The organism is Polymorphospora sp. A560, from assembly GCF_045781765.1.
In the GTDB taxonomy this organism is placed as follows: domain Bacteria; phylum Actinomycetota; class Actinomycetes; order Mycobacteriales; family Micromonosporaceae; genus Polymorphospora; species Polymorphospora lycopeni.
Genome location: NZ_CP122282.1, coordinates 5,452,021 through 5,679,298 on the forward strand (window position 1 = coordinate 5,452,021; position 227,278 = coordinate 5,679,298).

The window sequence follows — 227,278 nt, forward strand, 5'->3', positions numbered from 1 at the left end:
GGCGGCCTCGCTGAACAGCTTGTGACGGCGGGCGGTGCGGCCGACCATGACCGGGTCCCAGTGCGCCGCCTCGAAGAGCACGTCGGTGGTGTCCGGCATGACCTCGCTGGTCTGCCCGCCCATCACCGCCGCCAGCGAGATCGGGCCGGTGTCGTCGCAGATGACCATGTCCTCGGCGTCGAGGACCCGGGCCACCCCGTCGAGCGTGGTCAGCTTCTCCCCCGCAGTGGCCCGCCGGACCACCAGCGGGCCGGTGAGCCGGGCCAGGTCGAAGGCGTGCATCGGCTGGCCCAGTTCGAGCATCACGTAGTTGGTGATGTCGACCGCCAGCGAGATGGCGCGGATGCCGGCCAGGGTCAGGCGTCGCGTCATCCACTCCGGCGAGGCGGCCGTCGGGTCGACGCCCCGGACCACCCGGCCGGCGAACCGGTCGCAGCCGAGCGGGTCACGGACCTCGACCGGGTATGCCGGCTGCGGGGTCGCCGCCGGGGCCGGCACCAGGCCGGGGTCGCGGAACGGCACCCCGAACGAGTGGGCCAGCTCGCGGGCGATGCCGCGCACCGACATGGCGTAGCCACGGTCCGGGGTGATCTCGACCTCGACGACGATCTCGTCGAGCCCGACGACCGGCCGCGCGTCGTCGCCCGGGCGGGCGGGGCTGTCGGCCGGCAGCACCATGATGCCGGCGTGGTCCTCGCCGAGCCCCAGCTCACGGGCCGAGCAGATCATGCCGTTGGAGTTGCGGCCGTATGTCTTGCGGGCGCCGATCCGGAACCCGCCGGGCAGCTCGCCGCCGGGCAGGATCACCACGACCCGGTCGCCGACGGCGAAGTTGGTCGCCCCGCAGACGATCTCCTGCGGCTCGCCGGTGCCGTTGGCGTCGCCGACGTCGACCCGGCAGAACCGGATCGGCTTCTTGAACCCGGTCAGCTCCTCGATCTCGCGCACCTCGGCGACGACCAGCCCGCCGGTCACCGTCGCGCGCAGGTCCACGATGGACTCGACCTCGATGCCGAGGCCGACCAGGGCCTGCTCCAGGCGCTCCGTGGTCAGGTCGGCGGGCAGGTCGACGTGCTCGCGCAGCCAGGAAATAGGAACTCGCATGTCTTCGTGTCTCCCAGGACTCGGCCGCTAGATCTCGACGCCGAAGGCGCGGGTGAACCGCACGTCGCCCTCGACCATGTCGCGCATGTCGCTGACCCCGTGCCGGAACATCAGCGTGCGCTCGATGCCCATCCCGAACGCGAACCCGGAGTAGACCTCCGGGTCGATGCCGCAGGCCCGCAGGACCCTCGGGTTGACCATGCCGCAGCCGCCCCACTCGACCCAGCGCGGACCGTCGCGGTGCTCGGCGAACCACACGTCGAACTCGGCCGACGGCTCGGTGAACGGGAAGTAGTGCGGCCGCCAGCGGGTCCGCGCGTCCGGTCCGAACATGGCCCGGGCGAAGTGGTCCAGGGTGCCGCGCAGGTGCGCCATCGTGATGCCCTTGTCGACCACCAGGCCCTCGACCTGGTGGAAGACCGGCGTGTGGGTGGCGTCGAGTTCGTCGGTGCGGTAGACCCGGCCCGGCACCACGACGTAGATCGGCGGGGTGCGGGTCAGCATCGTGCGCGCCTGCACCGGCGAGGTGTGCGTACGCAGCACCAGCCCGGAGCCCTCCGTGGACCCGTCGGCCGCGGCGACGTGGAAGGTGTCCATCAGGCCGCGGGCCGGGTGGTCCGGCGGGATGTTCAGCGCGTCGAAGTTGGCCCACTCCAGCTCGACCTCGGGGCCGTCGGCGATCTCGTAGCCCATGCCGACGAACAGGTCGCCGATGCGCTCCATGAGGGTGCTCAACGGGTGCCGCGCGCCGCGGGGGCGCCGGTCGCCGGGCAGGCTGACGTCGACCCGCTCCTCGGCCAGCACCCGCTGCGCCTGCTCCTCGCGCAGCACCACCTGGCGGGCGTCGAAGCCGGCCTGGATCGTGGTCCGGGCCTGGTTGACGCGCTTGCCCGCGTCGGACTTCGCCGCCGGCGGCAGTGCGCCGATCTCGCGGCGGGCCAGCGACACCGGGGCCCGGTCGCCCAGGTGTGCCGGGCGCAGCGCGGCGAGGGCGTCGAGGTCACCGGCATCGGCGAACGCCTTCTCGGCGGCGGCGACGGCTTCGTCGAGGGCACTCTGGTCGAGCAACGCGACCTGTTTGGGGTCGTACGGGTCGTTGCGGTAGGTCATGACGGGCGGGCACTCCTTCACGTCGGGCGCGGCCCGGACGCACGCGGTGAGCGGGCGCGACGTGGTCGACGCGGCGCGTGGCGTCACGTGTTCCGGACGGCGGTGGAGAGTCTACGGACGCGCGGCTGTGCCGCAGCCCGCCGGTCGACGATCAAGGGATGGGTTCAGCCCCACCGCCCGCCGCGACCGGCGGGCTGGCTAAACGAGCGGCGGCGCGCGGCGGCGTCGGACCGGCCGCGTTCGCTCGTGCCGTGCTCGTTCATCTGCGGGGCTCCCTGTTACGAAGTGCTCTGGCCGAAGCGTACAGGCATACCGCCGCCGCGGCAGCCAGGTTCAGGCTCTCGGCGCGGCCGTGCAGCGGCACCCGGACCCGGGCGTCGGCGGCCGCGGCCAGCTCCGGCGGCAGGCCGTGGGCCTCCGACCCGAACAGCCACGCGGTGGGCCGGGTGAGGCCGCCGTCGTCGGCGAGGTCGTCGAGGTCGGTGTCGCCGTACCCGGTGGCGGCCAGCACGGTCAGCCCGGCGCCGCGCAGCGCGGCGACGACCGCGGCCGGGTCGCCGTCGCGCACCACGTCGAGGTGGAAGAGGCTGCCGGCGGTCGCCCGGACGCACTTGCCGTTGTACGGGTCGACGGCATCGCCGGCGAAGACGACCGCGCCCGCGCCGGCGGCGTCGGCCGTACGCAGCACGGTGCCGGCGTTGCCCGGATCGCGGATCCCGGCGAGGACGGCGACCAGCCGGGGTGCCCCGGCCAGCGCGGCGGCCAGCGGCACGTGTCGTTGCGCGCAGACGGCCACGACCCCCTGCGGGGCCACCGTCTCGGTCAGCGCGGCCAGGCCGTCGCCGGTCACCGGCGACACCGGTACGCCCGCGGCGACGGCGGCGGCGACCAGCTCGTCGTGCCGGCGCAACGCGTCGTCGGTGCCGAAGAGTTCGTGTACGCCACCGGCGGCGGTCAGCGCCTCGCGGACCGCCTGCGGGCCCTCGGCCAGGAACCGGCCGGTCGCCTCCCGGTCCCGACGGCGGTGCAGCCGGCGGGCGGCGACGACCCGCGGCGTACGCGCGGTGAAGCGGGGCTCCGCCGCCCAGACATGGTCGAGGCGCCCCTCATGCTGTCCGGACAACACGCGGGACGCCTCGACCATGGTTCAGGGGATCAGGCGGCCTGGGCCGCCGGGCCACCGGTGCCCTCGGCCGCGACCGCGGCCTTGGCGACCTCGACGAGCGCGGTGAACGCCGCCGCGTCGTTGACGGCCAGGTCGGCCAGGATCTTGCGGTCGACCTCGACACCGGCGAGCCGCAGGCCCTGGATGAACCGGTTGTAGGTCAGCCCGTTGGCGCGGGCGCCCGCGTTGATCCGGGTGATCCAGAGCTGCCGGAAGTCGCCCTTGCGGTCGCGACGGTCCCGGTAGGCGTACTGCATCGAGTGCAGCACCTGCTCCTTGGCCTTGCGGTACAGGCGCGAGCGCTGGCCGCGGTAGCCGCTGGCGGTCTCCAGCAGGGTGCGGCGCTTCTTCTGGGCGTTGACTGCCCGCTTGACGCGTGCCATCTCAACTACTCCTTAGGTCAGTCGGGTGGCGCGCGTCAGCGGCCGAGCAGCTTCTTGATTCGCTTGACGTCAGCCTTGGCCACCTCGACCGTGCCGGTCAGCCGGCGCGTACGGGTGGAGGGCTTGCCCTCCAGCAGGTGGCGCTTGCCGGCCTGCTCGGTACGGAGCTTGCCGCGACCGGTCACCCGGACCCGCTTTCCCGTACCGGTGTGGCTCTTCATCTTCGGCATTTGAAACGTCTCTCCCCTGTTACTCGCCGCTGTTGTCGGCGGCGGTGCCGGTGTCCCCGGCGGCTCGGGCCGGACCGGCCGGATTGGCCGGTGCCGCCTCGGTGTCACGGTCACGCGGCGCTCCGCCACGGGCGGCGGTGGCGGCCACGGCGGACGCCTTGACGGCGCGGTGCGGCGCCAGAACCATGATCATGTTTCGACCGTCCTGCTTGGGGGCGGCCTCGACGTATCCCAGCTCCGAGATCTCCGACTCGAGCCGGCGCAGGAGCCGGTAGCCCAGCTCCGGACGGCTCTGCTCGCGACCGCGGAACATGATCGTCACCTTGACCTTGTCGCCCGCCTTGAGGAACCGCACCACGTGACCCTTCTTGGTCTCGTAGTCGTGCGGGTCGATCTTGGGCCGCAGCTTCATTTCCTTGATGACGGTCTGTTGCTGGTTACGCCGGGCTTCGCGCGCCTTGAGTGCACTCTCGTACTTGAACTTTCCGAAGTCCATGAGCTTGCACACCGGCGGGCGCGCCATCGGCGCAACCTCGACCAGGTCCAGGTCGACGTCCGCGGCCAACTGCAGGGCACGCTCCAGCGGGACGATGCCCACCTGCTCACCCTCAGGGCCGACGAGTCGGACCTCACGTGCCCGGATCTGCTCGTTCACCCGTGGCTCGACGCTGATGTGGCCTCCTCAGTCTGTTATCACCTTGGCGCCGACTCCCGGCGGTGTCCCGGACGGGACACCGACCCGGAAAGCAGAAGGCCCCGGCGCATGCCAGGGCCTGCTCGACCGGTCGGCCACGACCCGCGCACGCGGACGTGACACCCGGGTAGGGACGAACCCTCCCGGGTTGACCGGACCCGATCACCTGTCGCGGCGATCCGGGTGGGAGCAGGCGCTCCGCTTCGTGGCTGCCATGCGGGCAGCCTGGTCGACGCTGAAAAGTCTACCAGGCTGCTCACATTTACACGCACGACCCCGGCCGCGCTGCTCACATCTACACACACGGCCCCACCGGCCCGGGTCGCGCCGCTTCGGCACCGACCGACGACGGCGTCAGCCGGGCGTGGGGGCCGACACCCCGGCGTCGGCGTGCAGGGCACGCAGTGCCCGTACGCCTTCGACGGCGTGCTCCTTGTCGACCACCTGCAACGCCAGTACCGGGATCAGCTCGTCGTCGTGCAGTTCCACGCTGGCCCACGCCGAGCCGCGGTCGAACCGGACCGACCGGACGACATCCCACGGCAGGTCCCAGGAACCGAGCACGTTGCGGATCCGGACCCCCTCGGCGTCGGCCTCGACCCGTGGACGGGTGAACATCAGGATGCCGGCGGCGATCAACACGCCCAGACCGATCATCGCGAACTGGTCACCGCGCTGGAACGTACCCATTCCGTCACCGGTCGGTCCGCGCAGCGCGGTCCCGACCACGGTGAACAGGACGACCACCGCCGCCGCCAGGGCCCAGCAGGTCTTGCGGATTCGCCGCGGCCGCAGCCGCACGACAGCGGAGTCACTCACCACCCCAGTGTGCCGCATCGATCAGCCACGATGTCGCACCCGGCCCCGGAACGGCCCCGTCCCCGGCGCCCCGAGAACGACCCGCCGCCTCGGCGAATGATCGGCGAACACCATTTCTCCGATCCCGCGGGCATCGCTGATCGGACTTTCCAATATCACCAGAAAAGGGCACTGACGGCTACGCGATAGTCTTCTCGATTGTCGCCCGGAACCGCCGAATGATTGCCTCATGACGGGACCGACACCACCGCCCGCGAGCTGCCCGATCGGTTGGCAGCCGAGCGCACTGACCCCGGTCTTCCACGGGATGCGGGAATACTCCCCCGCGGAGGGCGCACCGACCCGGGTCCGGGTCTTCTTTCCCAGTCTCGACGGCGCGGTGGCCACGGCTCCGATCCTCGACGGTTGCGGACGTTATCCACTGATCATTTTCGCGCACGGTCACTGCGCCAATGATCCGAACCATTTCCGCAAGTGGATCCAACTGCCGGCCCAACTCGCCCGCAGCGGCTACGTCGTGGCGGTCCCGGAACTGACCCACATATCCATCCTTCCGCAGAACGCGAGCCACCCGTCCGTACCGGTGCTCGGGACGCTGCTGAACTGGATGCGGCAGAGCTGGGAACACAGCGACGTCCTGATGCCGGCGGAGAAGACCGGCGTCGCCGGACATTCGTACGGGGCGCTTCTCACCGCCTGGTTCGCGACGGTCACCCCGACCGTGGCCGCGTACGCCGGGCTGAGCGGCACCTGGCAGGAACTGAACGTCACGCTGCCGATCGCCGCCCTGAACCGGCCGAAGCTGATCGTCGCGGGACATCCGGCCGAGGACTCCTTCACCGAACTCAACGCCGCCCAGTGGTCGGCGCTGCCGATCCCCCGGCACCGGGCGACGTTCGCCAACGGCCGCCACTTCGACTACCTGCCCGCCGGCCAGACGCCGTGCGACCCGGAACGCGGCCCGTGCCCGCCGCTGGCCCTGGCCGCCGCCGACCTGGTGACCATGTTCTTCGCCAAGTACCTCTGGCCCGAGCACTCGCCGCACCTGCCCGGCCGGGTACCGGACAACCTCGTGCCGCCGCCGCTGAACCTGACCCCGGAACAGGAGTTCTACGCCGGCAGCCACCTGATCGGGATGCCGGCGATGACGGGGGCGAACTGCGCGTACACCCTCGACTTCCAGGTGCCGCTACGCCCGGTGCCGCACGTCGTGGGCCTGCCCATGGTGCCGGCCCGGCAACAGGTCATCGCGGCCGGCTTCCGGCCGACGCTGACCGGGCTCGGCACCTGGGTCTCCGCCCAGTCGCCGGCGGGCGGCAGCAGTGCCCCGTCCGGCAGCACCGTACGACTGACGCTGCGCAGCGGCCCGATCCCCTGACCGGCCGGTCGCGCCGGTGTGCGGTCAGGGCCGCCGGACGGCCAGGTGGGTCAGCCAGGCGGTGCCGATCTCGGAGGTGTACCGGCGCTGCACCCGGGTGTCGAAGTCGGCGGCGAGCAGCGCGTCGACCTCCGTCGAGGCGTACCGGGCGAAGAAGCGGGTGACGCCGCCGGGAGCGTTCCAGAAGGACTCGTCCTCCCAGCCCTCCCCACCGCCCTCCTTGAGCGCGACCATCAGCACGCCACCGGGCCGCAGCACCCGGGCGACCTCGGCGAGTACCACCGGGGCCAGCGCCTTAGGCAGGTGCAGCAGCGATGCCGAGCACCAGACTCCCGTGAAGACCCCGGCCCGGAACGGCAGGCCGCACATGTCGCCCTGGGCCAGGGGTTGCCCGCAACGGGCCGCAGCCTGCCGGAGCATGCCGAGTGACAGATCCAGCCCGACCACCCGGCGGCCGCGGTCCGCCCAGTACGCCATGTCCCGACCGGCACCGCAGCCGAGGTCCAGAATCGGGCCGGCCTCGGCGAGTTTCCCGAACTCCTGCGCCGGTACGAGGTAGCCGGCTGGCATCTCGGCATTGATCTCGGCGAACCGCTCCGCGATCTCGTCGTAGGCGACCTGGTGACGGATATTGATCTCGTCCAACATGCCGCCACGATAGGCGGGGCCGGACGGGCGCGGGGGTCAGGAGCCGGCCGGGGCGGGGCGGACGACCCGGCCGGACACGACCACCGCCACCACCGTCAGCAGCGCGCCGGCCAGCACCGCGAGGCTCGCACCCGGGCCGCCGGGCACGATCAGGTCGAGCAGCAGCGCGCCGCCGAGCTGGCCGCCGACGATGGCCAGCCCGGTCCGCAGTACGCCGACGGACCGGACGCTGAGCAGCAGGATCACCACGATGATCACGGCGAGTACGCCGCCGACGTAGAGGTACCAGTCGGTCGGCCACGGCCCGCTCAGGTGCGGCACGATGCCGAGCGCCACCGCAGCGGCGACGACGGCCGGGGTGCTGACCGCGAAGTTGACGGCGGTGCCGGCGGCATTGGTGCTGGCCGCCGAGAGCCGCGCGTTGAGCGCCGACTGCAACGCCACGGCAAGGCCGCCGGCGACCGCGAGCGCGACCCCGGCCAGCGCCAGGTCGCCGTACGGGCGGCCGACCTGGGCCAGCGCCACCGCGCCGATCCCGAGCAGGGCGCCGGCCACCCGTGGCCAGGTCAGCGCCAGACGTCCGCCGGGTGCCAGGCCGCCGCGGTCGACCGCCAGCCCGCCGAAGCTGTTGCCGGTCACCTGGGCGATGGTGAACAGGGCGACGCCGAGCACCGGTACGGCGTAGGTGGCGGCGGTGACGAAGAACGCGCCGCCGAGCCCACCGAGGTAGGCCCACCACGGCAGCCCGGACCGCCGCAGTGCCCGCAGGCCGCTACGCATCGACGGCATGACCAGCAGTCCGACGAGTAGGACGGCCGTACCGACGGCGTTGTTGACCACCGCGCCGAGGGCGGCGTTGCCCATCCGGGCGCCGAGTTCGGCGTTGGTCGCGCTCTGCGCCGCCGAGGCGACCCCGCCGACGGTGGCCAGACCGAGGGCCGCCCAGCCGGGCAGCGCCTTCACGACCGGCCCTCGGGCCCCGGCCCCGCGCCGGCCGCTCGGGCCGGATCCGGCCGGTCTCACAGCCGGCAGGCGTGGATGACGGTGACCAGGATCGCCCGGGCGCCCAGGTCGTACAGCTCGTCCATGATCCGGTGTACGGCGTCGCGCCGCACCATCGCCTGGACGGCGACCCAGCCCTCGCGGTGCAGCGGCGAGATGGTCGGCGACTCGATGCCGGGCGTCAGCGCGGACGCCCGGTCGAGCAGGTCGGCGCGTACGTCGTAGGCGAGCATCACGTAACGGCGGGCGACCAGGACGCCCTGGAGCCGGCGGATGAGCTGGCCCGCCTGGCCGCTCAGCGGCGCGGCCGGGCCGGCGCCGCCGCCGGCCGCGTCGGCGCCGGTGGTCGGGGCGGACGGCGCGTCGGAGCGGCCGATCAGCACCGCCGTGGAGCGCAGGATCGGCTCGCCGACGACGACCAGGCCGGCCTGGCGCAGCGTGGCGCCGGTCTCGACCACGTCGGCGACGACGTCGGCTACACCGAGCCGGATGGCGTTCTCGACCGCGCCGTCGAGCCGGATGACCTCGGCCTCGCGGCCGTGCTCGGCGAGGTGGCGGGCGACGACACCGGGGAACGAGGTGGCGATCCGCCGGCCACTGACGTCGCCGTCGGGGCCGAGGGTGCCCGGCCGGGCGGCGAACCGGAACGAGGCGGCGGCGAAGTTCAGGTCGAGGATCTCGGTGGCCGGGCTGTCGGAGTCGACGAGCAGGTCGCGGCCGGTGATGCCGAGGTCCAGGTCGCCGGAGCCGACGTAGGTGGCGATGTCGCGGGGGCGCAGGTAGAAGAACTCGACGTCGTTGCCCTCGTCCTGGCAGACGAGGTCACGGTCGGAGGTGCGTTGGCGGTAGCCGGCCTCGCGCAGCATGTCGGCGGCCGGACGGGAGAGGGTGCCTTTGTTGGGTACGGCGATCCGCAGCATCTGTGGTGCTCCTTTGGACGTTTCCGGTCGGTCGACGGGCACGTCACAGATGTCGGTAGACGTCCTTGAGTTCCAGTCCGGTGGCGAGCATCAGCACCTGGGCCTGGTAGAGCAGTTGGGAGATCTCCTCCGCGGCGCGTTCCGGGCCCTCGTGCTCGGCCGCCATCCACGCCTCGGCCGCCTCCTCGACGACCTTCTTGCCGATCGCGTGCACGCCGCGCTCCAGCGCGGCCACCGTCCCGGAACCCGGGGTGCCGGCGGCGGCCTTGGCCTGCAGTTCGGCGAACAGCTCCTCGAACGTCTTCACGGTCACGGATTCTCGCAGCCTCCCCGGCGCGGCCCCGCCGCCGGCCCTCCCCCTTCCCCATCCCCTGGCCCGGCACGGCCGCGCCAACCCCCGTCGATCTTGCACTCGTCGCCCGACAAAAGCCCCGAAAGGGGGAGATAACCGCAAGATCGCGGGAGCCAGGACGGGGGTGACCGGCCGCGTCGTCACGTGGGGCAGGTCACAGGGAAGTCGCGATGCTGTGACGGCTGACGATCCCCGCCGCCACGCGCCCTATGCTCACCAGCCATGGCACGCCCATCCACCACCGTCACGCGCCTCGCCGCGACCGGCGCCCTACTGGTCGCCCTCGCCGGCTGCGCCCCCGAGGAACCCACCCCCACCGCCACCGGCACCCCCGCCGGCGGATCGACCTGCACCAAGGAGTCGCTGCCGACCAGGACCGCGGGCAAGCTCACCATCGGCACCGACGACCCGGCGTACGAGCCGTGGTTCAGCGGCAACGACCCGGCCAACGGGCAGGGCTTCGAATCCGCGGTCGCGTACGCGATCGCCGAGAAGCTCGGCTACGCCAAAGAGGACGTGGTCTGGACCCGGGTCCGGTTCGACAACGCGATCGCCCCGGGGCCGAAGGAGTTCGACTTCGACATCAACCAGTTCTCCATCACCGACGCCCGCAAGCAGGCCGTCGACTTCTCCTCCCCCTACTACAAGGTGCGGCAGACGATCATCGCGCTGAAGTCGTCGAAGATCGCCAGCGCCACCTCGCTCGCCGACCTCAAGGACGCCAAGCTCGGCGCCCAGGTCGGCACCACCAGCTACTCGGCGATCACCGAACTGGTCCAGCCCAGCAGCCAGCCGCAGGTCTACAACAGCAACGACGACGCGAAGAAGGCCCTCCAGAACGGCCAGATCGACGGCCTCGTGGTCGACCTGCCGACCGCCTTCTACATCACCGCCGCGGAGATCACCGACGCGAAGATCGTCGGCCAGGTGCCGCAGGTCGGCGTACCGGAGCTGTTCGGCCTGGTCCTGGACAAGGGATCGGCGCTGACCGGCTGCGTCAGCACCGCCGTCGACGACCTGAGCCGGGCCGGCACGCTCGCCGAGCTGGAGAAGAAGTGGCTCGCCCAGGTGGCGGGCGCCCCCGAACTCACGTGACACCGCACACCCCGTCGAAGCACCAGCTCGAGCGGGCCGCCTACCGCAGGCGGCAGACGGTCCGCTCGGTGCTGGTCGCCGCGCTGTCGACCGGGGTGCTCGGCACCCTGCTCGTCGTCGCGGTCACCGGTGCGCCCGGCTGGGAGCGGGTCCGCGCGTCGTTCCTCGACCTCGACATCGCCCGCGACGCGTTCCCGGCCGTCCTCACCGGACTGTGGCTCAACGTACGGCTGCTGGTCTTCTGCGCGCTCGGCGCGCTCGCCCTCGGCCTGCTGATCGCGTTGCTGCGCACCCTGCGCGGCCCCGTGTTCTTCCCGGTCCGGGCGCTGGCGACCGGCTACACCTACACGTTCCGCGGCCTGCCGCTGATCATCGTGCTGTACGTGCTCACCCTCGGCGTGCCCGGGCTGCGGCTGCAGGGCATGCCGAGCGTGCTGGTGCTCGGCGGCGCCGCCCTGGTGCTGACGTACGGCGGCTACCTGGCCGAGGTGTTCCGGGCCGGCATCGAGTCGGTGCACCCGAGCCAGCTCGCGGCGGCCCGCTCGCTCGGGCTGACGTACCGGCAGACGATGCGGCACGTGGTGCTGCCACAGGCGGTGCGCCGGGTGGCGCCGCCACTGCTCAACGACACCGTCGCGCTCCAGAAGGACGTCGGGCTGGTGTCGCTGGCCGGTCCGATCGACGCGGTACGCGCCGCGCAGATCGCGACCGCCGAGACGTTCAACTACACCCCGTACATCGTGGCCGGGATGCTTTTCGTGCTGCTGGCGATCCCGCTGATCGCGGTCACCGACTGGGTGACGCTGCGGGCGGCCCGCCGCCAGGCAGGAGGATGAGATGGCGGTGCTGTCCTGCCGGGGCCTGCGCAAGGTGTTCGCCGGCAACGTCGTACTCGACGGGCTGGACCTCGACGTCGCCGAGCACGAGGTGGTGGCGCTGATCGGGGCGTCCGGCTCGGGCAAGTCGACGCTCCTGCGCTGCGTCAACCTGCTGGAGGAGATCGACGACGGCACGATCCACCTCGACGGCGACCACATCACCGCCCCCGGCACCGACGCCGACCGGGTACGCCAGCGGATCGGGATCGTGTTCCAGGCGTACAACCTGTTCCCCCACCTGACCGTGCTGGACAACATCACCCTCGCCCCGCGCCGGGTGCACCGGCGGGACCGCGCCGACGCCGAGGCGCAGGCCCGCGAACTGCTGGCCCGGGTCGGGCTGGCGGAGAAGGCCGGCGCCTACCCCGACCGGCTCTCCGGCGGCCAGCAGCAGCGGGTGGCGATCGTCCGGGCACTGGTCAACTCGCCGCGGCTGATGCTGCTCGACGAGGTCACCTCGGCCCTGGACCCGGAACTGGTCGGCGAGGTGCTGACCATGATCCGCGACCTGAAGGCGGACGGGATGACGATGGTGCTGGCCACCCACGAGATGAGCTTCGCCCGTCAGGTCGCCGACCGGGTCTGCTTCCTCGACGGCGGCCGGGTGATCGAGCAGGGACCGCCCGAGCGGGTGTTCGGTGACCCGACCGAGCCGCGTACGAGGCAGTTCCTGCGCCGCATCATCGAGGCCGGCCGCCTCTGACTCCCCCGCGATCTTGCACTTGTCGCCGGGCAAACCCGACAAAGGGAGGAGACAACCGCAAGATCGCGGGGATGGAAGGGCGCGGGGGTCAGAGGGCGCGGATGGCCAGGGCGGCGTCGAGCACCGCGACGGCGCTGTCCCAGCCCTTGTCCTCGGCCGAGTCGGGCAGCCCGGCCCGGTCCCGGGCCTGCTCGATCGTGTTGACGGTCAGCACGCCATGGCCGACCGGGGTCGACTCGTCGAGCGCGACCCGGGTCAGCCCCTCGGTCACCGACTGGCACACGTAGTCGAAGTGCGCGGTCTCGCCGCGTACGACCACGCCGAGCGCCACCACCGCGTCGCAGCGGCGGGCCAGCGCCTGCGCCACCACCGGCAGCTCCACCGACCCGGCGACCCGGGCGACCACCACCTCGCGTACGCCGCACGCCTTGCCGGCCGCGACCGCCCGGTCGAGCATGTGGTCGACCAGTTGCCCGTGCCAGCGCGCGGCGACCACGCCGAGCGTCAACCCGCCCGCGTCCACCGTGGACACCCCGGGGGCACCGAATCCCGCCATCGTCAGACTCCGTTCCGTGGAAAGACCGGTGGACCGCTACGCCGTACCGTCGGCGACGGCGTCGAGCCGGCCCGTCTCGTTGTCCAGCTCGTCGAGCAGGTGTCCCATCCGGTCACGCTTGGTGCGCAGGTAGCGCACGTTCTCCGGATGCGAGCGCACCGGCAGCCGTACCCCGCCGACGATCTTGAGGCCGTAACCCTCCAGCCCGGCGCGCTTCGCCGGGTTGTTGGTGATCAGCCGCATCGACCGGACGCCGAGGTCGTAGAGGATCTGGGCGCCGGTGCCGTAGTCGCGGGCGTCGGCCGGCAGGCCCAGTTCCAGGTTGGCGTCGACGGTGTCGCGCCCCAGGTCCTGCAACTGGTAGGCCTGCAACTTGTGCAGCAGCCCGATGCCGCGCCCCTCGTGGCCGCGCACGTACAGCACGACCCCGCGCCCCTCCTGCGCCACCCGGGCCAGCGCCGCGTCGAGCTGCGGGCCGCAGTCGCAGCGCAGCGAACCGAACACGTCCCCGGTCAGGCACTCCGAGTGCACCCGGACCAGCACGTCCTCACCGTCGCCGAGGTCGCCGGCGACCAGGGCGATGTGCTCGTTGGTGTCGTACTCGGCGCGGTAGCCGACCGCCCGGAACACCCCGTGCGCGGTCGGGATGCGGGCGTCCGCGACCCGCTCGACCTGCTTCTCCGTACGCCGCCGGTAGGCGATCAGGTCGGCGATGGTGATCAGCGTCAGTCCGTGCTCTGCGCTGAACCGCGCGAGGTCCGGCAGCCGCTGCATGGTGCCGTCGTCGTTGACCAGCTCGCACAGCACCGCCGCCGGTCGCAGGCCGGCCAGCACGGCCAGGTCGACGGCGGCCTCGGTGTGCCCGGGCCGGCGCAGGACCCCGCCGGCCTTGGCCCGCAGCGGCACCACGTGGCCGGGCCGGGCCAGGTCGGCCGGCGACGTCGCCGCGTCGGCGAGCAGCCGGATGGTGTGCGCCCGGTCGGCGGCCGAGATGCCGGTGCTGACCCCCTCGCGGGCGTCGACGGTGACCGTGTACGCGGTGCCGCGCCGGTCCTGGTTGGTGTGGTACATCGGCGGCAGTTCGAGCCGGTCGGCGTCGGCCTCGGTCAGCGGCGCGCAGATGTAGCCCGAGGTGTGGCGGACCATGAACGCCAGCAGTTCCGGGGTGGCCAGCTCGGCGGCGAAGATCAGGTCGCCCTCGTTCTCGCGGTCCTCGTCGTCCACGACGACGACCGGGCGGCCGGCCGCGATGTCGGCGACGGCCTGCTCGATGGTGCCGAAGGTGCCCATCACGACCGCCCCGAAAGCGGTGCGGCCGACGCGGCGCCGGTCCCGCCCAGCAGCTTCTCCACGTACTTGGCGATCACGTCGACCTCCAGGTTGACCGGGTCACCGACGCCCTTGCGGCCGAAGGTGGTCAGGGTGAGGGTGGTCGGGATCAGACCGACCGAGAACGAGTCGTCGTCCACGTCGACGACGGTCAGCGACACCCCGTCGACGGTGATCGAGCCCTTCTCGACCACGTAGCGGGCGAGGTCGGCGGGGAGCGAGAACCGCACCGTCTCCCACTTCTCGGCGGGTTCGCGGGCGGTGATCGTGGCCACCCCGTCGACGTGCCCCTGCACCAGGTGACCGCCGAGCCGGGTGGCGAGCGTGGCGGCCCGCTCCAGGTTCACCCGGTCGCCCTCGGCCAGCGCGCCGAGCGACGAACGGCGCAGCGTCTCGCCCATCACGTCGGCGGTGAACACGTCGCCGTCGACGTCGACGACGGTCAGGCAGACGCCGTTGACCGAGATCGAGTCGCCGTGCCGGGCGTCCGGGGCGACCACCGGGCCGCGTACGGCGACGAGCACCGAGTCGGTGCCGGTGTCGGTGACCCGGATGATCTCGCCGAGCTCCTCGACGATGCCGGTGAACATGCCCTAGCCCTCCCTCTTGCGGGGAACCGCGGTGAACCGCAGGTCGGGGCCGACCTGGGTGATGTCGACGAAGTCCAGCTCGATGATCTCGGCGATCGTGGTCACGCCGGCCCCGGACAGGGCGGCCGGGCCGGCGCCGAGCAGCTTCGGCGCGACGTACCCGATCACCCGGTCGACGAGGCCGGCGGCCAGGAACGCCCCGGCGAGCGTCGGCCCGCCCTCCAGCAGCACCGACCGGACACCGCGCCGGTCCAGGGCCGCGAGCAGCGCCGGCAGGTCGACCCGCCCGCCGTCGACGGTGCCGACCTCGTCGGCGGTCGCCACCCAGGTCCCGGCGGCGCCGTCGCGGACCCGGGCCTGTTCCGGGGTACGCCCCGAGGAGTCGACCACGACCCGCAGCGGCTGCCGGATGGCGAGGCTGCCGTCACGCAGGTTGCGGGCGGTGAGCCGGGGGTCGTCGGCGAGCACGGTGCCGACACCGACCAGGACGGCGTCGACGGTGCCGCGCAGGGCGTGCACGTCCATCCGGGCCGCCTCGGAGGTGATCCACATGCTGGTGTTGTCGGCGGCGGCGGACCGGCCGTCGAGGGTGGCGGCGTACTTCCAGGTCACGTACGGCCAGCCGCGGCGTACCGAGGTCAGCCAGGCGATGTTGCCGGCCTCCGCCTCGGCGGCGCGGACCCCGGTGACCACCTCGATCCCGGCCTCGCGCAGCGTGTGCGCGCCTCCGGAGGCGACCGGGTTGGGGTCGCTGACCGCGACCACGACCCGGGAGATGCCGGCCTGGATCAGCGCCTGCGCGCACGGGCCGGTGCGGCCGGTGTGGTTGCACGGCTCCAGCGTGACGACGGCGGTGCCGCCCTTGGCCCGCTCACCGGCCTGTGCCAGCGCCACGATCTCGGCGTGCGGACCGCCGGTGTAGGCGTGGAATCCCTCGCCGACGACCTCGCCGGACGGGTCGAGCAACACGCAGCCGACCACCGGGTTGGGGCTGGTGGTGCCGAGCCCCCGGGCGGCCAGCGCGATCGCGCGGCGCATCGCCTCGTCGGTGGAGACGTTCGCCATGGTGCTGCCCCTGCTTTCCTCGCGTGCCGGTCGGCGCGCGGGCAGGGGGATGAGCGGCGGCGAACCCGGGGACGGCGAAGCCGACCCCGGAAAAGCCCGAGGAACGGCACACGAAAGGTGCCGTCGACGGACCCGTCCGTCCCGCGCGCTGTCTCCCATCCGGACTGTCTGGGCGCGGGCCGCCGGGCGACCTGCCCCCAACCGTCGGCCCTGGAATCGTCACCAGGTCAACCGGCCGTTGGTTACGACCGGGTCGCGGGCTGACCGGGGCGGAAACCCCGGATCACCGCCGGTTCGGAATTACACCGAGTCCCGCCAGCGCGTGGTGGGTACTGCCCAGAGTCTTACACGTCCGCGCGCACAAGGCGCGCCAGGGGCGACCTACGTCACACTCGCCGGTCCGCTCGCCGGTCGCCCCTTCACAGGCGTCGGCCCAGGTCAGTGGCTGTTGAGCCGGCGGTCGGCGGCGATGAACGAGCCGGGCTGACTCTTCGCCACCGACTTCATCTCGTTGGCGACCGCGATGATCTCGCGCGGGTCGGTGAACCGCCGGGCCGGGGTCGACAGGGCCACCCCGACCGACAGGGTCACCAGGTGGGCCTTGTGCACGTTGCCGCGCCGGTCCTTGACCTCGACGAAGCCACGTTTGGCGTCGCGCGGGTCGTACAACTCGTCCGCGGCCCGCTCGAAGTCGACGACGGCCCGCTCGGTCAGCGGCCGGACCTGGTCGGGGGCACAGACGATCACGAAGTCGTCGCCGCCGACATGGCCGAGGAAGGCCGGCGGCAGACCCGCGCCGAGAACCGCCCGGTGCAGGCTGCGGGCCAGGGCGCTGATGAACTCGTCGCCGCGGCCGAAGCCGTAGCAGTCGTTGACGCTCTTGAACCGGTCGATGTCGATGTAGCAGACGGCGTAGTCGAAGCCGCCGCGTACCCGGTCGGTGATCTCCCGCTGGATCCGGGTGTTGCCCGGCAGCCCGGTCAGCGGCGACAGCTCGCGGTATTCCCGGTTGCGGCGCAGTGTCGAGACGACCCGGGCCACCAGCTCGGAGGTGTCGAACGGCTTGACCAGGTAGTCGTCGGCGCCGGCGGTGAGCCCGACCACCTTGTCGACCGTGAGCCCCTTGGCGGTCAGCATGATGATCGCCAGGGCGGCCGACAGCGGGTTGGCCCGCAGCCGGCGGGTCAGCTCCAGGCCGTCGATCTGCGGCATCATCAGGTCGACCACGGCCAGGTCGGGGCGGTGCCGCTCGACCATCGCCAGCGCCTCCAGGCCGTCGCGGGCGCGGATCACCTCGAAGCCGTGCAGGCGAAGGTTGAACTCGACGAACCGGGCGATGTCGTCGTCGTCGTCCACGACCAGGATCAGGTCGGGACGGGCATCGGCCGGCTCGACGCTCACCGCCGCCCCCTGCCTTCCGCCGCGACGGGGCGGGACCGGCGGGGCCGGACCGGCCCGCCCACCGCCGCGCTCCCGCGCATCCCGCCCGCCCCGTTCACGCCCGCGCCGCGGCGCGCTCGGCGAGCCGCCGCAGCTTCCGTACGGCCTCGGCCGGATCGTCGGCCCCGTAGACGGCGGTCCCGGCGACGAACGCGTCGGCGCCGGCGTCGGCGGCCTGCTCGATGGTGTCGGCGGCGATCCCGCCGTCGACCTCGATCCGCAGCTCCAGGTGGCCGGCGTCGACGTGCCGCCGGGCGGCGCGGACCTTGTCGAGCAGCTCGGGGATGAACCGCTGCCCGCCGAACCCGGCCTTGATCGTCATGATCAGCAGGGTGTCGAAGCTGGGCAGCAGTTCCAGGTAGGGCTCGATCGGGGTGTCCCGGTCGATCGCCAGACCCGCCTTGGCGCCGGCCGCCCGCAGGTCGCGGGCCAGCGCCACCGGATTGTCCGACGCCTCGGCGTGGAAGGTGACGTTGTACGCGCCGGCGTCGGCGTAGCCGGGTGCCCAGCGCCGCGGATCCTCGATCATCAGGTGTACGTCGAACGGCAGCGACGTGGCCGCGATCAGGCTCTGCACGACCGGCAGGCCGATCGTCAGGTTGGGCACGAAGTGGTTGTCCATCACGTCGACGTGCAGCCAGTCCGCGGCCCCCTCCACCGCCCGGGCCTCGTCGGCCAGGTTGGCGAAGTCGGCGGCGAGGATGCTGGGCGCGACGATCGGAGCTGGGGCGTTCACCGCGCCAGTGTACGAATCATCGACCGGCACCGGACACGCGCCACCGCCGAAGGTCACGTAGGTTCGTTGTTCCAGTGGACACGGCAGCCGGTGGGTGCGGGTGGCACCCCCGGGTGCGGAACGGACGGTGAGTGGTCAATGAGCGTGTTGGGCGTCGACATCGGCGGTTCGGGCATCAAGGGGGCACCGGTCGACCTCGCGACAGGTGAACTCGCCCAGCCCCGGCAGCGGATCGAGACCCCGGCACCGGCCGACGTGACCAGCGTGGTGGAGACCGTCGCCGAGGTGGTGTCCCGCTTCGACGCGACCGACCGGGTCGGGATCACCTTCCCCGGCGTCGTCGTCGACGGTGTCGTACGCACCGCGGCCAACATGGACGCCTCCTGGCTGGACGCCCCGGCCGCCGAACTGTTCGCCGCCCGGATCGGGATGCCGGTCGTGGTGCTCAACGACGCCGACGCGGCGGGCGTGGCCGAGATGACGTACGGGGCCGGACGCGGGCGGCCCGGCGTGACCCTGATGCTCACCTTCGGCACCGGCATCGGCAGCGCCCTGTTCCTCGACGGGAGGCTGGTGCCGAACACCGAGTTCGGTCACCTGGAGCTGCGCGGCGGCGACGCCGAGGACTACGCCTCCGACCGGGCCCGCCAGCTCGACGGGCTGGACTGGCCGACCTGGGCCGGCCGGGTCCAGGAATACCTGGAGATGGTGGAGATGCTGCTCCGCCCCGATCTGATGATCATCGGCGGCGGGGTGAGCAAGAAGGCGGCCGAGTTCCTGCCGCTGATCGACATCCGTACCCCGGTGGTGCCGGCCGAACTGCGCAACACCGCCGGCATCGTCGGCGCGGCCCAGGCCGCCACGCTGCGCTGACCGGCACCCGTACCGCCCGGCCGGGGTGACCCCGGCCGGGCGGACCCGCCGGACCGTCCCGGCCTGCCGTCATACGACGATCAGGCCGACGACCCAGACGAAGGCGATTCCCAGCGCGGCGCCGAGCTCGATGAGCATCGACAGGCCGGCGGCCTTCAACGCGTTCTTCGTCGACGGCCACGCGGCCTGGTTGTCGCCCAGCCGCATCCGCTCGGCCAGCCACACCCCGAGCACGAAGCCGAGGATCAGGCCCACCACCGGCACCACGAAGAACCCGACCAGGCCGAGCAGGCCGCCGAGCAGCAGCGTCCGGTTGGGTACGCCGGAGCGTTTCAGGTTGCGCCCCGGCCAGGCGTACTGGACGACGGCGCCGACGACCGCGATCACGGTGGCGACGGCCAGGATCACCCACTTCACCCAGCCGCCGTCGGCGAAGATCGCCCACAGCAGCACGCCACCCCAGCACAGCGGCAGTCCCGGCAGCACCGGGACGATCACCCCGAGGATGCCGACGACGATCGCCACCCCGGCGATGAACGTGATCAGTGTGTCGGTGTCCGCGAGGTTCATATCGGCACTCCAGCGGCGAAGCGGACGGATCGGCGTCATCGTACGTCGGCCCCGCGAGCGACCCGGTTTCCACCGCGCCGGGCGCCCGCCGGTGTGGATGATCGAATTCGGCCGTACGGCCGAACCACCCACGCGGCCGTTCCCGTAGGCTCCACGCCCGGCGGCCCCCTACCCGACCTCCGGTTCCCCCAGACCCGATCCACGCACGACCGTCGACGGCCGGGCGGCCCGCCGCTTCGACGAGCCCCCGAAAGGCATGGAACGATCAATGCGACGGTGGATGGCGGCCCTGGCCGCGACCGTGACGCTGACCGTGGCGACCGGCTGCGGCAACCCGGCCGGAGTCGACGGCATGCTGACCGACGACTGGCCGGAGTTGCCGGCCGCGGTCGGCTTCACACCGGAGGCGAACGTCTGCCACGAGTACGCCGGCTGGGTACGTCGCAAGGCCACCGACTACCGCCCCGTCGCCTGCACCGAGAAGCATCTGGCCGAGACCATCCAGGTCGGCAGCTTCCCGGCGGCGGTGACCGAGTATCCCGACGGCGGCACCAAGCCGCTACGTGACGCGTACGCCGAATGCGACAAGGCGTCCCGGGGCTGGCTCGGCGGCGACTGGCGGGAGGCCGCGCTGACGCTGAACGTCGTACCGCCCAGCCAGAACGCCTGGCGCGGCGGCGCCCGCTGGTTCCGCTGCGACCTCGGCCGGCGCAACTCCATCGAGGACAAAGGGCCCCGTACCGGCACGGCGTCGCTCAAGGACGCCATGACCAACGGGTCGGAGCCGCGCTACGGCTGCTACGACTTCGACGAGGACGGGAACAAGGCGACCCTCGTCCCGTGCGACCGGCCACACACGGCCGAGTTCGCCGGCACCTTCGAGACGAACCTGAGCTGGGAGAAGTTGACCGCCGACGGCGGCGACGAAGCCACCCACCGCAACTGCCTGAAGGTCATCGCGAAGTTCGCGAAGGTGCCCGACGACGGCAACGTCAAATACCGCTCCGGCAGCATCTCCTACTACCCGAGCCTCGACGAGTGGACGATGGGCAGCCGCACCGTCCGGTGCCTGCTCTGGTTGGCGGACAGCACCAACCGGTCCGTACGCGGTGGCGGCACCAGCGCCCTTCCGATCGGATGAGGGCGGCCATCCCCGGCGGGCGGTGGTTCCGTGGACCGCTCGCGGCGCTGGCCGCCGGTCTGACCCTGACGGTGGCCGGCTGCGGCAACCCGGCCGAGGTCGACGGCCTGCTCACCGACGACTGGGCGGCCTTTCCCGAACCGGTCGCGGTGGTGCCGGTCGCCGGCGAGTGCCACGAGTCCACCTCGGGCATCAGGGTCCGGGTGTCGGACCACCACCCCATCGACTGCGCCAACAGCCAGCGTGTCGAGACGATCCACGTCGGAACGTTCGAGGACGCCGACTCCGTCCCGGCGGAAGGCGGCCAGACAATGCGGGCCAGGTTCAACGAGTGTGACCGAAAGGCCCGCGACTGGGTGGGTGGGGACTGGCGGACGGCGCGGCTCAGGCTGACGGTCCGTACGCCCACCGAGACGGCCTGGGCCGGCGGTGCCCGATGGTTCCGGTGCGACCTGAGCGAGGCCCGAGCGGTGGACGCCGCCCTCGAGGTGCCGCGTAGGGGCTCGCTGAAGAACGCGCTGACGGCGGAACCGCAACTGCTGCACCAGTGTTTCAAGGTCAACCTGTCGACCCACGAGACGGTGATGTCCATTGTGGCGGTGACCTGCGACAAACCGCACGAGGCCGAGTTCACCGGGATCCACACCACTCAACAGGTGACCTACGAGGCGTTCCTCGAGGACTTCGACGGCACCGACGCGGCCTGTCTACGGGTGGTCGCCGCCTACGCGAAGATACCTGTCGACGGCAACCTGGAGTACCGTGTCGGCACGCTCTTCTACGGGCCGGACGAGGCGGCCTGGGAAGCCGGCGACCGCGGCGTGCGCTGCCTGGCCTGGCTCCCGGACCAACTGACCCGGTCGGTACGCGCCGGCGGCACCAGCGCCCTTCCGGCCCGGTGACGACAGCGATGCGCCACCGACTGCTCGCGGCGCTGGCCACCGGCCTGGCGCTGGCGGTGACCGGCTGCGGCTACCCGGCGGACGTCGACGGCATGCTCACCGACGACTGGCCGGCGCTGGCCGAGCCAGCCCTGTTCACGCCGGCGGCCGGGGTCTGTCACCGCTACGCACCCCGGTTCGACATCGGTGTGGCCGACTACAAGCCGGTCGACTGCGGCACCACCCACCAGACCGAGACGCTCCACGTCGACGCGTTCGACGCCGGACAGGTCGAACCGCCGAAGCTCGGCGACCCGGTGTTGAAGTCGGCGTACGACACCTGCGACGGGAAGGCCCGGGAATGGCTCGGCGGCCGGTGGCAGGACGCCCGGCTGAGCCTGCGGGTCGGGATACCCACCCGGCGCGCCTGGGACGCCGGCGCCCGCTGGTTCCGGTGCGACATTCAGCAGTTCGTGGCCCTACACGCCCGGGACGCGGCCGAACGCAAGGAAAGCCTCCGGGGTGAACTCACAGGCGAGTCCGATCTGCGGCTCGGCTGCTTCGACTACGAGGTGGGCGACGAGTACATCGAGAAAATACTGCCGACCCTCTGCGGCATTCCCCATCTCAGCGAATACGTCGGAACCCACACCGCGACGCACCGGACGTACGAGGCGATGGAGGCCGACCACGACGGACTCGACCGGGCCTGCCGGCGGATCGTCGCCGGCTACGCGAAGGTTCCCGACGACGCCCGGCTCGCCGACCGCGCGGGATGGTTCTACTACCAGCCGGACCCGTACGAGTGGGGCCTCGGCGACCGGGCCGTCCGGTGTTTCGTGGACCAGTACGGTCGGGAGATGACCCGGTCGGTACGCGACGGCGGTGACGCCGCCCTGCCGGTACGGTACTGACGGCGCCGGCCCGGACCGGATGGTCCGGGCCGGCGGGCGGTCACTCGGTGCGGCGCAGCACGGCCAGGAACATCGCGTCGGTGCCGTGCCGGTGCGGCCACAACTGCACCGTCGGCCCCTCGCCCAGCCCCGGCATCCCGGCCGGAAGCAGCGGGCGGGCGTCGACGAAGTCGACCGACACCCCGGACCGGCGGGCCGCCTCGGTGACCGTCACGTGCGTCTCGACGGTGTGCGGCGAGCAGGTGACGTAGGCGACGACACCGCCCGGCCGGACCGCGTTCAGGGCGGCGCCCAGCAGTTCGCGTTGCAGCCGGGTCAGCGGCGGCAGGTCGGACGGCTGGCGGCGCCACCGCGACTCCGGGCGCCGGCGCAGCGAGCCGAGGCCGGTGCAGGGGGCGTCGACCAGCACCCGGTCGAAGCCGCCGGCGGGAAGTTGCTCGTCGCGGCCGACGGTGCGCCCGTCGGTGGCCAGCACGGTGACCGGCATACCGCGTACCGCCTGGGCGACCAGCGCGGCCCGGTGTTCGGCGACCTCGACCGCGGTCAGGTGGGCGTCGCGCTGGGCGGCCAGCGCGCCGAGCAGGCCCGCCTTGCCGCCCGGCCCGGCGCACAGGTCGAGCCAGCGCCGGTCGTCGCCGTCGACCGGGGCTTCGGCGAGGGCGAGCGCGACCAGCTGGGAGCCCTCGTCCTGCACGTGCGCCCGGCCGTCGCGCACCGCGTTCAGGTCGCCCGGCGCGCCGCCGGGAAGGTAGACGGCGTACGGGGAGAAGGCGCCCGGTGCCCCGCCGACCTGGTCGGCGATCTTGACGGCGTCGGCGCGGCCGGGGCGTACGCACAGGTGCACCGGCGGGGGTTCGTTGTCCTCGATGAGCAGCCGGGTCGTCTCGCCGAGGTCGCCACCGAGCGCCTCGGAGAACGCCCGCACTATCCACCGTGGATGGTGGTGGGCGATGGCGAGGTGCCCGAGCGGGTCCGCCTCGTACGCCGGGGCGAGCTGCTCGACCCAGCCGTCGGCGTCCTTCACCGTGATCCCGCGCAGTACGGCGTTGGCGAACCCGGTGGCACCGGGCGCGACGGCGCGGACCAGGTCGACCGTCGACGACACCGCGGCGTGTGCCGGCACCCGGGTGTGCAGGATCTGGTAGGCGCCCAGCCGCAGCGCGTCGCGGGCCGGCGGGTCGATCCGGTCGACGTCCCGCTCGGCGGCCGCGGCGATGATCAGGTCGAGGGTGCCCTGCGCCCGCAGGGTGCCGTACGTCAGCTCGGTGGCGAACGCCGCGTCCCGGCCGTGCAGGCCCATGTCGCGCAGGATCGCCGGCAGCACCAGGTTCGCGTACGCGTCGTCGCGGTGGACCGCGGCGATCGCCTCGTACGCCGCCTGCCGTGCGCGGTCCACGATGGACCGGGCGGACCGCGCCGGGCGGCCGTCGCGGCCCGGCCGGGCGTCCCGGCTCCGGAAGTCGCGGCCCTGACCACGTGGGTCGCGGCCCCGGCTGTCGCGGGCGGGGCGGGCCGGGTGTGCCGGGCGGGTGGCCGGGTGGCCGCCCTCGTGCGGATTGGTGTCGGTCACGCGAAACGCTCCCCCGCCGTGACGCGCACGCCACGTGCCCAGTCGGTGGCCGGCATCGCCTTCTTGCCCGCGGCGCGGACCTCGCCGAGCGCGACGGGCGTGGTGGCCGTACCGGCCAGCACCTGGCTCCGCTCGACGAGCAGCTCGCCGGGTGCGAGGTCGGGACCGTTGGCGACCGGGCGCACCGGGCCGAGTTTGACCCGGTCGGACCGGAACGTGGTCCAGGCCCCGGGGGCCGGGGTGCAGGCCCGGATACGCCGGTCGACCGCGAACGCCGGGTCGGTCCAGCGGACCTGGGCGTCCTCGGCGGTCAGCTTCGGAGCCAGGCTGACCCCGTCGGCGGGCTGCGGCTCGGCCCGCGCCGCCCCGGAGGCGATCGCGTCGAGCACCGCGACCAGCAGCCCGGCGCCGGAGACGGCGAGCCGCTCAAGCAGGTCGCCGGAGGTGTCGCCGGGCCGGATCTCGTCGGTGAGCGTGCCGAAGACCGGGCCGGTGTCCAGGCCGGCCTCCAGTTGGAAGACGCTGGCGCCGGCCAGCTCGTCGCCGTGCAGCACCGCGTGCTGCACCGGCGCCGCGCCGCGCCAGGCCGGCAGCAGCGAGAAGTGCAGGTTGATCCAGCCCTTCGCCGGGATGTCCAGCGCCACCTGCGGCACCAGGGCGCCGTACGCGACGACCGGCACCACGTCGGGCGCGAGGTTCCGCAGCCGGTCCAGGAACTCGGGCTCGCGCGGCTTCTCCGGGGTGAGTACCTCGATGCCGCGCTCGTCGGCCCAGGCGCCGACGGGTGAGCGGACCAGCCGGCGGCCCCGGCCGGCCGGGGCGTCGGGCCGGGTCACCACGGCCAGCAGTTCGTGGCCGGCGGCGGCGATCGCGTCGAGGGCGGGTACGGCGACGGCCGGCGTACCGGCGAATACCAGGCGCAAGCGGGTCACCGGCCCAGCCCGAACGGGTTGCCCGCGCCGTGCGGGCTGACCTTGACCACCGGCGGGGCGGCGCGGTCGTACCAGTCCGCCTGCCGGATCGCCTTCATCGCCTCCTTGCGGCCCTGCGCGTCGAGCCGGTCGAGGAAGAGCACCCCGTCGAGGTGGTCGGTCTCGTGCTGCACGCAGCGGGCCATCAGACCGGTGCCGACCACCTGCACCGGGTCGCCGTACGAGTTGAAGCCCTTGGCCACCACGTTCATCCGCCGTTTGGTGTCGAAGTAGAGCCCCGGGATCGACAGGCACCCCTCCGGGCCGTCCTGCTCCTCCTCGTCGGGGAAGTCGAGCACCGGGTTGATCAGGTGACCGACGACGTCGTCGACGTCGAAGGCGAAGACCCGCAGGCCCACACCGAGCTGCGGGGCGGCGAGGCCGGCACCGCTGCTGTCCAGCATGGTGTCGGTGAGGTCGGCGACGAGCTTGCGCAGCTCGGCGTCGAAGTCGACCACCGGCTCGGCCGGCGTGCGCAGCACCGGATCTCCGAACAGGCGGATGGGCTGGACGGTCACGCGGGGTGGCTCCTTCACGTACGGCGGCGGTGCTGACGGTCCAGTCTACGGCCGTGGCCGGGGGCCGACCGGCCCCGGCACGGCGGGGGCCGCGGCCCACACGCCGAGGGGGTGGGTCCTCCCGACGCGGGCCACGGCCCCGTCCACCGGACACCCGCCTGCCGCGGGTCCGGTGCTCAAGTGGGGATCAGACCGTCGCCATCTGGCCGGCCTGCCGTCCCGTGGCTATCTCCTCGACCATCGCCGCGCAGAACGCCGGGATGTCGTCGGGCCGTCGGCTGGTGACCAGCCCCGCATCCACCTGAACCTCCTTGTCCACCCAGATGCCGCCGGCGTTCATGATGTCGGTGCGCAGGCTCGGGAACGACGTCACCGTCCGCCCCCCGACCACGTCGGCCTCGACCAGGCTCCACGGGCCGTGGCAGATCGCGGCGACCGGCTTGTGCTGCTCGAAGAACGACCGGACGAAACGCATCGCGGCCTCGTTCATCCGCAGGCGGTCCGGATTGACCGCGCCACCGGGCAGCACCAGCGCGTCGTAGTCGTCGGCGCTGGCCTCGTCCACGGTCCGGCTGACCTCGTGGCTGCCGGCCTTGTTCAGGTCCTTCTCCATCGCCTGGATCCGGCCCGGCCGGATCGACACCAGCTCGACCTGTGCGCCGGCCTCCTCGGCGGCCTTGCGCGGCTCGGTGTACTCGACCTCCTCGACCCCATCGGCGGCCAGGAACGCCACCCATCGGCCCGTCAGCGGGTTCTGCTGGGCTGTCATGATGCGGCCTCCTTCCGCGGCACGGCTCGCGAATCCGCACCGCTCATCGACCAGCGTTCCCACCCCCACCCCCGGCAAACGCGTCGATGCCGGCGCCTCGGTGGCCGCGAAGGGTGGCCGCGAACGGTGGCCGCGAACGGTGGCCGCGAACGGTGGCCGCGAACGGTGGCCGCGTTGATCAAGGACTCGCTGCGCGGCAATTCGGACCAAAGAGCCACGTTTACTCCTTGATCAGCGGGGTGTGGACCGCCCGGCGGGCGGGCAGACCGGGCAGACCGGGCGAAGCGGCCGGGCGGACCGGGCAGACCGGCGCGGACCGAAACACGGGAGCCGCGGACCGAAGCGGCGGCGCTCCCGGCAGGACCGGCACCCGAACCCCGAAGCACGCGGAGCGCCCGAACGGTCACCCTAGGTTTCGAGTCGTGGACAACCGTCGGTTCCGGACGATCGCGTCCTTCGGGGCGGGGATCGCCGTTCTGGTCTTCGGCATCGGTGGCAGCGAGGAGGGCCGGCCGTCAGGCGCCATCTTCGTGCTCGCCGCCATCGCCGCGTTCATCGTGTGGTCGGTGACCAAGCCGCCGGCCAGCGACAAGAAATGACTCCCGCCGGCCGGGGCTAGCGGGCGGCGACCACGTCGCCGGCCGAATCCGGGTCCAGCGCCACCCGGACCAGCGCCGCCGTCAACCGGGCGAAGTCGCGCCCCGGCACCAGCCCGGCCAGCGCGTCCGGCGCGGACGGCAGGCCCACCCGGTCGGCGCCGGCGGCGACCCGCCGGTCGGCGTACGGCCGGACGTCGTCCCACACCGCCTGCGCCTCACGCAGGTAGATGTCGGCACCGGTGGGTCCGATGCCCGGAAACTCGGTCAGCAGCTTGCGGGTCCGGGACAGGTCGCCGGCCGCCTCGGCGTGCAGCCGCCGCAGGTCGCCGCGCCACCGGTCCAGGCACAACCGCGCCTCTTCGGCGAGCATCGTCGCGGTCCGCTCGTCGTACCGGCGGTAGTGGCCCCGGCCGAGCGCCGCGATCAGGTCCGGGCGGCGGGCGGCGGCCATGTCCTTCGGGGTACGCAGGCCGGCGGCGAACAGTTCCCGGGCGGCGGCGGTCGCCACCCCCGCCCGGATGCGGGTGCTCAGCAACGTGGCGAGCACCAGTAGCTGGTACAGCGGGCCCGGCGCGTCGGCGAGCCGGATGCCGGCCTCCTCGGCGTAGAGGCGGCCGTGCCGGTCCAGCAGTGCCCGGACCCGTACCCGATCCGCGCTCATCCTTCCCCTCCGTCCCCGGGCCGCGTCGGGCCCGGCATGCCGTCGGCGGGGGCCGCAGGCATGCCGGGCGGACGTCGGCCGGTCACTTGGGCTCGCCCGGTCCCCGTTCGCCCTTGGGACCCAGGCCGCGCGTGCCGCGCAGCACTCCGGTGCGCCGCTCGTCCTCGCGCAGGACCCGGTTGGCCAGCTCGTCGGCGCGGCCGTCCGGGGCCACCCCGGTGTTCTCGATCTCGTTACGCAGCCGGGCACGCTTGATGTCGTACCCCTTGCTGCCTGGCCGTTTACCCGACATCACGTCCTCCCTCGTCTGCGACACCGTGGTCTACCCGCGCCTGCGGAGGCCAACCACCGGGTACTCAGAAGAGGTCGTGCGGGTCGACCTGGACGCGGACCGGTCGGGCGGCCTTGCGGGCCGACCGGATCCCGGCCGCCTCGTGCAGGGCGCGGGCCAGCGCGGCCGCCCCGGAGCGGGCCACCCGGACGAGCATCCGTTCCTGGCCGTCGCCGGCGGGGACCGGCCCCAACACGACCGCGCCGTCGGGCAGCCGGGCCGCGGCCAGCAGGTCGGCGACCGCCTCGGGTACGCCGGTGACGCTGGCCATCCGTACGGCCGGCGGGAAGCCGAGTTCCCGGCGCTCGGCGAGTTCCCGGCCGGCGAACCAGCCGGGATCCCAGCGCAGCAGGGCCTGGACCGGGGTGAGCCCGCCGTCGGCGACGACCACGACCCGGCCGCCGGCCGCCGCCGGGCGGGCCAGCGCCGCCGCCGCCATCCAGCGGCGCAGCGCCTCCTCGCCGGCCCGCAGGTCGGCCCGGGTCAGCATGGCCCAGGTGTCGAGCAGCAGCACCGCGCCGTAGCCGCCGTCGGCGACCGGTTCGGCGCCGGGCGTGGCGACCACGAGGGCGGCGCCGCCGGGTACGGCGGCCAGCACCTCGTCGCGACCGGAGGTGCGTACCGGGGCGCCGGGAAAGGCCCGGCCGAGTTCCTCGGCGGTGCGGCGGGCGCCGACGACGGCGGCCCGCAGCCGCCGGCCGCCGCAGGTCGGGCAGGTGTACGCGGCGGTGACGCGGCCGCACCACCGGCAGGCGGGCGGGGCGTTCGCCGAGCGCAGGGCGAGTGGGCCGGCACAGTGCGCACAGCGGGCCGGGGTACGGCAGTCGACGCAGGCGACGGCCGGCAGGTAGCCGCGCCGGGGCACCTGCACCAGCACCGGGGCGTCGGCCTTCAACGCGGCGCGGGCGGCGTCCCAGGCGAGGCTGGGCAGCCGGGCGGTCGCGGCGGCCGGGTCGCGGGCCAGCTGCGGGTCGTCGCCGGTCGGCCGCACCGCCGGGGTACGCGCCCGCAGCGTGGCCCGGCTCGCCACGATCTCGCGGGCCCAGCCGGTTTCGACGAGCTGCTGCGCCTCCCCGGTACGGGCGTACCCGCCGACCAGCACGGCGGCGTCGGCGAGCTGGGCACGGGTCAGCAGCACCTCGCGGGCGTGCGGGTACGGCGCCCGGGGTTCGGCGTGCAGGTCGTCGCCGTCGTCCCAGATGGCGACCAGGCCGAGGCGCTCGACCGGGGCGAACATGGCGGCCCGGGTGCCGACCACGACGGGTACCTGCCCGCGGCTGGCGGCGAGGAAGGCCCGGTAGCGCTTGGCCGGGCCGAGGGCGGCGGACAGCGCGACGTGCCGGCCCGGGCCGAGGACGGCGGAAAGAGCGGTGTCGAGCCGGTCGAGGTCGCGGGCGTCGGCGACGACGGCGACCGCGCCCCGGCCGGCGCCGACGGTGGCGGCGATGGCGTGCGCGTACGCGGCGGCCCAGTCGGTGCCGGGCAGCGCCGACCAGACGGCCCGGGGCCCGCGCTCTTCGGCGAGCGCCCGCAGGAACCCCGACCCCGCCGGGTAGTCCCCCCACCCGCCGTCCCCGTCCCCCACCCCGCGCTCCGCCGAACTCTCCGCGATCTTGCGGTTGTCTCCCCCTTCTGCCCCGTTCCGGGCGGCGACATCCGCAAGATCGCGGGGCGGGGTGGTCTGTTCGGCGCGGGCGTGGCGGGGTGGGACGGCCAGTCGCAGGACGTCGGCTAGGTTGCCCGAGTAGCGGTCGGCGACCGCCCGGGCGAGCCGGGCGACCTCCGGGGTCAGTACCCGTTCGGGTGACACCAGCCGTTCGAGGAAGGCGAGCTTGCCGTCGTGGCCGGACGAGTCGACCCGGTCCAGCAGCCAGCCGTCGACGAGCTGCCCGGCGAACCGCACCCGGACCCGGGTGCCGGGCAGTGCCGTCTCCTCCACGTCGGCGGGGACCAGGTAGTCGAACGGCCGGTCGAGGTGGGCCAGCGGCACGTCGACACAGACGCGGGCGACCGGCAGCCGCTGGGCGGGCTGCCGGTCGCTCCGGCTACGTGTCGTGGTCACCGCGCCATCCTGCCTGGGTCCGGCGGTCGGCTGCCGACCGCCGGGAACCGCGGCGTGGCGCGGCCGGCTCAGGCGCCGACGGCGGACTTCAGGTCGCCGGCCCGCTCGGTGCTCTCCCAGCTCAGGTCCGGCAGCTCGCGGCCGAAGTGGCCGTAGGCGGCGGTCTGCTGGTAGATCGGGCGCAGCAGGTCGAGGTCGCGGATGATCGCGGCGGGCCGCAGGTCGAAGACCTCCTTGATCGCCGCCTCGATCCGGTCGACCGGGACGGTCTCGGTACCGAACGTCTCGACGAAGAGGCTGACCGGGTGGGCCTTGCCGATCGCGTACGCGACCTGCACCTCGCAGCGCTCGGCGAGCCCGGCGGCGACGACGTTCTTGGCGACCCAGCGGGTCGCGTACGCCGCGGAGCGGTCGACCTTCGACGGGTCCTTGCCGGAGAAGGCGCCGCCGCCGTGCCGGGCGTAGCCGCCGTAGGTGTCGACGATGATCTTGCGGCCGGTGAGGCCGGCGTCGCCCATCGGGCCGCCGATCTCGAAGCGGCCGGTCGGGTTGACCAGCAGCCGGTAGCCCTCGGTGTCCAGGCCCAGGCTCTCCAGCTCGGGGGCGATGACATGCTCGCGGACGTCGGGGGTCAGCAGCGACTCGAGCGAGATGTCGGCGGCGTGCTGGCTGGAGACGACGACGGTGTCGAGCCGCACCGGGCGCAGCCCGTCGTATTCGATGGTGACCTGGGTCTTGCCGTCGGGCCGCAGGTAGGGAATGGTGCCGTCCTTGCGGGCCGCGGAGAGCCGGCGGGCCAGCCGGTGGGCCAGCGCGATCGGCAGCGGCATCAGCTCGGGCGTCTCGGAGCAGGCGAAGCCGAACATCATGCCCTGGTCGCCGGCGCCCTGCTGGTCGAGCAGGTCGCTGCCGCCCTCGCCGGCCCGCAACTCGATCGCGGTGTCGACGCCCTGGGCGATGTCGGGCGACTGGGAGCCGATGGAAACGCTGACGCCGCACGACGCGCCGTCGAAGCCCTTCTTCGACGAGTCGTAGCCGATGCCCAGGATCGTCTCGCGGACGATCGTCGGGATGTCGGCGTATGCCTGGGTGGTCACCTCGCCGGCGACGTGGACCTGGCCGGTCGTGATCAGGGTTTCGACCGCGACCCGGCTGCGCGGGTCCTGTGACAGGAGCGCGTCCAGGATGCCGTCGCTGATCTGGTCGGCGATCTTGTCGGGGTGACCTTCCGTGACGGACTCGGAAGTAAACAGGCGTCGTGCCACGGTGCTCCTCACGTCTGGAAACTCTTTCGCAATCGAAAGTCCTCGCGGCAGTGTAGAGACCTACCGCCCCAAAGACCGAGCCTAGGCCCTCGCACCGACGCGAAGGTCACGAGCCGGTGAACCGGCTGACCACCAGCTCCCACACCGCGTCGGCCAGATCATCCTTGGCCTGTTGTGGGAGTTCTGTCGTTGATCCGTCAGCTCCGAGCACGGTGGCCGCGTTCGTCTCCGCCCCGAACACCTTGTCCGGTCCGACCTCGTTGACCACGATCAGATCCGCCCTCTTGCGCACCAGCTTGGCCCGGGCGTTGACCACCGCGTCACCGGTCTCGGCGGCGAAGGCCACCAGGATCTGGCCGGGCGGCTTACGCTCGCCCAGCTCGGCGGCGATGTCCGGGTTGGTGACCAGTTCGATCGTGGGCGCCACCCCGTCCGCCGCCTTCTTGATCTTCTGGTCGGCGTAGGTGGCGGGCCGGAAGTCCGCGGGTGCCGCCGCCATCACCACGACGTCGGCGTCCCCGGCGGCGGCGAGCGTCGCCCGCCGCAGCTCCTCGGTCGTGCCGACCCGCACGACGTCGACCCCGGCCGGATCGGGCAGGGTCACGTTCGCGGCGACCAGCGTCACCCGGGCGCCCCGGGCCGCGGCCGTGACGGCGAACGCGTATCCCTGCTTGCCCGACGAGCGGTTGCCGAGGAAACGCACCGGATCGAGTGGTTCGCGGGTGCCGCCGGCGGTGACGACCACGTGCCGGCCGGTCAGGTCGCGTGCGCCCGGGCCGCCGTGGCGCAGGACCCGCCGGGCGTACGCGAAGATGGCCGCCGGATCCGGCAATCGGCCCTTGCCGGTGTCGGCACCGGTCAGCCGGCCGCTGGCCGGCTCGATCACGAGTACGCCCCGGCGGCGCAGGGTGGCCACGTTGTCAGCGGTGGCCGGGTGCTCCCACATCTCGGTGTGCATCGCCGGGGCGAGCACCACCGGGCACCGCGCGGTCAGCAGGGTGTTGGTGAGGAGGTCGTCGGCCAGCCCGTGGGCCGCCTTCGCCAACAGGTCGGCGGTCGCCGGGGCGACCACCACGAGGTCGGCGGACTGGCCGAGCCGGACGTGCGGCACCTCGTGCACGTCCGACCACACGTCGGCGGCGACCGGATTGCCGGACAGGGCCGCCCAGGTCGGCGCCCCGACGAAGCGCAGCGCCGACGCGGTCGGCACCACCCGGACGTCATGCCCCGACTCGGTGAACAGCCGGAGCAGCTCGCAGGCCTTGTAGGCGGCGATGCCGCCGCCTACACCGAGAACGACCCGTGGGGGCATCGGGACGTCGCCGGGTTACGGCTGGTCGGTCGGCTCTGCGGTGAGCAGCCCCGCGTTGATCTCGCGCATCGCGATGGAGAGCGGCTTCTCCTGCGGCGTGGTCTCCACCAGCGGCCCGACGTACTCCAGCAGGCCCTCGCCGAGCTGGCTGTAGTAGGCGTTGACCTGGCGGGCCCGCTTGGCGGCGAAGATGACCAGGGCGTACTTCGACGTGGTCTTGTCGAGCAGCTCGTCGATCGGGGGGTTGGTGATGCCTTCCGGATTCGCGATGGATCCCACGGAAACAAACCTCTGAGTTCTCAACCACCTGCCGGCGGTTGGTTCTGGGGCCGGTCTGGCCGGTCTGGATTGTGCCCGGGCTACCGATGAAGCGAGTTCAGGTGACCCGGGTCGGGGTTCGTCGCCTCGAACTCGCCCGACTCGAAATCGCTCGCCCCGAATCCACCTGTTCCGAAACGGGTGGGCTCGAAGTGGGCGGCTCCGAAGCCGGTGGCTTCGAAACGGGTGGCTTCGAAACGGGTGGCTTCGAAACGGGTGGCTTCGAAACGGGTGGAACCAAGTTGAGTCGGGGTCAGAAACGACGAACCGAGCAATCCTACCAGCTCATCCGCGGCGCGCTCGACGACGTCATTGACGATCGTCCGGTCGAACTCGGCCTCCGCCGCCAATTCCTCGTCGGCGTGCGCCAGCCTGCGCCGGATCGTCTCCTCGTCCTCGGTGCCACGCCCGACCAGCCGGCGTTTCAGCTCCTCGATGCTCGGCGGCGCCAGGAACACCAACTGCGCCTCGGGCATCGCGGCCCGCACCTGGCGGGCGCCCTGAAGGTCGATCTTCAGCAGCACCGGCACGCCCTCGCGCAGCCGCGCCTCGACCGCAGCGCGGGGCGTGCCGTAGAGGTTGCCGGCGAACTCGGCCCACTCCAGCAGTTGCCCGCTGGCTCTGAGCCGCTCGAACTCGACCCGGTCGACGAAGTAGTAGTGCACCCCGTCGACCTCGTTGTCGCGCATCTTCCGGGTCGTCACCGACACCGACAGCCATACCCAGTGCGAGCGCGCCCGGACGGACTCGATCACGCTGTCCTTGCCGACCCCGGAGGGGCCGGACAGGACGGTGAGCCGAGCTGCCGGGCGCGCGTCGTCATCCATGCTCACTGCTTGTTTCTACACGGTGCCGCGAACTAGTTCGCAGCGAACTCCCCGAGCAGCGCCTTCCGCTGCTGCTCACCGAGACCGCGGAGGCGGCGGCTGTCGGCAATCTTGAGCTTCTCCATGATCTGGGTGGCTCGGATCTTGCCGATGCCAGGCAGCGCCTGGAGGACGGCCGAAACCTTCAACTTTCCGACGACGTCGTCGCCTTCCGCCCGGTCGAGCACGGCGGCGAGGGTGGTCTTGCCCTGCTTGAGCTGCTCCTTCAGCTCAGCACGGGCTTTGCGGATCTCCGCGGCCTTCACCAGCGCGGCAGCACGCTGTTCGGGGCTCAGTGACGGGAGCGGCACCAGTTCTCCTCGGGTCCCTATCGCGGTGGGCGGGACGCACCACCGCATCTGTGAAACGTGGTGTGACCGGGAACCAAAGGGGCATGTGGTTCCCAGCGCCGGGAAAACTAGCGGCGAATGACGTTTTCAGCAACGTCGCCGCGCCATGATCACGCACAGGCGTCGCCCAATCACTCAAAGCCGACACCGAGCGCATCACGGCATTCGACCTGTACCCGGGCCACCGCGTCCCGCAAACCGGACACCGAGGGACCTTGCGCCAGGACGTCGCGGGAGTACGACGGGAGGACCAGGGAAAGCCCTTTCCCGAAGACCGCGCGGAGGTCCTCCGCGGTCGCACCCTGGGCGCCGAGCCCCGGCGCGAGCAGCGGGCCATTGACCCGCGACAGATCATGTCCGGTCTCGCCGATCGTCGCCCCGACCACCAGCCCGAAGCTGCCGAGCGGCTCCGCACCCACGTTGAGCTGGGAAATCTCGTCGATCACCGTCTGCGCGACCGTGCGCCCGTCGGCCGCACGGGCATGCTGGACGGCCCGCCCCTCGGGATTCGAGGTCAACGCCAACACGAACACACCGCCGCCGTTGCGGCGTGCGGCGTCGAACATCGGACCGAGCGCGCCGACCCCGAGAAAAGGGCTCGCGGTGATCGCGTCGACATACATCGGACTGGATGGCTCCAGGTAGGCCGACGCGTACGCGGTCATCGTGGAACCGACGTCTCCACGCTTCGCGTCCAGGAGAACGAGCGCCCCGGCATTCCGCAACTGTCGGATAATTGACTCAAGTACCGCGAGTCCCTGGGATCCGAAACGTTCGAAAAATGCGGATTGTGGCTTGAAGATGGCAACCCGGTCCGCGAGCGCGTCGACAACCGTCTGACCAAAGCTGGCAAGACCGTCGACATCGTCCGGCAGCCCCCAGCGGGCGAGCAGCGCGGCGTGCGGGTCGATGCCCACGCAGACCGGACCACGCTCGCTGGTCGCCCGCCGCAGCCGGGTCCCGAAACTCTCCATGGAAGATCCTCTCGTCGTCACTTCTCGGACCACCTCACTTCGCCTCCACCCCTCGTTCCGCCCGCCCCGTGCGGGACCACTGCACCCGGCCGCGTCGGCCATGCCCGCACCTCACCCCGCCCCGCCTCTCCCCGCGCCCGCGCCGCGCCGCCGCGCCGCGCCGCGCCGATCGAGGGGAAACCGTGCCCGTTTCACACTCTTTGTCGCGCAACTTCTCCTTGATCAGCCCGGCGGGGACGACTTCTCCTTCATCAGCGCGGCGGGTCGCGCGACCCGCCGCGCGCCCCGGTTCCCGGCCGACTCCGTCGGCGCCCGCAACCCGGCCGGGAGCCGGCGCGTACGGAACGGTGGCGGGCGGCGCGGGACGGACCGGGCGGGCGGGGCGGGCGGTGTGCACCGGGCCGGGCTAGGCCGCCTTGGCGGCGGCGGTGATGGCGGTGGTGATGCGGGTCAGGTCTTCGTCGGATGTCGGATAGGGCGGCATCGTGTAGATCAGGTCGCGGAACGGTCGCAGCCACACGCCGTGGTCGACCGCCGCGGCCGTCGCGGCGGCCACGTCCACCGGACGGTCGAGCTGCACGACGCCGATCGCGCCGAGGACCCGTACGTCGGTCACCCCGGCAACGCCGTCCAGCGGCTCCAGGCCGGCCCGGAGTCCCCGTTCCAGGCGCCGTACGTCGGATTGCCAGTCTCGGCCCCGCAGCAGGCCGATGGAGGCGTTTGCGACGGCACAGGCGAGCGGGTTGCCCATGAACGTCGGGCCGTGGGCGAGCACCCCGCCCGCCGAGATCCCGGCGGCCACCTCCGGGGTGCACAGGGTGGCGGCCAGCGTCAGGTAGCCACCGGTCAGCGCCTTGCCCACGCACAGCACGTCGGGGCTCACCCCGGCGTGCTCGGCGGCGAAGAGCGCGCCGGTACGGCCGAACCCGGTGGCGATCTCGTCGAAGACGAGCACGATGTCGTGCGCGCGGGTCACCTCACGCAGCGCCCGCAGGTAGCCGGGGTTGTGGAAGCGCATCCCGCCGGCGCCCTGCACCACCGGTTCGACGATCACGGCGGCCAGTTCGTCGGCGTGCCGGGCGACCGCGTCGGTGAGCGCGGCGACGTAGGCGTCGTCGACCGGGGTGTCGAAGCCGTCCGGCGGGTTGTCGGCGAAGACCTGCCGGGGCAGTACGTCGCGCCAGAGGTGGTGCATGCCGCCCTCGGGGTCGCACACGCTCATCGGGTGGAACGTGTCGCCGTGGTAGCCGCCGCGCCAGGTCGCCAGCCGGTGCCGCCCGGGGCGGCCCCGGCCCAACTGGTATTGCAATGCCATCTTGACCGAGACTTCGACGCTGACCGACCCGGAGTCGCACAGGAAGACGTGTTCGAGACCGGGCGGGGTGATCTCGACCAGGGTCGCCGCGAGCCGTACGGCGGGCTCGTGGGTGAGCCCGCCGAACATGACGTGACTCATCCGGCCGAGTTGGTCGTGGACGGCCGCGTCGAGCACCGGATGGCGGTAGCCGTGGATGGCCGACCACCACGACGACATGCCGTCGACCAGTTCACGGCCGTCGGCCAGCCGCAGCCGTACGCCCTCGGCGCCGGCGACCACGAGGGCGTCGCCGGTCGCGGGCATCGGGGCGTACGGGTGCCAGACGTGGCGGCGGTCGATCGCGACGACCTCGTCGGGTGTCACGCCCCGCTCCCACCCGCGCCGCCCGGTTGCGCTGATCGGGGGGAAGCTGATCGGGGGGAAGCTGATCGGGGGGAAGCTGATCGGGGGGAAGCTGATCGAGGGGAAGTCCTGGATGAAATGTCCCCTTCCAGGGACGACTTGTCCTTGATCGACGCATTAGCCGCCCGGGACGCACGACTGCGGCGGGCTACCGCGCGGACCAGCCCCGGGCCGCCGTAGATGAAGCCGGTGTAGAGCTGCACGAGGCTCGCCCCGGCGTCGAACATCCGGCCCGCGGCGTCCGGGTCGACGATGCCGCCGACCCCGATCACCGGCAGCTTCCCGCCGGTCTCCCGGTGCACGAAGGCGACCACGTCGCGGGCCCGGCCGGTCAGCGGCCGCCCGGACAGCCCGCCCGTCTCGGCGGCGCGGTCGGCATCGGCGGCCGCCAGTCCGTCGCGGCGCAGCGTCGTGTTCGTGGCGATGATCCCGGCGGCGCCCCGGTCGAGGCAGACCTGGATCACCTCGGCGACCGCCGGCTCGGTCAGGTCGGGCGCGATCTTCACCAGCACCGGCTTGTCGCCGGCCAGCGCCCCGAGCAGCGCGTCGAGGTGTTCGCGGTCCTGCAACGCCCGCAGCCCGGGGGTGTTGGGCGAGGAGACGTTGACCGCGAAGTAGTCGCCGTGTTCGCGCAGCGCCTTGTACGAGGTCAGGTAGTCGTCGACCGCCGCGTCCAGCTCGGTGACCTTGGACTTGCCGAGCGAGATGCCCAGCGGTACGCCCAACGGCCGGGGCAGCGCGTCGAGCCGCGCGGCCAGCGCCGCCGCGCCTGCGTTGTTGAAGCCCATCCGGTTGATCACCGCGCCGCTGTCCGGCAGCCGGAACAGCCGCGGCCGGGGGTTGCCCGGCTGGGCGTGCGCGGTGACCGTGCCGACCTCGACGAAGCCGAAGCCGAGCGCCGGCCAGGCGGGCAGCGCCGCCCCATCCTTGTCCATGCCGGCGGCCAGCCCGACCGGGTTCGGGAACCGTACGCCGAAGACGGTGCGCGGCGCGGCCACCGCGTACCGGGCGCGCAGTGCGGCCAGCGCCACCCGGTTGCGGGACAGGCCGGCGAGCCGGTGCAGGGTCCACTCGTGGGCGGTTTCCGCGTCCCCGCCCCCGAGCCGGAACAGCGCCGGCCGGACCAGCCGCTCGAAGATCACTCGCCGGCCCGGAGTGTGGCGTGCAACTGCTGGAGCGGGCGGACCGCCATGTCGCCGCGGATCAGCGCCTCGATGCCCATGACGGCGGCGGCGGCGCCGGGCACCGTGGTGACGCACGGGATGTCGGAGGCGACGGCGGCGCTGCGGATGCCGTACCCGTCGGTGCGGGCACTGGCCCCCGCCCCCTGCGGGGTGTTGATCACCAGGTCGACCTCGCCGGCGGCGATCAGCGACACCGCGTCCGGGCCGGCACCGTCGTCCTCCCAGTGCTTGCGGATCACCTCGCAGTCGATGCCGTAGCGGCGCAGCACCTCGCCGGTGCCGCTGGTCGCCACGATCCGGAAGCCGAGGTCGGCCAGCCGCTTCACCGGGAAGATCATGCCCCGCTTGTCGCGGTTGGCGACCGAGACGAAGATCGTGCCCTGGGTCGGCAGCGAGCCGTACGCGGCCGCCTGCGACTTGGCGAACGCGTGCCCGAACGACACGTCGACGCCCATCACCTCACCGGTCGACTTCATCTCCGGCCCGAGCAGCGAGTCGACACCCCGGCCGGCCGGGGTACGGAACCGCTTGAACGGCAGCACCGCCTCCTTGACCGCGATCGGGGCGCCGGCCGGCGGGCTGCCGCCGTCACCGTCCGGCGGCAGCAGCTTCTCGGCCCGCAACTCGGCGATGGTCGCGCCGAGCATGATCCGGGCCGCGGCCTTGGCCAGCGGGACCGCGGTCGCCTTCGACACGAACGGCACGGTCCGCGACGCGCGCGGGTTCGCCTCCAGTACGTAGAGGGTGTCGTCCTTGAGCGCGTACTGGACGTTGAGCAGGCCGCGTACGCCGACCCCGCGGGCGATCGCCTCGGTGTAGCGGCGCACGGCGGCCAGGTGCGGGCCGGCGAGCGTGATCGGCGGCAGGGCGCACGCCGAGTCGCCGGAGTGGATGCCGGCCTCCTCGATGTGCTCCATCACCCCGCCGAGGAACACCTCGCCGGTGGCGTCGCAGAGCGCGTCGACGTCGATCTCGATGGCGTCGTCGAGGAACCGGTCGACGAGCACCGGGTGGTCGGGCGAGATGTCGGTGGCCCGGCCGATGTAGTCCCGCAGCGTCGCGTCGTCGTACACGATCTCCATGCCGCGCCCGCCGAGCACGTACGACGGGCGGACCAGGACCGGGTAGCCGATCTCGTCGGCGATCGCCTTGGCCTCGTCGTACGAGGTGGCGGTGCCGTGCGCGGGGGCGCGCAGCCCGGCCCGGGCCAGTACGTCGCCGAACGCGCCCCGGTCCTCGGCCAGGTGGATCGACTCCGGGCTGGTGCCGACGATCGGCACCCCGGCGTCCTTGAGCCGCTGGGCGAGGCCGAGCGGGGTCTGGCCGCCGAGCTGCACGATCACCCCGACGACGCCGGGGCCGCCGGCCGCCTTGCCGGAGGCGTCCTCGGCGTGCCACGCCTCGAACACGTCCTCGAAGGTCAGCGGCTCGAAGTAGAGCCGGTCGGCGGTGTCGTAGTCGGTCGACACGGTCTCCGGGTTGCAGTTGACCATGACGGTCTCGAACCCGCCGGCACCGTCGGACCCGCCGGCCGGCGCCGACCGCAGCGCCATGACCGCGTGTACGCAGGAGTAGTCGAACTCGATGCCCTGGCCGATCCGGTTCGGCCCGGAGCCGAGGATCAGCACCTTGGGCCGGGCCGACGGGGCGACCTCGGTCTCCGCGTCGTCGCCCCATCCCTCGTACGTCGAGTAGTGGTAGGGCGTGGTCGCCTCGAACTCGGCGGCGCAGGTGTCGACGGTCTTGTAGACCGGGCGTACGCCGAGGCGGTGCCGCAGCGCGCGGACGGCGTCCTCGCCGCCGACCTCGGGGCGCAGCGCGGCGACCTGACGGTCGGACAGGCCGGCCCGCTTGGCCCGGCGCAGCAGGACCCCGTCGAGTTCGGCGGCCTCGACGATCTCGGCCCGCAGCTCGATGAGCGCGGCGATCTGGTCGAGGAACCACGGGTCGATCCCGCCGGACGCGGCGGCGACCTGCTCGATCGTGCCGCCGAGCCGCAGCGCGCGCTCGACGGTGTAGAGCCGCCCGTCGTGCGGGGTGCCCAGCGCGGCGAGGGTGGATTCGAGGGTGGCGCCGTCCGGGTCGGGCTGGGTCCAGAAGCCGGCCGCCTTGGTCTCCATCGACCGCATCGCCTTGTTGAGCGCCTCGCCGAAGTTGCGGCCCAGGCTCATCGCCTCGCCGACCGACTTCATCGTGGTGGTCAGCTCGGGATCGGCGCCGGGGAACTTCTCGAACGCGAACCGCGGGATCTTCACCACCACGTAGTCGAGGGCCGGCTCGAACGCGGCCGGGGTCTTCAGGGTGATGTCGTTCGGGATCTCGTCGAGGGTGTAGCCGATCGCCAGCTTCGCCGCGATCTTGGCGATCGGGAAGCCGGTCGCCTTCGACGCCAGCGCCGACGAGCGGGACACCCGCGGGTTCATCTCGATGACGACCAGCCGGCCGTCGACCGGGTTGATCGCGAACTGGATGTTGCAGCCGCCGGTGTCGACACCGACCTCGCGCAGCACCGCGATGCCGACGTCGCGCAGCCGCTGGTATTCCCGGTCGGTCAGCGTCATCGCCGGGGCGACGGTGACGCTGTCGCCGGTGTGCACACCCATCGGGTCGACGTTCTCGATGGAGCAGACGACCACCACGTTGTCGTGCCGGTCGCGCATCAGCTCCAGCTCGTACTCCTTCCAGCCGAGCACGCTCTCCTCGATGAGGACCTCGTGCACCGGGCTGGCGGCCAGGCCGGCGCCGGCGATCCGCTCCAGGTCCTCGTCGGTGTGCGCCATGCCGGAGCCGAGGCCGCCCATGGTGAAGCTGGGCCGGATGACCACCGGCAGGCCGAGGTCGGCGACGGTGGCGCGTACCTCGTCCATCGAGTGGCAGACCCGGCTGCGCGGGGTCTCGCCGCCGGCCTTGGCGACGATCTCCTTGAACAGCTGCCGGTCCTCGCCGCGCCGGATCGCCTCGATGTCGGCGCCGATCAGCTCGACGCCGTACTTCTCCAGGACGCCGGCCTCGTGCAGCGCGACGGCGGTGTTCAGCGCGGTCTGGCCGCCCAGGGTCGGCAGCAGCGCGTCCGGGCGCTCCTTGGCGATGACCAGCTCGACGAACTCCGGGGTGATCGGCTCGACGTACGTCGCGTCGGCGAACTCCGGGTCGGTCATGATCGTCGCCGGGTTGGAGTTGACCAGGCTGACCCGCAGCCCCTCGGCGCGCAGCACCCGGCACGCCTGGGTGCCGGAGTAGTCGAATTCGCAGGCCTGCCCGATGACGATCGGGCCGGAGCCGATCACCATGACGTGGCGCAGGTCGGTCCGTTTCGGCATCAGGCGGCCTTCCCGTCTCCGATGAGTTCCGCGAAGCGGTCGAACAGGTGGTCCGCGTCGTGCGGGCCGGCCGCCGCCTCCGGGTGGTATTGGACGGTGAACGCGGGCACGTCCCTGGCCCGCAGCCCTTCGACCACGTTGTCGTTGAGGCACACGTGACTGACCTCGACCCCGCCGAAATCCGTGTCGACGATGCCGCCGAGATCGGCGGGATCGGAGGCGCGGCCAAGCTGTCGCGAGTGGCGGGGCCACTCGACGGCGAAGCCGTGGTTGTGGCTGGTCACCTCCACCTTGCCGGTGACCCGGTCCATCACCGGCTGGTTGATGCCGCGGTGGCCGTACCCGAGCTTGTAGGTGCCGAAGCCGAGCGCCCGGCCGAGGATCTGGCTGCCGAAGCAGATGCCGAACAGCGGCACCTTCCGGCCCATCACCTCGCGGGCCAGGCCGACCGCGTGGTCGGCGGTCGCCGGGTCGCCGGGGCCGGGCGAGAAGAACACCGCGTCGGCGCCGGTGGCCAGCAGCTCGTCGATCGTCGAGGTGGCCGGCAGGACGTGGGTGGTGACGCCGCGCTCGGCGAGCCGGCGCGGCACGTTGCGCTTGATGCCGAGGTCGAGGGCGGCGACGGTGAACCGGTGCTCGCCCTGCGCGGCCACCGTGTACGCCCGCGGCGTGGTGACCTGTTCGGACAGGTCGGCGCCGACCATCGACGGGGCCTGGCGGACCCGCTCCAGCACCGCCGCCGGATCGTCGTCCACACTGGACACGCCGACCCGCATGGCGCCGCGCTCGCGCAGGTGCCGGGTCAGCGCCCGGGTGTCGACCCCGCTGATCCCGACGATGCCCTCGGCGGCCAGCCGGTCACCGAGTTCGCCGCGCGACCGCCAGTTGGAGCCGACCCGGGCCGGGTCGCGCACCACGTAGCCGGCCACCCAGATCCGGTCCGACTCGTCGTCCTCGTCGTTGACGCCGGTGTTGCCGATGTGCGGGGCGGTCTGCACCACCACCTGCCGGTGGTAGGACGGGTCGGTCAGCGTCTCCTGGTAGCCGGTCATGCCGGTGGTGAAGACCGCCTCGCCGAACGTCTCCCCCACCGCGCCGTACGCCTCGCCGCGGAAGGTCCGGCCGTCCTCGAGCACGAGGATCGCCGGCTTGTGCCTGGTCATTCGGATCTGCCTCTCGTCGTCACGCACGCTCACCGGACCGCCTTGCCGTCCAGCACCGTCGGCACGCCGCGCAGGAACGTCGCGACGATCCGCCCGGGCAGCACCAGGCCGGCGTACGGGTTGTTGCGGCTGCGGCTGGCCGAGTCCATCGGGTCGACCGTCCGCCGCGCCTTCGGGTCGACCAGGGTGAAGGTCGCCGGGGCGCCGGGCGCCGGGGCGTGCCCGTGCTCGGTCAGCCCGGCGATCCGGGCCGGCGTGCGCGACATCCGGTCGGCGATCAGGTCCCAGCGCTCACCGAGCACGTCGAGCACCACCGACAGCGCGGTCTCCAGCCCGACCATGCCGGGCCGGGCGTAGCCCCACTCGCACTCCTTGTCCTCCACCGCGTGCGGCGCGTGGTCGGTGGCGACGATGTCGATGATCCCGTCGGCGAGCGCGGCGCGCAGCGCCGCCACGTCGTCCGCCGTACGCAGCGGGGGGTTGACCTTGAAAACCGGGTCGTACGTCGCCGCCCGCTCGTCGGTCAGCAGCAGGTGGTGCGGGGTGACCTCGGCGGTGACCCGGACCCCGCGCTCCTTGGCGTGCCGCAGCACCTCGACGCTGCCGGCGGTGGAGACGTGGCAGATGTGCAGGCGGCTGCCGACGTGCTCGGCCAGCAGCACGTCCCGGGCGATGATCGCCTCCTCGGCCACCGCCGGCCAGCCGGTCAGGCCCAGCCTGGTCGAGACCTCGCCCTCGTGCATCTGCGCGCCCTGGGTCAGCCGGGGCTCCTCGGCGTGCTGGGCGATGACACCGTCGAACGCCTTCACGTACTCCAGCGCCCGACGCATCAGGCGCGGGTCGGCGACGCAGTGCCCGTCGTCGGAGAAGATCCGCACGTTCGCGGCGCTGGTCGCCATCGCCCCGAGTTCGGCCAGCCGCTCGCCGGCCAGCCCGACGGTGACCGCGCCGATCGGCTGCACGTCGACCAGCCCGGCCTCCCGGCCCAGCCGCCACACCTGCTCGACCACCCCGGCGGTGTCGGCGACCGGCGAGGTGTTCGCCATCGCGCAGACCGCGGTGTAGCCGCCGAGCGCCGCCGCCCGCGAACCGGTCTCGACCGTCTCGGCGTCCTCGCGGCCCGGCTCACGCAGGTGGGTGTGCAGGTCGACCAGGCCCGGCAGGGCCACCAGGCCGTCCGCCTCGAGCACCTCGGCACCGGTCGCGGCCAGCCCCCGGCCGGCCTCGACCACCAGGCCGTCGCGCACCAGCAGGTCGGTCGGCTCGGCACCGACCACCCGGACCCCCCGGATCAGGTACGACGACATCACTTGCCCCCAAGCAGTAGGTAGAGGACCGCCATCCGTACGGACACGCCGTTGGCGACCTGTTCGACGATCGTGGAACGCGGCGAGTCGGCCACCTCGGGCGCGATCTCCATGCCCCGGTTCATCGGTCCGGGGTGCATGACGATCGCGTGCCCGGGCAGCCGGCGCATCCGCGGCCCGTCCAGCCCGTAGCGGCGGGCGTACTCGCGGGCCGACGGGAAGTAGGAGTCGGCCATCCGCTCGCGCTGCACCCGCAGCATCATCACCACGTCGGCGGTGGGCAGCACGGCGTCGAGGTCGTACGAGACCTCCACGCCCGGGGCGAGCGCGGTGCCGATGTGCACCGGGATCAGGGTCGGCGGCCCGACCAGGGTGACCTTGGCGCCCAGCGTCGACAGCAGCAGCACGTTGGAGCGGGCCACCCGGCTGTGCAGTACGTCGCCGACGACGGCGACGTGCAGGCCGGCGAGCCGGCCCAGCCGGGCCCGCATCGTGTACGCGTCGAGCAGCGCCTGGGTCGGGTGCTCGTGGGTGCCGTCGCCGGCGTTGACCACCGAGCCGTCGATCCAGTTGGCCAGCCGGTGCGGCGCGCCGGAGGCGGGGTGCCGGATCACGACCGCGTCGGCGCCCATCGCCTGGAGGGTGAGCGCGGTGTCCTTCAGGCTCTCGCCCTTCGACACGCTCGATCCCTTGGCCGAGAAGTTGATCACATCGGCGGAGAGGCGCTTGGCCGCCGCCTCGAACGAGATCCGGGTCCGGGTGGAGTCCTCGTAGAAGAGGTTGACGACGGTGCGGCCGCGCAGCGTCGGCAGTTTCTTGACCTCGCGGCCGGCCAGGGCGGCCATCTCGGCGGCGGTGTCCAGGATCAGGGTCGCGGTGGTGGCATCCGCGTCGGCACCGGACAACAGATGTTTGATCATGCTTGAGAAGACCCCCCGTAGAGCCTTACCTCGTCCTCCCCGTCGCACTCGGCGAGGGTGACCTTGACGCTCTCGCTGAGCGCGGTCGGGATGTTCTTGCCGACGTAATCGGCGCGGATCGGCAGCTCGCGGTGCCCCCGGTCGACCAGGACCGCCAGCTGCACGCTGCGCGGCCGGCCGATGTCGGCCAGCGCGTCGAGCGCGGCCCGGACGGTGCGGCCGGAGAAGAGCACGTCGTCGACGAGAATGACCCGGCGACCGTCGATGCCGCCCGGCGGCACCTCGGTCGGGCCGATGGCCCGGGTCGCCTTGAGACGAAGATCATCGCGGTAGAGGGTGATGTCCAACACACCGACGGGTACGTCGAGCCCCTCGAAGGTGCGGATCCGGGCGGCCAGCCGGCGGGCCAGCGGCACACCCCGGGTCGGGATGCCGAGCAGTACGGTGCCGGCGGCCCCCTGGGTCTTCTCCAGGATCTGGTGGGCGATCCGGTCGACCACGCGGTGCAGGTCGGCGCTGTTCAGGATGACCTTCACGGACGGTGGCGACGCCACCGGTGGCTGGGCAGCCTGCGGGTAGGCCACGTCGGACCTCCTTCCCCGCCTCACGGGACGGGTCGTTAAAGGATGTCGGAACCTGCTCCGGCCGGGACGGATCCCGATCAGCGCAGGGCTGACGCTACGTTACCAGCGACCAGGCCGCCCACCTGGGCGGGGGCACCCTGAGGGGCGGCTCCGCCGCCGGATTCGGGTACGTCGCGGCGAAGGCTTTCGGTAATCGCCACTTGACCACTAGTCGCAATCCCCGTACCGTCACGCTCCGTAGCGATCGCTGGGGAAAACCCCGGGCCAGCACTGGGAGTGTCCGTATGCCCTCTGAATACGCCAAGTCGTTGGGAGCCCGCCTGCGCTCCATCCGTCAGCAGCAGGGCCTGTCCCTGCAGGGGGTGGAGGAGAAGTCGAACGGGCGCTGGAAGGCCGTCGTCGTCGGTTCGTACGAGCGCGGCGACCGGGCCGTCACCGTCTCGCGTCTCGCCGAACTCGCCGACTTCTACCGGGTACCCGTGTCGGAACTGCTGCCGGACGGCAGCGGGGTCCGGCACGAGCCCACCAACAAGATCGTTCTCGACCTCGAGCGGCTCTACGACGAGGCATCCGAGGAACTCGCCTACGTCGCCCGCTACGCCCGCGCGATCCAGCAGCAGCGGGGCGACTACAACGGCCGGGTGCTGTCGATCCGCGCCGACGACCTGCGTTCGCTCGCGATCGTCTACGACTCGTCGCCGTCGGGTCTGATCGAGCGGCTCAACGAGCACGGCGTGCTCGTCGCCGACCCGCGGGCGTTCTTCGCCTCCTGAACCACCCGTCGAGGGGTTCCCGGCCGCCGCCGGGGACCCCTCGACGCATTCGGGCAACCGGAACGGCGACGGCTCCCGGTCGGGAGCCGTCGCCGTTCGGATCTGCTTCGCGCGCCGCCGCCCGGGCGCGGCCGGGTCAGCGGGTCGCGTATTCGGCGATCCGGCCGAGGACGCCGTTGAGGAACCTCGGCGAGTCGTCGGTCGACATCTGCTTGGCCAACTCGACCGCCTCGGTGATCGCCACCGCGTCGTCGATCTCGTCGACGTAGAGCATCTCCTGGACCGCGATCCGGGCCAGGTTGCGGTCGACGGTCGGCATCCGGTCGATAGTCCAGCCCTCGGCGTAGCTCGCGATCAACTCGTCGATCCGGTCGAGGTTGGCGGCCACCCCCTCGACCAGGCTGGTGGTGTAGCCGATGTGCTCCGGCAGCGGCCGGTCCAGCCGGGCCAGGTAGGTCGTCAGCACCTGCGCCGGTGGCAGGTCACGCAGATCGGCCTCGTAGAGCACGTCCAGGGCCCGCTTGCGCGCCTTGCGGCGCGCGGGCATCTGGGTCTTGGGGCCCTCGGCCATCAGGCCCGGCCGAGGTAACGACCGTCGCGGGTGTCGACCTTGATCTTCTCGCCGGTGGTGATGAACAGCGGCACCTGCACCGTCGCACCGGTCTCGACCGTCGCCGGCTTGTTGCCGCCGGTCGACCGGTCGCCCTGCAGGCCCGGCTCGGTGTACGTCACCTCCAGCACCACGCTGGTCGGCAGCTCGATGTAGAGCGGCACCCCCTCGTGGGTGGCGACCACGGCCTCCGCCTCGGGCAGCAGGTAGTTGGACGCCTCGCCGACCGTGCCGCCGGCCACCGGGATCTGGTCGTAGGTCTCCAGGTCCATGAAGACGTAGTCGTCGCCGTCGGCGTAGAGGTATTGCATGGTGCGCTTGTCGACCGTGGCGGTCTCGACCTTGGTGCCCGCGTTGAAGGTCTTGTCGACGACCTTGCCGGAGAGCACGTTCTTCAGCGTGGTGCGCACGAACGCTCCACCCTTGCCGGGCTTGACGTGCTGGAACTCAACGACGGACCACAACTCGCCATCGAGGTTGAGGACCAGGCCGTTCTTGAGGTCGTTCGTGGAAGCCATTGCCTGCCTTGATTCTGTGTCGACGGTTCGGTGCTGACGGTTCGGTGCTGACGGTTTCGGTACTGACGGTTTCGGTACTGACGATTTTGGTACTGACTATCGGTACAGACTATTCAGTGCTGAGGGGGTGCTTCGACTTGCGGAAGGACCTGACAAGTCTACTGGTCGCGCGGTCGTACCGGGCACCGGCTACGCGGCACCGGCGCGATCCGGCCGGCCGGTCACCCCGAGGTGGCGGCCAGCCGGGCGACGTGGGCCAGCGCCAGCCGGTATCCGTCGACCCCGAGCCCGCAGATCACCCCGGTCGCCACCGCCGAGACCACCGAGTGGTGCCGGAACTGCTCCCGGGCGTGGATGTTGGAGATGTGCACCTCGATCAGGGGCCCGCGCAGCATCGCGCAGGCGTCCCGGACCGCGTACGAGTAGTGCGACCAGGCGCCCGGGTTGAGCACCACGGCGGCCCGCTCGTCGGCGGCGGCGTGCAGCCAGCCCAGCATCTCGTGCTCGGCGTCGGTCTGCCGCACCTCGACGTCGAGGCCCACCTCGCGGCCGGTCTCCCGGCACAGCGTGACCAGGTCGGCGTAGCTGGTCACGCCGTACACGTCGACCTGGCGGGTGCCGAGCCGGCCGAGGTTGGGGCCGTTGAGGACGTACGCCTTCACCGCGCCACCGCCGCGTAGGCCGCCCGCAGCAGGTCGTCGTCCGGACCGTCCAGGATGGACGGCCGGGCCGGCCCGTCGAGTACGACGAAACGCAGCCGCGACCCGCGCGCCTTCTTGTCGACCCGCATCGCGGCCAGCAGCCCCGGCCAGGCGTCGGCCGGATAGCCGGTCGGCAGGCCGAGCGCGGTCAGCGTGGCCCGGTGCCGGTCGGCGGTCGCCGCGTCCAGCCGGCCGGCGAGGCGGCCCAGCTCGGCGGCGTAGACCAGGCCGACCGCGACGGCGTGGCCGTGCCGCCACCGGTAGCCCTCGACCTTCTCGATCGCGTGGGCGAGGGTGTGCCCGTAGTTGAGGATCTCCCGACGGCCAACCTCGCGCAGGTCGCCGGCGACCACGTCGGCCTTGACCCGGACCGCCCGCTCGACCAGTTCCCGCACCACCGGCCCGTCCGGGTCGGCGGCCCGGGCCGGGTCGGCCTCGACCAGGTCGAGGATCGCCGGGTCGGCGATGAATCCGCACTTGACCACCTCGGCCAGCCCGGCGACCAGGTCGACGGCGGGCAGGGTGGACAGCAGCGAGAGGTCGCACAGCACCCCGGCCGGCGGGTGGAACGCGCCGACCAGGTTCTTGCCGGCACCGGTGTTGATCCCGGTCTTGCCGCCGACGGCGGCGTCGACCATGCCGAGCAGGCTGGTGGAGACCGGTATCCAGCGCACCCCGCGCAGCCAGCAGGCGGCGACGAAGCCGGCCAGGTCGGTGACGGCGCCGCCGCCGATCCCGACGACCGCGTCGGTGCGGGTGAAGCCGGCCGCGCCCAGCGCCTCCCAGCACCGGTCAGCGACCCCGATGTCCTTACCCGCCTCGGCGTCGGGCACCTCGATCGGCAGGGGGCGCCGGCCGGCGGCGGCCAGCCGCCGCCCGACCGCGTCCGCGTGCGCCTTCAGCGGCGGGGCGTACAGGATCGCGACCTGGTCGGCGCCGGCCAGCAGCGGCGGCAACTCGTCGAGCAGGTCCCGCCCGACGAGTACGTCGTACGGCCGCTCGCCCCCGACGGTGATCCGCGTCATCTCGTCCATCGCCCCCGACCCTAGCCGCCCCCACGATCCCGACGACCGGGGGCCGGCACCCCGCGTGTCGCGGATGCCGGCCACCGGGGTCGACGCTCAGATCAGCTTGAGCTCGCGGGCCAGGACGGACGCCTTGTTGCCGCCGACGGCGAGCTTGCCCTGGTCCAGCTTGAACACCTCCGCGATCAGCGCGTCCCGCAGCGTCTTGTACCTGGTGAAGTCCGCCTTCTGGAACAGCCGGGGCGAGTCCAGGTCGGCGGGTACGTGGTACGGGCGCGTGATCGGGCGCGCCGACGCCGTGAACTTCTTGGCGCCATCCGGGGTCGGTGCGATGCCGTCCCGCGCGTCCCACTGGCCGATCCGCTTCGCCATCGACAGGGCGGTCGGCGTACCGCCGGCGGTCAGGCCGGGGTGCCCCACGCCGAACTCGAAGCTGTACACGACCGCCTCGGCCTCCTCACCGGGAAGCGTGCCGGTGGCGACGTCGGCGCTGAAGTCGATCACGGTGGCGTCGTCGAACTTCATCCCGTACTTCCACCGCCGCGAGACGACGGTGAGGACGTGCCGCACCTTCCACTCCTGCTTCAGCAGGGCGGTGAGTCCACGGGCGGCCAGTACGTCGTGCAGGACCCGGGCGAACGCGTTGTCGATGTTCTCCCCGTCGCACAGCAGCCGGCCGAGGGCCGCCATGCCCTCCTCCGTCTTCATGGCCGACTCGATCAGGTTGATCTGCGCGGCGAGCCGGATGCGTTCGCCGCCCTTGTCGACCGTACGGCCCTTGACCGAGACCAGGTAGGTGCCGACCGGGTCGCTGCCGACCATCCGGCGGCGCAGCACGATGTTGTTGGCCAGCAGCGGGTACGCGGTGTCCCCGCCGACCAGGTCGAAGTAGTGGTCGGTGTAGGTCTTGACGCTCTTCTCCACCGAGACGAGTTGGTAGGGCCGCTTCGGGACCTCGACGTCCTTCTTCGGCGCCGTCCGGGACTCCTCGATCAGCTCCGCGGCGGTCTTGACCCGGTCCGCCAGCCCGTCGAGGCCCTCGACGATCGCGGTGATCGTCTCCTGGTCGTCGACCTGGTACTCCGACTCGGCCTCCAGCGTGGTCGCCATCTCCCTGCCGTCGGCCAGGATGCCGGCGAAGGCGTCGTAGACCGGCCGGCGCCGGCCCTTGGAGAGCCGCTCGGCCATGTTCCACTCGCTGTTGCGTACGGACTCGGACGCCTTGAGGTCGTCCGTGGTCCGCTCACGCAGAATGATCTTGCCGGAACCACCCTTCTCGAGCACGCCGCCGCTGGCGTGGTTGGGGTCGTTGCCCTGGCCCTTCGTGTCGGCGAGCCAGTGTGCGGTGATCCCGAGTTCCGGGTAGTCCCGCTTGAGCGATTCCAGCGTCTTCGGTCCGACCTCCACGCCGAGCGCGCGGGCGAGATCCGTGACCGGGTACGTGAACTCGACGGTGTGGACGTTCTCGTCCACGGTCGGCTCCAGCAGCGCGACCATGAACACGTACTGGTTGGTCGCGCTCTCCAGGTAGACCGGCACCAGGTCGTGCGGCGCACACATGTGCTTCGGGTTGCACCACACCTCGAACCGCACCGTGAGGGTCTTGGCGTTGACGACGGCGTCGAGCACCTCGACGCGGGCCCAGTCGTCGAACTTTCGGCCTTCGCCGTTGACCCGGACGTCGCGCAGCCCGAACCTCTTGTGGTCATCGGCCAGGCGGGCCTTCAACACCTTCGGCGTCTTCATCTTCGTCTGCTCGGCGAGCAGGACGCGGTCGGTCAGGCCCTTGAACATCTTGTCGTCGTCGGTGACGATCCGCTTGTCCAGGGCGGGCTGCTTCGGCTGCATCGCTCTTCTCCTCACGCATCGGGGGTGCGTCAGGCAGACGGGCGGCGGCCGGCCAAGATACGTCGGGTCGGACAGGCGACAGTCAGCGGCGAAGGTGGGCGCGGATCTCGGTGACGACGTCCTCCGGCGTCCGGTCGTCGGTCGGCACGGTCAGGGTGGCGACCTCGGTGTAGAGCGGCAGCCGCTGCTCGAGCAGGTGCCGCAGCGTGGCCCGGGGGTTGACGGCGAGCAGCGGCCGGCCGGCACCGAACCCGACCCGCTTCACCGCCTCGGACAGCCCCACCGACAGGAAGACCACGGTGTGGCCGGCCAGCGCCGCCCGGGTCTTCTCGGCCAGGATCGCCCCGCCGCCGAGCGCCAGTACGCCGTCGAACGACTCCAGCGCCGCGATCACCGCGGCGTGTTCGAGTGCCCGGAAGTGCTCCTCGCCGTCGTCGAAGAAGATCTCCGGGATCGGCTTGCCGGCGGTCGCCTCGACGTCGGCGTCGGTGTCGCGGAACCCGACCCCGAGCGCGTCGGCGAGCGCCTCGCCGACGGTGGACTTGCCGGCGCCCATCGCACCGACGAGCACGCAGACCGGCGCCACTAGCGGATCACCAGGTGGTCCAGGTAGCCGGCGAGGTTGCGGCGGATCTCGGTGACCGAGTCGCCGCCGAACTTCTCCGTCGCCGCCTCGGCGAGCACGAGGGCGACCATCGCCTCGGCGACGACCGCCGCCGCCGGCACCGCGCACACGTCGGAGCGCTGGTTGATGGCGGTCGCCGGCTCGCCCGTGCTCACGTCGATGGTCGACAGTGCCCGGTTGAGCGAGGAGATCGGCTTCATCGCGGCCCGGACCCGCAACGGCTCGCCGGTGGTGATCCCACCTTCGAGACCGCCGGCACGGTCGGTGACCCGCCGGACCCCGTTCGCCGTCGGGATGATCTCGTCGTGGGCGACCGAGCCGCGCGAGCGGGCCTGGGTCCACGCGTCACCGATCTCGACACCCTTGATCGCCTGGATCGACATCAGCGCGGTGGCCAGGCGGGCGTCGAGCTTGCGGTCCCACTGGACGTGGCTGCCCAGTCCCGGGGGCAGCCCGTACGCCAGCACCTCGACGATCCCGCCGAGCGTGTCGGCGTCCTTCTTGGCGGCGTCGACCTCGGTGACCATCCGGGCGCTCGCCTCCGGGTCGAGGCAGCGCAGCGGGTCGGCGTCGACGCGTTCGGCGTCCTCGGGACGGGGTACCAGGCCGGTCTTGGCGGCCACCGATCCCAACTCGACCACGTGCGAGACGATCTCGATGCCGAGCGCCTGGCGGACCAGTGCCTTGGCGACCGTGCCGACGGCGACCCGGGCCGCGGTCTCCCGAGCGCTCGCCCGCTCGAGGATCGGCCGGGCGTCGGTGTGCCCGTACTTCTGCATGCCGGCCAGGTCGGCGTGGCCGGGCCGGGGCCGGGTCAGCGGGGCGTTGCGGGCCTGTCTCGCCAACTCGTCGGGGTCGACCGGGTCGGCGGCCATCACGGTCTGCCACTTGGGCCACTCGGAGTTGCCGACCCTGATCGCGACCGGGCTGCCGAGGGTCACCCCGTGCCGTACGCCGCCGATGATCTCGATCTCGTCGCGCTCGAACGACATCCGCGCGCCGCGGCCGTAGCCGAGCCGGCGGCGGGCCAGTTCGCGCCCGATGTCGGCGGTCGTCACCTCGATCCCGGCGGGTACCCCTTCGAGGACCGCCACGAGGGCGGGACCGTGCGATTCACCTGCAGTCAGCCAACGCAACACGGTGCCCAGTTTGTCACGCAACCACCGGGGCCCCGCGGGCCGGCCACGCCGTCCCGCCCTGCGGAACCGGCGCCCGGTCCCGGGCCGGTGGGCCGGGGACCGGTTTGGCCCGCCGGCACCGGTGGGATGCGGGCCGGGTCAGCGGGCGGCCCGCAGGGCCGCCCGCATCGCGTCGACCGGAGCGGTGACCCCGGTGAACTGCTCGAACTGGCCCACCGCCTGGGCCAGCAGGAGGTCGAGGCCGGACAGCACGGGGCAGCCGGCCGCGGCCGCCGACTCGGCCAGCGGGGTCGGCCACGGGTCGTAGATCGCGTCGAACAGGACGGTCGCCGGTCGCCACGACGCGTGGGACGCCAGCGGGTCGGCGACGCCCTTCGGCACGGTGGAGATGACCACGTCGGATTCGAGGTGGGCGGCCGCGTCGGGCCAGGCGCCGATGGCCAGTCCGATGCCGAGCGCCTCGGCGACCGGCCGCAGTTCGTCGACCGCCGCCGCTCGGCGGGCGACGACGGTGACCGTCGGGGCGCCGAGTTCGGCCGCGGCGGCCAGCGCCGCCCGGGCCGTGCCGCCGGCGCCGAGCACCGTCACCGCCGGCGCGGGCGCCACCCGGGCGCCGCGCAGCACCTCGACCATGCCGGGCACGTCGGTGTTGTCGGCGTACCAGCCGTCGGGCCGGCGGACGAGGGTGTTGGCGGCGCCGACCGCGACGGCGACCTTGGAGGCGGCGCCGGCCACGGCGAGCGCCGCCTCCTTCAACGGCATGGTCACCGAGAACCCGGCCCACTCCGGGCCGCAGGCGGCCAGCCGGTCGGGCAGTTCGGCCTCGGCGCACTCGATCGCGGTGTAGGACCAGTCGGTCAGCCCGGCCGCCGCGTAGCCGGCGTTGTGGATCACCGGCGAGAGGGAGTGGGCGATGGGCTTGCCCAGCACCGCCGCGCGACGTAAGGAGACCGTCACAGTACGCCGTTCTCCCGGGCCTTCTGGATGTTGCGCTCGTGCTCGGCGTTCGTCTCGGCGAACTCCGAGTTGCCCTGCTTGTCGACCGCCACGAAGAACAGCCACTTGCCGGCCGGCGGGTTGAGCGCGCCCTCCAGGGCGAGCTTGCCCGGGTTGTTGATCGGGGTGGGCGGCAGGCCGGCCTTGGTGTGCACGTTGTACGGGTTCTTCGGGTCCTGGAGCTCGGCCGTCGTCATGTCCTTCGACGCCTTCGTCGGCTTGCCGGTCAGCTCCCAGTAGTAGTTGACGCTGACGTCGAACTGGAGGCAGCTGCACGGGAAGGTGCCGCTGTAGACCCGGTTGTAGGCGACCCGGGCGACCTTGCCGAGGTCCTGGGCGTTGCCGGCCTCGGCCTGGGCCAGCGATGCCACGATCAGCGCCTCGTAGGGGCTGATGCCGCCCCGCTCGGCCTGGACCTTGTCGGCGAAGTCCATCTCGCCGGTGACGCTGAGGAACCGGTTGACCATCATCTGGAGGATCTCCGGCGCGGTCACGTCGGGATCGAGGTCGTAGGTGTCGGGGAACAGGAAGCCCTCCGACGACATGGTGACCTCTTTGCCGTCGTTGCGGGTGAACCACCAGTCGGGCACCTTGAGCTTGAGCGGGTCCTTGGCCGCCTCCTCGAACTCCTCCGCCGGGATGTCGGTGGCCTCCGCCAGCAGCTTGTAGATCTGTTTGGCGGTCCGCCCCTCGGGGATGGTGACCTTGTTGGAGATCTTGTTGGTCAGGTCGAGCAGGAGGCTGAGCGCGGAGGCCGCGTTCATCTCCTTGCGCACCTTGTAGTGCCCCGGCTGGATGTTCTGGCTGCGCGAGTTGGCCTCGGCCGCCTCGACGAACGCCTTCGAACTCTTCACCACACCCGCGGTGACCAGGGTGTTGCCGATCTCGGCGATCGTCTGGCCGGACATGACCTCGACGACGATCTCGCCGCTGCCGCCGCCGGGGTAGTCCGGGGTGGAGAAGTAGCCGGAGATGCGGTCGAAGCCGTACCAGGCACCGCCCGCGAGTCCGCCGAGAAGCACGACGACGACCAGGAAGGCCGCGGCGGTCTTGCCCCGACCGCTCTTGCGGCGCCGCGTTCCGCGCCGGCGACGCCCCCTGCCCTCTTCGCGTTCGTCAAACGCGGAATCCAACTCGTCGATCATCACATCCGCCTCCGCTGCGCATCTAGCCAGCTCTGCAGGATCTCCACCGCGGCCGCCTGGTCGACGACCGCCCGTTGCCGCCTCCCCCGGACGCCACGCTCGGACAGCCTACGGGTTGCGACGACCGTAGACATCCTCTCGTCCACCAGGCGTACCGGCACCGGCGCGATGACTTCGGCCAGTCTGTCGGCGTAGGCACGGACGGAGACTGCCGCCGGTCCGTTTCCACCCGAGAGTGTCACCGGCAGCCCGACCACCACTTCGGGCGTTTCGTGTAGCGCTACCAGTCGCGCAAGTTCCGAAATATCGGTTGGAATGCCATCAATTGTGGTGACATCACGGGGCAAAGTGACCAGTGGGGTGGCCAGGATGCCGTCGGGGTCGCAGATGGCGACACCGACCCGCACCTGCCCGACATCGACGCCGAGGCGTACCCCGCGCTGGAAGCCGCTCATCAAGACCCTTTCACGCGATCAAGGGCTCGCCGTCCGCTCCGGAGGTCCCGGATCGGGCAGGCGAGCCCTTGATCGACACTGCTCAAGACAAACCCGTACGGCCGCCGGGGCCGCACGTCGGAAACCGGATCAGCCTACCTCCGCCACCGCCCGCTCGACCGCGACGAGCAGGTTGGCCGCCTCGGCCGCCGGCACACCGCCACCCTGCGCCAGGTCGGCGTTGCCGCCGCCCCGGCCGGACAGCGCGCCCTTGACCAGGTCGACCGCTGCCGCGCCCCGCCCCTTGGCGGCGGCGTTGACCGCCACCACCAGCGACGCCTTGCCCCCGGACCGGGCCGCGACCGCGACCACCGCCGGCCGGGCCGGATCGACCCTGCCACGGATCTCCTGCGCCAGGGTCCGTACGTCGTTGCCGGCCGCACCCTCGGGTGCCTCGGTGCCGACGTAGGCGATGCCCCGGACGTCCTTGGCCTGCCCCGCCAGCGCCGCCGCCCCACCGAGCACCAGCTGGGCGCGCAGCTTCTCCAGCTCCCGCTCGGCGTCGCGCAACTGCGTCACCGTCTGCTGCACCCGGTCGGCGACCTGGTCGCCCGGCACCCGGAAGAGTTCGGCGAGCCGGGCCACCAGCAGGTGTTCCCGGGCGAGGAAGCTGAACGCGTCGATACCGACGAGCGCCTCGACCCGGCGTACACCGGAACCGATCGACGACTCGGACAGGATCTTGACCAGGCCGAGCTGCCCGGACCGGGACACGTGCGTGCCACCGCACAGCTCGCGGGCGTAGTCGCCGACCTCGACGACCCGCACCTCGTCGCCGTACTTCTCGCCGAAGAGCGCCATCGCGCCGAGCCGGCGCGCCTCCTCCTGCGAGGTGATGAACGCGTTGACCTCCAGGTCGCGCAGCAGCACCTCGTTGACCTGCTGCTCGACATCGTGCAGCACGCTCGCCGACACCGCGCCCGGGGTGTTGAAGTCGAACCGCAGCCGGCCCGGCGCGTTCAGCGAACCCGCCTGGGTCGCCGACTCGCCGAGGAAGTTGCGCATCGTCTGGTGCACCAGGTGGGTCGCGGTGTGCGACCGAGAGATCGCCCGGCGCCGGGTGATGTCGATCTCGGCGTAGCCGGCCTCACCGGCACGTACCTCACCGCGGACCACCCGTACCTTGTGCACGATCAGGCCGGGCACCGGCGACTGGACGTCGAGCACCTCGACCTGGCCGCCGCCGACCGTGATCAGGCCGAGGTCGGGCTGCTGGCCACCGCCCTCGGCGTAGAACGGGGTGGTGTCGAGCACCAGCTCGACCGTCTCGCCCTCGCCGGCCACGTCGCGCCGGCCGCCGCCACCGAGCAGCGCGCGCACCCGCGACTCGCGGGTGACCTCGGTGTAGCCGGTGAACTCCACCGGCCCGCCGTCCTCGAGGACGGTGCGGTAGGCGGACAGGTCGACGTGCCCCGTCTTGCGCGCCTGCGCGTCGGCCTTCGCCCGGGCCCGCTGGTCGGCCATCAGCCGCCGGAAGCCGTCCGCGTCGACCCGCAGGCCCTGCTCCGCCGCGATCTCCAGGGTCAGGTCGATCGGGAACCCGTACGTGTCGTGGAGCTGGAACGCCTTCTCGCCCGACAACGTGTCGCCACCGGCCGCCTTCGTCGCCGCGACCGCCGTGTCCAGGATCGTCGTCCCCGACCGCAGCGTGGCCAGGAAGGCGTCCTCCTCCGCGTACGCGTACTGGGAGATCCGGTCGAACTCCTCGGCGACCTCCGGATAGGACGGCGCCATGCAGTCCCGCGCCACCGGCAGCAGCTCGGGCAGCGCCCGCTCCTGCCAGCCGAGCAGCCGCATCGCCCGGATCGCCCGCCGCATGATCCGCCGCAGCACGTAGCCGCGGCCCTCGTTCGACGGGGTCACCCCGTCGGAGATGAGCATCAGCGACGTCCGGACGTGGTCGGCGATCACCCGCAGCCGTACGTCGTCCGGATGCGACTCGCTGGCCACCGTGCCGGACCTCGCCCCGTAGACGGTGCCGGTCAGCTCCGCCGCCCGCGACAGGATCGGCCGGACCTCGTCGATCTCGTACAGGTTGTCGACCCCCTGCAGGATCGACGCCATCCGCTCCAGGCCCATGCCGGTGTCGATGTTCTTCGCCGGCAGGTCGCCCAGGATCGGGTAGTTCTCCTTGTCGGTGCCCGGCCCCCGCTCGAACTGCATGAACACCAGGTTCCAGAACTCCAGGAACCGGTCCTCGTCGACCTCCGGACCGCCGTCGGGCCCGTACGCGGGGCCCCGGTCGTAGTACAGCTCCGAACACGGGCCGCACGGGCCGGGAATGCCCATCGACCAGAAGTTGTCCTTCTTGCCGCGCCGCACGATCCGCTCGGTCGGCACGCCGGTCCGGCGCCAGATCTCGTACGCCTCGTCGTCGTCGAGGTAGACCGTCGCCCAGATCCGCTCCGGGTCCAGCCCGAACCCGCCCTGCTCCACCGGCTTCGTGGACAGCTCCCAGGCGAGCGGGATCGCGCCGTCCTTGAAATAGTCACCGAACGAGAAGTTCCCGTTCATCTGGAAGAACGTCCCGTGCCGGCTGGTCTTGCCGACCTCGTCGATGTCCGGCGTACGGATGCACTTCTGCACGCTCGCGGCCCGCGTGTACGGCGCCGACCGCTGCCCGAGGAAGAACGGTACGAACTGCACCATCCCGGCGTTGATGAACAACAGGTTCGGATCATCGATCGCCGGCAACGGAGCCGACGGCACCACGGCATGCCCGTTCGCCTCGAAATGCGCGAGGAACCGCCGCTTGATCTCCGCCGTCTTCATCGCTTGCCTTCCTCCGGGAATATGTGCCGGTCGCCGATCCGCTCGTCGTCGCGCAGGTCGGCGAACTCGTCCTCGTAGAGCACGCCGTCGGCGAACGCCTGGTGGATCTCCAGCTCACGCTCGGCCATGCCCTCGCGTACGTCGTCCACGAAGCTACGCAGCGACGCGACGAGACCGCCAGCGGATTCCGACAGCGACTCGGCGATGCCGCCGGGGGTGTAGGAGTGTGCCTTGCGGGTCAGCTTGTGGACCACCACCGCCCCCACGGCGAGCCCGACGCCCAACCACAGCAACCGTTTCATTGCCTCTTCCTTCCTCGTGCCGAGCCGTGGGGTGCGGCGGGATCAGCGGTTGCCGCGCTTGGCGGCCCGCCGCTGCTGCTTCAGGGTGGCGCGGACCTCGCGATCCTCGTCGGCCTGCCGCCGGGCGGAGGCCGCCTTGCGTACCCCGTATCCGAACGCGGCGACCTTGACCAGCGGGTTGGCCGCCGCGGCCGAGACCACGGTGGCCAGGTTGGCGACGTTCGCGGTGACGTTCTGGGCGTGCCCGGTCATCGTGTCGATCTTGGCGAGCTGGATGTTCACCCCGTCCAGCGAGGTGTGCACCTGCGTCAGCGCGACGTTGACGTTCTCCACCGTGCTGTTGACGTTGCCCAGCAGCGGCGCGGTGCGCTCGTTGAGATCGTTGATCGTCCGGGTGGCCGCGTCGACCGTGTGCCGCAGCCGAAGGATCGGCACCGCGAGCACCAGTACGAGCATCAGAAACGCCCCGGCCGCGATCAAAGCCGCGATCTGTCCACCGTCCACGCGTGTCCTCCTCAACCGAAGCGTGATCGTCGGCGCGCCGTGCCGTCCACTGTCGGGGGTGTCGCTACCGGACGGAGGGTCCGGTGCGCCGACGCCCTCTCTGCGCCAACGTGCAGACCCTACCGTCCGTGACGGCTCCCGGCCTCACGACGGGGAGGGTGTCAGGTCCAGAAGTGGATCGTCGGTGAAGATCGGGTCCGGGTCCTCGCCGGTGAGCGACGGATCGGTGCTCGGCTGCGGTCCGGTGCGCTCGTCGGCGATCGCGTTACGTACCTTGACCGTCACCACCGAACCGGTGCAGCCCTCGGCCGCCGGCTCCTCCGACTCCTGCGGATTCGGGTCGGTGCCCGGCTCACCGGTCGGCAGCAGGTCGGGCTCCACCGCCGGCTGCTCCACCGCACAGGGTGGCTCGCGTACCCACAGGTCCAGTGTCAGCTCGTCGCGCCGCCAGCAGGTGTAGCGCCCCTCGACCGGCTGGTCCGGGCAGAACTGCGGCGTCCACGGCCGCCAGCCGTCGTCGGTGAGCGCCTTCTCGTAGACCGTCGCGGTCTCCTCGGAGCCGCGCTCGGACTGCACGGTCCGCTCCCGGAACCGGCACTCGATGAAGCACCACCGGCTGCCGTCGACCCCGTCCTGCACCGACGTCGACGCCCACGCCGGAACGGCGAGCGCGTCGAGGGAACTGAAGACCGGGTCGCGGGTCGCCGCCCGGATACCGAAGTAGAGCGGCAGCGCGCCGAGCACCAACAGGCTGACCATGATCAGGGCGGCCAGCCGCAGCCGCCGCTGCTCGCGCATCTGGCGGCGGATCTCCGACCGGGCGCCCCGGAACATGCCGGCTCCCGGCCGCCGGGCCCCGGGCCGGTCCCCGTCCTCGTCGTCGTCGAATCCGCCGTCCCGGTCGGCCGGCGGGGCGTACCCCCGCAGCGCCGGGTCGTCGGGCCGGGCGACGGCGGAGCCGGGCGGGGCCGCCCGGCCGGCGGCCGGGTCACCGGCCGGCGGCCGGACCGGGGCGGACGCCGTACGCAGCGGCGGCACCGTGGAGATCAGCGACGTCAAGGCACCGGGGTCGACCGGCGCGGGCCCGTCCGGCCGTCCGCCGGGACCCGCCCGGTCGGGACCGGGCCGGTCGGGGCCAGGCCGGTCCGGGCCGGGCCTGTTCGGACCGGGGTGGTCGGGACCTGGGCGGTCGGGACCGGGCCTGTTCGGACCGGGCGGGGGTGGCACGGCCGCGGCACGGACCACCGCCGCGGCGCGGGGTGGACCCTCGGCCGGCGGCACCGGGCCGGCACCGGGCGGGGCCGGTTCGGACCGGCGCGCCCGGTCGTCGGCGGCCGGTTCCCGGGGTACGGCCGGTGCGGCTCGCCGTGCGCCGGCCGGTCCGGCCGGGCGTGCGGTGGGACCGGCGCGGCGGACGCGGTCCGGTCGGCCGGTGGCGGGCCGACCGTCGACCGGCCGGCCGGCGGTACGGCCGCGCTACCCGCGGGTGGTACGGAGGCGCTACCGGCGGGTGGTACCGACGCGCTACCGGCCGGGGGCCGGACCGGTGCGGCCCCGGCGGGCGGCACGACCGAGGCTGAGCCGGCCGCTCCCGGCGCGCTGCCGATCCGCGGCGGAATCGCGGCACCGCCGGGCGGCGGGGGCACCGAGGCCGTTCCCGTCCCGCGCCGGTCGGTCGCCCCGTCGGGTGCGGGCGCGTGGCCGGGTACGCGTGCCGACGGGGGGCGGGCACCGGTACCCGGCTCGGCGGGACGTACCGGGACGCGTCCCGCCGGCGGGCCGTCGCCGCCACGGATGTCGCCGGTCCGGTCGCCGCGCCGCCCCGTACCGTCCGCCAGGACGTCGCCGGTGCGGTCGCCGTGCCGGCCCGCCGCGATGTCACCGGTCCGGTCGCCGTGCCGGCCTCCGGCGATATCGCCGGTGCGGTCACCGTGCCGGCCCGGATAGGCCGCACGGGGGTCGCCGGTCCGGTCGCCGGGCCGGGCGTCGCCGGGGGCGGCCCGGGCCGGGTTTCGGGTAGTACCGGGCCGCCGGCCGGACCGGCGACGCCCGGCGGTGGCCCGCCGGGCCCGCCGCGGGCGGGCGTCTGCGGCCAGCCAGCGGTGGGGGCGTCGCCCCCGCCGTCCGGCTCGGGGGCCCGGCGGCGTCCGCCGCCGGTCGGCTCGTCCGCCGGCGGGCGCTCGGCCCGCCGGAACCCGTCGAACGGTTCGCGACCCGCCTCGAAGTCGGGTATCTCGCGGCCCCGTGGCCCGGGCCCGGCCGGTGGCCGGGCGGCACCCGGGGTCTGCTGTGGAGCGGGTGGCGGCACCGGTGGGGCGTTGCCGCTCCTGGGTACGACCGGTCCGGTCCCGTCGGGGTCGGTGCCGGCGGCCCGCAGCGGCACGAAGCCACCGGACCGCGTTCCGGGCCGCTCGGCGGCGGGCGGCGGCACCGGACCGGTCGGCGGCACTGCCCGGCCGGCGGGTGGCGGTACCGGAGCAGCGGGCGGCACTGTCCGGCCGGCGGGCGGTTGCGTACCCGGCTCGGCGGCGGGTCGACCGGGCGGCGGTCCCGGCGGCGGGCCGGGCCGGGCGGCGGCCGGCGGCCAGGCGCCGGTGCCCGGCGGCGGGCCGGCCGGACCGGCCTGCCGGGGATCGGTCGGCGCCGTCTGCCGGGGATCGGCCTGGCGAGGAGCGCCCGGAGCCGCCTGCCGGGGGTCGGTCGGGACGGCCTGCCGGGGATCAGCCGGGTCGGGACGCCGGGGGTCGGTCGGCATGGCCTGCCGAGGCTCAGCCGGCCCGGCACGCCGGGCGTCGGGGTGCGCCGGTCCCTCGCCGGGCCGGGCCGGTGGCGTCGACGCGGGTGGCATCGATCCCGGCGGTATCGACCACGTCCGGGTCGCATCCGGGTCCGGGGCGGCGCGGCGGACCGGCGGCGGACCGGCGGCGGACCGGGGATCGAGGGCCGGCTCGCCACGCTCGGACCGGGATTCGGGGGCCGCCTCGCCCCGCCGGGCGGCGGGTGGCAGGTCGCCGGGGAAGGGCTCGGGCGCGCCACCCCGCGGGCCGGTCGGCTCGGCGCCGCCGGGGCCGATGTCGGCGCGCTGCTCGCGTGCCGTCCGCAGGTCGGCGATCCAGCCGAGTTCCTCGCCGGACACCTGCTCCGGTTCGGCCGGCTCGGGCCGGTTACGACCCCACCGCCGGCCCTTGGGCCGGGCGTCCCGGCCCTCCTCGGAGCCGTCTTCGGGCCGCTCGGAACCGCGCGATCTCACTGGTGAGCCTCCCCGGCAGGGGTCCTGCCGTCGTCGTCGGATGTGCTGCCGGGCCGGGCCTGCCCGCCCGCCGGATCGTTCCTGGCCGCCACACCATTGGCGGGAACCGCCACCTCGTCGGCGGCAGCCGGCGCGGCACCGGCGGGCGGCTCCCCGGCGGGTGACGGTCCGTCGATGGGCGTGGCCCGCGGCGGGCCGTCACCGGCGGACCCGCCGGCCACGGCCGGCGAGCCGTCGGTGCCGGGGTCACGCCGCGCCTCGGCGGCGCGCCCGGCGGTCGCCGGCGCGGGACCACGGGCGGGCGGGGGCAGGCCGCGCACGATCCGGCGCAGCACCGGCAGCCGGGCCGCGACGGGCCGCTCCGCGCCGTGCTCGGTCGGCCGGTAGTAGTCGACGCCGGCCAGCTCGTCCGGGGCGTACTGCTGGGTCACGACACCGCGCTGGTCGTCGTGCGGATAGCGGTAGCCGATGCCGTGCCCCAGCCCCTTCGAGCCGGCGTAGTGGGCGTCGCGCAGGGCCCGCGGCACCGCCCCGCCCCGGCCGGCCCGTACGTCGCCGATCGCGGCGGCGATCGCCGAGGTGGCCGAGTTGGACTTCGGCGCGGTCGCCATGTGGATCACCGCCTGGGCGAGGTTGAGCTGCGCCTCGGGCAGGCCGACGTATTCCACCGCGTGCGCGGCGGCGGTCGCCACGCTGAGCGCGGTCGGGTCGGCCATCCCGACGTCCTCGCTGGCGAAGATCACGATGCGCCGGGCGATGAACCGGGCGTCCTCGCCGGCGACCAGCATCCGGGCCAGCCAGTGCAGGGCCGCGTCGACGTCGGAGCCCCGCATGCTCTTGATGAAGGCGCTGGTCACGTCGTAGTGCGCGTCGCCGTCGCGGTCGTAGCGCACGGCGGCCACGTCGACCGCGCGTTCCGCGGTGGCCAGGTCGATCTCGGCCGCCCCGGTCGCGGCCGCCGAGCCGGCCGCCGCCTCGAGCGCGGTCAGTGCCTTGCGTACGTCGCCGCCGGCGAGACGTACGAGGTGGTCCTCGGCCTCGGGCGCCAGGGTGACGGCACCGGCCAGGCCGCGCCCGTCGGTGACGGCGCGGCGCAACAGGTCGCGAACCGCGGCGTCGTCGAGCGGCTGGAGGGTGAGCAGCACGCACCGCGACAGCAGCGGCGAGATGACCGAGAAGTACGGGTTCTCGGTGGTCGCCGCCAGCAGCGTCACCGTACGGTCCTCGACGGCGGCGAGGAGCGAGTCCTGCTGCGTCTTGCTGAAGCGGTGCACCTCGTCGATGAACAGCACGGTCGGCGGGCCGCCGGCGCGCCGCTGGCGGCGGGCCGTGTCGATCACCGCCCGGACGTCCTTGACCCCGGCCGACAGCGCCGACATGGCCACGAACCGGCGGTCGGTCGCCGCCGCGACCAGGTGCGCGATCGTGGTCTTGCCGCAGCCGGGCGGCCCCCACAGGATCACCGACATCGGGGCGGCGCCGCCGACGAGTTGCCGAAGCGGCGACCCCGGCGCGAGCAGGTGCTGCTGGCCGACGAGTTCGTCGATCGTGGCCGGTCGCATCCGGACCGGCAGCGGCGAGTCGGCGCCCGGGGTGGTGAACCCGTCGCCGGCACCGGGCTGCGCACCGCGCTGGCCACCGGGGTCGGCGAGCGGGAAAAGACCGTCGGGCTCCATCACGAAGACAGTACCGGCCCGGCGACAGGCGCCGAAAAGACGCCGAAGCCGGGCCGGTGACCTGCGAACGGCCGTCAGCGGCGACCTCGGCGGCTCCACCGCCGGCCGCCGGCGCCGGCCCCGCCGAGATGCAGGGCGACCAGGAGCAGTCCGATGAGTACGAGGGTGTTCCAGTTGAACAGGTCGGGCGCACCGAAGTCGGTGCTCAGCAGGTCGAGGAGCAGTGCGAAACCGAAGACCACAGCCGCGGCGATGGCGAACATGACATTTCCTCCGAGAGGGGGTTTCCCAGTGGGTCGGCGCCGGAAGTACCCAGCGGCGACCGCCGCCAATCTCCGCCGCCGCATCGACCACCGTGATCAGGCACGACGTCGGTCCGGGCGGACCGGACCCGGTCGGTACGGTGGGTCGGTGACCAGGACCGGGGAACCGCTGGCCGGGCGGGCCGAGGTGCTGGCCGCGGCCGGCGACCACACCTACGTACGGCTGACGACCGCCGGGGACCCGGCCGGCGGCGGCATCACCGGTTTCCGGCTCGGTACGGACACCGTCGTATGGTTCGGCGCCGGTCCGGGCGGACCGGTCGGGTACGCCCTCGGCGACGGGATCCGGGCCGCCAGGTTCTTCGCCTCGACCGGGCCGGACGGTCCGGTGCCGCGCCCCCGGCACCTGCACCTGCCGGACGTGTCGGCGCCGGTGCTGGCGCCGCACCTGGCCTTCACCCGGATCGGCCGGTGGCTCTTCCTCGACACGGCGGCGCCACCGTCGGCGTGTCCCGGCGAGGACGCGGTGGTGCCGCTCACCGCCGCCGACCACGACGCGATCGACGAGCTGCTCGACGACGTCCTACCGGACAGCACCACCCGGCCCGGCGACGCGCGGGTCGCCGGCTGGTACGGCATCCGTGCCGGTGGCCGGCTACTGGCCTGCGGCGCCGACCGCAGCCGCGGCGACGTCGGCTTCCTGGCCTCCCTCGCGGTCGCCCGCGACGCCCAGGGCCGGGGCCTGGGCGGTGCGCTCACCACGGCACTGACCCGCCGGCTGGTCGACCGGTACGGACGGGCGAGCCTCGGCGTGTACGTGGAGAACGTCGGCGCGATCCGGCTCTACCGGCGGCTCGGCTACACCGGCGCCCTCCCCCGCACCTCCATCTCCCTCTGATCCCGGTGATCAGGGAGTACGTCGCGCGTGTCGCCGGCGGGTCGGGGCGCGAACTCCCTGATCACGCGGATCACCGGGGGGCCGGGAGGGCTGGCCGGGGGTCAGGTAGGTGCTCACCGGCCGGAGCCGGGTCCTCAGCAGGGCGACCGCCCGCGCCGGGTCGAGACGTACCTCGGCCGGGCTCGGCCGCCCGGACGAGGCGATGGTGCCGGTCCGCAGCCGCGCCGGGTCGATCCCGTGGCGGCGGGCGACCAGGACACCGAGTTCGACGCGGCTGAGCGCCTCCGGGCCGCACACGTTCAGCGGGCCGGCGACCGGGTGGTCGACGAGTTCGAGCACCGCCGACGCCAGATCCTCGACACCGAGCGGGCAGCGGATCTGATCGGCGAACAGCCGCGGCCCGCCGTCGGTGGCGGCGGCCAGGCACAGGCGTACCTGCTCACTGTTCTCGTCGCCGACGATCAGCGAGGTACGCACCAGCACCGCGCCGGGGTCGACCAGCCGTACGGCGGTCTCGGCCGCCGCCTTCGCCGCCCCGTACGCGAAGACCGGGCTGGGCGGTTCGTCGTCGGCGTACGGCGTGGACCGTCCACTGTGGATGGCGTCGCTGGACACGTGCACGAGGCGGGCGCCGACCGACGCGGCGGCCAGCGCCACGTGGGCCGCCCCGTCGGCGGTGACCGCCCAGTCGTCGTACCGGTAGGCGGTGTTGACCACGGCGGTCGGGCGTACCCGACCGGCGAGGGCGAGCACGGCGGACCGGTCCCGTACGTCGAGCGGCGTCCAGGTGACGTCCGGCACCGCACCGGCGGTGCGGTGGTGGGTGCCGACGACCCGGCGGCCGGCGGCGACCGCCTGCCGGCACACCTCGCCGCCGAGCAGCCCGGTGGCGCCGACGACGAGCAGCGTCACAGTGCTCCCCGCCACGGTCCTGCCGCGCCATGATCCGCGTGATCAGGGAGTTTGACGCACGCCGCGCCGGCGACACGCGCGACGCGGTCCCTGATCACGCGGATCTTCGGCGTCAGGAGGGTTCCACCGGGGCGGCCACGCCGGTGGTGCCGGCCGCCGGGGCGGCGGGCTTGGGCTTGGCGTCCACGCCGGCCTCCAGCCGCTGCTGGGCGGTGATCGGGGTCGGGGCGCTGGTCAGCGGGTCGAAGCCGCCCCGGGTCTTCGGGAAGGCGATCACCTCGCGGATCGAGTCGGCACCGGCGAGCAGCATGCAGATCCGGTCCCAGCCGAACGCGATGCCGGCGTGCGGCGGCGGGCCGTACTTGAACGCCTCCAGCAGGAAGCCGAACTTGTCGGCGGCCTCGTCCGGGCTGATGCCGAGCAGGTCGAAGACCCGGCGCTGCACGTCGCCCCGGTGGATACGGACCGAGCCGCCACCGATCTCGTTGCCGTTGCAGACGATGTCGTACGCGTATGCCAACGCCCGGTCCGGCGCCTCCTCGAACCGGTCCAGCCAGTCGGAGTTCGGCGAGGTGAACGGGTGGTGCACCGCCGTCCAGCCGCCGTCGTCGGTCTTCTCGAACATCGGCGCGTCGACGACCCAGCAGAAGGCCCAGGCGCTCTCGTCGACCAGGCCGGCCCGCTTGGCGATCTCGATCCGGGCGGCGCCGAGCAGCTCCTGCGCGTCCCGCCGGTCGGCGCCCGCGGCGAAGAAGACCGCGTCGCCCGGCTTGGCGCCGACGGCGTCGGCGAGACCGCCGAGGTGCGCCGCCGACAGGTTCTTCGCGACCGGGCCGCGCGGCTCGCCGGTCTCGGCGTCGAGGACCACGTACGCCAGGCCACGGGCACCCCGTGCCTTGGCCCAGTCCTGCCAGCCGTCGAGTTCCTTGCGGGTCTGGCCCGCCCCGCCCGGCATGACCACCGCGCCGACGTAGCCACCGGCGTCGATCGCACCGGCGAACACCCGGAACTCGGTGCCGCGCAGGTAGTCGGTCAGCTCGGTCAGCTCCACGCCGTAGCGCAGGTCGGGCTTGTCGGAGCCGTACCGGTCCATGGCGTCGTGCCAGGTGATCCGCGGGATCGGCGTGCTGATCTCGTGGCCGGCCAGGTCCTTCCAGAGCGCGCCGACGATCGCCTCGCCGAGTTCGATCACGTCGTCCTGGACGACGAACGACATCTCGATGTCGAGCTGGGTGAACTCCGGCTGCCGGTCGGCGCGGAAGTCCTCGTCGCGGTAGCAGCGGGCGATCTGGTAGTAGCGCTCCATGCCACCGACCATCAGGAGCTGCTTGAAGAGCTGCGGCGACTGCGGCAGGGCGTACCAGGTGCCGGGCTGGAGACGGACCGGGACCAGGAAGTCGCGGGCGCCCTCCGGCGTCGACCGGGTCAGGGTCGGGGTCTCGATCTCCAGGAAGTCGCGGTCGTGCAGCACGGTGCGGGCGATGTGGTTCGCCCGCGACCGCAGCTTCAGGTTGCGCGACGGGCCGCTGCGGCGCAGGTCGAGGTAGCGGTACTTGAGCCGTACGTCGTCACCGGCGTCGACGTGGTCGTCGACCGGCAGCGGCAGCGGGGCGGCCTCCGACAGGATGACCAGCTCGGAAGCGGTCACCTCGATCTCGCCGGTCGCCAGTTCCGGGTTCTCGTTGCCCTCGGGCCGGCGGTCGACCTGGCCGGTGATCCGTACGCAGTACTCGTTGCGCAGGGCGTGGGCGGTCTCGATCTCCTCGCGGAAGACGACCTGCACCACGCCGGACGAGTCGCGCAGGTCGACGAAGATCACGCCGCCGTGGTCGCGCCGGCGGGCCACCCACCCGGCGAGCGTCACCGTCGTGCCGGCGTGCGTGGCGCGCAGGGTGCCGGCGTCATGGGTACGGATCACGGCAGGCGTCTCCTTCGACTGTTGCGGGCTGCACCGGCATTCTCTCAGCCGTCCCGCCGTCCGCACGCCACCACCCCGCCGTCGCCGTGCCGTCGCCCCCGACCGTCACGGCGGCAGGCCGGTCGCCCCACCGTACGGTGGGGTGGTGCGTGCGGTGCCCTGGTGGGCGATTGCCTCGTCGGCGGCGGCCCCGGTCCTGCTGATCGGCGGCTGGACCGTCGCCGCCGGCCGGCAACAGGGCTACGACCAGACCACCGGCACGATCAGCGCACTGGCCGCCCTCGGCGCCACCGACCGCTGGATCATGGCGGTCGCGCTGGCCGGGCTCGGGATCTGCCACCTCGTCACCGCGTGCGGCCTGCGGCCGGTGCCGGCCGCCGGTCGGGGCGTGCTCGCGCTGGGCGGGATCGCGACCGTACTCGTGGCCACCTTCCCACAGCCCGCGGCCGGCACCTCGACCGCGCACGGGGTGGCGGCCGCGGTCGCGTTCGGCGCCCTCGGCCTGTGGCCGGCGCTCGGCTTCCGCCGGGATACGCCCCGGCCCCCGACGCTGCGCCCGGCGGTCGCGGTGACCGCCGCCGTGGTGCTGCTGGCCCTGGTCGGCTGGTTCGTCGCCAGTCTCGGCGGCAGCGGGTACGCCGGCCTCGCCGAGCGGGTGGCGGCCGGTGCCCAGACGCTGTGGCCGCTCGCCGTCGTGCTCGACAGCCGCCGTTCCCGACCCGTGGTACGGACCACGAAGTCGCGCGGTTCCGCTTAGCCGGGCGCCGTCCCGGGTACGCAACCGGTCAGGACACGTCGAACCAACTGCACGGCAGGTGTCATGAGCGAGCGAAGGGAGCAGGTGTCATGAGCGAGCCCAGCGAGCGAATCAACCCGCTCAGTTCGAATCATGACACCGGCGAGCGAAGGGAGCAGGTGTCATGATCCGCAAGGCGGTACGCCGTTGGGCGGTCGTCGCGGTCGCTGTTCCGGTGGCGGCGGCCGGGGTCCGGAAGGTGAGCCAGACGCTGGAGGCCCGGCGTGGCTCGTCGAAGGCGACCCGGCTGATGCACAACGCGGCCGACCAGGCTCAACGCCTGTTCGGGCGCAAGCCGAAGCGGAGCCGTCTGCGATTCGGCCGCTGACCCGTTCCACCCCGCGTGGGGGCGGCACCGTGAGGTGCCGCCCCACGCGTACGCCGCGATCTTGCACTTGTCGCCGGACGAAAGCCGCGGATGGGGGAGACAACCGCAGGATCGCGGAGAGGGGTGGGGCATGATCGGCGCGTCCAGCCGTCGAAGGGATGTGGGGCACCGTGCCGATCACGAACGAACAGGTGACAGGGCATGACTTTCTGCACGGGATGTACGCGGACCCGTACTTTCCGGATCATGTCGTCGACAAGGGCAGGGCGATCCTGCTGCGGTTGTGCGGGCGGATCGAGGCGGAGCGGCCTTCCGACCTGGCCGCCCTGTACGCCCTGACGGAGGCGGCGACGGAGGAGTTCAACCTGCTGGAGGCCGACTTCGAGGCGGCGGGGAGCGAGATCGAGACCGTCGCGCGCGAGGAGATCGCGGGCGACTTCCGGTTCGTGGCGTCGGCCTACGGGTTCACCGACGCGGACGCTGAGAAGCTGGTGGCCGCCCGGGACTGGTGAGCGGTGGCGGCCACAGCGAATTCGCTGTGGCTACACCGAATTCGCTGTGGACCGCGACAGCAGTACCCCGCCGGGGCGGCGTGACACCGGGGCGGCGTGACAGCAGTACCCCGCCCCAGGGCAGGCGGCGTCCGTCCCGGCCGTGATCGTCTGCGGCTGGCGCACTCGACATGCCGGGACCGGGCCGGGCGGTCCCTCCAAGGATGTAGCCGACGATCGTCGCACAGAGGGATTCTCCGGGCTCCCCTGGACAGCACGCTGGAAACATGCGTACCAAGGTGCTGACCGCCGCCGGTCTGCTGCTGCTCGCCGCCGTACCCGTGGTCTTGCTGTTGTCCGGCCGTACCGACCTGCGGACCTCGGCCGACGAGGAGGCCGGTCCGACCCCGCTGGCCGCCGTGGTCGTCCCCGTACTCGCCGCGCTGCTGCTGACCCGGCTCGTCCCGCCCAGGCTGCCCGGGCTGCCGCCGATCGACCCCGACCAGCGGGCGGTGTACCGCCGCCAGGCCGTCGGGCTGACCCTGATCGCGCTGGTGTTCCCGGTGGTCGCGGTGGTCGTCTTCGCGCTGCCCGACGGCGGACTGTTCTACGGCCCGGTCAAGGTCCTCCTGCTGATCGGCGTGAGCTGGCTGGTGCTGCGCCGGTGGCCGGCCCCGTCCCCGGCCGCCGCGCACCGGGCGCTGCTCCCCCGCCGCTGGTACCTGTTCGGCGCGGTGCCGGCCGTGCTGGCCTGGGGATACCTGCTCTACTACAGTCCACTCTCCGGCGACCGGGACATGTCCGGCTACGAGGCGTACGACCCGGCGGTGCTGGCCGGTGCCGCGGTGTTCACGTTCCTGACCGCGAGCGTGACGGAGGAGATCTTCTACCGGGTGTTCCTGCAGACCCGGCTGGAGGTGCTGCTCGGCCGGTGGCCGGCGATCGTGGCGACCGCGCTGCTGTTCGCCGCGATGCACGTGCACCGGTTCGGTGACGGCCCGTTCGGGGAGAATCTCGCGGTGATCCTGGCCTGGAACGGCGGCTTCGGGCTGCTGACCGGCTACCTGTGGGCCCGATACAGCAACGTGTGGGTGCTGATCGTGGTCCATGGTGCGGTGAACAGCATGGGCCTGCTGCCGCTGCTGTTCGGCTGACCCGTCACGGCGGCCGTCCGGCCGACCTTTCAGCCGGGCCGGCCCTTCAGCCGGGCCGGGCCGGCAGCAGGTGGGTGACCTCCGGCTCGCCGTCGGCCAGGGCCCGCGCCCGCTCCTCGGCCGCCTGGTCGGCGCCGGTCATCCGGCCGCCGTGCTGGCGCAGGTGCTCGTCCCACGACGACACCCGGTAGACCTCGACGAACCGGTCCGGCCGCTCCCCGGACCGGTAGAGGCCCCAGTGGGTCGCGCCGGTGCGCTGGCGGGAACGGCGGACGAACTGCATCGCCGCGACGAACTCGGCCTCCCGTTCGGGCCGTACGGGGTAGGTCACGGTGACCAGGACCGGGCCGAGCCGCCGGTCGGGGTCGGGGGTGAGGTGCGGCTCCGGCCAGTAGACGGCCGGCGCCCGGTCGAGGTGGCCGACCTCGCGCAGCGGCCACCAGCGGACCGTCGCGGCGCCGACGAGCATCAGCGCGCCGGCCGCCACGTGGGCGACGACGAGGTCGGTGGCCTGGGCCAGGGCGCCCCAGGCGAGCGCGCCGAGGGCCTGCCCGCCGGCGAAGACGATCTGCCACATCGACATGCCGCGGGCGCGTACCCAGCCGGGCAGGAACAGTTGCATCGACGCGTTGACGCTGGACAGCACGGTCAGCCAGGCCATTCCGGCCGGCACCAGGGCGACGGTCACCGGCAGCGGCCGGGGTACGGCGCCGACGACCAGCAGCGCCGCCCCGAAGACCAGGCCGGCGGCGAGCAGCAGTTGACTGGCGGACAGCCAGGCGCGCAGCCGGGGCAGCACGAACGCCCCGGCGACGGCCCCGACGCCGAGTGCGGCGAGCAGGAGCCCGTACCCGCTGGAACCGAGCCCGAGACGGACGCTGGCGATCAGTGGCAGCAGCGCCCACAGCGCGGTGCCGGGCACGATGAACAGGGTGGCGCGCAGCAGGATGCGGCGGACGACCGGAGAGTGCCGTACGTATCGGCCGCCGGCGCGTAGCGCGGCCAGGAAGCGTTCCGGGTGGTCGCCGCCGGCCTGGCGCGGTGCCCGCCAGCGCAGCAGCACCAGCGTGAAGACCAGGAACGAGGCCGCGTTGACCGCGAAGACGACCGCGACGCCGGCCCGGGCGACCAGTACGCCGGCGATCGCCGGGCCGACCGCGCGGGCCAGGTTGATGCTGATCGAGCCGAGCGCCGACGCGGACTGCAACTGCGGGCGGGGCACGAGTTCGGGGATGACAGCCTGCCAGGCGGGCAGGGTCAGCGCCTGGCCGACGCCGAGGGCGAAGGTCAGGCCGAGCAGGAGAGCGGGCGGCATCCGGCCGGCGGCGGTCAGGGCGGTGAGGGCGACGCCGACCACGAACAGGAACGCCTGTACGGCGATCAGCAGGCGCCGCCGGTCGAAGGTGTCGGCGAGCGCCCCGGCCGGCAGGGCGAGCAGCAGGACCGGCAGCATGCTCGCGGTCTGGACGAGGGCGACGAGCGTGGTGGCACCGGGTTCGTCGACGAGCAGCCACTGGGCACCGACGGTCTGCATCCAGGCGCCGATGTTGCTGCCGAGCACGGCGAGCCACAGGCTGCGGAAGGCGGTGACGCGCAGCGGCGCCCAGGCCGAGGGGGGCGCCGCCGGGCGGACCGGTTCGGTGGCACTCATCGGGCGCACCGTACCGCGCGGTGCCGCCACCGGCGGCCGGAAGTGATCGACGGAACTGCCCGTGAGCAGCCCGGAAGTGGGTACCGCGGTCAGGACCCGCGCGGTTTCGGTCAGGCGCGGCGGCGGGCGCCGGGGCCGGGCCGGGGCAGCACCTCGCGCGGGTCGGCGACCTCGTGCCCGGCGGCGCAGCGCAGGACGGCGCGCACCGGCGCGCCGCAGTCGCGGTGCGCGGTCTCCAGCGGCGGCCCCTCCGGGTCGGCGAGGTAGCGGTCACCCCATTCGAGTACGGCGACCAGCACCGGCCACAGGTCGAGCCCCTTGTCGGTGAGGCGGTATTCGTGGCGCAGCCGGGCGCCCGGCTCCCGGTAGGGTTCCCGGCGCAGCACGCCCTGCCCGACCAGGCCGGCGAGCCGGTTGGTGAGCACCTGGCGCGGGATGCCGGTGCGTTCGCGCATGTCGTCGAAGCGGCGTACGCCGTTGAAGACCTCGCGGAGCACGACGACGGTCCACCGCTCGCCGAGGATCGCCATGGCGCGGCCGATGGTGCAGTTGTCGATCTCCCAGTCGAGTGCGGCGGGTCTCACCCCGCCAGGCTAGGTCTCATTGACAGACTCAGCAAGCTGCTGCGAGGCTGCGTCCATGACGCAGACCCAGACCGGGCCGGCGGCGGCCCGCACCCGTACCTTCTCGTGGACCGACCCGGCGGCGACCGCCGCGACACTGGGCCGGCGCGCCGGCCTGGAGACCATCCAGGCGATGATCCGGGGCGAGGTGCCCGCTCCGCCGATCATGCACACCATCGGCGCCGACGGCATGACGGCCGACGAGGGGCGGGCCCGGGTGACCCTCACCCCGCAGGAGTTCCACTACAACCCGCTCGGCTCGGTGCACGGCGGCGTCATCTCCACCCTGCTCGACACCGCCGCCGGCTGCGCCGTCCACACCACCCTGCCCGCCGGGTACGGCTACACCTCGCTCGACCTCAACGTGAAGTTCGTCCGGCCGGCGACGGTCGCCTCCGGCCTGCTCACCTGCGAGGGCGTCGTGGTGCAGCGCGGCCGGCGGGTGGCGCTGGCCGAGGCCCGGCTCACCGACGCCGCCGGCCGCCTGGTCGCCCAGGCCACCTCGAGCTGCCTGGTCTTCGAACTCCCACCCGCCTGACCCGCCCCCGCGCCGCCGGGGGCGCGCCCCCGCCCCGGCCCCGACCCCGGCCCCGGCCCCGCCTGGCGCCGTCCGGCGCAAGATCCGCGTGATCAGGGAGTTCGCACCCCGACACACCGGCGACACGCTCGATTCAGCCCCTGATCACGCGGATCTTGGTGACTGGTCAGGCGGATCTTGCGGCGGTGCGGGCCTCCCGGGCGGCGCGCTTCTCCTCGAACCGGGTCGCCGCCACGTCCAGCTCGGACAGGTGCTCGGCCAGCTGCTCGCGGGCCAGCTCTCCATCGACGTCCAGGCCGGTCACGTTCCAGATGTCCCACTGCCGCAGCACCGGGTTGACCACGTCGTCGCGGTGCTGCCGCAGGTCGTAGATGCCGGCCAGGGCGATCTGCACCGACTTGCGGGCGAACCCGTCGATCCCGTTGCCCGGCATCTGGAAGTCGCCGACGACGTCGGCGACCGCCCGCATCGCCTGGCTGGGCGCGAACTCGAACGCCGCGGCCAGCAGGTTGCGGTAGAAGACCATGTGCAGGTTCTCGTCGGCCGCGATCCGGGCCAGCAACTGCTCGCAGAGCGGGTCGCCGGTGGCCCGGCCGGTGTTGCGGTGCGAGATCCGGGTCGCCAGCTCCTGGAACGAGACGTACGCCAGCGAGTGCAGCACCTCGTCGTCGTGCTGGTTGGAGTAGCCGGCCGACATGTGCACCATCCGGGCCCGCTCCAGCGCCACCGGGTCGACCGCCCGGGTCACCGTCAGGTAGTCGCGGATCGCCGTACCGTGCCGCCCCTCCTCCGCCGTCCACCGGTGCACCCAGGTCCCCCACGCCCCGTCCTGGCCGAACAGCGTGGCGATCTGCCGGTGGTACGACGGCAGGTTGTCCTCGGTCAGCAGGTTGACGATCAGCGCGGTGCGGGCCGCCTCCGGGATGGTGGAGTCCGCGGGCGACCACGCCTCGCCGCCCAGCACGCCGTCGAAGGTGCGCCCGTCGCTCCACGGCACGTACTCGTGCGGGAACCACTCCTTGGCCAGCCCGAGGTGCCGGTCGAGGTTCGTGGCGACGACCGGCTCCAGTTCGATGAGCAGGGCTTCCTGGCTGAGCGGCGTACGGGTGGACGGCACGATGGGTTCTCCCTACCTACGGTGGCGTAACTTACGGTACCGTAGGTCGAGTTCGGCTGTCACGGCAACCGGCGGCTCAACTGATGAGCGGCCGCAGGTCGGCGGGGGGTGGCGACCAGTCGTCGGCGGTCGCGTCGACCTGCTCCCCGGACCGGATGTCCTTGACCGTGTCGCCGGCACCGTCCGCACCCGGGAACCACACGTACGGGATGCCGCGCCGCTCCGCGAACCGGATCTGCTTGCCGAACCTGGCCGCCGTCGGCGCCACCTCGGTCGGGATGCCGCGCCGCCGCAGCCCGGCCGCGATCCGGTCGCAGTCGCGCCGCCGCTCCTCGTCGGGCAGCGCCACCAGCACGCAGGTCGGCACGTCGCGCGACACGGTCAGCTCGCCGGCGCCGAAGAGCAGCCCGAGCAGCCGGGACACCCCGATCGAGATCCCGACCCCGGGGAAGCGGGTGTCGCCGGCGCTGGCGAGGTTGTCGTACCGGCCGCCGGAGCAGATCGACCCGAACCTCTCGTACCCGATCATCTGGGTCTCGTAGACCGTGCCGGTGTAGTAATCGAGGCCACGGGCGATCCGCAGGTCGGCCACGCACAGGCCGGGCGCGTGCGCGGCGGCGGTCTCCACCACCGCGACCAGCTCGGCCAGGCCCTCGTCCAGCAGCGGGTGGGTCACCCCGAGCGCGCGTACGGCGTCGGCGAACGACGCGTCCGGCGCGCAGATCTCGGCCAGCGACAGGCACGCCTTGGCCTGCGCCTCGCTCGCCCCGGCCGTCTCGGCCAGCAGCGCCGCCACCTTCGCCGGACCGATCTTGTCGAGCTTGTCGACGGCGCGCAGCGCCGCCTCCGGGTCGGTCAGCCCGATCCCGCGGTAGAAGCCCTCGCAGACCTTGCGGTTGTTGACCTGGATCCGGACCGGCGGGATCGGCAGGCCGCCGAGCGCGTCGCCGATCACCAGCGGGATCTCGGCCTCGTAGTGGGCCGGCAGGGTGTCCCGGTCGACGATGTCGATGTCGGCCTGGAGGAACTCGCGGTAGCGGCCCTCCTGCGGCCGTTCGCCGCGCCACACCTTCTGGATCTGGTAGCGCCGGAACGGGAACTGCAGCTTGCCGGCATTCTCAAGCACGAACCGGGCGAACGGCACGGTCAGGTCGAAGTGCAGGCCGAGCGCGTCGTCGTCGGTCGTGCCGGCCGGATCCTCCTGCAGCCGGCGCAGGACGTAGACCTCCTTGGACGTCTCGCCCTTGCGCAGCAACTGGTCCAACGGTTCGACCGCCCGGGTCTCCAGCGGCGCGAAGCCGTACAACTCGAAGGTGTCGCGGATGCGGTCCACGACGTACTGCTCGATCATCCGCTGCGGCGGCAGCCATTCGGGAAAGCCGGAGATCGGCCTGGGCTTGCTCATGATTCTCCTCGGACGGCGCCGCGCCGGGCGCGGCGCCGGAAAGTTCTTAGAGACCCCGCGCCGGTCCGGCGGCCTGGCCGCCCGTCATGACCTGACGCAGGTACGGGTTGGTCGCGCGCTCGCGCCCCATCGTGGTGGCGGGGCCGTGGCCGGGCAGTACGACGGTGTCGTCGGCGAGCGGGAGCACCTTGTCGCGCAGGCTCCGCATCATCGTGGGGAGACTGCCGCCCGGCAGGTCGGTGCGACCGATCGAGCCGGCGAAGAGCACGTCACCGGTGAGGCAGAGCTGTTCGGCCTCGAAGGACGAGCCGGCGCCGGGCAACCGGAACATCACCGACCCGCCGGTATGGCCCGGCGCGTGGTCGACCGTGATCTCCAGGCCGGCCAGGGTCAGCGTGGCGCCGTCGGTCAGCTCGGCGACGTCCTCGGGCTCGGTGTAGGGCAGCCGGCCGCCGAAGAGCTGGGCCGGGTCGATCGACAGCGCCTTGCCCGGGTCGGCGAGCAGCTCACGGTCTGCCGGGTGCACGTAGGCGGTGATGCCGCGGGCACCGCAGACCGGGGTCACCGAGAAGGTGTGGTCGAGGTGGCCGTGGGTCAGCAGCACGGCGGCCGGGTGCAGCCGGTGCTCGGCGAGCAGCGCGTCGAGCTGGTCGACCACCCCGATCCCGGGGTCGACGACCACGCACTGCTCCCCCGGCGCGGTGGCCACCACGTAGCAGTTGGTGCCGAAGGCGTCCGCGGGAAAGCCGGCGACGAGCACGTGCGGCCCCTCCTCCTACAACGGTTGTCGACGGGTCGAGCCTAGCCGCAGCCGCCACCGGGTTCCGCGCCGAACCCGCCCCGGCGGCGGTCGTGGCGGGCGGCGAAGGTGAGGCCCGATAACATTCGGCTACCTCGCACACCAAATTCTTAGTGACTACCCGTACACTCTGGCGGGCGTGTGGCGTGGCGCACTTGACGCCCGACGATGCGGCGACGACGCCGCCACCGGGTCGAGGCGACGCCGTCGCCACCGGATCGAGGTAAGAGGAAGGGGAGCGCGGGTGGCTTCCAGCAAGGACCGGCAGCGCAAGTTGGCGCGTGCCAAGCTCGATCGGCAGATGGCCCGCAGGGCCGCCGGCCTGCGTCGGCGCCGCCGGATCCAGGCCGGTGTCGGTGCGGCGGCCGCGCTGCTGCTGATCGTTGTCGGTTCGTTCTGGGCGCTCGGCGGCTTCGACCGCGATCCCGAGGAGGAGCAGGCCGGCCCGCCGGAGGTCTGCACCTGGACCCCGCAGAACGCGGCGAACAACCCCAGCCTCAAGGAGGTCGGGACCCCGTCGACGACCGACGTGCCGACCACCGGCACCCGGCCGATGACGATCACCACCAACCAGGGCGCGCCGATCACGGTCGACCTCGACCTGACCAACGCGCCGTGCGCCGGTGCGAGCTTCGCCCACCTGTCCGGCCAGGGCTTCTTCGACAACACCACCTGCCACGAGATCACCGAGGAGGGCGCGCTGCTCTGCGGTGACCACAGCGGCACCGGAGCGGGCGGCCCGTCGTACACGTTCTTCAACGAGAACGTGCCCCCGGCGGTGTCGGCGAGCCCGGCCCCGGACGCTCCCCCGCTGTACCCCGCCGGCACGGTGGCGATGATGGGCACCCCGCCGGGCGCCAACGGCAGCCAGTTCCTGATCTTCTTCCGGGACTACACCACGGCCGAACCCATGTATCCCATCGTGGGCCGCGTCACCGCCGGCCAGGATGTCGTCGACACGATCGGCAAAATGGAGACCGTGGACAACGGTATGGGCGCCAAGGTCAAACCGGCGACCGACGTCCTGATCCAGAGCCTGACCGTCGGCGAGGTGACGACCGCCCCGCCGGCGCCCGACCTGACCGACGCGCCGCCCACGGCCTCGCCGAGCGCCACCGGCCAGTCCTGACCAGCCCCGCGCACGCCCCGCGCGCAGAAACAAGTTCCAGGAGGAGCGACCGTGACGTCGACCAAGGAGCGGCAACGGGCCGCCGCGCGCGCCCGGCTCGAGAAGGAGATGGCCCAGCGCGCCGCCGCCGCCCGCAAGCGTCGCCAGATCCAGGCCTCGGTCGGTGCCGGCGTGGCCCTTCTGGTGGTGATCACCGGAACGGTGCTGCTGGTCACCAACCTCGGCGGCGACGACCCGGAGACCACCACGGCCCCGCCGTCGGCCGACACCGCCGCCTGCGACTGGATCGAGGTGCCGGCGGAGATGCGCAGCCCGCAGACCAAGGACGTCGGCCTGCCGCCGACCGAGGTGCCGGCCAAGGGCGCCGAGACGCTGACGTTCGACACCAACCTCGGGCCGATCAGCGCCAAGCTCGACCTGACCAAGGTGCCGTGCACGGCGGCCAGCTTCAAGCACCTGGCGACCACCGGGTTCTACGACAACTCCAAGTGCCACCGGCTGGTGACCGAAGGGCTGAAGGTGCTCCAGTGCGGTGACCCGAGCGCGACCGGTGAGGGCTACCGGGAGACCGACGGCACCGGCGGCCCGACCTACCGGTTCGCCGAGGAGAACCTGCCGGTCGACAAGCGCCCCGCCTACCCGGAGGGCGTCATCGCGATGGCGAAGACCAGCGAGCCGAGCAGCACCGGCAGCCAGTTCTTCATCGTCTACGGCGACAGCGAACTGTCCCCGGACTACACCGTCCTGGGCACCGTCACGGCGGGCATGGACATCGTGAAGAAGGTCGGCGCCGACGGGCACGACAACGCGTTCGCCGAGTCGGCCGGTGGCGGCCACCCCAAGACCGAGGTCCTGATCAAGTCGCTGACGCTCACCGCCGGCTGACGACCCGTACCACCGACGAAAGATCGGCGCGATCCCCGCGGGGATCGCGCCGATCTTTCGTTTCCGCTCTTCTCGTTTCCGCCGGGTCGGCGCCCGCCGGATCGTTCCGGTCAGGTCGGCGCCGGCCGCCAGACGGCCTCAGGCGCCCGACGTGACCCGGTAGGCGTCGAAGACCCCGTCGACCTTGCGTACGGCCGCCAGCAGGTGTCCCAGGTGCTTCGGATCGGCCATCTCGAAGCTGAACCGGCTGACCGCCACCCGGTCGCGGGTCGTGGTGACCGTCGCGGACAGGATGTTGACCCGCTCCTCGGACAGCACTCGGGTGACGTCGGCGAGCAGCTTGTGCCGGTCGAGCGCCTCGACCTGGATCGCGACCAGGAACGTCGACGCCGAGGTCAGCTTCCAGCTCACCTCGACGATCCGCTCCTCCTGGACCTTCAGGTCCTCGGCGTTGGCGCAGTCGTCGCGGTGCACGCTGACCCCGCCGGACCGGGTCACGAACCCGAAGACCGCGTCCGGCGGTACGGGCGTGCAGCACCGGGCCAGCTTGATCCAGACGTCGCTGACCCCGCGTACGACCACACCCGGGTCGTGGCCGGTGACCCGACTGCGCGGCGGGCGGGTGGCGATCGCGGTCTCGGCCAGGTCCTCGGCCGCGCCCTCCTCGCCGCCGTAGCCGGCCATCAACCGCTGGACGACCGACTGCGCCGACACCTGGCTGTCGCCGACCGCCGCGTACAGCGACGCCACGTCGGGCAGGTGCAGGTCGCGGGCGATCGTCATCAGGTTGTCGGAGCTGAGCATCCGCTGCAACGGCATGCCCTGCTTGCGCATCGCCTTGACGATCGCGTCCTTGCCGGCCTCGATCGCCTCCTCGCGGCGCTCCTTGTTGAAGAACTGCCGGATCTTCGTACGCGCCCGCGGGCTCTTGACGAACCCGAGCCAGTCCTGGGTCGGGCCGGCGGTGTCGGACTTCGAGGTGAAGATCTCGATCACGTCGCCGTTGGACAGCGTCGACTCCAGCGGCACGAGCTTGCCGTTGACCCGCGCCCCGATGCACTTGTGCCCGACCTCGGTGTGCACCGCGTACGCGAAGTCGACCGGCGTCGACGCGGTCGGCAGCGGAATCACGTCGCCCTTCGGCGTGAAGACGTAGACCTCCTGGCTGGACAGGTCGAACCGCAGCGCGTCGAGGAACTCGCTCGGGTCACTCGCCTCCCGCTGCCAGTCCAGCAGCTGCCGCAGCCAGGTCATCTCGTCGATGTGCGCCGGCGGGCCGACGATCGTCGCGCCCTTCTTCTCCTTGTACTTCCAGTGCGCGGCGATGCCGAACTCGGCGGTGCGGTGCATCGCGTACGTCCGGATCTGCATCTCGACCGGCTTGCCGGTCGGGCCGATCACGGTGGTGTGCAGCGACTGGTACATGTTGAACTTCGGCATCGCGATGTAGTCCTTGAACCGGCCCGGCACAGGCTGCCAGTTCGCGTGGATCACACCGAGGGCCGCGTAGCAGTCGCGGACCGTGTCGACCAGGATGCGGACCCCGACCAGGTCGTAGATGTCGTTGAAGTCCCGACCCCGGACGATCATCTTCTGGTAGATCGAGTAGAGGTGCTTGGGCCGCCCGGTCGTCTCCGCCTTGATCTTGGCGGCCTTCAGGTCGACCTGTACCTTCTGCGTCACCTGGCGCAGCAGCGCCTCCCGCTGCGGCTGGTGCTCGCCGATCAGCCGGTTGATCTCCTCGAACCGCTTCGGGAACAGCGTGCCGAACGCCAGGTCCTCGAGCTCCCACTTGATCGTGTTCATACCCAGCCGGTGGGCCAGCGGGGCGAGGATCTCCAGCGTCTCCTTCGCCTTCTGCTCCTGCTTCGGCCGGGGCAGGAAGGTCAGCGTGCGCATGTTGTGCAGCCGGTCGGCGAGCTTGATGACCAGCACCCGGGGGTCCTTGGCCATCGCGACCACCATCTTGCGGATGGTCTCGGCCTTCGCCGCGTCGCCGAGCTTGACCTTGTCGAGCTTGGTCACCCCGTCGACCAGCAGCGCCACCTCGCCGCCGAAGTCGGCCCGCATCTGGTCGAGGCCGTAGTCGGTGTCCTCGATCGTGTCGTGCAGCAGCGCCGCGACGAGCGTGGTCGTGTCCATGCCCAGGTTGGCCAGGATCGTCGCCACCGCGAGCGGGTGCGTGATGTACGGGTCACCGGACTTGCGGTACTGCCCGGAGTGCCAGCGGGCGGCCATGTCGAAGGCGCGCTGGAGCAGCCGGGCGTCGGCCTTGGGATGCGACGCCCGGTGGGTGGCGATGAGCGGCTCCAGCACCTCGCTCACCTGGGGTGTCTGCCACGGCGCGTTGAACCGGGCCAGCCGGGCCCGGACCCGCCGGCCGGTGGGCGCGCCGACCAGGCCGAAGCTCGACGACTGCGACTCCGGGTCGTCGGTCGCCGGACCGGGCGACGTGCCCGGGGTCGGGAAGGCCACCACGACCCCGCCGGCCGGGTCGCCGGCCGACCGGTCCGCGCCGCCGTTGCGGCCCGCGCCGTTGGCGGCCGGGGTGTTGCCCGCCGGCCCGGTGCCGTTGGCCACCTGGCCGGTGCCGTTGGCCGCCCGGCCGGTGGGGTTCGCCGTCGAGGCCGGGGACGGAACGGCACCGGAACGCGTGCCGGCGGGCACGGCGGTGCCGGACAGCGCACCGGCGGCCGGGCCACGGCCCGCCGACACGTCGGCCGCCGGCCCGTGGCCGTTCGTCAGGGCCTCGCCGTCGGCCCGGCCCGTGGTCCGGTCGGACGCCGCGCCACGCGGCGCCCGCCCAGATGACAGTTCGAATTCGTCGGCCGGGGCGGCCACCTGGCCCACCTCGCCCGATCCGTTTGCGGCGGCGTTGTCCTCGCCAGTCGGGTGCACCGTGTCCTCCACCGAAGGGGCGACGTCGTGGGACACCGGCCTCCTCACACCTCGCCGGAAAATGAGCCAGCCGGGTATCCGGCCGACCAGCCCGAATCAGCCGACCGTAACCGGCCGGTGCCTTCCTCCGCTAGCCGGGTGGAACGGTTCCCGCCCGGTCCTGGCCAACTTCCCGCCCGGTCCTGACTGACCGCCCACCTGCTCCTGGCCAGACAGATCACTCCCCACCTGGTCAGAAGGCCCATCCTACCCGTCCGGGAGACCCGACGCCGTTCGCTCGGCCAGCGGGTCGGGCGCCCGGGGACACTTCCGCCGTACGGGCACCCGATGGGATCAGACCGTCAGCAGGGCATGGACCGCCCGGGGAGACAACCGCTCCCGGCCGCCGAGAAACGACAACTCCAACAGCACGGTGAACCCGGCGATCGTGCCACCGGCCCGCTCCACCAGATCGAGGGTCGCCCGCGCCGTACCGCCGGTCGCCAGCACGTCGTCGACGACCAGAACCCGCTGCCCGGCGGCGAACGCGTCCTGGTGCACCTCCAGCGTCGCCTCCCCGTACTCCAGGGCGTACGACTCGGCGTACGCGGCCCGGGGCAGCTTGCCCGCCTTGCGCACCGGTACGACACCGGTGCCCGCCGCGTACGCGATCGCCGCCGCCACCACGAAGCCGCGGGCCTCGATGCCGACCACGACGTCGAAGGAGTCCCGGCCGTGGTAGGCGACGATGCCGTCGACGACCTCGCGGAAGGCGGCACCGTCGGCGAAAAGCGGCATCAGGTCCTTGAAGAGGACGTCCGGCTTGGGAAAGTCGGGTACGTCCAGGACCCGGCTCGCCACCAGGCGCGCCATCTCCGGGCCACTGTCGCCCCGCAGCTCGGTGCCGGCCCGCGCCACCGCGTCAGCGGCCGCGCCGCCGAGCCTGACAGTTCCCTCACTCCGCTCGGTCACGGCGTCACCTCGCTTCGCTCGGCACCACCGTGAACACCACTGAGCCCAATGGTTCCCTCGCTCCGCTCGGTCACAGCGCCCCCTCTGGCATCGAGAACGGCGTCCGGCACGCCGTACGAGACAGCATGCCGGACGCCGGTTTCAGTTCTGGTGCGTGGGTCAGCGGCGCTTGCCACCGGGGCGGTTGCCGCCACCGGGACGGCCGCCGGCGCGTCCTCCCCCACCGGAGGACCGCTTGCCCGCCGGCCGGGCGCCCGCCTTCGGCGCCGCCCCGGCCAGGGCGGCCACCTCGGTCTCCTCGGCCGGCGCGACCGCCGCCGAGGTCTTCGCGCTCTTGGCCGCGCGGCCGGCACCCTTCGGGCTCACGTCGCCGCGGGCGACGGCGGCCCGACGGGAGAGAACCCGCTCGGTGTGCGCCCGGATCTTCGGCTCGTAGTCCTTGAAGGTCACCAGGACCGGCGGGGCGAAGAAGAGCGACGAGTAGACGGCGACCGCCATACCGACGAAGAGCACCAGACCGAGGTCCTTCAGCGTGCCGGCGCCGAGCAGGCCGGCCCCGATGAAGAGCAGACCACCGACGGGCAGCAGGGCCACCACGCTGGTGTTGATCGACCGCATCAGGGTCTGGTTGACCGCCAGGTTGGTCGACTCGGCGTACGTCCTGCTGCTGCCGCCGGTGATGCCGCGCGTGTTCTCGTGGACCTTGTCGAACACCACGACGACGTCGTACAGCGCGAAACCGATGATGGTCAGGAAGCCGATGATCGTCGACGGGGTGACCTCGAAGCCGACCAGCGAGTAGACACCCGCGGTCAGGATCAGGTCGAGCAGCAGCGAGCTGACGGCGGCGATCGCCATCCGCCACTCGAACCGCAGGATCAGGTAGACCGTGACGACCGCGATGAAGACCAGCAGACCGAGCAGTGCCCGCTCGCTCACCTGGGCGCCCCAGGCGCCGCTGACCCGGCTGGAGCTGATCTCACCGGCCGGCAGGCTGAACTCCTCGGCCAGGATGTCCTGGACCTCCTGGGAGTTCGCCGGCGTCAGCTCACCGGTGCGGATCAGGTAGGAGCCGGTGGTCGCGTTGCCGACCTGCTGGACCGAGACGACCTCGCGCGCCTCATCGTTTCCGTCGAGGCTGCCCAGGGCGTCCTCGACCGCGGTCTCGGCCCGCTCCATGGTGCCGATGCTGGCCGGGATCTGGAACTCGTTGCCGCCCCGGAAGTCGATGCCGAGGCTGAAGCCGCGGAACGCGAAGCTCAGGACCGCCACGAGGACGAGTGCGCCGGCGACCGAGAACCACACCTTGCGGCGGTTGACGATGTTGAGGCCGGCCTCGCCCCGGTAGAGGCGGCTTGCCAGACCATTGCGGCCGCTCATGCCGCTACCTCGTTTCGTTCTGCACCGGCCTTCGGCACGGCGGCACTGACCTGGATGGTTCGCTCGCTGGGCCCGTACACGTCAGGCCTCCTTGGTGCGCGGGGCGCCGGGCTTGACCGGCTGCTCCGCCTCGTCGTCCTGGTCCAGGATCCGACCGAGACCGCTGACCCGTGGCGACAGGAACGCCTTGGTCCGGGCGAACATCGTCATGATCGGGTGCCGGAAGAGGAAGACCACGACCAGGTCGAGGATGGTGGCCAGGCCCAACGCGAAGGCGAAGCCCTTCACCACACCGACCGAGACGATGTAGAGCACCACCGCGGCGAGGATCGTGATCACGTTGGCCGAGATGATCGTCCGGCGGGCCCGGACCCAGGCGCGCGGCACCGCGCTGCGCGGGCTGCGGCCCTCCCGGATCTCGTCCTTCAATCGTTCGAAGTAGATGACGAACGAGTCGGCGGCGACACCCAACGAGACGATGAACCCGGCGATACCGGCGAGGGTCAGGGTGAAGCCGATCTGCCGGCCGAGCACGATCAGCGCGCCGAAGACCAGCAGCGCCGACAGGATGAGGCTCAGGAAGATCACGGTGCCGAGCAGCCGGTAGTAGAAGAACGCGTAGATCGCGACCAGGGCCATGCCGATGCCCATGGCGAGCAGACCGGCGCGCAGGTATTCGCTGCCCAGCGTCGCGGAGACGGCCTGCGCCTCCTGCTGCTCGAAGGTCATCGGCAGGGCGCCGAAGCGCAGGTTGCTGGCCAGTTCGTTGGCGTCGCGGCTGGTGAACTGGCCGGTGATCTGCGAGTCGCCGGTCAGCACGCCCTGGATCTCCGGCGAGGAGATGACGTCGTTGTCGAGCACGACCGCGACCCGGCACTTGCCGTCCTGGCCGAGCGCGGCCTGCTCGCAGGCCTGGCCCTCGTTGTTGAACGCCTCGCGGGTCAGGTTGGTCCACTTGCTCTGGCCGCCGCCGGTGAAGTTCAGGCTGACCACCCACTGGCTGGTGGTCTGGTCGAGAACGGCGTTGGCGTCGTTGACGTCGGTGCCGAGCACCTTGGCCACGTCGAGCAGGTACTTGACCTGCCCCTCGCAGGCCACCGCCTGCTCCCCCTCGGCCCGGATGGAGCCGGGCAGCCGGTCGGCCAGCTGCAGACAGCCGATGGTCGGCACGTTGAACTGGAAGGCCGGCGGCAGCACCCCGACCTCGCGGCCGGTCAGCTGGGCGAACGGCGCGAGGGCGGCGTCGAGGACCTCGTCCTGGCCGAGCTGGGCCGGCGCCTGGAGCTGCTCCGCGGCGGCCCAGGAGTTCGCGCCGAGCTTGGCCCGCACCGCGGCGAGCAGTTCCTCGTTGGTCTCGGCCTCCTCGACCGAGGGCCCGGAGGCGGCCGGGGTGGGCTCGGGGGTCGCCTCCGCCGACGGGGTGGCCGACGCGCTCGGCGCGGGGGCCATGCCGCCCTGGCCGGCGGCGCTGGCCGACGCGGACGGCGACGCCGATACCGACGGGTCGGCGGAGCCGGACGGGGCCGGTTCGGCCGAGCCGCTCGGGGTCGGGGTGCCGCTCGGCGCCGGCGCCGAGGTGCCGCCACCGCCGTCGGTGACCTTGAGGACCTTGCGGAACCGCAGCTCGGCCGCTGCCCCGACCTCGGACAGATCGCGGTTCTGGCCGGGCAGGGAGACGACGATGTTGCGGTTACCCTCGGTGACCACCTCGGCCTCGGAGACACCGAGGCTGTTGACCCGGCTCTCGATGATGTTGCGGGCCTCTTCGAGGTTCTCCGCCGGCGGGTCCTGGCCGTCCGGGGTGATCGCCTCGAGCGTCACGCGGGTGCCGCCGATGAGGTCGAGCCCCAGCCGGGGCTCCAGCCGCTCCTTCAGACCTCCGCTCGCGCCAGCGAAGAACACCAGGAGATAGAGAATGGCGAAGATGAGGCCGAGCACGGCGAGTTGCCGCCCGGGCCGCATCTGTCCCTGAGGTGGTGCCACGGCTGTCGTGTCTCCCTGCGCGGTCGGCCGCTGAGTGTGGTGGGCGGCGGGTGGTGGCGCGCCGGCACACCCTGGCCGGCGACGGGTATCTTGCGCGCCGGCCAGCAGGCCGACCGGCGCGATTATCCAGTATCTTCGATGTTCTCGCGACCCCGTCAGCGGGGTCGCGGGTCACTCCTTGCGGAGATCCGGTCCGGTGCTGGCCGTGTTCTCGGCCTCGGGCTCCGGCGTCTCCTCGATCTCCTCCGGCCGGTCGGCGCTGTTCACCACGCGGGCGATCGCCGGACGGGCGAAGCGGAGCTGCACGCCGGGCGACGGCTCGAGGGTGACGGTGTCGTCGTCGACGGCCGCCACGGTGCCGTGCAGGCCGCCGATGGTCACGACCTGATCGCCGGGGCCGAGCGCGGACTGCATCTGCTCAGCCTCTTTGCGCCGCTTCTGCTGCGGACGGATCATCATGAAATACATGACGCCGAAAAGCAGGGCGATCATCAGGATCGGCATGAAACTGCCGGCGCCACCGCCGGACTCTGCTGCCAAATGCACGCTACGACCTTCCCATTGGCCTCGACCACCAGCGTGGGGGCGCCGGAGCGGAGGAATGACTTCACATCCTGTGCGGACCGCGGCGAGTCTAGTCGCTGTGCCTGTAAACACCGAACTTGGTGCAGATCACGAACACATCACGCCTGCTGGCCGGAGCTGAAAAGGTCGGGCCCGGACTGGGGCGGCGCCCCGAAGGAACCCGGCGGCGGCGTACGCCCGAGATGCCTCCAGGCCGCCTCGGTGGCCACCCGGCCGCGTGGCGTACGCGCCAGCAGGCCGGCCCGGACGAGGAACGGTTCGCACACCTCTTCGACCGTGTCGGGCTGCTCCCCGACCGCGACGGCCAGCGTCGACAGGCCGACCGGACCACCCCGGAAGAGGTCGACGAGCGCGGTCAGCACGCCCCGGTCGAGCCGGTCCAGGCCCAGGTCGTCGACGTCGTAGACCTGGAGGGCGGCGCGGGCGGTCTCCAGGGTGACCACACCGTCGGCGCGTACCTCGGCGAAGTCACGGACCCGGCGCAGCAGCCGGTTGGCGATCCGCGGCGTGCCCCGGGACCGGCCCGCCACCTCGGCCGCGGCGTCGTCGGTGATCGGCACCCCGAGGATCCGGGCCGACCGCTGCAACAGCGCCTCCAGGTCGGCCGGCGAGTAGAAGTCGAGGTGGGCGACGAACCCGAACCGGTCGCGCATCGGGCCGGTCAGCAGGCCGGACCGGGTGGTGGCGCCGACCAGCGTGAACGGCTCCACGTCCAGCGGGATCGCGGTCGCGCCCGGACCCTTGCCGACCACCACGTCGACCCGGAAGTCCTCCATGGCGCTGTAGAGCAGTTCCTCGGCCGGCTTGGCGATCCGGTGGATCTCGTCGATGAACAGGACGTCGCCCTCGGTGAGGCTGGTCAGGATCGCCGCCAGGTCACCGGAGCGCTCGATCGCCGGGCCGCTGGTGATCCGGATGCCGGAACCCAGCTCGGCCGCGACGATGTTGGCCAGCGTCGTCTTGCCCAGCCCGGGCGGCCCGGACAGCAGGATGTGGTCGGGCGGCGAGCCCCGGCGCATGGCGCTCTTGAGCAGCAGTTCGAGCTGGTCGCGGACCCGGTGCTGGGCGATGAAGTCGGCCAGCCGCTTCGGGCGGACGCTGACCTCGGCGTCACGCTCGGCGTCGGTCGCCCACGCCGACACCAGCCCCTCGGCGTCGCTCATCGGGTCACCTGGTCCGGCCCAGCAGGCGGATGGCCTGCTTGAGCAGGACAGGCACCGGCGGGGTCGGGCCGTCGACGGTCTCGGCGACCGCCGTGACCGCCTGGTCGGCCTGGGAAGCGGTCCAGCCGAGACCGACCAGCGCCTGGCGGACCTGGTCGTGCCAGGCCCCAGCGGTCACCCCGGCCGCGCCGTCCGCGCCGACCGGGACCGGGCCGATCCGGTCGCGCAACTCCAGGACCAGCCGTTCGGCGCCCTTCTTGCCGATGCCCGGCACCTTGGTCAGGGTGGCGGTGTCGCCGCCGCCGATGGCCCGCCGCACGGTGTCGGGGCTGTGCACGGCCAGCACCGCCTGGGCCAGCCGGGGGCCCACGCCGCTGGCGGTCTGGAGCAGTTCGAAGAGCTGCTTCTCCTCGTCGTCGGCGAAGCCGTACAGCGTCAGCGAGTCCTCGCGTACGACCAGGCTGGTGGCCAGCCGGGCCGGCTGCCCGACCCGCAGGTTGGCCAGGGTGCCGGGGGCGCACTGCACGGCGAGCCCGACCCCGCCCACCTCGACCACCGCCCCGTCGGGCGACACGGCGGCGACGACGCCCTGGACACTCGCGATCATCGGGTTCCTCCCCTGCGGGCGGCCTGGGCCGCGGCGGCGGCGAGCCGGGACCGCGTCCCGCCGCGCCAGACGTGACAGATGGCCAGCGCCAGCGCGTCGGCGGCGTCGGCCGGTCGGGGCGGCGCGTCCAGCCGCAGCAGCCGGGTGACCATGGTGGTGACCTGGGCCTTGTCGGCCTGGCCGGAGCCGGTGACGGCGGCCTTGACCTCGCTCGGCGTGTAGGTCTGCACGGGCAGGCCGGCCCGTGCCCCGGCCAGGACGGCGACGGCGCTGGCCTGGGCGGTGCCCATCACGGTGCGGGTGTTGTGCTGGCTGAAGACCCGCTCCACGGCGACGCTCTGCGGCCGGTGCTCGGCGACCAGGTCGGTCAGTGCCCGGTCGAGGTGCAGCAGGCGCAGCGACAGGTCGTCGCCGGGATCGGTGTGGACCACGTAGTAGCCGACCAGGGTGCACGGCCGGCCGGGCACCCCCTCGACCACGCCGACTCCGCACCGGGTCAGCCCCGGGTCGACGCCGAGCACCCGCACCGGTTTCCTCCCCGCTCTACCGTCGCGCCCGCACTCACCCGTGCGCCCGCATCGACCTATGCGCCCGCACCCACCCGCACGCCCGCTTGTCCCCCGCCGGCCCCGGCTCGGGACCCACCTCCGGCAGTACGTGTGTTCGACACCCTACTGCGTGCGTACGACACCACCGTGCGGCGACACACCCGCCACAGGCCACCGGTCGCCGGTTGGCCGTCGTGCCCGGCCGGGCGCCGCCCTACCGTACCGATCATGAACAGGAACGGGGAGGCGACGCCGTCATGCACGTGATCGAGGGGGCCGGCCGGTGGGTGCCGCCGGCGGACGGAACGTCCAGCCGGTACGAGGAGCACCTGCGGGTTCCGGACATGTCGCTGGGTACGTACCGGATCCCGGCGGGCGGGACGGACGGGCAGAACCCGCACACCGAGGACGAGGTGTACGTGGTGACCGCGGGCCGCGCCCGGCTGGTCACGCCGGACGGGGCGGCACCGGTGGGTCCGGGGTCGGTGGTGTTCGTGCCGGCCGGCGAGGAGCACCGGTTCGTCGACGTGACCGAGGACCTGACGGTGCTGGTCTTCTTCGGTCCCGCCGAAGGGCTTCGCGGGCAGGCGGCCACATAGGTTCGGCGCCGAGTATGTGCCCGCCGCCCATGTGCCGCCGGGCGTGATGCTCGTAACTTCATGCGCCATGACGGCAGAACCCGTGGCGGTCCCCCACACCGTGCAGCTCGACCTGTCGGGGCGTACCGCCCTGGTGACCGGGGGCGGCAGCGGCATCGGCCGGGCGTGCGCCGTACGGCTGGCCGCCGCCGGGGCGGCGGTGGTCGTGGTGGACCGCAACGTCGAGGCGGCCAAGGAGGTCGCGGCGCTGACCGGCGGCCGCGCCGAGGGGATCGACCTCGCCGAGCCCGGTGCCGTCGACCGGCTCGACCCCGCCATCGACATCGTGGTCAACAACGCCGGCCTGCAGCACGTCGCCCCGGTCGAGGAGTTTCCGGCCGAACGGTTCGCCTACATCCAGAAGGTGATGGTCGAGGCGCCGTTCCTGCTGGTCCGCCGGGCCCTGCCGCACATGTACGCCACCGGCTGGGGCCGCGTGATCAACATCTCTTCGGTGCACGGGCTGCGGGCCTCGGCGTACAAGTCGGCGTACGTGACGGCCAAGCACGCGCTGGAGGGGCTGTCCAAGGTCGTCGCGCTGGAGGCCGCCGCGCACGGGGTGACCGCCAACTGCATCAACCCCGGGTACGTCCGTACCCCGCTGGTCGAGGGCCAGATCGCCGCCCAGGCCCGCAGCCACGGCATCCCGGAGACCGAGGTCGTCGAGCGGATCATGCTGGCCCGGGCGGCGATCAAGCGGCTGGTCGAACCGGAGGAGGTCGCCGAGCTGATGGCCTACCTGTGCACCCCGGCCGCCTCGTTCATCACCGGCAGTTCCCTGGCGCTCGACGGGGGCTGGACGGCGAACTGAGTCGGCCGGTCCACCACAATGGGGATCATGACCTCGCCGATCGAGTTCCTGGAACTGCTGGCCCGCGAGGCCGCGGCGGTCGAGTTCGAGGGACCGGTCGTGGCCGCCCGCGAGGCCGGGCTGCCCGCCGACCGGCTCGCCGACCTGGAGGCCGCCAAGCTCGTCGCGCTGCGGGTACGCGGCCTGCTGGAGCGCCGCCGCCGGCGCGAGGTGGAGCTGTCCGGCCTCTACGACACCGCCTCCGACCTGGCCGGGTTGCGCGACGTCGACGCGGTGTTACACGCCATCGTGCGCCGGGCCCGGCACCTGCTCGGCGCCGACGTGGCCTACATGACGCTCAACGACCCCGACCGCGGCGACACCTACATGCGGGTCACCGACGGTTCGGTGTCGGCGCGCTTCCAGCGGCTGCGGCTGCCGATGGGCGCCGGCCTCGGCGGCCTGGTGGCGCAGTCCGGCACCCCGTACGTGACCGCCGACTACGGGCAGGACGCCCGGTTCCGGCACACCGGCGAGATCGACGCCGGGGTCGGCGAGGAGGGCCTGGTCGCCATCCTCGGCGTACCGCTGCGGCTCGGCTCCGGGGTGATCGGGGTGCTCTACGCCGCCAACCGCACCGCGCGGCCGTTCGCCCGCGAGGAGGTGGCGCTGCTGGTGTCGCTGGCCGCGCACGCCGCCGTCGCGATCGACACCGCCCGGCTGCTCGCCGAGACCCGGGCCGCGCTGGAGGAGCTGTCGACGGCCAACTCCACCATCCGCGCGCACAGCGCGTCGGTGGAGCGGGCCGCCGCCGCGCACGACCGGATGACGTCGCTGGTGCTGCGCGGCGGCGGGGTCGAGGACGTGGCCGCGGCCGTCACCGACGTACTCGGCGGGGCGCTGCTCGCCCTGGACGCCGACGGCCGGCAGATCGCCCGGGTCGGCCGGATCGACGAGCCGGACCGGCCGTCGATCGTGGAGGCGGTCGCCGCGTCGCGCACCGAGGGACGCAGCGTCCGCCGGGGTCCACTGTGGTACGCGGCCGTCGTCGCCGGCACCGAGAACCTCGGCGCCCTGGTGCTGCGTCCCGACAGCGAACTCGTCGACGCCGACCAGCGGATCCTGGAGCGGGCGGCGCTGGTGACCGCGCTGCTGCTGCTCTTCCGGCGCACCGTCGCCGAGGCGGAGAGCCGGGTCCGCGGCGAACTGCTCGACGACCTGATCGCCCGGCCGGTGCACGACGCCGAGGCGCTGCGCGGCCGGGCCCGCCGCCTCGGTGTGGACCTCGACGACCCGCACGTGCTGGTCGCCGTCGGCGACGACGCGATCGCCGGCACCGGGTCGGCCCGGCAGCGGGTGGTGTCGTGGGCGACGACGTACGCGTCGACCCGCGGCGGGCTGGCCGCGGCCCGCGACGGGCGGGTGGTGCTGATGCTGCCCGGTAGCGACGCCGGCGGCTGCGCCCGGGCGGTGGCCCGCGACCTGTCCCGGATCACCGGGCGGCCGGTGACGGCCGGGGCGAGCGGCCCGTCGACCGGGCCGGCGTCGCTGGCGGTGGCGTTCCGCGAGGCCGACCGGTGCCTGACCGCCCTGGCCGCGCTCGGCCGGGCCGGGCAGGGGGCGAGCACCAGTGAGCTGGGCTTCGTCGGGCTGCTGCTCGGCGCCGTCGGCGACGACGCCGACCGGGACGTGACCCGGTTCCTGACCGACACCGTCGGCCCGGTCGTCGACTACGACGCCCGCCGGGGTACGGCGCTGGTCAAGACGCTGGAGGCGTACTTCGGGGTGGGTGGCAGCCTGGCCCGCGCGGCCGAGCAGTTACACGTGCACGTCAACACGGTGACGCAGCGGCTGGACCGGGTGGGGCAGCTCCTCGGGCCGGACTGGCAGCGGCCCGAGCGGGCGCTGGAGGTGCAGTTGGCGCTGCGCCTGCACCGGCTGCGTACCCCGACGAACTGACCGTCGGCGGCCGGTGCCGGGGCGGCCCGCGCGGCACCGCGCCCGGCGGGCCGCGCGGATCGTCAGGCGCCGGCGGGCGGCCCCGGCCGGCCGGCGGCCGGACCGGCGATGCCGGCCAGGAGGGTGTCGACGACCCGTACGGCGAGGTCGGTGTCGTCGAGGTTCGGCAGCGGCCGGACGACCCGGTGCAGCAGGACCGGTCCGGTCAGCATCGCCACGGTCAGCTCGACGTCGAGATCGGGGCGCAGCTCGCCGGTGGCGACGCCGCGGCGCAGCACCCGGCGCAGCACCTCGCGGCGCGGCTCCATGATCTCCTGGTAGAGCCGGTCCTGCTCCGGGGTGCGGTGGAACTGCGGCGCCAGGCAGGTCATGATCCGCGCCGCCCGCTCGTCGGTGTGCTGGCCGACGACCTCCAGCAGCGACACCACGTCGTCGCGGACCGAGTCGCCGACCGGCTCGGCCGGCGCCCCCTTGAGCGTGCGCAGCGCGTCGACCAGCAGCGCGTCCTTGCCCGGCCAGCGGCGGTAGATGGTGGCCTTGCCGACGCCGGCCCGGGCGGCGACCGCCTCGACCGACAGCGTCTCGACGCTGCCACCCTCGGCGAGCAGGTCGAGGACCGCCTCGACGATGGCCTCGTCGGCGCGGCTGCTGCGCGGCCGGCCCGGTGGCCGGGCGGTCCCGGGCCGGTCGGGTTGCCGGGCGGTTCCGGAACGGTCGGGGTGCCGGGCGGCGGCGCGGTCGTCGGGCATCGGAGCGGGCATCGAGTGCCGAGCCTAGGACACGTCGACGAGTTCCTGGTCACCGGCCGGCCCCGGCTCGACCCGGCGGCCCGGGATCCAGCGCAGTGCGGCGACGACGCCGAGCACGGCGGCCACGGCCGAGACGACGGCCGCCACGTGCATCGCCGAGACGAAGGCGGCGTCGGCCGCGGCGGTCACCGCGCCGCCGGCCGCGCCGAGTCGGTCGGCGACGCCGTACGCGCCGGAGATCGACCCGGTGACCGCGTCCCGTACGCCGGCCGGCAGGTCGGCGGCGGCCGGGGCGATCTCGGCCCGGTAGATCCCGGCCAGGACGGAGCCGACGACGGCGACGCCGAGGGCGCCGGCCACCTGCCGCACGGTGTTGCTGACCGCCGAGCCGACCCCGGCCTTCTCCCGGGGCAGCGCCGACATGATCGATTCAGTGGCCGGCGGCATGATGTTGGCCATCCCGGCGCCCTGGAGGAGGAAGAGCACGCTGAACAGCCAGATCGGGGTCCGTTCGTCGAGGAGGACGAACCCGGCCATGGCGAGCGCGACCAGGCCGAGCCCGGTGGCGCAGACGGCGCGGGCGCCGTACCGGGCGACCATCGCGGCGCTGCGCGGGGCGAAGACCAGTTGGGCGACGGCGAACGGCAGGAAGAGCAGTCCGGTCATCAGCGGGCTGTAGCCGCGTACGAGCTGGAGGTAGAAGGCGCTGAAGAACATCACGCCCATGCTGGCGAACCAGACCAGCCCCACCACGGCCGTCGGCGCGGCGAAGCGCGCCACCCGGAACAGGCGTACGTCCAGCGCCGGGAACGGCGTACGCCGCTCGTGCAGGACGAACGCGGTCAGCAGCAGCACGCCGCCGACGAGGGAGATCCACACGACCGGCCGGCCGAAGCCGTGCTCGCCGCCGTCGATGATGCCGTACGTCAGCGTGACCAGGCCGGCGACCGACAGGAGCACGCCGGGTACGTCGATCCGCCCCGGCCGGGGATCGCGCGACTCGGGCACCAGCAGCGCCACGGCGATCAGGCCGGCGGCGGTGACCGGCACGTTGATCAGGAACACCGAGCCCCACCAGAAGTGCTCCAGCAGCAGCCCGCCGAGGATCGGGCCGATGGCGACGGCGATGCCGACCGCGCCGGCCCACAGGCCGATCGCGCGCGGCCGTTCGCGGGGGTCGAAGACGTTCGAGATGATCGAGAGGGTGACCGGCATGATGGCGGCGCCGCCCACGCCCATCAGCGCCCGGGCGGCGATCAACTGGCCGGGGTCCCGGGCGTACGCCGACAGCAGCGAGCCCAGCCCGAACACGGCCAGCCCGAGGAGCAGGAACCGCTTGCGGCCGTAGCGGTCGCCGAGGACACCGAAGGTGAACAGCAGCCCGGCGAAGACCAGGGTGTACGAGTTGATCGACCATTCGAGTTCGCCCTGGGTGGCGCCGAGGCCGCGGACCGGGTCGGCGAGGGTGCGCAGGGCGACGTTGAGGATCGTGTTGTCGAGTACGACGACCAGCAGGCTGACCACGAGCACGCCGAGGATCGCCCACCGCCTGGGATGTCCGCTGTTCTCGTCCGGTCGCATGTGCCCCCCAAAAACGATACGGAACAGTCTCGTAACGCGATCAGCGTAGGTCTGGGCCCAGCGATACGGAACGGTACCGTTTCGATTGTGTCCGCGCTCACCCGCGCCGGCACCACACGGCGCGCCAGACGGCGCCAGCGGCGCCGGCACACGAGATTGATCTGGGCGGGAGGGACCCTACGGCTGGCGGATAAGGGCTCTGGCGCTCAGATCAACGACGAGCCCACTGGCAACTCCGACAATTCGGCCCGCCGGCGGACGGCGGGTGGCCGGCACCCGGGCGCGGAGACCGTCAGGTCAGGGCGGACAGGGCGAGGTCGACGTCGTCCACGGTGGAGTAGAGGTGGAACGAGGCGCGGACCCGGCCGCCACGGACCGCCGCGCGCACCCCGGCCGCCGCCAGCCGCTCCTGCGCGCCCGGTACGTCGACGGTCACGATCGCGCTGTCCCCCGGCGGGCGGCCGAGGCCGACCAGGAACCGGTTGGCCAGGTCCACGTCGTACGCGTGCACCGCCGCCACCCCGATCTCCGCCAGCAACTCCAGTGCGGGCGCGGCGCCGACCCAGTTCAGCCAGGCCGGTGAGATGTCGAACCGGCGGGCGTCGGACGCCAGCCGCAGCGGCGGGCCGTAATAGGACTCGTGGACCGCCGCCCCGGCGTACCAGCCGGCGGCCGACGGGGTCATCCGCTCGCGCAACCCGGGAGCGAAGTAGCCGAACGCGACGCCCCGTGGCGCCATCAGCCACTTGTAGGCGCTGACCACCACGGCGTCGGCGGCGGCGCCCGAGAACGGCAGCCAGCCACAGCCCTGGGTCGCGTCGACGACGACCAGCGCGCCGTGCGCCCGGGCCGCGGCCACGATCTCGTCGTACGCGGCGACGGCCCCGGTCGCGGACTGCACCAGGCTGAACGCGACCACGTCGGTCGACGCGTCGACGGAACCGGCGAGTTCGGCGGCCGGTACGGTGCGGACCCGCACTCCCCGCCCGGCCTGCGCCAGGTAGGGGAACAGGTTGGAGGTGAACTCCTCGACGGGCACCAGCACCCGGGCGCCGTCCGGCAGCGCCGCCGCGAGCGGGGCCAGCACCTGCGACGCGGCGGCCCCGACGGTCACGTCCGCGGCGGGCACCCCGACGAGTCCGGCGAAGGCGGCCCTGGACCGGCCGACCGACTCGTCCCAGCCTTCCCACGACGTGCGGCCCACCCGCCAGTCGGCGAGCGCCGCCTGCATCGCGTCCCAGGCCGGCCGCGGCGGCAGTCCGTAGCTGGCCGTGTTGAGCCAGCCCGGCTCGGGCTGCCACAGTTCGCGGGCCGTCGCCAGGTCCATGGTCCGGTCCCGTCAGCCGACCGCGGCCATGACCTCGTCGGAGACGTCGAAGTTGGCGTAGACGTTCTGCACGTCGTCGCAGTCCTCGAGGGCGTCGATCAGCTTGAAGACCTTGCGGGCACCGTCCTCGTCGAGGGGCACGTTGACGCTCGGCACCAGCGACGACTCGGCCGACTCGTACTCGATACCGGCGTCCTGCAACGCGGTCCGGACCGCGACCAGGTCACCCGGCTCGGAGATCACCTCGTATGCCTCGCCGAGGTTGTTGACCTCTTCGGCACCGGCGTCGAGGACGGCCATCAGCACGTCGTCCTCGGACCGCCCCTCGCTCGGCACGATCACCACGCCCTTGCGGTTGAACAGGTAGGACACCGAGCCGGCGTCGGCGAACGAGCCGCCGTTGCGGGTCAGCGCGGTGCGGACCTCGGTGGCGGCCCGGTTGCGGTTGTCGGTCAGGCACTCGATCAGCAGGGCGACGCCGTTCGGGCCGTAGCCCTCGTACATGATGGTCTGCCAGTCGGCGCCGCCGGCCTCCAGGCCGGAGCCGCGCTTGACGGCGCGCTCGATGTTGTCGTTGGGTACCGAGTTCTTCTTGGCCTTCTGGATGGCGTCGAACAGGGTGGGGTTACCGGCCGGGTCGCCGCCGCCGGTCCGCGCCGCGACCTCGACGTTCTTGATGAGCTTGGCGAACATCTTGCCGCGCTTGGCGTCGATGACCGCCTTCTTGTGCTTGGTCGTCGCCCACTTTGAGTGACCGGACATACGTGACCTCCGTCGATACCCCAACCCACCGCGCCAGCCACCGTCGCGCGCCATCCCCGGGCGAACCGCCGCGGGCGAACCCCCTGGGGTCGGGGTCGCCAACCGCTGCGAGCGGCCTGCCGCTACCGAATCGCGCCAATCCTACCGGCGCCGCACCCGGCGGGCGTGTCACGGGGCGGCGGGCGGTCAGGCGCCGGCCCGGACCAGATCGACGAAGAAGCGGTGTACGCGCAGGTCACCGGTCAGCTCGGGGTGGAACGAGGTGGCGAGCAGGGAACCCTGCCGGACCGCCACGATCCGCCCCCGCGGGCTGCCGTCGGCGACCCGGCCCAGCACCTCGACCCCGGCGCCGACCGACTCGACCCACGGAGCGCGGATGAACACCGCGTGGAACGGGCCGCCGTCGATGCCGGCGATCTCGACCGGCCCCTCGAAGGAGTCGACCTGCCGGCCGAACGCGTTGCGCCGTACGGTCATCTCGATGCCGTCGAAGCCGCGCTGGTCGGGCCGGCCGTCGAGCACCGTGGTCGCCAGCATGATCATGCCGGCGCAGGAGCCGTAGACGGGCATGCCGTCCGCGACCCGCTTGCGGACCGGGTCGAGCAGGCCGAACTCGATCGCCAGCTTGCTCATCGTGGTCGACTCGCCGCCGGGAACCACCAGCGCGTCGACCGCGTCGAGTTCGTGCGGGCGGCGAACCGGGCCGGCGGTGGCGCCGGCCTCGGTCAGCGCCCGGACGTGCTCGCGTACGTCGCCCTGCAGCGCCAGTACGCCGATCCTCGGGCCGCCGGTCACCAGCCGCGCTCCGCGAGCCGGTGCGGCACCGGGATGTCGTCGACGTTGATGCCGACCATCGCCTCGCCGAGCCCGCGCGACACCTTGGCGAGCACGTCGGGGTCGTCGTGGAACGTGGTGGCCTTGACGATGGCGGCGGCCCGCTGCGCCGGGTTGCCGGACTTGAAGATGCCGGAGCCGACGAAGACGCCCTCGGCGCCGAGCTGCATCATCATCGCCGCGTCGGCGGGGGTCGCGATGCCGCCCGCGGTGAACAGCACCACCGGCAGCTTGCCGGCCTCGGCGACCTCCTTGACCAGGTCGTACGGTGCCTGCAGCTCCTTGGCGGCGACGTACAGCTCGTCGGGCGACAGCGAGGTCAGCCGGCGGATCTCGCCACCGATCCTGCGCATGTGGGTGGTGGCGTTGGAGACGTCGCCGGTGCCGGCCTCCCCCTTGGAGCGGATCATCGCCGCGCCCTCGGTGATCCGGCGCAGCGCCTCGCCCAGGTTGGTGGCACCGCAGACGAACGGCACGGTGAACGCCCACTTGTCGATGTGGTTGGCGTAGTCGGCCGGGGTGAGCACCTCGGACTCGTCGACGTAGTCGACGCCGAGCGCCTGCAACACCTGCGCCTCGACGAAGTGGCCGATGCGGGCCTTGGCCATCACCGGGATCGAGACGGCGTTGATGATGCCGTCGATCATGTCCGGGTCGCTCATCCGGGACACGCCGCCCTGGGCGCGGATGTCGGCCGGTACGCGCTCCAGCGCCATGACCGCGACCGCGCCGGCATCCTCGGCGATCTTCGCCTGTTCGGGGGTGACCACATCCATGATCACGCCACCCTTGAGCATCTCGGCCATGCCGCGCTTGACGCGGGCGGTGCCGGTGACTGCGGGGGCGGTGCTGGTGGGGACAGCGGACTCGGACACGGCGTTCGACTCCTCGCACGGCGGTGGCGGATTGTTACCCAAAAGTGAACTGGCTGCGATGCTACGCCGCGCGCGGGTGCCGGCCGACAGCCAATCGACCCACCGGTGGCCTGCCCTGTGGCCCGCCTCACCGTTCCAGCCCGAACACGAAGATCAGGCCGGACCGGGGGTTCAGGGCACCGGAAGGTCGGTGTGGGCGTTGATGGTCGGATCGTCGATGTCGAAGTACGCCGGCTGCGGGTGCCGCCGCGCCATCCGCAGCAACCGGACGATCGGCCGGCGGCGCGCCGCCAGCGCGTCGCGTACGAGGTCGGTGTGCACCTGGCGGGCCACCGCGAGCCGCCGGCTCGCGACGATCACGGCCTGGGCCTGCGGATCGTCGTCCGGCAGCGTCGTGGCCCGCAACTGGCGGGTCAGGTCGTTCTCGGCCACCTCACGGTCCTCGTCGGAGGCGTCCAGCGCGATCCTCGCCGCCGCGTACACCTCGAACGGGTAGCGCTCGTCGTCGAGCACCGCCGCCGCCGCGGCCCGGCGCAGCAGATGCGCCTCCAGGGCCCGGGTCGCCGCCACCACCCGCAGGTGCAGTCGCTCGACGCGGGCCGCCGTCCAGGTCAGGTAAGCCGAGACCAGCACCAGGGCGACGACGCCACCGATCACCCACCGCATCCCGGCATCGTACGACCGACCGGGTACCCGGCGACGGCCCGTCCGCCGGCAGAGTCAGCCGGCCCACTCCTCGTGCATCACCCGGCCGTCCGTCGCCTCGATCGCGGTCGCGTAGACCTCCAGCACCCGCCGCGCGACGACCGGCCAGTCGAAGGTCGCCGCGACCTGCTGCGCGCACGCCGCCAGCGCGGCCCGGCGGTCCGGGTCGTCGAGCAGTTCGGCCATCGCGTCGGCGAGCGCGTCCGCGTCACCGGTCGGGAACAGCCGCCCGGCCCGACCGCCGTCGAGCACCCGCCGGAACGCGTCCAGATCGCTGGCCACCACCGCCGCGCCGGCCGCCATCGCCTCGGTCAGGATCATGCCGAACGACTCGCCGCCGATGTTCGGCGCCACGTACAGGTCGACGCTGCGCAGCATCCGGGCCTTGTCCGGCTCGGAGACCAGCCCCAGGAAAACCACCTGGTCACGCAGGTCGGCCGGGATCTCGCCGAGCAGTTCGTCGGCGTCACCCGGGCCGGCGACCAGCAGCCGCAGGCCGGGCCGGCGGCGGGCCAGCGACACGAACGCGTCCCGCAGCACCGGGAAGCCCTTGCGGGGCTCGGTGAACCGGCCCAGGAACCCCAGGGTGCCGCCGGACCCGACGGCGCACGGGCCGGGCCAGCCGGGCAGCGGCTCCACCCCGGCGAACTTCGCCACCGCCACCCCGTTCGGGATCTCGACCGCGCCGCCGCCGAGATGCTCGACCTGGACCTTGCGGGCCAGCTCGCTGACCGCGATCCGGGCGGTGATCCGCTCCAGCACCAGTTGCAGCATCCCCTGCGCCGCGGCCAGCGCCCGGGACCGGGTCATCGCGGTGTGGAACGTCGCCACCACCGGCCCGCGCGCCGACAACACCGCCAGCAGCGACACACTCAGCACGAACGGCTCGTGCACGTGCAGGATGTCGAACTCGCCCCGGGCCAGCCAACGCCGTACCCGGGCGGTGGAAACCGGGCCGAACGTGATCCGGGCCACCGAACCGTTGTACGGGAACGGCACCGACCGGCCGGCCGGCACCACGTACGGCGGCAACGGCGAATCGTCGTCGGCCGGGGCGAGCACGCTCACCTCGTGCCCCAGCCCGATCAGCGCCTCGGCGAGGTCCATGACGTGGTTCTGCACGCCGCCCGGCACGTCGAACGAGTACGGGCAGACGATGCCGATGCGCAGCCTGCCGCCCCCGGATCCCGCCAGCCGCACGCTCCCACTCCCCTTACGGTGTCGTCGTCGCCGCGGGGCCGCTGCCACCCCTGCGACTGGCTGCGGATGACGCGTCCGTCGCCGTGGGCGCGGGTCGCGCCGGCTGGTCCAGCCACATCCTCTGGAGCATGTGCCAGTCCCGCGGATGGCGGGCGATGCCGGCCGCCAGGCGGTCGGCGACCTGCTGGGTCAGCGCCCGCACCCGCTGGTCGAGCGGTGCGCCGTCCGGGTCCGGGATCTCCAGCGGGCCGTCCAGCGCCGCCCGCGCGATCCCGTCCTCGAACCACATCGAGGCCACGTAGAGCGGCGCCCCGGTACGCAGCGCCAGCAGCGCCGGCCCGGCCGGCATCCGGGTGCGGCCGTCGAAGAAGTCGACCTCGACGCCACGCGCCGACATGTCCCGGTCGGCCAGCAGCGGCACCACGTGCCCCTGCCCGATCTTCTCCTCGAGAACGCCGAACGGCGGCTTCTGCCCGCCGGTGAGCGGGATGATCCCCATCCCGATCCCCTGCCGGAAGGCGACGAACCGCTCGAAGACCCCCTCCGGCTTCAGGCGCTCCATCACCGTCGTCATCGGCCAGCCCTTCGCCGCGACCCAGGCCCCGGCCAGATCCCAGTTGCCGGCGTGCGGCAGCGCCACCACGGCGCCCCGACCGGCCGCCACGTCGGCGGCGAGCAGTTCCTCGCCGTCGAGCCGGAACCCGGCCAGCACCGCCTCGCGCGACAGCGAGGGCAGACGGAACATCTCCACCCAGTAGCGGGCGTAGGACCGCAGCCCGTCGCGGACCAGCTCGTCCAGTTCCGCCTCCGGCATCGCCGGGCCGACCACCCGGCGCAGGTTGGCCCTCAACCGGACCGTACCCCGCCCGCCCCTCCGGTGGGCGCGGTCCGCGCCGGCCCGGGACAGGCCGGCCGCGACCGGCGCCGGCAGCATCCGCACCAGACGCCAGGCGGCGGCGTAGCCGAACTCGACGAGGTTCACCCGCTCACGTCCGCGCCCTCGTCGGCCAGCCTCGCCTGCCGGTACACGTGGACGATCCGCTGGCCGGCGGTGAACAGCGACAGCGCGGCGAGGAACCACAGCGCCGCGGTCAGCCCCCACGGCACGACCAGCCCGCTGAGCAGGCCGCCGACACCGACGATGATCAGGCGTTCGGTGCGCTCGGCGATCCCGACGTTGGCGGTCAGGCCCAGCCCCTCGGCGCGGGCCTTGACGTACGACACCAGGCCGCCGCCGACCAGGCAGATCAGCGCCGCCACCACGCCCCAGTGGTCGCCCTGCGTCGCCAGCCAGTAGGCGACCGCGCCGAAGACCGCGCCGTCGGCGACGCGGTCCATGCTCGAGTCGAGGAACGCGCCGAACCGGGTCGACCCGCCACGCATCCGGGCCATCGTCCCGTCGAGGAGGTCGGTCAACGCGAAGACGGTCACGATCAGGGCACCGGCCACCAGGTGGCCGCGGGCCCCGAACCCGAGCGCGCCGACCAGCACGCCGGCTGTGCCGGTCACCGTCACCGCGTTCGGGGTCACCCCCCAGCGCAGCAGGGTGCGGGCGATCGGCTCGATGACACGGGTCATGCCCGCACGCGCGGTCACTTGGAAGATCTTCGCCATGGCGGTCCCACAGTAACGGTCCGCGGTTGCGCCGTGGTGCGGCCGGGGGCGTCCACTTCGCGCGTCGGGGTTGATTACACCCCGTCGCGGGTGTGGGATCAGAATGCGTCCTGCATCCACCACGTCCCTGGGAGGTGCGCCGATGGCGCAGAAGAACCACGACAAGGCAGGCACCGGCGGTGCGCCGATGGTGGACGAACCCGGCAAAATACGCAACGTGGTGCTGGTAGGCCATTCCGGAGCGGGGAAGACCACCCTGGTCGAGGCGCTGCTCGAGGCGACCGGCACGGTCGGCCGGGCCGGCAGCGTCGCCGACGGCACCACGGTCTGCGACCACGACCCCGCCGCCGTACGCCAGCAGCGCTCCGTCACCCTCGCCTGCGCCCCGCTCACCCACGACGGCGTCAAGGTGAACCTGCTCGACACGCCGGGCTACGCCGACTTCGTCGGCGAGCTGCGCGCCGGCCTGCGGGCCGCCGACGCCGCGCTGTTCGTGGTGTCCGCCGTCGACGGCATGGACGCCGCCACCGCCACCCTGTGGGAGGAGTGCGCCGCCGTCGGCATGCCCCGCGCCGTCGCCGTCACCCGCCTCGACCACGCCCGCGCCGACTTCGACGAGACCGTCGCCCTGTGCCAGCGGGTGTTCGGCGACAACGTGCTGCCGCTCCACCTGCCGATGCTCGGCGACGACGGCGTCTCCACCGTCGGGTTGATGGGCCTGATCAGCCAGCGGGTCTTCGACTACACGCAGGGCCATCCGGCGCAGGTCCGCGACCCCGACCCCGAGCACCTGCCGGCCATCGCCGAGGCCCGCGCCGAACTCATCGAGGGGATCATCGCCGAGAGCGAGGACGAAACCCTCATGGACCGCTACCTGGGCGGCGAGACGATCGAGTCCGGCATCCTCGTCGAAGACCTGGAGAAGGCGGTCGCCCGCGGCCACTTCTACCCGGTCGTACCGGTCTGCGCCCCGACCGGGGTCGGCCTCGACGTACTGCTCGAACTTCTCACCGCGGCGTTCCCGACCCCGCTCGAACACGACCTGCCGGTGGTCACCGGGATCGACGGCTCACCCCGGCCGCCGCTGACCTGCGACCCGGACGGACCGCTGGTCGCCGAGGTGGTCCGTACCGCGATCGACCGGCACGTCGGCCGGGTGTCGCTGGTCCGGGTCTTCTCCGGCACCCTGCGGCCCGAACAGACCGTGCACGTCTCCGGGCACGGCCTCGCCAGCCGCGGCCACCCCGACCACGACGCCGACGAGCGCGTCGCGCACGTCTACTCGCCGCTCGGCGCCACCCTGCGCGAGGTGCCGTACTGCGTCGCCGGCGACATCTGCGCGCTCACCAAGTCGGGCAGCGCCGAGACCGGCGACACCGTCTCCGCCCGCGAGGAACCGCTGCTGATCGCCCCCTGGGAGATGCCCGAGCCGCAGCTCCCGATCGCGGTCGTGGCCCGGTCCCGCTCCGACGAGGACGCGCTGGCCCGCAACCTGGCCCGGCTCGTCACCGGCGACCCGACGATGCGGCTGGAACGCAACCCCGAAACCCACCAGCTCGTGCTGTGGTGCATGGGCGAGGCGCACGCCGAGGTGGTCCTCGACCGGCTGCGCGCCGGCGGCGTCGAACTGGACACCGAACCGGTCCGGGTCGCGCTGCGCGAGACGTTCGCCGCCGCCTCGAAGGGCCACGGCCGGCACGTCAAGCAGTCCGGCGGCCACGGCCAGTACGCCGTCTGCGACATCGAGGTCGAGCCGCTGCCGACCGGTGCCGGCTTCGAGTTCCACGAACGCGTCGTCGGCGGCGCCGTACCGCACAACTACATCCCGTCGGTGGAGAAGGGCGTACGTGCCCAGCTCGACCGCGGCCTGCTCAGCGGCCACCCGGTCGTCGACGTACGGGTGACCCTGACCGACGGGAAGGCGCACAGCGTCGACTCGTCGGACGCGGCGTTCCAGGCGGCGGGCGCGCTGGCCCTGCGGGAGGCCGCCGAGAAGGGTCAGATCAACCTGCTGGAGCCGGTCGACGAGGTGACGGTCCGGGTGCCGGACGGCTACGTCGGCTCGGTCATGAGCGACATGTCGGGGCGGCGCGGCCGGGTGCTGGGCACCGAGCCGGACAGTGCCGGCGGCGCCACCCTGGTACGCGCCGAGGTCCCGGCGACCGAACTGGTCCGGTACGCCGTCGAGCTGCGCTCGATGACGTCGGGCGCGGGCACGTTCCGGCGCGCGTTCGCCCGCTACGAGCCCGTCCCGTCCCACCTGACCGACGGGCTACGCACCGCCCACCCCGGTCCCACCGCCTGACCCCCTCGCGTCCGCCGCGCCGGTCACCCCGTCACGGCCGTCGCGGCCCGTCACGGCCGCCGCGGCCCGTCGCGCTCGCCGCGGCCGTCGTGCCGATCAGGGAGCAGTGATCGTCTGCAGTTCAGGCACTCCGTGCCCGGCGTGTCGAGTGCCTGAACCGCAGACGATCGAGGTCGAGCCGCGCCGACCGTCGGCTGCCCCGTCGGCATCGTGCAGGGCCGGCGAGGCTGGGTATCGGTGCAGGGCCGGCGAGGCTGGGTATCGCTGTTGCGGTCCACAGCGAATCCGGCGTATCCACAGCGAACTCGCTGTGGACCGCAACAACAACTTCCCCGAGTCGTCTCCCGGTGCGGCGGTGCGAGGACACCGGTGATCGTCTGCTGTCCAGCCCTCGCGCCGGGCCTCGCTCCCGACGACCACGTGCCCGACCGGCTGAGGCACAGCGGATTTGCCGGGCGACGGCGCAAGAGCACGAGTGGGCAGGGGACGGCCGCGAGATCAAGGGCTGGCGCAGAGGGCAGGGCGGGGCAGGGGGCCGGAACCGAGGGCAGGAACCGAGCGCCGAGGGCCGGAACCGGGGGCAGGGGCCCGAGGCAGTAGCCGGGGCAGGGGCAGGGCCGGGGCAGGAACCGGGGGCAGGGGCAGGAACCGGGGCAGGGGGCCGGGCCTCAGGCGGTGGTGGCGGGCCAGGCGGCGGCGAGCAGGTCGCGGGTGTCGGTCAACAACTGTGGCAGGACCTTGGTGCGGGCGACCACCGGCATGAAGTTGGCGTCACCGCCCCACCTCGGCACCACGTGCTGGTGCAGGTGCGCGGCGATGCCGGCGCCGGCCACCCCGCCCTGGTTCATCCCGAGGTTGAACCCGTGCGCGCTGCTCACCTGCCGGATCACCCGCATCGCCGTCTGGGTGTAGACGGCCAGCTCACCGGTCTCGGCGGGGTCGAGATCGGTGTAGTCCGCGACGTGCCGGTAGGGACAGACCAGCAGGTGGCCCGGGTTGTACGGGTACAGGTTGAGCACCACGAAGACGGTATCGCCACGGGCGACGACGAGGCTGTCGTCGCCGGTCTGCGCCGGTGCCCGGCAGAACGGGCAGCCGGACGGCTTCTCGTAGCCGCCCTCCGGCCGGTCCTGGCCGGAGATGTACGTCATCCGGTGCGGGGTCCAGAGCCGGTCCAGCCCGTCCGGCGTGCCGGTGGTCGCCGGCTCGACGGGCGGGCCGGCCGGAAGGTCGGGCGGGCCGATCTCGTCGCCGGCCACGCTCACGGCGCGGCCGGTGCGGCCGGGTCCACCGCGGCCGCCGGGACGGCGGGGGCGCTCGGACCGGTGTTCGTACGGGACCGGACCACCTCGACGACGTGGGCGACCGCCTCGGCGAGCGGTACGCCGTTGCGCTGCGACCCGTCCCGGTAGCGGAACGACACGGTGCCCCCGGCCACGTCGTCGTCGCCGGCGATGGCCATGAACGGGATCTTCTGCTGCTGCGCGGTACGGATCTTCTTCTGCATCCGGTCGGTGGAGCTGTCGACCTCGGCGCGGATGCCCTCGGCGCGCAGCGCGGCGACGAATCCGGCCAGGTATTCGGCGTGGTCGTCGCGGATCGGGATGCCGACCACCTGCACCGGGGCGAGCCAGGCCGGGAACGCGCCGGCGTAGTGCTCGGTGAGCACACCGAAGAACCGCTCGATCGACCCGAACAGCGCCCGGTGGATCATGATCGGCCGCTGCCGACTGCCGTCACCGGCCTGGTATTCCAGGTCGAAGCGCTGCGGCAACTGGAAGTCGACCTGGATCGTCGACATCTGCCAGGTGCGACCGATGGCGTCCTTGGCCTGCACCGAGATCTTCGGCCCGTAGAAGGCGGCACCGCCCGGGTCGGGCACCAGGTCGAGGCCGGACTCCTCGGCCGCCGACCGCAACGCCTCGGTCGCCTCGGCCCAGTCCTCGTCGGAGCCGACCGACTTCTCGGGGTTGCGGGTCGACAGTTCGAGGTAGAAGTCGTCGAGGCCGTAGTCGCGCAGCAGGTCGAGGACGAACCGCAGCAGCGACTTCAGCTCGCCGCCCATCTGCTCCCGGGTGCAGTAGATGTGCGCGTCGTCCTGGGTCATGCCGCGGACCCGGGTCAGGCCGTGCACGACGCCGGACTTCTCGAAGCGGTAGACGGTGCCGAACTCGAACAGCCGCAGCGGCAGCTCGCGGTAGGACCGGCCGCGGGCCCGGTAGATCAGGTTGTGGAACGGGCAGTTCATCGGCTTGAGGTAGTAGTCGGCGCCCTCGACCTGCATGGGCGGGTACATGCCGTCGGCGTACCACTGCAGGTGGCCGGAGGTCTCGAAGAGGTGGCCCTTGGTCACGTGCGGGGTGTTGACGAACTCGTAGCCGGCCTGCTCGTGCCGCTGCCGCGAGTAGTTCTCCAGCTCGCGCCGGATGATGCCGCCCTTGGGGTGGAAGACGGCCAGTCCGGAGCCGATCTCCTCGGGGAAGCTGAACAGGTCCAGGTCGGCGCCGAGCTTGCGGTGGTCGCGGCGGGCCGCCTCCTCCAGCAGCTTCAGGTACGCCTTCAGCGCGTCCCGGGTCGGCCAGGCGGTGCCGTAGACCCGCTGGAGCTGCGGGTTCTTCTCCGAGCCGCGCCAGTAGGCGGCGGCCGAACGCATCAGCCGGAACGCGCCGATCAGCCGGGTGTTCGGCAGGTGCGGGCCCCGGCACAGGTCGGACCAGCAGACCTTGCCACTGTCGGCGTCGAGGTTGTCGTAGATGGTCAGCTCGCCGGCGCCGACCTCCATCACCTCACCCGCGTCGTATCCGGCGTCGCCGGCCTGGCCCTTGACGTCGACCAGTTCCAGCTTGAACGGCTCGTCGGCGAGTTCGGCGCGGGCCTCGTCGAGGCTGTCGAAGCGCCGCCGCCGGAACCGCTGCCCCGACTTGACGATCTCCTGCATCCGCTTCTCGAGCTTGGCGAGGTCGTCGGGCTGGAACGGCTTGGCGACGCTGAAGTCGTAGTAGAAGCCGTTGTCGATCGGCGGGCCGATGCCGAGCTTCGCCTCGGGGAAGATGTCCTGCACCGCCTGGGCCAGCACGTGCGCGGTCGAGTGCCGCAGCACGTTCAGGCCGTCGGGCTCGTCGATCGCGACCGGGGTGACGGTGGCGTCGGCGGGCGGGGTCCAGTCGAGGTCGCGGAGCTGGCCGTCGGCGTCGCGGACCACGACGACCGCCTTCGGGCCGGCTGTCGGCAGGCCGGCCGCGGCCACCGCGTCGGCCGCCGTCGTACCGGCCGGGACGACGACGGGGTCGGCCACGGCAGGGGTACGGGATGCGGACACGGACGGCTCCTTCGGTCGTACGCGGGGCGCCGCGTCGGTGGGGCTGCGGCACGTTCGGCGTGTGCGGGTCGGCTGACCCGGTGGCCCGGGCCGACTAGATGTTATCGGTCCCGGTGTCTTCGCCCGCCGGGGACGCGGTGCCGGCGTTACATTGGCGCCGTGACACCCGCGGACGTGCTCACCGCGCTCGGGCGCAGGTACCAGACGTTCTTCGCCACGCGACCGGCGGTGCCGTTCGCCGTGGCTCCGGCCGGCGGGCCGGCGCACACCTTCGGCGCCGGCGACCCGCTCTTCACCATCGTCGTCACCGACGACCGGGGCGCGAGGGCGCTCGCCGGTCTCGACCAGTTCGGCGTCGCCGTCGCCTACCTCCAGGGCTGGCTCGACGTCGAGGGCGACCTCGCGGCGGCGCTGCGGATGCGCGCCTTCTTCAGCGACTTCCACCCGCTGGCGTATCTGTCCCGGTTCACCCCGGGGGCGCTGCTGCGCGGCCGGCGCGAGGACGACCGGCGGGCCATCTCCGCCCACTACGACGAGGACAGCGAGTTCTTCCTGACCTTCCTCGACCGCCGGCACCGCTGCTACACCGAGGGGGTCTTCGCCGCCGACGACGAGCCGCTCGAGGACGCGATGACCCGCAAGATGGACCTCGCCCTGGACGTGATCGGGGTCAAGCCCGGCGACCGGGTGCTGGAGGTCGGCGGCGGCTGGGGGGCGTTCGCCGAGCATGCCGCCCGGCACGGCGTCGACGTGACCACCACCACCCTGTCGCGGGAGTCGGAGCGCTTCCTGACCGGGTTCTTCGAGCGGGAGCGGCTGCCGGTACGGGTCGTCCGCCAGCACATCTACGCCTTCCGCGACGAGCGGCCGTACGACGCGATCGTCAACATGGGGGTCACCGAGCACCTGCCGGACTACCGGACCACGCTGCGCAAGTACGCCGAACTGCTGCGTCCCGGCGGCCGGGTCTACCTCGACGCGCTGGCGATGCGCCGCAAACACGTCGCGTCGACGTTCATGAAGCGCTACATCTATCCGGGCAACTCGGCGCCGCTGCTGCTGCACCAGTACCTGCGGCACGTGGCACGTTCGCCGTTCGAGCTGCTGCGGGTCGAGGACGACCGGCACAACTACTACCTGACCTGCCGGGAGTGGGGCCGGCGGCTCGACGCCGCCCGCGACGAGATCGTGGCCCGCTGGGGCGAGCCGCTCTACCGCCGGTTCCGGCTGTTCCTGTGGGGTTCGGCGGCCGGCTTCGACACCGGCATGGTGCAGGCGTACCGGTGGGTGCTGCGGCTGCCCGGCTAGCCGACCCAGTCCGGCAGCGGTTCGCGGGCGGCGAGCCAGGCGTCGGGCACCCCGCCGGGCGTACCGACCCCGGTGTGCGCGGCGACGATCCCGCCGGCGATCGCGGCCGTGGTGTCGACGTCGCCGCCGGCCTCGACGCAGGCGCGCACGGCCGCCGGATAGTCGTCGAGGTGGCGGGCCGCCACCCACACCGTGAACGGCACCGTGTCGCCGGCGGTCACCCGCGACCCGTTGCCCAGCTCGTACGCGGCCTCGGCGACCGGCCGGCCGACCAGCGTGCCGGCCCGGTCGAGGCCCTGCCGGACCGGGCTGGCCCGGTCGACGGCGGCGGCGACGGCGGCGACGAGGTCCGTGGCGGACGGCCGCCGGCCGTCCAGCCGGGCCCGCGCGGCCAGCGCCGCGGCGACCGCCACCGCGACCGCGCCGGCGATGCCGTCGGGGTGGGCGTGGGTCACCTCGGCCGACGCGGCCGCCTGGGCCGCCGTCTCGGTCACCGAGTCGGCGAAGTACGCCCCGAGCGGCGCGACCCGCATCGCGGCGCCGTTGCCGAGCGAGCCCTGCCCGTCGAAGGCGGTGGCGGCGGCGACCGGCCACGGCGTGCCGCCGCGGATCAGCCGCAGGACGGTGAACGCGCCGGGTCCGTACCCGCGGTTGGGCTCGCAGCGGTCGGCGAACGCGGCGGCCAGCGCGTCCCGGTCGACCCGGCCGGCGCGGACCAGCTCGGCGAAGACCGAGCAGGCCATCTCGGTGTCGTCGGTCCACTCCCAGACCGGATCGGGCAGCCGGCCGGCGGCGAGGTCGGCCGGCCGCCGGCCGGGTACGTAGAACTGCGCGCCCAGGGCGTCGCCGACCGACAGCCCGGCCAGGCTGTCGCGGGCCAGCGCGGTGCGGGCCTGCGCGTAGAGGGTGAATGGCATGGCCCGCGCATCATGCCGCCCGGCGACCGCCGGCGCAACGCCCTGTTTCACCGCGGCGGTAGCGTCGGCGCAACGCGCGGACCGCGCCGACTTGCCACGGGCAGCACCGTCGGCGCAACGCGCGGGACGCGCCGACTTGCCACGGGCAGTACCGTCATCTCGTGGCCACGGTCCTGCTGGTTGAAGACGACCACGTCATTCGCGGCGCGATGCTGCGCTCCCTGGCCGACCGGGGGCACGCGGTGCACGCGGTCGGCACGGCGCTCGACGCCCTGCGCCGGGTCGCCGCCGAGACCCCGGACCTGGTCGTCCTCGATCTCGGCCTGCCCGACCTGGACGGCTCCGACGCGCTGCGGATGCTGCGCGGCATCACCGACGTGCCGATCATCATCGCCACCGCCCGTGACGACGAGCAGGCGATCGTCCGGTTGCTGCGGGCCGGCGCCGACGACTACATGATCAAGCCGTTCACCGGGGCGCACCTCGACGCCCGGATCACCACCGTGCTGCGCCGGGCCGGCCGGGCCAGCCGCACGGTGCAGCCGGCCGTGCACGAGGTCGGCGGGTTGCGGGTCGACGTCGGCGAGCGCAGCGCGTCCCTCGACGGGGTGCCGCTCGCGCTCACCCGCAAGGAGTTCGACCTGCTGGCCTATCTCGCCGCCCGCCCGGGACGGGTAGTCTCCCGCCGGGAACTGTTGGAGGAGGTATGGCGGCAGCCGTCGGTCGGCGAGGACCAGACAATCGACGTTCACCTGTACTGGCTCCGTCGCAAACTGGGCGAGTCCGCGGCGAAGCCGCGTTACCTGCGCACCGTGCGGGGGGTCGGCTTCCGGCTGGTTCCACCGGACTGAGGCTGGCGCTGGCCTACCTCACGGCGGCCACCACCGGCATCGTCGCGCTGGTGTTCCTCATCCCGCTCGGGCTCACCCTGCAGGCGGAGACCCGCGACGAGGCGCTCGCCGAGGCGGCCCGGCGCAGCGCGGTGGTCGCCGGGGCGCTCGCGGTCACCACCGACCCCGACACGGTCCGGCAGGCGATCGCCTCGACCGGTGGTGACCCGGCCGACCAGCCGGTCGTGCACGGCCTCGACACCGGTGGCACCCCGCGGGCCGGCGCGCCGGACGTGGCGCGGGCCGGCGAGGGCGGGCCGGTCGTCGTCGACGTACCCGGCGGGGTGGTGCGGCTGGAGCGGGCCACCGCCGGCGACCAGATCATGGTCGTCGAGGTCTTCGTCGCGGAGTCGGCGCTCTCGGCGGGCTCGACCGGCACCTGGCTGACGCTGGCGGCGCTGGCCGTCGGGCTGGTGGTCGCCTCGGTCGTGGTCGTCGACCGGATCGCCGCCCGGGCCGTCGGGTCGGCGCGCGGCCTGGTCCAGGCCGCGCTCGCCGTCGGCGGCGGCGACCTCGGCGTACGCGTCGAGCCGAGCGGGCCGCGCGAGCTGGCCGAGGCCGGCTACGCCTTCAACCGGATGGCCGACCGGCTGGTCGCCTCCCGCACCGACGAACGCGAACTCGTCGCCGACCTGTCGCACCGGCTGCGTACGCCGCTGACCGTGCTGCGCCTGGACGCCGACGCGCTGGACTCCGACGACACCAGCGTCGGCTCGTTCAGCGACGCCGAACTCGACCGGCGGCGCACCATCCGCCGGATCCGGCAGGCGATCGTCACCCTGGAGGGCGAGATCGACGTACTGATCAACACGGCCCGCAAGACGGTGCAGCAGGAGACCGAGCCGGACCTGTGCGACATCAGCGAGGTGGTCCGCGACCGGATGGTCTTCTGGGCGGCCCTGGCCGGCGACCAGAACCGCCCGCACCGGGTCACCGGCGCGCAGTTGCGGATCCCGGTCGCGGTGCCCCGGGCCGAGTTCGCCGCGGCGCTCGACGCGGTCCTCGGCAACGTCTTCCGCTACACCCCGCAGGGCACGGCGTTCGAGGTCGCGGTGTCGCGCCGGGACGGCTACGTCGCGGTACGCGTCGACGACGCCGGCCCCGGCATCGCCGACCCGGACAAGGCGTTGCGGCGCGGCACCAGCGGGCGCGGCTCCACCGGGCTCGGCCTCGACATCGCCCGCCGGGTGGCGCAACAGGCCGGCGGTTCGGTGAGCCTGGACCGGGCCCGGCTGGGCGGGGCCAGTGTCGTGATGCTGCTGGCCGACGCCGAGGCGAAGCCCCGGCAGGTCAACCGGTTCGGGCTGGTCGGCCGGCTGGCCCGGGAACGCGACCAGTCGGGGCGCCGGTGGCCGCGCCAGCGTCGCGGCGACGGTTGACCGGCCGGGACCGACGGCACGGCAGGCGGAACCGACGCCGGAAACCTGTCGGCCGACGCAAGTCTTCCTTAGGTCTGTTTTAACGGTGTTCCATCGTGGCCACTCCCGGTGCCAGCATCGGAGTCGATCCACTCCAGATGTTCCCCGGACCACCCCACCCGCATCCGGGTCCGATGGAACGTCGCGCGCGGCGGGCCGGTCCCCCCAACTCCGGACCCGCCGCGCGCACACCAACTCTGGGTTGACGAGGCGGATGTCATGCCGGCAGAGCGACCGGTTCCCGGGAACCACCCCACACATCGACCGGGCGGGATACCCTCGACCTGTCCGACGTCGGCGCCACCCGTTCGAGGTGAGTCCATGCCCGACACGCGCAGCCTCTCGCCGGCCCGGCTGGCCCGCTGGATCACGATCGTCACCGCCTCGATCATCGCGACGCTGGCCTGTTGGCAGGACCCCGGATATGCCCGCGACGAGCTACGGCTGACGATCGCCCATGACGGCCGGGGCACCGTACGGCTCGATGTCGCCCGGGCCGGCGGCGGCTTGCCCGACGGCGAGGTCGCCGCGACCGTACGGGCCCGCGGGTTCGCCGGCGGCACCGTCGACCCGCGGCCGATGCGGGCCACCTCGGCGGGCTCGCTGGTGCTCGACAGCACCCTGCCGCCGGGGCGGTGGACCGTCGACATCGACGTCACGGTGGACGGTGCCCCGTCCCCGGACGGCTCGTGCGCCGCCACGCTGACCGTCGGCCCGGACGAGCCGGCGGAGTCGGTCGTCTGCGCGCCGCTGGTCACCACGCCGGCCGGGGTGCCCGATGGGCGCGGCCTGGCGGACAGCCGACCGCTGGCGATCACCGCCGGGGCGGTCGGCCTGCTGTTCGCCGCGGTGATGGGTGGCGCGCTGCTGCGCCGCCGGGCCGCCGGCCACTGAGCCGCGGCCGGCCCGTCGGGGCCGGCGGCACCGGGCAGGCGCCACCGGTGTCAGTTCGCGGCGGCGTACGCGTCGATCTCGGCGATCAGCCGGGCCTGGGCGGGTGCCGGCAGGAACGACGCCGTGACGGCGGCACGGGCCAGGTCCGCGACGCCGTCGGGGCCGTAGCCGAGCAGCCGCGCCGCGACCGCGTACTCGTCGTTGAGGGTGGTGCCGAACATCGGCGGGTCGTCGGAGTTGATGGTCACCGGCACCCCGGCGTCGACCAGCGCCCGCAGCGGGTGCTCGTCGAGCGAGGCGACGGCCCGGGTCCGCAGGTTGGAGGTCGGGCAGACCTCCAGCGGGATCCGGTGCTCGGCCAGGTGGGCGAGCAGGGCGGGGTCGCCGGCGGCCGAGATGCCGTGCCCGATCCGTTCCGCGCCCAGCTCGCGCAGGGCGTCCCAGATCGTCTCCGGTCCGGTGGTCTCGCCGGCGTGCGGCACCGACCGCAGCCCGGCCGCCCGCGCCCGGTCGAAGTACGGCTTGAACTGCGGCCGTGGTACACCGATCTCGGGACCGCCCAGCCCGAAGCTGATCAGCCCGTCCGGCCGCTCCTGGAGGGCGATCCGCAGGGTCTCCTCCGCCGCCGGCAGGCCCGCCTCGCCGGGGATGTCGAAGCACCAGCGCAGCACGATGTCGAGTTCGGCCTCGGCGTGCCTGCGGGCGTCCTCGATCGCCTCGCAGAACGCCGGGGCGGGGATGCCACGGCTCACGTGCGAGTACGGCGTGATCGTCAGCTCGGCGTAGCGGACCTGCTGGCGGGCCAGTTCCCGGGCCACCTCGTAGGTCAGGATGCGGACGTCCTCCGGGTCGCGGATGAGATCGACGACGTTCAGGTAGATCTCGATGAAGTGGGCGAAGTCGCGGAAGACGAAGTATTCGGCGAGCGCCGCCGGATCGGCCGGCACCGGGGTGCGGCCCTCGTGCCGGGCGGCCAGCTCGGCCACGATCCGCGGTGACGCCGAACCGACGTGGTGCACGTGCAGTTCGGCCTTCGGCAGTCCGGCGATGAAGGTGGCCAGGTCGGTCACGGTGCTCCTCGTTTCAGGGGGACGCCGGCGGTCAGCCGCCGACGCCGGTACGGGCGACGACGAAGATCCGGTGGAACGGGAAGTAGACGAGGCTATCGCGGGCCGGGTAGGCGGCTTCGAGGCGTACGGCCAGTTGCCGCCGGAAGGCGGCGAACGCCTCGTCGTCGAGCGCGGCCCGGACCGGCCGCAGCGCCGTACCGTCCATCCAGCGCAGGACCGGATGGTCGACGCCCGGCTCGGCCGGCAGCAGGTGCACGTACGTGGTCTCCCAGGCGTCGACGGCACACCCGGCCGCGGTCAGCAGCGTGGCGTAGCCGGCCGCGTCGCGTACCGGCGACTCGCGCAGCAGGCCGGCCAGCGGCGCCCACGCCGGCTCGGCGGCCAGCTCGCGCAGCGCCCGGTGGGACGGCGCGCCGAAGTTGCCGGGCACCTGCACGGCGATGACGGCACCGGCCGGCAGCTCGCCGGCCCAGCGGGTCAGCAGTTCCTCGTGGCCGGGCACCCACTGCAGGGCGGCGTTGGAGACCAGTACGTCGACGTCGGGGGCCGGTCGCCAGTCCCGTACGTCGCCGAGCCCGAAGTCGACGCCCGGAACCTCGCGGCGGGCCCGCTCCACCATCTCCGGCGCCGAGTCGATGCCCTCGACCCGGGCGTTCGGCCACCGGGCGGCCAGCGTCGCGGTCAGGTTGCCGGGTCCGCAGCCGAGGTCGACGACCGCCCTCGGCCGGTCGGCGTCGATCCGGGCGACCAGGTCGAGGAACGGCCTGGCCCGCTCGTCGCCGTAGCGGAGGTACGTCGTCGGATCCCAGGTGGTCATTCCCGAACCGTACGCGGGCCCCGCGACCGGGCCGGGTACCGCCACCCGTCGCGCCGGCCGGCCGGCCCGCCGGTCATCTAGGCTGGGGCGGCCGGTCACCGTGGCCGGAAGATGGAGGCGTGACGTGAAGGGCTGGCTACCCCTGGCGCTCGGTCTGTTCGGGGTCGCCGTCGGCATCCTGTGGACACTCGAGGGCCTGGGCGAGATCAGCGGCAGCGTGATGTCCGGCAGCGCGGTGTGGGCGGTCGTCGGCCCGGTCGTCGCCGTGGCCGGTCTCGCCGCGATCGTCCTCGGTCTGCGCGCCCGCGGCAACCGCCCCTCCTGATCGAGGCCGGGTCGGCGCCTCTCCCACGGTTCCGGCCGCGCATCCGCGGGGCACGTCCGCGAACCGGCCCGTACCGCTTCCGGACATAGACGTTCCGGATCACGCGGCCGTGGTGGCCGGAGCCGGCGGCGACGGATCACAAGCGATCATGCACTAACACCCGGATCAATCCGATAAGACTGATTTACGGGGCATCGCCGACAAGAACGGGGTGTCCGCCGGCACGGTTGGCGCGTGCCCATCGCGGGGCGGTACGCCGGACGACGAGAAGCCCCGCACGCCGGAACGGCGATGCGGGGCTCGACGCTGATCCCATCAGGGATCGAGTTCGTGGCCGGCGACCGCCGGCCACGGCTGATCAGATGGGACGGACCTGCTCAGCCTGCGGGCCCTTCTGGCCCTGGGCGATCTCGAACTCCACCCGCTGGTTCTCCTCCAGCGTGCGGTAGCCGCTGGTCTGGATCGCCGAGAAGTGGACGAACACGTCAGCACCCCCGCCGTCGACGGTGATGAAGCCGAAGCCCTTGTCTGCGTTGAACCACTTCACGGTTCCCTGCGCCATGTGTATCTCCTTCTGAAACTGCGGCCGAGCACGCCGTGCGGCCGGTTGGCCGTTTTCGAGCAGCGGCGCTTGAGTCGGCCCCCACGAAGGAGGACTTCTCACCCCCGCCGTCTTCCAACAGCGGGGAACAGCAAACCACGTACGCAAAAACTTCGCACAGCCTACCTGACGATTTTCTCCGAGATGAGCCCTGCGGTGGCCCGATTTTCCGTCTCGTCGCGGCGTGTCGCGACACGCCACGACGGGCGCCTCCGGTCGCGCAGGCAGACCGGCCGACGCCCGTCGACAACCACCCCGTCAGCCCGGCCAGTGGCCGGTCAGCCTCCGTACGCCGGTCGCCCCGCCGCGGTCGACGGCGGCCCTCACGACCGCGAAGATGGCTCCCTGGATGGCCGCGGCGATCAGGATCTCGCCCCAGCCACGGTCCTCGTCGGTCGCGCTCGGTGCGTCGTCCTCGCTGTCGATGAGCTTCCACACCTGCCGGAACGCGGCACCGGCGAGCATGCCGGCCGCCGCGCCGAGCACGAGCCCCACCGGCCGGTAGGCCAGCTTGTTCACGCCCTTGCTCACCGGCGCCTCCCCTGGACCACGATGAGCACGACGACCGCCGCCAGGGCGCCTACGGCGACCGCCGCCCAGGGCACCGGGTGGCGCCGGGCCGACTCGCCCGCGTCGTGCACCGAGCCGCGGACCACCTCGGCGGTGTGCGCGGCCTGTTCACGTACCTTCTGCTTGGTCTGGTTCGCGGAGTCCCTGAGCCGGGCCTTCACGTCGGCCCGGGCCGCCAGGGCCTGGACCGTCTCGCCCAGTTCGGCCCGCGTCTGCTGGATCTCGGCCCGCAGCGCCTGCACGTCGCCGGAGCCGTTGCCTGCTGTCATGCGTCCACCCTCGTCATGCCTGCTTCACACCATTTCCATGTGATTTGACCGCCATGGTGACCGTGTCGACATCGGCACGGACACTGTCGACCGCCCGCTCCGGCACGGGTGGCACCGCCTGCTGGACCTGCTTCTTGCCTACCATCGCCAGGACCCCGGCGGCCGCGAACAGGACCACCGCGACGATGAGCGCCGCCAGCCAGCCGGGCATCACCAGCGCCAGCAGCAGCCCGAACGCGACGAACAGGGCACCCAGGCCGTACAGCGCCAGGGCTCCACCACCGCCGAACAGGCCCGCGCCGACACCGGCGTGCCTGCCCTTCTCGGTGAGTTCGGCGCGGGCCAGCGCCAGCTCGTCGCGGACGAGCCGGGACACCTGCTCGCTCGCGTGCTGGACCAGCTCCGCGGTGGACTGCTCTGAGACCGGTCGCGCGGAGGCGCCGTTCAGGACATCGGCCATGATGCCTCCCGAATGCGGGTTTCGAACCACGTCTTGTCCCGTGGTATGCCCCTCACCCGAGGTGGCCAATCCTTATTCCGGCGGATCAGTCAAACAGCACGACGCTGCGCAGTACGCCACCCTGTTCCATCCGGCCGAACGCCGCCTCCACGTCGTCGATGCCGATCGTCTCGGAGACGAACCGGTCCAGTGGCAGCCGCCCCTGCAGGAACAGGTCGATCAGGGTCGGAAAGTCGCGTTCCGGCAGGCAGTCGCCGTACCAGGAGGACTTGACCGCGCCGCCGCGCCCGAAGACCTCCAGCATCGGCAGTTCCAGCGTCATGTCCGGGGTCGGCACCCCGACGAGTACGACGGTGCCGGCGTGGTCGCGGGCGTAGAACGCCTGGGTGAAGACCTCGGGGCGGCCGACGGCGTCGATCGTGACGTCGGCGCCGTTGCCGCCGGTGAGCGCCCGGATCGCCTCGACCGGGTCCTGTTCACGGGAGTTGACGGTGTGGGTGGCGCCGAACTGGCGGGCCAGCTCCAGCTTGCCGTCGTTGATGTCGACCGCGACGACCGTGGTCGCCCCGGCGAGCACCGCGCCCGCGATCGCCGCGTCGCCGACCCCGCCGCAGCCGAACACCGCGACCGAGTCGCCCCGGCCGACCCCGCCGGTGTTGACCGCGGCGCCGATGCCGGCCATCACCCCGCAGCCGAGCAGGCCGGCGACCGCCGGTGGCGCCGCCGGGTCGACCTTCGTGCACTGGCCGGCCGCGACCAGTGTCTTCTCGGCGAACGCGCCGATGCCCAGGGCCGGCGACAGGGTGGTGCCGTCGGTCAGCGTCATGGGCTGCCGGGCGTTGTGGGTGGCGAAGCAGTACCAGGGCCGGCCGCGCCGGCACGACCGGCACTCGCCGCAGACCGCCCGCCAGTTCAGTACGACGTAGTCGCCGGGGGCGATCCGGGTCACGCCGTCGCCGACGGCCTCGACGATCCCGGCCGCCTCGTGCCCGAGCAGGTACGGGTAGTCGTCGCCGATCCCGCCCTCGCGGTAGTGCAGGTCGGTGTGGCACACCCCGCACGCCTGCACCTTCACCAGTGCCTCACCCGGCCCCGGGTCGGGCACGACGACGGTCTCGACGGTCACGGGCGCACCCTTGGCGCGGGCTACTACCCCGCGTACCTCACTCGGCATCGTGGAACCCCTCCGGTCGGCGTTGACGCAGGCTGCCTCCGGTTTACCAGAGTTCCCACCCGCGCGGACAGCCCCGGACCGCAGGGTCCGGGTCAGCGGGTCGCGTCGACCGGCTCCTCCGGCCCGACGAAGGCGTTGCCGCGCGCGTCGCCGTCGTCGCTGCCGCCGAACACCCGGGCGTCGTCGGGCGCCTCCGCGTCGACCGGCCGCCGCGCCGGCCGGCGCGGCCCGACCCACTGCCAGGGCAGGTCGCCCCCGGCGTCGCCGACCTCGGTACGCATCCGCGGCAGGGCGGTCGGCTGCCGGTCGCGCAGCCAGTTGACCAGCTGCTCGCGGACCAGGCAGCGCAGGTCCCACAGGCTCGGCGCGTCGGCGGCGCTGACCAGGGCGCGCAGCTTGACCACGCCGCCGACGGCGTCGGTCACCTGCAACACGCAGACCCGGCCGTCCCACAGTTCGGTGCCCTCGCAGACGGTGCGCAGTTCCTCGCGCATCGCCTGCACCGGCACCGACCAGTCGACCTCGAACTCGGCGGTGCCGAGCACCGCGGCGCGGGTGCGGGTCCAGTTCTGGAACGGCTTGGTGGTGAAGTACGACGTCGGCAGGATCAGCCGCCGGTCGTCCCAGATCTGCACCACCACGTAGCTCAGGGTCAGCTCCTCGATCCGGCCCCACTCCCCCTCGACCACGACCACGTCGTCGAGGCGTACGGCGTCGCTGAACGCCAGTTGCAGGCCGGCGAACACGTTGCCGAGCAGGCTCTGGGCGGCCAGCGCCGCCACGACGCCGATGACGCCGGCCGACGCCAGCACGCTCGCCCCGACACCGCGCACGCTCGGGAACGTCATCAGGCCGGCACCGACGGCCAGCACCACGATGACCGCGATGGTGACCCGGCGCAGCATGACGATCTGCGTCTTGATCCGGCGGGCCTGGCGGTTGTCGGGCACGTCGACGCGGAACCGGGCCAGCGCGGTGTCCTCGCTGACCAGCAGCAGCGACGCGACGAGCCAGGCGACGGTGCCGATGATGGCCAGGGTGAGCAGGTGCAGGACCGTCTGCCGCCAGGGTTCGCCGGTGGCGTACCCGGTCGAGAACCGCACCCCGAGCGCGACCGCGAGGGTGGTCGCGGCCACCAGGAACGGCCGGTGCGCGTGGTCGGACAACTCGGTCAGCAGCGTGGACCGCCGGCCGAGCCGGCGGACGGCCAGATGGGTCACCTGTACGACGGCGAACGCGACGGTCGCGGCACCGAGCGTGGCCACGACCGTCCAGAACATGGGATGCACTGCGAAGATCCCCCGGAATGTCTCGTCGGGTCCGTGCGATGGGGCGGGGTCCGGGCCTGTGCCCGGATACCGCGCAAAGCGACAAGAATGCCCGATGTGGGCGTACGTCACCAACGTTCGGGACCCGCTCCGGGTGTGAAGCGGGTCCCGATCTCGATCGGCCGGTGGGTCAGACCTTGCGGTACCTCGCCTGCACGAAGCAGAAGACACCGAACGCCGCGATGCCGAGCGCCATCAGGGCGAGCAGCACGGTGCCGAACGGCTGCTCCCGCAGCGCGTGCAGGGCGCCGTCCAGGCCGCGCGACCTGTCCGGGTCGTACGTCACCGCGGCGGTGACGATCAGCACACCGGCGACCGCGTAGACGGCACCCTTGGCCGAGTAGCCGGCGACGCCGAGCCGCTGGGTGAGCTTGCGGACCCGGGCACTCATCCGCCCGGTGTTCAGGTGCTTCTCGAAGCGCTTGATGACGCCGTAGACGACCAGGCCGACCCCGACGCCGGCCAGGACCAGCCCGGCGAGACCGACCAGCCACTGACCGCCGGTCGACTCCATCAGCTTGCCGGTCAGCACCTCCTGGCTGTCGGCGCTGGAGGAGTTGGCGTTGCTGAACACCTTGTAGGCCGTCCAGGCGAAGTAGGCGTAGACGACGGTGCGGACCGCGGAGGCGACCCGCTCGACCGTACGCTCGTTGCCGCGGTCCTCGCGGTGCCCGACCGCCGCCTCCAGGGCCTGCCACAGCGCCATCGCGGCCAGCCCGACACAGACGGCGATCACCAGGAACTTGCCCAGCGGCTGCTGGGCCAGCGTACGCAGCGCGCCGGACTGGTCACCGTCGTCGGCCGGACGGCCGAACGCGATCTGGAGAGCCAGCCAGGCGAAGAGAAGATGGACGATCCCGTAGCCGATGAAACCGGCCCGGGCGAGGGCCTCCAGCGCCTTGCTGTTCCTGGCTCTGGAGGCGGTGGCTTCGGCATCGCGGGTCAACGTCATGGGCCTGACATTGACCCGTCCGCATGGTTTCCAAACGTGCCGGGCGGGGCCACCGGAGCGGCCCGCCCGGGAGCGGGGTCAGCGGGAGATCTTGACCGCGATCTCGCTGTCGGTGACCCGGTCCAGGGTGACCTGGAAGCCGGCGACATCGGCCGCCTGCTGCTCGGTGGTCAGCGAGAGCTGCTGACCGGCGACCTCGATGGTCACCAGGTTGCCGTCGACACCGACCAGCTTGGCCTCGACGCCGAAAATGCTGGCGTTGGCCTCCACGCCACGCTGGAACGTGACCGTGCACTGGTCGATACCGCACTGGGTGGAGGCGCCCTCGGAGCTGGAGCTGCAACCGGCGATCACGGCGCCGGCGAGGGCGAGACCGGCGGCGACGGCGGCGATACGGCGGGGACGGAGCGGGGGCATCCTCGAGATCATGACTCAAGCGTACGGGGGCGGCGCTCGCGAACCGCGCGACCGCCGGCCGGCCGGCACCGGGCGGAGATAGGGTCGACGGATGGCGTACCTGATCGAGGACAATCCGGCCCGGCGACGGTTCGAGATCCTGGTCGACGACAACCTCGCCGGCACCGCCCACTACCGGCTGGCACCGGGCCTGGTCGTCTTCACCCACACCGAGATCGACCCCGCCCACCAGGGCAAGGGGGTCGGGAGCGCACTCGCCCGCGGCGCGCTGGACCAGGTACGCCAACGCGGCGAGCGGGTCCAGGCCCCATGCCCGTTCATCGCGTCGTTCATCAGCTCCCACCCCGAATACGCCGACCTCGTCGCCCCGGAGTCCGCCCCGTACTGACCGGGCGCGCCGATCATCGGCGGGCCGGGCGACGTAGGGTCGTACCCGTGGCGAAGCCTGACCGTCCCGGCCGGAGCCGGACCAAACTCGTCGTCGCCGGCGTCGCGGCCGTCGCGCTGCTCGCCGCCCTCGGCGCCGTCGCGGTCTGGCGGGGATGGTTCGCCGACCCGTCTATCGACGACGCGCCCCGCGCCGACCACGGTCCGGTGTCGACGGTCGCCAGCGACCTCGAAGCCCCGTGGGGGCTCGCGTTCCGGCCCGACGGCTCGGCCCTGGTGACCGAACGCGACAGTCGCCGCATCGTCTCCGTCACCCCCGACGGCACGGTGACCGAGGTGGCCCGCGTCGACGAGGCCGTACCGCGCGGCGAAGGCGGCCTGCTCGGCATCGCCCTCGCCGCCGACGGCTGGATCTACGTCTACTACACGGCGCGCGACGACAACCGGATCGCCCGGCTGCGGCCCGGCGGGCAGCCCGAGGCGATCTTCACCGGCATCCCGAAGGCCAACACCCACAACGGCGGCCGGATCGCGTTCGGTCCGGACGGCATGCTCTACGCCACCACCGGCGACGCCGGCGACCGCGGCGCGGCACAGGACCGGGACAGCCTCGCCGGCAAGATCCTGCGGCTGACCCCCGACGGGCAGCCCGCGCCCGGCAACCCGTTCGGCGACTCCCCCGTCTACAGCTACGGCCACCGCAACCCGCAGGGGCTGGGCTGGGACTCCGCCGGCACGCTCTTCGCCGCCGAGTTCGGCCAGAACACGTACGACGAACTCAACCGGATCGAGCCGGGCGGCAACTACGGCTGGCCGGAGGCCGAGGGTGTCTCCGGCGACAGCCGCTTCGTCGACCCGGTCGCCACCTGGGCCACCAACGACGCCTCACCGAGCGGCATCGCCGTGGTCGGTGACGAGGTCTGGGTCGCCTGCCTGCGCGGCCAGCGGCTCTACCGGCTGCGCACCGACGGTTCCGGCGCGCAGACCCTGTTGCAGGGCGAGTACGGCCGGCTGCGCCACGTCGCGGCCGCGCCGGACGGCTCGATGTGGGTGCTGACGTCCAACCGCGACGGTCGCGGCCGCCCCAGCGACACCGACGACCGAATCCTCCGCCTGACCCCGTAACCCGCCCCGCCCACCCGGCTCCGCGCCACCGCCCGGCCTCGTTGATCAAGGGGATGTTCACGCCAAAGTGGACAGGATTCCCGCAACTTCTCCTCGATCGGCGGGCTGCACCACCACCGTCGCGCCGATCGAGGGGATGTGGCACGCAAAACGGACGCGTTCGCCCACGATTGCTCCTTGATCAGCGCGGAGGCGACCGGCGCCACGTGCCCCGCCCGCCAACCTCCCGGCCACGCGCCCCGGCCTGCCACGCGCCCCCGGCCTGCCACGCGCCCCCGGCCTGCCACGCGCCTCCCCCGCTCGCCACGCGCCTCCCCGGTCGCCGATCGAGGGGATGTTCACCCCAAACCACGACACGAATCGCGCAACAGTTCTTGATCAACGCGAACGGGGGCGGCGCGCACAGGGACGGCGTGGACGGTAGAGGGGTCAGATGGCGTGTTCCGGGGCGGGGAGTTCGGAGAAGGGGAAGCGTTGACCGAACTCGGGCCATGGCACGGTGATGCGCACGGTGTCGGGCCGATCACCGGGGTCGGCGCGCAGCCCGGCCAGCCCGGCGAGGTCGTCGAGCGCCTGCCGGGTCTCCTGCGGCGTCACCCCGGCCAGTCCGGCGACCGCGCCGAAGGTGGTGCCGACCGTACGCCGCCGGGGCCAGCGCCGGCGGGTGCGGACCGCGAGCCGGCGTACGGCGATCGCGACCTGGACGGCCCGGTCGTCGCGCTGGGCGAGCCGCTCGAGGTCGGATTCGGGCGGCGACAGCGGCAGCACGTCGAGCGGGTCGCGGTCGAGGTGGGGGCGTACCCAGGGGTCACCGGTGGCGCCGTCGAGGTCGAACAGCCCGAGTCCGGCGAGGCAGGTCAGTAGTTCGGTGACGGTGTGCGGTACGGGAAGGTCCCGGCGCCGGCACATGTCGGCGAAGACGTCGATCCGCGTTTCGCGCAGTGCGAGCACCTGCGCATACCGGGCACGGATCTGGCGTTCGGCGGGCTCGGCGCGGCGTCCGGGACGCCGCGCCGCCCGCCCGATCCAGTCCTCGATGTCGCCGGGGTCGCACCACACCGGATCGTCCCAGGGCACCACGGCGTCCCAGGTCGAGCGCGGGAACCGGCCCGGATCGGGGACGACGGTGAGGTAGGCGTGGGCGCAGGGAAGCCACCGGATCCACGAGGGGTTCATCGTGGCCCGCTGCCAGCGGGGGGTCACCGGAGGACCATACTGCGACCGACCGTGCCTGTGGGGGCACCGATGGTGAGCCGAAAACGGCTGCTCAGGAGGTGCCGGCGAGCAGTTCGGCGGCCGCCCGCGCGCCGGCCCGGGTGGCGCCGTACGTCGCGAGATGCGCCTGCCCGGCGACGGTGACCGGTACGCCCATCTCGACCACGATCGCGTCGGGGCGGGCCGCGAGGGCGCGGTCGACGGCGGCGGCCATCCAGGGGTGCCGGTGCAGGTCGCGTACGACGAGCACGAGCGAGCGGCCGGCGGCGTCGGCGAGCAGCGCGGCGGGCGGCTCGGCGCCGGCCGGCAGGTCGGTCTCGTCCAGGCGGGCGGTGGTGGTGCCGGGCAGCAGGTCGGCCAGGGGTGCGCCGACGCCCCACGGGGTCTCGGCGCCGATGGCGATGTTGCGCGGCGGGGCGAACTCGACCACGTGGGCGGGGCCGGCCAGCGGCAGCGGGACGGTGCCGTTGGGCACGGTGACCCGTACGGCCCGGCGGGCGGCGGCCAGGCCGATCGGCGAACCGTCGGGGCCGTGGGCGGCCCAGGGGGCGAGCCCGGCGCGGCTCTGGACGGTCCAGGCGGCGAGTTCGTCGACCCGCTTGGCGGCCTCGACGAGCCGTTCCTCGGGCAGGGTGCCGTCGACGACGGCGGCGACGATGGCCCGCCGCAGCCGGTCGGCACTGTCCTCGTCGGACAGTTCGCCGCCGATGCAGATGGCGTCGGCGCCGGCGGCGAGGGCGCGTACGGTGCCGGCCTCGAAGCCGTACCGGTCGGTGATGGCCTTCATCTCGATGGCGTCGGTGACGATCACGCCGTGGAAGCCGAGTTCGCCGCGGAGCAGGTCGCTCAGGACGAGGCGGCTGAGGGTGGCCGGGTGCAGCGGGTCGACGGCCGGGACGAGCAGGTGGCCGGTCATGATGGCCTGTACGCCGGCGGCGATGGCGGCCCGGAACGGCGGCAGTTCGCAGGCGTCGAGCCGCTCCCGGGTGGAGCCGATCCGGGGCACGTCGACGTGCGAGTCGACGCTGGTGTCGCCGTGGCCGGGGAAGTGCTTGGCGCAGGCGGCGACCCCGCCGGACTGCAGGCCGGTGATCCAGGCGGCGGTGTGCCGGGCGACGAGTTCCGGTTCGGAGCCGAACGACCGTACGCCGATCACCGGGTTGCCGGGGTTGGAGTTGACGTCGGCGTCCGGGGCGTAGTTGAGGGTGATGCCGGCGGCGGCGAGTTCGGCGCCGATGTCGCGGGCGACGGCCTCGGTCAGGGCCGGGTCGTCGATCGTGCCGAGCGCCAGGTTGCCCGGGCGCGAGCTGCCCCGGCGGGACTCGAACCGGGTGACGTCGCCGGCCTCCTCGTCGATGGCGACGACGACGTCGGGGCGTTCGGCGCGCAGCGCGGCGGTGAGCCGGGCGACCTGCTCGGGGTCCTCGACGTTGCGGGCGAAGAGCGCCACGCCACCGAGTCCCTCGGCCAGCCAGCGGCGGATCCACGCCGGCGGGGTGGTGCCTTCGAAGCCGGGTTGCAGCACCCGGGCCGCGAGGCGCGGCAGTTCTCCGCTCCGGTCGGTCATCAGGCCCCCGTAGTTCCACAGTAGACGGTCCGCCGGCCCCCACGGCTGCGCGGTAGCTGCCATGTTCACACCCGCTCGGTCTAATAGTCAATAAACCTTTCTATTAATTGGGCCGCCGGCCGACCAGTTTCGGCGCCCCACGCTGGGAGCGCTTCCGTGATCTGCGTCACGACGACGGGGTGGGCGCCGGCCCGGCCGTTGTGCGAAGGTGCGGGGATGACGCGCATCCTCTCCGCCGAGGAGACCCCGTGGTCGGAGATCCCCGGCGTCCAGTTGATCGGCGCGATCCTCGGCATCCTGCTGCTCGTGGCGGCCATCCGCGCCCTCTTCGGCAAGGGCCGCTGACCCCGGGCCGCCGGACCGTCCCGACCCGGCCACTCTGACCCGGCCGCCCGGCGCCCGCACCAGCCCGCCCCGGCACCCGCACCAGCCCGCCCCGGCCGCCCGGACCCGGCCGGCCCGGCGCTTCGGCATGAGGTGAACGCGCCGGGGTACCTCCCGACCGAGGCAATCCCCCGGATCGAGGAGGCTCGTCATGCGAATCGGCTACTTCCTGTCCAGCGAGGAGTACACCCCCGCGGAACTGCTCGACCAGGCCCGGGGCGCCGAACGGGCCGGCTTCGAGGCGCTGTGGATCTCCGACCACTTCCATCCCTGGGTCGACGCGCAGGGGCAGAGCCCGTTCGTCTGGTCGATGATCGGCGCGCTGAGCCAGGTCTGCCGGCTACCGGTGACCACGGCGGTCACCTGCCCGACCGTACGCATCCATCCGGCGGTGATCGCCCAGGCCGCGGCCACCAGCGCGGTGCTCCTGGAAGGCCGCTTCGTGCTCGGCGTCGGCACCGGCGAGGCGCTCAACGAGCACATCTTCGGCGACCCGTGGCCGAGCGCCGGCACCCGGCTGGAGATGCTGGAGGAGGCGGTCGACATCATGCGCCGGATGTGGAAGGGCGGCTTCACCCACCACGACGGCAACCACTACACGGTGGACAACGCCCGGATCTACACGCTGCCCGACCAGCCACCCCCGGTCTACGTCTCCGCCTTCGGCCCGAAGGCCATCGACCTCGCCGCCCGCATCGGCGACGGGTACGTCAGCACGATGCCGGACGCCGACCTGGTCCGCCGGTTCCGCGACAACGGGGGCGGCGACAAGCCGTGCCAGGGCGGCTTCAAGGCGGCGTACGCGCGGACCGCCGACGAGGGCGCCCAACTGGCGTACGAGCGGTGGCCGAACGCCGGCGTGCCCGGCGAGCTGTCCCAGGTGCTGCCGTCGCCCCGGCACTTCGAGCAGGCCGCCGAACTCGTCACGCCGGACATGGTCCGCGAGGCGTTCGTCTGCGGCGACGACGCGCGCGAACACCTGGAGATGATCAACCGGTACGCCAAGGCCGGCTTCGACGAGGTCTACGTCGCCAACACCGGGCCGCACTACCAGGGCCTGTTCGACCTGTACGCCGAGCGGGTGTTCCCCGCGCTGCGCTGACCGGCGGCGACCGTGCCGGGGTACGGGTGCGGGCGTTGTTTCGCCCGCCCCGGCCCCGGGTACCCACGCTCTCCGATGAAGCTGCCACTGCACTCGACCCGGCTGCGCCGCGTCGCCCGACAGCACTTCGGCTGGCGATCGCTGCGTCCCGGTCAACTGTCCGCCATGCGGGCCCTCATGAAACGGCGCGACGCCCTCGTCGTGCTCCCCACCGGGGCCGGCAAGTCGGCGGTCTACCAGGTCCCGGCCACCCTGATGGCCGGTCCGACGGTGGTGGTCTCGCCGCTGCTCGCCCTGCAACAGGACCAGATCATCGCGCTGAACGAGCGCGGCGACCCACGGCTGCGGGCGGTACGGGTCAGCTCGGCCGAGACGTCCGGCCAACAGGCCGCCGCGCTGGAGGACCTGCGCGCCGGCCGGGCCCGGTTCCTTTTCATCACGCCCGAACAGCTCAGCCAGCCGGATCGGCTGGCGCAGGTCAAGGCGCTGCGGCCGGCACTGGTCGCGGTCGACGAGGCGCACTGCATCTCGGCGTGGGGGCACGACTTCCGCCCCGACTACCTGGCGCTCGGGCACCTGATCCGCGGGCTCGGCCGACCGCCGGTCGTCGCACTGACCGCGACCGCCTCCCCGCCCGTACGCGACGACATCGTCGACCGGCTCGGCCTGTCCGACCCGCGGACCGTGGTGTCCGGGCTGGACCGGCCCAACCTGTTCCTGGAGGTCGGGCACTGCCCCACCGAGGACTACCGGTGGCGGCGGCTGCTCGCGCTGCTCGACGCCGAGGAGCGGCCCGGTGTGGTCTACATCGCCACCCGGCGGGCGGCCGAGGAACTGGCCGCCCGACTGACGTCGGCCGGTCACCCGGCCGAGCACTACCACGGCGGGATGGCCGCGGGGCCACGTGAGCGGCTGCACGAGGACTTCCTCGCCGACCGGGTGCCGATCATGGTGGCGACGTCGGCGTTCGGCATGGGCATCGACAAGCCCAACATCCGCTGGGTGGCGCACGTGGCCCTGCCCGACTCGCCGGACAGCTACCTGCAGGAGATCGGTCGGGCCGGTCGGGACGGCCGGCCCGCGCGGGCGTTGCTGCTGTGGCGGGCCGAGGACGTCGGCATCCAGCGGTACTTCACCGGCGGCAGCCCGGACGAGGGTGACCTGCGCGACCTGGCGGCGCTGCTGCGCGACGGGCCGGCGACCCGGGCCGAGCTGCGCGAGCGCAGCGGGCTGAGCGCCCGCAAGCTGGGCCAGTTGCTGGCCCTGCTGGAACAGGTCGGGGCGGCCGAGAACCGGGCCGGCAACCGGTTCGCCCGCCCCCGGTACGCCGCCGAACCGGCGCGGGCGGCCCGGGCCGCGCTCGCCGAGGCGGAGCGGCAGCAGACGGTGCAGCGCTCGCGTACGGACATGATGCGCGCCTTCGCCGAGCACCGCGGCTGCCGGGGGCAGACGCTGCTGGTGTACTTCGGCGAGCACATGAAGAAGGTCTGCGGGCACTGCGACAACTGCCACGCCGGCACCAGCACCGCCGACGACGGCGCGAGCGGGCCGTTCCCGGTGCACAGCACGGTGCGGCACGCCGAGTGGGGCAGCGGCATGGTGCTCGGCTACGAGGACGACCGGATGACGGTGCTGTTCGACGACGTCGGCTACAAGACGCTGTCGGTGCCGGTCGTCAGCGAGCAGGGCCTGCTGGCCCGCGAGGCGGGCTGATCCCGACACCTGCCGGCCCGCCAGGCGGGCTGATCCCGACACCTGCCGGCCCGCCAGGCGGGCTGATCCCGACACCTGCCGGCCCGCCAGGCGGGCTGATCCCGACATACGGGTTGAACTAATCTCACGCAAGGTCCGTCCGCCGTCCGGAAGGGCGGTCCGGTGACCAGACGAATTGGGAGAGCATCGTGACCGAGCGAAGCGAGGGAACCATCAGGCCCAGTGCAAGGCACGGCGGCGCCGAGCGGAGCGAGGTGACGCCGTGACCGAGCAGCCGGTGTTCAGCACCTTCGGCTTCAGCGACGAGGAGTGGGGGCTGCTGGTCGGCCTGCCGCACGCGGTGCTGACCGCGGCGACGGCGGCGGAGACCGACAGCACCCGCCGGACCATGGCCGAGAACGCGGCCGGGCTGGAGGCGATCTCGACCGGACGGGAGGCGCCGAGCCCGCTGGTGTCGGCCATCGCGGTCGAACTCGTGTCCCGGGTCGGCGACCCGGAGACCGGTGAGGAACTGCCGATCATCGCCCCGCCGGACCCGCGGGCGATGCTCGCCGACGTACTCGGGCGGGCCAAGGAGGCGGCGGCGCTGCTCGCCGCGAAGGCCGACGAGGGCGACGCCGGGGCGTACAAGCACTGGTTGCTGACCATCGCCGACGAGGTGGTGTCGGCGGCCCGCAGCGGCGGGGTGTTCGGCATCGGCGGCGAGGTCGTCACCGAGTCGGAGCGCCGGTTCCGCGACGAACTGTCGCACGTGCTCACCGATTGACCAGCAGCTCCAGCACGGCCCGCTCGGCGTCGTCGCGACTGTCCGGGTCGGCCACCTCGGCGACCACCCCGTCGTGGTAGAGGTCGACGATCCGGGGGTCCACGTAGGACGCCCGGGCCACGGTGGGGGTGTTGCCGAGCAGGCCGCCCACCTCGCGCATGACGGCCGTCACGGTCCGCCGCCGGGCGGTCGCCGAGGTCGCCGGGGCGGCGCCGGCCAGCCCGGTCGCGGCCCGGACGGTGGCGTGCCAGGTACGGAAGTCCTTGGCGGTCATCGCGCCGCCGCTGGCCTGCCGCAGGTAGCCGTTGATCTCGTCGCTGCGCACGTCGTACCAGTGCCGGCCGGCCCGGTAGCCGAACAGCCGGTCACCGGCGGCCCGACCGCGTCGCAGGTGGCGCAGCACGGCGCAGACGTCCCGGTCGGCCACCTCGCGGACCTGGGCGACGCCGCCCTTGGCCGGGAACTCCAGGACCATCCGGCCGGCCCGGGGCCGGGCGTGTTCGGCGCGCAGGGTCGCCACCCCGAACGTGGGATCGGCACCGGCGGCGTACTGGTCCCCGCCGACCCGGAACATGCCCATGTCGAGCAGCCGGGTGACGGCGGCCAGCACCCGTTCGCGGCGCAGGCCACGGCCGGCCAGGTCGACGGCGACCCGCTCGCGCAGCACCGGCAGCCGGGCGGCGACCTCGAGCACGCGGTCGAACTTGGCCTCGTCCCGCCGCACCCGCCACAGCGGGTGATAGAGGTACTGCTTGCGGCCGGCGGCGTCGACGCCGGTGGCCTGGATGTGGCCGCACGGGTCGGGTGAGATCCAGACCTGCCGCCAGGCCGGCGGGATGGCCAGAGCGCGGAGCCGGTCGAGTTCGTCCGGCGCGGTGATCGGCCGGCCGTCGGGGTCGAGGAAGCTGACGCCACGGCCGCGTCGGCGCCGGCCGTACCCGGGGCGGCTCAGGTCAGTGCGCCGTAACCGCATCCCGCACCTGGCCGATCCGGTCCACCTCGGACACCGCCGCCACCACCTCGTCGGGGCCGACGGCCAGCAGCGCCGGGTGCGGCCGGTCCGCCGGCGCGGGCTCGCCGGCCAGGTCGGACCGCCACAGCACCCGGTGCCAGGGCCGGTCCGGCGGCGGCGCCCACCGCCGCGGCGGGACCGGGCCGAACAGCACCACCGACGGGGTCCGGTACGCGGTGGCGAGGTGCGCGACGCCGGTGTCGCCGCTGATCAGCATCCGGCCGTACGCGACGAGGGTGGCCAGTTCGGCCAGGTCGGTGTGGCCGGCGAGTACGGCGTTCATCGGCAGCCCGGCGCCGCCGGCGACCTCCTCGGCGAGGTCGTGCTCGTCGGCCGACCCGGTGACCACGATGTGGTGGCCGAGCCCGTCCAGGGTCCGGGCCAGGGCGGCCCAGCGGTCGGCGGGCCAGCGCCGGGCGGGGTCCTTGCCGCCGGGGTGCACGATCGTCAGGCCGACCGGCAGCCAGGCCGGCGGGGGCCGGCGCAGCCCCAGGTCGCCGGGGTCGGTGTCGATGCCGTACCAGCGCAGCAGGCGGCACCAGCGCTGCACCTCGTGCTCGTCGTCGTTCCAGCGTGGACCGTCGAGGTGCCCGGCGGCGGGGCAGGCGAAGGCGAGCAGCCGCCCCGGGTTCGCGGCCAGCAGCAGCTCGTGCGACCGCGGGCCGTGCCCGTGCAGGTTGACCGCCACCTCCGGGGTCACCCCGTCCAGCGCCGCCCACTCCCCCGGCTCCGGGCCGGCGCCGGGTTCCGGGCCGCCGCCACCGCCGGGTTCCGGGCCGGCGCCGCCGGCGGGCTCCGGTTGCTCCGCCGGTCCCAGCCCTTCCAGGGGAACCAGCCGGTCCACCACGCCGACCAGGTCGACCAGCGGCACCAGCCAGCGCGGCGCGGCCAGCACCAGGTCCTGGTCCGGGTAGGCGGCCTTCAGGCCGCGCAGCGCCGGCACCACCGTCGCGAGATCTCCGACCCCGAGGGCCCGCAGCACCAGGATCATGGGTAGGACGTCTCCCGGTCGGCGCACAGCACCATCTCGCGTACCGCGCTGCCGGGCGGCTGGCGCAGGGCGAAGACGACGGCGGCGGCCACCGCGGCCGGGTCGTTGAGCACCGCGTCGGCGCCCGGCCGGTACTGCTCCTCGCGGCCGGCGAAGAACGCGGTCCGCATCCCGCCCGGCACCAGCAGGGTGACCCCGACCGAGCCGGCGAGTTCGGCGGCCAGCGCGCGGGTGAACCCGACGACACCGAACTTGGCGGCGCAGTAGGCGGTGGCGTCGGCGACGGCCTTCAGGCCGAGTGTGGAGGCGACGGTGACCACGTGGCCGCGACGCTCGATCAGGGACGGCAGCGCGGCCCGGACGACGGCGGCGGTGCCGAGCAGGTCGACGGCCACCACCCGGTCCCAGTCGGCCGGCGGCACGTCGACCAGCGCGCCCGGCCGGTCCACCCCGGCCGCGGTGACCACCCCGTCGAACCCGCCGGCCGTCTCGGCCAGCCGCCGGGTGGCCTCCTCCGCGGCCCGGGTGTCGGCGAGGTCGCAGGCCAGCCACGGCACGCCCGGGGCCGGCTCCATCAGGTCCAGCACGCAGGGGCGGCCGCCGGCGTCGGCGATCGCGGCGACGACCGCCGCGCCGAGACCGCTCGACCCGCCGGTGACCAGTACGGAAGGGCCGCCGCCCGGTGCGGTCGCGGTCATCCGGCCGCCTCCCCGGCGCCGGCACGGGCCGCGGCGATCATCCGCGTGGTGGAACGGCCGTCGAGGTACGGCACGACGACGGTCTGCCCGCCCCAGCGCCGGACCAGGGCCGCCTCGGGCAGGTCGGGCTCGTCCCCGCCACCGCCGGCGTAGTCGCCGCCCTTGACCCACACGTCCGGACGCAGCCAGGACAGCACCGCGTGCGGGGTGGCCTCGTCGAAGATGACGACCGCGTCGACGCAGCCGAGCGCGGCCAGCAACCGGCTGCGGTCGCCCTGCGGCACGACCGGCCGGTCCGGCCCCTTCAGCCCGGCGACGCTGGCGTCGGAGTTGAGGCAGACCACGAGGCAGTCGCCGAGCCGGCGGGCCGCCTGGAGGGTGGCGACGTGGCCGGCGTGCAGCAGGTCGAAGCAGCCGCCGGTGGCCACCACCGTGCCGCCCCGGGCCCGTACGTCGGCGACCAGCGCCCCGGCCGCCACCGAGTCGCCGTCGGCGCCGTGGTGCCGTACCCCGGCGCCGTCGCCGCCGGGACCGTCCGGTGCGGCGGTGGCCGGCCGGTCACCGCACACGCCGGTCCCGGTCGGGCGCCGGTACGCGGCCTTCACCGCCGCGCCGCTGCCCGGTCCCGGCACCAGCACGGCACCGACGCCGCCCGCCGCGACGTACTCGCTCGCCTCGCGGACCGCCTCCTGCACGGCCTCGGAGACCAGCGCCCCCTGGGCCAGCGCACCGGTGGCGGTGGCGGCGAATAGGTCGCCGGCACCGCAGGTGTCGCCGTCGGCGTTGGCCGGCGCCGGCACCACCAGCGGTGTCGGGCCGGAGTGGCACAGCAGCGCGCCGTCGCCGCCCATCGTCACCGCGACCGCGCCGGCCCGCCAGCGCCGGCGCAGTTCCTGGGCACCCCGGGAGGCGGTCGCCAGCCGGGAGCCGTCCGGGTCGTCGCCGGTGAGCTGCCGTACCTCGGTCTCGTTCGGCGTGAGCAGGCGGACGCCGGGCGCGGCGCGCGGGCCGCGCGGGTGCGGGTCCCAGACGACCGGGGCGGCGGTACGCGCCAGCGCGGCCCGCACCGCCGGTGCGGCGGCGACCCCGCGCCCGTAGTCGCTGACCAGGATCGCGGCGGCGCCGGCGAGCGCGGCCCGGGCGGCGGGCGGCGGCTCGCCGGGCCGGCCGGCGGCACCGCCACGGTCGAGCCGCAGCAGCACCTGGCCGCGGGCCCGCAGCCGGATCTTCTCGGCGGTGGCGCCGGGCAGTGGCAGGACGTGCACCTCGATCCCGGCGTCGGCGAGCAGTTCGCGCAGCCGCGCCCCGCCGTCGTCGTCGGCGAACGCGGTGACCAGGGCGACGTCGAAGCCCTGCCGGGCGGCGAACAGCGCGGCCAGCCCGGCGCCACCGGGCCGGTCCAGCGTGGTCGCCTCCTCCAGCACCGGCACCGGCACGTCGGGGCAGAGCCGGGTGACCATCCCGTCCACGTCGCGGTCGAGCAGGGTGTCGCCGACGACGACCAGGCGGTGCGTCATGTGCTCACCTCGCTTGCCTCGGTTGGGGCACCGAGGCTGCGGATTCCCCCATTCCGGCCGGTCATGTGCTCCACCGTCGGCACGGTGCCGGAAAGGCCGCGCACGGCCGGCAGGTCACGGTCGACGTACTCGCACAGCACATGGGCCGACAGCAGGTGCAGTTCCTGCACGACCTGCGGTTCCGGCGACGGCACCGCGAGGACCTCGGTGCACAGTTCGGCGAGCGGGTTCGGGGCCGGGCCGGTCAGCGCCCAGCAGCGCAGCCCCTGTTCGTGGCCGGCCCGCGCGGCGGCGAGCAGGTTGGCGCTGCGGCCGCTGGTCGACAGCAGCAGCAGTACGTCGTCGGCCCGGCCGTGGGCGCGTACCTGGCGGGCGAAGACCTCCTCGTAGCCGTAGTCGTTGCCGATCGCGGTCAGCGACGACGTCTCGGCGCACAGCGCGATCGCCGACAGCGGGGTGCGGTCGTCGCGTAGCTTGCCGACGAGTTCGGCGGCCAGGTGCTGGGCCTCGGCCGCGCTGCCGCCGTTGCCGGCGACCAGCAGCCGGCCGCCGGTGCCCAGGGTCCAGGCCAGTTCGCCGCCCCACCGGCCGAGCAGGTCGGCGGCCTGCCGGAACGGCCGCAGCGCGGCGGCGAGCGCGGCGAGGTGGGCGTCGAGCACCGAGGGGGCCGCCATCAGGCGACCGCCCCGCTGGTGCGGCGCACGCCGACGACCGCCGAGTAGACGGTGCCGAGCTGGGCGGCGGCGCGCCGCCAGGTGTACGACTGCCGGGCGCGGTCGACGGCGGCGGAGGCGTACGCGAACCGGCGTACCCGGTCTTCGAGCAGGGCGTGGATCGCGGCACCGAGGGCGCGCGGGTCGCGGGGCGGCACCAGGTCGCCGGTCAGGCCGTGGACGACGGTGTCGGTGAGCCCGCCGACGGCGGTGGCGACCACCGGTACGCCGCACGCCATCGCCTCCAGCGGGGTGAGGCCGAACGGCTCGTACCAGGGTGCGGCGACCAGCACGTCCGCCGAGCGGTACCAGTGCGGCATCTGGTCCGGGGGCACCGCGCCGACCAGGCGTACCCGGTCGGCGACGCCGAGCGCGACGGCGAACGCCCGCAGCCGGCGGGCGTGCGGGTCGTCGTCGAGCCGGGCGCCCGGCGGCCCGCCGACGACGACGCACTCGGCGTCGGGGATCAGCCGCAGCGCGGCGATCACGTCCTGGAAGCCCTTGCGTTCGACCAGCCGGCCGACGGTGAGGATGCGCGGCCGGCCCGGCTCGCGCGGGGCGACCGGCCCGGTCGGCGCGAAGACCTCGTCGTCGACGCCGGAGGGCACCACCACGATCCGGTTGCGGGGCACCCCCATCCGGACCAGTTCGCGCACCTCGTCGGCGCACTGCGCGACGACCCGGTCGACGGCCCGGCCGAGGGTGCGTTCGTAGCCGATCCGGCGCGGCGGGCTGGTGTCCATCGTGCCCTGGTGGCGGCGTTTGACGGTGCCGAGCGCGTGGTACGTCTGCACGACCGGCACCCCGGTCCGCCGGGCGGCGGTGACCGCGGCGAGCCCGCTCATCCAGAAGTGCGCGTGGACGACGTCGGGCAGCGGCTCGGCGCCGCCCCACCGCTCGCCCAGCCAGCGGCCGAAGTCGCCCATGTGCGGCAGCAGGGCGTCCTTGGGCAGCGGCTCGGCCGGGCCGGCGGGTACGTGCACGACGTACCCGCCGCCGGGCAGCGGCACGGCCGCCGGCAGGTCTGGCGAGTCCCGCCGGGTGTAGACGCGTACCTCGTGGCCGTCGCGGGCCAGTGCCGTCGACAGTTGCGCCACGTGCGTGTTCTGCCCGCCGGCGTCCTCGCCGCCGGGCACCGCGAGCGGGCTGGCGTGCTCGGAGATCATCGCGATACGCATACTTCCTCCTCCAGCAACCGGTCCCAGTCCGCCAGGAACCGGTCCAGGCCGTAGCGGGTGCGGGCGACCTCGCGGGCGCGCGCCCCGAGCCGGCCGGCCGCCTCCGGTTCGTCGATCAGCCACCGGGCGGCGTCGACGAGGGTGTCGACCCGGGTCGACAGCACGCCGGCCTGGGCCGGGACCGCCTCGACCGCCTCGGTGCTGGCCAGGGCGAGCACCGGCATGCCCATCGCCATCGCCTCGACCAGGCTGAGCCCGAGCGACGTCCACCGGCACAGGTGCAGGTAGGCCCGGCGCTTCGCCACCTGGGCGTGCATCCGGTCCTGCGGTACGTCGTCGTGGACGGTGAGCCGGTCGACGGGCAGCCCGAGCCTGCCCGGCAGCCCGGCCACCCCGAGCCCGTAGACGTCGAGCGGGGCGACCGCCGCGAAGCGGGGCATCAGGTCGGTGCCGGTGACCCGCCAGCGGCGTACCGGCTCGTTGGTGACCACGGCGAGCCGGTCGAGTTCGCCGGTCCAGCGCGGGACCGGTTCGACCACCCCGTGCTCGATGACGGCGGTCCGGGTCGCCCCGGTGTCCCAGAACAGCTCGTTGAAGTGGGTGACGTGGGCGACGAGCAGGTCGTCGCGGTCGGCGAACGGGTGCCGGCTCTGCGGCACCTCGCCCTTGGGGGTGTTGTGCTCGACGTAGACCGCCGGCAGGTCGCGGCCGATCCGGCGGCCGAGCCAGGTGTGGACGAGGTCGACCTCCTCGGGGCGTTGCAGGAGGACGACGTCGATGTCCTCGCGGGCCAGCCGCTCGGCGGTGACCTCCCGTACGGTGTCCGGCCAGTCGTAGGTGCGGGCCCGGCCGAGCCCGTACGTGTCCCGGGCGGCGTTGACCGGCACGAGGTAGCGGTGTCCGCCGTGCACGAGTGCGGTGGTCCAGGAGCCGTGCACGTGCCAGAGGAGGATGTTCACCCGGCACCCGCCACGGGGGCGCCGGCCGGTACGCCGATCAGCCGGACCGCGTCGACGACGCTGTCCGGCTCCACCTTCGACAGGCAGGGGTGGCCGGTGACCGGGCAGGTCGTGGCGCGGGTGTGCCGGCAGGGGGCGGCGGCGTCGCCGAGCCGGACCCACGGCACCCGGTACGGCCCCCACTGTCCGAAGGAGACGGTCGGGGCGAACAGGCTGACCACCGGGGTGCCGACGGCGGCGGCGATGTGCGCCGGCCCGGTGTTGCCGACGACGAGGGCACCGGCGCCGGCGATGATCCGGACCAGGTCGGGCAGTGCGGTCCGGCCGCCGAGGTCGATCCCGGCGGTGCCGGCGACCCGGGCGCACAGTTCGCGCTCGCCCGGACCACCGGTGACCACGACCCGGTGACCGGCACCGGCGAGCGCCCGGACGATCTGTTCGCAGCGGGCCGGCGGGCAGGCCCGGGCCGGCACCGACGAGCCGGGGTGCACGACGACGTACGGCCGGGCGGCGGGGCCGGGGCCGATCCGCAGCCGCAGCACGGGTTCGTCGCCGTCGGGCAGCGCGAAGCCGGCGGCGGCCGCCAGCGACAGGGCCCGTTCCGGTTCGGGGATGCCGAGCGGCACCCGGTGCCGTACGTCGAGCAGCGAACCGGGGTAGTCGTCGCTGATCGCCGCGATCCGCCGTACGCCGGCCATCCGCAGCACCAGGGCCAGCGGCAGCGCCGACTGGTGGAAGGAGGTGAACAGCACCGCCTCCTGGACGCCGGTCGCGGCGAGCCGGTCCGTCAGCCGGCCGACCTGCTCGCGGTCGACGGCGGCCGGGTCGGGGTCGATCCACGGCAGCGACCACTCGACGATCTCGTCGACGCCGGGCAGCAGTTCCGCGGCGGCCCGGCCGCGCGGGCCGCACAACATCACCACCCGGTCGGCGCCGGCCGCCACCGCCCGGATCGCCGGACCGGTGACCAGCACGTCGCCGGCCGAGTCGGGGCGGGCGACCAGCACCCGGCGCGGGCGGGTCCGCCCGCCGGCCCGCGCCCCGCCGACCAGGCGCTGGCGGCGCAGGATCAGGTCGGCCGCGCCGCGCAGGTCCCCGGCGACGGCCGGGGCGGCGGCGATCTCCTCCGGCCGGGTCACCGGGGTCGGCACCAGTACGCCCGCCGCTCCGGCGGCCCCGGCCGCGGTCATGTCGCGGCCGATGTCGCCGACGACGACGCACCGGCCCGGTACGGTCCCGAGTGCCCGGGCGGCGTCGATCACCAGCCCGGGCGCCGGTTTGCGGCACCGGCAGCCGGCCGGCACTTCAGCGTCGGCGGCGGGTTCGTCGTGCGGGCAGACCTGCCAGGTGTCGAACGGGCCGAGCAACTCCTCGATCCGGGCGTTGACCCGGGCGAGGTCGGCCGCGGTGAAGTGGCCGCGGGCCAGCCCGGACTGGTTGGTGACCACACCGAGCCGCAGCCCGGCGGCGCGCAGCCGGTCGAGCGCCTCCCGGGCGCCGTCGAACGGGCGTACCCGGTCCGGGTCGCCGTTGTACGGCACGTCGTGCACGAGCGTGCCGTCGCGGTCGAACAGCACCGCGTCGAACAGGACGGCGCCCGTACGCGGGTGTCCGGCGCGTCGCGCGCCGGATCCACCTCCGGGATCGACCTGCTGAGCTGGCACTTCGGCCGGGTTCCCGGGGCCGGGGCGAGTAAACCTGGCGTCGCGCGGGTCGGCCGCGCCACCGCGCCGGGGTGGCGGACTGCGGCACCGGCGTGGGGTGACTACCCTCTGCGGAGGAAATGTCAGCCTATAGAGGATGCCTTTCATGATCGAGCCCGTGCAGTTACCCACGCCGTGGTGTGACGCGCGCGTCACCGTGGTCGTGCCGACCTACAACGAGGCGGGCAACCTGCCCGTCCTGGTCGAGCGGCTGCTCGCACTGCCGTTGCCGGGGTTGCACATCCTGGTGGCCGACGACAACTCCCCGGACGGCACCGGCGAGGTGGCCGACAAGCTGGCCAGCGACCATCCGGAGCGGATCACGGTGGTGCACCGGCCGGGCAAGGAGGGGCTGGGCCGGGCGTACGTCGACGGGATCGGTCGGGCGCTCGAGGCCGGTGCCGACTACGTGGCGCAGATGGACGCCGACCTGTCGCACCCGCCGGAGGCGCTGCCCGGGATGCTGGGCACCCTGCTGTCCACCAGGGCCGGCGTGGTGATCGGTTCGCGCTACGTGCCGGGCGGCCAACTCGACGAGGCGTGGCCGCTCTACCGCCGCGCGCTGAGCGGCTGGGCCAACTTCTACGTGCACTCGCTGCTGCGGGTCCGCATCCGGGACCTGACCGCCGGGTTCAAGATCTGGCGCGCCGACGTGCTGCGCGACATCGACCTCGGCCGGGTGCAGTCCAACGGCTACAGCTTCCAGGTGGAGATGCACTACCTGGCCACCCGGCTCGGGCACACCGTGCTGGAGGTGCCGATCCGGTTCGCCGACCGCCTCGACGGCATCTCGAAGATGACGACCGCGACCAAGGTGGAGAGCGCGCTGATGCCGTTCCGCCTGCGCCGCAAGCACCGCGGCGTCGGCCGCGCCTGACCCGCCCCGGTCCGCCCGCCGGCCGGCATCCGCGCCGCCCGTCGCCGGTACGCCGGTGGCGCCGCGGGCCCGACCGGGTCGCGTCCCGTTCAGGCCAGCACCACCAGTGCCTCGCGGATGTCGTCGGGTAGCGCGCCGTCGCCCAGGCGGTCGGCGACCGCCTCGACGAAGTCGCTCTCGGAGAGCCGGGCCCGCTGCCCGGCGAGCCGGATCACCTCGATCCCGCCGTCCGGGGTGACGACCACCCCCTGGCCGGCCTCGGCCACCGCGAGCCGGGCGAACCGTACCCGCCACTGGAGCCGCTCCTCGCGTTCGGTGGGCGACTGCGGCACCCCGGCGTCGTCGGCGTGCGTGGCGAGTTCACTGGCCAGGTAGAACACCTGACGGCCGACCGGATAGTCGCCGGCAGCCGTCTGGAGCGTGCCGCGCTCGCCGCGCTCGCGCAGCCGGCGGCGGTTGTCGGCCGAGGCGGCCCGCCATTCGGCGAGCAGCGTCGCCGGCGGCAGGCCGGCCCGCCGGGCGATCCCGCGGGCGTTGCGGTCGTCCAGGTCGGCCCCGCCGAGGTCGTCCTCGAACTCCTCGACCCTGCCGTTGAGCCCGGCGTGCGTGTAGTCCTCGGTGGTGGTCAGATGGGCGAGCAGGTCGCGCCGGTCCCAGCCCGGGCACCGGGTGGGGGCCGACCAGCCGGCGTCGGACAGCCCGCGGTAGAAGGCGTCCACCCGGGCCGCCTCGGTGTCGAGGACGTCGAACGGGTCGATGCCGGCCATCTCCGTCAGGTCGGCCGGGTCGGTCGCAGGGGTCATGGCGCCACCTCCATGACCCGGGTATGCCCCGGCCGGGCCGGTCTCATTCCCCGGCCGCACCGGCGGCGTGGCGCCGCCGGTGCGGCGGCGCCACGCGCGGGCCGGTCAGCAGCCGCAGGTGTAGTAGAGGATGTCCCAGTGGCTGCCTTCCTTGGTGTAGAGGTTGCCGGAGGCCGCCCGGTACTGGTGTCCCCAGCCGGAGATGTAGCCGACGTAGGTGTAGGACCGGGTGATGTAGTTCTCCACGCAGGTGCTCAACCGGATGTCCACCTTGTAGCCGTTCCAGTGGCTGTAGGTGCCGCTGGCGTGTCCGGTCTCGGTGCCGGCGGTGATGGTGACCGCGCAGCCGCTGGCCCGCTTGAAGGTGATGATCCCGGTGATCGTCGCCTGGCGGATGCCGTCGAACGACGTACACGTGGGGACGTTGCGGTTGCTGCATCCGCCGCTGGACGTCCAGCTGATGCCGGCGGCGCTCAGCTGCGACGTCGCGCTGGAGTGGGTGATGGCATGGGCGGGGGTGGAGAAGCCGAGGGCGGTGACGGTGGCGGCGAACACCGCGACCAGCAGGGTGAGCACGCGTCGGGTCGCGCGGCGGGTGGGTGTCATGGGAACTCCGGTTCTCGGGTGGGGGTTTTCTACATGACATGGGTCAACCCTGCAACTTTCCTACCAGAGATCGACGATCTTGCATAGATGGGATCGCCGGTCATCGCCGCGCGATCCGCACATTCCGACTTTCAGCGGTAGATCGCCCGGTGGGCGGCCGAGACCGCCGCCGCGTACAGGCCGCCGCCGACCGCCCGGTCCCGGGCCAGCGCCGCCCGCGCCGCGTTCGCGCCCGGGCCGCCGTGCACCCCGCCGCCCGGATGCGCCGACGCGCTCGCCAGGAAGAGCCGGTCGACCGGGGTGTCCGCCCGCCCCAGCCCGGGCACCGGCCGCAGCACGAGCTGCTGGTACGCCGCCGACGTACCGCCGCCCAGCGCCCCGCCGACCAGGCTCGGGTCGGCCCGCTCCAGATCCCCGGGGCCGGCCACGTGCCGGCCGACGACGAGCCGGCCGAACCCCGGCGCGTACCGTTCGAGCACCGCCTCCATCCGGGCCACGTGCGCGACCACCTCCGCGCCGTCCCACGCCCGCCGGAACGGCAGGTGGGTGTACGCCCACAGCGCCTGGGTACCCGCCGGTGACCGGGTCGGGTCCGCCGTGGACATCTGCCCGACCAGCAGGAACGGTTCCGCCGGCAGCACACCGCGGGCCAGGTCGGCGGCGAACCCGGTCAGCCCGTCGAGGTCGCCGCCGAGGTGGACGGTGCCGGCGCCGGCCGCCGCCGGATCGGTCCACGGCACCGGCCCGGACAGCGCCCAGTCGACCTTCACCGTCGAGCCGTCCCACCGGAAGTGGGCCAGGTCGTCCACCAGCCGCGGCGGCAGCCACCGCCGCCCCACCAGGTCCAGGAACAGGGCCGGCGCCGGCACGTCGGCCACCACCGCCCGCCGGGCCCGGCACAGCGTGCCGCCCCGGGTCCGTACGCCGACCGCCCGCCCCCGCGCCACCAGCACCCGGTCGACCGGCATGCCGTACGCGATCCGGCCGCCCCGGGCCCGCAGCCGGGTCACCAGCGCGTCGGTGAGCCGCTGCGCCCCGCCGACCGGCACCGGCCAGCCGACCTGCTGGCCCAGCATGGTCAGCAGCCAGCCGTACACGCCGCTGCCGACGTCGAGCGGGGACAGGTCGGTGTGCAGGGCGCAGCCGGCCATCAGCAGCGGGCCGCCCTCGCCCCGGAACAGTTCCGCGCCCAGCGTCCGCGCCGGCAGCGCCAGCCGGCGGGCCAGCCGCAGCGCGCCGGCCGTACGCAGCCGGGCCAGCAGGGCCAGCCCGCCCCGCACCGGCGGGATCGGACTGAACAGCGCCGACAGCAGCGGCCCGGACAGCGCCCGCCACTCGTCGTACGCGGCGAGCCAGCGGTCGCCGTCGCCCGGCGCGAACCGCTCCAGCGACGCCGCGGTACGCGCCGGGTCCCGGTTCAGCACCGCGCCCCGGCCGTCCGGCAGCAGGTGGGCCAGCACGTCCGGGGCGTGCGTCCAGCGCAGCCCGGACGCCTCCAGGTCGAGCCGGCGGATCACCGGCGAGGCGTACGCGAGCGGGTAGAACGAGCTGAACAGGTCGTTGAGGTAGCCGGGTGCGGTGATCTCGGCCGACCGCACGGCGCCACCGGCCGCACCGGTCGCCTCCAGCACCAGCACGTCCCAGCCGGCGTCGGCCAGCAGGTTCGCGGCGACCAGCCCGTTGGGGCCCGCCCCGATCACCAGAGCGTCGGCGCCCTGCGCATCCACGCTTCCCATGCCCGATGATTCTGCCGGCTCTGCCGGCCCGCCCGATGAATCTGCCGGTTTGCCGGCGCCTTCCGCGGGGACTACGGGCGGATGTACGAGGTGGAACAGCTCATCGGCGCGCAGTGGAAGCCGGCCGGCGACAACGGCCGGTTCGAGGTGGTGGACCCGGCCGACGGCAGCCCGGTCAGCTCCGCGCCGACCGCCGTCGGCGCCGACCTGGACGCCGCGGTGAAGGCGGCGCGGGGCGCCGCGCCCGGCTGGGCGGCGAGCACCCCCGCCGTACGCGCCGCCGCGCTGCACCTGGCGGCCGACGCGATCGAGAACGCGGCCGACCGGATCGCCGACGCGCAGACCGCCGAGATGGGCAAGCCCCTCGCCGGTGCCCGGGCCGGCATCCAGGCGGGCGTCGCCACCCTGCGGCAGTACGCCGAACTCGGGCCGTTGCACGGCGGCCGGACGCTGGCCGGGGCGGCGGAGGCGATCGACCTGGTGACGTACCAGCCGAGGGGTGTCGTCGCGGTGATCACGCCGTGGAACGACCCGGTAGCGGTCTCCTGCGGGCTGCTCGGCGCGGCCCTGGTCACCGGCAACACGGTGGTCCACAAGCCGAGCGAGCGCACCCCGGCGACCGGCTGGCTCCTCGTCAAGCTGCTGGCCGAGCACCTGCCGCCCGGCGTGCTCTCGCTGGTCACCGGCGACGGCGCGGTCGGTGCCGCGCTGGCCGGCCGGCAGGTCGACCTCGTCGCGCACGTCGGCTCGACCGCCGCCGGGCGGTCGATCGCCGCCAGTTGCGCCGGCACCGGCGCCAAGGCGCTGCTGGAGAACGGTGGCAGCGACCCGCTGATCGTCGACGCCGACGTGGACCCGCGCTGGGCCGCCGACCAGGCCGCGATCGGCGCGTTCGCCAACTCGGGGCAGCTCTGCGTCGCCGTCGAGCGCATCTACGTGCACCGTACGGTCGCCGACCGCTTCCTGGCCGCGCTGGTGGGCCGTTGCCGCGAGATGCGGGTCGGCCCGGGCCGCGACCCGCGCTCCGAACTCGGGCCGCTGGTCGACCGCCGGCACCGCGAGCACGTGCACGCCCAGGTGACCGCCGCGGTCGCCGACGGCGCCGACGTGCTGTGCGGTGGGACCGTGCCCGACGGGCCGGGCGCCTTCTACCCGCTGACGGTCCTCGCCGGCTGCGCCGACGACATGGCGGTGATGCGGGAGGAGACGTTCGGCCCGATCGCACCGGTGCTGGTCGTCGACTCGTACGACGAGGCGCTGTCGCGGGCCGGGCGGTCGCCGTACGGGCTGGCCGCCACCGTGCTGACCGGCTCGATGGCGAACGCGCAGCGGGCCTGGCGGGAACTGCCGGTCGGCACCGTCAAGGTCAACGCCGTCTTCGGCGGGGCACCGGGCGGCGCCGCGCACCCGCGCCGCGCCAGCGGGGAGGGATTCGGCTACGGCCCGGAACTGCTCGACGAGATGACGGTCGCCAAGGCCGTGCACATCGAACCACCCGGCGGCCCGGCGGTGCGCTGGTGACGTACCCGACGGAGCCGGCGGCCGGGCGGACGCCCGGCCGCCGGGCCGGTCAGGATCTTTTCTTCTTCTCGCGGGCCTGCCGGGTGCTGCGGTCGTTGGCCTTCTGCAACGCCTTGACCAGTTCCGGCTTCGTCATGCTGGACCGGCCCCGGACGTCGGCCCGGGCGGCCAGGTCCATGAGGTGTTCCTTGGACGCGTTGGCGTCCACCCCGCCGGCGGTCGGCGTCCGCCGTTGCGGGCCACCACCGGCCGCCTGCTCGTCGCTCGGACCCTTGCCCGACTTGGGCTCCCAGTGGTCGCCGACCTTCTCGAACGAGTGCTTCAGCGCGGCGAACGCGACCCGGTGCGACCGCTCACCCTCGCCGTACGTCTCGACGGCCGAGTCGTGCGTCTTCGACCAGGTGCGCTGGGCCTTGTCCGGCGAACGCTGGAGCGTGCTCGGCAGCTCGTCACGCGCGGGCATGTCGGACCTCCTCGCCTAGGAAATGCTCGACTGGCTGCGTTCCCCGCCCCCGGGCGACCAAACCATGACGGGTTTGTCCAGGTCCGCCCGGGGGTACGGCCACCGCAACCAGCGGCGGGGGGTCGCCGCTGCCGAAGCAGCAGGGAGTTGGGCGATGGCCACGACGACGCACCCGCCGGCCCGACCGCGCGACCGGCAGCGCAAACTGCCCCGCCAGCTGCGCCAGTTGCACTGGTCGACGTGGAAGGGTGTGCTGGTCCGCAGCGCCAAGGAGTTCGGCAAGGACAACTGCACCGACTGGGCGGCCAGCCTGACGTACTACTCGGTCCTGGCGATCTTCCCGTCGCTGGTCGTGGTGGTGGCCCTGGTCGGCCTCGTCGCCCGGGGCGGCGACGCGGTCGACACCATCCTCGGCGTCGCCGAGGACCTCGGCGCCGGCTCGGTGGTGGCCAGCGGCGGCGTACGCGACGCCATCGACAGCGTCGTCAACCAGCAGAGTTCCGCCGGGGTGCTGCTGAGCTTCGGTCTGCTCGGTGCCCTCTGGTCGGCGTCGGGGTACGTCGGCGGCTTCACCCGGGCGGCGAACGCGATCTACGGCGTGAAAGAGGGCCGGCCCTTCTACAAGCTGCGCCCGCTGCAGCTCGGCGTCACCTTCGTCACCCTGGTGCTGCTGGCCGCGAGCGTCGTCATGCTCATCGTCAGCGGGCCGGTCGTCGACGCCGTCGGTGACGCGCTCAACCTCGGCGCCGCCGCCCGGACCGCGTGGGCGATCGTCAAGTGGCCGGCCCTGGTGCTGATCGCGATGCTGCTCCTGGCGTTGCTCGGCTGGGTGGCGCCCAACGTACGGCAGCCCCGGTTCCGCTGGCTCACCCCCGGCGGCCTGGTGACGCTGCTGGCGGCGGCGGTGGTCTCGTTCGGCTTCGGGCTCTACGTCGCCAACTTCGCGTCGTACGACGCCACGTACGGCAGCCTCGGCGCGGTCATCGCCTTCCTGATCTGGATCTACCTGATCAACATGGCGGTGCTGTTCGGGGTCGAGGTCAACGCGGAGATCCAGCGGGGCCGGGCGATCCAGGGCGGGGTCGAGGACGCCGAGAAGGACCCGGTGCTGCCCGAACGCGCCCCGGCCGACGACCGGTCGGAGACGTCCCCTTCACGCGGCTCCTGATCGGCGGAAATCGTTTAGCGCGGACGGGGCCGGGTAGCGACTAGGTCATGGAACGTGGCAACAGCAAACACGGACCACGACTGGACGACCAGATGAACCGGGAGGTCGCCGGCACCGTCGCCGGGAAGGCCGGCGCCCGCGCCGAACCGTGGCGCGAGGCCGAGCCGTCCGGTGAGGACCAGCCGGAGGTCAGCCGGGTTCCCGGCGGCGAGAACCAGACCGGCGTCCCGCAGGGCATGACGCCCGCCGAGGTCGAGCAGCGCAGCCGGCTGGGCCGCTACATCAGCCTGTCGGCGCTGCCCGGCGACCGGGAGACGCTGCGGCACAGCGCGCGGGACAACGAGGCGCCCGACGACGTGCTCGCCGAGCTGGACCGGCTGCCGTCGGACACCGAGTTCCGCACGGTGTCCGAGGTCTGGGCCGCGTTGGGTCACGCGAACGAGTCGACGCGCTGGTAGCCGCGGTCCCGCACCCGACGGTCGTTCCTTCCGGCCCCGGCCGGTCCACGTCCACGCCCGTCCAGTCCAGTCCCGTCCCGTCCCGTCTAGGACTGTCGAGGACTGTCGATCAAGGAGGAAGTCACATGGGTTCGGTCACCAAGTCCGTTGACGTCGCGGTACCGGTTCGTACCGCGTACGACCAGTGGACCCAGTTCGAGGAGTTCCCCCACTTCATGGAAGGGGTGAAGGAGGTCCGCCAACTCAGCGACACCAAGACGCACTGGAAGACCGAGATCGCCGGCGTGAAACGCGAGTTCGACGCGGAGATCACCGAACAGTTGCCGGACGAGCGCGTGGCCTGGAAGTCGACCGGCGGCATGAAGCAGGCGGGGGTCATCACCTTCCACCGGCTCGACGCCACCCACACCAGGGTCACCGCGCAGATGGACCTCGAGCCGCACGGCATGGCCGAACAGGCCGCCGACAAGCTCGGCATGATCGACATGCGGGTCAAGGGTGACCTGGACCGCTTCAAGAAGTTCATCGAGGGCCGCGGCGGCGTGGAGACCGGCGCCTGGCGCGGCGAGGTGCACCGGTCCGAGCCGTAGCGGGGCGGGATCAGCGGCGGCCGCCGGCGGGTTCGACCCGCCGGCGGCCGCCGCGTCGCCGTTACGTTCTTCCCCCAGGGCGCGACCAGAGCTTCGGTGCCCGGCGCCGGGTGCGACCAGGGTTTCGGCGCCCGGCCCCCGGGTACGACCGGTGAATGACCGACGAGACCTGGCGTGACGAGCAGCGACTGCCGCTGAAGGACCTCACCGAGGCGATGGCGACCTGGGACACCGACGGCCAACTCGACGACGTCACCGGCAACGACGCGGGTGCCGAGGCGGCCTTCGGCCACGGCGCGGAGGCCGAGGAGCTGGAGAGCACCCCGGCCGGCCGCGAGAAGCTGACCGACAACCAACGCGCCGACCGCCCGTCCACCACCGGCCGCTCCGGCCCGCACTGACCCGTCCGCTGCGCGTCGATCAAGGAGAAAACATGCCCGGGCCGCGGCTTTTGTCGCGCGACTAGTCCTTGATCAGCGCTGCCAGGTGGGGACGGCGGCGAGGGCGGCGGCTGGCTGCGGAGTAGAGGGCAAGCAGGGCCGCCGAGAGCACGACCAGGGCCGGGCCGAGCAGTTCCACGTCGACCCGGCCCAGCAGCACGCCCACGCCGGCCGGAATCGCCGCCCCGCCCAACCCCGCCGCACCGATCTGCAACCCGATCGTGCGGTCGGCGTGCCCGGCCCCGACCCGCTCGGCGGTGGTCAGGGTGAGCAGCGGGAACACCGGCGCGGCGCCGAACCCGATGATCGCCAGCCCGGCGACGGCGACCCAGCCGGAGGCGGGCAGGGCCACCAGCACCGCGCCGGCCACCATCGCGACCAGGCTGCCGGTGAGCACGGTCGACGTACCGAGGCGCTCGGCGACCACTCCCTGCACCACCCGGCCGACGAAGAGGCTGGCCCAGTAGCCGGACACGCAGACACCGGCCACCGTCGCGCTCAGGCCGCGCCCCTCGGTCAGCAGCAGGTACGCCCACAGCCCCGCCGTCACCTCGACGGCGACGTACACCGCGAACGCCAGCACGCCGAACCACACCGCCGGCAGGGCCAGCGTCTCCCGTACGGGCACCCGCGCGGGCCGGGTGGAGGGCTCCTCGCCCGGGCCGGTGGCCGGCTGCCGGCGGCTCCAGGCCCGCACCGTCAGCACGAAGGCCACTGCCAGTACGGCCTGCGCCGCCGCCACGACGCCGTACCCCCATCGCCAGGAGGATCCGGTGGCCAGCACGGTCGTCATGATCAGCGGGCCGAGGGCGACGCCGAGGCCGAAGAACGCGTGCATCCAGTTCATGTGCCGTGGACCGAACGCCCCCGCGGCGTAGGCGTTGAGGCCGGAATCGATCGCACCGCCGCCGAACCCGAGCAGCAGTGCGCAGCCGATCAGCAGGGCGTACGCCGGGGACGCCGCGTAGCCGACGAGGGCGAGGCAGGTCAGGCCGGTGCTGCCGGCCAGCAGCCAGCCGACGCCGAGCCGGCTGATGGTGAAGCCGGCGGCGACGCTCGAGGTCAGGTAGCCGGCGGTACTGGCGGTGAGCAGCAGGCCGACGGCCTCGGTGGGTACGGCGAAGCCCGCGCTGATCGACGGCCAGCCGACGCCGAGCAGGCCGTCGGGCAGGCCGAGGCTGACGAACGCGAAGTATGCGAGCAGGAGCAGGGACAGCCGGGGTGTGGTTGGGGCGGACACAGCCCCCGATCTTGCCGCAGGGAAAACGCTCTCGCACACCGCCCCGCCGAGCCGTCCCCACCCCTCGTTCCCCCTATGACGCCGGGGTCGCGCGCTGACGTACGCCGATACGGATAGGGGTTGGCCGGCCCGTACGCATGCCCGACAGTGATGGCATGACAGAGCTACTGCCCTTCCTGGGCCTGGGTCTCCTCATCCTGGTGGTCGCCCTCGTGGGGCGCTACATGTCGGTCTCCCGGGCCGGCCGCGGCTCGCCCGCCCCCGCCCGCCGGTCCCGCCGAGGCGGTGACGACGGTGGTGTCGGCGACAGCGGCGACAGCGACAGCGGTGGCGGCGGCTGGAGTTGGGGCGGCGACGGTGGTGGTGGTGGCGGCGGTGGGGACGGCGGTGGCGGCGGCGGAAGCTGACAACACGGACCAACTTTCGGCAACTATCAAATCACCGACAGTTGCTGGCAGACCGGACAGACAACCCCGACTTCGACCGAACGGCCGAGGGCAATCCGGTTTCTCCGGGGCAAACTTTTCGGATGCGTCAAGCCCCCGGATTCCTCTCCCCGCGTCAGCGCCGCTGGGCCTGGTTCGGTTTCGTGCTGACCGCGCTTCAGGCCCCCGTCGCCGCCCGCCTGGTCAGCGACGACTCGTGGCTGTTCAGCGTCGTCGTCGCGCTGATGGTCGCCACGGTCATCCTGGCCGACGACGCCATGCGGCGTCGGCCGGCCGACGCCGGTCCCAGCAGCTTCGAATAGCGGGAGTCACCCCGCCGGTCGCGCCTCGTGCCCGGCGAGCCCCTTCGTCCGGCGCCGCTCCTTCATCTCCGCCTCGAAGAGATGGCGCCGTCCACCCGCCAGGTCGTCGCGGGCCCACGCCTCCAGGTCACGAAACGTCGCATGGTAGCCGTCGTCGTAGTCCTCGACGATCTGGAAGGTCCATCGTCCGGCGATCACGTTGCGGCCGATCAGCTCCCGTTCGATCCGGTCGGCGACCCCGTGGTGCCCGGCCCGCCGGAAGAGCTCGACGGCCTCGTCGAGCTGCAGGTCGGCGTGCCCGGTGAGCTGGTGCATCGAATAGAGGTGCCCGCGGGCCCGCTCGGTCGTCTCGAGCGCCTCGCTGATCTTGCCCAACGCGGCCACGGTCACGTCGTCCAGGTCGGCCGGGCGCCGGTGCGCCTGGTCGGGGCCGTCGTCAGCCACGATGTCTCCTTCCGGGTACGGGTGTCGGCTGTCCCCACACCACTACCCGGGCGGGGGTTGCGGTACGCGGATACGACCCACAGATTCAGCCGCCCGCCGGCCGGTCCCCACCGACCGACCGAGGTCGACGGACTGGCCGGTTGACTAGCCTCGGTCTCCATGACAGCCCTGTTCAACGGCGCTTCCGCACGCCGCGCGAATCGCTCCGCACGCTCCGTGCTGGCCGATTTGCAGGTAAGTGTCGGTGTCGCCGGCCTCGCCGCCGCCGCCGCGCACCCGAGGCTGCTCGCCAGCGTCGACCAGCACGCGGCGGCCGTACGGGACAGCCTTCTCGGTGACCGCCGGCCGCTGACCCCGGTCGCGCTCGCCGGCTACGCCGAAGGGGTACGCGACGCCGCACTCCAGCACGGCTGGCGCCTGCCGCAGGGCCCGGTCGACTGGTCCGCCGGCCCGGACTGGGTACTGACGAGGCTGCTCGCGGTGTGCGCCCTGGCCCGCGCCGCCGACCGCCCCGCCGACACACCACCGGCCGGCTGAGCCACCCGACCGCCCCACCACGCCCCTCACCCGCAGAGACCGCACCGCATCCGGACGACGCCACGCCGTGCCGACACCGCACTCGGACCGCGCCGCACCGGGCCGGGCCGCCGCGTCGCACCGACGATCAAGGGGCCGCGCCGATCAAGGGGATGTATTCGACAATTCGCCCCGCACAGGCCACGATTACTCCTTGATCAGCCCCAGCCCCAGCTCGGCTGGGTGCAGCCCGGACCGGCCGCACCAGGCGGCCCGGCCGAACCGCACGGTCCGGCCGAACCGCAGGGTCCGGCCGGGCCGCCTTCGTGGCGCGGTTACCGGTCGCTACGGTCCGGCGGCATGATCCGCTGAGTGTCGTCGATGGCCGCCGGCCGTTCGGTGCCCGGCGGGGTGGCGCTACCGGACCGGTACACCGCCTGGGTCCGGGTCGCGTCACCGGACATCGGCTGCTCACCCGTCATCGGCTGACCACCGGCCATCGGCTGCTCACCGGCCATCGGCTGACCACCCGCCATCGGCTGACCACCGGGCCGGCTGCCCGCCATCGGCTGGGCCGGCCCGCCGGACATCGCGGGCGAGCCCGCCCCCTGCGGGATGACCTGGGTACGGTCGGCGTCCGCCGGGGCCGGCGTCCGGTCGGCCATCTGGCGGCGCATGTCCTCCTGACCGGCGGCGTACGCGGCGGCCTTGTCCCGGATCACCTGCGACTCGGCGGCGGCCCGGTCGAGCCAGCCCTCCCAGCGCTGCTGCATCGGCTTCACCAGTCCGCCGCCGACGCCGACGATGAGGATGCCGGCGACGGTGGCGAGCACCGCCACCAGGACCGGGGTGGTGACCGTGGTCGCGATGCCGATCTGGTTCAGCGCGGCGATCACGCCGAGCGCGACGATGAACGCCGAGGCCAGGTTGGCCAGCAGGCGGCCGTACGACAGTCCGCCGAGGGCGCCGGCGATCAGGTCGCGGACGGCGCTGGCGATGGCGGCGGCGACCACCACGATGACGATCGCGACGAAGGCACGGGGCAGCCAGGCGACCACGCCGGCGATCAGGTCGCTGATCGGGTTGGGTCCCCAGACCCCGAACGCCAGTTGCAGGGTCAGCAGCAGTACGGCGTAGTAGGCGAGCCGGGCGAGGATGTCGCTGGCGTCGTACCTGGTGCGCTCCAGCGCCCGGCCGATGCCGCCGCGCTCCACCGCGCGGTCGAAGCCGACGCGTTCGAGCACCCGGTCGACGATCTTGAGAACGAAGCGCGCGATGATCCAACCGATCACCAGGATCGCGACGAAGGCGATGGCCTTCGGGATGAATAGCAGCACCGATCGCCACATGTCAGTCAGCGCGGCCCCGATGTCGACCTGCCGCGCGGCCATCGTCTCGGACATCTGGTCCCCTCCTGTCGCATGGCCTTCCGGCGTTCCCATACCCTGCCGATCATCGCGCCAATCACGATCAGTTACTGGCATTTCCGACAAAACGGATTCGGGTGTCAACGGCCGAACAGTCGGCGCAGACAGGTCCGGACCCACGATCGGGTGAATCCGCCTCGACCCGCTCTCTGAGCTGCGGCGTCTCCACCGATCGGGCCGGACTCGATTCCGCCGGATAGGCTGCTCCCATGCCAGCCACGGCAGGGCGCACACCCGCGGTTCCCGTATCCGTGCCCGCCGCCCGTACGGCCGGCGGGCCGCACGCGGACGCCCGGCCGGCCCGCCCCTGGTCGCAGACCGGGCTCGGCGACCCGTCCGGTTGGGATCCCGCGCTACGCGCCATCGTCGACCTGGTGCTCGGGTCGCCGGTCGCGATGGCACTGATGTACGGCGACGACCTGACCCTGGTCTACAACGACGCCTACGCGGCGGTGCTCGGGGTCAAGCATCCCGAGGCGTTCGGCCGGCCGGCCCCCGAGGTGCACGCCGACGTCTGGGCGATGCCGGGCGTCGGTGACGTCTTCGAGCGGGTGCGTCGCACCGGTGAACCGTTCCTGGAGACCGAGGCGGCGCTGCCGGTGATCCGGGCCGCGGCCGGCACCCTGGAGCACGCGGTCTTCACCCGCGGCCTGTCGGCGGTCCGCGACAGCCACGGCCGGATCGTCGGTGTGCTCACCGTCGCCGCCGAGACGACCCAGGTGACCCGGCGGTTGCAGGACCTCGGCGAACTCGCGTCGGCGCTGTCGGCGACCCTCACCCTCGACGACGTCGCCCGGGTGGTGCTGCGTTACGCCGTGTCGTCGCTCGACGTCGACCAGGCGTCCTTCGGCGTCGACGACGGCGGCGGGTGGCGGACCACCCGCCGGGTACGCGGCGAGGTCATCGACGAGGCCGACGAGCGGCTCCCCCCGCTGTGGCGGCGGCTGTCCGGCGACTCGGCGGCGCCGCTGATCGTCGCCGCCTCCGACGGCACCGCGACGTTCCGCAGCGACGGCCAGCCGCTGCGGCGCACCGCCCTGGACCGGCACGACCAGAAGGTACGCGCGCTGGCCGCACTGCCGCTGCGCAGCGCGTCGCTGCGGGGTGCGCTCACCTTCGGGCTGGAGGCCGCCCATCCGTGGCCGCCGGCCGAGCGGGCCCTGCTCGCCGCGACCGCCGAACTGGTCGCCCAGGCGGCCGAACGGGCCCGGCGGTTCGAGACCCAGCACGGCACCGCGCAACTCCTCCAGCGCAGCATGCTGCCCGAGCACCTGCCCGACATCCCCCGGTTCCGGATCGCCGCCCGCTACGAGGCCGGTGTCGACGGCAACGCCGCCGGTGGCGACTTCTACGACGCGTTCCCGCTGGCCGGCGGGAAGCTGGCGATCGTCCTCGGTGACGTCGCCGGGCACGACGTGCGGGCCGCCGCGCTGATGGGCCAGGTACGCGCCGCGTTGCGGGCGCTCGCGCTGACCGACCCGGACCCGGCGTCGGTCCTGCTCGGCCTGGACCGGCTGGTCGCCAACCTGGCCGCCGAGATGCGCAGCGACGAGATCTTCGTGACCGTCACCTACGGGGTCGCCGACCCCGAGGTGGGCCGGCTGACGCTGGCCAGCGCGGGGCATCCCGCTCCCCTGCTGCGCCGGTCGGGCAGCGGGCGGGAGCCGGCGCCGGCCGCCGGATACCTCGACGTACCGCCGGGGCCGCCGCTCGGCCTGGGCGGGCGACGGACCGCCGTCGCCGTCGACTTCGCCCCCGGTGACACGGTGCTGCTGTTCAGCGACGGTGTCGTCGAGCGCCGCGACCGCGGTCTCGCCGAGGGGTTCGACACCCTCGCCGCCGCCGTGTCGGCGGCCGGTGGCTCCGACCCGCGCAGCCTGTGCGCGGTCGCCGCCGGTGCGGTGCCCGGCCCGACCGAGGACGACGTCGCGGTTCTGGCCGTCGAGCACGCCAGCAAGCCGAGCCGGTCGGCCGGTATCCGGGTGCCGGCCGAGCCGACCGCGCCGGGCCGGGTACGGCACTGGATGACCGCCCAGCTCACCGAGTGGGCGGTGCCGGAGCCGGTCGTCGCGGCGGCGGTGCTGTGCACCAGCGAGCTGACCACCAACGCGCTCCTGCACGCCGGCACCTCGGCCCGGGTGGAGATCGACCTGAGCCCGGAACGGCTGCTGGTGTCGGTCGCCGACCGGGGCACGCGGGGCACGGTGACCAGGACACAGACCGATCGGCTGAGCAGCCGGGGCCGCGGGTTGTCGCTGATCGAGCAACTGAGCGATGCCTGGGGCACCGATCCGACCGTACGGGGGTCCACCGTATGGTTCGAGATCCTCATCCCCGGCGGTCCGGCAGGAGTCACCCCCGCCGCCGACGGGTAGGGGGACCGGATGGACGCGAACGGCCCGGCCGGAGTGCTCTTCGACCTCGACGGCACCCTGGTCGACACCACCTACCTGCACACGGTCGCATGGTGGGAGGCGCTGGGCCGGGCCGGATTCGACGCGCCGATGGCGCGGGTGCACCGCGGCGTCGGGATGGGTTCGGACCGGCTGCTCGACCACGTCCTGGGGCCGGAGCGCGACCGGGGTGCCGACGACCGGATCCGGGCCGGTCACCGGGAGATCTTCGCCCGGCACCGGAACCGGCTGTGTCCGCTGCCGGGCGCCGCCGACCTGCTGCGGGCCTGCGCCGACCGCGGGCTGCGGGTGGTCCTGGCCTCGTCGGTGTCCGGCGACGACCTGACCGCGCTGCGGTCCGCTCTCGCCGCCGACGACGCCGTGGCGGCGGCGACCTGCGCCGACGACGCGCCGGAGAGCCGGCCCAGCCCGGACATCCTGGTCGCCGCCCTGCACAAGGCGGGCCTGGCGGCCCGCCGCGTGGTGTTCGTCGGTGACTCGGTCTGGGACGTGGCCGCGGCCCGGCATCTCGACATCCCCTGCGTGGCGCTGACCTGCGGCGGCACCTGCCGGGCGGAGCTGGCCGGGGCCGGTGCGGTCGCGGTCTACGACGATCCGGCCGCCCTGCTCACGGCTCTCGACGAGTCTCCGATCGCGGCTCTCACCTGACGACCGCCGCCCGCGCCGCCGCCGGCCCGGGTCAGCGGTCCATGAGCAGGCGGACCGTCGTCGAGTCGTCGGTCGTGTGCACGTGGACCAGGTCGCACAGCAGGTTGACCAGGAGCAGGCCGCGGCCGCGCTCGGTGGTGTGCGGGGGCGGGATGCGGCCGGCGAGCCGGTCGGTCAGCACGCTCGACCCGGTGATCTCGCACAGCAGCCCGTCCGGCTCGGTCCACACCCGCAGGACGGCCGGTCCCGGCGCGTTCGCGACGGCGTTGGTGGCCAGTTCGTTGACCGCGATCCGCAGGTCGGTCACCCGGCCGGGACGCAGCCCGGCCTCGGTGGCCAGCGCGACGACGAGACCGCGTACGCCGGACAGGCCGGCCGCCTCGAAGACCAGCACGGTCGCCGGCGTGCCGGGCTCGGGCAACGGGCGGTTGAACGCGTCGACGATCCGTTCCGGGTGGGCGTAGCCGAGGCTGGCCCGGCGGTCGCCGCCGCGGGTGAGCACCGGGTGGGTGCTGGCGGCGTCGGCCAGCACGTCGAGGTCGAGCCGCGCGGCGTCGTACGGGCACAGGATCCGCACCGGCTGGTCGGCGAACGCGAGGTTGACCAGGGCCTCGTGCTGCACGCACCGCGGATAGTCGGCCGCGGCCCGGCCGGGCCAGATCGGCTCGCCGACGACGCGGACCGGGCGGCCCGGGTGCGAGGCGGTGAAGGCGTGCAGCACGCCGGGGATGATCCGGGCCGGGTTGCGGCCGGCCTCGACCATGTCCACCAGGCGTACGCCCTCGACGCCGTCGAACCGGCGCAGCAGGTGCAGCCCGGGCGCGGGTACGGCGATCAGCACGGGCTCGCCGGCCGCGAGTCCGGCCTCGACGAAGGGCACGGTGTGTTCGAGGTAGTCGTCGTCACCGGTGTAGAACAGCGCCTCGTGCCACTGCGACCCGCGCGGGGGCGCGACGACCGGGCGATCCGTCATCGGCAGCCGCGGGCCCGTGCGCCGACGGCGCGGCTAATGACCGTGACGCCCCCGTCGGGACCGGTACCAACGGCGCTCCCGTCGGGGCCGGCGCCCACGGCGTCCTCACCGCGGGGATCGGTCGCGACCGGAAATGCCGCGACCGGAAATGCCATCACTGGTTACCCAACCGTCCCTCCCGGCTCATCGGGAGCCTACGCCCTCCGGACCGGCCGGGTCACGCGACGCGGGCGGGCAATCAGGCAGACACGAGGGCTTCACACGAGCGCAACATCCCCGTACGGTGTTGCTTGTCATGGGAGCGCTTCCATGGAGGACGCTCGATACCGTACCCGAGGGGGTCACCGCATGCCCACCCGATCAGCGCTCGCCGCCGGCGCGACCGCCGCCCTGGCGGTGGTCGCGGCCACCGCGGCCGGCATCGGTCTGCTGTCGCCGCAGCCGGCCGAGGCCGCGCAGTCCGTGTTCTACGTCGACCCGCAGACCAACGCCGCCCAGTGGGTCGCGGCCAATCCCGGCGACTCGCGCGCCGGCGTCATCCGTGACCGGATCGCCAACGTGCCGCAGGGTCGCTGGTTCACCCAGTACAACCCCTCCACCGTGCGGGGTCAGGTCGACGCGTTCGTCGGCGCGGCCGCCGCCGTGGGCAAGATCCCGATCATGGTCGTCTACAACATCCCGAACCGCGACTGCTCCAACCACAGCGCCGGTGGCGCTCCCAACCACGCCTCCTACCGCCAGTGGATCGACCAGGTCGCGGCCGGCCTCGGCAACCGGCCCGCCACGATCATCCTGGAACCCGACGTGCTCGCCCTGATGGGCACCTGCATGAACGCCAGCCAGCAGGCCGAGGTGCGGGCCTCGATGGCGTACGCCGGCAAGCGGCTCAAGGCCGGCTCGGCGCAGGCGAAGGTCTACTTCGACGCCGGCCACTCGGCCTGGCACTCCCCCTCGGCGATGGCCGGCATGCTCGTCGGCGCCGACGTGGCCAACAGCGCCGACGGCATCTCCAGCAACGTGTCCAACTACCGGGCGACGAGCGAGGTCGTCAACTACGTCAAGGCGGTGATCGCGGCGACCGGCGCCAACCACCTGACGGCCGTGATCGACACCAGTCGCAACGGCAACGGCCCGCTGGGCTCGGAGTGGTGCGACCCGGCCGGCCGGGCGATCGGCACGCCGAGCACCAACCAGACCGGCGACGCGAAGATCGACGCCTTCCTGTGGATCAAGCTGCCCGGCGAGGCCGACGGCTGCATCGCCGCCGCCGGACAGTTCGTGCCGCAGCGGGCGTACGACCTGGCCGTCGCCGCCGGCCCGCCGCCGACCACGCCGCCGCCCAGCCCGAACCCGACGACGCCGCCGCCCACGACCCCGCCGCCGACCACTCCCCCGCCGACCACCCCGCCGCCGGCCGGTGGCTGCGCGGTGACCTACACCGCCAACGCCTGGACCGGTGGTTTCACCGCCGAGATCCGGGTGACCAACCGGGGCCCGGCGGTCAGCGGGTGGACGCTGACCTTCACCGCCGGGGCCGGCGTACAGCTCAGCAACGGCTGGAACGGGACGTGGAGCCAGTCCGGCAACCAGGTGACGGCGCGCAACGCCGCCTGGAACGGAGCCCTGGCGACCGGGGGCACGACCAGCATCGGCTTCCAGGGCACCCAGAACGGCGCCGGCACGCCGGCACTGACGGGTTTCGCCCTCAACGGGACGCCCTGCGCCTGACCGCCGAACGGCACGCCGCGCGACAGGGATCGCGCGGCGTGCCGCACGTCCCCGCGTCGCGTACCGTGCCCGGTGCGAGGTGGTTGATTCGTCCGCTTCTCAACACCGACCGCCCTAGATCGACGAAGAGGTACGGGTCGGGTGCGGGCTGGTAGGCGGCATCCGTGATACATATGTTCCAGTCCATTGCAGTCGGCGATCAGCACACACCTGATCGTGCAATTTAGGCCCGCGAAGCCTCTCCGCCGCTCGTCCCGCGAAGACGGGCGGCGTCGATAGCGCAGTGGCGACGCTCTCAACGCATCGCGTTTGGAGCAACGCATCCACAGTGCTTTCCGAGAGGTGGTTCGATGCCGTTCAAAGAACCTGTCCAACGCACCCTGCGCGCCCAGTGGCTCGGCCATCAGATGCGCGAGCTGCGCCGCCAGCGGGGGATGACCCTGAAGTCCACCGCCGACTACCTCGGCCGCGACCACTCCGCGCTCGCCCGCTACGAACGCGCCGAATGGCCGTTCAAGCACCACGACGTCGCGGCCCTGCTCGACATATACGGCGTCTTCGACGGCCGCACCCGGGCCCGCCTGCTCCGCCTGTGCCGGGACACCTGGCGCACCAACCAGTGGGACGTCGACTTCACCGACGTGCTCCCCGAGCGCGCCTACGTCAACCACACCTGGCTGACCGGGCACGCCGCCGTGATCTGCGCCTACCACACCCATCTCGTGCCCGACCTGCTCCAGACCCCGGCCTACGCCGAGCGCACGCTGCGGCTGCGGGAGCCGGCCACCCCGGCCGCCGACCGGGCCGCCCGGCTCGACGACCGCATCGCCAGCCAGCGCGCCTTCGAGGCCGGCGGCAACAACCTCTCGGTGGTGCTCGACGACGCCGTGCTCCACCGCGATCTCGGCGACCCCGAGCTGATGCGGGCCCAGCTCGACCATCTCGTCGCCCTCGCCGCCCGGCAACGGATCGAGATCCGGGTCCTGCCCGCGGGTGCCCACGCCACGCCCCGGTTCGACGGCTCGTTCCAGGTCTTCCGGATGCCCGAGCCCTATCCCGAGGTCGCCTACGTGGAGAACCTCGCCGGGCAGATCTACGTCGAGGCGCCGCAGAGCAAGCGGTTCGTCCTCGCCTTCGACCACCTGCGTGACGCCGCCCTCACCGCGGCGGAATCCACACAGCTCATCACCGCGGCCGTGCTCCACCAGCGGGCCTGAGACGCGGCTGCCGGGGCCGGTGCGACAGGCGCGGCCCCGGCAGCCGCGCGGGCGGCCACATGTCCCCGACGGCCGTTCGGCCGGGCACCGACGACCGGTCGGCGCGGTGAGACTGTCGCCACGTTTGGCGCCGCCGCCCGCGCCGGCCACGCGGGCGGAGCCGATCGCGGCGGGGATTCGGCGGTTCGGGCGTGATTCGCCGGGCGCCATCCGGGTAACCCCGTGGCCGGGTCACACCGCCCGCGGCGCCGAGAACGTAGTCCGCACGGGCGGCTCCCCTGAGGTCGACGACGCCCTCACCCCGCAGGACGGCCGGCGGCCGCCCGCACCTGCCGACAGGTGGGCACGGGCGGCACTAAACCGGGATTCCGCCACGTCGACGTCCTCATACCGTCAATGTCACCGGAGCGACGCTGAGGAGCAGCCGCAATGACCACCGACACCATCAACGCCGCCGAAACCGCCCGCCCCGACACCCTCGACACCGAGCGCGGCCTGCTGTTCGCCGTACTCGTGATGGTCCTGCTGGGGGTTGCCGGGATGTTCCTGATCTCCGCCTGACCCGCCGGGCCTCAGGGCCGGTCCTGGCCGCCGGAGTGCGGCACCCGGGCGGCGGGGATGACGCCGAGCTTGCCAGCCTGGTAGTCCTCGAACGCCTGCACCAGCTCGGCCCGGGTGTTCATCACGAACGGGCCATAGTGGGCCACCGGCTCACGGATCGGCTTGCCGCCCATGATGTAGAGGTCCAGCACCGGGGTGTGCGAGTCCTGCGCCCGGTCGGCGGTGAAGGTCAGCACGTCGCCGGGCCCGTACACCGCCAACTGACCGGTGTGCACCGGCCGCCGGTCGGTGCCGACCGTACCCTTGCCGCCCAGCACGTAGACCAGCGCGTTGAAGTCCGGCCGCCACGGCAGGTCGACCCGCGCCCCCGGCTGCACCGTCACGTGCGTGATGGTGATGTCGGTGTGGGTCGTACCGGGTCCCCGGTGGCCGTCGACCTCGCCGGCGATGACCCGCAGCAGCGCGCCACCGTCCGGTGTGGTCAGCAGCGCCGACTCACGGCCCCGGATGTCCTGGTAGCGGGGCGGGTTCATCTTGGCCACCCGGGGCAGGTTGACCCACAACTGCAGGCCGTGGAAGAGCCCGCCGCTGACGACCAGGTGCTCTGGCGGGGCCTCGATGTGCAGCAGTCCCGAGCCGGCGGTCATCCACTGCGTGTCGCCGTCGGTGATGGTGCCACCACCGCCGTTGGAGTCCTGGTGGTCGAAGATCCCGTCGATGATGTACGTGACGGTCTCGAAGCCGCGGTGCGGGTGCCACGGGGTGCCCTTCGGCTCGCCCGGCGCGTAGTCCACCTCGCCCATCTGGTCGAGGTGGATGAAGGGGTCGAGTTCCGGCATGGGTACGCCCGCGAACGCCCGGCGGACCGGGAAGCCCTCGCCCTCGAAACCGCTCGGTGCGGTGACGATCCGGCGGACCGGCCGGAAGGCGGTGGCGGCGTCGTCGAGGCGGGGCAGGCGGGGCAGGACGAGGACGTCGTCCACGGTGATCGCTGGCATGGCTTCCTTCTTTCGGGTGGTGGAGCCGGTGGCGCGGGTGGCGCCCCGGGCTCCGGGTTCGCGGTCCGCTCGGGCGGGTCGCGGTCAGTCGCTGGTGCGGGCCGCGGTCAGCCGGTCGCCGAGCCGGGTGAAGACGCGGGTGAGGCAGGCCATCTCGGCCTCGTCGAGGTCGTCCATCAGGTGCCGGCGCACCGACGCGAGGTGGTGCGGTGCCGCCTCGCGCAGGGCGAGCAGTCCGGTGGCGGTGAGCACCGCCTGGCTGCCGCGCCGGTCCTCGGGACAGCTCTCCCGCACGACCAGGCCGCGCCGCTCCATGGTGGAGACGTGGTACGTCAGCCGGCTCGGCGAGAAGACCAGCCGGCTGGCCAGTTCGCCCATCCGTAACCGCTGCCGGGGCGCCTCGGAGAGCAGCACCAGCACGTGGTAGTCGGGCAGGCTCAGTTCGCTGTCGGCCCGCAGGTCCTCCTCGAGCTGGGTGATCAGGCGCTGGCTCGATTCGATGAAGGCCCGCCAGCAGGCCATCTGCGTGTTGTCCAGACTCTCGACCACGCTCCGAGGATAGCACTCCTTCAAATCTGAACAACCCAACCGACGAAGAGCTTCGTCACATCGTCAGCGGGGAATTCCAAACCTGAACAGAATGTTCGTCGGGCGTTGCGTCTTTGGAGCCCCTCCGCCACGACACCGCGCCGACGGAAGCTGGTCGGGACAAAATGCTGTGGGCGGACAGATTGGCGCCCACAACCCAACCGAGAGGCGAGGTATGCGTTACCGCACCCTGGGCACGACCGGCACGGTCGTGTCCACCTACTGCCTGGGCACCATGACCTTCGGCGCGGAGACCGACGACGACGAGGCGTTCGCGCAGCTCGACCTGTTCGTCGAGCGGGGCGGCACGTTCATCGACACCGCCGACGTCTACTCCGCCGGGATGTCCGAGCAGATCGTCGGGCGGTGGTTCGCCGAGCGCCCCGGAATCCGCGACCGGGTCGTACTGGCCACCAAGGGCCGCTTCCCGATGGGGCCCGGCGCCAACGACGCCGGCCTGTCCCGCACCCACCTCACCCGGGCGCTGGAGGCCAGCCTGCGCCGGCTGGAGGTCGAGACCATCGACCTCTACCAGGCACACGCCTGGGACCCGCTGACCCCGATCGAGGAGACCCTGCGGTTCTTCGACGACGCGGTCCGCGCCGGCAAGATCCGTTACGTCGGCGTCAGCAACTTCACCGGCTGGCAGCTCCAGAAGGCCGCCCTGATCGGTCGCCACCTCAACCTCTCACCGGTGGTGACGTTGCAGCCGCAGTACAACCTGCTCGCCCGCGACGTCGAGTTCGAACTCGTACCGGTCTGCGAACAGGAGGGCATCGGCATCCTGCCCTGGTCACCGCTCGGCGGCGGCTGGCTGACCGGCAAGTACAGCCGGGACAGCCGGCCGGCCGGCGCCACCCGGCTGGGCGAGAACCCGCGACGCGGCATGGAGGCGTACGACCCGCGCAACCGCGACGAACGCACCTGGCGGGTGGTCGACACCGTACGCGACATCGCCGCCGAACGTGGCGTCTCGATGGCCGCCGTCGCGCTGGCCTGGCTGGTCGACCGGCCGGCGGTGACCTCGGTCATCCTCGGCGCGCGTACCCTCGCCCAACTGGAGGACAACCTGACCGCCACCGGGCTGGCCCTGGACGCGAAGGAACGCGAACGGCTCGACGAGGCGAGCGCCCCGGTGGTGGCCGACTACCCGTACGGCGCACCCGGGCGGGAGCAGCGCGACCGGCGGGTGCCGGGCTGATGGACGACCTCGACCTGCTGGACTGGCGCGAGCAGGTGGCCCGGCTGTACCTCGGCGGGCTCGACCTCGCCGGCTTCCGGGCCGCCCGGGACGCGTTGTTCGCCGGCCACCCGCAGTCCCCGATCCCCCTCGACCGGCGGGCCGACTTCACCGGGCTGGACTACTTCCCGCCCAACCCGGACGCGGTCGTCGACGTGCCGCTGCGCCCCGCCTCCGGCACCGAGACCATCGACACCGGCGGCCCGGACGGTGTCGTGCGATACCGGCGGGTCGGCATCGCGGAGACCCCGTGGGGCCCGCTGACCCTGTGGTGGATCGAGGCGTACGGCGGCGGTCTGTTCGTGCCGCTGCGCGACGGCACGAGCGGACGGGAGACGTACGGCGGGGGCCGCTACCTGACCGACACCGTCAAGGGCACGTACGGCCGCGGCCTGGTCGTCCTGCCCGGCAGCCGGGTACGCCTCGACGTCAACTACGCCTACAACCCGAGCTGCGCGTACGACGACCGGTGGGCCTGCCCGCTGGCGCCGCCGGAGAACCGCCTGGCGGCCCCGATCCCGGCCGGCGAGAAGACGTACCGGCCGGTAACCGCATGATCGACGCGGCCGGCCGGGCGCTCCCCGGCCGGCCGCGCCATCCGGGCTCAGCGCACCCGCGCCGGCTGTTGTTGCTGGTTCGCCGGCTGCTGCCCCTGGTTCGCCGGCTGGTTCTCGGCCTGCCAGTTCATCCGGGCCAGCACCTGCCGGCCCTGCTCGGCCTGGTCGGCGTCGACCACGACGGTGTAGCGGCCGGCCCGCAGCGAACTCGCCGAGGTGAAATCGCGGCGGCCGCCGGTCATCGCATGGGCGATGGCACCGAAGATGGCACCCCAGACCGCACCGATGATGACGGCGGTGACGATCACCGCCAACCACGCGGTCGTGGCGAAGATGCCGAACAACAGGCCGATGAACAGACCGAACCAGGCACCCGTGGCCGCACCGGCCAGCGCCGCACGACCGGTGGTCATCCGGCCCAGCACCGTCTCGACCAGCGTCAGGTCGGTGCCGACGATCGCCGTGCCCTGGACCGGGAACTTGTTGTCGGACAGGAAGTCGACGGCCCGCTGCGCCGACGCGTAGTCGGGGTAGGCCGCGAGCATGACCGTGGGACGACCGAGGTCGGTCCCGCCGTGAGCGCCCGGCATGGCCGGTTGCTCGCCGGCCGGACCGGCGGGCAGGTTGTCGCCGCCCGGCCACATGGTGGTGGGCATCGTAGCTCTGCTCATCTCTCGCCTCCTTCGTCAACTGATCGGGTTCCCGCCACCTTTTCGAGGTAACGCGGCCGCCCGGGCGAGATGGTCCGGCACGTCGCCGGCGTGGAACGGGTGTTCGGCGGGTTCGATCCGGGCCAGGAAGTCCGCGTAGACGGCCGCCATCCGCAGTTCCGCGACCGGCCGCAGCAGGTCCAGGGCGCGCTCCGGGTCGCAGCCGGGCACGCTCGCCCGCCAGCGGGCCGCCCAGGAACGGGTCAGCGCGGCGGCGACCGCCGGATCGGTCCGTTCGGTGAGTCGCAGGACGTCGAAGGCGGGGTGACCGACCAAGGCATCCCCCCAGTCGATGACGACCCGCGCGGCCCCACCGGCCCCACCCGCACCGCCGGTCCCGGTGCCGCGGACGTTGCCCGGGTGCAGGTCACCGTGCACGAGCGTGTCCGGGACGCCGCAGTCGGCCACCCGGGCCAGCCGCTCGTCCAGGCCGTCGAGCAGGCCCGCCACCGGTGCCAGGTCGGCGCCGTGCGCGGTCAGCACCCGGCGCACGTACGCCGCCAGGGCCGCGCCCCGCCGGTCGGGTACGCCGGCCGCGACCAGCGCTGCCACGTCGGCGGCCGCCCGGGTCTGGATCTCGTGCTGGTCGGCGCCGATCGCCTCGCGTTCGGCCGGGCCGGCGCCGTACCGGTCCTCGCCGGGCACATGGTCGAGCAGGATCCGGCCGGTGCCGTCGGCGCCGAGCAGCACCGGGGCGAGCCGTGGCACCGCCCGGCCCAGCCAGCGCAGCACCGCCGCCTCGTGCGCGAGGAAGCCCGGCACCTGCTTGACCCAGACCGGATCGCCGGCCGGGTCCGCACCGGCGATGTCTGGACCGGCCGGGTCGAGGCGCCAGATCGCCGAGAGGTTCCACGCCCGCCGCTGCACCGGCCGGTACACCCCCCGGCCGAGTTGCTCCAGCCGGTCCATGGCCCAGCGCAGCGTACGGTCGGGACCGCCCGGGTCGGCCCAGGGCGCCCGCCGGGGGTCCGGGGACAGATCGGTGGCGGCCGGGACCGGCAGCAGCCCGTCCGGGGCGGTGTCGATCTGGGCCAGGTAGGTCACCGTGCCGCCGGGTGGCGCCGGCCGATCGGCGGTGAGCAGCCGCAGGATGGTCACCTCGACGCGATGCCGGGCGCGGGCGGCGGCCACCACGTCGGCGATGTCCTGCCACCACGGGTCGGGTGCGTCGAACGGGGCGAGGGCACCGAGCGGCGCGCCGGTCGGATCGACCAGGATCAGGTTCACGGTACGGGGCACGGGCCGCGACGCTAACCGCCGCGGCGGTGGCCGGCCATCGGTTTTGCCGGCCGCCACCGGGTGAGCCGGGTCACCCGGCCGGGCAACGGGGCCGGGCGGAACCCGGCTCCGGAGCGCATCGGGCGCCTACATCGAAGAATTTCGTCGCACGAAATGCCAGATCTGCTCATTTACATCCCTTTTATCCATCGTCCGTTCGGCTAGATTTCTGGGATACCTTCAGGCTAGGGTTAGACCACTGAACGGCCGAACATGCACCTGAACGACTGACATATCCCGCGGACGGGGTGCAGGGAGGATCACCATGACCGCGACGATCGAGCAGACCGGGACCGCTACCAGGTCCGTGGAAATGCCCGAGGTCAAGCCCGCCGACAGCGCGGCCGAACTGCTGGACGCGATGGCGGCGTTGCCCGCCGACCATCCGTCCCGGCCGGCGCTACGGGACCGGGCGATCGAGGCCTGGCTGCCGCTGGCCCAGCATCTCGCCCACCGCTACAGCGGCCGGGGCGAGCCGACCGACGACCTGATGCAGACCGCGGCGGTCGGCCTCATCAAGGCGGTCGACAAGTTCGACCCGAGCCGTGGCGTCGACTTCGCCGGTTACGCCATCCCGACCATCATCGGCGAGCTCAAGCGACACTTCCGGGACCGCACCTGGGACATCCGGGTGCCCCGCCGCCTGCAGGAACTGCGGCTGAGCATCTCCGAGGCGAACAGCACCCTGCTGCAGAGCCTGGGCCGCTCGCCGACGGTCGCCGACATCGCCGCCCACCTCAAGCTCACCGAGGAAGAGGTGCTGGAGGGCCTGGAGGGCGCCCGCGCCTACAACGCGGTGTCGCTGTCGACCCCGACCGGCGACGGCGAGCGGGCCACCGAACTCGGCGACATGCTCGGCGGCGAGGACGGCGAGTTCGAGCTGGCCGAACTGCGGGTCGCGCTCGGGCCGGCACTGTCCACGCTCGACGAGCGTGAGCAGAAGATCCTGACCCTGCGCTTCTACGGCAACCTCACGCAGTCGCAGATCGCCGAGCAGATCGGGGTCTCCCAGATGCACGTCTCGCGGCTGCTCGCCCGCGCCCTGGTGAAGCTGCGCGGCCAGCTCAGCGACACCTACTGACCTTGTTGGTCGGCAAGCGGCGGCCGGATCCTGTGGTGGGGGTCCGGCCGCCGCGCCGTGTCCGTTCCACCCCCCGGGCATCAGCCCGGCCAGGGAAGCCGGGCCGCCAACTGGAAGACGAGTTCGCCGTCCGGGGTGCGGCGGACGCCGTGCTCGAGCCACCCGCCGCCCAGGCCGACCCGCTCGGACAGACCGGCCAGACCGACCCGGGCTCCCGGCACCACCGGCCCGCCGACGGGCACCAACCGGTTGCACATCCGTACGCGCAGTTCGCCGTCCGGAGTACGGTCCAGCCGTATCCGCACCTCGCTGCCGGGCGCGTGCTTGCGGGCGTTGGTCAGCCCCTCCTGCAGCACCCGGTACGCGGTCCGGCTCGCCGCCGCCGGCAGGGCCACGTCCGGCAGCAGGTTCTCGACCTCGACCACGGTGCCGGCGGCCCGGACGTCGGCGACGAGCCGGTCGAGATCGGCGAGGCCCGGCTGCGGACGCAGCCCGTCGGCGGTGTCGGGCGCGGCCCGCAGCACCCCGAGGATCTCGCGGAGGTCCTCCAGCGCCTCGTGCGCGCCGACCCGGATCGTCCGGGCCGCCCGGGCGATCTCCTCCGGTGACAGGTCCGACCGCACCTCCAGCGCACCGGCGTGCAGGCTGACCAGGGAGATCCGGTGGGCGAGAACGTCGTGCATCTCGCGGGCGATGCGCTCGCGCTCGAGCACGCGTACCCGGTCGAGGTGCAGCCGGGCCTCGGCCTCGGCCCGCTCCCGCAACACGGCGTCCTTCTCCCGCTGGGCCCGTACGACCGTGCCGACCGCCACCGCGATCGACAACAGCGCGACGTGGAGGGCGTTGGCACCGAGAATCCCCAGGTCCGGATCCGGCCGGTGGAGCGAGTACGGGACGAAGGCGACCACGTGCAGCCCGGCGACGGCGAGGCTGACCGGCCACCGCCGGTTCGCGGTGACGGTGTAGACCGCGATCAGGACCGCGGCGCCGACGAACTCGGTGATCGGCATGATCGCCGCGAGCAGGAGCGCGACCCCGACCGGCCAGCGGCGCCGCCACCACAGGGCGAGACAGCCGACCCCGGAGAGGACCAGCGCGAAGAAGAGCGTGGCGCCGGTCACGGTGCCCAGGATCTCGGCCGTACCCGCCGCCTCCATGGCGACCAGCGCGGCCACCCCGATCGCGGCGAGGTCGACGACCGCCTCGCGCAACGTGCGGCGGCGCCGGCGGCGCCCGCCGGGAGTCCGCGGCCCCTCCCCCGGCACGCCGGTCACGACCGTGCCGTCGCCCGTTTCCTCCACAGGCACGACGGTATGCCGGCCGCGCTGCCCGGAACAGTCGCCGAAAGTAGATCGGCCCGGCTCCGCACGCGGCGGGGCCGGGCCGATGCCGACGGGAACGGTCGCCGGTGGCTAGCGGCCCGGCGGTGGCTGCGGGCGCCGCCACATCGGCCAGAACGGCGTGCCGTCGGGCACCCGGAACGGCTCGCCGACCGCGTAGCCGTGCCGCAGGTAGAGGTCGCGGCTGCGGGCGCTGCTCGCCTCCAGGTAGGCGGGCATGCCCTTGGCGTCGAGCCGGGCGTGGTGGTGGCGCAGCAGCGCCGACCCGCTGCCGGTGCCCTGCCGGGCCGGCGCGACGGCGAGGAACGCCAGGTGGTGGTGTGCCTCGTGCGGGTGGTTGGCGTCGAACAGGTCGTCGAGGTGCAGGAACCGGTCGGTCCACTCCCCGCAGACCCGCTCCACCCGGACCTCGTAGTCGACCGGGGGTGGTGGCGGCTCGCCGTCGCGCGGGAACCACACCGCGACCGCCGACCGGTCGCCGGTGACGTACACCAGGCCGAAGGTCAGGGCGTACTCGACCATGATCTCGAAGTTGCCGGCGAGCACCGCCCGGCGGGCGGCACGGTCGGGCACCAGCCAGTCGGAGACCGGTAGCGGCGCGAACGCCTCGGCGATCAGGGCGGCGATCGCGGGCGCCTCGTCGGCCGCGGGCCGTTCGGGGGCGGGGGCGCTCACCGCGTCGTCCCGCTGCTCGCCGGATCGTCGGTGCTCGCGGGTCCGTCGGTGCTCGCGGGTCCGTCGGCCGGGGTGGTCCGGTCGCCCGGCGGTGCCCCGCCGGCGCCGGCCCGCTGGAGCGGCAGCAGCGCGGTGGCGCGTTCGGCGCCGAGCCCGATGGTGGCGTACACGTCCGGCCGCCGGTTGCGCAGCGCCAGGCCCCAGGCGGTGCCGACCACGGCCGCGACCAGGTAGGCCAACGGGAAGATCCAGCGCAGCGGCGAGTCGGGGCCGACGCCGAGCAGGTCGGCGAAGTTGGCCAGCGCGGTGAGCGCGATGACGGCCAGCGCGACGGCGGCCAGGCCGGGCGCGAAGACGCGCCGCCACAGCGGCTCGCCGGACGGCTGCCGGACGAAGAACACCACCACCGACACCGAGGTCGCGGTGATCAGCAGCAGCAGGCCGAACCCGCCGACCGTGCCGCCCCAGAAGAAGAGCTGGACCAGCGGGTCCCATCCGGCGACGGCGTACATGAGGATGACGGCCAGCCCGAGCGCGGTCTGGGCCACCGAGCCGCCGCGCGGGGCGCCGGTACGCGGGGACGTCTGCCCGAAGACGGCCGGCAGGACCCGTTCGCGGCCGAGCGCGAAGGCGTACCGGGCGGTGGTGTTGTGGAACGAGATCATGGCGGCGAGCAGCGAGGTGAGGAACAGCGCATGTCCGATATGGACGATCGGTTCGCCGAGCCGGGCACCGGCCAGGTTGAAGATGACCTCGGTGCCCTCGGCCCGGGAGACCTCGACGATGCGGCCGGGGCCGGTCGCGACGGTCATCGCCCACGCCGACAGCGCGTAGAGGCCGCCGATGATCGCCACCGACAGGTACGTGGCGACCGGCACGGTCCGTCCGGGGTCCTTGCTCTCCTCGCTGAAGACGACCGCGGACTCGAAGCCGCTGAAGCCGGTGGTGGCCAGCACCAGGATCGCGCCGACGCCGGGGACGAGGAGGTTGCCGGGCGCGAGGGTGTCGAAGGTGAGCTGCCCGCCGGCCGGCCGGAGCAGGTTCGCGGCATCGAAGACGAGGATGATCGCGATCTCGGAGAGCAGCAGTACGGCGAGCACCATCCCGTTGACGTCGACCCGCAGCACGCCGAGCGCGCCGACGACGGCCCACGCGACGAGGGCGACGACCCACCACTCGGTCCGCAGTCCGAACCACTGGTCGATGACGGGTGCGGCGGCGGCGCCGATGGCGCCGTACAGGCCGACCTGCAGCGCGTTGTAGGCGATCAGGGCGACCCAGGCGGCGCCCACGCCGAAGGGCCGGCCGAGCCCACGGGCGATGTAGGCGTAGAAGGCGCCGGCGTTGGCGACCCGGCGGGCCATCGCGACGTAGCCGACCGAGAACAGGCCGAGGAGTACGGCGACGACGAGGAAGGCGAGCGGGATGCCGGTGACGCCGGTGACGGCGTACCCGGTGGTGACCAGGCCGGCGACCACGGTCAGCGGGGCGGCGGCGGACAGGACGAAGAAGATCACGGAGGGGATGCCCAGCCGGTTGCGGGCGAGGGCGGACGAGACGTTGCTCGGGCGGCTCCGGGTTGTGCTCAGGGTCATTGGACTGCTCCGTTTACGGGGGAGGACGGCGGATGTCCATCGCGGCGGATCTATTGGCGGTGGCTGAGCACCGCCGCTCCGACGGCCGCCTCGGTGTGCGCGACGAGTTCGCGCAGCGGCGGGGTCAGGTCGGTGAGCAACCGGTCGACGAGGCGCTGCGCCTCGGACCGGCCGTGCCAGAGCACCTCACGGGTGAGGTTGGTGGCGCCGACCAGGCCGAGCAGCGCCAGGTCCGCCTGGTCGGCGGCCTCGCCGCGGTCGACCAGGGCCCGCAGCCGGGTCGCCGGCCACGCCGCGGCGTTGATGTCGACCGGCAGGTAGGCGGTCGTGGTACGCAGCAGCCGCCGGAACTCGTGGCGGCGTACGACGCCGGAGCGGGCGAGCCGCTCACCGACCGAGCCGGCCGCGCCGTGCCGCAGGAAGTCGATCCAGAGCCGGATCTGCCGGTGCTGTGCCTCGCCGGCCAACTGGTCGAGCACCGTGTGGGCGAGGGCGTCGGGCGGCGGGCGCCGGTCGACGATGGTCAACTCGCCGGCCTCCACTGTGATCCGTCCGAAGAGGAGCAATTCGCCGAGGAGCGCGGCGGCCAGCCCGATCCCCGTGGCACCGGGGTTCAGGCGGGGTTTTCCGGTGGCGTCGTCGTGGGCGATGAGGAAGAACTCATCGGCGAGTAGCACAGTTCTCCTCTCGATACGGTATGTCACGACCGGACGCCGCCAAGAAGGATGCATCCCATGTGGACAGATGTGCAAGCCCGGTAACCAGCTGGTTACATTCAGACCGGACTGACCTGGGGGTGCCCATAGCGTGGGAAGTGGCCGTATCGGCATCCGGGACAATGAACGGATGCTGAGCGCCCGGATGCCCGATCTGCCGGTCCGCGCGGTGCTGCCGGCCGTGACCGGGGCACTGGAGCGGGCCGGCAGCGCCGTGCTGGTCGCCCCGCCCGGCACCGGCAAGACGACCCTCGTGCCGCTGGCCCTGGCCGGTGCCGGCCGGGTCGTGGTCGCCGAACCGCGCCGGGTCGCCGCCCGCGCCGCCGCCCGCCGGATGGCCGACCTGCTCGGCGAACAGGTCGGCGACACCGTCGGCTACACCGTGCGCGGCGAGCGGCGGGTCGGCCCGCGCACCCGGGTCGAGGTGGTCACCACCGGCGTCCTGGTACGCCGGCTGCAACGCGACCCCGAACTGCCCGGCACCGACGTCGTGCTGCTCGACGAGTGCCACGAGCGGCATCTGGACACCGACCTGGCGCTCGCGTTCACCGTCGACGTACGCGCCACGCTGCGGCCCGACCTGCGGCTGCTGGCGACCAGCGCGACCGCCGACGCCCGGCGGCTGTCCGCCGTGCTCGGCCCGGACCGGCCGGCCCCCGTGGTGGTGGCGGAGTCGGCACTCTTCCCGGTCGACGTGGTCTGGGCACCGCCCGGCCCGGTCGACCCGCCGCACGGGCTGCGGGTCGACCCGCGCCTGCTCGACCACGTGGCCGCCACCGTCCGGGTGGCGCTGCGCGACGACACCGGGGACGTGCTCGTCTTCCTGCCCGGCACCGGCGAGATCGCGGCGGTCGCCGGCCGGCTCGGCGACCTGCGTGGCGACGTCGACGTGATCGCCCTGCACGGCCGGCAGTCCGGCCGCGAGCAGGACGCGGCGCTGCGGGCCGCCGCCCGCCGCCGGGTGATCCTGGCGACCGCCGTGGCCGAGAGCAGCCTGACCGTTCCCGGGGTCCGGGTCGTCGTCGACGCCGGGCTGGCCCGGGTGCCGCGTACCGACCACGCGCGGGGGCTCGGGGCGCTGGTGACCGTACCGGCGTCGCGGGCGGCGGCGACCCAGCGTGCCGGTCGGGCCGGTCGGGAGGCGCCCGGCCGGGTCTACCGCTGCTGGCCGGCCGCCACGCACGAGCGGCTGCCCGCGCACGCCGAGCCGGAGGTCGCGGTCGCCGACCTCACCGGGTTCGCGCTGCAACTCGCCTGCTGGGGCGCCCCGGACGGGACCGGGCTGGCCCTGCCCGACCCACCGCCGGAGGGCGCGCTGCGGGTCGCCACGGCCACCCTGGCCGCGCTCGGGGCGGTCGACGCCGACGGCCGGGTCACGCCGCGCGGGCGCTCGATCGCCGCCGCCGGTACGCATCCACGGCTGGCCCGGGCACTGCTCGACGGGGCCGGCACGATCGGCGCGCGGCGGGCCGCCGAGGTCGTCGCGCTGCTGTCCGACGAGGGTCCGGCCGGCTCCGGCGACGACCTGGTGACCGCCTGGCGGCGGCTGCGTACCGGCGCCGACCAGGCGGCGACGGCCCGGTGGCGCACCGAGGTACGCCGGTTGACCGCCGCGCTCGGGTCCGGCACACCGGACCCCGACAGCCCGGCCCCCGCATCCGCCGACGGTGGCCCGGCACGACCGAGCGGCGGCCCCGGCCCCGTACCCGACGATCTTGCCGCCGGGCTGCTGGTCGGGCTCGCGTACCCGGAACGGCTGGCCCGGCTGCGGCCGGGCGCCACCACGACGTACCTGATGGCCGGCGGCACCGCCGCGGACCTGCCGCCGGGGTCGGGCCTGGCCGGGACGCCGTGGCTGGCGGTCGCGGTGGCCGACCGCTCCCCGGGCGGGGCGGCGCCCGGATCCGGCTGGCCGCCGCCATCGACGAGGCGACCGCCCGGGAGGCCGGCGCGGCCCAACTGAGCCGGGAGCGGGAGGTCGGCTGGGTGGACGGCGACGTGGTGGCCCGCGACGTGGAGCGGCTCGGCGCGATCGTGCTCGCCGACCGGCCGATCGCCCGGCCGGACCCGGCGGCGGTCGGCGCGGCGCTGCGCGGCGGGCTGGAGCGTGCGGGGCTGACGCTGCTGACCTGGACACCGGCCGCGCGGGCGCTGCGCGAACGGCTGGCGTTCTGCCGGCTGGCGCTGGGCGAGCCCTGGCCGGCGGTCGACGACGCGGCGCTGCTCGACCGGGTCGACGCCTGGCTGGGCCCGGAGCTGGCCGGCGCGGTCCGGCGGGCCGACCTGGCCCGGATCGACGTGGTCGCGGCGCTGCGCCGGCTGGTGCCCTGGCCGCAGGCGGCCCGGCTGGACGAGGTCGCGCCGGAGCGGCTGGCGGTGCCGAGCGGGTCACGGGTCCGGGTCGACTACACCGATCCGGCCGCACCGGTGCTCGCCGTCAAGCTCCAGGAGACGTTCGGCTGGGCCGACGCGCCCCGGCTGGCCGACGGCCGGGTTCCGGTGCTGCTGCACCTGTTGTCGCCGGCCGGCCGCCCGGTCGCGGTGACCCGTGACCTGGCGTCGTTCTGGCGCACCGGCTACCGGCAGGTGCGGGCCGAGTTGCGCGGCCGCTATCCGCGCCACCCGTGGCCGGAGGATCCGACCACGGCCGAGCCGACCGGGCGGACCCGCCCGCGCCGGGGCTGACCGGCGGTCCGTCCCCGGGGTCGAGGGGTCATTCGACGATGTCGGCGACGACCACGGTGATGTTGTCCGGGCCGCCGGCGCGCAGCGCCAGGTCGACGAGGCGGCGGGCGCACTCCTCCGGGTCGGGATAGCCGTTCAGGGTCTCCGCGAGGGTGCCCTCGCGGACGACGTTGGACAGTCCGTCGCTGCACAGCAGCCACCGGTCGCCGGCCCGGGGGGCGCTGACGGTGTAGGCGGGGACGACCGGATCACCCTGGAGGGCCTGGGTGACCACGGCCCGGCGCGGGTGGTTCATCGCCTCCTCCGGGGTGATCACGCCCTCGTCGACGAGCATCTGGACGAACGTGTCGTCCCTGGTCACCTGCTCCAGGACCCCGCCGCGCAGCAGGTAGGCGCGCGAGTCACCGACGTGCGCGAGGGCCAGGCCGGTGCCGGTCGCCGACATCAGCAGCGCGGTGAGGGTGGTGCCCATCCCCTCGCGCCCCGGGTCCTCGACCACCGCGGCCCGGATCCGTTCGCCGGCCAGCTCGACCGCCCCGCGCAACGCGTCGACGAGCCCGTCGTCGGGGGTGGGCACGTCCAGCGGCGTGACGGCGGCGATGGCGATCGCGCTGGCGAGGTCACCGGCCGCCATTCCGCCCATCCCGTCGGCGACGGTGACGAGGAACGGGCCGGCGTGGACGGAGTCCTGGTTTGCGCTCCGGATCAGTCCACGGTCGCTCACCGCCGCAGAACGCAGCTTCAGGGTCATGGCAGGCAGCCTGCCAGGAGGAGGGCCACCATGTCTCTAGTGAATCACCGTGCGTCTTGTCGATCGAGGACATCTCACATGTGAAATCGGACAAAACATCCCGCTCTCCCCTCGACGGACGCACATCCAGTAACGTCGATTGACAGGTCGGAAATGCGCTGGCAACATCGGACCGAGGCTGGGAGCGCTCCCAGCTATCGCCGCCCGCAGCGCCGGCCGGGCCCGTCGGTGGCCGTCGCGGGCACCACCCGCCACCGGAAGGACCGCCGTGCCCCGCACCCGAAACCGTCCCCGAAGCCGCCCCCGGCGCACCGCCACGACCCTCGCCGGCACCGCCACCGCCGCCGCGCTCGTCCTCACCGTGGCCGCCGCCCCGGCCGGCGCCAGCCCCACTGCCCCGCACCCCGCCGGCCCGCCGCCCGGCACCGCCCAGGAGGAGCCGCCGGAGCAGATCGAGAACGGCGACTTCAGCAACGGCACCGCCGGCTGGTTCACGTACGGGACCACGTCGAGCGGGATCGTCGACGGGCGGCTGTGCGCCGACGCCCCCGGCGGACTGGTCAACCCGTGGGACGGCGGGATCGGGCAGAACGACGTACCGCTGATCGCCGGGGAGACGTACGCGCTGTCCTTCGAGGCGTCGGCCGACCCCGGCGCGACGGTACGGACGACCGTGCAGCTCGGCGGCGAACCGTACACGTCGTTCCTGGTCCGTGACGTGGCGCTGACCGCGCAGCCGCAGCGGTTCGAATACACCTTCACCGTCACCGAGGACACCGAACGCGGCCAGGTCGCCTTCCAGATCGGCGCCAACCCGCACGACTACACGGTGTGCCTCGACGACGTGTCGCTGCGCGGCGGCGAGGAGGAGCCGCCGTACGAGCCGGACACCGGCCCCCGCGTGCGGGTGAACCAGGTCGGCTACCTGCCCGGCGGCCCGAAGCACGCGACCCTGGTCACCGCCGCCACCGAGGCCCTGCCGTGGACGCTGGCCGACGCCGCCGGAACCGTGGTCGCGCAGGGCACCACCACCCCGCGCGGCGTCGACCAGGCGTCGGCGCAGAACGTGCACACCATCACGTTCACCGGCCACACCGCGCCCGGCACCGGCTACCGGCTGACCGCCGACGGCGAGACCAGCCACCCGTTCGACATCACCGGCGACCTCTACGACCAGCTGCGCTCCGACGCGCTGCAGTTCTTCTACGTCCAGCGCAGCGGCATCGAGATCGACGGCGACCTGGTCGGCGCCGAGTACGCCCGGCCGGCCGGGCACCTCGGTGTCGCCCCGAACCGCGGCGACATCGACGTGCCGTGCCAGCCCGGCGTCTGCGACTACCGGCTCGACGTACGCGGCGGCTGGTACGACGCCGGCGACCACGGCAAGTACGTCGTCAACGGCGGCCTGGCCACCTACCAGCTGCTGAGCGCCTTCGAGCGGACCAAGACGGCGGCCGGCGCCGGCGGTGGTGCCGCGCTCGGCGACGGCACGCTGCGGGTGCCCGAGCGCGGCAACGGCGTGCCGGACATCCTCGACGAGGCCCGCTGGGAGCTGGAGTTCCTGCTGCGCATGCAGGTACCGGCCGGCAAGCCGCTGGCCGGGATGGCCCATCACAAGATCCACGACCGGAACTGGACCGGGATGCCGCTGGCCCCCGAAGACGACCCCGAACTGCGCGAGCTGCACCCGCCGTCGACCGCGGCGACGCTCAACCTCGCCGCCACCGCCGCCCACGCCGGCCGGCTCTACGCCCCGTACGACGCGGCGTTCGCGGCCCGCGCGCTGACCGCGGCGAAGACGGCGTACGCGGCCGCCAAGGCCAACCCGACCCGCTACGCCGACCCGAACGACGGCAACGGCGGCGGCGCCTACAGCGACGGCGACGTCAGCGACGAGTTCTACTGGGCGGCGGCACAGCTCTACCTGACCACCGGTGAGGCCGGCTACCTCGCCGACCTGACCGCGTCGCCGCACCACACCGGCGACGTGTTCGACGCCAACGGCTTCAGCTGGCCCTCGACGGCCGCGCTCGGCCGGCTCGACCTGGCCACCGTCCCCAGTGGACTTCCCAGCGCCGAGCGGGACCGGATCCGGGCCTCCGTGGTCGCCGCCGCCGACGCCCACCGCACCACCCAGGCCGGCCAGGCGTACGGGCTGCCGCTGCCCGGCGCGGCCGGCAGCTACTTCTGGGGCGGCAACGGCAACATCCTCAACAACGGGGTCGTGCTGGCCACCGCGTACGACCTCACCGGCGACGTCGGATACCGCGACGCGGCCGTCCAGACGATCGACTACATCCTGGGCCGCAACGCGCTCAACCAGTCGTACGTCACCGGCTGGGGCGAGCAGGCGTCCCGCAACCAGCACAGCCGGATCTTCGGCAACCAGCTCGACCCGGCCTCACCGAACCCGCCGGACGGATCGATCGCCGGCGGCGCCAACGCCAGCCTCGACGACCCGTTCGCGGCACAGCTGCTGGCCGGCTGCGCGCCGATGTTCTGCTACGTCGACGACATCGCCTCGTACGCCACCAACGAGGTCGCCATCAACTGGAACTCGGCGCTGGCCTGGATGGCGTCGTTCCTGGCCGACCAGGGCGCGGCGGAGCAGCCGGCGCCGAGCACGTGCCGGGTCAGCTACGTCAACTACGGCATCTGGCACGGCGGGGGCGGCTTCACCGCGCAGGTCACCATCACCAACACCGGTACGACGCCGGTCGACGGCTGGACCCTCGGCTTCGCCTTCAGCGGCGCGCAGAAGGTCCGGGAGGCGTGGATGGCCGGGGTGACCCAGCAGGGTGCCACGGTCACCGCCCGCAACGAGACCTACAACCGCCGCATCCCGCCCGGCGGCACGGTGACCTTCGGCTTCAACGCCACCACCACCCCCGCCCTCGCCAACCCGTCCCCCACCCTGTTCACCCTCAACGGCACCCCCTGCACCACCTGACCCCGTAACCCCGCCCGCCACACCACCCACCCGCCCCCGCGCCGCCCCGCCCCCGCGCCCCCGCGCCGCCCCGCCCACACGCGCCCCCGCCCCCGCACGCACCCAGCACCTGCACGCGCCCGGCACCCGCCCCGCACGCGCTCGCGCCGGCGCCGCGTTGATCAAGGACTGGTTGCCAGGATCGTGTCCTGGTTGGTCCCAAAGATCCCCTTGATCAACGCGGCGGGGCGGGGGCGGGGCGGCGCCGGGAGCGGGGGGCAGGGCGGCACGGGGGCCGGGGAGCGGGGCGGTGCGGGGGCGAGGTGCTCCTATGGTGCGTGATCCGGCCGCCACCCCCGCGCCCTTCGTGACGTGGCGGTGTGTGGTGATCGTTAGCTGTTCCGCTGCGTTCATGCGGCGTGTCGAACCGCTGGGCAACTGATGATCACAGGTGCCCTGGCGGCCCGCAGGCGGGTCAGCCGTAAGCCGGCGGGACCGGGTCGGGAGTGCCGTACGGCACGTCGGAACGGCACCGGCGGACCCGGGCCGCCGCCAGTTCGCCGCCCACCGCGAGTCCGAAGCGGTCGACTGCCTCCAGCCCGTACGCGCCGCACGTCGGGGTGAACCGGCAGCGGGTCGGCAGCCGGTGCGACAGCCACCGCCGGTAGCCGCGGATGGCGGCGAGGCCGGCCCGGTCGACCATCCCGGATCGGAAAGCCGGTGACGTCCGCACGGTGGTGGATGGGCCCGGCCGCGCCGCCGCGGACGTACCCGGGCGCGCCGCCGCCAACGGGCCCGGCCGCACCGCCGCGGACGTACCCGCTCGGGCCGGGAGGGGCGGGCGGCGGGTCCGGGTCGACCGGACCCGGCCGGCGACACCGGCGGTGGCCGAGCCGAGCAGGAGCAGGCCGGAGAAGAGGCCGAAATTGCAGGACGGGAAGTCGCAGCTACAGACGTCGCAGCCGTCGAGCCAGTCGCGCTTCCTGCGCCGCCGCCGGTTGTCGCGGCGTCGTACATGCATCATCGCGTCATGATGCGCCAGCGGCACAAGGGGGCGGCGGGCAGCTACCCCAGCATCTGGTCGGTGTAGCACCAGCGCCACGACTGGCCGGCCTCGAACGAGCGGATCACCGGGTGGCCGGACTCGTGGAAGTGCGCGGTCGCGTGCCGGTACGGCGACGAGTCGCAGCAGCCGACGTGCCCGCAGGTCAGGCAGAGCCGCAGGTGCACCCAGTCGGTGTTGCCGTCGCGCAGGCAGTCCTGGCAGCCCTGCGTGGTCTGCGGCCGCGGTGCGCCGGCCTCGGCCAGGTGGGCGCAGGTCATCACGGGGTCCTCTCGCGCAGCAGGGATTCTTCGAGGTCGAGGTCGCGCAGGGTACGGACCAGGACCTCCTCGGGAATCCGCCCCTCGTCGCGGGCGGCCCGGAAGACGTCCCGTTCGGCGGCGATCATCTCCTGCCGCAGTCGCCGGTACGCCGCCGACGGGGTCTCCCGGTCGCCGCCGCCGATACGTTCCCAGGCGGTGTTGGTGCGCTCGTCGACCAGCCCGCGCAGCCGGTCGACGACGCCCGCCGGGGCGCCGTCGGCGCAGGCGTCGAGGCGTTCCCGGGCGGCCTGGCCGGCATGGTTCTGCACCTCGGCCTCGACCAGCGCGTCCTTCGTCGGATCGTCGGGTTCGAGGCGGAGCCAGCGGGCGACGACCGGCAGGCTCGCCCCCTGGAGTACGACGGTCACCACGATGACGGTGAACGCGATCCAGATGAACAGCCCGCGCGGGTACGGCGCACCGCCGGCCAGGCTCATCGGCAGGGCGAGGGCGGCGGCCAGGGTGACCACGCCGCGCATGCCGGCCCACCCGATCAGGGTCGGCACCTTCGCGGGCGGCCGGGGGTCGCGGCGGCGGATCCGGGGCACCAGCCGGGCCACGTAGGTGGCCGGGTAGACCCAGACGAACCGGATGGCCAGCACGGCGGCCAGCACCGCCCCGGTGACCACGGTGGCGGTCACCGGTGCCGTGTCGATGTCCCGGACGATCTCCCGCAGCTGGAGCCCGACGAGCAGGAAGACCAGGCCCTCGAGCAGGAAGTTGACCAGCCGCCAGAAGGCGTGCATCTGGAGCCGGGAGGCGGCCGAGAGCAGGACCGGCAGTTTGTGGCCGAGGGCCAGCCCGGCGACGACGACGGCGACGATGCCGGAGGCGTGCAACAGTTCGGCGATCAGCGCCACGCCCAGCGGGGTGAGCAGGGACAGCGCGTTGTCCAGCAGCGGGTCCTTGATCGCCCGGTGGACGCGGCCGATGAGAACGGCGGCGACCGCCCCGATCAGTACCCCGCCACCGGCGCCGCGGGCGACCTCGACGGCGATCTCGCCGACGGTGACGGCGGTGCCGGCCATCGCGGCGATCGAGACCCGCAGCAGCACCAGCGCGGAGGCGTCGTTGATCAGGCTTTCGCCCTCCAGGATCGTGACGATCCGCCGGGGCAGCCCGATCCGGCGGGCGACCGCGGTCGCGGCGACGGCGTCGGGCGGCGCGACGACCGCGCCGAGCGCCACGCAGGCCGCGAACGGTACGTCGGGCAGCAGGGCGTGCAGCACGAACCCGACGGTGAACGCGGTGACGACGACCAGGCCGATGGCGAGCAGCAGGATCGGGCGCAGGTTGTAGCGGAACGCCGGCACCGAGGTCTCCAGCGCGGCGACGTAGAGCAGCGGCGGCAGGATGCCGACGAGGACGAGTTCGGGGTCGAGCCGTACGTCGGGAAAGCCGGGCACGAAGGACAGGGCCAGCCCGAGGACGACGAGCAGGATCGGTGCGAGCACGCCGAGCCGGCGGGCCAGTGCCGCGCCCAGCACCGCGGTGCCGAGCAGCACGACGGCGTCGACGAGCACGTGCATGGGTGGAGCGTATTGCCCGAAACGCCCCGGTGGAGGCGAGTCGGCCGGGCCACCTCACTCGCTGTGTGCGCCCGCGCCGGCTCCGGCCGACTTCCCCTCGCCGACCCACACCGTCTTGACGTTGCAGAACTCGCGGATGCCGTGCGCGGACAGTTCGCGGCCGTACCCGGAGTTCTTGACGCCGCCGAACGGCAACTGCGGGTACGAGGTGGTCATGCCGTTGACGAAGACGCTGCCGGCGTCGAGGTCCTCGGCGAACCGCTCCTGCTCCCCGGCGTCGGTGGTCCACGCGTTGGCGCCCAGCCCGTAGCTGGTGCCGTTGGCCAGTTCGACGGCCTCGTCGTACGACGTCACCCGGAACAGGCCGGCGACCGGACCGAAGACCTCCTCGGCCCACATCCGCATCGGCGGGCGCAGGTCGGCGACGACGGTCGGCGGATACCACCAGCCGCCGCCCTCGCCACGCTGGCCGCCGCACAGCACCCGGGCGCCCTTGGCGACCGCGTCGGCGACCTGCTCCTCCACGGTGTCGCGGCCCCGGTCGGTGGCCAGCGGCCCGACGTCGGTGTCGTCGGCCATCGGGTCGCCGACCTTCAGCGCCGACATCCGGGCGACGAACTCGTCGCAGAACGCGTCGTAGACGTCGGCGTGCACGATGAACCGCTTGGCGGCGATGCACGACTGGCCGTTGTTCTGGCAGCGGGCGGTGGTCGCCACCTGCGCCGCCAGCGCGATGTCGGCCGACGGCATGACCACGAACGGGTCGCTGCCGCCGAGTTCGAGCACGGTCTTCTTGATCTGCCGGCCGGCGGCGGCGGCGATGGCCCGGCCGGCCGGCTCGCTGCCGGTCAGCGTCGCGGCGCGGACCCTCGGGTCGCCCAGGATCGGCTCGACGGCGTCCGAGCCGACCAGCAGGGCCTGGAACGCGCCGGCCGGGAAGCCGGCCCGGCGGAAGAGTTCGTCGAGGAACAGCGCGGTCTGCGGCACGTTCGAGGCGTGTTTGAGCAGGCCGACGTTGCCGGCCATCAGCGCCGGGGCGGCGAACCGCATGACCTGCCAGAGCGGGAAGTTCCACGGCATGACGGCCAGTACCGGGCCGATCGGGCGGTAGCGGGCGTACGCCTTCACCGCCCCGACCTGGGCGGCGTCGGCCGGCTCGTCGGCGAGGTACGCCTCGGCGTGCGCGGCGTAGAAGCGGGCCGCGTCGGCGCACTTGGTGACCTCCGCCTTCGCCGCCGCGAGGGTCTTGCCCATCTCGGTCGTCATCAGCCGGGCGACCTGGTCACGCTCGGCGTCCAGCAGGTCGGCGGCGGCGGTCAGCCACCGCGCCCGCTGCCCGAAGGACGTACGACGCAGGGTGTCGAACGCGGCGGCGGCCCGGCCGATGGCGGCGTCGACCTGCTCGGACGTCATCGGGTCGAAGGTCTTCAGCACCTGTCCGGTGGCCGGATTGGTCGTGGCGATCGACACGTCGTGCTCCTCACTCGAACAGCGAGTAGTTGCCCCCGGGGTCCTCGCGGCGGCGGGCGCGGCGGCGGCGCTGCACGACGACCAGGTCGATCGCCGCGACCACGGCCAGCAAAGCCAGCACCACGGCCAGCCACGGCACGTCCGAACGGGCGGCCAGAAGGGCCAGGACGGCGCTCATCGCCAGACCGAAACCGGCCAACACCAACCGCAGGTTCAGGGCGGTGTACGGCCGGTCGTGGGTGCCCCGACGCCCCCGGGGCTGGGCTTTCGTGGCCATACGGTTGGTCTACCCGAGCCCTGTCCCGGCTAACCTCGCTGGTCACCGGGTGGGCGGTACCAGCCAGAATGAGCACCGCTACTCATCCACCGGACCGCCGCCCATCGGAAAGCTGACCAGATGATCGATCGCATCCCGCCCCACAGCCACGCGCAGTCGCGGGTCGGCATCACCGCGGTCGGCGCCAGCCTCCCCGAACGGGTGCTCGCCACCACCGACCTCGAAGAACAGGTCGCCACGGCCAGCGGATTCGCGCTGCCCAACCGGATCTTCACCACGATGACCGGCATCGAAGAGCGCCGGATCGCCGCCGACGACGAGTACGCCTCCGCCCTCGCGGTACGCGCCGGCCGCCAGGCGCTCACGGCCGCCGACCTGGAGCCGGCCGACATCGACCTGCTGATCTTCGCGTCGGCGACCCGCGACGTCGTCGAGCCGGCGACCGCCCACATCGTGCAGGCCGAACTCGGCACCCGGGCGCACGCCGTCGACCTGACCAACGCCTGCAACAGCTTCGTCAACGGCATCGACGCCGCGCGCGCCTTCGTCCTCGCCGGCCGGGCCACCCGGGCGCTGGTCGTCACCGGCGAGACCCCGACCAGGTCGATGCGCTGGCAACTCGCCGACCTGGCCCAGGCCCGTGCCGCGTTCGCCGGCTTCACGTTCGGTGACGCCGGGGCCGCCGTCGTCGTCGAACCGGTCGCCTCCGGCGGCATCCTCGACGTCGACACGGAGACGCACTCCGAGCACTGGACGGTCGGCGGGATCGACGGCGGCGGCTCCCGGTTCCCGCGCGGCGACGAACACACCTACTTCCGCGGCGACGGGCACGCCCTGCGCGGCGTCTTCGAGAAGATCGGTACGGCGATCCTGGACCGGGTCCGGCACCGGACCGGCCTGGACTGGGCCGACTACACCAAGGTGCTGGTGCACCAGGTGACCGGCCCCTACCTGGACCGGTTCGTCGAGGTGACCGGGGTGCCGAAGGAGAAGCTCGAGGTCACCGTCACCGGCCTGGGCAACATGGCCAGCGCCACGCTGGGCGTGCAGTTGGCCCGGGTCGACCCGCACCTGCGCCCCGGCGACCGGGTGCTGTTCATCGGCCTCGGCGGCGGCGTCAGCGTGATGACGATGGTCTGGGAGAAGTCGTGACCGAGCGCAGCGAGGGAACCGGCAGGGTCAGCCCGGACAGCGGTGGCGCCGAGCGGAGCGAGGCGACGCCGCTGTGGGTCGTGGTGCCGGCGTACAACGAGGTGACCCGGATCGGGGGCACCCTCGACGCGCTGGCCGCCCAGACCGACCTCGACTTCACGCTGCTCGTCGTCGACAACGGCTCCACCGACGGCACCGCCGACGTCGTACACCGGTTCGCGGCGACCGCGCCGGTGCCCGTGCTGCTGATCAGGGAGCCGGACAAGGGCGTCGGCTGCGCGGTCGACACCGGCTTCCGGCACGCGATCACGCACGGCGCGCTGCTGCTGGCGCGTACCGACGCGGACTGCCTGCCGGCCCCCGGCTGGGTGGCCGCCGCCCGGGCCGCGCTTACCGCCGGCGCCGGCATGGTCTGCGGCCGGATCAGCGCCCGCCGCGACGAGCACGGGCCGCTCGGCCGGGCCGGGTTCCGGATGGTGGTCGCGATCGCGGCGGCGTTCGGCCGGCTGCGGCCGGCCCACCGCGAGGCCGGCTACCTGGCGCCCTACCGGATGCACGCCGGCAACAACATGGCGATCACCGCCGCCCTCTACCTGGCCTGCGGCGGCATGCCCCGCCGCCCGTCGCCGACCGACCGCACGTTCCTCAACCGGGTACGCCGCACCACGCCCGCCATCGCCCGCAGCCGCAGGATGGTGGTGGCGAACTCGACCCGCCGGCTGCGGGCGTACGGCCTGCGCCGTTCCGCCCGCTGGTATCTCGACCGGGGTAGCGGCGACCTGACCCCGGACCCGCGCTGATGCTCGACGAACTCGCCGCCGCGCTGCGCCGCCACCCGGACCGTCCGGCGGTCCTGGCCGCCCGCCGGTCCGGCACCACCCGGGTACGCGCCACCCGGGGCGACCTGGCCGGGCTGGCCGACCGGTACGCCGCCGCCCTGCACCACCGTGGGCTCGCCGAGGGCGACACGCTCGGGGTGGCGGTCCGCCCCGGCCCCCGCGCCCTGTCGGTGATGCTGGCCGCGTTCCGGCTCGGGCTGCGGGTCGCCGTACTCGACCCGTCGGCCGGCGCCGACGTACTCACCGCCCGGCTCCGGCTGGCCGCCCCGGCGCTGGTGGTGGCCGACGCGGCCGCGCAGGCGGTCGCCGGCTGGGCCCGGCCGCTGGCCCGCCGCGCCCAACTCGACCTGCCCCGGCTCGACACGATCGCCCCGGTGGCCACGGTCGGGCGGCGGCTGCCGTTCTCGGCCCCGGCGCTCGGCGGGCGGGGCGGCCCGACGCCGGACCGGTCCGCCTCCGACGGCGACGCCGTCGTCATCTTCACGTCGGGGACGACCAGCGCACCCCGGGCGGTGGTGCACACCCGGGCCAGCCTCGCCGCCGGCATGCGCCAGGTCGTCGACCTGGTCCGGCCGCGCGCCGACGAACCGGTCCTCGGCGGCATGTTCTTCGTGCTGGTGCCGTCGCTGGCCAGCGGCGCACCGGTCGCCCTGCCGGCCCGCTCGCCGAAGGTGCTGGCCCGGCAGATCGTCCAGGTGAAACCGCAGGCCAGCTATCTCACCCCGCCGCAACTGCGGGCCCTGCTCGCGCAGGCGCCCCGGCTGTCCGGACGCTTCTACTCCGGGTCGGCGCCGGTCAGCGCCGCCCTGCTCGACCGGGTGAAACGGGCCGGGGCGAGCGAGGCGTGGGGCGTGTACGCCCTCACCGAACTCTTCCCGGCCGCCGCCGTCGAGCAGGCCGAGAAGGCGGCCTTCACCGGCGACGGCGATCTGGTCGGCGCCCCGCTGCCCGGTGTGCGGACCCGGGTCGACGACGGTGGGCAACTGCTGCTGTCCGGGCCGGGGCAGGCCGACCGCTACCTCGGGGCGGAGCCGCACAGATGGGTGGAGACCGGTGACGTGGGCCGGGTCGAGGACGGCGCCGGCGATGCGGGCGGTCCCGCCGGGGCCGGCGGCCGGATCGTGCTCGCCGGGCGTTGCAAGGACATGATCCTGCGGGCCGCGGAGAACATCTATCCCGGCCTGTACGAGCCGGCGCTGCACGTCCCCGGCGTCAACCTCGCCGTCCTGGTCGGCGTGCCGGCCGGCGACGGCGACGAGCGGCTGGTGGCCGTCGTCGAACCCGAACCCGGCGCCGACCCCGGCCGGCTGCGCCGGGCGCTCGCCCCGGTGCTCGACGGGATGGGCGCCGCCCGGCCGGACCGGGTGGTGTTCGCGGCCGTACCGACCGCCGGCCGGTCCCGCAAACCCGACCGGGCCGCCGCGTCCGCACTCGCCGTCGCCCGCCTCGCCGACGCCCCGGAGCAGCGGTGAGCCGGCGGCTGTGGGTGGTGGTGCCGGCGTACGACGAGGCCGGCGCGATCGGCGGCACGCTGACCGCGCTCGCCGCCCAGACCGACCCCGACTTCGCGCTCGTCGTCGTCGACAACAACTCCACGGACGGCACCGGTGACGTGGTTCGCCGGTTCGCGGCCGGCGCCCCGTTCCCGGTCGACGTGGTGACCGAACCCCGGCCCGGCGCCGGCACCGCCGCCGACACCGGATGCCGGCACGCCATCGCGGCCGGGGCGACGCTGCTTCTGCGTACCGACGCCGACTGCCGGCCGGCCCCGGACTGGGTGGCGACCGCGAAGGCGCTGCTCGACGGTGGGGCCGAGATGGTCTGCGGGCGCAGCGTGCCGCGCCGCGACGAGCGGCCCAGCTTCGCCGAGCGGCGGCTCTTCCCGGCCGCCGTACGCGCCGCCGGCGTCTACGGCCGGTTCCGGCGTACGCACCGGGCGGCCGGCTTCCGTACCCCGTACGTGCTCTGCCACGGGCACAACCTGGCGCTGACCGCGGACCTGTACGTGCGCTGCGGCGGCATCCCCCGGATCACGCTGCGGGACGGCGCCGACGACCTGGACCTGCTCAACCGGGCCCGCCGGCACACCGGCAGCTGTCGGCATCGACTACGCCCTGTTCATCATCAACCGCCCGACCGGATCGTGCGGGCGGAGCACATGGTGGTGGAGAACAGCCTGCGCCGGCTGCGGGCGTGGGGGCCGCGCCGCACCCTGCTCTGGTACTGGGACCGCCGCTGGCAGCCGACCGAACCGGAGGGTGACCATGTCCGCTGACCAGGCTGTTCCCTCGCGGGTCGGCGGTTCTGTGGGTACGCCGGCCGCGCGCGCCGTGGCCGGTTCCGGCCGGGACGTCGGGTCCGGCTCGGTCGACGGCGCCGGTGCGCCTCGGGCCGCCCGCCGGGCCGGCCGGGCGCGGCGCCGGGACCGGCTCGTCTACCTGCGCAGCCATCCGGTCCTGTTCACGCTGCTCGCGGCGACCAGACGCGCCCCGGTCCGGCGGATCGGGCGGACCGTGCTGGTGCACGGGACCAGGGCCTACCTGGACGCGCTGACCCGGGTCCCCTTGGACCGGGCCGCCGAGGGAACCACCGGCGGCACCGCCCGCCGGCTGACCGAGGGCGGGCTCCTCTTCGACCAGGAAGGCACCGTCCACAAGGGAGCACGACGGAGTCTCGCCGACGACCTCGGCAGCGCCGGCGTCGTACGGCTCCGCCCGGTCTGGACGGCGGTGCTCGAACGCCGGCTCGCGCCGCTGGCCACCGGCGGCACCGTCGACCTGGTCGACATCACCGCCGAACTCGCCGGGGCGACCACCGCCGCCCTGCTCGACCTGGACACCGACCCGCTGGTGCTGGCCGACGCCGCCCGGCACGCCGCCGCCACCGGGGCCGGCCAGCACATGCCCGGCCCGAGCCGGCCCGGCAGCGCCCGCGCCGCCCGGCTAGCCGCCGAGGCCCTCACCGACCTGGTACGCGACCACGCCGCCACCCGCGCGCGGTGTCCCGCCGGTGCCGTGCCGCCGGTCGCGGGCGATGGTCCCGCGCGCACGGCTGACACCGGGACCGCTGCCGGTGGCGAGGGTGCCGCCGGCCTGGCCGCCATGCTCGCCGTCGCCGCGATCAACACCACGGTCGCGGCGATCCCACGGGCGGCCGCCTGGTGCGCCGACGACGACCTGTGGCACTGGGCCGACGACACGGCGACCCGCCCGACGCTGGTCACCGAACTGCTCCGTGTCACCGCCCCGACCCCGCTGCTCCCCCGGGTCGCCGCCGCTCCCGGCACCGTCGACGGCTGCCCCGTACGTGCCGGTGACCGGCTCGCCCTGATCGCCCGGCACGCCGTCGACGCCCACCGCACCGACCCGTCCCACGACAACCCGGCCCCGCCACAGGTGGCGCAACTCGTCTTCGGCGCCGGCCCGCACGCCTGCCCCGGTGCCGCACTCGCCCGCGCCCAGCTCGCCGACACCCTCGCCGCCCTGGCCCCGTACCGGCCGAAGGTCGTCCGGGCCCGCGCCGACCGCCGGGCCGCGCTGCCCGGCTGGGCCGTGCTGACCGTACGGGCGACCCGGTGAACGGGCTGCGGATCGCGGTCACCGGTGCCAGCGGGTTCTGCGGTGCGGCGGTCGCCCGGGCGGCCGCCGAGGCGGGCGCGACCGTGGTCTGCCTCGGCCGACGCCCCGGCCCGGTCGGCCGGCACGTCCACTGGGACGCCGCCCGCGACCACCCGGACCTGGCCGGCACCGACGCCGTCATCCACCTGGCGGCGGCCGTCGGCGACACCGGCGGTGGACCGGCGGTCGAGGCCGCGTACCGGGCGGTAAACGTCGACGGCACCGCCCGGCTGCTGGCGGCGGCCGGCGACCGGCCGGTGGTGTGGGTAAGCAGTGCCAGCGTCTACGACCCCCGGCTACGCGTCGACGCGATCACCGAGGACCACCCGGTCGCCGCCCAGCGCACCCCGTACGGCCGTACCAAGGCCGAGGGGGAACGCCTGGCGCTCGACGCGGGTGCCGTGGTGCTCCGCCCCCGGGCGGTGTACGGCCCCGGCGACCCGCACCTGCTCCCCCGGCTGGTCCGGGCGGTCCGTCGGGGCCGGGTCATGCTGCCCGGACCCGACGTCAGGCTGAGCCTGACCGCGGTGGAGAACCTGGCCGACGCCTGCCTGGCCGCGCTGTCGTGGCCGTCCGGGGCGTACAACATCGCGGACGCGACGCCGTACTCGCGGGATGTGGTGGTCCGCGACGGCCTGGCCGCGCTCGGCCATCCGGTACGGGTCGCGCACCTGCCGGTGCCGCTGACGATGGCGGTGGCCGCCGTCGTAGAGACGATCGCCCGCCTGCCCGGCACCGGCCCGCCCACCCTGACCCGGTACGCCGTCGACCAGCTCGCCCACGGCGTCGTACTGGACACGGAACGGGCCCTCGCTCAGGGCTGGACACCCCCCCGGTCGTTCGCCGACTTTATCGGAGGCCGGCAGCAAATATAAGCGTCCGGGGCGACCGAGGTCCGGTTGCTGTTCGCCTTCGACCCGCACCGGGAGGCGATCTTCCTTGTCGGGGCGACAAGTCCGGACAATGGAACAGGTGGTACCAGGTTGCGGTACCGATCGCCGACGACCGCTACGAGGAGCACCTGCGAGGTTTGAAAGAGGAGCAGCCATGACCACGGCATCCAACTGGCGCGACGTCAAAGCGAAGGCCCGGGCTGCTGATCCCACTTGGGACACGGAGGAACGCACACTTCGCCGTGCCCAGATGCGCGAGGAGATGCTCGCCTCGGTCAGCGGCTCCCAACTCGCCGAGCTGCGTAAGAAGCTCGGGCTGCCCCAAGCCGAACTCGCCGAATCCACCGGTCTGAGCCAGGCTCGGATCAGTCAGATCGAGAACGGCAAAGCCACTAGCCTCGACACGCTCCGGGCCTACATCACCGGCCTCGGCGGGCACCTGGACATCGTCGCCCGGATCGGCAACATCCACCTCAACATCGCCTGACGGACGGAACGACCGCGTACGGTCCGCCGCCCCTGGACCGCGTACCTCGGGTTACTCGGGCCGGCCGCAATGGCAGCGGACGCCCTCGTCAAGTTCGGCATCGAAGCGATGACGCAGCTCGTGGCCCAGCGCAACCAGCTCCCGAATCTGCTCAGCGGTCAGCCGCCGACCTTCCCACATCAGCTCGGCGAGACCGTCGGAGTACGTGGGTGCGGGGACATCCTCGGTCATGTCAGGGGAAGAGTGCCCGTGCTGCAGTAGACGTCAATGAACCGCCAGCGCCTATCGATGCAGATCATGGGCACTGTCGCACTTTCGGTGCCCCACGCAGGAAGGAGCAGCCCCTATTCGCGCTCGCTTTCGTGTCGGGATCTGCCATAGACCGGGGTGTACTCGGGTGCAGCCTCGGGAACGTTCGGGTAGCGAATGCTGCCCTCAGTCTCCCACCAACGGCTTGTGTACTCGCTTGGATTCTTGTATTCGAATATTGCCGCCAGGCCGAGCAGGGAAATCGGATTGTCTGCCCAGAAGTCCCACCCACCCCGCTGAGCACAAAAGGTATCATTTTCCCTGTCGTGCCAGATTGAGAATCCTTTATGTTCCAGGACTGCGATTGCCGTCGTATAGACATTCACATGTTCGCTCAGTGTTGGCATCCCGACTCCTATCCGCCTCGCACGAGGGTCATCGCATCATATGGGATCACCCCTATGAACAGAACCTCCTCCGCGCGCCGCGCATCGCGAACTACGCGTGAGTTGCCGCTTCTTGTGGCGGCTTGCATGACATTATTATGATCAACAAATTTGGCTCCGCCTGCAATTGCCTTGTCGATATCGACTTCGACCAGCCCCTGACCTGAGGCGAACCGTTCGGTCGCATTCTGGGTCACCGATGCGGAGATGTGTTTGGTCGGGCGATTCAAGATATGGTCGACTATGGACCCAGTGGTACCACGAGGCTGCAGGCCCTCGCCGTTGTCGAATCGTTCACGATCCTCATAGCTCAACTGTCGGTAGACCTTGCGCCCACAGTCAGGCTTCTTGTTGTTGTTGTGGACGAGTACCGGCGCGTCGCCGGCTATCACATAGTACGTGTGGGTGTCGGCGACGGTGAGGTCACGCATCTCTTCGGCGCCAAGGTGGTTGGCTACCGCCGCGACCGTGGGGTTGGTGTTACCACTGCCGATGGTGGCGAGTCGAGTCTCGGCCTTCAGCTCAGCCGCGTCCACCCACTCACCGCCATCGCCATCCCAGAACGGGTGGTTCTGGGTGGTCTTGAGGACGCTGCTCTCACCGTCCTCGGTCTCGACGGTGAGGTCGGTGAGTTCGTGGTCGGTGTTGCGGTGAAGCTGAGTGACGGGCTTGGCGAGGGTGATGCCGGTTTCAGGATCGGTGGCTAGGACCTCATCGCCGATGTTGACGTCCTCGATAGGACGGGTCGTGCCATCGGCCATCAACACCTTGGTCGACGGGTCGAAGCTGTGTTGCGGAACCGCGCAACGGCCACCACTGCCGCTGTCGTTTGACCTGGTGGCGGCCGGTGGGCCGCCACCCCGCTTCCGCTGGTGGTGCCGCCCCGGACCGGGGTCGGGTTGGCGCCGGCCTTGCGGTTCGCACCGCCCAGGCCGGGAATCATGCCGGCGAGCATCGCCTTGGGGTCGAAGCGGCCGGTGGTCAGGACCTGGTCGAAGGCGTCCGAGATGCCGTTCTCGACGGCCTCGGTGGCCAGCCGGCCGAGGACGCTGTTGCCGATCCTGGAACCGACGGCGGCGGCGACCTTGCCGGCGATCATGCCGCCGGCACCGCCGGCCAGGCCGGACAGCGCGCCGGTGGCCATGGAGCCGAGGGCGTCACCGATGGAGTGGATGTCGCCCTGGGCGGCGTCCTTGGCCAGGTTGATCACCGCGCCGGCGCCGACCATGCAGGCGACGGCACCCACGCCGGCGGTCACCGCCGTGCAGGCGAGGCCGGCCAGGATCGCCCCACCGATGGCGGCGACCTCGATGATCATGTCCTTGTTTTCTTTGACCCACTTTGTTGCGGCGTTCACCCCGTCGGAGACGGCGGCGACGGTTTTCTTGACCACCCGGGTCGCTTTCGCCACGACCTTCTGGTGGGCCTGCTTGACGGCGTTGTAGGCCTTGGTCGCCTGTTTCTTCACCGCCTGGTACTTCTGGGCCACGTATTTGCGGCCGGTGTCGACGGCTTTCTTAACCGTCTTCGCCACCTTGGTCGCGGCCTTCTTGACGTTGTTGACCACGGTCGCGGCGACCCGGGCGACCGCCTGGACCTTCTGCGAGACGTAGGTGGTGACCGCCCGGTAGGCCGAGGAGACGTACGTCGTCACCCGGCTGACGGTGGCCTTCACGGCCTTCTTGAAGGCCTTGATCGGGTTGCCCCAGTGGCCGGTCGGGTCCGTGGTCGTCAGCGGGTTGCCGTCGCCGTACTGGTAGCGGTTCGCCGCGATGGACGCCGGCACCGGGCTGACGTTGGCCGAGTCGCGGGTGTCGAACTGGCCGGTGTCGGTGTTGTACCACCGCGCCCACATGTTGACGCGGTCGGTCGTGGTGTCGGTCCACTCCGACTGGTAGCCGAGCGAGCCGACCTGCCCGGCCGACGACACGACGGTGCCGAGCGGGTCGTAGGTCGTCGACCCGGACAGGGTGGTGCCGGTCGCGGTGAACTGGGCGATGACGTCGGTGTGCAGGTCCGTCCACACCAGGCGTTGGGTGCCGCCGGCCTGCGTGCCGATCAGGTCGCCGGCCGGGTCGCGGACGTACGTGGCACCGCCGTCGGCCGCCAGGTCGTTGCCGAGTCCGGCGTACGCGAACCCGGAGCGCAGCACCCGGCCGAAGGCGTCGTAGTCGTACGACTGGGTCGTGCCACCGGCCTGCTGAGCCCGTACCTGGCCGAACGCGTCGGTGCTCGTGGTACGCGTGCCCGACCCGCCGGACACCGTCGCGAGCGTTCCGCGCGGGGTGTACGAGTAGCTGTCCCCGGCCGCGGTGAGCAGCCGGTTCCGCTGGTCGTACGTGAACAGCCGCGAGCCGTTCTGCACCCGGTTGCCGGCCTTGTCGTACGCGTACACCGTGGTGGTGGTGCCGTCGTTCCACGACGTCAGCCGGTCGGCGAGGTCGTAGGTGTACGTGTTCGTCGCCGCTCCGGTGAACCCGGTCGTCGTCTTCGAGACGATGTTGTCGTTGGCGTCCCACCCGTACTCGACCTTGGCGATCGAGGTGCCGGACGGGGTCTTCAACTCGTCCGTGACCGGGCGGTGCCGGGCGTCGAAGGTGAAGTTGCGGGAGTTGCCCGACGAGCCGTACGTGATCTTCGAGACCTGGGACAGCGCGTTGTACGTGTTCGTCAGCGCGACCCCGGCGGTCGGGTTGTTGACCGTCGACAGCCGGCCCGCGCCGTCGTAGGTGAACGAGGTCGTTCCGGCGGCGTCGGCCCGGGAGGCGAGCCGGCTGTCGGCGGTGTAGGTGTAGGTGGCGTTGCCCACCGGACCGGTGATGGTCAGTGGCAGGCCGCGGTCGTCGTAGGTGATGTTGTTCGTGCCGGCGGGTGCGGAGAACGACGTCATCCGGCCGGCGACGTCGTAGCCGAACTCGCGGTCCTCGGTCGTCGCCTCGGCCCCGGCCCCGACCTGGGCGGTCAGCAGCCCGAGGTCGTCGTAGGTGTTGGTGACCGTGACCCCGCCCGGCGAGGTCTGGGTGACCGGCCGGCCGGCGGCGTCGTACGCGGTGACGAAGGTGCGGTCCGCCGTCGACGGGTGCGCGGTCGTCGCCGGCTCGACCTGCCACTCCGGCAGGTTCCACGAGTTGTACGTGGTGAAGAAGGCGTTGCCGCGGCCGTCGGTGAACCGGGTCCGGTTGCCGGCCAGGTCGTAGCCGAACGTCGTCTGGATGTCGTCCGACCCGGAGATCGGTTGGATCTCCCGGACCAGCATGCCGGTGGCGTCGTACTCGAAGGAGATGGTGGTGCCCTTGGCGTCGGTCGCGGCGACGACGTTGCCGTTCTTGTCGAACTCGCTGCTCTGCGTCGACAGGACCGTGCCGGCCGCGTTGTGCGCCCTCGTCTCCAACGGCCGGCCGGCGAGGTCGTGGGTGACGCTGGTGTACGTGCCGTCCGGCAGCGTCGTGCGGGTCTGCCGGCCGGCGCCGTCGTAGGTGTAGGTGGTGGTCTGGTTGGCGCCGTCGGTGGTGGTGAGCCGCTCACCGATCGCGTTGTAGGTGGTGGAGCTGGTGACGCCGGTCGGCGACGTCACCTGCGACAGCCAGCCGTTGGTGCCGTACGCGTAGGTGGTGGTGTGGTTGGTGCCGGTCTGCCGGACCACCTGGGTCGTGGTGAGCTGGCGGCCGAGGTAGTCGTACGTCGACGAGGTGACCGCACCGGTCGGGTCGGTCTGCGACAGCAGGTCGCCGACGTGGTCGTAGGTGTAGGTCGTCTCGCCGTCGTTGGGGGCGGTCACCTTCGCGACCCGGCCCATCTGGTCGTAGACGTAGCTGGTGGTCTTACCCAGCGGGTCGGTGGCCGAGGTGAGCTGCCCCATCACGTCGTAGCTGCGGGTGGCCTGCGCGACGACGGGCGTCGACGAACCGGGGGCGGTGTAACTCGGCAGCGTCTCCGACACCACCCGCCCGGCGGCGTCGTAGCCGGTGACCCCCCAGTTGCCGTTCGGGTCCTTGGTGTCGGTGATCTCGCCGAAGGTGTTGTAGCCGACCCAGGAGATGGCGTTGGCGAGCGTGGCGGGCTGCCCGTGGACCTCGGCCAGGACCGGCGGGGCGGTGGTCTTCACCGCGCGGCCGGCCTCGTCGTACGAGTGGTAGGTGGTGTTGCCGTTCGGGTCGGTGACCGCGACCGGGTTGCCGTCCTGGTCCAGGCCGTACGTGGTGCGGATGGTGCCGGCGCCGGCGGCGGGCGCGGTGCCGTTGTAGAGCGCGGTCACCTCGGTGCCGTTGAACGCCTTGCCGTACGTCTGCACGTCGCTGATCAGACCGGGCCACCGGTCTCCCAGCACGCCGTTGTGCTTGGACCTGCCGACGGCGAACGCACCTGTTGACGGCCACGACGACGGTTTCGGGGTGGATCCCTCCAGGGTGCCGTTGACGTAGAGGCGCAGTTCGCCGGCGGTCGCGTCGTAGACACCGGTGAGGTGCGTCCAGGTGTTGGTTTGCGGCGCCGTCGTGGACAGGGCGCGCACCGCCGCCGGTGTGTTCGTGTCGGTCGTGGAGGCGGACAGCGCCCAGCGATCGGCAGCTCGGTAGTACTGCAGGAAGAACCCGCTGGTGCGGTTCCCCTCCTGACTGACCGCGGTGGCGGTGGCGGTGGCGGAGGCCAACTTCACCCACCCGGCCACGGTGTAGCTGGCGGTCGTGTCGACGGATGGTCCGGCGGCGAAGAGTGCGTTGCCGCCGTTGAGCGAGACGGCACCACCGCGTTCACTCGACCAGGCCACCGCGGCGTCGCCGCTCAGGGTGTTGCCGCCGGCGGAGTCGCCGGCCTTGCCGCCGGTGGTCTCGTCGAGCCGCCAGCGTCCGGTCGGCGCCGCGCTCGTCGAGGTGTACGTGGCCTGCGAGACGAGGCGTCCCATCGGGTCGTACGCGGCGTCGGTGATGCCGAGCGTCGTTCCGGCCCGGGACATGCGGGTGGAGACGACGTTGTCGTTGCGGTCGTAGGTGCGGGTGGTGGTGCGGTTCAGCCCGGTCGGGTCGACGGTCGAGGAGACCTCCCGGCCGGCGGCGTCGATGGTGAAGTCGACGGTGGTGGCGCCGTTGTTGGTGACCCGCCTGACCACGTTGCCGGCCGCGTCGTAGGTGTTCTGCTCGACCACGAAGGTGCTGGTGCCGTCGGTTCTGGTGGTCCGTGCCGGCAGGCCGTTGTCGGTGTACGTGTATTCGGTGGTCCAGCCCATCGCGTCGGTTTCCGAGGCGAGCCGGCCGGCCGGGTCGTAGGCGTTGGTGGCGACCGTCAGGTCCTGGGCCGGGTCGGGGTCGTTCGGGTCACCGGTGAAGCCGACGATCTTCGTGGTCAGCAGGTTGCCCGCGGCGTCGTAGGTGTTGCGGGTGACGCCGTCGTCGGGTTCGATCTCCTCGACGATCCGGCCGTGCGGGTCGTACTCGAAGGTGGTGGTGGCGCCGGCCGCGCTGGTGTACGTCGTCTCCTGCCCGTGCGTGTTGTACGTGTACGTCTCGGTGCGCGCCGCGTCGCCGCCGGTGGTGTCGGCGGTGGTCCGTTCGACGACGTTGCCGTCGACGTCGTACCCGAGGGTGGTCCGCGCGGTGTGCACGGCGCCGGTGACCCGGTTGGTGACGGCGGGTTCGGTCTCGGTGACCATCCGGCCGAGCGCGTCGTAGGTGTACGTGGTGGTCAGGCCGGCCGGGAACGTGTCGGTGATCTCGGTTTCGGTGAGCGTCCGGCCGAGACCGTCGTACGTGTAGCGGATGACCTTGCCGGCCGGTTCGGTCACCTCGGCGACGTCACCGCTGGCGTAGTAGACGACGGACTGGGCGGTGCCGGCCGGGGTGGTCGCCGTCCTGGGCAGGCCGGCGGGCGCGAACCCGCCGTCGTGGGCGGCGACGGTGGTGCCGTCGGTGTACGCCGTGGTGGTGACCCGGGCGAGCGAGTCGGTGACCGTGGTCCGGTTGCCCTTGGCGTCGTAGCCGAACGTGGTCAGGTAGGTGTTGTCGGTCGCCGACGCAGACCTTCCGTCGCGGACGGTGAGCAGCAGGTCGTTGCGGGCGTCCGGGGTCAGCGTCGTCGACGTCGCGTCGGGATAGTAGGTGAAGTAGACCGACGAGCACCGGTTGGCGGCCTGGTCCTGGCAGGTGATCGACTGCCGGGTGTTGCCCCGTACGTCCTGCAGGGTCTGCGTCCACACGCCGCGCGGGTCGTAGACGAGGTTGCCGAAGCCGCCGACGTCGTAGCCGTAGCGGGTCACGTTGCCGAGCGCGTCGGACTGGGCGATGATCCGGTTTCCGTTGACGACGTCGTAGCTGTAGGACGTCTTCTCCCCGGTGGGGCCGGTGACCTCGACGGTCGACACCGGCATCGGGATCGCCGTGGCGACGCCGGAGACCATGGTGAGCGCGACCGGGGCGGTCTGCTTCGACGCCTCGAAGTGCGCCCCGACCTGGGCTGCGGAGAGCTGGCTGTGGTAGAAGGCGACCTCGGCGATCGAACCCGGCCAGTAGCCGGCGGACGACGTGCCGTGGTTCGGCCAGGATCCCTGCCACTTTCCGGCGCCGACGTAGGCGTAGGTCGCGCCGAAGTCGACCATCGGTCGGTTCATCGTGCCGACGAGAACACCGTCGAGGTACACCGACTGGGTGCTGCCTCCGGCACTGAGTACGACGTGGTGCCATTTGCCGTCGTTGACGCTACCGGCGGAGGTCACCGGTGGATCGGACGTCGCGTGGTTGAAGGTGCCCCGCAGCTTGCCGTCGGTGCCGACGTACAGGGCGGGAACCCAGCCGCCGGTGCCGGGGATGTTGTCCATCGGCATGCCCTGGTAGCCGAACAGGACGCCGCCGACGTTGTTGCCCGACGGCATCTTGAACCACATCTCGACCGAGTTCGGGCCGGTCGTCGGTACGGCGGTCTCCGGCAGGGTCACGTACGACGAGGTGCCGTTGAACGAGGCGGCCTTGCTGTCGGCGAACGGCCCGTCGACGCCCAGCGTGACGTTGTTGTAGGTGGCGGTGCCGCCCCGGACCTCGTTGACCGCGTCGCTGACGCCGACCTCGCCGAACCGCCAGTACTGGGTCGGCTTCGAGCCCAGGACGGCGGCCCGGTAGACGTCGCTGCTGCCGCTGACGGTCGGCGTACCCATGGTCCAGGTGCCGCCGTTCTCGTCGGTCACGGACGCGACCTTGCCGGTGGCCTTGTCGTACGCGACCTGCGCGGTGATCCCGCCGGACGGGCGGACGATCCCGTTCAGCACGTGGTGGGCGGTGGTGCCGGCCTGCTGGATGGCGGCCACGTTGGCGGGGGTCAGCGTCTGGTTGAAGAACGCGACGTCGGAGATGGTGCCGTTGAATCGGGCGACCCCGGCCGCCTGGTTCGAGCGGGCGTGGTTCGGCCAGGTGCCGCCGACGAATCCGGCGCCGACGTAGACGCTGTTGGCGCCGCCGTCGGCCGACTCGGCGATCGGTCCGGCAAGGGTGCCGACCGCCACCCCGTCGAGGTACAGCGTCTGCGTGGTGCCGGCGCCGGCGAGCACCACCTGGTGCCACTGGCCGTCGTTGACCGCGCCGGGTGACACGATGGGGGTGGCGGCCCCCTGCCAGAACTGGCCGCGCAGCTTGCCGTCGCTGCCGATGTACAGTGCCGGTACGTAGTTGCCCGCGGTCGTGCTGTTGGTGATCGGGTCCCGGCTGTAGCTGAACAGGACCCCGTCGGTGCCGGTGGTCTTGAACCTCATCGCGACCGACTGGTACTCGCCGTCGCTGATCAGGTTGCCGGGCAACTGGACCGAGGAGGTCGTGCCGTCGAAGGCAGCGGCGGTCGCGGTCGAGCCCGGCAGTCCGTTGGCCTGCCCCAGGGTCACGTTGGTGTATCCGGCGTTGTCGGCGCCGGCATTGCTCAGCACCCGGCTGGCGGCCACCGTCGCCCCGGTCGCCTCCTCGAAGCGCCAGTACGAACTCGGCCCGCTGTTGAGGACGGTGTTGGCGTACTGCGACGTGGTGTCGGAGGTGTAGGTGGTGCACTCGGTCGAACCGGTCGGCGGGCAGACGGACGCCAGCCGGTCCTCGGTGCCGTAGGTGTACTGCCAGGTGGTGACCTTCGTGGGGTCGCCCGGCACCACCGGGTCGGTCGTGACGGTCGAGACGTGCGGGTGCGCCGATCCGGCCGGCGCCGTCCAGGTGAGGTTCAGCGACCGTCCGGACGCCGAGGTCAGCTTCGTCGCCCGCCCGGAGCCGTCGTAGGTGAGGGACAGTGCCCGGCCGTTGGCGTCGGCGATGGACGTGACGGCGAAGGCCCCGGCGCCGCTCGGCTGCCCGAACGTGTAGACGGTGGCGTCCTTGTCGGTGAGTGTGTAGCCGGTCAGGGTGCCGCCGCTGTCGCGGACCTCCTTCAACGTCGCGAACCGGCCCGGCTGCGGGGTGAAGCTGCCGTCCGCGTTGCGGCCGAACGGCACCTCCTGCCCGGTCGGGTATCTGACCAGGACCGACTGCACACTGTTGGCGGCGTCCTTCACCTCGGTCACCCGTACGTCGACCACGCTGGACCAACCGGCGCCGAAGGCGTTCGCCCGGCGGGTGTCGAGGCTGTTGTAGCTACGGGTGATCGACAGCGACGGGCCGACGGTCGCGATGCTCGCGTCCGTCGCCGACGTGGTGTAGTTGCCGATGCTCGGGTCGAATCCCTTGCCGGCGTTCTGCGCCAGGGCGGAGGTCACCAGCGGTTGCGGGACCCGGGTGCTGAACGCCAGCGCCGGGTAGATGGTGCTGTTACTCGCCTTGTCGTTGACCTGGACGGTGTAGAGGTATTTCTTGTTCCAGGCCAGGCTTCCGGCCGGGATCCGCCACGCCTGGCTGCCGACCCAGCCGGAGTTGGCGACCTGGGCGCCGGTGCTGCCGTCGAAGACCACGAAGTGGTAACGGAACCCCTTGTTCGGCCACTTGTCGGGGTCGTGCACGCGGGCGACCAGTTCGGGGGTGAGAGTCTGCAACACCGCGTTGTTGCCCGGGTAGCGGACGTCGACCTGGGGCGCGTGGTTGTAGGTGTAGTCCAGCTCCAGGTAGGGCATGTAGGCGCCGCTGGAGTAGTTCGCGGAGGTGAACCGCTTCCAGGCGTTGGAGTTGGTCTCGGAGGCGGTCAGGGCCAGGCCGTGGTTCGCCCCGCCGGTGCCCCAGTCGTTGAAGGTGGCCGGGTTGAGCACCGCCCGGACCCACTTGCCGACGCTGCGGTTGCCGCTGGTGTTGGTGCACGACGGCCCGTGGTCGTTGACCGTCACCTGGCCGATCGGGTCGGTCATCGCCGGTGTGGAGGCCAGCCCGGCGTTGGTCAGGCCGGCGACGGTCCACGGCCCGGTGACCCGGTGCACGTAGAACGGCAGGAACTGGGTGCAACTGTAGGCCCACGTCTGGTACAGCCAGATCCGCACACCGGTGATCCGCAGGCCGTTGAAGCCGTCATCGCGGTAGTCGTCGAAGTGGATGAACGACCGGGCCTTGACCGTCCCACCGTTGTAGGTGCCGACCGGCAGGTTGTCCCCGTTCTGGTTCGTCGTGTTGGGGTCGTTGTCGATGTAGACGTCGCCGGTGGTGTCGGTGTGCGCGGTCGGGTCGACCCGGACCGGGTAGACGCGGTCGGGATGGTTCAGCCAGGCGGCGTCGGCGACCACCCGCAGCGCGGGTTCACCGTCTACCGTGGTCAATTCGTAGTGGACCGGCCCCTGCGCGGGTGCGCCGGACTGCGGGTCGACCCGGGAGTCCTCCATCCACCCGGTGGGGATCCAGGCAACCACCGCGCCTTCGGCGTTGCGCAACTCGACCGATCCCTGGGAGTCGAGCTGGGCGGTGAGCCCCTCCAGCCGAAGCGGGAACACCCACGACGAGCCGGCGGCGGACGACCTCAGGACGAGCGTCTCCTTGATCCCGGACGGGATGGCGCTCAGTTCCACGTCGGTGTACGGCAACACGTCGCGGTACAGCGCGGTGCCGCCGGCTACCTCTGGTTCACCGATCGTCGCGCCCTGCAGGCTCCACGCCAGTACTTCACCGGACGGGAGGGTCAGCGAGGCCAGCTCGGCCCCCTGGTCCGCACCGTCCGACGCGCCGCCGCGTGCGGATGCTCGGCCTGGTTCTCCCGCCATGGCGATGCCGACGCTGTTGGCCTTGACGTGAAGACGACCGTCGGCCCGTTCGACCAGCGTCGAGTCGATGGGCTGCCAGGTGCCGTCGGCGGCCCGGTAGTTGACCGGGTCGGTGTAGGTCCGGCGGGTGATCGAGCCGTCGGCGTTGCGGAAGACGTCGGATCGGGCAGTCGACTGTGCCGCCTGCCGCCTGCTGGTCTTCGGGTCGAAGCGGCTCTCGGTGCTGGGCGTGGTTTCCGGAGCGCTGTCCACCTCGTGCGGCGTGTACGGCGCCAGCGTTCCGGGCGCCGGGGCGGGCACCCGGCCGGCGCCTCCGGCGGCCCGGGTGGCATCCGCCGACACGTAGTGGTCGGGCGGGGTCGGGTCGCCCTGCCTCTGCACCGGCATCCCGAGGAACGCCCGTGCGCCGTCGGCCCAGGAGGGACGTTGCGCGAACCAGGACAGCCACGACGTCGGGAACGATCCCCCGGCGGGGACCGCACCGGGTGGCACCGCCACCGTCAGACCGAAGACCACAGCGACGATCAGCGCGCCCCGCCGCAGCGCACGCCCACCCCAACGCGCCACGAAGACTCCCCTTTTGTCGAAGACCCGCGGGGAGTCTTCGGGAAGATCGAGAGCGGCACAAGTCCCGTTTTCTCAAAATACGGGACGCCAGTTATGCGCTCCGGGGTCACCTCATGCCATTTCCGTGACCAGTCGCCGAATCACACTTCGGAGATCATCTGGTGCACCGGCTTCCACAACGGACACGTTGTCGAGGGATGCACCGCCCCCGATCCCCACGAATCGCACATTCGGGAATCTCGGGGCAATAGACTGCAAAGCAGCAACGGGCGCGTCACCGACCGTGATCACCGTGTCGCATCGACTCTGCGCCAAACTCGCCAGAAAAGTTCCCGCGTTCTCCGCCGTCTGTGGACCGTCCACCTCGAGGAACTGGACCTTGACAAGAGTCTCCACGGATGCGTCCTGCATCCCCGACCAGATCGGCGCCGCCTCCGGGCTCTGCACCCCGGACGCACCGGTCAGCAGGCAGGCGGTGACGTCGCGGTACTCCCGCGCCCGTGGCTCCGATTCGGGTTCCGGCCACAACACCCAGGTCAGCAGGGCACCCACGGCCACGACCAGCGCGACCGACAACGCGACCACCACCCGGCGTGGCGGCCGGCGCCAAGGCCCGGCCGGCGACGTACGACTCTTCGTCTTCGCGGCGATCCGCGCACCGCGACCCACTCCACCACCCAGCACGGCCAGCACCCTACCGGCCGGCGGACCGATCCAGCCGCCGTCGACCGCCCCGGTCGGCGCACCCGGGCGCGCGGCGGTGGGCCGTCGGGGACCCGGCGGAGAATTTTCCGGCGAGGATGTCGAGGACGGCTGGCCGGCACCGTTCACCAGGTGACAGCGCGCCGGCCGCGGCGCTCACGACCAAGGAGCGAACCATGAAGTACCTGCTGATGATCTACGGCAACCAGGAGAAGTGGGACTCGATCCCGGCCGAGTCGTGGCCGGAGGAGATCGCCAAGCAGGACGCGTTCAACCGGAAGTACCAGCAGACCGGTGAGCTGATCGGCGCGTATGGGCTGGCCGACGCCGCGGCGGCGAAGCTGGTCCGGCGGGCCGACGGCGCGCCCGCGGTCACCGACGGCCCCTACCTGGAGACCAAGGAGTACATGGCGAGCTTCTACCTGCTGGACTGCGAGAGCGAGCAGCGGGCGTACGAGATCGCGGCGGACATGCCGTGGGCCCACCTCGAGCCGGTCGAGGTGTGGCCGGTCCTGCACGAGGCACCCGCCGACCTGTGACCGCCGATCGGGGGGTCGAGGGCCTGCTGCGCGACCTGGCGCCGCAGGTCCTCGGCGCGCTGGTCCGCCGCTACGGGCAGTTCGACCGGTGCGAGGACGCGACCCAGGAGGCCCTGATCCGCGCCGCGCTGCGGTGGCCGGCCGAGGGCGTACCGGAGAATCCGCGCGGTTGGCTGGTCACGGTCGCCGCGCACCGGCTGCTCGACGAGGTACGCGCCGACCGGTCCCGGCGGGGCCGCGAGGACGCGGTCGTGGCGGCGACGCCGCAGTCGGAGTTGCTGGGCCGGCCGGCGGACGCGGATCGGGACGCCGACCGGGACGACTCGCTGAAGCTGCTGTTCCTGTGCTGCCATCCGGCGCTGTCGCCGCCCAGTCAGATCGCGCTGACGCTGCGCGCGGTCGGCGGCCTGACGACCGCGCAGATCGCGGCCGCGTTCCTGGTGCCGGAGCCGACGATGGCCCAGCGGATCAGCCGGGCGAAGCAGACCATCCGGGCCAACGGCGGCACGTTCGCGATGCCGTCCGGGCCGGACCGCGCGGCGCGGCTGGCCGCCGTCCTGCACGTGCTGTACCTGCTGTTCAACGAGGGCTACACGGCGACGGGCGGGCCGGACCTGACCACGCCCCGGCTGTCCGACGAGGCGATCCGGCTCACGAGCTGGCTACGGCGGTTGCTGCCGTACGACGCCGAGGTGGCCGGGCTGCTGGCGCTGATGCTGCTCACCGAGGCCCGCCGTCCGGCCCGTACGGCACCGGACGGCGCCCTGGTGCCGCTGGCCGAGCAGGACCGCGCCGCCTGGGACCGCGAGCTGATCGACCGTGGGGTGGCGCTGGTGAGCGAGGCGCTGGCGCGCGGCCCGGTCGGGCCGTACCAGGTGCAGGCGGCCGTCGCCGCGCTCCACGACGAGGCCGAGACCCTCGACGCGACCGACTGGCCGCAGATCCTCGCCCTGTACGACCTGCTGGAGCGGCTCGCGCCGGGGCCGATGGTCACCCTCAACCGGGCGGTGGCCGTCGCCATGGTGCACGGAGCCGCCGCCGGTCTGGCCCTGCTCGCGGAGCTGGCCACGGACACCCGGCTGGCCCGGCACCACCGCCTCCTCGCGACCCGCGCCCACCTGCGGGAGCTGGCCGGTGACCGGACCGCCGCGGCCGCCGACTACCGGGCGGCCGCCCGGCTCGCCACCAGCCTGCCCGAACGTCGTCATCTGACCACCCGGGCCGCCCGGCTCGAACCATGAGAGAACTCTCATGAAGCCTTCATCCGGCGGTCATCCCGATCCACCAGCCTGTTGCCGGTGAGTGCGCAGAAGGTGGCCACCGGGGTGGGGCTGGCCGCACTGGCCGCCCTGTTCGTCGGCGTCGGGCTGCCGGCCCTGCTGCCTCCCGCGGCTGTTCCGGAGATCCGCATCGTGGTACCGGTAACGGAGAACGCCGAGATGGGGACGGCGGACGAGGCGGAGCCGGACCCCACCGGGCAGGTGCCGCCGGCCACCGGAGGGGACGACGATGACGACGACGGGGGCGGATCCCGGCCCGGCGGTGGATCGGGCGACGACGGTGAGGATGACGACGACTCCGACGATGACGACGACGACGGAGACGACGACTGAGCTGGCCGGGCCGCCCGCCGGACGATCCTGGCGGCCCACCGTCGGCCTGCGTACGCGGCTGCTGGGCTGGGCCCTGGTCCTGCTCACGGTGGCCAGCCTCAGCTCCGTGGTGGTGATCCGGCAGGTGCTGCTCAACCAGCTCGAGAACCGGACCGGTGCCTACCTGGGCCAGGAGGTGAGCGAGTTCCGTCGGCTCGCCGCCGGCCTCAACCCGGCGACCGGACAGCCGTTCGGGGCCGACCTGCGCGCCATCGCCGACACCTACCTGCTGCGCAACGAGCCGCAGGAGGGCGAGGTCATGCTGATCTTCGTGGAGGGGACGTTCTACCGGTCCTCGGCCGACGCCCCGTACGACCTCACCCGCGACACGGCGTTGACGGCCCGCTGGGTCGCGCTCACCACCAGCGCCTACGGCGAGGTCGAAGGCGGGCCGGCGGCCCGGGCCCGGTGGCTGGCCGTACCGGTCCAGATCGACGACGACGTACGCGGGCACTTCGTCGTCGCGCAGTTCAGCGGTGGGCCACGGGCCGAGATCGACCGGGCGGTACGGACGATGGCCCTGGCCTGTGCCCTGGTGATCGTGGTGGTGGCGGCCGGCGGCTACCTGGCGATGGGGCGGGCGCTGCGCCCGTTGCGGTCGATGACCGAGACCGCCCGCGACATCGAGGAGACCGACCTGTCCCAGCGGATCGCCGTCACCGGCTCCGACGAGGTGGCGGATCTCGGCCGGACGTTCAACGGCATGCTCGGCCGCCTTCAGGGGGCGTTCGCCGCGCAGCGGGCGTTCATCAGCGACGCCGGGCACGAGTTGCGTACCCCGATCACCATCGTCCGTGGGCATCTGGAGCTCATGGGCGACGATCCGGTCGAGCGGCGGGAGACGGTCGCGCTGGTGACCGACGAACTGGACCGGATGAACCGGATGGTCGACGACCTGCTGATGCTGGCCCGTGCCGAGCAGCCGGACTTCCTGCGCCCCGAGGAGGTGCCCATCGCCCTGATGATGGCCGAGGTCTACACCAAGGCGGCCGCGCTCGGCGAGCGGGACTGGCGGCTCGGCCCGGTCGCCGAGGTGACCCTGCGGGCGGACCGGCAGCGGCTCACCCAGGCGCTCATGCAGTTGGCGCAGAACGCGGTGCAGTTCACCGGCCCCGGTGACCGTGTCGAACTGTCCGCCCGGGCCGAGCACGGCCGGCTCCTGCTGGCGGTCCGGGACACCGGCATCGGCATCGCACCGGAGGACCGGGAGCGGATCTTCCAACGGTTCGCCCGGGCCGAGCCGGGCCGGCAACGCGCGGAGGGCGCCGGTCTGGGCCTGGCGATCGTGTCGGCGATCGCGGCGGCGCACGGCGGTACGGTCGCCGTCGACAGCATTCCGGGCGCCGGCTCCACGTTCACCCTCGTCCTGCCCGGGGTCGGGGCATGAACCGGATACTCGTCGCCGAGGACGAGCCCCGGATCGCCTCGTTCCTGGAGAAGGGGTTGCGCGCCGCCGGCTACGTCACCACCGTGGTCACGAACGGCACGGACGCCGCCGCGTACGTACGCGACGGCGCGTTCGACCTGATGATCCTCGACCTCGGTCTGCCCGGGCAGGACGGTCTGGCCGCGTTGGCCCAGCTCCGCACTCGCGGGGAACGGATCCCGGTGATCGTGCTGACCGCCCGGCACGCGGTCTCCGACCGGGTCACCGGGCTGGACCTGGGCGCGGACGACTACATGACCAAGCCGTTCAGCTTCGAGGAGTTGCTGGCCCGGGTCCGGGCCCGGTTGCGTGACCAGGGCCGGCCGGCCGCCACCGAACTGGTCGCCGGGCGGGTACGGATCGACCTGATCCGTCGTACGGTGACCGTCGGGGACCGGGCCGTGGAACTGACCGCCCGGGAGTTCCTGCTCGCCGAGACCCTGATGCGCCACCCCGGTCAGGTGCTCAGCCGGGAGCAACTCCTCGACCGGGTCTGGGGGCTCGGCCACGACCCGGGGTCCAATGTGGTCGACGTCTACGTCGGCTATCTCCGGCGCAAACTCGGCGGCGATGTGATCCACACCGTCCGGGGAATGGGGTACCGGCTCGTCCTCTGAGCCGTCCCGCCCGGATGAGACGACTCTCATGGCGGCCTCACCGGTCGCTCAGCCGTGATCGGGACCCTGAGGGTCATGATCAGACCCGACCTGCTGACCGGCCCCGACGCGGGCGAGTTCCTCCGGGCCGCCCTGGCCGGGGCCGGCGCCGAACTCCTGTCCTGGCGCACGCGTCAGGTCGAGCACCAGCCCGGCCGGGGTGCCACCGCCGCGTACCAGGTCCGGGTGCGGTGGCCGGACGGGCGTACGACCGAGGAGCGGTTCGCGGCCTGCACCCGTACCCCGCCCGAGGGCACCCTGCTGCTCGACGACGGTGACACCCGGCTGGCGGTGTGGCGGTTCCCCCACGACCCGTACCTTCCGGGCCTGAGCGCCGCGTACGACCCGGAGGCCGTCGCGGGGGCGCTGGCCGACCTGGGTCTGGGCGGCGGCCCGGTGCGGCTGACGGTGCGCGCCTACCGGCCACGGCGACGGGCCGTCCTGGAGGCGGTCAACGACCGGGGCCGGGTCTTCGTCAAGGTGGTCCGGCCGGCCCGGGTCGCCGCCCTGCACGAGCGGCACCGCCTGCTCGCCGCCGCCGGGGTGCCGGCGCCGCAGAGTCTCGGTTTCACCCCCGACGGGCTGCTGGTCCTCGCCGCGCTGCCGGGGCGGACTTTGCGGGAGGTGCTGCGTGGCCGCAACGCTCCGCTGCCGGACGGGGAGCAGGTGCTGGACCTGCTCGACCGGTTGCCGGCCGAGCTGACCCGGCAGCCGCGCCGGACGTCGTGGGGCGAGCGGGCGCGGCACTACGCCACCGTCGTCGGCTCGGCGCTGCCGGCGGAGACGGAGCGTTGTACGGCACTGGCGGAGGCGATCGGGAACGAGGGGGGCACCGGGCCGACGGTGCCGGTCCACGGCGACTTCTACGAGAGCCAGCTGCACGTCCTGCACGGCCGGATCAGTGGACTGCTGGATGTGGACACGGCGGGGCCGGGCGACCGCCTCGACGACCTCGCCTGCCTGCTGGGGCACCTGTCGGTGCTGGCCCAGATCGACCAGGCGCGGTCCGGTGCGATCAACCGCCTGGGCGCCCGCTACCTGACCAGCTTCGCCCGCCGGGTGGACCCCGCCGACCTGCGCTACCGGGTCGCCGCGGTGGTGCTCTCGCTGGCCACCGGGCCGTACCGGGTGCAGGAGCCGGGCTGGCCGGCGACCACCCGGCGCCGGTTGGACCTCGCGGAACGCTGGCTGGCCAGTGCCCGTGCGGTCGGGACCGGTGCCGGTCCGGGGCGGATGAGGGATCTCTCACCGGCGGGTCAGAAACCCCTCATCCGGGTCCCGAACCCTGGTACGTGAGCAGCGCTGTTCAAGAACGAACGATCCTCTCTACAGAAGGAGTTGCCCGATGCGGATCAAGAGATCCTGGAAGATCGTCGCGGGGGCCGGTGCCGCGGCCGCCGTACTCGGCCTGGGTGCCACCGCCGCCATCGCCAGCGACGGCATCGACCTGAAGGACCGCACCACCCCGACGGAGAACGGGCGGATCGGCGACCCGGGAAGCGTGCCGGTGGCCGACGACTCACCGGAGTCGGCGGACAGCCCGGCCGAGTCCCCCTTCGACTCCGCCGACTCCCCGAACGACAGCCCGGACGACCCGGGCTGGACCGAACCGGCGTCGGCGGACTCCCCGTTCACCCCCACCTCGCCGGCCGACTCCCCCGCGTCGGCGGCGTCGGCGGCGTCCGTCGCGTCGGCGGCGTCCGTCGCCTCGGCCGCGTCCGCCGCGTCACCGGTCTCGGCCGCTTCGGCGGACTCGCCGGCGTCGGCCGACTCGGGAGATTCGGGAGACTCGGCCGACTCGCCGTGATTCCGGTACCGCTGACGAGCCGGCGGCTGGTCACCGCCTGACGGCGTGCCCGGGGACCGGTCGGGCCCCGGGCACGCCCCACCACCGTCAAGTCATGATCGTCTGCGGTTGAGGCATTCCGGGTACGGCGTGTCAGGTGCCTGGGCCGCAGACGATCGAGACGCGGCCGGGCGGGATACCGCTGTCGAGGTTCACAGCGAATTCGGCGTAGGAACAGCGAATTCGCTGTGGGCCGCAACAGCACACCTGCCCCGGTCCGGCTGCCCCGGGCTGCCGGACCGGCCGCACACCGGTGTCACCGCGGGTGGTGGCCCTGGCGGGCACCACGGATGAAGCCGGCCTTGCCGGCTCGGTAGCGCGGCCGGTCCCGGTCGTTCTCGGCGGCGAGCCGCCGCTTGAGGGCGGCGTACGCGTCGCGCGCTTCACCGTCGGCGCGCAGGTGGTCGCGGAAGGCGAGCCATTCACGCCATCCGTCGGAGCGCCGCTCGACCACGTGGAGGTGGTGCGTGCGGCGGGCGATGTCGGGGTGGCACAGCGACCGTTTACGGTTCTCGGCGTCGCCGGGTTCGGGGGCGTGGACCCAACCGATACCGGCCAGCGCGGGCAGGACGGGCGCGAGGTCGGCGTGGTCGTCGGTGACGGCCAGCATGTCGATGATCGGCTTGGCGGCGAGGCCGGGTACGACCGTACTGCCGATGTGGGCGATCGGGTCGGTCAGCAGGTCGCCGAGTACGGCTTCGAGCCGTAGCCGCTGCTCCTCGAAGGACGCGGCCCAGGTGGGGTCGTGGTCGACGATCGTGATCCGGTCCAGTCGCTCGGGCATGGCGACATCCTGCCGCAGTCGTTCCGCGGGGCGGCACGACGCGGGCCGGTGCCACGACGGCCGCGCCAGCATCGAGTCGTATCCGCGAGTCGGGTTCGGTGCCCGAGAGGAGACGACGATGGTGCAGACGACTGCCTGGGTGCCCGGTACGACCGGCCCCGTGATCGGCGTACCGGCCTGGGCCGGTGCCCGTTGGGGCGGCAACGGCGGGGTGGACAACGGGCGTGGCCCGTACGGTCACACCGCGCCGCCGCCCGGTGTGACGTCCGGGGCGGCGCTCGGTGCGGCGTACTGCGGGGTTCTGCCCGTCCTCGCGGCCCAGGGCCGGGGCTACGGCTACCTGACGAAGATCACGAAGGCCGGCACGCTGGTCGACGCGACCGGCGCGAACTCGGGGACGGTGACCGTGAACGCGGCGACCGGCACGGTGGGCGTGACCGTCACCCGGGCCGGCGCGGTCCTGCAATATCTGGACATCGTCGGACAGTTGTCCATCCGGGCCCGCGACGTCACGGTCCGGTACTGCCGGATCGACGGCCGCCCAATCACCGGCACCGGCAAATACCTGGTGTCCACACAGGACGCGAATCCGGGGCTGGTCATGTCGTACTGCGAACTGCTCTGCGGCCAGGCGATGTCGGCGGCGTTCCCGCCGTACGGCGGTTACACCGCCCGCTACAACGCGGTGCACGAGGTCAGCAACGACGCGTTCAAGGTGGGCCGCGACGCCCTGGTCGAATACAACTGGGTGTACGGGCTGCGCAAGGCGCCCGGCGCGCACGCGGATCCGGTGCAGTGGACGTCGGGCGACAACATCGGGGTGCTGTTCAACCGGCTGGACTGCTTCACCGGCGCCGCCGACGCGCCGTCGCCGGAGGTGATCGACTTCGCCAACGGCACGTTGCAGGTGGGGACGATGAGCGGCAACGGGTCGTGGTTCCTGATGACCGACAACTACTGCAACGGCGCCAACTACGTCATCCGGGTCGGCAACCAGAGCCCGCAGAACGGCTACACCACGCAGCACGCCTTCTGGTTGCGGAACCGCTTCGGCCGGCAGTTCATCGCCGGGCCGGTCTACGACTCGATCCAGGCCAGTGCCGACCAGGTCTTCGACGACACGAACGTGTGGCATCAGAGCGGGCGGACCTACCGGCGTACCGGGAACCCGCCGGTCTGGTACTACAGCCATGTCGTCACGGCCGGCCAGCCGGTCAGCGACTGGACGCCGGTCAGCATGGGCCGCTACCCGTGACGGCGGTCCGGCCCGGGGACGGCGGCCCGCGGCCGGCCGTCAGCGCATGTGCAGCCAGCCGCCGTCGACCGGGAACGACTGGCCGCTGATGAAGTGGGCGCCGTCGCCGGCGAGGAACACCATCAGCGGTACGAGGTCCATGGCCGGGTTGCCGAGCTTGCCGCCGATCGGGATCTGGGCCGACATCATCGCGTCGTGCCGGGCGAGTTCCTCGGCGTTGAGGCGGCCGCGGTAGTCGTCGTACATGCCGGTCCACATGGCCGGCGCGACCGCGTTGACGGTGATGTTGTACGGCGCCCACTCCTGGGCGACGGCCCGGGTCCAGACGTGTACGGCGGCCTTGCTGGCCGAGTAGGCCGCCTGCTCGGGTACGCCGACGATGCCGGACCGGGAGCCGAAGTTGATGATGGCTCCGCCGGCGTCCTTCAGGTGGGCGAAGGCGGCGGCGTTGGTGTTGCGGGTGCCCTTGGCGTTGATGTCGAAGACGGCGTCCCAGTCGGTGTCGGGGATCTCGGCCGACGGCCCGCCGCGCTCGACGCCGGCCACGTTGACCAGCACGTCGAGGCCGCCGAGCAGGCTGACGACCTCGTCGAAGACGGTCGTGACCTCGGCCCGGTCGGACACGTCGCAGTGGCGCCGGACGATGTGGTCGGGAGTGGTCCCGGCGGTGCCGAACTGCCGGTCGAGGGCCGCGACCCGGGCGCCCTCGGCGACGTATCCGGCCACCACGGCGGCGCCGATGCCCTGGGCGCCGCCGGTCACGATGATGCGTCTGCCGTCCAACTGCCCCGCCATGGCCGCTGCCCCCACAGGTCTGCCCGGACTACCTCCGCCCGTAATGTCGTACCACGCCCGTGACCGTCGGTGACTTCAGATTCACCAGGTGCAGTGTCAGGGGTGGCGCTGGTGGGGAAGCTGGCCGATCGCCGGCTGCCGGTAGAGCGCCTGGGCGCGCCGGGCGAGATCGGTGGTCGCCGACGAGTTGGCCCAGGTGCCGAGGATGATCGCCGCGCCGGGGATCATCTTGGCGAAGAGCTTCTTCGCGGCCTTGACCCCGGCCATCTGGGCGAGCTTCATGCCGAGCTTGAGCGCCACCTGCCCGACCGGGGTCTTGGTTCCGCTCCGGAAGAGCGCGCCGGCCTTCTCCCGGCCGGCGGCCACCCCGAGCGCCATCCGGGCGGTCTCGGCGACCTTGTGGACCTTCTGCAGGACGAGCAGGTCGGTGGCCCGGTCGGGATGGGCCGGGTCGACGCCGTACGCGGCGGCGATGTGCAGCACCATCCGGGCCTGGGTCCAGGCCAGCACCCCGACGTCGACGACGGCACCGGGCAGACCGGTGGCGCCGGAGACGGCACCGGAGAGCCGGGCCAGGTTGATGAACTTCTTCGCCGCCTTCTGCGCGACCACGTCGGGGTGCAGGCCGGGCTGCTGGAGGTGCACCCGCTCGACCCAGCGGCGGGCCTCCGGACCGAGCCGGCGGACAGCTTCGAGGGCCAGGTGCTCGGGGGCGTACTGCGGGTCGGCCCGCATCTTCTCCCACAGGCTGGCCGGCGGGGCGGCGGTCCCGTCGTCGGCGGCGGGGTCGTCGGGGGCGCCGGCGGGCGGGGCCGCGACCGGGACCGTGGCGTATCCGGCGGCCCGTGGCGCCGGAGCGGGTCCGCCGGCCGCCGGGTAGGCGGGGGCGTGGCGGGCGGCGGCCCCCACAACGGCATGGCCGGCCCGGCATCCGGGGTCGGTGCCGGCGCCGCCGACCCCGCAACCTCGGCGGCCGGCACCGGCTGGGCGGCGGGCGCCGGGGCGGCCGGCACCGGTGCTGCCCCGCTGGCCGGTCCCCGGTGGCCGGCGGTGCCGGCTCCGCCGGGGCGGGTGCCGGCGGCTCGGGCCAGAGCGGCTGGTCGGGCGGCAGGGAGCCGGCGGGGCGGGGATCGGTCACGGGAGCACTCCGGGGGACGGACGGGCCTGACGCGGCACCGCCGTCAGCGGCGCCGCGTCAATCGTGACAGAAGCGAGCGAAGCCGATGCTGGTTGGCCGGGTTGGCGAGCTGGCGTCGCCCCTGGGCGACCGCCCGCTGCCCCTGCGGACCGCTGATGAACGATCTGATGCGTCGGGTCAGTGACATGTCGGCCTCCTGCCGGTCGGGTAGGAGGCTTCTACCCGTACCGCCGGCCGGCCACACGTCGGCCCGGTCCACCGGACGCCGGTCACCCGGTGACCGGCGTCCGGTGGACCGTCCTTCTAGGACCGGTCGATGATGGCGTCGACGACGGCGGTGGCGTTGCCCTCGTGCTTGGCGTAGTGCTCCGGGAACGCCGACACCTGCACGGTCTGGGCGGCGACGGTGAGCCGCATCTGCTCCCAGCCCGGCACCCGGGCGAGTGCCTTGTAGAACTGGGTCGCCGAGTAGGTCGGGTCCATCAGCTTGGCGACCGGACCCCAGCCGGTGCTGGTGCGCTGCTGGAAGAGGCCGACGGAGTCGTGGTCCCAGCCGGTGCCCTGGTGGGTGTAGTTCTTCGACTCGGGCAGCACCTCGCTGGCGCGGTTGAGCAGGTTGCTCTCCTGCATCGCGGTCGCGACGGCGATGATGTGGGCGCGGCGCGGCATGTCCAGGTCGTGGCCGGCCCGGACGATGGCGAGGGCGTTGTCCATCTGGACCTGGGACAGGCCGGCGACGGGGGCGACCCGTTCCGGGATGGCGGGTGCCTCGGCCTCGACCGTCTCGGCCGGCGTGTCCTGCCCGTCGGAGGTGTCGGAGGTGCCGGCGGCCCGGCCGGACGCGCGGTCGTCGCCCGACTCCGCCCGTCGGGTGGTGTCGGCGGCGTCGGCGCCCGGCTGGCGTTCGAGCGAGCGCGAGGCGGGCTGGCCGGCCCGGGAGCGGACCTCGTCGGCGCGGGTCTGGGCGGCGGCGACGTCGGAGGGGAGCCGGCGCTCGACGGTCGCGGCGCGGGTCTCGGCGAAGGCGACGAGGCCGAGGCAGCAGATGACGCCGATGGCCAGGGCGAGCCGGGTCGGGCTCTGCCGGCCGGCCAGTTCACGGACCCGGGGGTTGTCGAGGACGGCTTCGACCCGGGGGTGGTTGCGCAGGGCGCGCACGCGCGGGTCGGTCCGTACGGCGGTGAGCATGGCTCCGGTGTGGACACGGAAGCGCTCGACGGTCCGGTCGGACCGGGCGACCAGCTCGTGGAGGGTGTCGCTGGACCGGTCGAGCAGTTCCCCGAGGGCCTGCCGGGTGCGCCGGGTCGGGGTGGGTGCGCCGGTAACCGGATCGACCGAGGGGACCTCGGCCGAATGGTCAGTGGTGCCTGCGGCGCCGGACTCGGTTTCAAGTGTGTGGTCGTCACGCATCCGACGAGGCTAGGCACAACGATCAGCAACTACGCAGAGTGATCTTGTGGCGTTCATCACAATTTTGGTCGATGAATCGGTCAGCCGCCAACACGCGCGAACGCCAGGTCAAAAAGCCTGCAAGACCGGCATCCCGGGAAAGCTGCACTTTGCACAGCCAGGCAGGCATTTACCTTCGAACCATCCAGCACGGAGAGCGACGAGCACCCCCCTCCCCCATTCGGTCGACCACCGGTGGCACGACCCGCGCCGCCCGGGTCCACCGCGCGGGGCGGTCCGGCCCGATCACGCCGGAACCGTTGCTACGCAACGCGTTCGGCAGGTGAGCAATGTGTAGTCGGATTCGCCCCCGTCCGACCCGCCGCCGTCCCGACGGGGTCCGCCGGAACCCGGATGAGGGAGGGGACGCGGCACGGTCCGATGGAATGCACGAGGATGGGGTCAGCGTTTCCACCGGCGGGGTTGCCGCCCCGCGACACGCCCTCAAGAGGAGGTTCTGACCGGTGCTCGATCCACACGAGTTGTACGAGCTCACCGAAGACCTGCCCGAACTGGGCGAACCGGTTCTGGTGCAGGCGCTCACCGGGTTCGTCGACGCCGGCAACGCGACCCGGATCGCCCGAGAGCACCTGCTCGGCACCCTCCAGGGTCGGGTGCTGGCCACCTTCGACATCGACCAACTGCTCGACTACCGCTCCCGGCGACCCACGATGATCTTCGTCGAGGACCACTGGGAGAGCTACGACGAACCGCGCCTGCGGCTGCACCTGCTCGACGACGACGCCGGCACCCCCTTCCTGCTGCTGACCGGCCCGGAGCCGGACCTGCAGTGGGAACGGTTCAGCGCCGCCGTCATCGCGCTGGTCGAGCGGCTCGGCGTACGGCTCACCGTCGGGCTGACCGCGATCCCGATGGCGGTGCCGCACACCCGGCCCACCGGGGTGACCGCGCACGCCAGCCGCCGGGAACTGATCGCCGGCCACGAGCCGTGGCTGCAACGCGTCCAGGTGCCGGGCAGTGCCGGCCACCTGGTCGAGTTCCGGCTGGCCGAGCAGGGCCGCGACGCGATGGGCTTCGCCGTGCACGTACCGCACTACGTGGCCCAGGCCGAATACCCGGCGGCGGCCGAGGTGCTGCTGACGTCGGTGTCGCGGGCCACCGGCCTGCTGCTGCCGACCGAGGGGCTGCGTACGGCGGCCGAGGTGGTCCGGGGCGACATCGACCGGCAGATCACCCAGACCGACGAGGCCGGGGCGCTCGTGCACGCCCTGGAGGAGCAGTACGACGCCTTCACCCGGGGCCGGCAGGGCACCAACCTGCTCGCCGACCAGACCGGCCCGCTGCCCACCGCCGACGAGTTGGGCGCCGAGCTGGAGCGTTTCCTGGCCGAGCAGACCCGCCCGGGCGACTCGCCGAACGGCTGACCGGCACCGCCCGGTGCCGGTCGATCGGGCAGGCTGGGGACATGCGTCTGGCGACCTGGAACGTCAACTCCGTCAAGGCCCGGCTCCCCCGCCTGCTCGACTGGCTGGCCACCACCCGCCCCGACGTGCTCTGTCTCCAGGAGACCAAGTGCGCGGCGACCGCGTTCCCCACCGCCGAGGTCGGCGAGCTGGGCTACACGGTGGCCGCGCACGGCGACGGCCGCTGGAACGGGGTGGCGGTGCTGTCCCGGGTCGGGCTCGACGACGTCACCCGCGGGTTCCGCGACGAACCCGGCTTCCCCGACCCGGAGGCCCGTGCGGTCGCCGCGACCTGCGCCGGGGTCCGGGTCTGGTCGGTGTACGTCCCCAACGGCCGCACCCCCGACTCCCCGCACTTCCTCTACAAGCTGACCTGGCTGGCCGCCCTGCGCGACGCGCTCGCCGACGATCTGGCCCGCGGCCCGCTGGCGGTCTGCGGTGACTTCAACGTCGCGCCCACCGACGCCGACGTCTGGGATCCCGCACTGTTCGTCGGCTCGACCCACGTCACCCCGCCGGAACGGGAGGCGCTGGCCGAACTGCGCCGGCTCGGCCTGACCGACGTGGTGCCGACCCCGATGAAGGGCCCGCACCCGTACACGTACTGGGACTACCGGGCCGGGATGTTCCACCAGAACAAGGGCATGCGCATCGACCTGGTCTACGCCTCCGGCGACCTGGCCGCACTGGTCGGCGGCGCGTACGTCGACCGGGAGGCCCGCAAGGGCAAGGGCCCGTCCGACCACGCCCCGATCGTGGTCGACCTGACCGAGGGTGGCACGCCGCCCACGGCACCCGCCGCCGGGCCGTGAGGCCACCCGTAGGGTGGAGCCATGGCTGTCGTGAAGATCAACGCGATCGAGGTGCCCGAGGGTGCCGGCCCCGAACTCGAGCGCCGCTTCGCCGCCCGGGCCGGTGCGGTCGAGAACTCCCCCGGCTTCCTCGGCTTCGAACTGCTGCGCCCGGTCGCCGGCGAGTCCCGCTACTTCGTCTACACGAGGTGGGAGTCCGAGGAGGCATACCAGGCGTGGGCCGGCGGGTCGGCGCGGGAGGCGCACGCCGGCGAGCGCGCCAAGCCGGTCGCCACCGGCGCCAACCTGCTCGAGTTCGAGGTCGTCCAGCAGGTCCCGGCGGCCTCCTGACCCGGGCCCGCCGCACCGGCCGGGCACACCCGGCCGGCCCCGGCGCCGGGCCGGGCGCGCGGCCGGGTCACGGGTCGCGGGTGTCGACCAGCGACGCGAAGACGACCACGTTGTCGACGTAGCCGATGCCGCCGCCCCGGAACTCGCCGCCGCAGGTGATCAGCCGCAGGCCGGGGCGGGCGTAGTCGCCGTACACCCGCTCGGCGGGCAGCTTCTTCTTGTCGAAGCTCTCCACCGAGTTGACCTCGAAGATGCCGACGCTCCGGTCCCGCCGGGTCACCTCGATCTTCGCGCCGGGGCGGATCCGGGGCAACTCGTGGAAAATCGACGGGCCGTCCCGGGTGTCGGCGTGCCCGACGATGATCGCCGGCCCGAACTCGCCCGGGGTCGGGCCGCGGTCGTACCAGCCGGCCTGCCGGTGCCGGTGCAGCGGCGGTACGGCGATCGAGCCGTCGTCGGCGAGGCCGAGGCCGTGCACGTCGGCGCGGATCTTCAGGGACGGGATCGCCAGCCGGATCGGCCGGCTGGGTTCCATCACCGGAAACTCGCGCGGCGGCGGCTTGTCCGGCCCGGCGAACAGGTTGTGCAGCAGTCCGGTCTCGGACAGGCCGGCGGCGGTGACGACCAGCCCGACGATCACGACCACCGCGGCCAGACGCGGCCGGCGCAGCTTGAACACGGTGGTCAGGCCCGTTGCCGGCGGGAGGTAAAGATACCGAGCGCCACCCCGGCCGCGACGGTGGCCAGTCCGGCGCCGAGCAGCAGGCTGCCGGGGTTGTCGCCGGCCGTGCCGCCGAAGCCGGTGGCCGGGCCCTCGCTCGGCCGGCCCGGCTGGACCACGTTGAGCACGGCGGTGGCGACCCGCCCGTCCGGACAGGTCAACTTCACCCGGTACGGCCGCGCCGACCGGTCCTCGGGCACCGTCGCGGCGGCGGTCAGCAGGTCGAGCTGCGGCTCGACGGTGACCTTGTCGGCGAACGCGTCCGACTCGACGGTCGCCGGCTCGGTGTTCTCCCGGCAGCTCGCCCGGATGCCGACGAGGTAGCCGGCCTCGACCGTGCTCGGGTTGAGCTCGACGTAGACGTCGGCCGCCCACGCCGGGGCCGGGGGTGTGAGCAGGAGCACCGGTGGCAGTAGCAGCGCGGCGGCGGCCACGCCGGACAGGACGGCGCGCCGGCCCCGGCCGGGACGCGACAGGGGGCTGGGCATGCCGGTGCCCACGCTCCGCTCGGTCATCTGGGGACCCCTCCGTCGGGCAGCGCCGGGCGGGGGTGTCCGGTGTCTGCCGTACCGGGTGATTTTCGCATCCCCCGGCCGCCGGACGCACCCTTCGGATGCGTACGCTCATCTGTCTGTGACCTTCCTCGACGTGAGCCCACCGGCAACCGCACCGGACCGGCCACCGGCCGACGCCGGGCCGGCCCGGCAGCACCGCGTGGGCGGCGGCGGGACGTCGGTCCGGTCGTTCCACACCCGGCAGGGCCGGATGACGACCCGGCTCGACGACGCGCTCGACCACGGGTGGCCGCTCCACGGGCTGGTCGTCGGCGCCGGGCGGCTCGACCGGGAGGCGCTGTTCGGCCGCCGCGCCCCGCTGGTGCTGGAGATCGGTTCCGGGATGGGCGACGCGACGGCGGCGATGGCGGCGGCCGACCCGCGGCGCGACTACCTGGCCGTCGAGGTGCACGTGCCGGGCATCGCCAACCTGCTCGCGCTGGTGCGCGAGCGCGGGCTGACCAACGTACGGGTCGCCCGCGGCGACGCCCTCGACCTGGCCCGCGACATGCTGGAGCCGGACTCGCTGGACGCGGTGCACGTCTACTTCCCCGACCCGTGGCCGAAGCTGAAGCACCACAAGCGGCGGCTGATCCAGCCGGCGCCGGTCGCGCTGCTGCGCAGCCGGCTGCGGCCGGGCGGGGTGCTGCACTGCGCGACCGACTGGGCGCCGTACGCCGACGCGATGCTGGCGACGCTGGACGCCGACCCGGGGCTGGTCAACACCGCCGAGGGGTTCGCGCCGCGGCCCGCGCACCGGCCGCTGACCAAGTTCGAGCACCGGGGCGTACGCGCCGGCCGGCAGATCTTCGACCTGGTGTTCCGCCGCGTCGCGGAGCCTGCCGTGACCGGCCCGGACCGCCCGGCTGGCGAGGGGTTGCGCATTTCGGGCACCATGGACCGGCCATGACGCTGACCACCCGGATCCCCGCCGCCCCCGACCCCGACACGCTCTTCGACGCTTTCGCCGGCTGGGCCGACAGCCGCGGCTTCGCCCTCTATCCGCACCAGGAAGAGGCGCTGATCGAGATCGTGTCCGGGGCCAACGTCGTCCTCAACACCCCGACCGGCTCGGGCAAGAGCCTGGTGGCGGCCGGGGCACACTTCGCCGCGCTGGCCGACGACCGGGTGTCGTTCTACACGGCGCCGATCAAGGCCCTGGTGTCGGAGAAGTTCTTCGACCTGTGCGAGGTCTTCGGCGCCGAGAACGTCGGGATGCTGACCGGCGACGCCAGCGTCAACGAGGACGCCCCGATCATCTGCTGCACCGCCGAGATCCTGGCCAACATCGCGCTGCGCGACGGCGAACGCGCGGACGTCGGCCTGGTCGTCATGGACGAGTTCCACTTCTACGCCGAGCCGGACCGGGGCTGGGCCTGGCAGGTGCCGCTGATCGAACTGCCGCAGGCGCAGTTCGTGCTCATGTCGGCGACGCTGGGCGACGTCACCCGGTTCGAGGACGACCTGACCCGGCGCACCGGGCGGGCGACCGCCGTCGTGAAGTCGGCCGAGCGGCCGGTCCCGCTGATGTTCTCGTACGCGATGACGCCGCTGCACGAGACCCTGGAAGAGTTGCTGAGCACCAAGCAGTCCCCGGTCTACGTGGTGCACTTCACCCAGGCGGCGGCGCTGGAGCGGGCGCAGGCGCTGATGAGCGTCAACGTCGCCACGCGGGCCGAGAAGGACATGATCGCCGAGGCGATCGGCAACTTCCGGTTCACCGCCGGCTTCGGGCGTACGCTGTCCCGGCTGGTCCGGCACGGCATCGGCGTGCACCACGCCGGCATGCTGCCGAAATACCGGCGGCTGGTGGAGACCCTGGCCCAGGCCGGCCTGCTCAAGGTCATCTGTGGCACCGACACCCTCGGCGTCGGCATCAACGTGCCGATCCGCACCGTGCTGTTCACCGGACTGTCCAAGTACGACGGTGTCCGGACCCGGCTGCTCAAGGCCCGCGAGTTCCACCAGATCGCCGGCCGCGCCGGCCGGGCCGGCTTCGACACCATCGGCACCGTGGTGGTGCAGGCGCCCGAACACGTCATCGAGAACGAGAAGGCGCTGGCCAAGGCCGGCGACGACCCGAAGAAGCGGCGCAAGGTGGTGCGCCGCAAGCCGCCGGAGGGGGCGATCGGCTGGGCGCAGCCCACCTTCGAACGCCTGGTGGCCGCCGAACCCGAGCCGCTGACGTCGAGCTTCCAGGTCAGCCACTCGATGCTGCTCAACGTCATCGCCCGGCCCGGCGACGCGTTCGTCGCGATGCGGCACCTGCTGACCGAGAACCACGAGGACCGGCCCGCCCAGCGCCGGCACATCCGGCGGGCGATCGCCATCTACCGGGCACTGCTCGCCGGTGGCGTCGTCGAACGTCTCGACACCCCCGACGAGGAGGGCCGCTCCGTACGGCTCACCGTCGACCTCCAGTTCGACTTCGCGCTCAACCAGCCGCTGTCGCCGTTCGCGCTGGCCGCGATCGAACTGCTCGACGCCGAGTCGCCGTCGTACGCCCTCGACGTGCTGTCGGTCATCGAGTCCATCCTCGACAACCCCCGGCAGGTGCTGTCGGCGCAGCAGTTCAAGGCACGCGGCGAGGCCGTGGCGGCGATGAAGTCCGAGGGGATCGAGTACGAGGCCCGGATGGAGCTGCTGGAGGAGGTCACCCACCCCAAGCCGCTCGCCGAACTGCTCGACGCGGCGTACGAGATGTACCGGCGCGGCCACCCGTGGGTCGCCGACTACGAGGTCTCCCCCAAGTCCGTCGTCCGCGACATGTACGAGCGGGCGATGACCTTCGTCGAGTACGTCGGCTTCTACAGCCTGTCCCGCTCCGAGGGACTGGTGCTGCGTTACCTCGCCGACGCGTACAAGACGCTGCGGCAGACGGTGCCCGAGGACGCCAAGACCGAGGAACTGGTCGACCTCATCGAGTGGCTCGGCGAACTGGTCCGCCAGGTCGACTCCAGCCTCATCGACGAGTGGGAGCGGCTGCGCAACCCCGCCGAAGAGGTGGAGAAGGTCCTCGACGAGCGGCCGCCGGCCGTCACCCGCAACCTGCGTGCCTTCCGGGTCCTGGTCCGCAACGCCCTGTTCCGCCGGGTCGAACTGGCGGCGCTGCGCCGGTGGGACGACCTCGGCGAACTGGACGCGGCCGACGGCTGGAACGCCGACGCCTGGGCGGACGCCGTCGAGCCGTACTTCGACGAGCACGAGTCGCTGGGCACCGGCCCGGACGCGCGCGGCCCCGCGCTGCTGCTGATCGAGCAGGGGCGCGAGCGGTGGACCGTACGGCAGATCTTCGACGACCCCGAGGGTGACCACGACTGGGGCATCAGCGCCGAGGTCGACCTGGCGGCGTCGGACGAGGCCGGCGCCGCCGTCATCCGGATCACCGAGGTCGGCCCCCTCCAGACGGTCTGACCCCTCCCGCTCCCGGGCTCCGCGCCCCGCGCCCCGCGCCCGCCTTGTCGCCGATCAAGGACTTGTTGTCGGCGACAAGGGACATACCACCCACGACATCTCCTTGATCGCCGCGTCGCGGCGGCCCGGCCACTGCGGTCCGGGTCAGCGCTCCTCGCCGCCGAGGACGTAGTGGCGCAGCTTCACCGGCGTTCCGTCGGGGGTGGTCCAGTCGGCGTCTTCGGTGTGGGAGTGCCGCCAGCCGTCGGCTTCGTAGAAGGCGACGGCGGCGGAGCGGCGGTCGTCCGTGACGTTCAGCGTCAGCTGGTGGCGGTGCTCCGCGGCCCACGAGCGCGCCCGGTGCAGCAGCGCGGTGGCGACGCTGCGGCGGCGGGCGGCCGGGGTGACGTAGAGCCGGGACAACTCCACGCCGGGACTCGGCATCTGGTTCCCGGTGGCGTCAGGGGCGCGTTGGACGGCGACGTGGCCGGCGATGGTGCCGCGCGGGCATTCGGCGATCCATGCCCGCAGCAATCGTGCCGGGGTGAGCCATCGGTGTGGATCCGTGGGCCAGTTCAACGGGTAGGCGTCGGCGTCATGGACGGCACGGAGCGCTTCGACGCAGGCGTCGAGGTCGGTGGCCTCCCGACGCCGGATCACGACTTCGTACATCAGGCCATCTTCGCGCGGCGAGCCGACCACGTTGCCATGGGCGGTGGCGGTCTCCTCCCGCCCGGGTCGCGGTGATCGTCTGCGGCTCAGCCCCTCCGGGCCGGGCGTGTCGGGTGCCCGAACCGCAGACGATCGAGGCCGACACCGTACCCGTCCGAACCGGGTCACCGGGCCGTGAAGAGGGGGCCGATCGGGGGCGAGAAACCCTGGGCGAAGCGGCGCCAGTCGATTAGAATGTATGTACTAATCCGCCCGCTGACCTGGGAGGACATCAGTGAGCCCGACCGCCACCGACACCCCTACGCCCTACGCGACACTGCTCGGTTTCACCCGCTACGTCGATCGCACCGGCCCCGCCAAGGCGACCTTCGTCGGTGGGCTGCGCCGGCAGCGGGCCAGCCGGTCCGGGTTCAACCCGCACGGTCAACTCGTCAAGGCGCTGAAGACCGACATCGCGTTCCACACCGGGGGCACCCACCTGTCCGCGGTCGTCGATCTCGTCAAGCCGCGCTGGCGCCCGCTCTACGAGGCGCTGGTGCCCGGCGCGCTGGCCTGGTTGCGGTCGCTGGACGAGCCGGACACCGTCCAACTCGCCCAGACCCACGACGCCCTCGGCATGCTCGGCGGCCTCCCCGTGAAGATCAACCCCCATCTCGGGCTGCGCTACGCCGACGGCCGCGCCGAGGCGGTCCGGCTGCACCTCGACGAGCAGCCGCCCAGCAACGAGGCGGTCATCGCCACCCTGCACCTGATGGCCCGGCACATGGGCCAGGTCCTCCCGCACGCCGAGCCGGTCCTCGTCGACGTGCGGCGGGGGGTCGCACACCGCCGCGACACGAGCGTCAAGACCGATCAGGTCGAGCGCTGGCTCGCCGGTGAGGCCGCCGCCTTCGCGGCCATCTGGACCACCGCCGCCTGAGCGCCGTCCCCACGATCTTGCGGTTGTCGCCCGCCGCCTGGGCGGCACCGCAGGATCGCGGGGACGCGGTACGGAATGCGCCGGGTCAGGCGGCGCGGTAGCCCAGTTGGTCGGAGATGCGGGCGGTCGCCGCCAGCAGCGCCTCGGTCGCGTCGACCGTGTCGGGCCGGAAGCGGTCCTCCGGGCCGGAGACGCCGACGACCGCGGCCACCCGGCAGTCGTGCCCGAACACCGGCGCCGCGATCGAGGCGGCGCCGGTCCGGCACTCGCCGTACGAGGTCGAATAGCCCAGCGAACGGATGCTCGCGATCTCGGCCCGCAACCGCACCGGGTCGGTGATGGTGCGGTCGGTGACCCTGGCCAGCCGGCGCCGGCACAGATAGGCGCTGATCTGCACGTCGTCGAGGAAGGCCAGGAACGCCTTCGACGGGCCACCGGCGTGCAGCGGATACGGCACGCCGACGTCGAGTTCGAGCCGCACCTCCTGGTCGGGGACCGCCTGGTCGACGTGGAGGCGGGTGTCGCCACGCCGCAGCGACAGCGTGGCGGTCTCGCCGGTGAGGTCCGACAGCCCGCGCAGTTCCGGCCCGGCAGCCGTACGCAGATCGGTGCGGGCCAGGTAGGCACGGCCGAGCGCCACCGCGGCGTGCCCGAGGGCGTAGCGGTGGGTGGTGGGGTCGAGGACGATGAGGTCCCGGCTGCGCAACGCGGTCAGGATGCGGTGCACGGCGGCCTTGGTCAGCCCGAGCGCCGTGGCGATCTCGGTGACGCCCAGGTCGGCCTGGCCGCTGCGGCCGAAAAGCAGGAGCACGTCCATCGCCCGCTCGACGGCGGCGATGGAACGCGACTGGCCGACGGCTCCACGGTCCGGCGCGGAGCCCCACTCGGCCGCGCTGCCAATGGTTGCGCCGGTCGGCACGTTGCGCGCTCCTCACTGGACGGACGACCCCGCGCCCGGCGCGGACCCGAGGACCCTCGGTGCGAAGGTGTCACACGCGATCAACCGCCGCCTCGGCCCCACGTCGACCCTATTCGAACAATTGTTCGACCGCCAGTTCCGTCCCGTCGGACGGACGTGGCACGCTGGTCCCGTGACCGAGCGCAGCGAGGGAACCGACAGGCTCAGCCCCAAGTCACGTGACCGCCGAGCGGAGCGAGGTGTCACGTGACCGAGCGCAGCGAGGGAACCAGCAGGCTCAGCCCCAAGTCACGTGACCGCCGAGCGGAGCGAGGTGTCACGTGACCGAGCGAAGCGAGGGAACCGACAGGCTCAGCCCCAGGTCACGTGACCGCCGAGCGGAGCGAGGTGTCACGTGACCGAGCGAAGCGAGGGAGACGGGCCGCTGTCGGGGCGGGCGCTGAACCGGGCGCTCCTGGCCCGGCAGGGGCTGATCGACCCGTTCGACGGCCCGCTCACCGAAACCGTCGAGTCCGTCGGCGCGATCCAGGCCCAGCAGTGGACGTCGCCGCCGGTCGCGCTGTGGTCGCGGCGGCGGGACTTCACGGCCGACGAACTGTGGGCCGCGCTCGACCGGGGCGACCTGGTCACCGGCATTCTGCTGCGCCGCACCCTGCACCTGGTCAGCGCCCGCGAGCACCCCGCGTACGCGGTCGTCGCCACCGGGTCCGGTGTCGACGGGTGGCAGGGGCTCAAGGTGGCCCGTACGGCCGGCGCGGACCGGCTGCTCGCCAATCTGCTGGCGTACGCCGGGCAGTCCCGCACCGGCGACGAGCTGCACGACTTCGTCGAGGCGTGGGTCGAGGCGCATCCGGGCGGGTTGAGCAATGCCGAGGTGGCGGCGCAGCGGGCGTACCGGTGGCGGGTCCTGCGGGCCTCGCCGGCGCTGGTGCGGGTGCCGGCCGACGGGCGGTGGGCGGCCCGGACGCCGGCCGCCTACCGGGCCGCCGCGGAATCCGGCGACCTGGACCCGGACGTGGCCCACGACATGGCGGTGCGGCGGCATCTTCGGGCGTTCGGGCCGGCCGGTGCCGACGACGTCGCGTACTGGCTCGGGGTCCGGGTGCCGGTGGTGCGGGCGGCCGTCGACCGGATCGGCGCCGAGCTGGTCCGGTTCGCCGACGAGGACGGGCGGGTGTTGTACGACCTGCCCGACGCGCCCCGGCCCGGCCCGGACGGCGAGGTTCCGGTGCGGTTCCTGCCGGCGTTCGACAGCGCGTTGCTGGCGTACGCGGCGGGCCGCCGTACCCGGATCCTGCCCGACGCGTACCGGGACCGGGTCTACGTACGCGCCAACCTGCGCTGGCTGCCGACGGTGCTGGTCGACGGCTTCGTGGCGGGGGTCTGGGCGACCCGGGTCAGCCGTCGGGTGGCGACCGTCACGGTCACCCCGTTCGGCCGGCTGCCGCGCGGCACCCGGGCCGCGGTGACCAAGGTGGCCGAGCGCCTGATCCGCTTCGTCGAGCCGGCGGCGACCGACCATCAGGTGGTTGTCGAGGGATAACCGGAAGCCGTCCCGCCCCGGGCATGCCTATTCTTGGCGACGACATGCAGACTCCGCCGCCCGCCCGCTCCACGCCCGATCCGACGAGCAGTCCGACCGACCGACAGCTCCACCCGGCCGATCACACGAATCTGCCGGCCGACAGCACGAATCCGCCGGCCGACCGCCAGGATGCCCCGAGCAGCCATCCTGGCGGGTTGTCCGACCTGCTGGCCCGCCTGCCCGAGCTGATGCCGCGCGATCAGCACCGCCTCCAGCGGCGGGTCGACGGCACCCGGAAGATCCGCGACCGGGAGCGGCGGGCCGCCGCGCTGGCCGAGATCGCCGGCGAGGTCGACCGGGCGGAGTCGCGGCTGGCCGCCCGGCGGGCGGCGGTGCCGGCGGTCAGCTACCCGCCGCAGTTGCCGGTCAGCGACCGCCGGGACGAGATCGCCGCCGCGATCCGCGACCACCAGGTGGTGATCGTCGCGGGCGAGACCGGCTCCGGCAAGACCACCCAGCTTCCCAAGATCTGTCTGGAGCTGGGGCGGGGGGTGCGCGGGCTGATCGGGCACACCCAGCCGCGCCGGCTCGCGGCGCGTACGGTCGCCGACCGGATCGCCGAGGAGCTGGGCACGCAACTGGGTGAGACGGTCGGGTTCAAGGTGCGGTTCAGCGACCGGGTCGGCGACTCGACCATGGTCAAGCTGATGACCGACGGCATCCTGCTCACCGAGTTGCAGCACGACCGGCTGCTCCGCCAGTACGACACGTTGATCATCGACGAGGCGCACGAGCGCAGCCTCAACATCGACTTCATCCTCGGCTACCTGCGGCAACTTCTCCCCCGCCGACCCGACCTCAAGGTCGTCATCACCTCGGCGACCATCGACCCGCAGCGGTTCTCCCGGCACTTCGGCGACGCCCCGGTGATCGAGGTCAGCGGGCGGACGTACCCGGTCGAGGTCCGCTACCGGCCGCTGGTCCTCGAGACCGAGGCGGAGGAGGATGACACCGACACCGACGTCGTACGCGACCAGATCCAGGCGATCTGCGACGCGGTCGGGGAACTGTCCGCCGAGGGGCCGGGCGACATCCTGGTCTTCCTCAGCGGCGAGCGGGAGATCCGCGACACCGCCGACGCGCTGAACCGCCTCGACCTGCGTAACACCGAGGTGCTGCCGCTGTACGCCCGGCTGTCGACCGCCGAGCAGCACCGGGTCTTCCAGCCGCACGGCGGCCGGCGGGTGGTGCTGGCCACCAACGTCGCCGAGACGTCGCTGACGGTGCCCGGCATCAAGTACGTCGTCGACCCCGGCACCGCCCGGATCTCCCGCTACAGCCACCGGCTGAAGGTGCAGCGGCTGCCGATCGAGCCGGTCTCGCAGGCATCGGCCAACCAGCGCAAGGGCCGCTGCGGTCGTACGTCGGACGGCATCTGCATCCGGCTCTACGACGAGCAGGACTTCCTGTCCCGGCCCGAGTTCACCGATCCGGAGATCCTGCGTACCAACCTCGCGTCGGTCATCCTCCAGATGACCTCGATCGGTCTGGGCGACCTGGCCGCGTTCCCGTTCATCGACCCGCCGGACCGCCGCAACGTCGCCGACGGGGTGGCGCTGCTGCACGAACTCGGCGCGATCGACCCGGCGCAGGACGACCCGCGCCGCCGGCTGACCGCGCTCGGCCGGCGTCTCGCCCAACTGCCGGTCGACCCGCGGCTGGCCCGGATGGTGCTCGAGGCCGACCGCAACGGCTGCGTCGCCGAGGTCATGGTGATCGCCGCCGCGCTGTCCATCCAGGACCCCCGGGAACGGCCGGCGGACAAGCAGGCCCAGGCCGACCAGATGCACGCGCGGTTCGTCGACAAGGAGTCCGACTTCGCGACGTACCTCAACCTGTGGCGCTACCTGCGCGAGCAGCAGCAGGAGCGGTCGTCCAACTCGTTCCGGCGGATGTGCAAGGCCGAACACCTCAACTACCTGCGGGTCCGCGAGTGGCAGGACATCCACTCGCAGCTGCGCCAGGTGGCCCGCACGCTCGACGTGACCGTCAACGAGCAGCCGGCCGACGCGCAGCGCGTCCACCAGTCGCTGCTCGCCGGCCTGCTGTCGCACCTCGGCGTACGGGACGAGAAGAGCAAGCCCGGGGACGTCGACAAGCGGGGCGGGCGCAACGACTACCTCGGCGCCCGGGGCGCCAAGTTCGCCCTGTTCCCCGGATCGGCACTGTTCCGCAAACCGCCACGCTGGGTGATGGTCGCCGAACTCGTCGAGACATCCCGGCTCTGGGGCCGCATCGCCGCCCGCATCGAACCGGAATGGGCCGAGGCGCTCGCCGGCCACCTGGTCAAGCGCAGCTACAGCGAACCGCACTGGGAGAAGAAGCAGGCGTCGGTCGTCGCCTACGAGAAGGTCACCCTGTACGGCGTACCGCTGGTCACCTCACGCAAAATCCAGTTCGGCCGGATCGACCCGGCACTGTCCCGGGAACTGTTCATCCGGCACGCCCTGGTCGAGGGCGACTGGCAGACCAGCCACGCGTTCTTCGCCGCCAACCGGGCGCTCCTCGGCGAGATCGAGGAACTCGAACACCGGGCCCGCCGCCGCGACATCCTCGTCGACGACCAGACCCTCTTCGACTTCTACGACCAGCGGATACCCGCCGACGTCGTCTCCGGCCGGCACTTCGACACGTGGTGGAAGCGGACCCGCCGGGAACAGCCGGAACTGCTCACCTTCGACCGGGAGATGCTGGTCAACGCCGGCCGCGGCGGCGTCGACCCGGCCGACTACCCGGACGTGTGGCGCTCCGACGGCTTCCAGTTGCCACTGAAATACGAGTTCGAGCCCGGCAAGCCGACCGACGGCGTCACCGTCGACATCCCGCTGCCGGTACTCAACCAGGTCCGGGCCGACGACTTCGACTGGCAGGTACCCGGCCTGCGCGAGGAACTCGTCGTCGCGCTGATCCGCTCGCTGCCGAAGGCCACCCGGCGCAACTTCGTACCGGTGCCCGACTACGCGCGGGCGGTCCTGGCCCGGATCACCCCCGGCCAGGAGCCGCTGCTCGACGCGGTCACCCGTGAGCTGCGCCGGATGACCGGGGTCACCGTCGCACCGCAGGAGTGGGACCGGTCCCGCATCCCCGACCACCTGCGGGTCACCTACCGGGTGCTCGGCGACGACGACCAACCGGTCGCCGAGGGCAAGAGCCTGCCGGCGCTGCAACAGCAACTCAAGACAGAGGTACGCCAGACCGTCGCCGCCGCGGCCGGCGACATCGAACGGTCCGGGCTGACCGACTGGGCCGACCTCGGCACGATCCCATCCACTGTGGAGCAGGTACGCGCCGGCTACCTGGTCACCGCCTACCCGGCCCTGGTCGGCGAGGGCGACACCGTCGCCCTGCGGGTCTTCGAGACCGAACTGGAGCAGCGGACCGCGATGCGCGCCGGCACCCGCAGGCTGCTGCGGCTCACCGTCGCCTCCCCGGTCAAGTTCCTCCAGGGCCGGCTGTCCAACGAGGCCAAGCTCGCCCTGAGCCGCAACCCGCACCGCAGCGTCGTCGACCTGATCGACGACGCCGCCGGTGCCGCCGTCGACCACCTCGTCGACGCCGCCGGCGGCCCCGCCTGGGACGCCGCCGGGTTCGCGGCGCTCCGTGACCGGGTACGCGCCGACCTCGTCGACACCGTCGTCGAGGTGATCGGCCGTACCCAGAAGGTGCTGAGCACCGCCTACGCCGTCGAGCAGCGGTTGGGGCGTACGTCCAGCCTCACCCTGGTCGCCGCGCTGGCCGACATCCGGGCGCAGTTGTCGGCGCTGGTCTACCGGGGCTTCATCACCGACACCGGCTACGCGCGGCTGGCCGACCTGCCCCGCTACCTGACGGCGATCGAGCGACGGCTGGACCGGCTGTCCCAGAACCCGCAACGCGACCGGGAGCAGCAGGCCCGCATCGACCAGGTGCGCAAGGAGTACGACGAGATGCTGGCCGCCCTGCCGCCGAGCCGCCGGGCCGACGCCGACGTACGCGACATCCGCTGGATGATCGAGGAACTGCGGGTGAACGTGTTCGCGCAGGCGCTCGGCACCCCTTACCCGGTGTCGGAGCAGCGCATCTACCGCGCGATGGACCAGGCCGAGGGCCGCTGACCGGCACGCGAAGTCTGCGCGGTCAGCGACGTGGCCGACGTGGGTTCTCCGTCTGTTCGTCGCCTTCCGGCAGATCGGCGGAGAACGTTTCCACTTCGCCTCGGGCAATGTCGACGAGTTTCCGGCCGAGGGAATCGACATCCTCTCTGGCACAGCCGGTCCGGATGAAGAATTCCGCCCGGGACAAGCCAACCGTGGCCTCGGTGAGGCAGGCGGCCAATCGCATCGCCTCATCATTGTCGAGCACAATTTCGATCCGGTTCGCATTGCGCTCAGCACGCACGTCGATCACCTAGGCTTTCCGCTGATTGAAATCGTCTGAGGATTCCCTGAAAGCTGTCATCGCCATCCGCTTCCACGGTCTCAGCGGAAACATCGCCGGCGCCACCTCCCGATTGCGGGTCGTCCGGCGGGACAGGACTGTCGGCCGGCTCGTCGAGGCCACGTGACATGCGATGGATACGCTCGCCCATACGTTCCCCCATGTGAACCCAGGCCGGATTCGCAACACCGGGCCCGAGGTGTCGCAACCCGTTCGACCGTCATGCGGCGGCTCCGAGGTATCCGGCGGGCCAGGTGCAGCGCGGGAAGCGCTGCAGGGCGGCATCGACGCGCTCGTTCCAGTCGGGGTCGGTGTGACGCGCCCCGATGGCGGCGACCAACGCGGGCGGGTCGTCGTTGCCGAACACCGTCGTCCGGCGCCGGGCCCCGTCGCGCTGGTCGGCGGCGAACCAGCCCCGCACGACCGCCAGTTGGTCGGCGCTGGCCGCGTACGGGATCCGGGCCTGGTAGGTGGTGTTCCACCCGGCCGTACGAGGGTGGACCGGCGCCGCCGGGTCGGCGCGTACGGCCTCGGTGAGTTCGTCGAGGACGAGCGCCCACCGGTACGGCGCGGCCAACCACCCGGGTTCCTCGTCGGCGCAGCGGACGGTGCGGCCGGGCAGTCCCGGCAGGGTGGCCAGCACGTGCGCGGCGAGGTCGTCCGGGGTGCAGCCGAGGACGGGGGCGCGGGCGGCCACGGCGCGGTCGACGGCGTG

The 227,278-nt window shown here is 73.1% G+C and carries 210 protein-coding genes and 4 pseudogenes (2 of these 214 running past the window's edge); 75 read left to right on the forward strand and 139 right to left on the reverse strand.

The features are described 5' to 3' along the window. The 7 genes from pheT to QCD66_RS24325 form a co-directional block, all read right to left on the reverse strand. Positions 1–1,104: the 5' portion of a phenylalanine--tRNA ligase subunit beta gene (gene pheT / locus QCD66_RS24295; RefSeq protein ID WP_375735178.1), read on the reverse strand. It extends 1,419 nt beyond the left edge of the window; 1,104 of the gene's 2,523 nt are visible here — the first part of the coding sequence; its start codon is at positions 1,102–1,104; its stop codon lies beyond the left edge, outside the window. A gap of 27 nt (positions 1,105–1,131) precedes the next feature. Beyond that, positions 1,132–2,214, reverse strand: a complete 1,083-nt coding sequence (pheS, locus tag QCD66_RS24300) for a phenylalanine--tRNA ligase subunit alpha (protein ID WP_357540105.1) — start codon at positions 2,212–2,214, stop codon at positions 1,132–1,134. A 259-nt stretch (positions 2,215–2,473) separates the two neighbouring features. Next, positions 2,474–3,340 carry a TrmH family RNA methyltransferase gene (locus QCD66_RS24305; RefSeq protein WP_375735179.1) on the reverse strand — a complete coding sequence of 289 codons (867 nt, stop codon included), beginning with the start codon at positions 3,338–3,340 and terminating at the stop codon, positions 2,474–2,476. A 29-nt stretch (positions 3,341–3,369) separates the two neighbouring features. Next, positions 3,370–3,762 carry a 50S ribosomal protein L20 gene (gene rplT / locus QCD66_RS24310; protein WP_212817162.1) on the reverse strand — a complete coding sequence of 131 codons (393 nt, stop codon included), beginning with the start codon at positions 3,760–3,762 and terminating at the stop codon, positions 3,370–3,372. Between the two features lie 35 nt (positions 3,763–3,797). Beyond that, positions 3,798–3,992, reverse strand: coding sequence for a 50S ribosomal protein L35 (rpmI, locus tag QCD66_RS24315; protein ID WP_212817161.1), 195 nt, complete (start codon positions 3,990–3,992; stop codon positions 3,798–3,800). A gap of 19 nt (positions 3,993–4,011) precedes the next feature. Next, the gene (gene infC / locus QCD66_RS24320; protein WP_364207554.1) at positions 4,012–4,647 is read right to left on the reverse strand and encodes a translation initiation factor IF-3; all 636 of its coding nucleotides are present in this window, start codon (positions 4,645–4,647) and stop codon (positions 4,012–4,014) included. A 393-nt stretch (positions 4,648–5,040) separates the two neighbouring features. After that, positions 5,041–5,523, reverse strand: a complete 483-nt coding sequence (locus QCD66_RS24325) for a PH domain-containing protein (RefSeq protein WP_375735180.1) — start codon at positions 5,521–5,523, stop codon at positions 5,041–5,043. 211 nt (positions 5,524–5,734) lie between these two features. Between QCD66_RS24325 and QCD66_RS24330 the strand changes: the two genes are divergently transcribed. Beyond that, a complete protein-coding gene (locus QCD66_RS24330; protein WP_364207550.1) occupies positions 5,735–6,883 on the forward strand; it encodes a PASTA domain-containing protein in 1,149 nt (382 codons plus the stop codon). Between the two features lie 24 nt (positions 6,884–6,907). Here the strand turns inward: QCD66_RS24330 and QCD66_RS24335 are convergent, their stop codons facing one another. Genes QCD66_RS24335 through QCD66_RS24350 form a run of 4 tightly spaced genes read right to left on the reverse strand, consistent with a single transcriptional unit; the run spans position 6,908 to position 9,766 of the window. Then, positions 6,908–7,531, reverse strand: a complete 624-nt coding sequence (locus QCD66_RS24335; RefSeq protein WP_364207548.1) for a class I SAM-dependent methyltransferase — start codon at positions 7,529–7,531, stop codon at positions 6,908–6,910. Positions 7,532–7,567: 36 nt separating this feature from the next. Further along, the gene (locus QCD66_RS24340) at positions 7,568–8,494 is read right to left on the reverse strand and encodes a DMT family transporter (RefSeq protein WP_364207546.1); all 927 of its coding nucleotides are present in this window, start codon (positions 8,492–8,494) and stop codon (positions 7,568–7,570) included. Positions 8,495–8,550: 56 nt separating this feature from the next. Then, positions 8,551–9,453, reverse strand: coding sequence for an ATP phosphoribosyltransferase (hisG, locus tag QCD66_RS24345; protein ID WP_375735181.1), 903 nt, complete (start codon positions 9,451–9,453; stop codon positions 8,551–8,553). Between the two features lie 43 nt (positions 9,454–9,496). After that, a complete protein-coding gene (locus QCD66_RS24350) occupies positions 9,497–9,766 on the reverse strand; it encodes a phosphoribosyl-ATP diphosphatase (protein ID WP_343221495.1) in 270 nt (89 codons plus the stop codon). A gap of 261 nt (positions 9,767–10,027) precedes the next feature. Between QCD66_RS24350 and QCD66_RS24355 the strand changes: the two genes are divergently transcribed. From QCD66_RS24355 to QCD66_RS24365, 3 genes are read left to right on the forward strand one after another with little or no spacing between them, the layout of a single operon-like run. After that, positions 10,028–10,900, forward strand: coding sequence for an ABC transporter substrate-binding protein (locus QCD66_RS24355; RefSeq protein ID WP_375735182.1), 873 nt, complete (start codon positions 10,028–10,030; stop codon positions 10,898–10,900). Beyond that, entirely contained in the window at positions 10,897–11,736 is an 840-nt protein-coding gene (locus QCD66_RS24360; RefSeq protein ID WP_375735183.1) for an amino acid ABC transporter permease, read from the forward strand. The genes QCD66_RS24355 and QCD66_RS24360 overlap by 4 nt, the downstream gene beginning before the upstream one ends. 1 nt (position 11,737) lies before the next feature. Next, positions 11,738–12,481: an amino acid ABC transporter ATP-binding protein gene (locus tag QCD66_RS24365; protein WP_375735184.1), complete on the forward strand. Its 744-nt coding sequence runs from the start codon at positions 11,738–11,740 to the stop codon at positions 12,479–12,481. 88 nt (positions 12,482–12,569) lie between these two features. On the opposite strand, the gene ribH is transcribed toward QCD66_RS24365, so the two are convergent. The 6 genes from ribH to rpe form a co-directional block, all read right to left on the reverse strand. Then, complete coding sequence (ribH, locus tag QCD66_RS24370; protein ID WP_364207535.1) at positions 12,570–13,037, reverse strand: 6,7-dimethyl-8-ribityllumazine synthase; 468 nt, start codon at positions 13,035–13,037, stop codon at positions 12,570–12,572. 36 nt (positions 13,038–13,073) lie between these two features. Next, positions 13,074–14,327, reverse strand: coding sequence for a bifunctional 3,4-dihydroxy-2-butanone-4-phosphate synthase/GTP cyclohydrolase II (locus QCD66_RS24375; protein WP_375735185.1), 1,254 nt, complete (start codon positions 14,325–14,327; stop codon positions 13,074–13,076). Continuing rightward, entirely contained in the window at positions 14,327–14,956 is a 630-nt protein-coding gene (locus QCD66_RS24380) for a riboflavin synthase (protein ID WP_357540081.1), read from the reverse strand. The genes QCD66_RS24375 and QCD66_RS24380 overlap by 1 nt, the downstream gene beginning before the upstream one ends. 3 nt (positions 14,957–14,959) lie before the next feature. After that, a complete protein-coding gene (ribD, locus tag QCD66_RS24385; RefSeq protein WP_364207532.1) occupies positions 14,960–16,021 on the reverse strand; it encodes a bifunctional diaminohydroxyphosphoribosylaminopyrimidine deaminase/5-amino-6-(5-phosphoribosylamino)uracil reductase RibD in 1,062 nt (353 codons plus the stop codon). A 438-nt stretch (positions 16,022–16,459) separates the two neighbouring features. Further along, positions 16,460–17,422 (reverse strand): response regulator, encoded by a 963-nt coding sequence (locus QCD66_RS24390; RefSeq protein ID WP_364207530.1) that lies wholly within the window; start codon positions 17,420–17,422, stop codon positions 16,460–16,462. 94 nt (positions 17,423–17,516) lie between these two features. Beyond that, the gene (gene rpe, locus QCD66_RS24395; protein ID WP_357540075.1) at positions 17,517–18,197 is read right to left on the reverse strand and encodes a ribulose-phosphate 3-epimerase; all 681 of its coding nucleotides are present in this window, start codon (positions 18,195–18,197) and stop codon (positions 17,517–17,519) included. Between the two features lie 138 nt (positions 18,198–18,335). Between rpe and ppgK the strand changes: the two genes are divergently transcribed. Then, positions 18,336–19,070, forward strand: coding sequence for a polyphosphate--glucose phosphotransferase (gene ppgK / locus QCD66_RS24400; protein ID WP_357540073.1), 735 nt, complete (start codon positions 18,336–18,338; stop codon positions 19,068–19,070). Positions 19,071–19,139: 69 nt separating this feature from the next. On the opposite strand, the gene QCD66_RS24405 is transcribed toward ppgK, so the two are convergent. Beyond that, positions 19,140–19,640: a DUF456 domain-containing protein gene (locus QCD66_RS24405; RefSeq protein ID WP_375735186.1), complete on the reverse strand. Its 501-nt coding sequence runs from the start codon at positions 19,638–19,640 to the stop codon at positions 19,140–19,142. Between the two features lie 268 nt (positions 19,641–19,908). Here QCD66_RS24405 and QCD66_RS24410 point away from each other — a divergent pair, with 268 nt between their 5' ends. The 3 genes from QCD66_RS24410 to QCD66_RS24420 are packed head-to-tail and all read left to right on the forward strand — an operon-like array spanning position 19,909 to position 22,576. After that, positions 19,909–20,781 carry a septum formation family protein gene (locus QCD66_RS24410; protein ID WP_375735187.1) on the forward strand — a complete coding sequence of 291 codons (873 nt, stop codon included), beginning with the start codon at positions 19,909–19,911 and terminating at the stop codon, positions 20,779–20,781. Then, on the forward strand, positions 20,778–21,683 hold the full coding sequence (locus QCD66_RS24415) for a septum formation family protein (RefSeq protein WP_375735188.1): 906 nt from the start codon (positions 20,778–20,780) through the stop codon (positions 21,681–21,683). The genes QCD66_RS24410 and QCD66_RS24415 overlap by 4 nt, the downstream gene beginning before the upstream one ends. Positions 21,684–21,691: 8 nt before the next feature. Then, positions 21,692–22,576, forward strand: a complete 885-nt coding sequence (locus tag QCD66_RS24420) for a septum formation family protein (RefSeq protein WP_375735189.1) — start codon at positions 21,692–21,694, stop codon at positions 22,574–22,576. A 40-nt stretch (positions 22,577–22,616) separates the two neighbouring features. Here the strand turns inward: QCD66_RS24420 and QCD66_RS24425 are convergent, their stop codons facing one another. The 4 genes from QCD66_RS24425 to QCD66_RS24440 all read right to left on the reverse strand — a co-directional run bounded on the left by QCD66_RS24425 (position 22,617) and on the right by QCD66_RS24440 (position 26,404). Continuing rightward, entirely contained in the window at positions 22,617–24,146 is a 1,530-nt protein-coding gene (locus QCD66_RS24425) for a transcription antitermination factor NusB (protein ID WP_364207520.1), read from the reverse strand. Then, positions 24,143–25,069, reverse strand: coding sequence for a methionyl-tRNA formyltransferase (gene fmt, locus QCD66_RS24430; protein WP_364207518.1), 927 nt, complete (start codon positions 25,067–25,069; stop codon positions 24,143–24,145). Before fmt ends, QCD66_RS24425 begins: the two co-directional genes overlap by 4 nt. Positions 25,070–25,074: 5 nt before the next feature. After that, entirely contained in the window at positions 25,075–25,635 is a 561-nt protein-coding gene (gene def, locus QCD66_RS24435; RefSeq protein WP_364207516.1) for a peptide deformylase, read from the reverse strand. 187 nt (positions 25,636–25,822) lie between these two features. Beyond that, a complete protein-coding gene (locus QCD66_RS24440) occupies positions 25,823–26,404 on the reverse strand; it encodes a type 1 glutamine amidotransferase domain-containing protein (RefSeq protein WP_364207514.1) in 582 nt (193 codons plus the stop codon). 422 nt (positions 26,405–26,826) lie between these two features. Between QCD66_RS24440 and QCD66_RS24445 the strand changes: the two genes are divergently transcribed. Further along, positions 26,827–27,003 carry a hypothetical protein gene (locus QCD66_RS24445; protein WP_357540055.1) on the forward strand — a complete coding sequence of 59 codons (177 nt, stop codon included), beginning with the start codon at positions 26,827–26,829 and terminating at the stop codon, positions 27,001–27,003. 16 nt (positions 27,004–27,019) lie between these two features. On the opposite strand, the gene QCD66_RS24450 is transcribed toward QCD66_RS24445, so the two are convergent. The 16 genes and pseudogenes from QCD66_RS24450 to pyrR all read right to left on the reverse strand — a co-directional run bounded on the left by QCD66_RS24450 (position 27,020) and on the right by pyrR (position 45,340). Next, positions 27,020–27,664, reverse strand: coding sequence for a hypothetical protein (locus tag QCD66_RS24450; RefSeq protein WP_364207512.1), 645 nt, complete (start codon positions 27,662–27,664; stop codon positions 27,020–27,022). An 82-nt stretch (positions 27,665–27,746) separates the two neighbouring features. Beyond that, positions 27,747–27,956, reverse strand: a complete 210-nt coding sequence (locus QCD66_RS24455) for a phosphatidylethanolamine-binding protein (protein WP_357540051.1) — start codon at positions 27,954–27,956, stop codon at positions 27,747–27,749. Between the two features lie 64 nt (positions 27,957–28,020). Continuing rightward, the gene (locus QCD66_RS24460) at positions 28,021–30,012 is read right to left on the reverse strand and encodes a primosomal protein N' (RefSeq protein ID WP_407567256.1); all 1,992 of its coding nucleotides are present in this window, start codon (positions 30,010–30,012) and stop codon (positions 28,021–28,023) included. A gap of 113 nt (positions 30,013–30,125) precedes the next feature. Beyond that, entirely contained in the window at positions 30,126–31,322 is a 1,197-nt protein-coding gene (metK, locus tag QCD66_RS24465; protein ID WP_364207510.1) for a methionine adenosyltransferase, read from the reverse strand. A 106-nt stretch (positions 31,323–31,428) separates the two neighbouring features. Next, positions 31,429–32,634, reverse strand: a complete 1,206-nt coding sequence (coaBC, locus tag QCD66_RS24470) for a bifunctional phosphopantothenoylcysteine decarboxylase/phosphopantothenate--cysteine ligase CoaBC (protein WP_364207508.1) — start codon at positions 32,632–32,634, stop codon at positions 31,429–31,431. Positions 32,635–32,649: 15 nt separating this feature from the next. Then, a complete protein-coding gene (rpoZ, locus tag QCD66_RS24475) occupies positions 32,650–32,913 on the reverse strand; it encodes a DNA-directed RNA polymerase subunit omega (RefSeq protein WP_067373935.1) in 264 nt (87 codons plus the stop codon). 281 nt (positions 32,914–33,194) lie between these two features. After that, positions 33,195–33,779, reverse strand: a pseudogene (gene gmk, locus QCD66_RS24480) (guanylate kinase); the annotation flags it as partial. A 32-nt stretch (positions 33,780–33,811) separates the two neighbouring features. Further along, the gene (gene mihF, locus QCD66_RS24485) at positions 33,812–34,129 is read right to left on the reverse strand and encodes an integration host factor, actinobacterial type (RefSeq protein WP_357540045.1); all 318 of its coding nucleotides are present in this window, start codon (positions 34,127–34,129) and stop codon (positions 33,812–33,814) included. 170 nt (positions 34,130–34,299) lie between these two features. Next, positions 34,300–35,142 (reverse strand): orotidine-5'-phosphate decarboxylase, encoded by an 843-nt coding sequence (gene pyrF, locus QCD66_RS24490; protein WP_375735753.1) that lies wholly within the window; start codon positions 35,140–35,142, stop codon positions 34,300–34,302. Between the two features lie 406 nt (positions 35,143–35,548). Further along, on the reverse strand, positions 35,549–36,823 hold the full coding sequence (locus QCD66_RS24495) for an adenosylmethionine--8-amino-7-oxononanoate transaminase (protein ID WP_375735754.1): 1,275 nt from the start codon (positions 36,821–36,823) through the stop codon (positions 35,549–35,551). Between the two features lie 173 nt (positions 36,824–36,996). Beyond that, a pseudogene (locus tag QCD66_RS24500) lies at positions 36,997–38,004 on the reverse strand (quinone-dependent dihydroorotate dehydrogenase); the annotation flags it as partial. Beyond that, positions 38,001–41,366: a carbamoyl-phosphate synthase large subunit gene (gene carB / locus QCD66_RS24505; protein WP_375735755.1), complete on the reverse strand. Its 3,366-nt coding sequence runs from the start codon at positions 41,364–41,366 to the stop codon at positions 38,001–38,003. The gene carB and the pseudogene QCD66_RS24500, both read right to left, overlap by 4 nt. Further along, complete coding sequence (carA, locus tag QCD66_RS24510) at positions 41,366–42,529, reverse strand: glutamine-hydrolyzing carbamoyl-phosphate synthase small subunit (protein WP_375735756.1); 1,164 nt, start codon at positions 42,527–42,529, stop codon at positions 41,366–41,368. Before carA ends, carB begins: the two co-directional genes overlap by 1 nt. Positions 42,530–42,558: 29 nt before the next feature. Further along, positions 42,559–43,836 (reverse strand): dihydroorotase, encoded by a 1,278-nt coding sequence (locus QCD66_RS24515; RefSeq protein ID WP_375735757.1) that lies wholly within the window; start codon positions 43,834–43,836, stop codon positions 42,559–42,561. Next, a complete protein-coding gene (locus tag QCD66_RS24520; RefSeq protein WP_364207494.1) occupies positions 43,836–44,756 on the reverse strand; it encodes an aspartate carbamoyltransferase catalytic subunit in 921 nt (306 codons plus the stop codon). The genes QCD66_RS24515 and QCD66_RS24520 overlap by 1 nt, the downstream gene beginning before the upstream one ends. Next, positions 44,753–45,340, reverse strand: coding sequence for a bifunctional pyr operon transcriptional regulator/uracil phosphoribosyltransferase PyrR (pyrR, locus tag QCD66_RS24525; protein ID WP_364207492.1), 588 nt, complete (start codon positions 45,338–45,340; stop codon positions 44,753–44,755). Before pyrR ends, QCD66_RS24520 begins: the two co-directional genes overlap by 4 nt. Before the next feature lie 284 nt (positions 45,341–45,624). Between pyrR and QCD66_RS24530 the strand changes: the two genes are divergently transcribed. Then, entirely contained in the window at positions 45,625–46,113 is a 489-nt protein-coding gene (locus QCD66_RS24530; RefSeq protein ID WP_212817128.1) for a transcriptional regulator, read from the forward strand. Positions 46,114–46,249: 136 nt separating this feature from the next. On the opposite strand, the gene nusB is transcribed toward QCD66_RS24530, so the two are convergent. From nusB to QCD66_RS24610, 16 genes are all read right to left on the reverse strand, one after another. Next, entirely contained in the window at positions 46,250–46,660 is a 411-nt protein-coding gene (gene nusB / locus QCD66_RS24535; protein WP_357540146.1) for a transcription antitermination factor NusB, read from the reverse strand. A gap of 23 nt (positions 46,661–46,683) precedes the next feature. Further along, complete coding sequence (gene efp, locus QCD66_RS24540) at positions 46,684–47,241, reverse strand: elongation factor P (RefSeq protein WP_364207490.1); 558 nt, start codon at positions 47,239–47,241, stop codon at positions 46,684–46,686. 221 nt (positions 47,242–47,462) lie between these two features. After that, entirely contained in the window at positions 47,463–47,903 is a 441-nt protein-coding gene (aroQ, locus tag QCD66_RS24545) for a type II 3-dehydroquinate dehydratase (RefSeq protein ID WP_364207488.1), read from the reverse strand. Further along, positions 47,900–48,976, reverse strand: a complete 1,077-nt coding sequence (gene aroB / locus QCD66_RS24550; RefSeq protein ID WP_375735758.1) for a 3-dehydroquinate synthase — start codon at positions 48,974–48,976, stop codon at positions 47,900–47,902. Before aroB ends, aroQ begins: the two co-directional genes overlap by 4 nt. Before the next feature lie 87 nt (positions 48,977–49,063). After that, positions 49,064–50,815 (reverse strand): hypothetical protein, encoded by a 1,752-nt coding sequence (locus tag QCD66_RS24555; RefSeq protein WP_375735759.1) that lies wholly within the window; start codon positions 50,813–50,815, stop codon positions 49,064–49,066. A gap of 82 nt (positions 50,816–50,897) precedes the next feature. Beyond that, positions 50,898–51,401, reverse strand: coding sequence for a shikimate kinase (locus QCD66_RS24560; protein ID WP_375735760.1), 504 nt, complete (start codon positions 51,399–51,401; stop codon positions 50,898–50,900). Beyond that, positions 51,401–52,579 (reverse strand): chorismate synthase, encoded by a 1,179-nt coding sequence (gene aroC / locus QCD66_RS24565; protein WP_375735761.1) that lies wholly within the window; start codon positions 52,577–52,579, stop codon positions 51,401–51,403. The genes QCD66_RS24560 and aroC overlap by 1 nt, the downstream gene beginning before the upstream one ends. 138 nt (positions 52,580–52,717) lie before the next feature. Further along, a complete protein-coding gene (locus tag QCD66_RS24570) occupies positions 52,718–53,536 on the reverse strand; it encodes a shikimate dehydrogenase (RefSeq protein ID WP_407566796.1) in 819 nt (272 codons plus the stop codon). Further along, positions 53,533–54,720, reverse strand: a complete 1,188-nt coding sequence (gene mltG, locus QCD66_RS24575; RefSeq protein ID WP_364207476.1) for an endolytic transglycosylase MltG — start codon at positions 54,718–54,720, stop codon at positions 53,533–53,535. The genes QCD66_RS24570 and mltG overlap by 4 nt, the downstream gene beginning before the upstream one ends. Further along, the gene (gene ruvX, locus QCD66_RS24580; RefSeq protein ID WP_364207474.1) at positions 54,720–55,175 is read right to left on the reverse strand and encodes a Holliday junction resolvase RuvX; all 456 of its coding nucleotides are present in this window, start codon (positions 55,173–55,175) and stop codon (positions 54,720–54,722) included. Before ruvX ends, mltG begins: the two co-directional genes overlap by 1 nt. A 129-nt stretch (positions 55,176–55,304) precedes the next feature. Continuing rightward, entirely contained in the window at positions 55,305–57,986 is a 2,682-nt protein-coding gene (gene alaS / locus QCD66_RS24585) for an alanine--tRNA ligase (protein WP_375735762.1), read from the reverse strand. Next, positions 57,983–58,288, reverse strand: coding sequence for a hypothetical protein (locus QCD66_RS24590; RefSeq protein WP_357540008.1), 306 nt, complete (start codon positions 58,286–58,288; stop codon positions 57,983–57,985). Before QCD66_RS24590 ends, alaS begins: the two co-directional genes overlap by 4 nt. Positions 58,289–58,330: 42 nt before the next feature. Further along, on the reverse strand, positions 58,331–58,792 hold the full coding sequence (locus tag QCD66_RS24595) for a DUF948 domain-containing protein (protein WP_357540006.1): 462 nt from the start codon (positions 58,790–58,792) through the stop codon (positions 58,331–58,333). 144 nt (positions 58,793–58,936) lie between these two features. Next, a complete protein-coding gene (locus QCD66_RS24600) occupies positions 58,937–59,626 on the reverse strand; it encodes a hypothetical protein (RefSeq protein WP_364207627.1) in 690 nt (229 codons plus the stop codon). Between the two features lie 2,412 nt (positions 59,627–62,038). Continuing rightward, positions 62,039–63,718: a replication-associated recombination protein A gene (locus QCD66_RS24605; RefSeq protein ID WP_375736395.1), complete on the reverse strand. Its 1,680-nt coding sequence runs from the start codon at positions 63,716–63,718 to the stop codon at positions 62,039–62,041. 74 nt (positions 63,719–63,792) lie between these two features. Then, on the reverse strand, positions 63,793–63,981 hold the full coding sequence (locus QCD66_RS24610; RefSeq protein WP_357540002.1) for a hypothetical protein: 189 nt from the start codon (positions 63,979–63,981) through the stop codon (positions 63,793–63,795). 148 nt (positions 63,982–64,129) lie between these two features. Between QCD66_RS24610 and QCD66_RS24615 the strand changes: the two genes are divergently transcribed. Then, positions 64,130–64,879, forward strand: a complete 750-nt coding sequence (locus QCD66_RS24615) for a GNAT family N-acetyltransferase (protein WP_375736394.1) — start codon at positions 64,130–64,132, stop codon at positions 64,877–64,879. Between the two features lie 9 nt (positions 64,880–64,888). Here QCD66_RS24615 and QCD66_RS24620 read toward each other — a convergent pair whose 3' ends face one another. Together QCD66_RS24620 and aspS are read right to left on the reverse strand one after the other, a co-directional pair. Then, a complete protein-coding gene (locus QCD66_RS24620) occupies positions 64,889–65,791 on the reverse strand; it encodes a sugar nucleotide-binding protein (protein ID WP_375736393.1) in 903 nt (300 codons plus the stop codon). Between the two features lie 112 nt (positions 65,792–65,903). Continuing rightward, entirely contained in the window at positions 65,904–67,709 is a 1,806-nt protein-coding gene (aspS, locus tag QCD66_RS24625) for an aspartate--tRNA ligase (RefSeq protein WP_364207463.1), read from the reverse strand. Positions 67,710–67,854: 145 nt separating this feature from the next. On the opposite strand from aspS, the gene QCD66_RS24630 reads away from it, so the two are divergent. The 4 genes from QCD66_RS24630 to QCD66_RS24645 all read left to right on the forward strand — a co-directional run bounded on the left by QCD66_RS24630 (position 67,855) and on the right by QCD66_RS24645 (position 70,478). Next, entirely contained in the window at positions 67,855–68,466 is a 612-nt protein-coding gene (locus QCD66_RS24630; RefSeq protein WP_375736392.1) for a DUF998 domain-containing protein, read from the forward strand. Positions 68,467–68,629: 163 nt separating this feature from the next. Next, positions 68,630–68,833: a hypothetical protein gene (locus QCD66_RS24635; RefSeq protein WP_375736391.1), complete on the forward strand. Its 204-nt coding sequence runs from the start codon at positions 68,630–68,632 to the stop codon at positions 68,831–68,833. A 191-nt stretch (positions 68,834–69,024) separates the two neighbouring features. Then, the gene (locus QCD66_RS24640) at positions 69,025–69,345 is read left to right on the forward strand and encodes a DUF5713 family protein (protein WP_375736390.1); all 321 of its coding nucleotides are present in this window, start codon (positions 69,025–69,027) and stop codon (positions 69,343–69,345) included. Between the two features lie 266 nt (positions 69,346–69,611). Beyond that, on the forward strand, positions 69,612–70,478 hold the full coding sequence (locus tag QCD66_RS24645; protein ID WP_375736389.1) for a type II CAAX prenyl endopeptidase Rce1 family protein: 867 nt from the start codon (positions 69,612–69,614) through the stop codon (positions 70,476–70,478). A 46-nt stretch (positions 70,479–70,524) separates the two neighbouring features. On the opposite strand, the gene QCD66_RS24650 is transcribed toward QCD66_RS24645, so the two are convergent. Then, on the reverse strand, positions 70,525–72,129 hold the full coding sequence (locus tag QCD66_RS24650; RefSeq protein WP_375736388.1) for an MFS transporter: 1,605 nt from the start codon (positions 72,127–72,129) through the stop codon (positions 70,525–70,527). A gap of 110 nt (positions 72,130–72,239) precedes the next feature. Further along, positions 72,240–72,713: a helix-turn-helix domain-containing protein gene (locus tag QCD66_RS24655; RefSeq protein ID WP_357539983.1), complete on the reverse strand. Its 474-nt coding sequence runs from the start codon at positions 72,711–72,713 to the stop codon at positions 72,240–72,242. Between the two features lie 55 nt (positions 72,714–72,768). Between QCD66_RS24655 and QCD66_RS24660 the strand changes: the two genes are divergently transcribed. Continuing rightward, positions 72,769–73,290 carry a PaaI family thioesterase gene (locus QCD66_RS24660; protein ID WP_364207454.1) on the forward strand — a complete coding sequence of 174 codons (522 nt, stop codon included), beginning with the start codon at positions 72,769–72,771 and terminating at the stop codon, positions 73,288–73,290. 166 nt (positions 73,291–73,456) lie between these two features. Here QCD66_RS24660 and QCD66_RS24665 read toward each other — a convergent pair whose 3' ends face one another. The 3 genes from QCD66_RS24665 to QCD66_RS24675 all read right to left on the reverse strand — a co-directional run bounded on the left by QCD66_RS24665 (position 73,457) and on the right by QCD66_RS24675 (position 76,572). Continuing rightward, entirely contained in the window at positions 73,457–74,407 is a 951-nt protein-coding gene (locus tag QCD66_RS24665) for an acyl-ACP desaturase (protein ID WP_375736387.1), read from the reverse strand. Positions 74,408–74,483: 76 nt separating this feature from the next. Continuing rightward, positions 74,484–75,812 carry a histidine--tRNA ligase gene (gene hisS, locus QCD66_RS24670; protein ID WP_375736386.1) on the reverse strand — a complete coding sequence of 443 codons (1,329 nt, stop codon included), beginning with the start codon at positions 75,810–75,812 and terminating at the stop codon, positions 74,484–74,486. Between the two features lie 46 nt (positions 75,813–75,858). After that, positions 75,859–76,572 carry an MBL fold metallo-hydrolase gene (locus QCD66_RS24675; RefSeq protein WP_357539975.1) on the reverse strand — a complete coding sequence of 238 codons (714 nt, stop codon included), beginning with the start codon at positions 76,570–76,572 and terminating at the stop codon, positions 75,859–75,861. Positions 76,573–76,855: 283 nt separating this feature from the next. Between QCD66_RS24675 and QCD66_RS24680 the strand changes: the two genes are divergently transcribed. Together QCD66_RS24680 and QCD66_RS24685 are read left to right on the forward strand one after the other, a co-directional pair. Continuing rightward, positions 76,856–77,740, forward strand: a complete 885-nt coding sequence (locus QCD66_RS24680; protein WP_364207448.1) for a peptidylprolyl isomerase — start codon at positions 76,856–76,858, stop codon at positions 77,738–77,740. Between the two features lie 108 nt (positions 77,741–77,848). Next, entirely contained in the window at positions 77,849–78,625 is a 777-nt protein-coding gene (locus tag QCD66_RS24685; protein ID WP_375736396.1) for a peptidylprolyl isomerase, read from the forward strand. 138 nt (positions 78,626–78,763) lie between these two features. On the opposite strand, the gene QCD66_RS24690 is transcribed toward QCD66_RS24685, so the two are convergent. From QCD66_RS24690 to ruvC, 8 genes are all read right to left on the reverse strand, one after another. Next, entirely contained in the window at positions 78,764–81,205 is a 2,442-nt protein-coding gene (locus QCD66_RS24690) for a RelA/SpoT family protein (protein WP_407567257.1), read from the reverse strand. 651 nt (positions 81,206–81,856) lie between these two features. After that, complete coding sequence (locus QCD66_RS24695) at positions 81,857–82,375, reverse strand: adenine phosphoribosyltransferase (protein ID WP_364207625.1); 519 nt, start codon at positions 82,373–82,375, stop codon at positions 81,857–81,859. A 258-nt stretch (positions 82,376–82,633) separates the two neighbouring features. Beyond that, positions 82,634–83,854 carry a protein translocase subunit SecF gene (gene secF / locus QCD66_RS24700; RefSeq protein WP_364207442.1) on the reverse strand — a complete coding sequence of 407 codons (1,221 nt, stop codon included), beginning with the start codon at positions 83,852–83,854 and terminating at the stop codon, positions 82,634–82,636. Between the two features lie 81 nt (positions 83,855–83,935). Then, on the reverse strand, positions 83,936–85,837 hold the full coding sequence (gene secD / locus QCD66_RS24705) for a protein translocase subunit SecD (RefSeq protein ID WP_375736867.1): 1,902 nt from the start codon (positions 85,835–85,837) through the stop codon (positions 83,936–83,938). A gap of 171 nt (positions 85,838–86,008) precedes the next feature. Continuing rightward, positions 86,009–86,341, reverse strand: coding sequence for a preprotein translocase subunit YajC (yajC, locus tag QCD66_RS24710; protein WP_364207438.1), 333 nt, complete (start codon positions 86,339–86,341; stop codon positions 86,009–86,011). A gap of 179 nt (positions 86,342–86,520) precedes the next feature. Next, positions 86,521–87,585, reverse strand: coding sequence for a Holliday junction branch migration DNA helicase RuvB (ruvB, locus tag QCD66_RS24715; RefSeq protein WP_364207436.1), 1,065 nt, complete (start codon positions 87,583–87,585; stop codon positions 86,521–86,523). Positions 87,586–87,589: 4 nt separating this feature from the next. Beyond that, positions 87,590–88,192: a Holliday junction branch migration protein RuvA gene (gene ruvA, locus QCD66_RS24720; protein ID WP_364207434.1), complete on the reverse strand. Its 603-nt coding sequence runs from the start codon at positions 88,190–88,192 to the stop codon at positions 87,590–87,592. Continuing rightward, positions 88,189–88,719, reverse strand: a complete 531-nt coding sequence (gene ruvC, locus QCD66_RS24725; protein ID WP_212817100.1) for a crossover junction endodeoxyribonuclease RuvC — start codon at positions 88,717–88,719, stop codon at positions 88,189–88,191. Before ruvC ends, ruvA begins: the two co-directional genes overlap by 4 nt. 278 nt (positions 88,720–88,997) lie before the next feature. On the opposite strand from ruvC, the gene QCD66_RS24730 reads away from it, so the two are divergent. From QCD66_RS24730 to QCD66_RS24740, 3 genes are all read left to right on the forward strand, one after another. Beyond that, entirely contained in the window at positions 88,998–89,339 is a 342-nt protein-coding gene (locus QCD66_RS24730) for a cupin domain-containing protein (protein WP_357539958.1), read from the forward strand. Positions 89,340–89,406: 67 nt separating this feature from the next. Beyond that, the gene (locus tag QCD66_RS24735; protein ID WP_364207431.1) at positions 89,407–90,189 is read left to right on the forward strand and encodes a 3-hydroxybutyrate dehydrogenase; all 783 of its coding nucleotides are present in this window, start codon (positions 89,407–89,409) and stop codon (positions 90,187–90,189) included. Between the two features lie 18 nt (positions 90,190–90,207). Further along, the gene (locus tag QCD66_RS24740; protein WP_375736868.1) at positions 90,208–92,127 is read left to right on the forward strand and encodes a helix-turn-helix domain-containing protein; all 1,920 of its coding nucleotides are present in this window, start codon (positions 90,208–90,210) and stop codon (positions 92,125–92,127) included. Positions 92,128–92,189: 62 nt separating this feature from the next. Here the strand turns inward: QCD66_RS24740 and QCD66_RS24745 are convergent, their stop codons facing one another. The 10 genes from QCD66_RS24745 to pgsA form a co-directional block, all read right to left on the reverse strand. Then, entirely contained in the window at positions 92,190–92,888 is a 699-nt protein-coding gene (locus QCD66_RS24745) for a TetR/AcrR family transcriptional regulator (protein WP_375736551.1), read from the reverse strand. A 12-nt stretch (positions 92,889–92,900) separates the two neighbouring features. Then, positions 92,901–94,457 (reverse strand): MFS transporter, encoded by a 1,557-nt coding sequence (locus QCD66_RS24750; RefSeq protein ID WP_407566797.1) that lies wholly within the window; start codon positions 94,455–94,457, stop codon positions 92,901–92,903. Between the two features lie 292 nt (positions 94,458–94,749). After that, the gene (locus tag QCD66_RS24755) at positions 94,750–95,784 is read right to left on the reverse strand and encodes an aminotransferase class V-fold PLP-dependent enzyme (protein WP_375736549.1); all 1,035 of its coding nucleotides are present in this window, start codon (positions 95,782–95,784) and stop codon (positions 94,750–94,752) included. 12 nt (positions 95,785–95,796) lie between these two features. Next, on the reverse strand, positions 95,797–96,546 hold the full coding sequence (locus QCD66_RS24760) for a YebC/PmpR family DNA-binding transcriptional regulator (protein WP_357539946.1): 750 nt from the start codon (positions 96,544–96,546) through the stop codon (positions 95,797–95,799). Positions 96,547–96,732: 186 nt separating this feature from the next. After that, positions 96,733–97,341, reverse strand: a complete 609-nt coding sequence (gene pdxT, locus QCD66_RS24765; RefSeq protein WP_375736548.1) for a pyridoxal 5'-phosphate synthase glutaminase subunit PdxT — start codon at positions 97,339–97,341, stop codon at positions 96,733–96,735. Then, positions 97,338–98,255, reverse strand: coding sequence for a pyridoxal 5'-phosphate synthase lyase subunit PdxS (gene pdxS, locus QCD66_RS24770; protein WP_375736547.1), 918 nt, complete (start codon positions 98,253–98,255; stop codon positions 97,338–97,340). The genes pdxT and pdxS overlap by 4 nt, the downstream gene beginning before the upstream one ends. Positions 98,256–98,426: 171 nt before the next feature. Beyond that, entirely contained in the window at positions 98,427–98,921 is a 495-nt protein-coding gene (locus QCD66_RS24775; protein ID WP_357539941.1) for a hypothetical protein, read from the reverse strand. Positions 98,922–98,975: 54 nt separating this feature from the next. Continuing rightward, a complete protein-coding gene (locus tag QCD66_RS24780) occupies positions 98,976–100,130 on the reverse strand; it encodes a glycosyltransferase family 4 protein (protein WP_364207624.1) in 1,155 nt (384 codons plus the stop codon). 43 nt (positions 100,131–100,173) lie between these two features. After that, positions 100,174–101,142, reverse strand: a complete 969-nt coding sequence (locus QCD66_RS24785) for a phosphatidylinositol mannoside acyltransferase (protein ID WP_364207419.1) — start codon at positions 101,140–101,142, stop codon at positions 100,174–100,176. Continuing rightward, on the reverse strand, positions 101,139–101,774 hold the full coding sequence (gene pgsA, locus QCD66_RS24790) for a phosphatidylinositol phosphate synthase (protein ID WP_375736546.1): 636 nt from the start codon (positions 101,772–101,774) through the stop codon (positions 101,139–101,141). Before pgsA ends, QCD66_RS24785 begins: the two co-directional genes overlap by 4 nt. Before the next feature lie 142 nt (positions 101,775–101,916). On the opposite strand from pgsA, the gene QCD66_RS24795 reads away from it, so the two are divergent. Continuing rightward, the gene (locus QCD66_RS24795) at positions 101,917–104,079 is read left to right on the forward strand and encodes an elongation factor G-like protein EF-G2 (protein ID WP_375736545.1); all 2,163 of its coding nucleotides are present in this window, start codon (positions 101,917–101,919) and stop codon (positions 104,077–104,079) included. A gap of 668 nt (positions 104,080–104,747) precedes the next feature. Here QCD66_RS24795 and QCD66_RS24800 read toward each other — a convergent pair. Beyond that, positions 104,748–105,230, reverse strand: a complete 483-nt coding sequence (locus tag QCD66_RS24800) for an HIT domain-containing protein (RefSeq protein ID WP_375736552.1) — start codon at positions 105,228–105,230, stop codon at positions 104,748–104,750. Between the two features lie 110 nt (positions 105,231–105,340). Then, positions 105,341–107,398, reverse strand: a complete 2,058-nt coding sequence (gene thrS / locus QCD66_RS24805) for a threonine--tRNA ligase (RefSeq protein ID WP_375736544.1) — start codon at positions 107,396–107,398, stop codon at positions 105,341–105,343. A 159-nt stretch (positions 107,399–107,557) separates the two neighbouring features. Between thrS and QCD66_RS24810 the strand changes: the two genes are divergently transcribed. Beyond that, positions 107,558–108,706 (forward strand): class I SAM-dependent methyltransferase, encoded by a 1,149-nt coding sequence (locus QCD66_RS24810; RefSeq protein ID WP_375736543.1) that lies wholly within the window; start codon positions 107,558–107,560, stop codon positions 108,704–108,706. Here the strand turns inward: QCD66_RS24810 and QCD66_RS24815 are convergent. Further along, positions 108,703–109,623: an ADP-ribosylglycohydrolase family protein gene (locus QCD66_RS24815; protein ID WP_364207411.1), complete on the reverse strand. Its 921-nt coding sequence runs from the start codon at positions 109,621–109,623 to the stop codon at positions 108,703–108,705. The two genes, QCD66_RS24810 and QCD66_RS24815, sit on opposite strands and share 4 nt — an antisense overlap. A 161-nt stretch (positions 109,624–109,784) precedes the next feature. Here QCD66_RS24815 and QCD66_RS24820 point away from each other — a divergent pair, with 161 nt between their 5' ends. The 3 genes from QCD66_RS24820 to QCD66_RS24830 all read left to right on the forward strand — a co-directional run bounded on the left by QCD66_RS24820 (position 109,785) and on the right by QCD66_RS24830 (position 112,825). After that, entirely contained in the window at positions 109,785–110,474 is a 690-nt protein-coding gene (locus QCD66_RS24820) for a response regulator transcription factor (protein WP_357517063.1), read from the forward strand. A 50-nt stretch (positions 110,475–110,524) separates the two neighbouring features. Then, the gene (locus QCD66_RS24825) at positions 110,525–111,892 is read left to right on the forward strand and encodes a HAMP domain-containing sensor histidine kinase (protein ID WP_357539927.1); all 1,368 of its coding nucleotides are present in this window, start codon (positions 110,525–110,527) and stop codon (positions 111,890–111,892) included. Between the two features lie 360 nt (positions 111,893–112,252). Then, positions 112,253–112,825 carry a hypothetical protein gene (locus QCD66_RS24830; protein WP_375736090.1) on the forward strand — a complete coding sequence of 191 codons (573 nt, stop codon included), beginning with the start codon at positions 112,253–112,255 and terminating at the stop codon, positions 112,823–112,825. Between the two features lie 50 nt (positions 112,826–112,875). Here QCD66_RS24830 and QCD66_RS24835 read toward each other — a convergent pair whose 3' ends face one another. Together QCD66_RS24835 and QCD66_RS24840 are read right to left on the reverse strand one after the other, a co-directional pair. Further along, positions 112,876–113,895 (reverse strand): adenosine deaminase, encoded by a 1,020-nt coding sequence (locus QCD66_RS24835; protein ID WP_375736091.1) that lies wholly within the window; start codon positions 113,893–113,895, stop codon positions 112,876–112,878. A 31-nt stretch (positions 113,896–113,926) separates the two neighbouring features. Further along, complete coding sequence (locus QCD66_RS24840) at positions 113,927–114,712, reverse strand: trans-aconitate 2-methyltransferase (protein WP_375736092.1); 786 nt, start codon at positions 114,710–114,712, stop codon at positions 113,927–113,929. 124 nt (positions 114,713–114,836) lie between these two features. Here QCD66_RS24840 and QCD66_RS24845 point away from each other — a divergent pair, with 124 nt between their 5' ends. Then, complete coding sequence (locus QCD66_RS24845; RefSeq protein WP_357539919.1) at positions 114,837–115,037, forward strand: hypothetical protein; 201 nt, start codon at positions 114,837–114,839, stop codon at positions 115,035–115,037. 358 nt (positions 115,038–115,395) lie between these two features. Here the strand turns inward: QCD66_RS24845 and QCD66_RS24850 are convergent, their stop codons facing one another. The 8 genes from QCD66_RS24850 to QCD66_RS24885 form a co-directional block, all read right to left on the reverse strand. Further along, the gene (locus tag QCD66_RS24850) at positions 115,396–115,599 is read right to left on the reverse strand and encodes a cold-shock protein (protein ID WP_007075740.1); all 204 of its coding nucleotides are present in this window, start codon (positions 115,597–115,599) and stop codon (positions 115,396–115,398) included. A gap of 297 nt (positions 115,600–115,896) precedes the next feature. Continuing rightward, positions 115,897–116,169, reverse strand: a complete 273-nt coding sequence (locus tag QCD66_RS24855; protein ID WP_375736093.1) for a DUF4235 domain-containing protein — start codon at positions 116,167–116,169, stop codon at positions 115,897–115,899. Next, positions 116,166–116,477 (reverse strand): DUF3618 domain-containing protein, encoded by a 312-nt coding sequence (locus QCD66_RS24860; protein ID WP_357544177.1) that lies wholly within the window; start codon positions 116,475–116,477, stop codon positions 116,166–116,168. The genes QCD66_RS24855 and QCD66_RS24860 overlap by 4 nt, the downstream gene beginning before the upstream one ends. A 13-nt stretch (positions 116,478–116,490) precedes the next feature. After that, positions 116,491–116,937: a phage holin family protein gene (locus QCD66_RS24865; RefSeq protein ID WP_364207400.1), complete on the reverse strand. Its 447-nt coding sequence runs from the start codon at positions 116,935–116,937 to the stop codon at positions 116,491–116,493. A gap of 85 nt (positions 116,938–117,022) precedes the next feature. Continuing rightward, positions 117,023–118,111 (reverse strand): S-(hydroxymethyl)mycothiol dehydrogenase, encoded by a 1,089-nt coding sequence (locus QCD66_RS24870; protein ID WP_364207399.1) that lies wholly within the window; start codon positions 118,109–118,111, stop codon positions 117,023–117,025. 92 nt (positions 118,112–118,203) lie between these two features. Next, positions 118,204–119,391 (reverse strand): mechanosensitive ion channel family protein, encoded by a 1,188-nt coding sequence (locus tag QCD66_RS24875; RefSeq protein WP_375736102.1) that lies wholly within the window; start codon positions 119,389–119,391, stop codon positions 118,204–118,206. 178 nt (positions 119,392–119,569) lie between these two features. Then, entirely contained in the window at positions 119,570–120,391 is an 822-nt protein-coding gene (locus tag QCD66_RS24880) for a DUF1206 domain-containing protein (protein WP_364207397.1), read from the reverse strand. 78 nt (positions 120,392–120,469) lie between these two features. After that, positions 120,470–120,808, reverse strand: coding sequence for a hypothetical protein (locus QCD66_RS24885; RefSeq protein WP_375736094.1), 339 nt, complete (start codon positions 120,806–120,808; stop codon positions 120,470–120,472). A gap of 91 nt (positions 120,809–120,899) precedes the next feature. On the opposite strand from QCD66_RS24885, the gene QCD66_RS24890 reads away from it, so the two are divergent. Together QCD66_RS24890 and QCD66_RS24895 are read left to right on the forward strand one after the other, a co-directional pair. Next, positions 120,900–121,196, forward strand: coding sequence for a GNAT family N-acetyltransferase (locus tag QCD66_RS24890; protein WP_364207393.1), 297 nt, complete (start codon positions 120,900–120,902; stop codon positions 121,194–121,196). Further along, positions 121,118–122,320, forward strand: coding sequence for a PQQ-dependent sugar dehydrogenase (locus tag QCD66_RS24895; protein WP_375736095.1), 1,203 nt, complete (start codon positions 121,118–121,120; stop codon positions 122,318–122,320). Before QCD66_RS24890 ends, QCD66_RS24895 begins: the two co-directional genes overlap by 79 nt. 429 nt (positions 122,321–122,749) lie before the next feature. On the opposite strand, the gene QCD66_RS24900 is transcribed toward QCD66_RS24895, so the two are convergent. Both QCD66_RS24900 and QCD66_RS24905 read right to left on the reverse strand, forming a co-directional pair. Beyond that, entirely contained in the window at positions 122,750–123,523 is a 774-nt protein-coding gene (locus QCD66_RS24900; protein ID WP_375736096.1) for a hypothetical protein, read from the reverse strand. A gap of 64 nt (positions 123,524–123,587) precedes the next feature. Then, a complete protein-coding gene (locus QCD66_RS24905) occupies positions 123,588–125,102 on the reverse strand; it encodes a glycoside hydrolase family 3 protein (protein ID WP_357544168.1) in 1,515 nt (504 codons plus the stop codon). A 216-nt stretch (positions 125,103–125,318) separates the two neighbouring features. Here QCD66_RS24905 and QCD66_RS24910 point away from each other — a divergent pair, with 216 nt between their 5' ends. From QCD66_RS24910 to QCD66_RS24925, 4 genes are all read left to right on the forward strand, one after another. After that, the gene (locus QCD66_RS24910) at positions 125,319–125,447 is read left to right on the forward strand and encodes a hypothetical protein (RefSeq protein ID WP_364207388.1); all 129 of its coding nucleotides are present in this window, start codon (positions 125,319–125,321) and stop codon (positions 125,445–125,447) included. 190 nt (positions 125,448–125,637) lie between these two features. Beyond that, positions 125,638–126,588: a TIGR03557 family F420-dependent LLM class oxidoreductase gene (locus QCD66_RS24915; RefSeq protein ID WP_375736097.1), complete on the forward strand. Its 951-nt coding sequence runs from the start codon at positions 125,638–125,640 to the stop codon at positions 126,586–126,588. 75 nt (positions 126,589–126,663) lie between these two features. Beyond that, positions 126,664–128,301, forward strand: coding sequence for a RecQ family ATP-dependent DNA helicase (locus tag QCD66_RS24920; RefSeq protein WP_375736098.1), 1,638 nt, complete (start codon positions 126,664–126,666; stop codon positions 128,299–128,301). A 262-nt stretch (positions 128,302–128,563) separates the two neighbouring features. Next, on the forward strand, positions 128,564–129,067 hold the full coding sequence (locus QCD66_RS24925) for a hypothetical protein (RefSeq protein WP_375736099.1): 504 nt from the start codon (positions 128,564–128,566) through the stop codon (positions 129,065–129,067). Here QCD66_RS24925 and QCD66_RS24930 read toward each other — a convergent pair. The 8 genes from QCD66_RS24930 to QCD66_RS24965 are packed head-to-tail and all read right to left on the reverse strand — an operon-like array spanning position 129,057 to position 137,799. Beyond that, positions 129,057–130,040 (reverse strand): DNA topoisomerase IB, encoded by a 984-nt coding sequence (locus tag QCD66_RS24930; protein WP_364207380.1) that lies wholly within the window; start codon positions 130,038–130,040, stop codon positions 129,057–129,059. The genes QCD66_RS24925 and QCD66_RS24930 overlap by 11 nt on opposite strands. Further along, complete coding sequence (locus tag QCD66_RS24935) at positions 130,021–131,070, reverse strand: glycosyltransferase family 9 protein (RefSeq protein ID WP_375736103.1); 1,050 nt, start codon at positions 131,068–131,070, stop codon at positions 130,021–130,023. The genes QCD66_RS24930 and QCD66_RS24935 overlap by 20 nt, the downstream gene beginning before the upstream one ends. Then, entirely contained in the window at positions 131,067–131,768 is a 702-nt protein-coding gene (locus QCD66_RS24940) for an SDR family oxidoreductase (protein WP_375736100.1), read from the reverse strand. The genes QCD66_RS24935 and QCD66_RS24940 overlap by 4 nt, the downstream gene beginning before the upstream one ends. Beyond that, the gene (locus QCD66_RS24945; protein ID WP_407566798.1) at positions 131,765–133,285 is read right to left on the reverse strand and encodes a PfkB family carbohydrate kinase; all 1,521 of its coding nucleotides are present in this window, start codon (positions 133,283–133,285) and stop codon (positions 131,765–131,767) included. Before QCD66_RS24945 ends, QCD66_RS24940 begins: the two co-directional genes overlap by 4 nt. After that, on the reverse strand, positions 133,282–133,959 hold the full coding sequence (locus QCD66_RS24950; RefSeq protein ID WP_407566799.1) for an SIS domain-containing protein: 678 nt from the start codon (positions 133,957–133,959) through the stop codon (positions 133,282–133,284). Before QCD66_RS24950 ends, QCD66_RS24945 begins: the two co-directional genes overlap by 4 nt. After that, positions 133,959–135,176, reverse strand: a complete 1,218-nt coding sequence (locus QCD66_RS24955; protein ID WP_364207374.1) for a glycosyltransferase — start codon at positions 135,174–135,176, stop codon at positions 133,959–133,961. Before QCD66_RS24955 ends, QCD66_RS24950 begins: the two co-directional genes overlap by 1 nt. Next, complete coding sequence (locus tag QCD66_RS24960; RefSeq protein WP_364207372.1) at positions 135,161–136,135, reverse strand: glycosyltransferase; 975 nt, start codon at positions 136,133–136,135, stop codon at positions 135,161–135,163. Before QCD66_RS24960 ends, QCD66_RS24955 begins: the two co-directional genes overlap by 16 nt. Next, a complete protein-coding gene (locus QCD66_RS24965; protein ID WP_364207370.1) occupies positions 136,132–137,799 on the reverse strand; it encodes an HAD-IIIA family hydrolase in 1,668 nt (555 codons plus the stop codon). The genes QCD66_RS24960 and QCD66_RS24965 overlap by 4 nt, the downstream gene beginning before the upstream one ends. 145 nt (positions 137,800–137,944) lie before the next feature. Here QCD66_RS24965 and QCD66_RS24970 point away from each other — a divergent pair, with 145 nt between their 5' ends. Continuing rightward, positions 137,945–138,715, forward strand: a complete 771-nt coding sequence (locus QCD66_RS24970) for a polyprenol monophosphomannose synthase (protein WP_357544156.1) — start codon at positions 137,945–137,947, stop codon at positions 138,713–138,715. 89 nt (positions 138,716–138,804) lie between these two features. On the opposite strand, the gene QCD66_RS24975 is transcribed toward QCD66_RS24970, so the two are convergent. From QCD66_RS24975 to QCD66_RS24985, 3 genes are all read right to left on the reverse strand, one after another. After that, complete coding sequence (locus QCD66_RS24975) at positions 138,805–139,518, reverse strand: maleylpyruvate isomerase N-terminal domain-containing protein (RefSeq protein WP_375735339.1); 714 nt, start codon at positions 139,516–139,518, stop codon at positions 138,805–138,807. A 105-nt stretch (positions 139,519–139,623) separates the two neighbouring features. Beyond that, entirely contained in the window at positions 139,624–140,124 is a 501-nt protein-coding gene (locus tag QCD66_RS24980; protein ID WP_364207365.1) for a hypothetical protein, read from the reverse strand. 131 nt (positions 140,125–140,255) lie between these two features. Beyond that, positions 140,256–141,860, reverse strand: coding sequence for a phytoene desaturase family protein (locus QCD66_RS24985; protein ID WP_375735338.1), 1,605 nt, complete (start codon positions 141,858–141,860; stop codon positions 140,256–140,258). Positions 141,861–141,941: 81 nt separating this feature from the next. On the opposite strand from QCD66_RS24985, the gene QCD66_RS24990 reads away from it, so the two are divergent. Beyond that, positions 141,942–143,381, forward strand: a complete 1,440-nt coding sequence (locus QCD66_RS24990; protein WP_375735337.1) for an aldehyde dehydrogenase family protein — start codon at positions 141,942–141,944, stop codon at positions 143,379–143,381. A 49-nt stretch (positions 143,382–143,430) separates the two neighbouring features. Here QCD66_RS24990 and QCD66_RS24995 read toward each other — a convergent pair whose 3' ends face one another. After that, positions 143,431–143,844, reverse strand: coding sequence for a ChaB family protein (locus QCD66_RS24995; protein ID WP_364207359.1), 414 nt, complete (start codon positions 143,842–143,844; stop codon positions 143,431–143,433). A 154-nt stretch (positions 143,845–143,998) separates the two neighbouring features. Between QCD66_RS24995 and QCD66_RS25000 the strand changes: the two genes are divergently transcribed. From QCD66_RS25000 to QCD66_RS25015, 4 genes are all read left to right on the forward strand, one after another. Beyond that, positions 143,999–145,012, forward strand: a complete 1,014-nt coding sequence (locus QCD66_RS25000; protein ID WP_375735336.1) for a YihY/virulence factor BrkB family protein — start codon at positions 143,999–144,001, stop codon at positions 145,010–145,012. 47 nt (positions 145,013–145,059) lie between these two features. Then, a complete protein-coding gene (locus QCD66_RS25005) occupies positions 145,060–145,470 on the forward strand; it encodes a DUF2795 domain-containing protein (protein WP_375735335.1) in 411 nt (136 codons plus the stop codon). A 125-nt stretch (positions 145,471–145,595) separates the two neighbouring features. Beyond that, the gene (locus QCD66_RS25010; RefSeq protein ID WP_375735334.1) at positions 145,596–146,060 is read left to right on the forward strand and encodes an SRPBCC family protein; all 465 of its coding nucleotides are present in this window, start codon (positions 145,596–145,598) and stop codon (positions 146,058–146,060) included. 155 nt (positions 146,061–146,215) lie between these two features. Next, a complete protein-coding gene (locus tag QCD66_RS25015; RefSeq protein WP_357537855.1) occupies positions 146,216–146,461 on the forward strand; it encodes a hypothetical protein in 246 nt (81 codons plus the stop codon). A gap of 61 nt (positions 146,462–146,522) precedes the next feature. Here QCD66_RS25015 and QCD66_RS25020 read toward each other — a convergent pair whose 3' ends face one another. Further along, entirely contained in the window at positions 146,523–147,740 is a 1,218-nt protein-coding gene (locus QCD66_RS25020) for a sugar MFS transporter (protein ID WP_375735333.1), read from the reverse strand. A gap of 155 nt (positions 147,741–147,895) precedes the next feature. On the opposite strand from QCD66_RS25020, the gene QCD66_RS25025 reads away from it, so the two are divergent. Continuing rightward, entirely contained in the window at positions 147,896–148,147 is a 252-nt protein-coding gene (locus QCD66_RS25025; protein WP_375735332.1) for a hypothetical protein, read from the forward strand. A 122-nt stretch (positions 148,148–148,269) separates the two neighbouring features. Further along, positions 148,270–148,488: a hypothetical protein gene (locus QCD66_RS25030; RefSeq protein WP_357537860.1), complete on the forward strand. Its 219-nt coding sequence runs from the start codon at positions 148,270–148,272 to the stop codon at positions 148,486–148,488. A 6-nt stretch (positions 148,489–148,494) separates the two neighbouring features. Here QCD66_RS25030 and QCD66_RS25035 read toward each other — a convergent pair whose 3' ends face one another. After that, positions 148,495–148,932, reverse strand: a complete 438-nt coding sequence (locus tag QCD66_RS25035; protein WP_375735331.1) for a hypothetical protein — start codon at positions 148,930–148,932, stop codon at positions 148,495–148,497. A gap of 159 nt (positions 148,933–149,091) precedes the next feature. Here QCD66_RS25035 and QCD66_RS25040 point away from each other — a divergent pair, with 159 nt between their 5' ends. Next, complete coding sequence (locus tag QCD66_RS25040; RefSeq protein WP_375735330.1) at positions 149,092–149,469, forward strand: DUF6401 family natural product biosynthesis protein; 378 nt, start codon at positions 149,092–149,094, stop codon at positions 149,467–149,469. A 314-nt stretch (positions 149,470–149,783) separates the two neighbouring features. Here the strand turns inward: QCD66_RS25040 and QCD66_RS25045 are convergent, their stop codons facing one another. Continuing rightward, a complete protein-coding gene (locus tag QCD66_RS25045) occupies positions 149,784–150,851 on the reverse strand; it encodes a mechanosensitive ion channel family protein (RefSeq protein ID WP_375735329.1) in 1,068 nt (355 codons plus the stop codon). Between the two features lie 233 nt (positions 150,852–151,084). Here QCD66_RS25045 and QCD66_RS25050 point away from each other — a divergent pair, with 233 nt between their 5' ends. Further along, a complete protein-coding gene (locus tag QCD66_RS25050; protein ID WP_364207344.1) occupies positions 151,085–153,250 on the forward strand; it encodes a SpoIIE family protein phosphatase in 2,166 nt (721 codons plus the stop codon). 9 nt (positions 153,251–153,259) lie between these two features. Then, the gene (locus QCD66_RS25055; RefSeq protein ID WP_364207342.1) at positions 153,260–153,937 is read left to right on the forward strand and encodes an HAD family hydrolase; all 678 of its coding nucleotides are present in this window, start codon (positions 153,260–153,262) and stop codon (positions 153,935–153,937) included. A 31-nt stretch (positions 153,938–153,968) separates the two neighbouring features. On the opposite strand, the gene QCD66_RS25060 is transcribed toward QCD66_RS25055, so the two are convergent. Then, positions 153,969–154,910 carry an anti-sigma factor RsbA family regulatory protein gene (locus QCD66_RS25060; protein ID WP_375735328.1) on the reverse strand — a complete coding sequence of 314 codons (942 nt, stop codon included), beginning with the start codon at positions 154,908–154,910 and terminating at the stop codon, positions 153,969–153,971. 348 nt (positions 154,911–155,258) lie between these two features. On the opposite strand from QCD66_RS25060, the gene QCD66_RS25065 reads away from it, so the two are divergent. The 3 genes from QCD66_RS25065 to QCD66_RS25075 all read left to right on the forward strand — a co-directional run bounded on the left by QCD66_RS25065 (position 155,259) and on the right by QCD66_RS25075 (position 158,416). Then, on the forward strand, positions 155,259–156,638 hold the full coding sequence (locus QCD66_RS25065) for a glycoside hydrolase family 6 protein (RefSeq protein ID WP_364207338.1): 1,380 nt from the start codon (positions 155,259–155,261) through the stop codon (positions 156,636–156,638). Positions 156,639–156,988: 350 nt separating this feature from the next. Next, a complete protein-coding gene (locus QCD66_RS25070; RefSeq protein WP_375735327.1) occupies positions 156,989–157,855 on the forward strand; it encodes a helix-turn-helix domain-containing protein in 867 nt (288 codons plus the stop codon). Positions 157,856–158,284: 429 nt separating this feature from the next. Beyond that, complete coding sequence (locus QCD66_RS25075) at positions 158,285–158,416, forward strand: hypothetical protein (protein ID WP_357537875.1); 132 nt, start codon at positions 158,285–158,287, stop codon at positions 158,414–158,416. Positions 158,417–158,427: 11 nt separating this feature from the next. Here QCD66_RS25075 and QCD66_RS25080 read toward each other — a convergent pair whose 3' ends face one another. Together QCD66_RS25080 and QCD66_RS25085 are read right to left on the reverse strand one after the other, a co-directional pair. After that, positions 158,428–159,414: a pirin family protein gene (locus tag QCD66_RS25080; RefSeq protein ID WP_364207334.1), complete on the reverse strand. Its 987-nt coding sequence runs from the start codon at positions 159,412–159,414 to the stop codon at positions 158,428–158,430. Between the two features lie 84 nt (positions 159,415–159,498). Continuing rightward, the gene (locus tag QCD66_RS25085; protein WP_375735342.1) at positions 159,499–159,936 is read right to left on the reverse strand and encodes a MarR family winged helix-turn-helix transcriptional regulator; all 438 of its coding nucleotides are present in this window, start codon (positions 159,934–159,936) and stop codon (positions 159,499–159,501) included. A 241-nt stretch (positions 159,937–160,177) separates the two neighbouring features. Between QCD66_RS25085 and QCD66_RS25090 the strand changes: the two genes are divergently transcribed. Continuing rightward, positions 160,178–161,203, forward strand: coding sequence for an aldo/keto reductase (locus tag QCD66_RS25090; protein WP_375735326.1), 1,026 nt, complete (start codon positions 160,178–160,180; stop codon positions 161,201–161,203). Further along, positions 161,203–161,799 carry a DUF1684 domain-containing protein gene (locus QCD66_RS25095; protein ID WP_364207328.1) on the forward strand — a complete coding sequence of 199 codons (597 nt, stop codon included), beginning with the start codon at positions 161,203–161,205 and terminating at the stop codon, positions 161,797–161,799. The genes QCD66_RS25090 and QCD66_RS25095 overlap by 1 nt, the downstream gene beginning before the upstream one ends. Before the next feature lie 47 nt (positions 161,800–161,846). Here the strand turns inward: QCD66_RS25095 and QCD66_RS25100 are convergent, their stop codons facing one another. Both QCD66_RS25100 and QCD66_RS25105 read right to left on the reverse strand, forming a co-directional pair. After that, positions 161,847–162,470 (reverse strand): general stress protein, encoded by a 624-nt coding sequence (locus QCD66_RS25100; protein WP_375735325.1) that lies wholly within the window; start codon positions 162,468–162,470, stop codon positions 161,847–161,849. A gap of 15 nt (positions 162,471–162,485) precedes the next feature. Next, complete coding sequence (locus QCD66_RS25105) at positions 162,486–163,748, reverse strand: phosphotransferase family protein (RefSeq protein WP_375735324.1); 1,263 nt, start codon at positions 163,746–163,748, stop codon at positions 162,486–162,488. A gap of 304 nt (positions 163,749–164,052) precedes the next feature. On the opposite strand from QCD66_RS25105, the gene QCD66_RS25110 reads away from it, so the two are divergent. Then, positions 164,053–164,868: a SigB/SigF/SigG family RNA polymerase sigma factor gene (locus tag QCD66_RS25110; RefSeq protein WP_375735323.1), complete on the forward strand. Its 816-nt coding sequence runs from the start codon at positions 164,053–164,055 to the stop codon at positions 164,866–164,868. An 80-nt stretch (positions 164,869–164,948) separates the two neighbouring features. Here QCD66_RS25110 and QCD66_RS25115 read toward each other — a convergent pair whose 3' ends face one another. The 4 genes from QCD66_RS25115 to QCD66_RS25130 all read right to left on the reverse strand — a co-directional run bounded on the left by QCD66_RS25115 (position 164,949) and on the right by QCD66_RS25130 (position 169,155). Continuing rightward, on the reverse strand, positions 164,949–166,133 hold the full coding sequence (locus tag QCD66_RS25115; RefSeq protein ID WP_375735341.1) for a sensor histidine kinase: 1,185 nt from the start codon (positions 166,131–166,133) through the stop codon (positions 164,949–164,951). Between the two features lie 147 nt (positions 166,134–166,280). Next, positions 166,281–166,883: a GNAT family N-acetyltransferase gene (locus tag QCD66_RS25120; RefSeq protein ID WP_375735322.1), complete on the reverse strand. Its 603-nt coding sequence runs from the start codon at positions 166,881–166,883 to the stop codon at positions 166,281–166,283. Next, positions 166,880–168,478 (reverse strand): APC family permease, encoded by a 1,599-nt coding sequence (locus QCD66_RS25125; RefSeq protein ID WP_375735321.1) that lies wholly within the window; start codon positions 168,476–168,478, stop codon positions 166,880–166,882. The genes QCD66_RS25120 and QCD66_RS25125 overlap by 4 nt, the downstream gene beginning before the upstream one ends. 50 nt (positions 168,479–168,528) lie before the next feature. Beyond that, positions 168,529–169,155, reverse strand: a complete 627-nt coding sequence (locus QCD66_RS25130; protein WP_375735320.1) for a GPP34 family phosphoprotein — start codon at positions 169,153–169,155, stop codon at positions 168,529–168,531. A 169-nt stretch (positions 169,156–169,324) separates the two neighbouring features. On the opposite strand from QCD66_RS25130, the pseudogene hrpB reads away from it, so the two are divergent. Further along, a pseudogene (gene hrpB / locus QCD66_RS25135) lies at positions 169,325–171,879 on the forward strand (ATP-dependent helicase HrpB). Between the two features lie 28 nt (positions 171,880–171,907). On the opposite strand, the gene QCD66_RS25140 reads toward hrpB, so the two are convergent. Then, positions 171,908–172,630 (reverse strand): protein phosphatase 2C domain-containing protein, encoded by a 723-nt coding sequence (locus tag QCD66_RS25140; RefSeq protein WP_364214240.1) that lies wholly within the window; start codon positions 172,628–172,630, stop codon positions 171,908–171,910. A 268-nt stretch (positions 172,631–172,898) separates the two neighbouring features. On the opposite strand from QCD66_RS25140, the gene QCD66_RS25145 reads away from it, so the two are divergent. After that, positions 172,899–175,580: a glycoside hydrolase family 9 protein gene (locus tag QCD66_RS25145; protein ID WP_407566800.1), complete on the forward strand. Its 2,682-nt coding sequence runs from the start codon at positions 172,899–172,901 to the stop codon at positions 175,578–175,580. A 454-nt stretch (positions 175,581–176,034) separates the two neighbouring features. Here the strand turns inward: QCD66_RS25145 and yidD are convergent, their stop codons facing one another. The 5 genes from yidD to QCD66_RS25170 are packed head-to-tail and all read right to left on the reverse strand — an operon-like array spanning position 176,035 to position 180,200. Next, complete coding sequence (gene yidD / locus QCD66_RS25150; protein ID WP_375736961.1) at positions 176,035–176,583, reverse strand: membrane protein insertion efficiency factor YidD; 549 nt, start codon at positions 176,581–176,583, stop codon at positions 176,035–176,037. A 41-nt stretch (positions 176,584–176,624) separates the two neighbouring features. Further along, positions 176,625–176,882, reverse strand: coding sequence for a UBP-type zinc finger domain-containing protein (locus QCD66_RS25155; RefSeq protein WP_375736962.1), 258 nt, complete (start codon positions 176,880–176,882; stop codon positions 176,625–176,627). Next, entirely contained in the window at positions 176,882–178,453 is a 1,572-nt protein-coding gene (locus QCD66_RS25160) for a Na+/H+ antiporter (RefSeq protein ID WP_375736963.1), read from the reverse strand. The genes QCD66_RS25155 and QCD66_RS25160 overlap by 1 nt, the downstream gene beginning before the upstream one ends. 54 nt (positions 178,454–178,507) lie before the next feature. Continuing rightward, the gene (locus QCD66_RS25165) at positions 178,508–179,923 is read right to left on the reverse strand and encodes an NADP-dependent succinic semialdehyde dehydrogenase (protein WP_375736964.1); all 1,416 of its coding nucleotides are present in this window, start codon (positions 179,921–179,923) and stop codon (positions 178,508–178,510) included. A 10-nt stretch (positions 179,924–179,933) separates the two neighbouring features. After that, positions 179,934–180,200, reverse strand: coding sequence for a DUF6343 family protein (locus QCD66_RS25170; RefSeq protein ID WP_364214225.1), 267 nt, complete (start codon positions 180,198–180,200; stop codon positions 179,934–179,936). Between the two features lie 120 nt (positions 180,201–180,320). Between QCD66_RS25170 and QCD66_RS25175 the strand changes: the two genes are divergently transcribed. From QCD66_RS25175 to QCD66_RS25205, 7 genes are all read left to right on the forward strand, one after another. After that, the gene (locus tag QCD66_RS25175; protein ID WP_375736965.1) at positions 180,321–181,352 is read left to right on the forward strand and encodes a 3-oxoacyl-ACP synthase III family protein; all 1,032 of its coding nucleotides are present in this window, start codon (positions 180,321–180,323) and stop codon (positions 181,350–181,352) included. Then, complete coding sequence (locus tag QCD66_RS25180; protein WP_375736966.1) at positions 181,349–182,152, forward strand: glycosyltransferase family 2 protein; 804 nt, start codon at positions 181,349–181,351, stop codon at positions 182,150–182,152. Before QCD66_RS25175 ends, QCD66_RS25180 begins: the two co-directional genes overlap by 4 nt. Then, positions 182,152–183,663 carry a class I adenylate-forming enzyme family protein gene (locus QCD66_RS25185; protein WP_407566801.1) on the forward strand — a complete coding sequence of 504 codons (1,512 nt, stop codon included), beginning with the start codon at positions 182,152–182,154 and terminating at the stop codon, positions 183,661–183,663. The genes QCD66_RS25180 and QCD66_RS25185 overlap by 1 nt, the downstream gene beginning before the upstream one ends. Beyond that, positions 183,660–184,466, forward strand: coding sequence for a glycosyltransferase family 2 protein (locus QCD66_RS25190; RefSeq protein ID WP_375735949.1), 807 nt, complete (start codon positions 183,660–183,662; stop codon positions 184,464–184,466). Before QCD66_RS25185 ends, QCD66_RS25190 begins: the two co-directional genes overlap by 4 nt. Beyond that, on the forward strand, positions 184,456–185,769 hold the full coding sequence (locus tag QCD66_RS25195) for a cytochrome P450 (protein ID WP_375735950.1): 1,314 nt from the start codon (positions 184,456–184,458) through the stop codon (positions 185,767–185,769). Before QCD66_RS25190 ends, QCD66_RS25195 begins: the two co-directional genes overlap by 11 nt. Continuing rightward, positions 185,766–186,683: an NAD-dependent epimerase/dehydratase family protein gene (locus tag QCD66_RS25200; protein ID WP_375735951.1), complete on the forward strand. Its 918-nt coding sequence runs from the start codon at positions 185,766–185,768 to the stop codon at positions 186,681–186,683. The genes QCD66_RS25195 and QCD66_RS25200 overlap by 4 nt, the downstream gene beginning before the upstream one ends. Before the next feature lie 172 nt (positions 186,684–186,855). Next, positions 186,856–187,188, forward strand: coding sequence for a helix-turn-helix domain-containing protein (locus QCD66_RS25205; RefSeq protein WP_375735952.1), 333 nt, complete (start codon positions 186,856–186,858; stop codon positions 187,186–187,188). Between the two features lie 51 nt (positions 187,189–187,239). Here the strand turns inward: QCD66_RS25205 and QCD66_RS25210 are convergent, their stop codons facing one another. The 5 genes from QCD66_RS25210 to QCD66_RS25230 form a co-directional block, all read right to left on the reverse strand. Continuing rightward, entirely contained in the window at positions 187,240–187,419 is a 180-nt protein-coding gene (locus tag QCD66_RS25210; protein ID WP_375735953.1) for a hypothetical protein, read from the reverse strand. A 113-nt stretch (positions 187,420–187,532) separates the two neighbouring features. After that, positions 187,533–187,844, reverse strand: a complete 312-nt coding sequence (locus QCD66_RS25215; protein WP_375735954.1) for a hypothetical protein — start codon at positions 187,842–187,844, stop codon at positions 187,533–187,535. An 8-nt stretch (positions 187,845–187,852) separates the two neighbouring features. Next, positions 187,853–188,644, reverse strand: a complete 792-nt coding sequence (locus QCD66_RS25220; RefSeq protein WP_407566802.1) for a polymorphic toxin-type HINT domain-containing protein — start codon at positions 188,642–188,644, stop codon at positions 187,853–187,855. Further along, a complete protein-coding gene (locus tag QCD66_RS25225) occupies positions 188,644–198,576 on the reverse strand; it encodes a LamG-like jellyroll fold domain-containing protein (protein WP_407566803.1) in 9,933 nt (3,310 codons plus the stop codon). The genes QCD66_RS25220 and QCD66_RS25225 overlap by 1 nt, the downstream gene beginning before the upstream one ends. 111 nt (positions 198,577–198,687) lie before the next feature. Next, on the reverse strand, positions 198,688–199,152 hold the full coding sequence (locus QCD66_RS25230; RefSeq protein ID WP_364214203.1) for a hypothetical protein: 465 nt from the start codon (positions 199,150–199,152) through the stop codon (positions 198,688–198,690). Between the two features lie 302 nt (positions 199,153–199,454). Here QCD66_RS25230 and QCD66_RS25235 point away from each other — a divergent pair, with 302 nt between their 5' ends. From QCD66_RS25235 to QCD66_RS25265, 7 genes are all read left to right on the forward strand, one after another. Beyond that, the gene (locus QCD66_RS25235) at positions 199,455–199,817 is read left to right on the forward strand and encodes a YciI family protein (protein WP_375735956.1); all 363 of its coding nucleotides are present in this window, start codon (positions 199,455–199,457) and stop codon (positions 199,815–199,817) included. After that, a complete protein-coding gene (locus QCD66_RS25240) occupies positions 199,814–201,058 on the forward strand; it encodes an RNA polymerase sigma factor (RefSeq protein WP_375735957.1) in 1,245 nt (414 codons plus the stop codon). The genes QCD66_RS25235 and QCD66_RS25240 overlap by 4 nt, the downstream gene beginning before the upstream one ends. 57 nt (positions 201,059–201,115) lie before the next feature. Continuing rightward, the gene (locus tag QCD66_RS25245; RefSeq protein ID WP_364214194.1) at positions 201,116–201,430 is read left to right on the forward strand and encodes a hypothetical protein; all 315 of its coding nucleotides are present in this window, start codon (positions 201,116–201,118) and stop codon (positions 201,428–201,430) included. Next, positions 201,402–202,856, forward strand: coding sequence for an ATP-binding protein (locus QCD66_RS25250; protein ID WP_375735958.1), 1,455 nt, complete (start codon positions 201,402–201,404; stop codon positions 202,854–202,856). Before QCD66_RS25245 ends, QCD66_RS25250 begins: the two co-directional genes overlap by 29 nt. Next, complete coding sequence (locus QCD66_RS25255) at positions 202,853–203,512, forward strand: response regulator transcription factor (protein ID WP_375735959.1); 660 nt, start codon at positions 202,853–202,855, stop codon at positions 203,510–203,512. The genes QCD66_RS25250 and QCD66_RS25255 overlap by 4 nt, the downstream gene beginning before the upstream one ends. A 75-nt stretch (positions 203,513–203,587) precedes the next feature. Further along, positions 203,588–204,847, forward strand: coding sequence for a phosphotransferase family protein (locus QCD66_RS25260; protein ID WP_375735960.1), 1,260 nt, complete (start codon positions 203,588–203,590; stop codon positions 204,845–204,847). A gap of 49 nt (positions 204,848–204,896) precedes the next feature. Next, positions 204,897–205,358 carry a hypothetical protein gene (locus QCD66_RS25265; RefSeq protein WP_375735961.1) on the forward strand — a complete coding sequence of 154 codons (462 nt, stop codon included), beginning with the start codon at positions 204,897–204,899 and terminating at the stop codon, positions 205,356–205,358. A 295-nt stretch (positions 205,359–205,653) separates the two neighbouring features. Here QCD66_RS25265 and QCD66_RS25270 read toward each other — a convergent pair whose 3' ends face one another. After that, positions 205,654–206,181, reverse strand: a complete 528-nt coding sequence (locus tag QCD66_RS25270) for a GrpB family protein (RefSeq protein ID WP_375735962.1) — start codon at positions 206,179–206,181, stop codon at positions 205,654–205,656. A gap of 118 nt (positions 206,182–206,299) precedes the next feature. Between QCD66_RS25270 and QCD66_RS25275 the strand changes: the two genes are divergently transcribed. After that, complete coding sequence (locus tag QCD66_RS25275; RefSeq protein ID WP_407566804.1) at positions 206,300–207,436, forward strand: hypothetical protein; 1,137 nt, start codon at positions 206,300–206,302, stop codon at positions 207,434–207,436. Between the two features lie 39 nt (positions 207,437–207,475). On the opposite strand, the gene QCD66_RS25280 is transcribed toward QCD66_RS25275, so the two are convergent. The 3 genes from QCD66_RS25280 to QCD66_RS25290 all read right to left on the reverse strand — a co-directional run bounded on the left by QCD66_RS25280 (position 207,476) and on the right by QCD66_RS25290 (position 210,779). Beyond that, positions 207,476–208,231: an SDR family NAD(P)-dependent oxidoreductase gene (locus QCD66_RS25280; protein WP_364214176.1), complete on the reverse strand. Its 756-nt coding sequence runs from the start codon at positions 208,229–208,231 to the stop codon at positions 207,476–207,478. 96 nt (positions 208,232–208,327) lie between these two features. After that, on the reverse strand, positions 208,328–209,140 hold the full coding sequence (locus QCD66_RS25285; RefSeq protein ID WP_407566805.1) for an EcsC family protein: 813 nt from the start codon (positions 209,138–209,140) through the stop codon (positions 208,328–208,330). Between the two features lie 532 nt (positions 209,141–209,672). After that, on the reverse strand, positions 209,673–210,779 hold the full coding sequence (locus tag QCD66_RS25290; protein ID WP_375735211.1) for a hypothetical protein: 1,107 nt from the start codon (positions 210,777–210,779) through the stop codon (positions 209,673–209,675). Between the two features lie 503 nt (positions 210,780–211,282). Here QCD66_RS25290 and QCD66_RS25295 point away from each other — a divergent pair. The 3 genes from QCD66_RS25295 to QCD66_RS25305 are packed head-to-tail and all read left to right on the forward strand — an operon-like array spanning position 211,283 to position 213,384. Continuing rightward, positions 211,283–212,203 (forward strand): PAC2 family protein, encoded by a 921-nt coding sequence (locus QCD66_RS25295; RefSeq protein ID WP_364214171.1) that lies wholly within the window; start codon positions 211,283–211,285, stop codon positions 212,201–212,203. Between the two features lie 41 nt (positions 212,204–212,244). After that, the gene (locus QCD66_RS25300) at positions 212,245–213,054 is read left to right on the forward strand and encodes an exodeoxyribonuclease III (protein WP_364214168.1); all 810 of its coding nucleotides are present in this window, start codon (positions 212,245–212,247) and stop codon (positions 213,052–213,054) included. A gap of 21 nt (positions 213,055–213,075) precedes the next feature. After that, positions 213,076–213,384, forward strand: coding sequence for an antibiotic biosynthesis monooxygenase (locus tag QCD66_RS25305; RefSeq protein WP_357537948.1), 309 nt, complete (start codon positions 213,076–213,078; stop codon positions 213,382–213,384). Positions 213,385–213,451: 67 nt separating this feature from the next. Here the strand turns inward: QCD66_RS25305 and QCD66_RS25310 are convergent, their stop codons facing one another. Continuing rightward, positions 213,452–214,063 (reverse strand): class F sortase, encoded by a 612-nt coding sequence (locus tag QCD66_RS25310; RefSeq protein WP_364214165.1) that lies wholly within the window; start codon positions 214,061–214,063, stop codon positions 213,452–213,454. 5 nt (positions 214,064–214,068) lie between these two features. Next, entirely contained in the window at positions 214,069–214,620 is a 552-nt protein-coding gene (locus QCD66_RS25315) for a hypothetical protein (protein ID WP_375735212.1), read from the reverse strand. 250 nt (positions 214,621–214,870) lie between these two features. Here QCD66_RS25315 and trmB point away from each other — a divergent pair. Together trmB and QCD66_RS25325 are read left to right on the forward strand one after the other, a co-directional pair. Continuing rightward, a pseudogene (trmB, locus tag QCD66_RS25320) lies at positions 214,871–215,488 on the forward strand (tRNA (guanosine(46)-N7)-methyltransferase TrmB); the annotation flags it as partial. Positions 215,489–215,565: 77 nt separating this feature from the next. Next, positions 215,566–218,073: a DUF3516 domain-containing protein gene (locus QCD66_RS25325; protein WP_364214162.1), complete on the forward strand. Its 2,508-nt coding sequence runs from the start codon at positions 215,566–215,568 to the stop codon at positions 218,071–218,073. 144 nt (positions 218,074–218,217) lie between these two features. Here QCD66_RS25325 and QCD66_RS25330 read toward each other — a convergent pair whose 3' ends face one another. Next, positions 218,218–218,724, reverse strand: a complete 507-nt coding sequence (locus QCD66_RS25330; RefSeq protein ID WP_375735213.1) for a GNAT family N-acetyltransferase — start codon at positions 218,722–218,724, stop codon at positions 218,218–218,220. A 274-nt stretch (positions 218,725–218,998) separates the two neighbouring features. Between QCD66_RS25330 and QCD66_RS25335 the strand changes: the two genes are divergently transcribed. Further along, positions 218,999–219,643, forward strand: coding sequence for a hypothetical protein (locus tag QCD66_RS25335; RefSeq protein WP_364214156.1), 645 nt, complete (start codon positions 218,999–219,001; stop codon positions 219,641–219,643). Positions 219,644–219,728: 85 nt separating this feature from the next. Here QCD66_RS25335 and QCD66_RS25340 read toward each other — a convergent pair whose 3' ends face one another. Beyond that, positions 219,729–220,562, reverse strand: a complete 834-nt coding sequence (locus QCD66_RS25340; protein ID WP_375735214.1) for an IclR family transcriptional regulator — start codon at positions 220,560–220,562, stop codon at positions 219,729–219,731. Positions 220,563–220,956: 394 nt separating this feature from the next. Between QCD66_RS25340 and QCD66_RS25345 the strand changes: the two genes are divergently transcribed. After that, positions 220,957–222,105, forward strand: a complete 1,149-nt coding sequence (locus QCD66_RS25345; protein ID WP_375735215.1) for a winged helix DNA-binding domain-containing protein — start codon at positions 220,957–220,959, stop codon at positions 222,103–222,105. A 197-nt stretch (positions 222,106–222,302) separates the two neighbouring features. Beyond that, positions 222,303–226,241, forward strand: coding sequence for an ATP-dependent RNA helicase HrpA (gene hrpA / locus QCD66_RS25350; RefSeq protein ID WP_375735216.1), 3,939 nt, complete (start codon positions 222,303–222,305; stop codon positions 226,239–226,241). A 22-nt stretch (positions 226,242–226,263) separates the two neighbouring features. Here hrpA and QCD66_RS25355 read toward each other — a convergent pair whose 3' ends face one another. Then, the gene (locus tag QCD66_RS25355) at positions 226,264–226,533 is read right to left on the reverse strand and encodes a hypothetical protein (protein WP_364214144.1); all 270 of its coding nucleotides are present in this window, start codon (positions 226,531–226,533) and stop codon (positions 226,264–226,266) included. A 250-nt stretch (positions 226,534–226,783) separates the two neighbouring features. Beyond that, a protein-coding gene (locus QCD66_RS25360; RefSeq protein ID WP_407566806.1) for an ATP-binding protein crosses the window boundary here: on the reverse strand, positions 226,784–227,278 show its 3' end. Its footprint extends 2,412 nt past the window's final position; 495 of the gene's 2,907 nt are visible here — the last part of the coding sequence; its start codon lies beyond the right edge, outside the window; its stop codon occupies positions 226,784–226,786.

What these genes read in the sequence shown, in the direction of transcription:
- pheS (WP_357540105.1), bottom strand. Translation starts at nt 2,214, where the DNA reads ATGACCTACCGCAACGACCCGTACGACCCCAAACAGGTCGCGTTGCTC.
- rplT (WP_212817162.1), bottom strand. Translation starts at nt 3,762, where the DNA reads ATGGCACGCGTCAAGCGGGCAGTCAACGCCCAGAAGAAGCGCCGCACC.
- rpmI (WP_212817161.1), bottom strand. Translation starts at nt 3,992, where the DNA reads ATGCCGAAGATGAAGAGCCACACCGGTACGGGAAAGCGGGTCCGGGTG.
- QCD66_RS24325 (WP_375735180.1), bottom strand. Translation starts at nt 5,523, where the DNA reads ATGCGGCACACTGGGGTGGTGAGTGACTCCGCTGTCGTGCGGCTGCGG.
- QCD66_RS24330 (WP_364207550.1), top strand. Translation starts at nt 5,735, where the DNA reads ATGACGGGACCGACACCACCGCCCGCGAGCTGCCCGATCGGTTGGCAG.
- QCD66_RS24335 (WP_364207548.1), bottom strand. Translation starts at nt 7,531, where the DNA reads ATGTTGGACGAGATCAATATCCGTCACCAGGTCGCCTACGACGAGATC.
- hisG (WP_375735181.1), bottom strand. Translation starts at nt 9,453, where the DNA reads ATGCTGCGGATCGCCGTACCCAACAAAGGCACCCTCTCCCGTCCGGCC.
- QCD66_RS24355 (WP_375735182.1), top strand. Translation starts at nt 10,028, where the DNA reads ATGGCACGCCCATCCACCACCGTCACGCGCCTCGCCGCGACCGGCGCC.
- QCD66_RS24365 (WP_375735184.1), top strand. Translation starts at nt 11,738, where the DNA reads ATGGCGGTGCTGTCCTGCCGGGGCCTGCGCAAGGTGTTCGCCGGCAAC.
- ribH (WP_364207535.1), bottom strand. Translation starts at nt 13,037, where the DNA reads ATGGCGGGATTCGGTGCCCCCGGGGTGTCCACGGTGGACGCGGGCGGG.
- QCD66_RS24375 (WP_375735185.1), bottom strand. Translation starts at nt 14,327, where the DNA reads ATGGGCACCTTCGGCACCATCGAGCAGGCCGTCGCCGACATCGCGGCC.
- QCD66_RS24380 (WP_357540081.1), bottom strand. Translation starts at nt 14,956, where the DNA reads ATGTTCACCGGCATCGTCGAGGAGCTCGGCGAGATCATCCGGGTCACC.
- ribD (WP_364207532.1), bottom strand. Translation starts at nt 16,021, where the DNA reads ATGGCGAACGTCTCCACCGACGAGGCGATGCGCCGCGCGATCGCGCTG.
- ppgK (WP_357540073.1), top strand. Translation starts at nt 18,336, where the DNA reads ATGAGCGTGTTGGGCGTCGACATCGGCGGTTCGGGCATCAAGGGGGCA.
- QCD66_RS24405 (WP_375735186.1), bottom strand. Translation starts at nt 19,640, where the DNA reads ATGAACCTCGCGGACACCGACACACTGATCACGTTCATCGCCGGGGTG.
- QCD66_RS24410 (WP_375735187.1), top strand. Translation starts at nt 19,909, where the DNA reads ATGCGACGGTGGATGGCGGCCCTGGCCGCGACCGTGACGCTGACCGTG.
- QCD66_RS24415 (WP_375735188.1), top strand. Translation starts at nt 20,778, where the DNA reads ATGAGGGCGGCCATCCCCGGCGGGCGGTGGTTCCGTGGACCGCTCGCG.
- QCD66_RS24420 (WP_375735189.1), top strand. Translation starts at nt 21,692, where the DNA reads ATGCGCCACCGACTGCTCGCGGCGCTGGCCACCGGCCTGGCGCTGGCG.
- QCD66_RS24440 (WP_364207514.1), bottom strand. Translation starts at nt 26,404, where the DNA reads ATGACAGCCCAGCAGAACCCGCTGACGGGCCGATGGGTGGCGTTCCTG.
- QCD66_RS24450 (WP_364207512.1), bottom strand. Translation starts at nt 27,664, where the DNA reads ATGAGCGCGGATCGGGTACGGGTCCGGGCACTGCTGGACCGGCACGGC.
- QCD66_RS24455 (WP_357540051.1), bottom strand. Translation starts at nt 27,956, where the DNA reads ATGTCGGGTAAACGGCCAGGCAGCAAGGGGTACGACATCAAGCGTGCC.
- coaBC (WP_364207508.1), bottom strand. Translation starts at nt 32,634, where the DNA reads ATGCCCCCACGGGTCGTTCTCGGTGTAGGCGGCGGCATCGCCGCCTAC.
- pyrF (WP_375735753.1), bottom strand. Translation starts at nt 35,142, where the DNA reads ATGGAGAGTTTCGGGACCCGGCTGCGGCGGGCGACCAGCGAGCGTGGT.
- carB (WP_375735755.1), bottom strand. Translation starts at nt 41,366, where the DNA reads ATGCCGAAACGGACCGACCTGCGCCACGTCATGGTGATCGGCTCCGGC.
- carA (WP_375735756.1), bottom strand. Translation starts at nt 42,529, where the DNA reads ATGACCAGGCACAAGCCGGCGATCCTCGTGCTCGAGGACGGCCGGACC.
- QCD66_RS24515 (WP_375735757.1), bottom strand. Translation starts at nt 43,836, where the DNA reads ATGTCGTCGTACCTGATCCGGGGGGTCCGGGTGGTCGGTGCCGAGCCG.
- QCD66_RS24520 (WP_364207494.1), bottom strand. Translation starts at nt 44,756, where the DNA reads ATGATCAAACATCTGTTGTCCGGTGCCGACGCGGATGCCACCACCGCG.
- QCD66_RS24530 (WP_212817128.1), top strand. Translation starts at nt 45,625, where the DNA reads ATGCCCTCTGAATACGCCAAGTCGTTGGGAGCCCGCCTGCGCTCCATC.
- nusB (WP_357540146.1), bottom strand. Translation starts at nt 46,660, where the DNA reads ATGCCCGCGCGCCGCAAGGCGCGCAAGCGGGCCCTGGACGTGCTCTAC.
- efp (WP_364207490.1), bottom strand. Translation starts at nt 47,241, where the DNA reads ATGGCTTCCACGAACGACCTCAAGAACGGCCTGGTCCTCAACCTCGAT.
- aroB (WP_375735758.1), bottom strand. Translation starts at nt 48,976, where the DNA reads ATGGACGAGATGACGCGGATCACCGTCGGGGGCGAGCGGCCGTACGAC.
- QCD66_RS24555 (WP_375735759.1), bottom strand. Translation starts at nt 50,815, where the DNA reads ATGCAGCCGAAGCAGCCCGCCCTGGACAAGCGGATCGTCACCGACGAC.
- mltG (WP_364207476.1), bottom strand. Translation starts at nt 54,720, where the DNA reads ATGATCGACGAGTTGGATTCCGCGTTTGACGAACGCGAAGAGGGCAGG.
- ruvX (WP_364207474.1), bottom strand. Translation starts at nt 55,175, where the DNA reads ATGAGCGGCTTCCAGCGCGGGGTACGCCTCGGCGTCGATGTCGGGCAG.
- alaS (WP_375735762.1), bottom strand. Translation starts at nt 57,986, where the DNA reads ATGAAGACGGCGGAGATCAAGCGGCGGTTCCTCGCGCATTTCGAGGCG.
- QCD66_RS24590 (WP_357540008.1), bottom strand. Translation starts at nt 58,288, where the DNA reads ATGAAACGGTTGCTGTGGTTGGGCGTCGGGCTCGCCGTGGGGGCGGTG.
- QCD66_RS24600 (WP_364207627.1), bottom strand. Translation starts at nt 59,626, where the DNA reads ATGTTCCGGGGCGCCCGGTCGGAGATCCGCCGCCAGATGCGCGAGCAG.
- QCD66_RS24605 (WP_375736395.1), bottom strand. Translation starts at nt 63,718, where the DNA reads ATGGAGCCCGACGGTCTTTTCCCGCTCGCCGACCCCGGTGGCCAGCGC.
- QCD66_RS24610 (WP_357540002.1), bottom strand. Translation starts at nt 63,981, where the DNA reads ATGTTCGCCATCGCCGCGGCTGTGGTCTTCGGTTTCGCACTGCTCCTC.
- QCD66_RS24635 (WP_375736391.1), top strand. Translation starts at nt 68,630, where the DNA reads ATGATCCGCAAGGCGGTACGCCGTTGGGCGGTCGTCGCGGTCGCTGTT.
- QCD66_RS24645 (WP_375736389.1), top strand. Translation starts at nt 69,612, where the DNA reads ATGCGTACCAAGGTGCTGACCGCCGCCGGTCTGCTGCTGCTCGCCGCC.
- QCD66_RS24650 (WP_375736388.1), bottom strand. Translation starts at nt 72,129, where the DNA reads ATGAGTGCCACCGAACCGGTCCGCCCGGCGGCGCCCCCCTCGGCCTGG.
- QCD66_RS24660 (WP_364207454.1), top strand. Translation starts at nt 72,769, where the DNA reads ATGACGCAGACCCAGACCGGGCCGGCGGCGGCCCGCACCCGTACCTTC.
- hisS (WP_375736386.1), bottom strand. Translation starts at nt 75,812, where the DNA reads ATGAGCAAGCCCAGGCCGATCTCCGGCTTTCCCGAATGGCTGCCGCCG.
- QCD66_RS24685 (WP_375736396.1), top strand. Translation starts at nt 77,849, where the DNA reads ATGGCCCAGCGCGCCGCCGCCGCCCGCAAGCGTCGCCAGATCCAGGCC.
- QCD66_RS24695 (WP_364207625.1), bottom strand. Translation starts at nt 82,375, where the DNA reads ATGGCGCGCCTGGTGGCGAGCCGGGTCCTGGACGTACCCGACTTTCCC.
- secF (WP_364207442.1), bottom strand. Translation starts at nt 83,854, where the DNA reads ATGAGCGGCCGCAATGGTCTGGCAAGCCGCCTCTACCGGGGCGAGGCC.
- yajC (WP_364207438.1), bottom strand. Translation starts at nt 86,341, where the DNA reads ATGCCGATCCTGATGATCGCCCTGCTTTTCGGCGTCATGTATTTCATG.
- ruvB (WP_364207436.1), bottom strand. Translation starts at nt 87,585, where the DNA reads ATGAGCGACGCCGAGGGGCTGGTGTCGGCGTGGGCGACCGACGCCGAG.
- ruvA (WP_364207434.1), bottom strand. Translation starts at nt 88,192, where the DNA reads ATGATCGCGAGTGTCCAGGGCGTCGTCGCCGCCGTGTCGCCCGACGGG.
- QCD66_RS24730 (WP_357539958.1), top strand. Translation starts at nt 88,998, where the DNA reads ATGCACGTGATCGAGGGGGCCGGCCGGTGGGTGCCGCCGGCGGACGGA.
- QCD66_RS24735 (WP_364207431.1), top strand. Translation starts at nt 89,407, where the DNA reads ATGACGGCAGAACCCGTGGCGGTCCCCCACACCGTGCAGCTCGACCTG.
- QCD66_RS24740 (WP_375736868.1), top strand. Translation starts at nt 90,208, where the DNA reads ATGGGGATCATGACCTCGCCGATCGAGTTCCTGGAACTGCTGGCCCGC.
- QCD66_RS24745 (WP_375736551.1), bottom strand. Translation starts at nt 92,888, where the DNA reads ATGCCCGCTCCGATGCCCGACGACCGCGCCGCCGCCCGGCACCCCGAC.
- QCD66_RS24750 (WP_407566797.1), bottom strand. Translation starts at nt 94,457, where the DNA reads ATGCGACCGGACGAGAACAGCGGACATCCCAGGCGGTGGGCGATCCTC.
- QCD66_RS24755 (WP_375736549.1), bottom strand. Translation starts at nt 95,784, where the DNA reads ATGGACCTGGCGACGGCCCGCGAACTGTGGCAGCCCGAGCCGGGCTGG.
- QCD66_RS24760 (WP_357539946.1), bottom strand. Translation starts at nt 96,546, where the DNA reads ATGTCCGGTCACTCAAAGTGGGCGACGACCAAGCACAAGAAGGCGGTC.
- QCD66_RS24775 (WP_357539941.1), bottom strand. Translation starts at nt 98,921, where the DNA reads ATGCGGTGGGTGATCGGTGGCGTCGTCGCCCTGGTGCTGGTCTCGGCT.
- pgsA (WP_375736546.1), bottom strand. Translation starts at nt 101,774, where the DNA reads ATGGCGAAGATCTTCCAAGTGACCGCGCGTGCGGGCATGACCCGTGTC.
- QCD66_RS24795 (WP_375736545.1), top strand. Translation starts at nt 101,917, where the DNA reads ATGGCGCAGAAGAACCACGACAAGGCAGGCACCGGCGGTGCGCCGATG.
- QCD66_RS24800 (WP_375736552.1), bottom strand. Translation starts at nt 105,230, where the DNA reads ATGACGTACATCTCCGGCCAGGACCGGCCGGAGGGCGGCTACGAGAAG.
- QCD66_RS24815 (WP_364207411.1), bottom strand. Translation starts at nt 109,623, where the DNA reads ATGCCATTCACCCTCTACGCGCAGGCCCGCACCGCGCTGGCCCGCGAC.
- QCD66_RS24830 (WP_375736090.1), top strand. Translation starts at nt 112,253, where the DNA reads ATGCCCGACACGCGCAGCCTCTCGCCGGCCCGGCTGGCCCGCTGGATC.
- QCD66_RS24840 (WP_375736092.1), bottom strand. Translation starts at nt 114,712, where the DNA reads ATGACCACCTGGGATCCGACGACGTACCTCCGCTACGGCGACGAGCGG.
- QCD66_RS24850 (WP_007075740.1), bottom strand. Translation starts at nt 115,599, where the DNA reads ATGGCGCAGGGAACCGTGAAGTGGTTCAACGCAGACAAGGGCTTCGGC.
- QCD66_RS24860 (WP_357544177.1), bottom strand. Translation starts at nt 116,477, where the DNA reads ATGACAGCAGGCAACGGCTCCGGCGACGTGCAGGCGCTGCGGGCCGAG.
- QCD66_RS24865 (WP_364207400.1), bottom strand. Translation starts at nt 116,937, where the DNA reads ATGGCCGATGTCCTGAACGGCGCCTCCGCGCGACCGGTCTCAGAGCAG.
- QCD66_RS24870 (WP_364207399.1), bottom strand. Translation starts at nt 118,111, where the DNA reads ATGCCGAGTGAGGTACGCGGGGTAGTAGCCCGCGCCAAGGGTGCGCCC.
- QCD66_RS24875 (WP_375736102.1), bottom strand. Translation starts at nt 119,391, where the DNA reads ATGTTCTGGACGGTCGTGGCCACGCTCGGTGCCGCGACCGTCGCGTTC.
- QCD66_RS24880 (WP_364207397.1), bottom strand. Translation starts at nt 120,391, where the DNA reads ATGACGTTGACCCGCGATGCCGAAGCCACCGCCTCCAGAGCCAGGAAC.
- QCD66_RS24885 (WP_375736094.1), bottom strand. Translation starts at nt 120,808, where the DNA reads ATGCCCCCGCTCCGTCCCCGCCGTATCGCCGCCGTCGCCGCCGGTCTC.
- QCD66_RS24890 (WP_364207393.1), top strand. Translation starts at nt 120,900, where the DNA reads ATGGCGTACCTGATCGAGGACAATCCGGCCCGGCGACGGTTCGAGATC.
- QCD66_RS24895 (WP_375736095.1), top strand. Translation starts at nt 121,118, where the DNA reads ATGCCCGTTCATCGCGTCGTTCATCAGCTCCCACCCCGAATACGCCGA.
- QCD66_RS24905 (WP_357544168.1), bottom strand. Translation starts at nt 125,102, where the DNA reads ATGACCGACCGGAGCGGAGAACTGCCGCGCCTCGCGGCCCGGGTGCTG.
- QCD66_RS24910 (WP_364207388.1), top strand. Translation starts at nt 125,319, where the DNA reads ATGACGCGCATCCTCTCCGCCGAGGAGACCCCGTGGTCGGAGATCCCC.
- QCD66_RS24915 (WP_375736097.1), top strand. Translation starts at nt 125,638, where the DNA reads ATGCGAATCGGCTACTTCCTGTCCAGCGAGGAGTACACCCCCGCGGAA.
- QCD66_RS24920 (WP_375736098.1), top strand. Translation starts at nt 126,664, where the DNA reads ATGAAGCTGCCACTGCACTCGACCCGGCTGCGCCGCGTCGCCCGACAG.
- QCD66_RS24930 (WP_364207380.1), bottom strand. Translation starts at nt 130,040, where the DNA reads ATGCGGTTACGGCGCACTGACCTGAGCCGCCCCGGGTACGGCCGGCGC.
- QCD66_RS24935 (WP_375736103.1), bottom strand. Translation starts at nt 131,070, where the DNA reads ATGATCCTGGTGCTGCGGGCCCTCGGGGTCGGAGATCTCGCGACGGTG.
- QCD66_RS24940 (WP_375736100.1), bottom strand. Translation starts at nt 131,768, where the DNA reads ATGACCGCGACCGCACCGGGCGGCGGCCCTTCCGTACTGGTCACCGGC.
- QCD66_RS24945 (WP_407566798.1), bottom strand. Translation starts at nt 133,285, where the DNA reads ATGACGCACCGCCTGGTCGTCGTCGGCGACACCCTGCTCGACCGCGAC.
- QCD66_RS24950 (WP_407566799.1), bottom strand. Translation starts at nt 133,959, where the DNA reads ATGGCGGCCCCCTCGGTGCTCGACGCCCACCTCGCCGCGCTCGCCGCC.
- QCD66_RS24955 (WP_364207374.1), bottom strand. Translation starts at nt 135,176, where the DNA reads ATGCGTATCGCGATGATCTCCGAGCACGCCAGCCCGCTCGCGGTGCCC.
- QCD66_RS24970 (WP_357544156.1), top strand. Translation starts at nt 137,945, where the DNA reads ATGATCGAGCCCGTGCAGTTACCCACGCCGTGGTGTGACGCGCGCGTC.
- QCD66_RS24975 (WP_375735339.1), bottom strand. Translation starts at nt 139,518, where the DNA reads ATGACCCCTGCGACCGACCCGGCCGACCTGACGGAGATGGCCGGCATC.
- QCD66_RS24980 (WP_364207365.1), bottom strand. Translation starts at nt 140,124, where the DNA reads ATGACACCCACCCGCCGCGCGACCCGACGCGTGCTCACCCTGCTGGTC.
- QCD66_RS24985 (WP_375735338.1), bottom strand. Translation starts at nt 141,860, where the DNA reads ATGGGAAGCGTGGATGCGCAGGGCGCCGACGCTCTGGTGATCGGGGCG.
- QCD66_RS24990 (WP_375735337.1), top strand. Translation starts at nt 141,942, where the DNA reads ATGTACGAGGTGGAACAGCTCATCGGCGCGCAGTGGAAGCCGGCCGGC.
- QCD66_RS24995 (WP_364207359.1), bottom strand. Translation starts at nt 143,844, where the DNA reads ATGCCCGCGCGTGACGAGCTGCCGAGCACGCTCCAGCGTTCGCCGGAC.
- QCD66_RS25000 (WP_375735336.1), top strand. Translation starts at nt 143,999, where the DNA reads ATGGCCACGACGACGCACCCGCCGGCCCGACCGCGCGACCGGCAGCGC.
- QCD66_RS25005 (WP_375735335.1), top strand. Translation starts at nt 145,060, where the DNA reads ATGGAACGTGGCAACAGCAAACACGGACCACGACTGGACGACCAGATG.
- QCD66_RS25010 (WP_375735334.1), top strand. Translation starts at nt 145,596, where the DNA reads ATGGGTTCGGTCACCAAGTCCGTTGACGTCGCGGTACCGGTTCGTACC.
- QCD66_RS25015 (WP_357537855.1), top strand. Translation starts at nt 146,216, where the DNA reads ATGACCGACGAGACCTGGCGTGACGAGCAGCGACTGCCGCTGAAGGAC.
- QCD66_RS25025 (WP_375735332.1), top strand. Translation starts at nt 147,896, where the DNA reads ATGACAGAGCTACTGCCCTTCCTGGGCCTGGGTCTCCTCATCCTGGTG.
- QCD66_RS25030 (WP_357537860.1), top strand. Translation starts at nt 148,270, where the DNA reads ATGCGTCAAGCCCCCGGATTCCTCTCCCCGCGTCAGCGCCGCTGGGCC.
- QCD66_RS25040 (WP_375735330.1), top strand. Translation starts at nt 149,092, where the DNA reads ATGACAGCCCTGTTCAACGGCGCTTCCGCACGCCGCGCGAATCGCTCC.
- QCD66_RS25045 (WP_375735329.1), bottom strand. Translation starts at nt 150,851, where the DNA reads ATGTCCGAGACGATGGCCGCGCGGCAGGTCGACATCGGGGCCGCGCTG.
- QCD66_RS25050 (WP_364207344.1), top strand. Translation starts at nt 151,085, where the DNA reads ATGCCAGCCACGGCAGGGCGCACACCCGCGGTTCCCGTATCCGTGCCC.
- QCD66_RS25055 (WP_364207342.1), top strand. Translation starts at nt 153,260, where the DNA reads ATGGACGCGAACGGCCCGGCCGGAGTGCTCTTCGACCTCGACGGCACC.
- QCD66_RS25060 (WP_375735328.1), bottom strand. Translation starts at nt 154,910, where the DNA reads ATGACGGATCGCCCGGTCGTCGCGCCCCCGCGCGGGTCGCAGTGGCAC.
- QCD66_RS25065 (WP_364207338.1), top strand. Translation starts at nt 155,259, where the DNA reads ATGCCCACCCGATCAGCGCTCGCCGCCGGCGCGACCGCCGCCCTGGCG.
- QCD66_RS25070 (WP_375735327.1), top strand. Translation starts at nt 156,989, where the DNA reads ATGCCGTTCAAAGAACCTGTCCAACGCACCCTGCGCGCCCAGTGGCTC.
- QCD66_RS25075 (WP_357537875.1), top strand. Translation starts at nt 158,285, where the DNA reads ATGACCACCGACACCATCAACGCCGCCGAAACCGCCCGCCCCGACACC.
- QCD66_RS25080 (WP_364207334.1), bottom strand. Translation starts at nt 159,414, where the DNA reads ATGCCAGCGATCACCGTGGACGACGTCCTCGTCCTGCCCCGCCTGCCC.
- QCD66_RS25085 (WP_375735342.1), bottom strand. Translation starts at nt 159,936, where the DNA reads ATGGCCTGCTGGCGGGCCTTCATCGAATCGAGCCAGCGCCTGATCACC.
- QCD66_RS25090 (WP_375735326.1), top strand. Translation starts at nt 160,178, where the DNA reads ATGCGTTACCGCACCCTGGGCACGACCGGCACGGTCGTGTCCACCTAC.
- QCD66_RS25095 (WP_364207328.1), top strand. Translation starts at nt 161,203, where the DNA reads ATGGACGACCTCGACCTGCTGGACTGGCGCGAGCAGGTGGCCCGGCTG.
- QCD66_RS25100 (WP_375735325.1), bottom strand. Translation starts at nt 162,470, where the DNA reads ATGAGCAGAGCTACGATGCCCACCACCATGTGGCCGGGCGGCGACAAC.
- QCD66_RS25110 (WP_375735323.1), top strand. Translation starts at nt 164,053, where the DNA reads ATGACCGCGACGATCGAGCAGACCGGGACCGCTACCAGGTCCGTGGAA.
- QCD66_RS25125 (WP_375735321.1), bottom strand. Translation starts at nt 168,478, where the DNA reads ATGACCCTGAGCACAACCCGGAGCCGCCCGAGCAACGTCTCGTCCGCC.
- QCD66_RS25140 (WP_364214240.1), bottom strand. Translation starts at nt 172,630, where the DNA reads ATGACCCTGAAGCTGCGTTCTGCGGCGGTGAGCGACCGTGGACTGATC.
- yidD (WP_375736961.1), bottom strand. Translation starts at nt 176,583, where the DNA reads ATGATGCATGTACGACGCCGCGACAACCGGCGGCGGCGCAGGAAGCGC.
- QCD66_RS25155 (WP_375736962.1), bottom strand. Translation starts at nt 176,882, where the DNA reads ATGACCTGCGCCCACCTGGCCGAGGCCGGCGCACCGCGGCCGCAGACC.
- QCD66_RS25160 (WP_375736963.1), bottom strand. Translation starts at nt 178,453, where the DNA reads ATGCACGTGCTCGTCGACGCCGTCGTGCTGCTCGGCACCGCGGTGCTG.
- QCD66_RS25170 (WP_364214225.1), bottom strand. Translation starts at nt 180,200, where the DNA reads ATGGCCACGAAAGCCCAGCCCCGGGGGCGTCGGGGCACCCACGACCGG.
- QCD66_RS25175 (WP_375736965.1), top strand. Translation starts at nt 180,321, where the DNA reads ATGATCGATCGCATCCCGCCCCACAGCCACGCGCAGTCGCGGGTCGGC.
- QCD66_RS25185 (WP_407566801.1), top strand. Translation starts at nt 182,152, where the DNA reads ATGCTCGACGAACTCGCCGCCGCGCTGCGCCGCCACCCGGACCGTCCG.
- QCD66_RS25195 (WP_375735950.1), top strand. Translation starts at nt 184,456, where the DNA reads ATGTCCGCTGACCAGGCTGTTCCCTCGCGGGTCGGCGGTTCTGTGGGT.
- QCD66_RS25205 (WP_375735952.1), top strand. Translation starts at nt 186,856, where the DNA reads ATGACCACGGCATCCAACTGGCGCGACGTCAAAGCGAAGGCCCGGGCT.
- QCD66_RS25210 (WP_375735953.1), bottom strand. Translation starts at nt 187,419, where the DNA reads ATGACCGAGGATGTCCCCGCACCCACGTACTCCGACGGTCTCGCCGAG.
- QCD66_RS25215 (WP_375735954.1), bottom strand. Translation starts at nt 187,844, where the DNA reads ATGCCAACACTGAGCGAACATGTGAATGTCTATACGACGGCAATCGCA.
- QCD66_RS25220 (WP_407566802.1), bottom strand. Translation starts at nt 188,644, where the DNA reads ATGGCCGATGGCACGACCCGTCCTATCGAGGACGTCAACATCGGCGAT.
- QCD66_RS25235 (WP_375735956.1), top strand. Translation starts at nt 199,455, where the DNA reads ATGAAGTACCTGCTGATGATCTACGGCAACCAGGAGAAGTGGGACTCG.
- QCD66_RS25250 (WP_375735958.1), top strand. Translation starts at nt 201,402, where the DNA reads ATGACGACGACGACGGAGACGACGACTGAGCTGGCCGGGCCGCCCGCC.
- QCD66_RS25255 (WP_375735959.1), top strand. Translation starts at nt 202,853, where the DNA reads ATGAACCGGATACTCGTCGCCGAGGACGAGCCCCGGATCGCCTCGTTC.
- QCD66_RS25260 (WP_375735960.1), top strand. Translation starts at nt 203,588, where the DNA reads ATGATCAGACCCGACCTGCTGACCGGCCCCGACGCGGGCGAGTTCCTC.
- QCD66_RS25265 (WP_375735961.1), top strand. Translation starts at nt 204,897, where the DNA reads ATGCGGATCAAGAGATCCTGGAAGATCGTCGCGGGGGCCGGTGCCGCG.
- QCD66_RS25270 (WP_375735962.1), bottom strand. Translation starts at nt 206,181, where the DNA reads ATGCCCGAGCGACTGGACCGGATCACGATCGTCGACCACGACCCCACC.
- QCD66_RS25275 (WP_407566804.1), top strand. Translation starts at nt 206,300, where the DNA reads ATGGTGCAGACGACTGCCTGGGTGCCCGGTACGACCGGCCCCGTGATC.
- QCD66_RS25280 (WP_364214176.1), bottom strand. Translation starts at nt 208,231, where the DNA reads ATGGCGGGGCAGTTGGACGGCAGACGCATCATCGTGACCGGCGGCGCC.
- QCD66_RS25290 (WP_375735211.1), bottom strand. Translation starts at nt 210,779, where the DNA reads ATGCGTGACGACCACACACTTGAAACCGAGTCCGGCGCCGCAGGCACC.
- QCD66_RS25300 (WP_364214168.1), top strand. Translation starts at nt 212,245, where the DNA reads ATGCGTCTGGCGACCTGGAACGTCAACTCCGTCAAGGCCCGGCTCCCC.
- QCD66_RS25305 (WP_357537948.1), top strand. Translation starts at nt 213,076, where the DNA reads ATGGCTGTCGTGAAGATCAACGCGATCGAGGTGCCCGAGGGTGCCGGC.
- QCD66_RS25315 (WP_375735212.1), bottom strand. Translation starts at nt 214,620, where the DNA reads ATGACCGAGCGGAGCGTGGGCACCGGCATGCCCAGCCCCCTGTCGCGT.
- QCD66_RS25325 (WP_364214162.1), top strand. Translation starts at nt 215,566, where the DNA reads ATGACGCTGACCACCCGGATCCCCGCCGCCCCCGACCCCGACACGCTC.
- QCD66_RS25330 (WP_375735213.1), bottom strand. Translation starts at nt 218,724, where the DNA reads ATGTACGAAGTCGTGATCCGGCGTCGGGAGGCCACCGACCTCGACGCC.